The 178,670-nt window shown below is 66.7% G+C and carries 158 protein-coding genes and 3 tRNA genes (1 of these 161 only partly in view); 80 read left to right on the top strand and 81 right to left on the bottom strand.

Going from position 1 to position 178,670, the window contains the following annotated elements; genetic code table 11:
* From DZC73_RS25125 to DZC73_RS25090, 8 genes are all read right to left on the bottom strand, one after another.
* A partial coding sequence (locus tag DZC73_RS25125) for a carbohydrate porin (protein ID WP_328589535.1) occupies positions 1 to 204 on the bottom strand: 204 nt, incomplete at its 3' end.
* A 117-nt stretch (positions 205 to 321) separates the two neighbouring features.
* Positions 322 to 1,140 carry a 5-deoxy-glucuronate isomerase gene (gene iolB, locus DZC73_RS25120; RefSeq protein ID WP_124543110.1) on the bottom strand — a complete coding sequence of 273 codons (819 nt, stop codon included), beginning with the start codon at positions 1,138 to 1,140 and terminating at the stop codon, positions 322 to 324.
* Positions 1,137 to 2,051 carry a myo-inosose-2 dehydratase gene (iolE, locus tag DZC73_RS25115; RefSeq protein WP_124543109.1) on the bottom strand — a complete coding sequence of 305 codons (915 nt, stop codon included), beginning with the start codon at positions 2,049 to 2,051 and terminating at the stop codon, positions 1,137 to 1,139. The genes iolB and iolE overlap by 4 nt, the downstream gene beginning before the upstream one ends.
* Before the next feature lie 25 nt (positions 2,052 to 2,076).
* A complete protein-coding gene (iolD, locus tag DZC73_RS25110) occupies positions 2,077 to 3,939 on the bottom strand; it encodes a 3D-(3,5/4)-trihydroxycyclohexane-1,2-dione acylhydrolase (decyclizing) (protein ID WP_124543108.1) in 1,863 nt (620 codons plus the stop codon).
* On the bottom strand, positions 3,936 to 5,882 hold the full coding sequence (locus DZC73_RS25105) for a bifunctional 5-dehydro-2-deoxygluconokinase/5-dehydro-2-deoxyphosphogluconate aldolase (protein WP_124543107.1): 1,947 nt from the start codon (positions 5,880 to 5,882) through the stop codon (positions 3,936 to 3,938). The genes iolD and DZC73_RS25105 overlap by 4 nt, the downstream gene beginning before the upstream one ends.
* A gap of 18 nt (positions 5,883 to 5,900) precedes the next feature.
* A complete protein-coding gene (locus DZC73_RS25100; protein WP_124543106.1) occupies positions 5,901 to 6,686 on the bottom strand; it encodes an ATP-binding cassette domain-containing protein in 786 nt (261 codons plus the stop codon).
* 10 nt (positions 6,687 to 6,696) lie between these two features.
* Positions 6,697 to 7,875 carry an ABC transporter permease gene (locus DZC73_RS25095; RefSeq protein ID WP_407924127.1) on the bottom strand — a complete coding sequence of 393 codons (1,179 nt, stop codon included), beginning with the start codon at positions 7,873 to 7,875 and terminating at the stop codon, positions 6,697 to 6,699.
* Between the two features lie 92 nt (positions 7,876 to 7,967).
* A complete protein-coding gene (locus DZC73_RS25090) occupies positions 7,968 to 8,996 on the bottom strand; it encodes a sugar ABC transporter substrate-binding protein (protein WP_124543105.1) in 1,029 nt (342 codons plus the stop codon).
* Between the two features lie 184 nt (positions 8,997 to 9,180).
* On the opposite strand from DZC73_RS25090, the gene DZC73_RS25085 reads away from it, so the two are divergent.
* The 4 genes from DZC73_RS25085 to DZC73_RS25070 all read left to right on the top strand — a co-directional run bounded on the left by DZC73_RS25085 (position 9,181) and on the right by DZC73_RS25070 (position 13,633).
* Positions 9,181 to 10,089, top strand: a complete 909-nt coding sequence (locus DZC73_RS25085; RefSeq protein WP_124543104.1) for a MurR/RpiR family transcriptional regulator — start codon at positions 9,181 to 9,183, stop codon at positions 10,087 to 10,089.
* Between the two features lie 31 nt (positions 10,090 to 10,120).
* A complete protein-coding gene (gene iolG, locus DZC73_RS25080; RefSeq protein WP_124543103.1) occupies positions 10,121 to 11,110 on the top strand; it encodes an inositol 2-dehydrogenase in 990 nt (329 codons plus the stop codon).
* A 91-nt stretch (positions 11,111 to 11,201) separates the two neighbouring features.
* On the top strand, positions 11,202 to 12,347 hold the full coding sequence (locus DZC73_RS25075; protein ID WP_235835271.1) for a methyl-accepting chemotaxis protein: 1,146 nt from the start codon (positions 11,202 to 11,204) through the stop codon (positions 12,345 to 12,347).
* Positions 12,348 to 12,349: 2 nt separating this feature from the next.
* A complete protein-coding gene (locus DZC73_RS25070) occupies positions 12,350 to 13,633 on the top strand; it encodes a sensor domain-containing phosphodiesterase (protein WP_124543102.1) in 1,284 nt (427 codons plus the stop codon).
* A 16-nt stretch (positions 13,634 to 13,649) separates the two neighbouring features.
* Here the strand turns inward: DZC73_RS25070 and DZC73_RS25065 are convergent, their stop codons facing one another.
* Positions 13,650 to 14,240 (bottom strand): PEP-CTERM sorting domain-containing protein, encoded by a 591-nt coding sequence (locus DZC73_RS25065; RefSeq protein WP_124543101.1) that lies wholly within the window; start codon positions 14,238 to 14,240, stop codon positions 13,650 to 13,652.
* A 188-nt stretch (positions 14,241 to 14,428) separates the two neighbouring features.
* Between DZC73_RS25065 and mntP the strand changes: the two genes are divergently transcribed.
* The gene (gene mntP / locus DZC73_RS25060; RefSeq protein ID WP_124543100.1) at positions 14,429 to 14,998 is read left to right on the top strand and encodes a manganese efflux pump MntP; all 570 of its coding nucleotides are present in this window, start codon (positions 14,429 to 14,431) and stop codon (positions 14,996 to 14,998) included.
* A gap of 12 nt (positions 14,999 to 15,010) precedes the next feature.
* Here mntP and DZC73_RS25055 read toward each other — a convergent pair whose 3' ends face one another.
* The gene (locus tag DZC73_RS25055; RefSeq protein ID WP_235835270.1) at positions 15,011 to 16,027 is read right to left on the bottom strand and encodes an AraC family transcriptional regulator; all 1,017 of its coding nucleotides are present in this window, start codon (positions 16,025 to 16,027) and stop codon (positions 15,011 to 15,013) included.
* Positions 16,028 to 16,106: 79 nt separating this feature from the next.
* On the opposite strand from DZC73_RS25055, the gene DZC73_RS25050 reads away from it, so the two are divergent.
* Together DZC73_RS25050 and DZC73_RS25045 are read left to right on the top strand one after the other, a co-directional pair.
* Positions 16,107 to 16,916, top strand: a complete 810-nt coding sequence (locus tag DZC73_RS25050; protein ID WP_161974733.1) for a Crp/Fnr family transcriptional regulator — start codon at positions 16,107 to 16,109, stop codon at positions 16,914 to 16,916.
* Positions 16,917 to 16,941: 25 nt separating this feature from the next.
* Positions 16,942 to 18,111 (top strand): MFS transporter, encoded by a 1,170-nt coding sequence (locus DZC73_RS25045; protein ID WP_124543098.1) that lies wholly within the window; start codon positions 16,942 to 16,944, stop codon positions 18,109 to 18,111.
* Here the strand turns inward: DZC73_RS25045 and DZC73_RS25040 are convergent.
* The 4 genes from DZC73_RS25040 to DZC73_RS25025 are packed head-to-tail and all read right to left on the bottom strand — an operon-like array spanning position 18,105 to position 20,876.
* Entirely contained in the window at positions 18,105 to 18,413 is a 309-nt protein-coding gene (locus tag DZC73_RS25040) for a hypothetical protein (RefSeq protein ID WP_124543097.1), read from the bottom strand. The two genes, DZC73_RS25045 and DZC73_RS25040, sit on opposite strands and share 7 nt — an antisense overlap.
* Before the next feature lie 25 nt (positions 18,414 to 18,438).
* Positions 18,439 to 18,831: a hypothetical protein gene (locus tag DZC73_RS25035; RefSeq protein ID WP_124543096.1), complete on the bottom strand. Its 393-nt coding sequence runs from the start codon at positions 18,829 to 18,831 to the stop codon at positions 18,439 to 18,441.
* 30 nt (positions 18,832 to 18,861) lie between these two features.
* On the bottom strand, positions 18,862 to 20,037 hold the full coding sequence (locus DZC73_RS25030; RefSeq protein WP_124543095.1) for a DUF4382 domain-containing protein: 1,176 nt from the start codon (positions 20,035 to 20,037) through the stop codon (positions 18,862 to 18,864).
* On the bottom strand, positions 20,034 to 20,876 hold the full coding sequence (locus tag DZC73_RS25025; RefSeq protein ID WP_124543094.1) for a DUF6502 family protein: 843 nt from the start codon (positions 20,874 to 20,876) through the stop codon (positions 20,034 to 20,036). The genes DZC73_RS25030 and DZC73_RS25025 overlap by 4 nt, the downstream gene beginning before the upstream one ends.
* 126 nt (positions 20,877 to 21,002) lie before the next feature.
* Between DZC73_RS25025 and DZC73_RS25020 the strand changes: the two genes are divergently transcribed.
* Positions 21,003 to 21,230, top strand: coding sequence for a DUF3606 domain-containing protein (locus tag DZC73_RS25020; RefSeq protein ID WP_124543093.1), 228 nt, complete (start codon positions 21,003 to 21,005; stop codon positions 21,228 to 21,230).
* A 33-nt stretch (positions 21,231 to 21,263) separates the two neighbouring features.
* Here DZC73_RS25020 and DZC73_RS25015 read toward each other — a convergent pair whose 3' ends face one another.
* The 6 genes from DZC73_RS25015 to DZC73_RS24990 all read right to left on the bottom strand — a co-directional run bounded on the left by DZC73_RS25015 (position 21,264) and on the right by DZC73_RS24990 (position 25,506).
* Positions 21,264 to 21,998: an amino acid ABC transporter ATP-binding protein gene (locus DZC73_RS25015; protein ID WP_124543092.1), complete on the bottom strand. Its 735-nt coding sequence runs from the start codon at positions 21,996 to 21,998 to the stop codon at positions 21,264 to 21,266.
* Positions 21,985 to 22,635, bottom strand: a complete 651-nt coding sequence (locus DZC73_RS25010) for an amino acid ABC transporter permease (RefSeq protein ID WP_124543091.1) — start codon at positions 22,633 to 22,635, stop codon at positions 21,985 to 21,987. The genes DZC73_RS25015 and DZC73_RS25010 overlap by 14 nt, the downstream gene beginning before the upstream one ends.
* 1 nt (position 22,636) lies before the next feature.
* On the bottom strand, positions 22,637 to 23,296 hold the full coding sequence (locus DZC73_RS25005; protein WP_124543090.1) for an amino acid ABC transporter permease: 660 nt from the start codon (positions 23,294 to 23,296) through the stop codon (positions 22,637 to 22,639).
* 13 nt (positions 23,297 to 23,309) lie between these two features.
* Positions 23,310 to 24,092 (bottom strand): transporter substrate-binding domain-containing protein, encoded by a 783-nt coding sequence (locus DZC73_RS25000; RefSeq protein ID WP_124543089.1) that lies wholly within the window; start codon positions 24,090 to 24,092, stop codon positions 23,310 to 23,312.
* A 392-nt stretch (positions 24,093 to 24,484) separates the two neighbouring features.
* Positions 24,485 to 25,015: an SRPBCC family protein gene (locus DZC73_RS24995; RefSeq protein ID WP_124543088.1), complete on the bottom strand. Its 531-nt coding sequence runs from the start codon at positions 25,013 to 25,015 to the stop codon at positions 24,485 to 24,487.
* Between the two features lie 95 nt (positions 25,016 to 25,110).
* Positions 25,111 to 25,506 carry a YciI family protein gene (locus tag DZC73_RS24990; protein ID WP_124543087.1) on the bottom strand — a complete coding sequence of 132 codons (396 nt, stop codon included), beginning with the start codon at positions 25,504 to 25,506 and terminating at the stop codon, positions 25,111 to 25,113.
* 166 nt (positions 25,507 to 25,672) lie between these two features.
* Between DZC73_RS24990 and DZC73_RS24985 the strand changes: the two genes are divergently transcribed.
* Positions 25,673 to 27,517 carry a sensor histidine kinase gene (locus DZC73_RS24985; protein WP_124543086.1) on the top strand — a complete coding sequence of 615 codons (1,845 nt, stop codon included), beginning with the start codon at positions 25,673 to 25,675 and terminating at the stop codon, positions 27,515 to 27,517.
* Between the two features lie 12 nt (positions 27,518 to 27,529).
* Here DZC73_RS24985 and DZC73_RS24980 read toward each other — a convergent pair whose 3' ends face one another.
* The 4 genes from DZC73_RS24980 to DZC73_RS24965 form a co-directional block, all read right to left on the bottom strand.
* A complete protein-coding gene (locus DZC73_RS24980; RefSeq protein ID WP_198414957.1) occupies positions 27,530 to 28,396 on the bottom strand; it encodes a substrate-binding periplasmic protein in 867 nt (288 codons plus the stop codon).
* Positions 28,397 to 28,458: 62 nt separating this feature from the next.
* Entirely contained in the window at positions 28,459 to 30,510 is a 2,052-nt protein-coding gene (locus DZC73_RS24975) for an NADPH-dependent 2,4-dienoyl-CoA reductase (protein ID WP_124543085.1), read from the bottom strand.
* Positions 30,511 to 30,634: 124 nt separating this feature from the next.
* On the bottom strand, positions 30,635 to 31,288 hold the full coding sequence (locus DZC73_RS24970) for a glutathione S-transferase family protein (RefSeq protein WP_124543084.1): 654 nt from the start codon (positions 31,286 to 31,288) through the stop codon (positions 30,635 to 30,637).
* 11 nt (positions 31,289 to 31,299) lie between these two features.
* The gene (locus DZC73_RS24965) at positions 31,300 to 31,752 is read right to left on the bottom strand and encodes a DUF2214 family protein (protein WP_124543083.1); all 453 of its coding nucleotides are present in this window, start codon (positions 31,750 to 31,752) and stop codon (positions 31,300 to 31,302) included.
* A gap of 225 nt (positions 31,753 to 31,977) precedes the next feature.
* Between DZC73_RS24965 and DZC73_RS24960 the strand changes: the two genes are divergently transcribed.
* The 14 genes from DZC73_RS24960 (at position 31,978) to DZC73_RS24900 (ending at position 43,443) form a co-directional block, all read left to right on the top strand.
* Positions 31,978 to 32,757 carry an alpha/beta hydrolase gene (locus DZC73_RS24960; RefSeq protein ID WP_124543082.1) on the top strand — a complete coding sequence of 260 codons (780 nt, stop codon included), beginning with the start codon at positions 31,978 to 31,980 and terminating at the stop codon, positions 32,755 to 32,757.
* A 10-nt stretch (positions 32,758 to 32,767) separates the two neighbouring features.
* On the top strand, positions 32,768 to 33,616 hold the full coding sequence (locus DZC73_RS24955; protein ID WP_124543081.1) for an ADP-ribosylglycohydrolase family protein: 849 nt from the start codon (positions 32,768 to 32,770) through the stop codon (positions 33,614 to 33,616).
* A 21-nt stretch (positions 33,617 to 33,637) separates the two neighbouring features.
* Positions 33,638 to 33,937, top strand: a complete 300-nt coding sequence (locus DZC73_RS24950; protein ID WP_124543080.1) for a DUF2277 domain-containing protein — start codon at positions 33,638 to 33,640, stop codon at positions 33,935 to 33,937.
* 353 nt (positions 33,938 to 34,290) lie between these two features.
* Positions 34,291 to 34,737, top strand: coding sequence for a DsrE family protein (locus DZC73_RS24945; RefSeq protein WP_235835269.1), 447 nt, complete (start codon positions 34,291 to 34,293; stop codon positions 34,735 to 34,737).
* Positions 34,734 to 35,624: a S49 family peptidase gene (locus DZC73_RS24940; protein ID WP_124543078.1), complete on the top strand. Its 891-nt coding sequence runs from the start codon at positions 34,734 to 34,736 to the stop codon at positions 35,622 to 35,624. Before DZC73_RS24945 ends, DZC73_RS24940 begins: the two co-directional genes overlap by 4 nt.
* Before the next feature lie 10 nt (positions 35,625 to 35,634).
* Positions 35,635 to 37,275: an ATP-binding cassette domain-containing protein gene (locus tag DZC73_RS24935; RefSeq protein WP_124543077.1), complete on the top strand. Its 1,641-nt coding sequence runs from the start codon at positions 35,635 to 35,637 to the stop codon at positions 37,273 to 37,275.
* The gene (locus DZC73_RS24930; protein ID WP_124543076.1) at positions 37,265 to 38,209 is read left to right on the top strand and encodes an LpxL/LpxP family acyltransferase; all 945 of its coding nucleotides are present in this window, start codon (positions 37,265 to 37,267) and stop codon (positions 38,207 to 38,209) included. Before DZC73_RS24935 ends, DZC73_RS24930 begins: the two co-directional genes overlap by 11 nt.
* Positions 38,206 to 38,934: a DUF2987 domain-containing protein gene (locus DZC73_RS24925; protein WP_161974732.1), complete on the top strand. Its 729-nt coding sequence runs from the start codon at positions 38,206 to 38,208 to the stop codon at positions 38,932 to 38,934. The genes DZC73_RS24930 and DZC73_RS24925 overlap by 4 nt, the downstream gene beginning before the upstream one ends.
* Positions 38,935 to 39,023: 89 nt before the next feature.
* Complete coding sequence (locus DZC73_RS30530; RefSeq protein WP_268879061.1) at positions 39,024 to 39,152, top strand: hypothetical protein; 129 nt, start codon at positions 39,024 to 39,026, stop codon at positions 39,150 to 39,152.
* Between the two features lie 72 nt (positions 39,153 to 39,224).
* Positions 39,225 to 39,464, top strand: coding sequence for an acyl carrier protein (locus DZC73_RS24920; protein WP_124543074.1), 240 nt, complete (start codon positions 39,225 to 39,227; stop codon positions 39,462 to 39,464).
* Positions 39,457 to 40,674 (top strand): beta-ketoacyl-[acyl-carrier-protein] synthase family protein, encoded by a 1,218-nt coding sequence (locus DZC73_RS24915; RefSeq protein WP_124543073.1) that lies wholly within the window; start codon positions 39,457 to 39,459, stop codon positions 40,672 to 40,674. The genes DZC73_RS24920 and DZC73_RS24915 overlap by 8 nt, the downstream gene beginning before the upstream one ends.
* A gap of 28 nt (positions 40,675 to 40,702) precedes the next feature.
* Entirely contained in the window at positions 40,703 to 41,203 is a 501-nt protein-coding gene (locus DZC73_RS24910) for a TlpA family protein disulfide reductase (RefSeq protein WP_161974731.1), read from the top strand.
* Positions 41,204 to 41,251: 48 nt separating this feature from the next.
* Positions 41,252 to 42,112: a c-type cytochrome gene (locus DZC73_RS24905; RefSeq protein ID WP_124543071.1), complete on the top strand. Its 861-nt coding sequence runs from the start codon at positions 41,252 to 41,254 to the stop codon at positions 42,110 to 42,112.
* Positions 42,109 to 43,443 (top strand): SulP family inorganic anion transporter, encoded by a 1,335-nt coding sequence (locus tag DZC73_RS24900; RefSeq protein ID WP_161974730.1) that lies wholly within the window; start codon positions 42,109 to 42,111, stop codon positions 43,441 to 43,443. Before DZC73_RS24905 ends, DZC73_RS24900 begins: the two co-directional genes overlap by 4 nt.
* A gap of 110 nt (positions 43,444 to 43,553) precedes the next feature.
* Here the strand turns inward: DZC73_RS24900 and DZC73_RS24895 are convergent, their stop codons facing one another.
* Positions 43,554 to 45,368 (bottom strand): ATP-binding response regulator, encoded by a 1,815-nt coding sequence (locus DZC73_RS24895; protein WP_124543069.1) that lies wholly within the window; start codon positions 45,366 to 45,368, stop codon positions 43,554 to 43,556.
* Entirely contained in the window at positions 45,349 to 46,044 is a 696-nt protein-coding gene (locus tag DZC73_RS24890) for a response regulator (protein WP_161974729.1), read from the bottom strand. The genes DZC73_RS24895 and DZC73_RS24890 overlap by 20 nt, the downstream gene beginning before the upstream one ends.
* Positions 46,045 to 46,168: 124 nt before the next feature.
* Between DZC73_RS24890 and DZC73_RS24885 the strand changes: the two genes are divergently transcribed.
* Positions 46,169 to 47,359, top strand: a complete 1,191-nt coding sequence (locus DZC73_RS24885; RefSeq protein WP_161974728.1) for an LGFP repeat-containing protein — start codon at positions 46,169 to 46,171, stop codon at positions 47,357 to 47,359.
* An 85-nt stretch (positions 47,360 to 47,444) separates the two neighbouring features.
* Here the strand turns inward: DZC73_RS24885 and DZC73_RS24880 are convergent, their stop codons facing one another.
* Positions 47,445 to 48,482: a hypothetical protein gene (locus tag DZC73_RS24880; protein WP_124543066.1), complete on the bottom strand. Its 1,038-nt coding sequence runs from the start codon at positions 48,480 to 48,482 to the stop codon at positions 47,445 to 47,447.
* A 279-nt stretch (positions 48,483 to 48,761) separates the two neighbouring features.
* Complete coding sequence (gene hemP, locus DZC73_RS24875) at positions 48,762 to 48,944, bottom strand: hemin uptake protein HemP (RefSeq protein ID WP_124543065.1); 183 nt, start codon at positions 48,942 to 48,944, stop codon at positions 48,762 to 48,764.
* 157 nt (positions 48,945 to 49,101) lie between these two features.
* Between hemP and DZC73_RS24870 the strand changes: the two genes are divergently transcribed.
* From DZC73_RS24870 to DZC73_RS24850, 5 genes are all read left to right on the top strand, one after another.
* Positions 49,102 to 50,310 (top strand): DUF2325 domain-containing protein, encoded by a 1,209-nt coding sequence (locus tag DZC73_RS24870; protein WP_124543064.1) that lies wholly within the window; start codon positions 49,102 to 49,104, stop codon positions 50,308 to 50,310.
* A gap of 199 nt (positions 50,311 to 50,509) precedes the next feature.
* Positions 50,510 to 51,745 (top strand): efflux RND transporter periplasmic adaptor subunit, encoded by a 1,236-nt coding sequence (locus DZC73_RS24865; protein ID WP_198414955.1) that lies wholly within the window; start codon positions 50,510 to 50,512, stop codon positions 51,743 to 51,745.
* Between the two features lie 57 nt (positions 51,746 to 51,802).
* The gene (locus DZC73_RS24860; RefSeq protein ID WP_124543062.1) at positions 51,803 to 52,492 is read left to right on the top strand and encodes an ABC transporter ATP-binding protein; all 690 of its coding nucleotides are present in this window, start codon (positions 51,803 to 51,805) and stop codon (positions 52,490 to 52,492) included.
* A 10-nt stretch (positions 52,493 to 52,502) separates the two neighbouring features.
* Positions 52,503 to 53,669, top strand: a complete 1,167-nt coding sequence (locus DZC73_RS24855; RefSeq protein ID WP_124543061.1) for an ABC transporter permease — start codon at positions 52,503 to 52,505, stop codon at positions 53,667 to 53,669.
* A 13-nt stretch (positions 53,670 to 53,682) separates the two neighbouring features.
* Entirely contained in the window at positions 53,683 to 54,999 is a 1,317-nt protein-coding gene (locus DZC73_RS24850) for an ABC transporter permease (RefSeq protein WP_161974727.1), read from the top strand.
* Positions 55,000 to 55,046: 47 nt separating this feature from the next.
* Here DZC73_RS24850 and DZC73_RS24845 read toward each other — a convergent pair whose 3' ends face one another.
* Positions 55,047 to 55,676, bottom strand: coding sequence for a LysE family translocator (locus DZC73_RS24845; protein ID WP_235835268.1), 630 nt, complete (start codon positions 55,674 to 55,676; stop codon positions 55,047 to 55,049).
* Complete coding sequence (locus DZC73_RS24840) at positions 55,673 to 56,230, bottom strand: hypothetical protein (RefSeq protein WP_235835267.1); 558 nt, start codon at positions 56,228 to 56,230, stop codon at positions 55,673 to 55,675. The genes DZC73_RS24845 and DZC73_RS24840 overlap by 4 nt, the downstream gene beginning before the upstream one ends.
* Before the next feature lie 92 nt (positions 56,231 to 56,322).
* On the opposite strand from DZC73_RS24840, the gene DZC73_RS24835 reads away from it, so the two are divergent.
* The 4 genes from DZC73_RS24835 (at position 56,323) to DZC73_RS24820 (ending at position 62,347) form a co-directional block, all read left to right on the top strand.
* Positions 56,323 to 57,273 carry a helix-turn-helix transcriptional regulator gene (locus DZC73_RS24835; protein ID WP_124543058.1) on the top strand — a complete coding sequence of 317 codons (951 nt, stop codon included), beginning with the start codon at positions 56,323 to 56,325 and terminating at the stop codon, positions 57,271 to 57,273.
* Between the two features lie 94 nt (positions 57,274 to 57,367).
* A complete protein-coding gene (locus tag DZC73_RS24830) occupies positions 57,368 to 59,158 on the top strand; it encodes an adenylate/guanylate cyclase domain-containing protein (RefSeq protein WP_161974726.1) in 1,791 nt (596 codons plus the stop codon).
* A 38-nt stretch (positions 59,159 to 59,196) separates the two neighbouring features.
* Positions 59,197 to 60,348, top strand: coding sequence for a phosphatase PAP2 family protein (locus tag DZC73_RS24825; RefSeq protein ID WP_124543056.1), 1,152 nt, complete (start codon positions 59,197 to 59,199; stop codon positions 60,346 to 60,348).
* A gap of 13 nt (positions 60,349 to 60,361) precedes the next feature.
* Positions 60,362 to 62,347: a S8/S53 family peptidase gene (locus DZC73_RS24820; RefSeq protein ID WP_161974725.1), complete on the top strand. Its 1,986-nt coding sequence runs from the start codon at positions 60,362 to 60,364 to the stop codon at positions 62,345 to 62,347.
* 12 nt (positions 62,348 to 62,359) lie between these two features.
* On the opposite strand, the gene DZC73_RS24815 is transcribed toward DZC73_RS24820, so the two are convergent.
* Complete coding sequence (locus tag DZC73_RS24815; RefSeq protein ID WP_124543054.1) at positions 62,360 to 62,704, bottom strand: antibiotic biosynthesis monooxygenase family protein; 345 nt, start codon at positions 62,702 to 62,704, stop codon at positions 62,360 to 62,362.
* Positions 62,701 to 63,828 (bottom strand): cytochrome P450 family protein, encoded by a 1,128-nt coding sequence (locus DZC73_RS24810; RefSeq protein ID WP_124543053.1) that lies wholly within the window; start codon positions 63,826 to 63,828, stop codon positions 62,701 to 62,703. The genes DZC73_RS24815 and DZC73_RS24810 overlap by 4 nt, the downstream gene beginning before the upstream one ends.
* Positions 63,829 to 63,880: 52 nt before the next feature.
* Here DZC73_RS24810 and DZC73_RS24805 point away from each other — a divergent pair, with 52 nt between their 5' ends.
* Positions 63,881 to 64,576 carry an ArsR/SmtB family transcription factor gene (locus tag DZC73_RS24805; RefSeq protein ID WP_124543052.1) on the top strand — a complete coding sequence of 232 codons (696 nt, stop codon included), beginning with the start codon at positions 63,881 to 63,883 and terminating at the stop codon, positions 64,574 to 64,576.
* Between the two features lie 2 nt (positions 64,577 to 64,578).
* On the opposite strand, the gene DZC73_RS24800 is transcribed toward DZC73_RS24805, so the two are convergent.
* The 6 genes from DZC73_RS24800 to DZC73_RS24775 form a co-directional block, all read right to left on the bottom strand.
* Entirely contained in the window at positions 64,579 to 66,501 is a 1,923-nt protein-coding gene (locus tag DZC73_RS24800; protein WP_124543051.1) for an AAA family ATPase, read from the bottom strand.
* Positions 66,502 to 66,675: 174 nt separating this feature from the next.
* Positions 66,676 to 67,890 (bottom strand): MFS transporter, encoded by a 1,215-nt coding sequence (locus DZC73_RS24795; RefSeq protein WP_235835266.1) that lies wholly within the window; start codon positions 67,888 to 67,890, stop codon positions 66,676 to 66,678.
* Between the two features lie 57 nt (positions 67,891 to 67,947).
* Positions 67,948 to 69,342 (bottom strand): glycoside hydrolase family 16 protein, encoded by a 1,395-nt coding sequence (locus tag DZC73_RS24790; protein WP_124543050.1) that lies wholly within the window; start codon positions 69,340 to 69,342, stop codon positions 67,948 to 67,950.
* A 361-nt stretch (positions 69,343 to 69,703) separates the two neighbouring features.
* Positions 69,704 to 70,483 carry a 3-hydroxybutyrate dehydrogenase gene (locus DZC73_RS24785; protein WP_124543049.1) on the bottom strand — a complete coding sequence of 260 codons (780 nt, stop codon included), beginning with the start codon at positions 70,481 to 70,483 and terminating at the stop codon, positions 69,704 to 69,706.
* Positions 70,484 to 70,511: 28 nt separating this feature from the next.
* Positions 70,512 to 72,011: a sigma-54 interaction domain-containing protein gene (locus tag DZC73_RS24780; RefSeq protein WP_124543127.1), complete on the bottom strand. Its 1,500-nt coding sequence runs from the start codon at positions 72,009 to 72,011 to the stop codon at positions 70,512 to 70,514.
* Between the two features lie 41 nt (positions 72,012 to 72,052).
* Positions 72,053 to 73,195, bottom strand: coding sequence for an ABC transporter substrate-binding protein (locus tag DZC73_RS24775; RefSeq protein WP_124543048.1), 1,143 nt, complete (start codon positions 73,193 to 73,195; stop codon positions 72,053 to 72,055).
* A gap of 238 nt (positions 73,196 to 73,433) precedes the next feature.
* Between DZC73_RS24775 and DZC73_RS24770 the strand changes: the two genes are divergently transcribed.
* Both DZC73_RS24770 and DZC73_RS24765 read left to right on the top strand, forming a co-directional pair.
* On the top strand, positions 73,434 to 73,736 hold the full coding sequence (locus DZC73_RS24770; RefSeq protein ID WP_235835265.1) for a YlcI/YnfO family protein: 303 nt from the start codon (positions 73,434 to 73,436) through the stop codon (positions 73,734 to 73,736).
* Positions 73,733 to 74,050 (top strand): type II toxin-antitoxin system RelE/ParE family toxin, encoded by a 318-nt coding sequence (locus DZC73_RS24765; RefSeq protein ID WP_124543047.1) that lies wholly within the window; start codon positions 73,733 to 73,735, stop codon positions 74,048 to 74,050. Before DZC73_RS24770 ends, DZC73_RS24765 begins: the two co-directional genes overlap by 4 nt.
* Positions 74,051 to 74,057: 7 nt before the next feature.
* Here the strand turns inward: DZC73_RS24765 and DZC73_RS24760 are convergent, their stop codons facing one another.
* The 8 genes from DZC73_RS24760 to mltG form a co-directional block, all read right to left on the bottom strand.
* Entirely contained in the window at positions 74,058 to 74,381 is a 324-nt protein-coding gene (locus DZC73_RS24760) for a hypothetical protein (protein ID WP_124543046.1), read from the bottom strand.
* Between the two features lie 121 nt (positions 74,382 to 74,502).
* Positions 74,503 to 74,721, bottom strand: coding sequence for a hypothetical protein (locus tag DZC73_RS24755; RefSeq protein ID WP_124543045.1), 219 nt, complete (start codon positions 74,719 to 74,721; stop codon positions 74,503 to 74,505).
* A gap of 125 nt (positions 74,722 to 74,846) precedes the next feature.
* On the bottom strand, positions 74,847 to 75,491 hold the full coding sequence (locus tag DZC73_RS24750; protein WP_124543044.1) for an ankyrin repeat domain-containing protein: 645 nt from the start codon (positions 75,489 to 75,491) through the stop codon (positions 74,847 to 74,849).
* Entirely contained in the window at positions 75,488 to 76,285 is a 798-nt protein-coding gene (locus tag DZC73_RS24745; RefSeq protein WP_124543043.1) for a TatD family hydrolase, read from the bottom strand. The genes DZC73_RS24750 and DZC73_RS24745 overlap by 4 nt, the downstream gene beginning before the upstream one ends.
* Before the next feature lie 86 nt (positions 76,286 to 76,371).
* Positions 76,372 to 76,764, bottom strand: a complete 393-nt coding sequence (locus tag DZC73_RS24740; RefSeq protein ID WP_124543042.1) for a PilZ domain-containing protein — start codon at positions 76,762 to 76,764, stop codon at positions 76,372 to 76,374.
* A gap of 41 nt (positions 76,765 to 76,805) precedes the next feature.
* Positions 76,806 to 77,819: a DNA polymerase III subunit delta' gene (gene holB / locus DZC73_RS24735; RefSeq protein WP_235835264.1), complete on the bottom strand. Its 1,014-nt coding sequence runs from the start codon at positions 77,817 to 77,819 to the stop codon at positions 76,806 to 76,808.
* Positions 77,813 to 78,424, bottom strand: coding sequence for a dTMP kinase (gene tmk, locus DZC73_RS24730; protein ID WP_124543041.1), 612 nt, complete (start codon positions 78,422 to 78,424; stop codon positions 77,813 to 77,815). Before tmk ends, holB begins: the two co-directional genes overlap by 7 nt.
* The gene (gene mltG / locus DZC73_RS24725; protein ID WP_124543040.1) at positions 78,424 to 79,419 is read right to left on the bottom strand and encodes an endolytic transglycosylase MltG; all 996 of its coding nucleotides are present in this window, start codon (positions 79,417 to 79,419) and stop codon (positions 78,424 to 78,426) included. Before mltG ends, tmk begins: the two co-directional genes overlap by 1 nt.
* Before the next feature lie 56 nt (positions 79,420 to 79,475).
* On the opposite strand from mltG, the gene ygfZ reads away from it, so the two are divergent.
* The 3 genes from ygfZ to DZC73_RS24710 all read left to right on the top strand — a co-directional run bounded on the left by ygfZ (position 79,476) and on the right by DZC73_RS24710 (position 81,762).
* Complete coding sequence (gene ygfZ / locus DZC73_RS24720; protein ID WP_124543039.1) at positions 79,476 to 80,411, top strand: CAF17-like 4Fe-4S cluster assembly/insertion protein YgfZ; 936 nt, start codon at positions 79,476 to 79,478, stop codon at positions 80,409 to 80,411.
* Positions 80,412 to 80,473: 62 nt separating this feature from the next.
* A complete protein-coding gene (locus DZC73_RS24715) occupies positions 80,474 to 80,785 on the top strand; it encodes a DUF4936 family protein (protein ID WP_124543038.1) in 312 nt (103 codons plus the stop codon).
* On the top strand, positions 80,773 to 81,762 hold the full coding sequence (locus DZC73_RS24710; protein WP_124543037.1) for an NRDE family protein: 990 nt from the start codon (positions 80,773 to 80,775) through the stop codon (positions 81,760 to 81,762). The genes DZC73_RS24715 and DZC73_RS24710 overlap by 13 nt, the downstream gene beginning before the upstream one ends.
* A 6-nt stretch (positions 81,763 to 81,768) precedes the next feature.
* Here the strand turns inward: DZC73_RS24710 and DZC73_RS24705 are convergent, their stop codons facing one another.
* The 6 genes from DZC73_RS24705 to DZC73_RS24680 all read right to left on the bottom strand — a co-directional run bounded on the left by DZC73_RS24705 (position 81,769) and on the right by DZC73_RS24680 (position 92,664).
* Positions 81,769 to 86,595 carry an SAV_2336 N-terminal domain-related protein gene (locus tag DZC73_RS24705; RefSeq protein ID WP_124543036.1) on the bottom strand — a complete coding sequence of 1,609 codons (4,827 nt, stop codon included), beginning with the start codon at positions 86,593 to 86,595 and terminating at the stop codon, positions 81,769 to 81,771.
* On the bottom strand, positions 86,595 to 87,605 hold the full coding sequence (locus DZC73_RS24700) for an AAA family ATPase (protein WP_198414953.1): 1,011 nt from the start codon (positions 87,603 to 87,605) through the stop codon (positions 86,595 to 86,597). Before DZC73_RS24700 ends, DZC73_RS24705 begins: the two co-directional genes overlap by 1 nt.
* Entirely contained in the window at positions 87,602 to 89,593 is a 1,992-nt protein-coding gene (locus DZC73_RS24695) for a caspase family protein (protein ID WP_124543035.1), read from the bottom strand. The genes DZC73_RS24700 and DZC73_RS24695 overlap by 4 nt, the downstream gene beginning before the upstream one ends.
* Positions 89,586 to 90,788 carry a lipase family protein gene (locus DZC73_RS24690; RefSeq protein ID WP_124543034.1) on the bottom strand — a complete coding sequence of 401 codons (1,203 nt, stop codon included), beginning with the start codon at positions 90,786 to 90,788 and terminating at the stop codon, positions 89,586 to 89,588. Before DZC73_RS24690 ends, DZC73_RS24695 begins: the two co-directional genes overlap by 8 nt.
* An 87-nt stretch (positions 90,789 to 90,875) precedes the next feature.
* Positions 90,876 to 91,733 (bottom strand): YbgC/FadM family acyl-CoA thioesterase, encoded by an 858-nt coding sequence (locus DZC73_RS24685; protein ID WP_124543033.1) that lies wholly within the window; start codon positions 91,731 to 91,733, stop codon positions 90,876 to 90,878.
* A gap of 19 nt (positions 91,734 to 91,752) precedes the next feature.
* Positions 91,753 to 92,664: an alpha/beta hydrolase gene (locus DZC73_RS24680; protein WP_124543123.1), complete on the bottom strand. Its 912-nt coding sequence runs from the start codon at positions 92,662 to 92,664 to the stop codon at positions 91,753 to 91,755.
* Positions 92,665 to 92,785: 121 nt separating this feature from the next.
* Here DZC73_RS24680 and DZC73_RS24675 point away from each other — a divergent pair, with 121 nt between their 5' ends.
* A complete protein-coding gene (locus DZC73_RS24675; RefSeq protein ID WP_124543032.1) occupies positions 92,786 to 93,934 on the top strand; it encodes an iron-containing alcohol dehydrogenase in 1,149 nt (382 codons plus the stop codon).
* A 155-nt stretch (positions 93,935 to 94,089) separates the two neighbouring features.
* Entirely contained in the window at positions 94,090 to 95,139 is a 1,050-nt protein-coding gene (locus DZC73_RS24670; RefSeq protein WP_124543031.1) for a cupin-like domain-containing protein, read from the top strand.
* 15 nt (positions 95,140 to 95,154) lie between these two features.
* Here DZC73_RS24670 and DZC73_RS24665 read toward each other — a convergent pair whose 3' ends face one another.
* From DZC73_RS24665 to DZC73_RS24650, 4 genes are all read right to left on the bottom strand, one after another.
* Positions 95,155 to 96,828 (bottom strand): GGDEF domain-containing protein, encoded by a 1,674-nt coding sequence (locus DZC73_RS24665; protein ID WP_124543030.1) that lies wholly within the window; start codon positions 96,826 to 96,828, stop codon positions 95,155 to 95,157.
* Positions 96,829 to 96,946: 118 nt separating this feature from the next.
* On the bottom strand, positions 96,947 to 98,245 hold the full coding sequence (gene aceA / locus DZC73_RS24660) for an isocitrate lyase (protein ID WP_124543029.1): 1,299 nt from the start codon (positions 98,243 to 98,245) through the stop codon (positions 96,947 to 96,949).
* Positions 98,246 to 98,506: 261 nt separating this feature from the next.
* Complete coding sequence (locus DZC73_RS24655) at positions 98,507 to 99,220, bottom strand: type 1 glutamine amidotransferase (protein ID WP_124543028.1); 714 nt, start codon at positions 99,218 to 99,220, stop codon at positions 98,507 to 98,509.
* 2 nt (positions 99,221 to 99,222) lie between these two features.
* The gene (locus DZC73_RS24650) at positions 99,223 to 99,702 is read right to left on the bottom strand and encodes an Lrp/AsnC family transcriptional regulator (RefSeq protein WP_124543027.1); all 480 of its coding nucleotides are present in this window, start codon (positions 99,700 to 99,702) and stop codon (positions 99,223 to 99,225) included.
* Between the two features lie 151 nt (positions 99,703 to 99,853).
* Between DZC73_RS24650 and DZC73_RS24645 the strand changes: the two genes are divergently transcribed.
* From DZC73_RS24645 to DZC73_RS24625, 5 genes are all read left to right on the top strand, one after another.
* Entirely contained in the window at positions 99,854 to 101,158 is a 1,305-nt protein-coding gene (locus tag DZC73_RS24645) for an aspartate aminotransferase family protein (RefSeq protein WP_124543026.1), read from the top strand.
* A 65-nt stretch (positions 101,159 to 101,223) separates the two neighbouring features.
* Positions 101,224 to 101,994 carry a gamma-glutamyl-gamma-aminobutyrate hydrolase family protein gene (locus tag DZC73_RS24640; RefSeq protein ID WP_124543025.1) on the top strand — a complete coding sequence of 257 codons (771 nt, stop codon included), beginning with the start codon at positions 101,224 to 101,226 and terminating at the stop codon, positions 101,992 to 101,994.
* 86 nt (positions 101,995 to 102,080) lie between these two features.
* Positions 102,081 to 103,448 carry a glutamine synthetase family protein gene (locus tag DZC73_RS24635; protein ID WP_124543024.1) on the top strand — a complete coding sequence of 456 codons (1,368 nt, stop codon included), beginning with the start codon at positions 102,081 to 102,083 and terminating at the stop codon, positions 103,446 to 103,448.
* A 10-nt stretch (positions 103,449 to 103,458) separates the two neighbouring features.
* Positions 103,459 to 104,844 (top strand): aspartate aminotransferase family protein, encoded by a 1,386-nt coding sequence (locus DZC73_RS24630; protein ID WP_124543023.1) that lies wholly within the window; start codon positions 103,459 to 103,461, stop codon positions 104,842 to 104,844.
* 12 nt (positions 104,845 to 104,856) lie between these two features.
* Positions 104,857 to 106,347: an aldehyde dehydrogenase gene (locus DZC73_RS24625; RefSeq protein ID WP_124543022.1), complete on the top strand. Its 1,491-nt coding sequence runs from the start codon at positions 104,857 to 104,859 to the stop codon at positions 106,345 to 106,347.
* A gap of 13 nt (positions 106,348 to 106,360) precedes the next feature.
* Here the strand turns inward: DZC73_RS24625 and DZC73_RS24620 are convergent, their stop codons facing one another.
* Positions 106,361 to 106,903 (bottom strand): GAF domain-containing protein, encoded by a 543-nt coding sequence (locus tag DZC73_RS24620; RefSeq protein ID WP_124543021.1) that lies wholly within the window; start codon positions 106,901 to 106,903, stop codon positions 106,361 to 106,363.
* A gap of 148 nt (positions 106,904 to 107,051) precedes the next feature.
* Between DZC73_RS24620 and DZC73_RS24615 the strand changes: the two genes are divergently transcribed.
* The 6 genes from DZC73_RS24615 (at position 107,052) to DZC73_RS24590 (ending at position 115,621) form a co-directional block, all read left to right on the top strand.
* On the top strand, positions 107,052 to 108,551 hold the full coding sequence (locus DZC73_RS24615) for a DUF4118 domain-containing protein (protein WP_124543020.1): 1,500 nt from the start codon (positions 107,052 to 107,054) through the stop codon (positions 108,549 to 108,551).
* Complete coding sequence (locus DZC73_RS24610) at positions 108,548 to 109,234, top strand: response regulator (protein WP_124543019.1); 687 nt, start codon at positions 108,548 to 108,550, stop codon at positions 109,232 to 109,234. Before DZC73_RS24615 ends, DZC73_RS24610 begins: the two co-directional genes overlap by 4 nt.
* Positions 109,235 to 109,302: 68 nt before the next feature.
* Positions 109,303 to 111,303, top strand: a complete 2,001-nt coding sequence (locus DZC73_RS24605; protein WP_161974724.1) for an alpha/beta hydrolase family protein — start codon at positions 109,303 to 109,305, stop codon at positions 111,301 to 111,303.
* Between the two features lie 88 nt (positions 111,304 to 111,391).
* The gene (locus DZC73_RS24600) at positions 111,392 to 113,269 is read left to right on the top strand and encodes a potassium transporter Kup (protein WP_124543017.1); all 1,878 of its coding nucleotides are present in this window, start codon (positions 111,392 to 111,394) and stop codon (positions 113,267 to 113,269) included.
* 84 nt (positions 113,270 to 113,353) lie between these two features.
* Positions 113,354 to 115,297, top strand: a complete 1,944-nt coding sequence (locus tag DZC73_RS24595; protein WP_124543016.1) for an SPFH domain-containing protein — start codon at positions 113,354 to 113,356, stop codon at positions 115,295 to 115,297.
* Positions 115,298 to 115,423: 126 nt separating this feature from the next.
* On the top strand, positions 115,424 to 115,621 hold the full coding sequence (locus tag DZC73_RS24590) for a CsbD family protein (RefSeq protein WP_124543015.1): 198 nt from the start codon (positions 115,424 to 115,426) through the stop codon (positions 115,619 to 115,621).
* A gap of 25 nt (positions 115,622 to 115,646) precedes the next feature.
* Here the strand turns inward: DZC73_RS24590 and DZC73_RS24585 are convergent, their stop codons facing one another.
* Together DZC73_RS24585 and DZC73_RS24580 are read right to left on the bottom strand one after the other, a co-directional pair.
* Positions 115,647 to 116,912, bottom strand: a complete 1,266-nt coding sequence (locus DZC73_RS24585) for an Nramp family divalent metal transporter (RefSeq protein WP_124543014.1) — start codon at positions 116,910 to 116,912, stop codon at positions 115,647 to 115,649.
* A gap of 68 nt (positions 116,913 to 116,980) precedes the next feature.
* On the bottom strand, positions 116,981 to 117,454 hold the full coding sequence (locus DZC73_RS24580; protein ID WP_161974723.1) for a DUF4124 domain-containing protein: 474 nt from the start codon (positions 117,452 to 117,454) through the stop codon (positions 116,981 to 116,983).
* 142 nt (positions 117,455 to 117,596) lie between these two features.
* Here DZC73_RS24580 and DZC73_RS24575 point away from each other — a divergent pair, with 142 nt between their 5' ends.
* Entirely contained in the window at positions 117,597 to 118,520 is a 924-nt protein-coding gene (locus DZC73_RS24575; RefSeq protein ID WP_124543012.1) for a DMT family transporter, read from the top strand.
* Here DZC73_RS24575 and DZC73_RS24570 read toward each other — a convergent pair.
* From DZC73_RS24570 to dusA, 3 genes are all read right to left on the bottom strand, one after another.
* Positions 118,506 to 120,755, bottom strand: a complete 2,250-nt coding sequence (locus tag DZC73_RS24570; protein WP_124543011.1) for a response regulator — start codon at positions 120,753 to 120,755, stop codon at positions 118,506 to 118,508. The genes DZC73_RS24575 and DZC73_RS24570 overlap by 15 nt on opposite strands.
* Positions 120,752 to 127,642, bottom strand: coding sequence for a HAMP domain-containing protein (locus DZC73_RS24565; RefSeq protein ID WP_124543010.1), 6,891 nt, complete (start codon positions 127,640 to 127,642; stop codon positions 120,752 to 120,754). The genes DZC73_RS24570 and DZC73_RS24565 overlap by 4 nt, the downstream gene beginning before the upstream one ends.
* A gap of 311 nt (positions 127,643 to 127,953) precedes the next feature.
* On the bottom strand, positions 127,954 to 128,985 hold the full coding sequence (gene dusA, locus DZC73_RS24560; protein ID WP_124543009.1) for a tRNA dihydrouridine(20/20a) synthase DusA: 1,032 nt from the start codon (positions 128,983 to 128,985) through the stop codon (positions 127,954 to 127,956).
* 155 nt (positions 128,986 to 129,140) lie between these two features.
* Between dusA and DZC73_RS24555 the strand changes: the two genes are divergently transcribed.
* From DZC73_RS24555 to DZC73_RS24545, 3 genes are all read left to right on the top strand, one after another.
* Positions 129,141 to 130,547 carry an aryl-sulfate sulfotransferase gene (locus tag DZC73_RS24555; RefSeq protein ID WP_124543008.1) on the top strand — a complete coding sequence of 469 codons (1,407 nt, stop codon included), beginning with the start codon at positions 129,141 to 129,143 and terminating at the stop codon, positions 130,545 to 130,547.
* Positions 130,548 to 130,779: 232 nt separating this feature from the next.
* Complete coding sequence (locus DZC73_RS24550; RefSeq protein ID WP_124543007.1) at positions 130,780 to 130,974, top strand: hypothetical protein; 195 nt, start codon at positions 130,780 to 130,782, stop codon at positions 130,972 to 130,974.
* 1 nt (position 130,975) lies between these two features.
* The gene (locus DZC73_RS24545) at positions 130,976 to 131,182 is read left to right on the top strand and encodes a hypothetical protein (protein WP_124543006.1); all 207 of its coding nucleotides are present in this window, start codon (positions 130,976 to 130,978) and stop codon (positions 131,180 to 131,182) included.
* A gap of 7 nt (positions 131,183 to 131,189) precedes the next feature.
* On the opposite strand, the gene DZC73_RS24540 is transcribed toward DZC73_RS24545, so the two are convergent.
* On the bottom strand, positions 131,190 to 131,819 hold the full coding sequence (locus DZC73_RS24540) for a glutathione S-transferase family protein (protein WP_124543005.1): 630 nt from the start codon (positions 131,817 to 131,819) through the stop codon (positions 131,190 to 131,192).
* 181 nt (positions 131,820 to 132,000) lie between these two features.
* On the opposite strand from DZC73_RS24540, the gene DZC73_RS24535 reads away from it, so the two are divergent.
* Entirely contained in the window at positions 132,001 to 134,505 is a 2,505-nt protein-coding gene (locus DZC73_RS24535; RefSeq protein ID WP_124543004.1) for a GGDEF domain-containing response regulator, read from the top strand.
* A 155-nt stretch (positions 134,506 to 134,660) separates the two neighbouring features.
* A complete protein-coding gene (locus DZC73_RS30065) occupies positions 134,661 to 135,530 on the top strand; it encodes a PEP-CTERM sorting domain-containing protein (protein WP_235835263.1) in 870 nt (289 codons plus the stop codon).
* A 90-nt stretch (positions 135,531 to 135,620) separates the two neighbouring features.
* Here the strand turns inward: DZC73_RS30065 and DZC73_RS24525 are convergent, their stop codons facing one another.
* The 7 genes from DZC73_RS24525 to cysS all read right to left on the bottom strand — a co-directional run bounded on the left by DZC73_RS24525 (position 135,621) and on the right by cysS (position 144,512).
* Positions 135,621 to 137,972: a peptidase inhibitor family I36 protein gene (locus tag DZC73_RS24525; RefSeq protein WP_198414951.1), complete on the bottom strand. Its 2,352-nt coding sequence runs from the start codon at positions 137,970 to 137,972 to the stop codon at positions 135,621 to 135,623.
* A gap of 683 nt (positions 137,973 to 138,655) precedes the next feature.
* A tRNA-Ser gene (locus DZC73_RS24520) sits at positions 138,656 to 138,748 on the bottom strand.
* 40 nt (positions 138,749 to 138,788) lie between these two features.
* Positions 138,789 to 140,057 (bottom strand): aspartate kinase, encoded by a 1,269-nt coding sequence (locus tag DZC73_RS24515; RefSeq protein ID WP_124543003.1) that lies wholly within the window; start codon positions 140,055 to 140,057, stop codon positions 138,789 to 138,791.
* A 107-nt stretch (positions 140,058 to 140,164) separates the two neighbouring features.
* A complete protein-coding gene (gene tilS / locus DZC73_RS24510) occupies positions 140,165 to 141,466 on the bottom strand; it encodes a tRNA lysidine(34) synthetase TilS (RefSeq protein WP_124543002.1) in 1,302 nt (433 codons plus the stop codon).
* Positions 141,466 to 142,437, bottom strand: a complete 972-nt coding sequence (locus tag DZC73_RS24505; RefSeq protein WP_124543001.1) for an acetyl-CoA carboxylase carboxyltransferase subunit alpha — start codon at positions 142,435 to 142,437, stop codon at positions 141,466 to 141,468. Before DZC73_RS24505 ends, tilS begins: the two co-directional genes overlap by 1 nt.
* Positions 142,438 to 142,468: 31 nt before the next feature.
* A complete protein-coding gene (locus DZC73_RS24500) occupies positions 142,469 to 143,128 on the bottom strand; it encodes a DNA-3-methyladenine glycosylase family protein (protein ID WP_124543000.1) in 660 nt (219 codons plus the stop codon).
* A 7-nt stretch (positions 143,129 to 143,135) separates the two neighbouring features.
* Positions 143,136 to 144,512 carry a cysteine--tRNA ligase gene (gene cysS / locus DZC73_RS24495; protein ID WP_124542999.1) on the bottom strand — a complete coding sequence of 459 codons (1,377 nt, stop codon included), beginning with the start codon at positions 144,510 to 144,512 and terminating at the stop codon, positions 143,136 to 143,138.
* Between the two features lie 143 nt (positions 144,513 to 144,655).
* Between cysS and DZC73_RS24490 the strand changes: the two genes are divergently transcribed.
* From DZC73_RS24490 to DZC73_RS24470, 5 genes are read left to right on the top strand one after another with little or no spacing between them, the layout of a single operon-like run.
* Positions 144,656 to 145,195, top strand: a complete 540-nt coding sequence (locus DZC73_RS24490) for a tetratricopeptide repeat protein (protein WP_124542998.1) — start codon at positions 144,656 to 144,658, stop codon at positions 145,193 to 145,195.
* 47 nt (positions 145,196 to 145,242) lie between these two features.
* Entirely contained in the window at positions 145,243 to 145,821 is a 579-nt protein-coding gene (locus tag DZC73_RS24485) for a peptidylprolyl isomerase (protein ID WP_124542997.1), read from the top strand.
* Between the two features lie 4 nt (positions 145,822 to 145,825).
* On the top strand, positions 145,826 to 146,326 hold the full coding sequence (locus DZC73_RS24480; RefSeq protein WP_124542996.1) for a peptidylprolyl isomerase: 501 nt from the start codon (positions 145,826 to 145,828) through the stop codon (positions 146,324 to 146,326).
* 21 nt (positions 146,327 to 146,347) lie between these two features.
* The gene (locus tag DZC73_RS24475) at positions 146,348 to 147,142 is read left to right on the top strand and encodes a UDP-2,3-diacylglucosamine diphosphatase (RefSeq protein WP_124542995.1); all 795 of its coding nucleotides are present in this window, start codon (positions 146,348 to 146,350) and stop codon (positions 147,140 to 147,142) included.
* Complete coding sequence (locus tag DZC73_RS24470) at positions 147,142 to 147,915, top strand: M90 family metallopeptidase (RefSeq protein WP_124542994.1); 774 nt, start codon at positions 147,142 to 147,144, stop codon at positions 147,913 to 147,915. Before DZC73_RS24475 ends, DZC73_RS24470 begins: the two co-directional genes overlap by 1 nt.
* A gap of 47 nt (positions 147,916 to 147,962) precedes the next feature.
* Here the strand turns inward: DZC73_RS24470 and DZC73_RS24465 are convergent, their stop codons facing one another.
* The 4 genes from DZC73_RS24465 to DZC73_RS24450 all read right to left on the bottom strand — a co-directional run bounded on the left by DZC73_RS24465 (position 147,963) and on the right by DZC73_RS24450 (position 151,605).
* A complete protein-coding gene (locus DZC73_RS24465) occupies positions 147,963 to 149,102 on the bottom strand; it encodes a branched-chain amino acid ABC transporter substrate-binding protein (RefSeq protein ID WP_124542993.1) in 1,140 nt (379 codons plus the stop codon).
* Between the two features lie 224 nt (positions 149,103 to 149,326).
* Entirely contained in the window at positions 149,327 to 149,674 is a 348-nt protein-coding gene (locus tag DZC73_RS24460; protein WP_124542992.1) for a hypothetical protein, read from the bottom strand.
* Positions 149,675 to 149,690: 16 nt separating this feature from the next.
* Positions 149,691 to 150,128, bottom strand: coding sequence for a DNA polymerase III subunit chi (locus DZC73_RS24455; RefSeq protein ID WP_124542991.1), 438 nt, complete (start codon positions 150,126 to 150,128; stop codon positions 149,691 to 149,693).
* A 19-nt stretch (positions 150,129 to 150,147) separates the two neighbouring features.
* Positions 150,148 to 151,605, bottom strand: a complete 1,458-nt coding sequence (locus DZC73_RS24450; RefSeq protein ID WP_124542990.1) for a leucyl aminopeptidase — start codon at positions 151,603 to 151,605, stop codon at positions 150,148 to 150,150.
* A gap of 28 nt (positions 151,606 to 151,633) precedes the next feature.
* On the opposite strand from DZC73_RS24450, the gene lptF reads away from it, so the two are divergent.
* The 4 genes from lptF (at position 151,634) to DZC73_RS24430 (ending at position 154,565) form a co-directional block, all read left to right on the top strand.
* Positions 151,634 to 152,740, top strand: coding sequence for an LPS export ABC transporter permease LptF (lptF, locus tag DZC73_RS24445; RefSeq protein ID WP_124542989.1), 1,107 nt, complete (start codon positions 151,634 to 151,636; stop codon positions 152,738 to 152,740).
* Positions 152,737 to 153,846 carry an LPS export ABC transporter permease LptG gene (gene lptG / locus DZC73_RS24440; protein WP_124542988.1) on the top strand — a complete coding sequence of 370 codons (1,110 nt, stop codon included), beginning with the start codon at positions 152,737 to 152,739 and terminating at the stop codon, positions 153,844 to 153,846. The genes lptF and lptG overlap by 4 nt, the downstream gene beginning before the upstream one ends.
* A 1-nt stretch (position 153,847) precedes the next feature.
* Complete coding sequence (locus DZC73_RS24435; protein WP_124542987.1) at positions 153,848 to 154,225, top strand: sirohydrochlorin chelatase; 378 nt, start codon at positions 153,848 to 153,850, stop codon at positions 154,223 to 154,225.
* A 115-nt stretch (positions 154,226 to 154,340) separates the two neighbouring features.
* On the top strand, positions 154,341 to 154,565 hold the full coding sequence (locus DZC73_RS24430) for a hypothetical protein (RefSeq protein ID WP_124542986.1): 225 nt from the start codon (positions 154,341 to 154,343) through the stop codon (positions 154,563 to 154,565).
* Positions 154,566 to 154,575: 10 nt separating this feature from the next.
* Here DZC73_RS24430 and DZC73_RS24425 read toward each other — a convergent pair whose 3' ends face one another.
* From DZC73_RS24425 to DZC73_RS24415, 3 genes are read right to left on the bottom strand one after another with little or no spacing between them, the layout of a single operon-like run.
* The gene (locus DZC73_RS24425) at positions 154,576 to 158,988 is read right to left on the bottom strand and encodes a molybdopterin cofactor-binding domain-containing protein (RefSeq protein WP_235835262.1); all 4,413 of its coding nucleotides are present in this window, start codon (positions 158,986 to 158,988) and stop codon (positions 154,576 to 154,578) included.
* A gap of 15 nt (positions 158,989 to 159,003) precedes the next feature.
* Entirely contained in the window at positions 159,004 to 160,401 is a 1,398-nt protein-coding gene (locus DZC73_RS24420) for a hypothetical protein (protein WP_124542985.1), read from the bottom strand.
* A 17-nt stretch (positions 160,402 to 160,418) separates the two neighbouring features.
* On the bottom strand, positions 160,419 to 161,945 hold the full coding sequence (locus tag DZC73_RS24415) for a hypothetical protein (RefSeq protein WP_198414949.1): 1,527 nt from the start codon (positions 161,943 to 161,945) through the stop codon (positions 160,419 to 160,421).
* A 204-nt stretch (positions 161,946 to 162,149) separates the two neighbouring features.
* On the opposite strand from DZC73_RS24415, the gene DZC73_RS24410 reads away from it, so the two are divergent.
* Both DZC73_RS24410 and DZC73_RS24405 read left to right on the top strand, forming a co-directional pair.
* Entirely contained in the window at positions 162,150 to 163,094 is a 945-nt protein-coding gene (locus DZC73_RS24410; protein ID WP_124542984.1) for a CysB family HTH-type transcriptional regulator, read from the top strand.
* An 8-nt stretch (positions 163,095 to 163,102) separates the two neighbouring features.
* Positions 163,103 to 164,260: a pyridoxal phosphate-dependent aminotransferase gene (locus tag DZC73_RS24405; RefSeq protein ID WP_124542983.1), complete on the top strand. Its 1,158-nt coding sequence runs from the start codon at positions 163,103 to 163,105 to the stop codon at positions 164,258 to 164,260.
* A 3-nt stretch (positions 164,261 to 164,263) separates the two neighbouring features.
* On the opposite strand, the gene DZC73_RS24400 is transcribed toward DZC73_RS24405, so the two are convergent.
* Positions 164,264 to 165,442, bottom strand: coding sequence for a type IV pilus assembly protein FimV (locus DZC73_RS24400; protein WP_124542982.1), 1,179 nt, complete (start codon positions 165,440 to 165,442; stop codon positions 164,264 to 164,266).
* 137 nt (positions 165,443 to 165,579) lie between these two features.
* Between DZC73_RS24400 and DZC73_RS24395 the strand changes: the two genes are divergently transcribed.
* A complete protein-coding gene (locus tag DZC73_RS24395; protein ID WP_124542981.1) occupies positions 165,580 to 166,359 on the top strand; it encodes an oxepin-CoA hydrolase, alternative type in 780 nt (259 codons plus the stop codon).
* Between the two features lie 28 nt (positions 166,360 to 166,387).
* Positions 166,388 to 167,047 carry a histidine phosphatase family protein gene (locus DZC73_RS24390; RefSeq protein WP_124542980.1) on the top strand — a complete coding sequence of 220 codons (660 nt, stop codon included), beginning with the start codon at positions 166,388 to 166,390 and terminating at the stop codon, positions 167,045 to 167,047.
* A gap of 1 nt (position 167,048) precedes the next feature.
* Here the strand turns inward: DZC73_RS24390 and DZC73_RS24385 are convergent, their stop codons facing one another.
* Positions 167,049 to 167,825, bottom strand: coding sequence for a class II aldolase/adducin family protein (locus tag DZC73_RS24385; RefSeq protein ID WP_124542979.1), 777 nt, complete (start codon positions 167,823 to 167,825; stop codon positions 167,049 to 167,051).
* Between the two features lie 72 nt (positions 167,826 to 167,897).
* Between DZC73_RS24385 and DZC73_RS24380 the strand changes: the two genes are divergently transcribed.
* The 3 genes from DZC73_RS24380 (at position 167,898) to DZC73_RS24370 (ending at position 170,995) form a co-directional block, all read left to right on the top strand.
* The gene (locus DZC73_RS24380) at positions 167,898 to 168,605 is read left to right on the top strand and encodes a Crp/Fnr family transcriptional regulator (protein ID WP_124542978.1); all 708 of its coding nucleotides are present in this window, start codon (positions 167,898 to 167,900) and stop codon (positions 168,603 to 168,605) included.
* Between the two features lie 64 nt (positions 168,606 to 168,669).
* Complete coding sequence (locus DZC73_RS24375; protein WP_124543118.1) at positions 168,670 to 169,746, top strand: phosphotransferase; 1,077 nt, start codon at positions 168,670 to 168,672, stop codon at positions 169,744 to 169,746.
* 34 nt (positions 169,747 to 169,780) lie between these two features.
* Entirely contained in the window at positions 169,781 to 170,995 is a 1,215-nt protein-coding gene (locus DZC73_RS24370) for an acyl-CoA dehydrogenase family protein (protein WP_124542977.1), read from the top strand.
* A 25-nt stretch (positions 170,996 to 171,020) separates the two neighbouring features.
* Here the strand turns inward: DZC73_RS24370 and DZC73_RS24365 are convergent, their stop codons facing one another.
* Entirely contained in the window at positions 171,021 to 171,761 is a 741-nt protein-coding gene (locus DZC73_RS24365; RefSeq protein WP_124542976.1) for a hypothetical protein, read from the bottom strand.
* A gap of 77 nt (positions 171,762 to 171,838) precedes the next feature.
* Between DZC73_RS24365 and DZC73_RS24360 the strand changes: the two genes are divergently transcribed.
* The 4 genes from DZC73_RS24360 to DZC73_RS24345 all read left to right on the top strand — a co-directional run bounded on the left by DZC73_RS24360 (position 171,839) and on the right by DZC73_RS24345 (position 173,364).
* Entirely contained in the window at positions 171,839 to 172,531 is a 693-nt protein-coding gene (locus tag DZC73_RS24360) for a glutathione binding-like protein (protein ID WP_124542975.1), read from the top strand.
* 82 nt (positions 172,532 to 172,613) lie between these two features.
* Positions 172,614 to 173,108 (top strand): hypothetical protein, encoded by a 495-nt coding sequence (locus DZC73_RS24355; RefSeq protein WP_124542974.1) that lies wholly within the window; start codon positions 172,614 to 172,616, stop codon positions 173,106 to 173,108.
* 78 nt (positions 173,109 to 173,186) lie between these two features.
* Positions 173,187 to 173,263: transfer RNA gene (locus DZC73_RS24350), tRNA-Pro, on the top strand.
* Between the two features lie 24 nt (positions 173,264 to 173,287).
* A tRNA-Arg gene (locus tag DZC73_RS24345) sits at positions 173,288 to 173,364 on the top strand.
* A gap of 26 nt (positions 173,365 to 173,390) precedes the next feature.
* Here the strand turns inward: DZC73_RS24345 and hrpA are convergent.
* Positions 173,391 to 177,263 carry an ATP-dependent RNA helicase HrpA gene (gene hrpA, locus DZC73_RS24340; RefSeq protein WP_124542973.1) on the bottom strand — a complete coding sequence of 1,291 codons (3,873 nt, stop codon included), beginning with the start codon at positions 177,261 to 177,263 and terminating at the stop codon, positions 173,391 to 173,393.
* A 43-nt stretch (positions 177,264 to 177,306) separates the two neighbouring features.
* Between hrpA and argA the strand changes: the two genes are divergently transcribed.
* Together argA and DZC73_RS24330 are read left to right on the top strand one after the other, a co-directional pair.
* Positions 177,307 to 178,647, top strand: coding sequence for an amino-acid N-acetyltransferase (gene argA / locus DZC73_RS24335; RefSeq protein ID WP_124542972.1), 1,341 nt, complete (start codon positions 177,307 to 177,309; stop codon positions 178,645 to 178,647).
* Positions 178,648 to 178,656: 9 nt separating this feature from the next.
* A protein-coding gene (locus tag DZC73_RS24330) for an oxidative damage protection protein (protein ID WP_124542971.1) crosses the window boundary here: on the top strand, positions 178,657 to 178,670 show its beginning. The gene runs 277 nt beyond the window's last position; 14 of the gene's 291 nt are visible here — the first part of the coding sequence; it begins with the start codon at positions 178,657 to 178,659; its stop codon lies off the right edge, out of view.

Raw genomic sequence — 178,670 nt, 5'->3', positions numbered from 1 at the left:
GTCGCACTCGTTGCCGAGGCGGTACTTCAGGCCTTCCACAGCGTTCAGCGCGTAGCAGTTGCGCGCGTGGTCCTTGCTCGTGGCCCCGGGGCCCGTGCGGAAGTATCCGCCCCAGTCCACCGCCGAGGCCGGCACCGCGGCCAGGCCCAGGCTGGCCAGTGCCATCGAGCTCAGTGCAAATCGTGCGTGACGCGAAAGTCCCATGTCTTGTCTCCTTGTGTCGGGTTGTGGAATGAGAAGGCAAAGCAATCCCCGGCCGCAGCACGGCGGCGCTGCGGCAACGACTCGGTTCGGGGTGGCCGCGCGCTCAGCGCGGCGGGGTCATGACTCGGTGCGCAACATCCATTCGTGCTCCGGGTCGTTCTTGAAACACCACTGGCGCCCAGGGCCCGCCATGACGTTCAGGTAGTACAAGTCGTAGCCATGCGGTGCGACGCAGGGGTGGTAGCCCCTGGGGACCATCACGGTGTCGTGGTTCTCGACGGTGATGGCTTCGTCCAGGCTGCGGTCATCGGTGTAGACGCGCTGGAACGCAAAGCCCTGGGAAGGGTTGAGCCGGTGGTAGTAGGTCTCTTCGAGCTGGGTTTCTTCCGGCGCTGCATCGCGGTCGTGCTTGTGCGGCGGGTAGCTGGAGGAATGGCCGGCCGGCGTGAGCACCTCCACCACCAGCAAGTGCTCGGCCAGCGGGTCGTCCTGCGGCAGGATGTCGCAGATGTACCGGGTGTTGCTGCCCTGGCCGCGAACGCTGCGACGCATGCCCTGCGAATCGATCAGGCGCACCTCGTGGCGGCCGGTCGAGGGCGCGGAGCACAGCGCGATCTCGGCGTCGCTGCAGGCGGTGATCGTCACGGCCCGGTCCCCGGGAACATACAAGGCCGCCGGCGACTTGTCCTCGAAGACGCTCTGCCGCGTTCCGAGCTTTCTGAACACCTCGTCGCCCACGGCCAGGTCCACGGTACCAGTCAATACCACGATGCACAGCTCGCGGTCGCCGGTGGACACCGATTCGCCTTCGCCAGCCCGCAAACGGATCGCCTTGAACCCCACGTAGCGCCAGCCGGCCGACTCGGGCGTGACCTCGACGATGGTGCGCTCGCTGCGGCTCGCCTTCACGAGCAAGGGGCTGCGGGTTGCCGTCATGACCGCCCCTCGTTGATGTCGCGCACGATGCCCGACAGCGTCTTGAAGCCCAGGCTCGCGTATTGGTAGCTGGGGGCCACGGCCGGGTCCTGCTCGGCTTCCACCACCAGCCAGCCTTCGTAGCCTGCGTCATGCAAGGTGCGCAGCACGGCGCGGAAGTCGATGGCGCCATCGCCCGGCACCGTGAACGCGCCGTTGATCACCGACTGCAGGAAGGCCCACTGCCGGTTTCGCGCCATGGCCACCACCTCGGCGCGCACGTCCTTGCAGTGCACGTGCACGACCCGCTTCACGTGGCGCTTGAGCAAAGCCACCGGGTCGCCGGCACCGCCGAAGAAGGCATGGCCGGTGTCGAACAGCAGGCCGACGTTCTCATCGGTTTCGCTCATCAACCGGTCCACGTCCTCCGGCGATTCGACGTAGGCGCCCATGTGGTGGTGGTAGGCCAGCGTGATGCCGTAGCTCGCCTTCAGGTGCTCGCCGAAGGCGTTGAGGCGCTTCGCATAGGCCTTCCACTCCTCATCCGAGCGAAAGCGCGGGCGGCGCGCCAGCGGCATCTCGATGTCACCCTGGATGGAGCCGGCCACCTCGCCATACACCACCACCTTGCAGCCTTGCACACGCAGCTTGTCCATGTGCGCGGCGCAGCGCTCGATCTCGTTGTCCAGCGTGTCCTCGGCCAGGCGGCCCGAATACCAGCCCGACACGCAAGCCACCTTGAACTCCGCCAGCTTGGCCTTCAGCGCCTGCGGGTCCTTGGGAAACTTGTTGCCCAGCTCGAAGCCCTCGTAGCCGATCTCTGCGCCTTCGCTCAGTGCGGTCTCCAGCGGCGTCTCGCCGCCCAGCGCGGGCAGGTCGTCGTTGCTCCACGAGATGGGGTTGATGCCGATGCGTACGTTCCAGGGGGTCATGAAGCGATGGTCCTCATTCGTGTGTTCAGGTTCTCTGGGCCTTGCGGGCCTCGGTGTATTGCCGATGGGCCTCGCGCACCTCGGCGCGGGCCGACACCTCGGGCACGGCCACCTCCCACCAGCAGCCGCCTTCGGCCGTGGTGCGCTCGGGCGAGGTGTCGATGACCAGCACGGTGGTCGTGCGCGCCTGCCGGGCCTTGGCCATCTCCGACTTGAGCTCCGCCACGCTGCCCACATGCGCCGAGCGGGCACCGAGGCTGCGTGCGTGCAGCGCAAAGTCGATCTCGGCGCCCTGCCCGCCTTCGGGCATGCAGTCCGACAACAGGTTGTTGAAGCGCGCATTGCCGGTCGCGCGCTGCAGGCGGTGGATGCAGCCGAAGCCGCGGTTGTCCAGCACCACGACGATGAGCTTGCGGCCCAGCATGACGGACGTGGCGATCTCCGAGTTCATCATCAGGTAGGAGCCGTCGCCCACCATGACGATCACCTCCTGGTTCGGCCGCGCCATCTTCACGCCCAGGCCACCGGCGATCTCATAGCCCATGCACGAGTAGCCGTACTCCATGTGGTAGTTGCCGGGGCCGGCCGCACGCCACAGCTTGTGCAGTTCGGCCGGCAGGGTGCCGGCGGCGCAGACCACGACGTCGCCGGCTGGCGAGTCCACCGTGGAGTCGCGCACCGCGCCGATCACCTCGGCGTCGTACGGCAGCGCCGCAGGCACGGCCGTGGTGAGTTCATGGACGCGGTCGCGCCAGCCATGGCCGAGTTGCCGGGCACGGGCCGTCCAGGCGCCATCGGACTGCCAGTTGCCCAGCGCTGCCGACATCTGTTCCAGCCCCAGGCGCGCGTCGCCCACCACGGGCACGCCGCCCCACTTGCGCGCGTCGAAGTCCTGCACGTTGAGATGGACCAGCTTCGCCTTCGGGAACAGCGTGTGGGACCCGGTGGTGAAGTCCTGCAGCCGCGTGCCGACGGCCAGCACGAGGTCCGCCTCCGCGGCCAAGGTGTTGGCCGATGGTGCCCCCGTGACGCCGATCGCGCCCATGTTCAGCGCGTGGTCCCAGGCGAGGCTGCCCTTGCCCGCCTGGGTCTCGCCCACGGGAATGCCGTGCCTGTCGATGAAGTCCCGCAAGGCGGCAGCGGCCTCGCTGTAGAGCACGCCGCCGCCCGCGACGATGAACGGCCTGCGCGACTGCGAGACGAGCTGGGCCGCCTGGCGAAGCTGCGCCGCATCCGGCTGCGGCCGATGGAACTCGATGGGCGCCGGATGCAGGAAGCTCTCCGGGCAATCGAAGGCCTGCGTCTGCACGTCCTGCGGCAAGGCCAGGCACACGGGGCCGCACTGCGCGGGATCGGTCATCACCGCGATGGCGCGCGGCAAGGCCGTGAGGATCTGTTCCGGCCGCACGATGCGGTCGAAGTAGCGCGTCACCGGACGGAAGCAGTCGTTGGCCGTCACGGCGGGGTCGGCGAAGTCCTCGATCTGCTGCAGCACCGGGTCGGGCGCGCGGGAGACGAAGGTGTCACCCGGCAGCAGCAGCACCGGCAGGCGGTTGACATGGGCCAATGCGGCAGCCGTCACCAGGTTGGTGGCGCCCGGACCGATGGACGTGGTCACCGCCATGATGCGGCGCCGGAACAATGCCTTCGAGTACGCAATGGCCGCATGCGCCATCGCCTGCTCGTTGTGGGCGCGGAAGGTGGGCAGCGTCTCGCGCTGCGCCCACAAGGCCTCGCCCAGTCCGGCGACGTTGCCGTGGCCGAAGATGGAGAAGACACCGCCGAGGTAAGGCACCAGTGGGCCGTCCGGCTCGCGCACCATGAGTGCCGCCAGATGGCCCACCAGCGCCTGGGCCATCGTCAGGCGCACCGTCTTCACCGCGCTCATGCGTGCACCTCCTCAGGATGCGTCTCGCGCCAGGCATCCACCAGCGCGCCGAAGTTGCGCGACACCTCGTCGATGAACTGCTGGTCGCTCACCTGGCCGCGCAGCCAGCCCAGGCTGGCTTGCGCCCACAGCGTGCGGCCCACCATGAAGCCCTTGACGATGGGGTTGCGGGCCTGGCCGAAGGTTTGCGCCAGTTGCTCGAGCGGCTGGTTCAATCCGAGGATGGTCGCGCCGCGGCACATCGGATCGCGCTCTTGCACCAGCGCCTGCAACTGCGCCCAGCCGTCGGACTGCATGGGCGCGAGCTTCCACCATTCCGGCTTCACGCCGAGGTTGTACAGCCGCTTGACGGAACGAAGCACCGCCGCGTCGGCCGTGCCGGCAGCCGTCATTTCGCGCGGCGGGATGAGCTCGATCAGCAGCTCGTGACCGCTCTCGCGCGTGGCCTCCCACAGCGTGAGGACCTGCGTCTCCTGCTCCAGCCGCAGGGGCACGGCGTCGTCCGGGTGGTAGTGCACCAGGCACTTCACCGTCTGCTCCGCGGGCCAGTGGATGAGCTGCGAGGCGATGGAGTCGCCGATGTCGAAGCGCAGCGGACGCGATCCCGGCAGCTCGACCGGGCGGCCCACCCACCAGCCGCGGCCTGTGGCGGCATGCAGGGCATCCTCGCCATGCGCGCTGTCGCACAGCACGCCGATGCGGCCTTGCAGCGACTTGCGCTGTTCCACCGTTTCCACGGCGCGCACGAGCAGTTTCTTCAGGTCCTTGATGCGCTCCTCGCCCACGCCGGCCTCGCGCGCGATCTCGATGAACTGCGGCCGGTGGTCAAAGGCCATCACGCACAGGTGCGACCAGTCGGCACGGCGCGGCGTGACGCGGTGCAGGTGCGCGAGCTGCGCGTCCGAATCCACCTTGGGGTGCCGTTGGCCGGAGAACCAGTGGTCGAGTTCCTGCGGCGTGGGCATGGCCGGAGCACACGCATGGCGCGACACGACGATGGCGCCACACGCGTTGGCCACCTTGGCCGCTTGCTCGAAGCCCTGGCCGCGCAGCAGTCCGCTCATCAAGCCGGCGAGGAAGGCGTCACCCGCTCCGAGCACGTTCAACACCTCGACGCGTTCGCCCTGCACCGTGGGCGCATCGTCGATGCGGCCAGGAACAGGTCCTTCGATGAACGTGCACCCCTGCGCTCCACGCTTGACCACAAGCGCAGCCTTCGTCACCTCGCGCACGCGCCCCAGCGAGGCCAGCAGATCGCCCGGCACCCCTCCGGCGATGATGAATTCCTCTTCCGTCCCGACGATGAGCTCGAAGTGCGGCAGCACCTCCTGCAGCTGCCGCGTCACCTGCTCGCTGGCCACGTAGCGCGTCTCGCCGTCGCCGCGTTGCGTCAGGCCCCACAGCACGGGGCGGTAGTCGATGTCCAGCACGCGCACCGTGCCGTGGCGGCCGGCATGGGCCAGCGCCGTGCTCGACGCTTCGCGGACCTTGGGCGTGCTCAGGTGCGTGCCGGTGACCAAGAGCGCACGGCATTGCGCGATGAAGTCCTCGCGGATGAGGCCGGCCTCCAGTGCCATGTCGGCGCAGTTCTCGCGGTAGAAGATGAGGGGAAAGGTGTCCCGGTCCTTCAGGCCCAGCAGCACGAGCGCAGTGAGGCGTTGCGGGTCCACCTGCACCTGCGAGGTGTCGCAGCCTTCGCGCTGCAGCGTCTGCAGCAGGAAGCGCCCCATCTGCTCGTCGCCCACGCGCGAGATCATCGCCGCACGCAGGCCCAGCCGCGCCGCCCCGAAGGCGATGTTGGCCGACGAGCCACCCAGGTACTTGGCGAAGCTGCTCACGTCCTCCAGCTTGCAGCCCACCTGCTGGGCGTACAGGTCCACCGCGAGGCGGCCCAGGCAGGCCAGGTCGTGCGTGCGGCCGTCGGGAAATGTCAATGTGCTCATTCGAATGCGTTCCCTGCCTCAGATCGTCACGCCGTCGAGCTCGGCCACGAGCTTTTGCATCTCGGCACCGCCGGCCATCATGTCCAGCACCTCGTCCTTGGCGACTTCGTTCTTCGCGAAGGTGCCCAGCGACTTGCCACGGTTGAGCAGCGTGAAGCTGTCGCCGATCGGGTAGGCGTGGTTCACGTTGTGCGTGATGAAGATGACCGAGATGCCACGCTGGCGTGCCTTGGCGATGAGCTTGAGCACGTTCACGCTTTGCTTCACCCCGAGCGCCGCGGTGGGCTCGTCCAGGATGAGCACCTTGGCGCCGAAATGGATGGCCCGCGCGATGGCCAGGCACTGCTTCTCGCCGCCGGACATGGTGCCGATGGGCTGGTGCGGGTCGCGCACCTTGATGCCCATCTCGGCCAGCTTGTCGCGGGCGGTGGTCGCGGCCAGCTCGTGGTCCATCACCGGGATGACGCCGAACAGCTTCTTCTGCGGCTCGCGGCCCATGAAGAAGTTGCGCGCCACGCTGATGAGCGGCACCAGCGCCAGGTCCTGGTAGACGGTGGCGATGCCGCAGTCCAGCGCCTGCCGCGGCGAGCCGAAGCGCACGGGTTTTCCTTCGAAGAGGTACTCGCCCTTGTCGGGGCAATGCACGCCGGCCAGGGTCTTGATCAGCGTGGACTTGCCCGCGCCGTTGTCGCCCAGCAGGCAATGCACCTCGCCCTTCGCAAGCCGCAGCGTCACGCCGTTCAACGCGATGACCGGGCCGAAGAACTTGCTGATGTTCTCGAGCTGGAGGATGTACTCGCTCATGCTGCTCCTCTCAGCGCTTGCCCAGCGCGAAGCGCCGGCGGATGTAGTTGTTGAACAGCACCGCCACCAGCAGCATCACGCCCAGGAAGACGCGGTACCAGTTGTTGTCGATGCTGGTGTAGCCGATGCCGATCTGCACCATGCCGAAGATGAGCGCACCGAAGGCCGCGCCCACCACCGAGCCGTAGCCGCCGGTGAGCAGGCAGCCGCCGATGACCGCGGCGATGATGGCCTCGAACTCCTTCTGCAAGCCTCGGTCGGCAGCGGCGGAGCCCGCATCGGCCACCTGCAGCACGGCGAACAGCGTGGAGAAGAAGGCCATGAGCACGAAGAGCAGGATCTTCACCCGCGCCACCGGGATGCCCACGTTCTTGGCGGCCACCGGATCGCCGCCCGAGGCCAGCACCCAGTTGCCGAAGCGCGTGCGCGCCAGGGTGAAGGCGCCGGCTGCGGTGATGAGCAGCCACCACACCACCACCTTGGGCACGCCGATGGCGAGCGCGGTGCCATCGTCGCGCGCCGCCATGAAGCCCGCATGCGCCAGGCTGTTGAAGAGGCCGGTGAGCACGTGGCCGTGGAAGAGCGAGCCGATGACGGGATCGGCGCTCACGATCTGCCGCAGCACCAGGTCGCCGTTGGTGCTGAGGATGGTCTTGCCCGTGAGCGTGGTGGACAGTGCCAGCGACAGCCCGCGCAGGATGAAATAGAACGCCAGCGTGACGATGAACGACGGCAGCCCGGTGCGCACCACCAGCCAGCCGTTGACGCCGCCCAGCGCCATCGCGCAGCCGAAGGCGAACACCGCCGCAGCCCACACCGGCCAGTGCCAGTACAGGCAGGGAATGGCCAGCATCATTCCCGAGAAGCCGATCATCGAGCCGATGGACAGGTCGAACTCGCCGCCGATCATCAGGAGCGCCGCGCCCGCGGCCAGGATGCCCAGGAAGGCGGCGACGGTGGCCCAGTTCACCACGCCCTCGGCGCTGAACATGCCGGAGTCACCGGCCACGGCGGCGAACATGGCGAACACGAGCAAGGCGCCGGAGACAGAGCCGAACTCCGGTCGCGAGAGCAGTTTCCTCAGCGCACCGACGTCGCGCACGCGCTCGTCGGATGCTTGAGCGGATGGAACCTCCGTCGGCATGGCGTGGCCTCGCGGGTAGGTATCGCCAAGGGATGGCGGCAGCATGGATTGTGGGACTGCATTCATGAATGAGGAACTCCAGGGCTCCAGTCAAGGGCCGGCATGCGTGAGGCGCACGCCGGCCGCGCGTCGTCGGCTCAGCGGTACTGGCCGGCGTACTTCTCGACCTTGCCGATGTTGTCCTTGGTCACGAAGCCCGGTCCCGAACCGATGTGCCGCGCACCGTAGGCCGGTGCCAGGCCGTACTCGGTGAAGCGCGCCTGCGACTTCGGGTTGGCCTTCACCGCATCGGCCGCCTTCTTCGCATCGGTGGTGTGCAGCGTCTTCATCGTCACCATCTCCGCCACCGGGATGTAGCCTTGCAGGTAGGGCTGCTGGTCGATGGCGAAGGCCACCGCGCCGCTCTTGATGCCGGCGGAGATCTCATCAGACAGGTCGAAGGTGGCGAAGAAGATCTTGCCGGTGAGGCCGGCCTTCTCCAGCGCCTTGAGCGTCGGGTGGGCCGAGGTCGGGCCCAGCGCGAGCACTGCACCGGTCGACGGGTTCTGGCGCAGGTAGGCCGACACCTTGGACTCGATGGTCGTCGGGTCGTCGCCCACGTCCAGCGTGGACTTCTTGTAGTCCACGCCGATGGCATCGCCGAAGCCGCGGCAGCGCTCGAACGAAGCCGGGTTGGTGGCGTAGTGGTTCACGCACAGGAAGCTCTTGATGCCCTTGGCCTTCGCGCGCTCGCCCGCGCCCTTGCCGGCGTCGTACTCCGGCTGGCCCACGTGCATGATGGCGCCCAGCTTCTCGCTTTGCTCCGGCGTGCCGGAGTTGATGGTGATGAGCGGGATCTTCTTGTCGGTCACCTTCTTCATCGCGCCTTGCAGCACCTGGAAGTCGGCGATGGTGGTGATCACGCCGTCATAGCCTTGCGCTGCGGCCTGTTCGATCAGGCGCGCCATGTCGGCCAGGTCGCCGTTGGGCGGGTTGCGGTAGTCCACCTGCACGCCGTAGTCCTCGCCGGCCTGCTTCACCGCATTCTTGATGGTGTTCCACCACGAGTCCGAGTCGGGCGCGTGGCTGATCAGCACGTAGCGGCCGGCGGCGTGTGCGGCGCCGCAAGCCATGAGCGCAGCCAGCGCCAGGGTCTTGAGCAGGCCGCGTTGAGTCATCGCTTTCATGTCTTCTCCTGTGGGTGGTCAAGTCAAGTTCATGTCGTTGTCACGACAGGTGGCGCGCACAACTTCGTTCGCGGACTTCCCCTGCCTGTGGAGCATTCTAGGCAGCAACGAAAACAATTTCCTTGGAACAAACCCAGCAGAATTCTTTTTCTATTTTCTGCCGAAACTGGCTATAGTCGCGGCCATGAAGAAGCTGCGCTCCGTTCCGCCCTCACCCGTGGCCAGCCGCGGTGCCAACCCGCAGGCGGAAGCCCTGCTCAAGCGCATCGCCGCGGAGTTCGAGCAGTTGAGCCGGCAGTTGAAGATCATCGGCCGCTACGTGGAGCACAACCGCGACCACATCGGCCTCGAACGCATCCAGGACGTGGCCGACCAGTGCGGCGTGCAGCCCTCGGCGGTCATCCGCTTCGCCAAGCACTTTGGCTTCTCGGGCTACACCGAGATGCAGAAGATCTTCCGCGACGGCCTGTCGCAGCAGCTCTCGCCGGCGCGCAACTACCAGTCGCGCATCCGCACGGTCATCGAATCCGCGAAGGGGCGGCTGTCCAGCGGCGACATCGCCTACGAATTCATCAACGGCAGCATCGCCGGCATGCACGAGATGCAGCGCGACCTGCACAGCTCGGTGTTCAGCGACGCGGTGAACCTGCTGGCCCGCGCCGACGGCATCTGGCTGGTGGGCGCACGGCGTTCGGCGGCGGTGGCGTCGTACCTCACCTACGCCTTGCAGCACACCGACAAGCGCATCCAGCTCGTCAGCGGCTTCGGCAGCATGCACGAAGGCCAGCTGCGCAGCCTGCGCAAGGGCGACGTGATGATCGCCATCAGCTTCGCGCCCTATGCGGACGAGACGCTGCATTGCGTGAAGCTCGCGCTGTCGCGCGGCGCCAAGCTCGTGTCCATCACCGACAGCATGATGAGCCCGATCGCGCAGCAGTCGCACGCCGCGCTGATCGTGCATGAAAGCGAGACCTTCGGCTTCCGGTCGCTCACCAACACGATGTGCCTGGCGCAAAGCCTGTTCATCGCGCTGGCCTACCACATCGAGCTGGAATACCAGCCAACGTCGACATCCCTCGCCGCCCAGGCCTAGGCGGCGGGCCATCACCCACGGAGTTTTCCCAATGAAGAACGTCGCCCTCTTCGGCGCCGGCCGCATCGGCCGCATCCACGCCGCCAACCTCGCCGCCCTGCCCGGCATCACGCTCAAGACGGTGAGCGATCCGCTCATCGCCAATGCCCGCGAGCTGGCCGCCGCCCACGGCGCGCAGGCCACCGCCACCATCGACGAGGTGTTCGCCGACGCGAGCATCGATGCGGTGGTCATCGCCTCGCCCACCACCACCCACAGCGACCTCATCACCCGCGCCGCGCAGTCCCGCAAGCACATCTTCTGCGAGAAGCCGGTGGACCTGTCGGTCGAGCGCGCCCAGGCCTGCGAGAAGGCGGTGGCCGATGCGGGCGTGGCCTGCATGATCGGCTTCCAGCGCCGCTTCGACCCGACCTTCAACGAGGCGAAGACGCGGCTCGCGCGCGGCGACGTCGGCACGCCGGAGATGCTCGTCATCACCAGCCGCGACCCGGGCGCGCCGCCGGTGGACTACATCAAGCAGTCGGGCGGCATCTTCCGCGACATGCTCATCCACGACTTCGACGTGTTCCGCTGGATCCTCGACGACGAGGCGGCCTGGCTGAGCGCCACGGGTTCGTGCCTCACCGACCCGGCCATCGGGCAGGCCGGCGACATCGACTCCACGGCCGTGACCATTCGCACGAAGAAGGGCCGGCTGTGCCAGATCAACACCTCGCGGCGCGCGGCCTACGGCTACGACCAGCGCTTCGAGGTGCTGGGCTCCAAGGGGCTGCTCGCCTGCGGCAACCACCGGCCCACCGAAGTGGTCCAGGCCACTTCCGGCGGCACGAGCGTGGACAACCCCGAGCACTTCTTCCTGCAGCGCTACCGCGAGGCCTACCGGCTGGAAGTCACGCACTTCTTCGAGCAGATTCAAAGCGGCGGTGCCTTCCGCACCACCGTGGCCGACGGCGTGGCCGCGCAGCGCCTGGCCGATGCGGCCGCGCAATCCTTTGAATCCGGGCAGCCGGTGCTGTTCTGAAAGCGGGACAAATACCGCTCGCGCTCAAGCTGGGCGCAAAGCCGCCGATGTCCTTTCCGACGCAGGACCTGTTTCTGCGGAAAGGACAACCATGCTCTCTTCACTCAGGACACGCAGTCTCGTGATGATCGGCGTCGGACTTGTGCTGTTGTGCACGTTCGGCGCTGTCATCCTCGCCGTGAGCGGCCTGTCAGACCTGTCCGGGTCAGCATCTCGTCAGGCAAGCGCCGCGGCGATCGATTCGCAGGTCAGCTCGCTGAAGTGGATGCTGTACGGCCTGGCCGGCCTCGCCTTCGTGATCGGGTTGGCAAGCGTCGCCATCGTCGGCCGAGCCATCGACCGGCCGCTGGCCGAGGCCGTGCTCATCGCCGAGACGGTGGCCTCGGGCGACCTCAGCCAGGAGTTCCACACCGAGCGAGGCGGCGAGTTCGGCCGCCTGCTCGAAGCGCTGGGCGACATGGAAGACACGCTCACCGACCTGGTCACGCGCATCAAGGATTCGACGGATGCGATTGCCGATGCATCGGGCCAGATCGACGGCGGCAACGCGGCCATCTCCAAGGCCACAGCCGACCAGGCGGAAGCGCTGCGCAACACCGCGGCACGCATGAAGGAGCTGACGCAGGTCGTTCGCGGCAGCGCTGAACGTGCGCGCTCGGCCAGCGACCTCGCGCAAAGCGCATCGGGCGTGGCCGAACGCGGCGGCGAGGTGGTCAGCCGCGTGGTGTCCACCATGGACTCCATCAGCGTGAGCTCCAAGCGCATCGTGGACATCATCGAGGTCATCGAAGGCATCGCCTTCCAGACCAACATCCTGGCGCTCAACGCCGCGGTGGAAGCCGCGCGTGCCGGCGAGCAGGGCCGCGGCTTCGCGGTGGTGGCCGGCGAAGTGCAAGGCCTGGCCAAGAAGAGCGCCACCGCGGCCAAGGAGATCAAGACCCTCATCATGGATGCCGTGCAGCACGTGCACGACGGCTCCGAACTCGTGCGCCAGGCCGGCGGCACGATGAAGGAGATCGTCGACGAAGTGCGCAGCGTGAACGACATCCTCGGCGAGATCTCGTCCACGCTCGTCCACCAGAGCCAGTCCATCCTCGAGGTGAGCACGGCGGTGGAGCGCATGGACCGCGTGACCCAGGACAACGCGGCGCTGGTGCAGCGCGCGGCGGCCGCGTCCTCCGGCATGGCGACGCAGGCCCAGGGGCTGCAGCAACTGGTGGGTTCGTTCAAGGTCTGAGCGTGTCCGCCTTTCCCGTCCCGCGCTGTGCCGACAGCTTCGAGCATCTGCTGGCGCGGATGCACGAGGAAGGCGCGCACGCCATCGCCTTGCGCGAGGGGCTGAAATACCGCAGCGCTTTCCAGCCGATCTACAGCCTCTCGCACGGCCGCGTGGTGGGCCATGAGGCGCTGCTGCGCGCATACACCGATGCCGGCGCCTTCGTGCCGCCCCCCGAAGTCTTCGCCACCGACAGCTTCCACGAGCTGCTGTGGCGCGACCGCACGGCGCGGGTGGTGCACATGGTGAACTACTTCCGCCAGGCGCCCAACGACCAGTGGGTTTTCGTCAACGTGAACCCCGACGTGTTCGCCCACGGCATGGGCGGCCCGGCCGATGGCTTCACCCGACGCCTGCACGAGCACTACGCCTTCGATGCGCGACGCGTGGTGATCGAGGTGACCGAGGAAGCCACGCAGGACGCCGAGCGCTTCGCCGAGGCGATCGCCCGGGCACGGCGTGCAGGCTGCCTCATCGCCATCGACGATTTCGGCGCGGGGCATTCCAACTTCGACCGCGTGTGGCGCTGGCGGCCCGAGATCGTCAAGCTCGACCGCAGCCTGGTGGCGCGCGCTTCATCCGACCTGCAGGCCCGGCGCGTGGTGGTGCAGATGGTGTCGCTGCTGCACGAGTGCGGCGCGCTGGTGCTCATGGAAGGCGTGGAGACGACGACCGAAGCCGTCATCGCGCTCGAAGCCGACGTGGACCTCGTGCAGGGCTACCTCTTCGGGCGTCCGCAGGCCGAGCTGGCGTCGCCCACGCGCGTGTGCATCGAGCTCGAACAGGCGTGGCAGCAGTTCGACCTCGGCTGGCGCGCGGACAAGACCCTCTACCAGGACCAGACGACGCCCTACCTCAACGGCATCCGCCATGCATCGGTGCTGCTGGAAGGCGGCCGCACCATGGCCGACGCCTGCAAGCCCTTCCTCTCGCTCGCCCATGCCGAGGTCTGCTACCTGCTCGGGCCGGATGGCCGGCAGATCGGCGGGCACCTGTGGACCGGCACACGCGAAGGCAACCACGCGTTCGCGCCGCTGAATGAGTCAGAAGGCGCCCGCTGGAGCCGCCGGCCCTACTTCCGGCGCGCGGTGGAAACACCGGGCAAGTTGCAGATCACCCGGCCCTATCGCACGCTGCACGGCGGCGGGCTGTGCGTCACCGTGTCCATCGCCTTTCACAGGCTGAATGAAGAAGGCCAGCGCGAGATGTTCGTCGTTTGCGGCGACGTGCGCTGGCCTGCGGACTGACACGGAACTGCCAGGTTCAGATGCGACGGCGGCGCGCCAGCCAACCCATCACGCCCAGGCCGGCCAGCATCAACGCATAGCTCTGGGGCTCCGGCACGGCCGTGACCGGTACCGTCAGCAGGCTCACGCTGGAGGTGGCCAGCGAACGCACATGCAGGCCGGCGGCAAGATTGCCGTCCTTGAAGCTGTCGAGCAGCGCGCCGGTGATGAGGAAGCTGGCGCTTTCGCCCATGTCGATGCCGTTGACCGGCTTGCCCTTGCCGGGGTCGGAGTCGAAGGCGGCGTCGGAGCTGAAGCCGACGGAGGTGCCGCCGGGCAGCGCTGCCGGCGAGGCGCCGGGCGAGAACAGCACGGTGCCGGTGCCGCCGGAGAACGAGGCCGTCATTCCGGCGCTGAGGTCGAAGTAGACCTCGGCGACGTAGCCGATGCCGTCGTTGGTGACGGTGAAGGTGCTGCCGTCCCAGGACCAGTGGATGGTGGACGTGGCGACCGAGCAATCGCCCGCGCCGCCGCTGATGCAGGCGAAGGTGGCCGCCTGGCTGGACAGGGCGGCCGCCGCAAGGCAGCCGGCCGCCGCCAGCCTGGACAAGGAGGTGGAGAGAGTCATCGCGGAACCCCTGTTGTGAAGTTGTGCACGGATTTTGTGGGACAAATTTCCCAAATTCACCCCCGCGCATGAGGGGAAGCTGACGACCGGTCGAAGCCTGCGCGACCCTCGGTCATCCACAAGGGGAACCCCTCTCCACGCTCCTACACTGCGCCTTCCGCCCCGTGCAGTACCTCCCGGACCCCGCCTTGAATCTCGCCTCCACCGCCCTGCTGTCCCTGGCCATGTCCACCGACGCCTTTGCCGCCGCCGTCGGCAAGGGCACGGCCTTGCAACGTCCGCGCTGGAGCGAGGCGCTGCGCACCGGGCTGATCTTCGGCTGCATCGAAGCGATCACACCGCTGGTCGGCTGGGCACTGGGCCTGGCGGCGGCGAAGTACGTCGCCGCCTGGGACCACTGGATCGCCTTCGTGCTGCTGGGCGTGCTGGGGGTGCGGATGATCCTCGCCGGGCTGAACGGAGCGCAGGACGAGGAAGAAGAGAAACCCGACCGGCATTCGTTCTGGTTGCTGGCCATCACCGGCCTGGCCACGAGCATCGATGCGATGGCCGTAGGCGTGGGCCTGGCCTTCCTGGACGAGAAGATCCTGCCGATCGCCGCGGCCATCGGCTTCACCACCTTCTTGATGGTGACCGCCGGCGTGATGCTCGGCCGCGTGCTGGGCGCCATCGCCGGCAAGCGGGCGGAGATCGTGGGCGGTGTGCTGCTGATCGGGATCGGCACGACGATCCTCGTCCAGCATCTCTCGGCAGGTTGAGAGGATTGAGGTTCAGCGCCGCAAAGGCGGCGTGATCCGGTACATCCCCGGCGTGCTGCCGGTCCAGGCCTTGAAGGCGCGATGGAACGACGCCGGCCCATCGAAGCCGAGCTGTGCCGCAATGGCCGCGATCGCATCCTGCGAGCCCGTGAGCCGCTGGATCGCCAGGTCACGGCGCAGTTGATCCTTCACCGACTGCAGGCTCGTGCCCTCTGCCGCCAGCCGCCGATGCAGCGTGCGCACCGACAGGTGCAGGGCCTGCGCCGCATCTTCGCCGGTGATGGATTGCGGCAGTTGCCCGGCCGCATATTCGCGCAGCCGATGCTCCAGCCGCGCCTCCTTGAATGGCACGAACAGCCAGTCTTCCGGCGCGCGGCGCAGGAAGTCCGGCAGCTCCGAGCGTGTGCGGCGGATGGGCTGGTCCATGTACGACGCGTCCATGTGCAAGGCGGTGCGCCCCATGCCGTACGACACCGGCCCCGGGTAGAGGATGTCGTACTCCGCGGCCCAGGGCGGCGGCGCGAAGGAGAAGTCCACGCCCAGCAGCTGGATGCGCCGGTCGATCAGCCATGAAGCCACGCCATGCACGAGCTTGAGCATGAGCTCCAGTGCCATCGGCTTGTTCGGCGGGCGGCTGGCAGGTTCTGCCAATGCCACGACGGCGCGCGATCCTTCCCGGCGCACGTCCAGCCGGAAGTCCTCGTGCAGCAGGCGATGGAAGATCGACCAGCGGTGCATGGCGGTGTAGAGGTTGCGCGCCTCCAGCAGGCTCAGGCAGGTGAACTTCAGCGCGCCCGGACGCAGCGGCCGCGAGAACAGGCGCGGCATCTCGTCGTCGCAGCGCACGGCCAAGGCACGGTAGAGCATCGCGAACTGCCGCTCGGTGACGCGGGCTGACGGGTGGCTCAGCAGCTCCGGCGCGATGCCCGCCTCCTGCAAGGCAGGCAACGCCATCGCATCGTCGATTTCCATGGCCTGCATCGCCGCCCGGACGTAGGCGGTGGCGACGGTGTGGGCCGGCTGCTTCATGGCCTGCATGGTGGCACGATTTGCAAGTATGGCGGCGGGATCGGCGACTGACGGGCGGCTGATTTGCGACAAGACTGCGGTGCAAGAGACAAGACTGGGCCAGACCATGCACCACACCTCGAGCACGCAGCCCTTCGGTGTCACCCATGCGACAACGGCGCACACCGTGTCGCTGGCACTGACCATCCACGAACGCGCCGCCATCCACCAGGGCCGCTGGTTCCGCGACCTGCCCGCGGCCACGCAGCAGGCGCTGCTGGAGCATGCGCGGCTGCGCGTGCTGCTGGCCGGCGAGCCACTGTGCCGGCATGGCATCGCGCGCGATGACTGGTTCGCGGTGTGCCGCGGCCAGGTGCGCATGAACGGCGTGTTCGTGAACGGCAAGGTGTTCACGCTGTCCTTCCTGCGCGCGGGCGACTGGTTCGGCCAGCTCTCGTCGGTGGACGACATGCCGCAGATGGTCGACGCCGTGGCACAGACCGACTGCACCGTGCTGAGCATCCGCGCTGACGCGATGAAGCAACTCGTGAGCGCGCACCCAAGCCTGCTCGAGGCGCTGCTGCGCATGAGCTATGCCCGCCTGCGCGAGCTGGCCCGCGTGGTGGAGGAGTTGCACACCCTGCCGCTGGAAGCGCGGCTGGCACGAAAGATCATGCAGCTCGCGCAGCGCGAGAACACCGACCCGACGCTCGCCGTGCTGCGCCTGTCGCAACAGGACTGGGCCGACCTGCTGGGTGCCAGCCGGCCGCGCGTCAACAGCCACCTCAAGAGCCTGCAGCGCGACGGCGTCATCCACCTGGAGCACCGCTGCCTGTCCGTCATCGACGCGACGCGCCTGTCGCAGATCGCGCAGCTGGAGCCGGTGCGGCGCTACGCCATGGCGTCCTGAGGGCACCCGGCACTACAGTGCCGGCATGAACCTCCAGTTGCTGCTGCTCACGGTCTGCCAGGGCCTGTTCCTCACGAACAACGTCACCTTCATCGCCATCAACGGGCTGGTCGGGCTCAACCTCGCGCCCGTGCACTGGATGGCCACGCTGCCGGTGATGGGCTACGTGGTGGGCGGCGCGCTCTCCACGCCTTTCGTGGCACGGCACCAGCTGGCCTGGGGCCGCAAGCGGGCGTTCCAGGCGGGGCTGGTGGTGGCCATCCTGTCCACCGCCACCTGCGCCTATGCCGCGATGAGCGGCAACTTCTGGCTGCTCGTGGCGGCCACCATGGTCGCGGGCTACTACAACGCCAACGCCGGCCTCTACCGCTTCGCGGCCACGGAAATCGTGCAGCCCGCCTTCAAGGAACGCGCCATCTCGTGGGTGCTGGCCGGCGGCATCATGGGCGCGGTGGCAGGCCCCAACCTCGCCAGCGCCACCAAGGACATGCTGCCCGTGGCCTTCGCCGGCGCCTATGCCGCGCTGGTGGTGGTGGCACTGGCCGCGATGGCCGTGCTCTCCTTCATCGACTTTCCGCCCCTGCCCCGGCCCAGCGAGGCGCACCCCAGCCGCACGCTGGCCGAGATCGCGCGCCAGCCGGTGTTCATCGTGTCGGTCATCGGCTGCGCGCTGGGCTTCGGCGTGATGAACCTGCTCATGGCCGCGACACCCATCGCGATGTCGCAGTGCTCGCACCCGTTCAGCAGCGCGGCGCTGGTGCTCGAATGGCACGTGCTGGGCATGTTCGTGCCCAGTTTCTTCACCGGGTCGCTGATCAAGCGCTTTTCGCCGCGGCCGGTGATGGCAGCGGGCGTGGTGCTGTATGGCGTGTGCATCGCCGTGGCGCTGTCGGGCGTGGACCTGATGCACTTCCTGGCTGCGCTGCTCACGCTGGGCGTGGGCTGGAACTTCATCTACGTCGGCGGCACGACGCTGTTCACGCAGGCCTACCGCCCCGAGGAGAAGACCACCGCCCAGGCCGCGATGGACTTCTGCGTGTACACCACCATGGCCATCACCTCTTTCGCCTCGGGCGCGTTGGTCACCGTGGGCGGCTGGACGTGGATGAACCTGGGCACCATCGCACCGGTGCTGGTGATCGGCCTGGCCGTGCTCTGGCTGCGCATGCAACCGCGTGCCTTGCCGGCTCAGTAGCCCTCGTCCTGCTGCGACGGATGCCAGTCCGGCACCGAGAAGATCGAGTCGCAGCCCTGGCGGGCCTTGTCGAACTCGGCGGGGTCGTCCACCAGGCCCAGCCGCTCGAGTCCGGCGGCCAGGGCCAGCGACTCCGCCACGCCGGCGGTGTGCACGAGGCGGTAGACGCGGCCTTCGGTGTTGCGGATGCCGATGACCGCGGTGGGGCCGCGCGACGCAGCGCTGCCGGCCCGCGAGATCGCATCGACGATCTGCGCATCGATGGTGGGGGGTACTACGCCTTGGACGCGGATCGTGTGCATGGCGGGCCTCGTGGTCGTCGTCGGATCAGTCGTCGTGCTTGTTGCCTTTGCCATGGCCGTGGCCATGGTGCTTGTCGCGGTCGCCGTCGTGGTCATGGTCGTAACGCTCCTTCACCCAGCGCTCCTGCACAAAATACACAGGCACGCCACAGGCGTTGTACTGGTGGCAGTGCTTGGACCACTTCTTCTGGTGGCCAGGCGGCACGTACAGGTAGACAGGCGCGGGCGCCACGGCCACCGGCTGCGGCGCGATGATGACCGGCTGGGCCACCACCACCGGAGGCGGCGCGGTGTTGCCGATGTCGATGCGCCCGTACACGCCGGGCTTGACCACCGACACCGACACGCCGACGTTGGTCTGCGCCTGGGCCGATGCCGCCGCGATGGCCGCCGCAGTGATGGCAAGGATGCGTTTCATGTGAGTCTCCAGAAGTGGTCAGTCAGCGGATCAGGGGAACGTGAAGTTCACGGCCGGCACTGCCACAGATGCGTCGATGGCCTGCGTCTTCGTGACGCCTGCGGAGGCGGCTGCTATCGTGTATTTGCCTGCCGCCGCGGCATCCGCGGTGAAGGTGAGCGACGTGGCGTTGGCCACGTAGGCCGCCTTCACCGGCGCCTCGATGGGCAGAGAGAAACCGAAGTCACCGCTCGCCGCGTCGACGGCAGCCCAGCCGACCTCCACGGTAGGCCCGCCGGTCAGGCTTTGCAAGGCCCTCACAGTCGCAGTGGCTGGCAACACGTTGCCGCTCACCGAGCGCATCGTGGCCGTGGGCGGCAGGATGGGAATGCCGGCCGTGTTCACCGCGGTGGGCGTGCCGCTGACCACCGGCACGCCGGTCATCACCGCCGTCACGCGGCCGGAGGACGTGACCACCAGGTCGTAGGTGCCGGCCGGCAGGGGCATCAGCGTGAACTTGCCGGTCGTGGCGTCAGGCACCGTGGCCTTCACCGGGACGCCGTTGAACTGCACCGAGACCTGCGTGGTCGGCAAGGCGACGGTGGGAGACACATAGCCCGTGACGCGCAATCCGGCATCGCTGATGACGGGGATCGCCGTCAGCACCGGCTTCAGGTTGTACTTGCCCGAATTGCCGCGCTTGACCACCGACTTGCAGGCATCGAAGTCGATGGCGATGTCGGCCTCCTTGCCTTCGGCCACGTCGATGTCCACGTTGATCTTCAGGCCCGACTGCTGCGCGCTGGGCGTGTCCAGTGCGGTCTCGCTGCCTCCGGTGGGAATCACCGAATTCGCCAGCGGGTGGGTGCTGTCGTTGTCCACCAGCACCAGGCGCAGCTGCGTGTACTTGCCCGCGGGCAGGCTGGTCTGGCCCAGTTCGTCCAGCACGCCGTTGGTGAGGTCCAGCAGGTTGATGCGCCTTGCCGGGCTCACCACGATCTCCTGCCAGCCGCCGTCGCCATCGGCCGCGGTCGAGCTCTGGTTCACGCGAACGCGGTCGACGGTGATGTTCACCTGGTCGTAGCCGCAGGCGGGCGCGTCCGTGAGGGACACGCGCATCGTGCCCATGCGGCCCGTGCCGCCGATGCCGCCGCCACCGCCGCCGCATCCCAACATGGCCAGGCTCGCGGCCAAGGCCGCGGCTGCCGATGCGAAGCCGTACTTCATGCTGAATCTCCTGCTTGGGTCTGGTCCGTGTCCACCGGCTCTTCGAAATAGTGAATTCCGACACCCACCCGGGCCCTCGGTTGCCCTGGCTTGATGTCGGTGTCGTGCTCTGCCAGCCAACGGTCGAACTTCTCGAGCAAGGCCTGCGAATGCGCAGCGCTGAGCTTTCGGAAGGTGGGCAAGGCGTCGACGGGGATGCTGTGGTACATCACCTTGCGCTGGTAGCGCGGGTCGGTGGCACCGTGTTGAAGGTTGTGGTCGATGGTGGCGATGAGGTCCGCCACGTCGGTGCCCAGGATGCCCAGCTTGTCCGCCGGACTGCGCTGCGGCACATAGGCATGGGTGATGAGTTCAAGGCTGCCGTCATGGTGCTGCTTGACCGCGCCCACGCGGACGAGTTCGTCAAGCACGGCACGGGCGGGCATGTCGCCGCTGTGGCGCCGCACCAGGGCCGTGAAACCCCGTTCGCCTTCCACCTCGATGCGGCGCGGCTCGCCGCTGGCCTCGATGAAATCGGGGTCGCGCACCCAGCCGGTCAGCACGCGGGCAGCGCGGTTGTAGCGGTCGGAGGTATCGGCGCCAGGCTCTTCCTCGGGCTCGGTCAGCAGGCGCTGGACTTCCTTGCGGGTCAGGCCCGACAGGATGGAGGCCCTGGAAATCGAGGGCTTTTTACCGGGAATGCCGAATTCTTCGATGGCCACCTGCACGTAGACGCGCTTGGCGATGTCCTCGAAGGCCCCGAAAGACACAGAATGGCGCAGCAGCACCCGGCACAAAGGCCGGAGCAGCACCGCGAGGGCGCGCTGCAAGGCAGTGTGCGGAAGGATTTCTCTCTGCATGTTTGGGAAATATATCCCAAATTTTGCTTTTTGCTTACTCCCCCCGAAGTCGTGGTCTTGGAGAACTTCCGGGCACAGGTCTAGTCTCTCCCTGGTGCGCCCCATCCGGCGCCGAAGGAGACTGTCATGCCGACCGAGACCGACGCCTTCACCGGCAGCGAACACGCCCGCATCGACCTCACCCGCGACGTGGACGTCGCGTTCTGGTGCCGCCTGCTGGACGTGGACCATTCCCAGCTGCGCCGCGCCATCCAGCAAGTCGGGCCGCGTTCTGACGCGGTGATGCGATACCTCAAGCGCAGCCTGCCGGCTGCGGTGCCGCCACAGGCAAGCGAAGGCGCCGACGCCCGCTGACGATCATCTCGGCGGCCTGCGGGGCCTGCCGCTTCAGCCGTGGATGGATGCGAGGAACTTCTGCAGTTCCGGCGTGCGGGGCGACCCGAAGAGTTCATCCGGCGGCCCGATCTCGTGCACGCAGCCCGCATGCATGAACACCACGCGGTCCGCCACCTTGCGCGCGAAGTTCATCTCGTGCGTCACCATCAGCAAGGTCATGCCGTCGCCGGCGAGCGACTCCACCACCCGCAGCACCTCGCCCACCAGTTCCGGGTCGAGCGCGGAGGTGATCTCGTCGCACAGGAGCACCGCGGGCTGCATCGCCAGCGCCCGTGCGATCGCCACGCGCTGCTGCTGCCCGCCGGACAACTGCTCCGGCCGCGCGTCGAACTTGTCGCCCAGGCCCACGCGTTCCAGCAGCGCCCTCGCCTGCTTGGCGGCCGCCTCCTCGCTGCGCTTGGCGACCTGCATGGGCGCGAGCATCACGTTGCGGCCTACGCTGAGAAGCGGGAAGAGGTTGAAGTTCTGGAAGATCATGCCCACGTGCTGGCGCAGCTCGCGCATGGCCTTGGGGTTGCCGTGAAGAAGCGCCTGCCCATCCACCGTGAGACTTCCTTCGTCGAAGGTCTCCAGCCCGTTCACGCAGCGAAGCAGCGTGCTCTTGCCCGAGCCGCTCTTGCCGATGATGGCGATGACCTCGCCACGCTCGACGCTCAGGTCCACGCCCTTGAGCACCTCGTTGGCGCCGAAGCGCTTGCGCAGACCGCGAATCTCAACGATGGGCATGCAGCCTCCTCTCCAGCCCGCGGCTCCAGGCCGAAATCGGGAAACACAGCACGAAGTACATCAGCGCCACGCAGGCGTAGACGGTGAATGGGCGGAAGGTGGCGTTGCTGATCATCGTGCCCGCCTTGGTGAGCTCGATGAAGCCGATGACCGACGCGAGCGCCGTGCCCTTGACCACCTGCACCAGGAAGCCGACGGTAGGCGGAATCGCCACCTTCAGCGCCTGCGGCCCGATGACGAATCGGAGCTGCTCGCGCAGGTTCATGGCCAACGCGGCAGAGGCCTCCCATTGCCCCTTGGGCACGGCATCCACGCAGCCGCGCCAGATCTCGGTGAGAAAGGCGCTGCTGTACAGGGTGAGCGCCAATGCCGCGGCGGTCCATGCAGACACGTTCAACCCGATCAGCGCCAGGCCGAAGTAGGCAAGGAAAAGCTGCATCAGCAAGGGCGTGCCCTGGAAGATCTGCACGTAGCCGGCCACGAAAGTTGCCGCACCGCGCAGCTTGGCGATGCGCGCGACCAGCAATGCCAGGCCGATGAGCCCGCCGCCCGCGAAGGCGATGAGCGAGAGCAGCACGGTCCAGCGCGCCGCCAGGCCGAGGTTGCGCAGGATGTCCCACAGCGAGAAGTCCACCATGTCAGCGCCCCTCCAGCACGCGCGGCCCGAGCCAGTGCAGGAGCCTGCGCAGCGCCATCGCGAGCGCGAGGTACATCAGCGTGCCGATGATGAAGGACTCGAACGCACGGAAGTTGCGCGACTGGATGAGGTTGGATGCATACGACAGCTCCTGCGTGGAGATCTGCCCGCACACCGCCGAGCCCAGCATGACGATGATGATCTGGCTCACCAGCGCAGGCCACACGCGCTTGAGCGCCGGCGGAAGCACCACCTTGAGGAAGATCTGCCGCGGCGACAGCGCCAGGCTTTGCGCCGCTTCGATCTGCCCCTTGGGTGTGCCCACGAGCCCGGCGCGCACCAGTTCGGTGGCATACGCCCCGAGATTGATCATCATCGCCAGCATCGAGGCAGCCTCGGGCGACAGCTTCGCCCCAAGGCTGGGCAGCCCGAAGAACAGGAAGAAGAGCTGCACGATGAACGGCGTGTTGCGGATGAGTTCCACGTAGGCACCCACCGGCAGCGCGAGCCAGCGCGGCCCCTGCCAGCGCGCCCAGGCGCCGCCAATGCCGATGGCCAAGCCCACGACTGAGGACACGGCGGTGAGCAGCACCGTCATGCCTGCCCCTTTGGCCAGCAGCGGCCATTCGGCGAGCACCGCCGAAAAGTCCAGCGCGATCATGGCGTCCGATCGATCAGGGCAGTTCGCCGGCCGGGCGTCCCAGCCACTTCAGCGCCATCTTGTCCAGGTCGCCGCTGGACTTGGCCTGCGCGATGATCTCGTTGACCTTCAGCCGCAGCTTGTCCTCGCCCTTGGCCACGCCGATGAAGTTGGGCGAGTCCTTGAGCAGCAGCTTGAACTCGGTGTTGAGCTGCGGGTTCTTCTGCATGACGGTGCCGGCCACGGACGCACCAGTGGCCATGAGCTGAACCTGCCCCGACACGTAGGCCGCGACGGTGGCGTTGTTGTCCTCGAAGCGGCGCACCTCCACGCCCTGTGGCGCGATCTTGCCCAGCTCCTGGTCCTCCATCGCACCACGCGTCACGCCCACGCTCTTGCCGTTGAGGTCAGCCGGCGCCTTCACCGCCAGCGACTTCGGCCCGAACACAGCCTGGAAGAACGGCGAATACGCACTCGTGAAGTCGATGACTTTCTCGCGGTCCGGGTTCTTGCCCAGCGTGGAGATGACAAGCTGCGCCTTGTGCGTCTGCAGGTAGGGAATGCGGTTCGCACTCGTCACCGGCACCAGCTCCGCCGACACCCCGAGCTTGCCAGCGATGTAGTTCGCCATGTCGACGTCCAGCCCCTGCGGCTTGAGGTCGGTGCCCACGAAACCATAAGGCGGGAAGTCGGTCGGGATGGCGATGGTGATGGCCTTCTTCGCCATCACCTCGTCCAGTGCGGTCTGCGCATGAGCGGCAAATGCCGCCAGCAAAGGCATCGCAGCGAGCAACCGCAGGACGTTGCGGATCTTCATGTAGTGGCCCCTTCGGCTTTGGATTGGATGGGGCGTTGCTGGTTGCAAGGGTCATGCCCGGGGGGGGGTTGGGCAAAGGCGTGGGTGGGCTGGCTGGGGCGCGCGGCGGAAGCGGTCGGCGCTTTGCGCCGACTCCGCTGCGGTGCTCGGGCTTGTGGTCCGGCGCAGAACTCACTCCGCGCCCCTGCGGTGCGCTGCGTTCAAACAACCGCGCCGAGCTAGTCAACGAAGCGCGCTGCGCGCGCGACCACAAGCCCTCCGCTCCTCGCCGCTTCCTGATGCGCGCCCCAGCCAGCCCACCCACGCCTTTGCTGTTGCGGCTTTGGGTTTTCTCGTCGAGCCAAGCCTTTGCCACTTGAGCGGCAGGCGGCATGGGCCAGGGGCGAAGGAAATCAAACCCTCTCCACCTCAGCCTTCAAATTCGCAAGCCCAGCCTCGAAGTCCCGCCCCACCCTCTTGTCCATGTCGAAGAAGATGCCCATCAGCTTGGCCATGTACGGCGCCGGCCCATGCATCGCCCATGTCACCTCGGTGGTGTCGCCACGCGGCGCCAGCGTGAACTCCACGGTGTTGTGGCCTTCGAAGGGCTCGATCATGTCCAGCTTCATCGTCACCTTGGACGGCAGCTGCACGTCCACGATCTCGATGCTGCCCTTGCCCACGTCCTTGTTGCCCTCGAACGCATAGTGCGCACCGGGACCAGCTTCGGGCCCCTGGTACAGGCCCTTCATGTTCGGGTCCTTGCGGTTGTACGGGTTCCAGGTGTTGAACTGCCGCAGGTTGTCGATGAGCGGATGAATCCGCTCAGCCGGGGCCTTGATGGTCGCCGTGCGCTGCACGCGGAAGACATCGGGCCGCGTCGCCGCGTAGGCGAGCAGCACCACGAGTGCCAGGACGAGGACGATGGCGGTGGACTTGAGCATGACGGATCTCCTCTGAGCGTTGGGAATGGATGGCTGCCATTCCCACGACGATCCGGCCGCCGCCGGATCGACATCCATCAAGCCAAGGGGAAACCCTAGTGCGTCGTGGCAGCAGCGCTGGACGCGCCTGCGGTGGACTCGTCATAGCAAGGCGCAAGCGACCGCACTTCCACCGTGCACCACTCGGCCGCCGGGCATTGGCTGGCCAGCGCCACCGCTTCGGCCTGCGTCTTGACGTTCACGAGGAAGTAGCCGCCGACCATTTCCTTGGCTTCGGCAAATGGCCCGTCCACCACCCTCGCCTTGCCGTTGCGCACCTGCACGCGCGCGGCGCTGTCCGTGCCTGACAGCGACTGCACGTCCAGCAGCAGCCCGCGCGCCTTGAGATCGTCGCCCCACTCCACCATGCGCTTGAACACGGCGCGCCCTTCCTCGGGGGTTCGCGTGCGGCGCTGTCCAACGGGTTCGACCATGAAGAGCATGTAAGCCATGAGCACCTCGCAGGTAACGATCGCGCGATTTGACCATGCATTGGCTTACCATCGCCGCGGATGGCGCTTTGTCACAGATGGATGCGCCGCCGTCACCCCGTGCACGACAGGCGGGCCCGGTCCATGCCCCAGCGCATGGATTCCATGAGCGATCAAGGCAACCTGCATGAGCGTGCCCGTGCCGATGTCCTCCGTGCCCGCGTCCCTCCAGGCCAGCCAGCTGCGCGTCCTGGAACGCATCGCCGAAGGCAGCCCGCTGCGCGACACGCTCGGTGCGGTGTGCGAATTCATCGAGGATCGCGAGCCCGGCATCACCTGCGCCATCCTGCTCACCGATGCCGCCGGCATGCACACCGGCGTGGCCGCGGGCGCCTCGCTGCCCGACGACTTCCTGCTGGCGCTGCTGGGCATCAACATCTCGCCGCCCCACGTGGGCTCGTGCTGCCGGGCATTGGACACCGGCGAGGATGTCCTGGTCACCGACATCGCGCACGACCTGCGCTGGTCGGCACCGTGGCGCGAGTTGAACCTGGCGCAGGGCTTTCGCGCCTGCCGCTCAGTTCCCGTGAAGAACGCCGCCGGCGAAGTGCTGGCCTCCATCGCCGTCTTCGGCCGCGAGGTCGGCCACCCTGGCCCGGCCAGCCCGGAACTCATCGAGGCCGCCGCCTCGCTCATCGACATCGCCATTGAACGCGAGCGGGCGGACACCGAGCGCCGCGCCCTGGCCGACCGCGAGCACAGCCTGCTGCTGGCCGCTGCACGCTCGAACGCGCACTTCAGGCTGCTGCTGGATTCGGCCACCGTGCTGCTGGGCACGCACGATCCGAACGAGATGCTGCAGGGCCTGTTCGACCGCATCGCCGAGCACCTCGAGCTGGACGCCTTCTTCCATTTCATGCCCGACGACAGCGGCCTGCAGCTTCGCCTGTGCGCCTACCACGGCGTCAGCGAAGACGAGGCGGCCCACTACGCGAGGCTGGCCGTGGGCCAGTCCCTGTCCGGCGTGGTTGCCAGGAGCCTCGCGCCCGTGGTGCTCAACCACATCCAGCAGTCCACCAACCCACAGGCCCTGCCCGCGAAGCAACTGGGTTTCCGCTGCGGCGTCAGCATGCCGCTCATCACCGACGGGCGGCTGCTGGGAACCCTGTCGTTCGGCAGCCGCCGCAAGGACGAGCTCAGCAGCGACGACCTGGCCTTCCTCGACACCATCAGCCGCTACGTCACCTCCGCCTGCGAGCGGCTGCGGCTGGTGAGCAAGCTGCAGGACTCCGACCGCCGCAAGGACGAGTTCCTCGCCACGCTGGCCCATGAGCTGCGCAACCCGCTCGCGCCCTTGCGCAATGGGCTGCACATGCTGCAGGTCGCGCGCGACAAGCCTGGCATCGCCGACAAGGCGCTGGCGATGATGGACCGGCAGCTCAAGCAGATGGTGCGGCTGGTGGACGACCTGCTCGATGTCAGCCGCATCAGCAGCGGCAAGATCACCCTGTGCCACAGCGTCTTCAACCTGGCGACGGCACTGGAACAGGCGGTGGAGACCTGCCAGCCGCTGCTGCTCGGCCTCAACCACCGGCTCGCGACGCACCTCGCGCCCGAGCCGTTGATGGTCCACGGCGACATGGCGCGGGTGTCGCAGGTCATCGCCAACCTGCTGAACAACGCCGCGAAGTACACGCCCGCCGGCGGCTTGCTGGAAGTCTGGCTGGAACGCGACGGCGACGAGGCCGCCATCCGCGTGCGGGACAACGGCATCGGCATCGATGCGGACATGCTGCCGAAGGTGTTCGAGATGTTCTCTCAGGCCAACACCGCCATCGACCGGTCGCAAGGCGGCATGGGCATCGGCCTGTCGCTGGCCCAGGCCCTCGTGCACCTGCACGGCGGCAGCCTGCACGCCCACAGCGACGGCGCGGGGCTGGGCAGCGAGTTCACCATCCGCCTGCCTGTGCTGGAAGCGCGGCCGGGCCAGGCCCTGGACGCACAGCCCGGCGAAGCGACGCGCGTGCGCTGACCCGCGCAGCGTTCAACGCTGCATGCCCTGGAACCACAGCCCCTTGCGGGTCAGCGGCGTCTGCGCGGGCAGCAGCGGATTCGTGAGGTTCAGCACCGTGCGCTCCTTCAGCCGATAGCGCGCCGTCAGCTCGCCGAAATAGCGATCGAACAGCCGGTCGAAGCTGCCGTCGGCGATGGCCGCTTCCATGCCGCGGGTCAGGTCCACCGCCAGGTCGGGCCAGTGCGGGCTCACGAAGAAATAGAACGCCGTCGGGTAGCGGATCACCAGGTATGGATCGACGGCCAGGCCCAGCTCCGGATGGCTGGCCAGTTCATCGCCGATCTCGATCAGCGAGCGCGGGAAGTAGTCGATGCGGTTGATGGCGACCTGCTGGAACAGCCCCTCGTAGTTCGAGGTCGTGCTCACCTTCAGCCCGTTGGCGCGCAGGATGGCCGTGTCCGGCCAGTCGTGCATCTGCCCCGCCACGTACGCCGACAGCGCGGAGATCGAGCGCACGTCATGCCAGCGTTGCACATCGGCCTGCCGCACCAGCGCGAGTCGCCAGCCGATGAGGCCCTTGTCGATGGGAATGCGCACCGGCAGGTAGTTGCGCTCGCGCTCGATGTCCGTCATTGCCCACACGATGTCGACGGCGCCATGCGGCTTGCCCAGCTCGGCGAAGGCGCGGCTTTGCACCATCACTTGCGGGCTCTGCTCCAGGTCGTAGGACGCGCCGGACTTGTCCACCGCCATGCGCAGCACGGCGAGCACGTAGTCCAGCTGCGGGTCGTGCAGCGCCTGGTGGCGCGGGTAGACGATGCGGTCAGCGGCCACCGCGGCTTGCGACATGAGCAGCACTTGGCCAGCGAGCCAGAGCCAACGTTGCCAACGCCACATGGTGTCCCCTCCGCACGGCAAGCGTAGCGCAAAGAGGCGTGGCGGGTGCCCCGGTGAACCCTCTAGATCACAGCGGCGAGGCGGGTTCCTTGATCGATTGCACGCTTGGCGTCGAGCTCGGCCGCTTCATGCGCCCCGCCGATCACGTGCGTCTTCACGCCCGCGGCCTTCAAGGGCTCCAGCAGCTCGCGCAGCGGCTCCTGGCCGGCGCACAGCACGATGGTGTCGCACTCGATGAGCTGCCCGTCGGCACGCTTGTCGCCATAGGTCACGAACAGGCCCTGCGGCGTGATGCGTTCGTAGTTCACGCCGCCCACCATCTCCACCTGCTTCATCTGCAATGCAGCGCGGTGGATCCAGCCCGTGGTCTTGCCCAGTGTCTTGCCCGGCTTGCCGGCCTTGCGCTGCAAGAGCGTGATCTGGCGCGCCGGCGGCGCGGGCTTGGGGCGAGCCACGCCGCCGCGCACCACGGCCGGGTCGGCCACGCCCCACTCGTGCATCCACTCCTCCAGGTTCATGGTGGGCGACTGGCCTTCGGCGGTGACGAGGTATTCCGCCACGTCGAAGCCGATGCCGCCCGCCCCCACGATGGCCACGCGCTGGCCCACCGGCTTGCCGTGCAGCAGCACGTCGATGTAGCTCAGCACGTTGGGCCCGTCCGCACCGGGAATGGACGGCTGGCGCGGCGTCACGCCGGTCGCCAGCACTACCTCGTCATAACGACCGGCCTTCAGCTCCTGCGCCGAGACGCGCTTGGACAGGTGCAGGTTCACGCCCGTCTGCGCGAGGCGCCGCTCGAAGTAGCGCAATGTCTCGTGGAACTCCTCCTTGCCGGGGATGCGCTTGGCCATGTTGAACTGGCCGCCGATGCGGTCGGCCGCATCGAACAGGTGCACCTCGTGGCCGCGCTCGGCCAGCGTGGTCGATGCGGCCAGGCCCGCAGGCCCGGCGCCCACCACCGCGACACGCTTCTTCCCCGGCGTGCGCTGCCACTTCAGCTCCGTCTCGCGGCAGGCCCGCGGGTTCACCAGGCAGCTGGCGAACTGCGCCTTGAAGACATGGTCCAGGCAGGCCTGGTTGCAGGCGATGCAGGTGTTGATGTCGTCGCGCCGCCCGGCACCCGCCTTGTTCACGAAGTCCGGGTCGGCCAGCAGCGGGCGCGCCATGCTCACCATGTCGGCGCAGCCATCGGCCAGCACCTGCTCGGCCACCTCGGGCATGTTGATGCGGTTGCTGGTCACCAGCGGAATGCCGAAGCCGGACTCCGTCAGCTCGCGACGCATCTTCTGCGTGACCCAGGTGAAGGCGCTGCGCGGCACGCTGGTGGCGATGGTGGGAATGCGTGCCTCGTGCCAGCCGATGCCGGTGTTGATGATGGTCGCGCCCGCCTGCGCCACCGCCTTGGCCAGTTGCACTGCCTCGTCCCAGCTGGAGCCGTTGGGAATGAGGTCGATCATCGACAGGCGGTAGATGATGATGAAGTCGCGCCCCACCGCCTCGCGCGTGCGGCGGATGATCTCCACCGGCAAGCGCATGCGGTTCTCGTACGAGCCGCCCCACTCGTCGGTGCGGTGGTTGGTGTGCGTGACGAGGAACTGGTTGATGAAGTAGCCCTCGCTGCCCATCACCTCCACGCCGTCGTAGCCGGCTTCGCGCGCGAGCGTCGCGCAGCGCACGAAGGCGTTGATCTGCCGCTCGATGCCGCGTGCGCTCAGTTCGCGCGGCGTGAACGGCGAGATGGGCGACTGGATGCGCGAAGGCGCGACGCAGAACGGGTGGTAGCCGTAGCGGCCGGTGTGCAGGATCTGCAGCGCGATCTTGCCGCCTTCGGTGTGCACCGCATTCGTCACCAGCTTGTGGCGCTTGGCCGCGCTGTGCGTGGCCAGCGTGCCGGCGAAAGGCTTGGTCCAGCCGGCGATGTTGGGGGCGAAGCCGCCCGTCACCATCAGGCCGACGCCACCACGTGCGCGCTCGGCGAAGAACTCGGCCATCGCCGGGAAATGCTTGCGGCCGTCTTCCAGGCCGGTGTGCATGCTGCCCATGAGAACGCGGTTGGGCAGCGTGGTGAAGCCCAGGTCCAGCGGGGCGAGAAGGTGCGGGTACGGGGTGGACAAGCGCGGCTCCAGGGTGAAGTCGCGCGATTCTGGGCGCCAAGGTGTCGAGAAGGCACCTCAGAGCGGATTGGGGGCTTCCCGGGTGGTGGCGACGCGCAATCCGTGCGCACACGCCACTGCGCCATCAACCCGCTGGTGGCTGGGCGGCGTTGACGGCCAGTTGCGCGGCGAAGGCTCGCTGGTAGGCGGGCCGCGCTTCGCCGCGGGCGACATAGGCGGCCAGGGTCGGGAATTCATCCAGGAGGCCCGACGGCCTCAGCCTGAGCAGGACCGACACCATCATCAAGTCGCCCGCGCTGAACGCACCGTCGAGCCAGTCGGCATCGCCCAGACGAGCGGCCAGCGGGTTCAGCCGGCTGCGCACGCGGTCCTTGACCAGAGGCAGACGCGCCTCGCACCAGGGCTTGTCGGCTTCGAAGATCTTCGCCGTGACCAGTTCAAGGATCGGTGGCTCCACCGTGTTGAGCGCGGCAAACATCCAGGTGATGGCGCGCGCCCGTGCATTGGCATCGTCCGGGAGCAGGCCTGGATGCCGCTCGGCGATGTGGAAGACGATGGCCCCCGTCTCGAACAGGGCGAGGTCGCCTTCCTCGTAGGTGGGAATCTGGCCGAAGGGATGAAGCGCCAGATGCGCGGGCTCCTTCATCGCACGGAACGACACGAGGCGGACCTCGTAAGGCTGGCGGACCTCTTCGAGCGCCCAGCGAACGCGCGTGTCGCGCGCGAGCCCCTTGCCGCCATCGGGCGACCGCTCGAAGGCGGTGATGGTGATGGTCATCGCCATGCGCCTCACATGCCGATGCCGCGCGCCATCAGGCTCGCGCACAGCGCGATGCCCAGCAGCAGGACCATCTCCGCACGCAGCAGGTTGCGGATCATCCGGAACTCGCTGGTCGGCACCGTCGGCGCGCGGCCTTGCTTCACGTCAGGCGCCCACTTGATGAAGCGGATGGTGGGGTAGATCGACAGCAGCCCGACCAGCACGAACAGCGTGAGCTTGGCGTGGAAGAAGCTGTTGTGGAAGTAGTAGGCGCTGCCCTTCTCGAAGTAGAAGACGCGGATGAAGCCGACGACCAGCAACAGCATGGCGAAGATGCCGTACCAGCGGTCGGCCGCCTGGAGGCGGCGCGCCTCGGACAGCGTCGGCGCCTCGCTGAAGGTGAACCATTCGAAGAACAAGGTGGCAACGACGCCGAACACGGCGAAGAAATGCAGGAAGGCGAACAGCGCATTGGGGACCATTCAGGGCTCCTGGGTGGGGGGTGGTGCGGGTTCGAAGGCGCGCATGATGACACCGCGCGCGGCCGGCCGCATGGCAAGGGCGCAGGATCATGGTGGGCATGAGGGTCGTGGCCCTCCGACAATTCGTAGTCGCCGTAGTCGCGCAAACGAACATCGCACATCGCCACGGCCCGGCGCCGTGCCATGATGGCCACCACGCCCTCGCCTCACGCCTCGATCCAATCCATGCGCCGCATGCTTGCTGGCACCGTCATCTTCGTTGCTGCGCTGTACCTGTTGCTGTGCGCAGGGCTGTTCTTCTTCCAGCGTTCGCTGCTGTACTTCCCTCCGCCGGCCAATGCGGCCGATGCCGCGCGGACTGCGATGCAGGCTCAGGGCCTGACCTTGGCCGTGACCACGCGGTCCGTTCCGGGCGACGCCGCCGTGGTGTATTTCGGCGGCAATGCCGAAGATGTCTCGTTCAGCCTGCCCGACCTGGCCGCCGCATTTCCGAGCCACTCGCTGTACCTGCTGCACTACCCTGGCTACAGCGGCAATGCGGGCTCGCCCAATGAGGCGGCCATCCGCCAGGCCGCGTTGGCCTTGTTCGATGCAGTGCATCGCGATCATGCGAAGGTCATCGTCATCGGGCGCAGCCTGGGCAGCGGCGTGGCCATTGGCGTGGCAGCGCAAAGGCCGGTCGAGCGGCTGGTGCTGGTGACGCCCTACGACAGCATCGTGGACATCGCGGCCGGGCAGTTTCCGTTCGTGCCGGTGCGATGGATCATGCTCGACAAGTACGAATCGTGGCGATACGTGCCGCAGGTGAAGGCGCCGACGACCATCGTCGTCGCGCAGTTCGACGAGGTGATTCCCGCGGCCAGTTCGCGGCGCTTGTTCGAGCGTTTCGGGCCAGGCGCGGCCAGCTACCTGACCATTGCATCCACAGGGCACAACACCATCTCCCAAAGCGCCGACTATGTTCGTGCACTCAGTGGACTGCCCACTTCTTCCATCCAACCCTGACCGACCATCCATGCTCATCGAATTGGCCATCGGCGATGCCTACGGCGCCGGCTTCGAATATGCGGCCGACCGCATCGTGAAGGAACGCAACGACCTCAGCGGCTACATCAAGCATCCGCGGCACGACATCACGCCCGGCTGCTACACCGACGACACGCAGATGAGCATCGCCATTGCAGAGGCGATTGCCGACAACGACCCGTGGACGCCGCAAGCGCTGGCCGAACGCTTCGTGCGCGCCTTCAAGCGTGATCCGAGAGAGGGCTACGCATCGCGCTTCTACGACTTCCTGCAGGAGATTCGGGATGCCGATGAATTCCTGGCCCGCATCCATGCAGACAGCGAGAAGAGTGGCGCGGCCATGCGGGCCAGTCCGATCGGTGTGTTTGCCTCGATCGACGAGGTCAAGGATCGTGCGGCCGTCCAGGCGCGCATCACGCATGACACGCCGGGCGGCGTGAATTCAGCGATGGCAGCTGCCTTGATGACGCACTTCTTCCTCCACGGTCACGGCGCAAAGGCCGGGTTGGGCCGCTTCCTGGAAAGCCATGTGCCAGGCCCGTGGACACAGCCATGGAAAGGCAAAGTCGGCGCCGAGGGCATGGGTGCCGTGCATGCGGCCGTCCATGCGGTGATGTCTCATGACTCGATGAGCGCCATCCTGCGCGCGTGCATCGCATACACCGGCGACGTGGACACGGTGGCCACGGTCGCGCTGGCGGCGGCCTCATGCGCGCCTGACGTGGCGCAGGACTTGCCGGGAGTGCTGTTGGATGGGCTGGAGCGCGGGCCGTTCGGGCATGCCTACTTGATGGAACTTGACGGACGATTGATGAGTCGGTGCAGATCGTTGATCTGACAATTCCATGAGGTCTTGATCATGTGCAGGAACATCCGAACCCTTTTCAACTTTGAACCTCCCGCCACGGAACTGGAGATTCGGGATGCGTCACTGCAGTTCGTGCGCAAGCTGAGCGGCTTCACGGTGCCGTCGAAAGCGAACGAAGAGGCGTTCAATCGCGCAGTCGAAGATGTGGCCGCGGCAGCGCGTGTGCTGATCCGTTCGATGGTGACGACGGCGGAGCCGCGAAACCGCGAGGTGGAAGCGGAAAAAGCTCGCGCGAGAAGCGCCGAGAGGTTTGGTACCACACGTGCCTTGGGGCAAACCGGCGACGACTGATCAAGGGCGCGACCTTGAAATCTTGATGCTGCCTGCCGCTCGCGCGCGCTATTTAGCAGCTCAAGAAAAACCTACACACCTGCAAAACCTTACATCCCAAGTTTGTGGGATGGCCGTGCGGTTTCCGCGCTGGCATCGTGAAGCAAAGGTCGCATTCACGGGCCTTCCAACAAACACCGAAACCGTGCCGGGATAAGGAGGACCGGCCCCAGCGCCATGCTCGGCGCTGAGTCTTGGCGAGCGCCGTTCGCGTCTCGCCCGCCCCGTCCGCAACACCGTACGCGCGCTTTTCGCTTGCCTCTTTTCGCACCAGCATGCGATGGCCTCGTCGTTTCCTATCAAAAGGCGAGTTCGTGAAACACCTGTTCGCTTCCCGGTTTCTCGTTGCATTGGCACTGTTGGGCTTGCTCTTCGGCCCGATCCGCGCGGCCGCTGCCGACAAGGAGACGCGCGTCGTCTACCACGTCGGCGATACCGCCGAACAGGCCACCCGGACCTTGCTGTTCGTCAACAACCACCTCTCGGCCGACCCGAACGTGAAGATCGTGGTCGTGGCGCATTCCGCCGGCATCGACTTCCTGCTCAAGAAGGCGGTGGACAAGAACGGCGTCGAGTACGAACCCGCCATCAAGGAGCTGGTGAAGTCCGGGCGGGTCGACTTCCGCATCTGCAACGTGTCGCTGATGTCGCGCCATGTTCCCGCCGACGGCCGCATCCCCGAGGCGACAGTCGTCGACTCCGGCGTGCGCGAGATCGCGCGGCTGCAAGCCCAAGAGGGCTACGCCTACATCCGCCCATGAAGCCCGCCATGCACGCCACCCCGAGTTCACTGGTCCAGCGCGACGCGGCACCGGCCGGCACACCGCTGCGCCATGCCGCGCCCGAAAGACCACGTCGTCTTCCAGGTTGGCCGTTCTCGCGCCAGCGCACGGCGTCGATCGCGGTGCTCACGATCTCCGGCGTGATCGACGACAAATCGGCGCTCGCCATCCTGAGTTGTTGCCAGCAGGTGAGTTGGCAACAGCAGGACACCATCGGGCTGGTGCTGCGCATCGCGAGCGAAGGTGGCTCGCTGGCGGCAGCGCAAGCGATTGTCCAGGTGATCGAACAGCTGCGGGACGAGCACGGCCTGGTCATCGCCGTCGCCATCGACGACATCGCCATATCGGCCGCCTTCTACCTCGCTCTGGCCGGTGACTTCGTGGCGGCCCAGCCGGCCGCCACGCTCGGCTCGGTGGGCTCGCGCATCCGCCGCTACGACGCGACCGCGCTGCTTGCGCGCCTGGGCGTGCAGGACGCGTCCGTCGCCAGCAGCCTGCACAAGGGCGCCGAGTCGTCCTGGGTCACTGCCGCCGCCCATGCCGACCCGGCATTGGCGCAGCCACTGGTCGACGACATCCATGCGCAGTTCGTCGATTGGATGAAGCTGCGCCGCGGCATCGCCGCGATACCGCCGGATCTGGTCGACGGCCGCATGTTCACCGGCCGGGTCGCGCACATGCATGGCCTGATCGACGCCACCGGCGGCACCGCGCGAGCCATCGCGCACGTCGCCGAGCGCTGCGCGGTCGAGTCGTTCTCGCTGCTGCACATCGAGTACGCAAGCAAGGCCGGTCCGGTCGAGTCGCTGCTCGGCGCGATTCCGTTCGGGCCGCTGATCGGCCGCCTGCTCGGCATCGGCAAGTAGGGCCCAACCCATGCGCCTGCTTCGCATGATCGCCACCCATTCGCCTGGGGCGCTCGCCTGGGCGCTGGCGCTGGGCCTGGCGAGCGGGGTCAGCTTCGCGGCCGTCGTCGCGCTGCTCGATTCAGCCTTGGGCAACCCCGCGTGGCTTCGCTCGGCCGGTGCCATACCCGCGGTGCTGCTGTTCGTCGCCGCGGTAGGTACCCTGTCGTTCCTGTCGGGCCATGTGGGGGCGCGGCTCGTGCTGTCGCAGGTCACCCGCATCCGCCGCTTCCTGGTGCGCGACATCCTGGCGGCACGCTTGCAGCACCTCGAAGCGATCGGGCAAAAGCACCTCACCGCCACGCTCATCGACGAGGTGCAGCGGGTGTCGCAAGGTGCCTGGGCCATGCCCGTGCTGCTGCTCAACCTCGGGGTCTGCGTGGCGGTGTACGCGTACATGGGCCTGGTCAACGGCGCCTTGCTGCTCATCATCGTGATTGCGCAGGCGGCCATCTTCTCGGGCATCAGCCTGCTGTTCCGGCGCTTCATGCCGATGACCAACCAGGTGGCAGCGCAGCGGCGCCAGTTGGTGGCGCAATTGCAGTTCTTCACCGGCCACACGAAAGAGCTCAAGCAGAGTTCGGCGCGCACCCAATCCTTTCTCGACGACTTGCTTGGGCCGCAGCTCGAGAAGGTGCAGCGAGGCACCGAGCGCCTGGCCGACCTTGCGACGAGCATGGATTCCCTGACCAAGGTGGGCTTCCTGCTCGTGATCGGCCTGCTGGTCGGCTCGACCTACGCCATCCCGGGCATCGCCTCCGACGAACAGTTGCGCAGCGTCATCGTCGCCTTCATGTTCGTCATCACCCCTTTCTCTTCGGTGCTCAGCACGGCCCAGCAGATGGCCGATGCCGACCAGGCGCTGAAGTCCATCCAGTCGTTCAGCACCGAGAAGGAACCGGCCCCGGTGCCTGCCGGACAGCCGGCCATGCTTGCGCCGCCCGAGACCATCGGCCTCCAGTGCGTGTCGTTCACCTATCGAGGCCCGAACAACGACACCGAGTTCGCGATGACGGCCATCGACTTCGAGCTCAGGCGAGGAGAGATCGTCGCGCTGCAAGGCGGCAACGGCAGCGGCAAGACCACGCTCGCGAAGCTGCTGTGCGGCTTGTATGCGCCCCAGTCCGGCTGCCTCACCGCCGACGGGGCGCCGGTCGTCGCGGCAGGGCTCTTGACCCACCGCCAGCACATCGGCGCCGTCTGGAGCGGCAACGAACAGACCCAGTTCTGGTTTCCCGACCAGCCTGCCTCCATCGACGCCGCACTCTCGGTGTGGGACAAGTTCGGACTCTCCGAGCTGAGCGCGTTCGAGCCCGGATGGGTCGAATACGCCGCGCTGTCGACCGGCCAGCGCGGTCGCGTGGCTTTGGCTGCCACTTTGGCCGACCCGAAGCCCTTCCTGGTCTTCGACGAATGGACAGCGAACCAGGACAAGCGCTTCCGGCAGATCTTCTATGCCGAGCTGCTTCCACGCCTTCGTGCACGCGGCATCGGCGTGCTGGTGATTTCCCACGACGACGAGGCCCGCGAGGTCGCCGACCGGGTCGTGCAGGCAGACCGCGCGGGCTGGACGACGCTGCGCACCGCCACGAGGAGCCGGCATGCAGCCTGACACCACCACCGGCACGCCTTTGCTGCAGCGCTGGGTCGTCTGGTGGCCGCAAGCCTTGCAGCGCCTGGCGGCCAAGCTGGCCGGTCTGGCGTGCTTCATGGCCGACTCGCGCGCATGCCGTTCGGCGGTCGTGCCTCTCGTTCGCGACGCGCTGGGTGTCAGCTCCTGGCGGGCCCACGTCATCGCTGCGCAGGCCTGCATCAACTCCTTCGAGTACGCCATCGACAGCGCGACCATTCTCGCGGGCAACCCGCGCACGGTGGAACGCATCAACCAGTCGAAGAACCGCGTGGAAGGCTTGGCGAACCTCGAAGCCGCCGCCGCGCGCGGCAAGGGCGTCTTCGTCACCGCGTCGATGTTCTCGTGCTTCTACTACGCCATGATGTGCCGCTGGCCGGCCTTCAGCAATGGGACCGAGACGCCGCGTTTCCACATCGTCATTCCCAGGCGCGACAAGCTGCTGCTGAGCATCTGCGAGCGCGTGGCGCAGTTCGGCGAGCGCTGCCATGACTTCATCCCGATGGACTCGCCACGGGCCGGCCTCGACGTGCTCAACGCCATCCGCAGCGGCGGTGTCGTGGTCTGCATGATCGACAACATCCCGGCCAACGCGGCCGTCGTTCCCGTGGACTTCTTCGGCCGCCCGGCCTGCATGCCGGCAGGCTACTTGATGATCGCCGCGAAGTACGGCGTGCCGATCGTCAACTGCACGACCACTTGCCGCGGCGGGGTATTCGAGACGCGATTCGAGGAACCGATCAGCGCCGATGCATCGCCAGCGGACGCCGACGCGCTGCCATGGCTGGCCGAACGCGTCCATGCGTCCTTGGAGCGCTGCGTGCGGGCCAACCCCGGCGGTTGGCATTCATGGGACAGCCTGGCCGTGAAGTGGGGCGTGGGCCAGTCTCTTCAGACCTCAGGAGACACGACATGAGCAAGGCCAAGTGGTGGGTCTCGATGCTGGCAGCGGTGGCATGCGCAGGCCTGGCCGCGCAGGCAAGAGCAGCATTCGACCGTCCCTGGATGAAATACTCCGAAATCGCCGAGTTGTTCGAGAAGTTCGATTCGCTGGAACCCGAGCGGCGCGCCAACCTCGTGTTCCGGGTCAAGGCCGCGGCGATGAACGATTCGCTGCAGCCCGCCGACATCGCGCTGACGCTTGATTCGAAGAAGGGCCGCACCCGCCTGCCGCTGGATGCCAAAGGCGTCATCCCGTTTCCCATCGAGGCCTCGCTGCGCGACGAGGACCCGATGATCCAGATCTCCACGCCGACCTTGACCAAGGTCGCGCTGATCATCGACGTGCTGATCAAGCTGCCGCCCCAGACCAGCTTCAAGTACGCCGACGCAATGACGCTGGTGAAGACCGCCGGCGAAGGCATGCGCAAGCACGCGGGCATCTGGGCGCTCTTCATGCCCAAGCCCGACGGGCTCGAATTCGAGTTTGCGCCGGGCCAGGCCGCCACGGCTCAAACCGTTCCGGCCGCGCCCGAGAGGGTGTGGAACACGAATGCCGACGGCAAGCTGGTGATCCCGCTGAACGACGAGTTGGCGAAAGCGAATCCGCAGATCGTGCTGTCGTCCCTGCCCGCGCAGGCACGGCCGCACTTCAAGGTGCGCATGCAGTTGATCTCGTCCGAGGAAGCCAAGATCAAGTAGCCGCATTCACATCATCGCTTTGAGGAAGTTCTGCACCCCTTCCTCAGATTCAGTCCCAACCTGGGTGCATTTTTATCGGGAGATTAGACATGAAGACCGAAACCAAAGTGGTCCGCGTGATTTCTTCGCAAGGCGCGAAGGTTCGCGTGAGCGTGCCGGCTGTCCAGGCACCGCGCCCCGTTGCCGCAGCGCTGTCGTGCTGCTGCAAGACCGACTAAGGTCATGAAGTAGCGCCCCTTCGCCCTTGCTGTCGGTCGAAGGGGCGTTTGAACAATCGCCGGGGAGGCACCATGAAAAGCATCAAGGAACAATTGCGCGACATCGTCGCGGAGCGTCTCGAGATGGAGCCGGATGCGGTCGACAAGGCCGACCGTCTGGAGGACCACGGGGACTCGCTCGCATTCCTGGACCTGGTCTCCGAAGTCGAGAAGGTCTTCGACATCCGCATTTCCAACGAGGAGCTCGACAAGCTCACCTCGTTCGCCGACCTCGTGGGCGTGGTCGAGCAAAGCCTGCTCGCCCGTGCGTAAGGTCGCCATCACCGGCATCGGGCTGTCGACGCCGCTGGGCGCGTCGATGCAGTCCTTCGCAAGCGCCTTGCTGGGCGCGGAGTCGGCCGTGCATCCGTTCGAGACGCGCTACAGCGGCATGGTGGCCGGTGCGCGGGTCGCCGAAGATCCGGCGGCGCCGTGCAGTCGGCACGAACTCGCGCTGGCCGACCGACTCTCGCAGCTGGCCATGCTCGCGGCCGGCCGTGCGCTCGACGACGCAGGCCTTGCGGGCGGGTCGCCCTTGCTGGCGGGCGCAGGCCTGTTCGTGGGCAACGGGTCGGGCCCGAGCCATTCCGTTGCCGAGGCCTATGCAGCGCTCGCCGAGTCGGGCCGCATGCCCGCGCTGGCGCTGCTGCGGTGCATGCACAACGCCCCGGCCAGCCACGTCTCGATCCGCTACGGCATTCGCGGGCCCAGCCACGCTTATGCGGCCGCCTGCGCATCCGCCTCGGTCGCCATCGGCGAGGCGCTGCGATCCATCCGGCACGGCTACACCGACATCGCGCTGGTCGGCGGAAGCGAATCGCCGTTCGGCGACGGCGTGCTCAAGGCGTGGGACGGCTTGCGCGTGCTGGCCCCCGTCGACCGCGACGGCAACACACCCGGCTGCAGGCCGTTCGCACGGCAGCGCAACGGCATCGTGCTCGGGGAAGGCGCGGCATTCTTCGTGCTCGAAGCCCATGAGCACGCGCTGGCACGAAAGGCCCACGTGCACGGCTACCTCGCCGGCTACGGCGCCTCCAGCGACGCCCGCCACTTCACCGAACCCGACACCGCCGGCCAGGTGGCCGCGATGCGGGCGGCCCTGCAAGACTCCGGCCTCGCGCCGAAGGACATCGGCTACGTCAATGCCCACGGCACCGGCACCAAGACGGGCGATGCCGTGGAAGCACGCTCCATCACGCAAGTGTTCTCGGAGTGCGAGCAGCCCTTGGTCAGCTCGACCAAGGCCGCCCATGGTCACCTGCTCGGCGCATCCGGCGCGATCGAACTGGCGGCGTGCATGGCCGTGCTGGAGCATGGCCTCGTGCCGCCGGGCTTGAACCTCGACGAGCCCGACCCCGAGTGCGATCTGAACCATGTGGGCGGCAGGGCCAAGCGGCTGGACAAGCCCTGTGCCGTCCTGTCGAATTCGTTTGCATTCGGCGGCAGCAACGCGTGCCTGGTCGTCAGCCCGGCCGAGCACTGACCCAACACCCCATCCACCGGACCCGACCATGCTCAACAACGTCTTCCGCATCTTGATCCTCTCGGCGCTCATGGCCTCGACCAGTGCGTTCGGGTGGTCGCTGAGCCTGTTCAACGGCGTGAGCCTCGGGCAGGAGCTGCCGCCGCTCAACCTGCAATACGTCGCCAACGCGCCGGCCCAGCCGCCGACGCTGACCATGATCTATTTCTGGGGAACCTGGTGCGAGCCCTGCCGCGAGACGATCCCGAAGCTGAACAAGCTGCATGACGAGAAGCATGACGGGCTCGTCATCGTCGGGCTGACCGACGAAACCGAGCCGGTGGTCAAGGAGTTCCTGCGCAAGATCCCGATCCGCTACACCGTGGCGCTGGACGATCACCGCAAGCTCTTCGACAGCCTGAAGATCCGCGCCCTGCCCTACGCCATCCTCATCACCAAAGAACGCAAGGTGGTCTGGCGCGGCCAGCCGGAAGACCTGCACGCCGACGAACTCAACCGTCTGCTCTCCGCGGCCAAGGCAGCGCCATGACGCCGCATCCTGCGCGCTGCGTGACATGCCGATCAAGCTCCCGCGCCGATGAGTCATCGCATCACCCCGAGGCAGCGCACGTGGGCGGGCCTGCTGTGCGCAGCGGCGCTGCTCGTCTGGATGCTGTCCGCATGGAGCCGCGACTCCGCCTATGCGCGTGCGTTGCGTGACGAGAACCCGCGAGCGGAGGTGGCCGAGGCCGCAGGCATCGATGCGCTGCCGCACGACAAGTACGGCGAACTCGTCCGCCAGGGCTACCGCATCTTCACCGACACACCCCGCCATGCTCGCCGCTACAGCGGCAATGCGCTGTCGTGCACCAACTGCCACCTCGATGCCGGACGCCGCGCCGATGCCGCGCCGATGTGGGCCGCGTGGGGCATGTACCCCGCGTACCTCGGCAAGAACGACCGCGTCAACACGTTCGAGGAACGGATCCAGCAGTGTTTTCGCTTCAGCTTGAACGGCTTCTCGCCGCCGGTGGACGGCCATGAGGTGCGCGCGCTCGTCGCCTATGCCCAGTGGCTGGCACGCGGCCGCCCGGTAGGCGTCGAGCTGCCGGGGCGCGGATTTCCGACCGTGCCGCGGACGGGGGCGGATCCGAACCCGCTCAGCGGCAAGACGCTCTACGCCCAGCGCTGCGCACCGTGCCACGGCGAGAGCGGTGCGGGCCGGGGCGATGCGGCCAGCGGGCACCAGGCGCCTGCGCTGTGGGGCATGGACAGCTTCAACAAGGGGGCGGGATTCAATCGCGTCGACCTTCTGGCCGGGTTCCTGAAGGCCAACATGCCGCTGGACAACCCGACCTTGAGCGACCAGGAAGCGCTCGACCTGGCCGCATGGATCACCCTGCAGGAACGCTGGCCCGATCCGCGCAAGGGCCTGCTCAGCGGGCTGCTGAGCCGATGAAGACCATGCGCAACGAGCTTCAGCATTTGATCGGCACAGACCACGAGCTGCATGCGCGGAACTGGTCGCCATCGCGGCTGAGGCCCTGGGTCCGCTGGCAACTCTCGGTGTGGGGTGGCGATCTTCATGCGGGCTGGGTGTCGGCCCTGCTGATGCTGCCCCAGGCCGTCGCGCTGGCGGCCATCGCAGGGTTGCCGCCCGAGGCCGGCATCTACGCCTCCATCTTTCCGGTCATCGCCGCGTGCCTGCTGGGCGCGTCGCAACGACTGCTCTCTGGGCCCAACACTGCGGTGGCGGTGATGACGGCATCGGCCATCACCCCATTTGCCACGCCGAACAGCGAGGAGTTCGTGAAGCTGGCCTGGTCGCTGGCGGCCATCGTGGGCATCCTGCAGGTGCTGGGGTCTGCCCTGGGCGCAGCCACGCTGCTGGCACGCTTGCCGCGCTTCGTGACCCATGGGCTCACCCTCGGCGTGGGGCTGGTGATCATCGCGACGCAAGTACCGGTGGCGCTGTCGCTGCTGTCGGTTCCCGGCGAGGCGCCGTGGCTGGCACCGTGGTATGCGGTGGTCAACATCGACCGGGCCAACCCCAGTTCCATCGCCGTGGTGCTGACGGCCCTGCTCGTCGGCGCGGTGTCTTCGCGGCTGCGCTGGCGTGTGCTCTCGCCGCTGGTGGCCTCGTTGATCGGCGGCACGTTGATGGCCGTGGCGCTGGAGTTCGTCTTCGGCCGCGATGCCTGCGCGCTGGAGCGCATTGGCCACGTGCAACTCGTCCTGTTGCCGCTGTCGTCGCCGGCCATGGACTGGGACCAGCTCTACATCGTCAGGCAACTGCTGCAAAGCGCCGTGGCGATCGCAATCGTGGGTGGGCTGCAGACGGCGATCATTGCCCAGTCGATCACGCCATCGAGATCCGACCCTCCGCCGGACCCGGCGCGCGATCTGTTTGCGCAAGGTGTTGCCAACATGGTGGCCTCGGTGACCAGCGGCTTTGCGGGGTCGGGATCGTTCAATCGCTCGGCGGCGCATGTGTCGGCTGGAGCGACGTCGCGGGTGGCTGGTGTTCTGTCGGCGTTGATCCTGTTCGCGATTGCCACGGCGGCGAGTGACGCGCTCGCCCACATCTCCGTTCCGGCGATGGCGGGGACGCTGATCCTCATCGGCTGGCGTCTGGCGCGATCGGCGCTGGAGGAAGCCGGTCGCTCGCTGGCTGCGCTGGGGCTGGCGGCGTGGGTGGTGGCGGCGGGGTTGGAGTCGGCTGTGCTGGCGGCGCTGGTGCTGTATGTGTGCTCGCTGGTGCGAGGAGATCGGAGCGAGCCGAGGACATAGCGAGTGAAGGGGCGTCGGTGCAATCGGAAGCAACGCCGTGGCACTATCGGACAGCGCACGGGCTGCCGAGACCGTCGTCGACACCCACGGCGCGGCGACCGGTGAATTGATCAGCCATCATCTCTTCCCCTTTGAACTTCCGACGACGCACTGACTGTGCTTGCCTTGACAGTCTCGGACAATGCCTGGGCGAGACGAGCCCCGTCGATGGGCTTGTGCAAGACGACGGCCGCAAGGCCGGAAAACGTACGCAGCCGCTGCGCCGAGGTGTCGCCGCTGACGATGACTGCCGGTAGACCCGGATTGCGCATGCGTAGTCTCGTGATGACATCCTGACCCGTCTCGCCGCGCAGTCGGAAGTCCACCACGAGTACGTCGGCGCGAAAACCATCATCAAGGATTTGCTGCGCGTCGTCGCCACAGGCAACGCCTCGGGCCGTCCACCCGATCTCGCGCAGATAGGTGCATAGCGAGCGCAGCGCGTCGGGCTCGTCGTCGACCATCAACACCGAAAGCGGTCTGCCGATGCCGGATTCGTTCGGCGGCAGGGGCGGTGCAGCCCCCGCCGCGGCCGCGGGCAGGGATAGCTCGAATCGGGCTCCGCGGCCGGGCTCGCAAACCAACTCCAGCGGAATCTCGAGCAGCCGTGCCGTGCGCCTGACGATCGCCAGCCCCAAGCCCAGTCCTTGCGAGCGGTCGCGCGACGGATTGCCGACCTGGTAGAACTCCTCAAACACTCGCTCGCGCTCGGCTTCGGCGATGCCCGGTCCGCTGTCGCTGACACTGACGATTACACGCCCGTCTGGGGCGTGCCTTGCCTGCAGGCGCACTCCGCCTCGAGGCGTGAACTTGATGGCGTTGTCGACCAGGTTGCCCAGGATGCGTAACAACTGGTCCGCATCGGTCAGCACCCACAGGGGCCCGGCATCGATTTCGAGCGACAGTCCCCGTTGTTTCGCCAATGCCGCGAATTCATTGCGTACGGCTTCCATCAGCGCGGCCACGTCGTGCGATGCCGTGTGCAGGGAGACCGAATGCGCATCAAGGCGTGAGATATCGAGCAGCCCGTCGAGCAGGCCGCGACTCTGGCCCAGTGCGCTGCCTATTCCCTGGCTCAGCTCGATCAGCAGCGGGTCGCCCGAGCGGCGTGCGACCAGATCGAGCGTCGTGGCGTTAATCGACAGCGCGTGCAGGGGCTGACGCAGGTCGTGACTGGCAGCCGCGAAGAAGCGTGTCTTCGATGCACTGGCGGCTTCAGCCCGATCGCGTTCGGCCTTCAGCGAGGCCGACAGGATCTCATTGTCGTCAAGCAGACGCACCTGGTCGGTGAATTCCTTGCGCTGCGCTCGAACCGACATCAAGGAGAGAGGAACTGTCGTGGCCATCACATACGCCATCACATAGCCCATTGCACCGCCACGCCAGAGCCACCCGACGATCATCACGACCACGAATGGTCCGGCGTAGGACAACCATGCACGCTGAATGCCCGATGCCAACATCACGAGCCCGCCACCCTGAGTCGAGAGCAGGAATGAGACAAACAGCAGGACCACGTCGGTGGAGCGAAGAAAGAACACCGGCATCAGCGCGACTGCGACAATTCCGGAGCGGGCAAATAACCGCGTCATGGCGCGCAGTGCCTGAGCAGGCGCCGCTTCGGCCCGCCTCTGCAACCGGCCCGCCGCGCGACGAATGAGCGCCTGCCCGACCATCCAAATGGCCAGCCACGCAACGACCCAGAGTCCCGCACCATCCTGGAAGGCCAGGTAGGCGATGACGAGCACGATGGGCAGAGACTGGAATCCACGCCGCGCGAAGACCAGCATGTGCTTCAGGCACAGGGCGTCGACCTTCTCGATGATGCGCACCTCGCGCGCCGCTGCATTGTCCGCATCCGTCCTGTCAGCTAATCCGGGTGCCATCTCGCGAAGCCTGGTAGGCCGCCTCGGTTCGGTTGCTCACGCCGAGCGCGGAGAACACGGCGGTCAGGTGTGATTTGACCGTCGACTCGGCAATGCCCAGTTCGCGCGCGATCAGCTTGTTGGGCAGCCCGCGCGTCGCTGCACGGTAGACCTCGATCTGCCGTGCCGTGAGACCGGCGAACTGACCTTCCCTCGCGGGCGCGGTTGTCCCACCGGCGTTCGTACCCGATGCATGCAGCGCCTCGGCCGGCACGAAGATTTGCCCGTCCAGCACCTTGCCGAGCGCGGCGACCATCATTTCGGAGCTGTAAGTCTTCGGAATGAAACCGGCAGCCCCCTTTTCGATGCATGCGCGGATGAGCCCGACGCTGGTCTCACCCGACAGCACCACGATGCGTGACATGCAGCCCGCTTCGCGCAGCCGCAGCAACGAGATTGCACCATCACATTCGGCGAGATGCCAGTCGAGCAGCACCAAGTCGTACCGCGTCAGGAGGACGAATTGCGCCGCCTGTGCGAGGTCACCACAGGTGTCGACACGCAGATCGGGCACCAGCACGCTGAGCAGGTTCTTCAGTCCCTGCAGGAACATCACATGGTCGTCGACCATCAGCACGGGCCGGGCGTTCGCAGCTTCCATCGGCGCGACTGTAGTCAATCCAAGTTGAATGTCCATCCGACTTCCGTCGGAGGCTCCCAAGTACCTTTGCCGGAGGTGCCAGCGCGCGGATCCTCCTACTCTGACTTCGTCAACCCGATCCCTCAACGCACTGCGGTGCACCTCTGAAAGGAACTTCATCATGGCCACTTCATTCACAACAGCCCGAACCGCCGCAACGAAGGTCCCGCTTGCACATGCCGACCTGCTGAACGAGAGCCTCACGACAACCGTTCAGAGTCGGTTCAACGGCGTGTTGGAAGGCCTGCACAAGGCGGCGATCGCAATCGAACAGAAGCGCATCGCGCTTGGCGGCGCAACGGGTCAATCGATCGGCCACGTCGACTTCGGCGCGGGCGACGGGTACTTTTGCCGCTTCCAGAACGGCATCATCTACCTGCTGCCGCCTGCGGCCCCCTGCTGGGTCCACGGCTCGATCCTCGACAAGTACATCGCGCAAGGCGCCGAGCGAGGGCCGCTGGGCTACCCGACCACCGACGAGCTCGCGACGCCGGCCGGATCGGGTCGCTACAACCACTTCCAGCGAGGGTCGATCTATTGGTCCTACGTGTCGGGGGCCCACATCGTTGCCGGCGCAATCCGCGACCGCTGGGCCGTGCTCGGATGGGAGCAAAGCTGGCTCGGCCTGCCGACCTCGGACGAGAAAGACTACGCCGATGGCGGCCGGGTTTCTGAATTCCAGCACGGCAACATTTACTGGTGGGACGACACCGGGGCCATCGACCTGGGAGACGTCGCGGTGCGCTACAAGGGTTTGTACTGCTTCGGCGAAACCAGCGGGGCCGGATCGGACGAGCCCTACCTGATCTTCGGCGTGGTTCCGCCGCCCCCTTATCGGGCAGCGGCGTCGTTGACCCAGATCTACGACGACGTTGATGACGGCGATTCTCGGCCGGACACGGTCGAGCTGTACCGCGGCATTCCCGGCGGGTTCGCAATCTCGTTCTCGCTGTTTGAGCACGACACCGATGATCGGGACAAGTACCTCGGCCTCGTCAAGCAGGCCGTGGCTCTCGCCGGCAAGGGCGTGGCTGCAGGGTGCGGGGGGCTGTTGGGTCCGGACGCCGCGAAGGTCTGCGAATCGGTCTGGGGTGCGCTTGCAACGGATCTCGCCAAAGCGGCTAACGATGTGCTGGGTACCGGCGACGACTTCATCGCGGCATCGGGCTTTGCCTTGTCGGCCAAGGAGATGGTGTTGCTGGCCAACGTTCCTCGGCAGAACTTCTGGGGCATCGAATACCACCGCGAGTCCGCACTCCTGAGCGACGGCGACGCGTCTTACAAGGCCTACCTGGATGTTGTGCGCGTGTGAGGCTCCAGTGGCATCGTGAGAGAGTGGACCCCCTGGCCTTTGGCGCAGGGGGTCTGCTTGGCATGAATACCAGGCGCGCGTCTGATCAACTCGTCCTCACAAAAAACACCCCCGCCCCCGCCGCCGCCGTCGGCATCAACACAAACCCACCCAGCTTCACCACATACCGCAACCGCCCATTGATCCCGCTCCCGGTCATCAACGGCAGCACCGTCCCGCCAAACGTCACCCGTCGCATCCCCCACCCCGCGGCCCCATCCTGCGGCGTGATCTTGTAGAACACCTGCGCGGCATCCGACGACGCCGTGCTGCCGTAGTAAAGCCAGAAGCAATCATTGGCCGCGTCGTAGCAGCTGCACTCGTACGCTGGGACCGTCGCCGAGCCCGGGTTCGCGGCAGCGATCTGCGCCAGCGAGGCGACCGTCTCCGCATCGCTCGCCCATCCAATGTCCGTGGCCGCCCCGGTGTCCGGGTTCATGAACTGCGCCAGCAACTCGGGGGCGCCATAGCCCTGTCCATCACCCCACTGGAACCCTGCGAAGCGCGAGCGCTTCGAATCCCACTGCCAGCCCCAGCGCAGCTTGCCGGTGTACGTGCCCGGACTGCCCCAGGTGTTCGCGGCCTGGTTCCACAGCTTGCCGGCGTTGGTCCACACGTTGCCGCTGCGCGGGTCGTGGGCCACGCCGTAGTTGCCGCCGGTGGGCACGTCCGGGTAGGTTCCCGCAGGGTCCCACGCCGCGGCGTTGCCAACACTGTGCCCATCGACCGTCGGGAACTGGTAGGCCGCGCCATAGCTGAAGCGCAAGCCGAACAGCATCACCCGGTTGCGCTGCGCGATGTAGAAGGCGTGCTGGTAGCCGTGGCGGCTGGCCGGCTTGCCGTCGGTGTAGTACGCCACGTTGGGCTGCACCGATGTGCTGGGCGCGACGATGGTGCGCCAGGCCGGTGCGTCCTGCAGAAGATCGAGCGCGTAGGCCCCGTTGTCGGCCGAGTCGCCATGGCCGCCATTGGCCGATGAATACAAGGTGCCGTCGTTCAGCGAAAGGCAGCCCCACGCATTGATGCCTGCCGCCGGAACACCCGTGGTACTGCCCGGGACCGCCACGGCGGCATTCAATGCCACGCCGCTGGCCCAGGCCGGCCGCGAAGAAGGTCCGGGAGGAGGCGGAGGTGGTGGTGGTGGAGAAGGCGGCGCCGACTGGCTGGAACTGCCGCCGCCACACCCGGGCAAGGCAGACAACGCGGCAAGGCTTGAACTCAGTTGAAGGAATCGGCGGCGTGTTGTCGTGTCCATCGACGGGGGTGAATGCCTCGGAGCGGCCATCCTAGACGAGGTCTCGTTTCAGACCTGTTTGCCTTTGTTGTCGCGCCACCGTGCAGAAGTCACGAACCGGCGGAGCAACTACTTCGTGAGGATGAGCTTGCCCAGCGAGGTTTGCCGCAATCGATAGATGGCGCCGTGATGCTCGATGAGCACCTCCTGTGCGCCACGAAAGAGCTGCTCGCTGCACAGCACCTGCTCCTGCCGTTGCGCTGCAGGCGTCTCAGTCGGCGGACTGGGCGTCTGGCGTTCGGTGTCGTTCATCGTTGTACTGTCCCTTGGCCTTGCCTTGTGCGATTGCCCGAGCCTGTCGACTCGCATCGCCTTTGCAAATAAGAATCGTTCGCATTATAGTGGCCACTGCGCCATCGCCAGCCATCGCCAGCCCGCGCGTCCTTGACCCCGAGCTGGAGATGTCCTCATGTGCGAAAGCGCCTCACCCACCCCTGCCCACGCCGAGCCGGCCGCACCCACGGGCTCGCGCCGCCGCCGCATCTGGGAGTTCGGCACGCATGCGCACTGCCCCATCGTCGGCGTCTGCCTGCCCATGGCCGCGCTGCGCCGCCTGGTGGACAAGGTGCTGCATGGCCAGACGCTGGCCGATGACTACGAGCTGCACTGCGGCGTGATCGCCGAGTGCCAGAAGCGCAGCGCCATCGCCGAAGCGGTGCAGCGCGAGCTGGACCGGCGCTTCATGCTGTCGCTGCGCGGTGCCGCACAGGCAAAGTCCACCGACGCGCTGCGCCAGTGGTGGCACGACGCTTCGCGCGGCAAGGACCTGGCCGGCGCCTTGTGGGCCACGCTCACTCACGCACGCTGCACGTCCGAGCTGGAGCACGAGGTGCTGGGCGAGATCCACATGATCCAGCACCAGATGGGCATGGCCCGCCGCGTGGACCTGGAACGCTTCGAGTCGCTCATCGACGAGAACGCCGTGCTCTCGCGCCAGCTCGGCGCGGCGCAACAGCGCAGCACGCGCCTGTGTGCCGAGCATGCGCGGCAGATGGAGTCGCAGCAGGCCGAGGTCGTGCGCCTGCGTGCGCAGCTCGCGGTGGTGCAGACGGTGGCGGCTTCTCTGCGTGAGGACATGGCCGCACTGGAAGCCACGGTGCCGGGGCTGACGTCGCGCATCGAACTCGTGCGCGACAACGAACGGCAGATCGAACACATCCGCACGCTGGAGCATGGGCTGTTGCAGTCCCAGCATGAGGCCAATCGGCAGCGTCGCCGTGCGGCCGAACTGGAAGCCGCGCTGGCACAGCGCAATGACGCAGCCGCCGTTGAACAGCCCACTGCCGCGACACCCAGCCTTCACGACCGCGCGGTGCTGTGCGTCGGCGGCCGCCCGGCCAGCGTGCCGGTCTACCGCTACATCGTCGAGAAGACCGGCGGACGCTTTCTGCACCACGACGGCGGCGAGGAGGAAAGCCCTGCCAGGCTCGACGCCACGCTGGCCGCGGCGGACCTCGTCATCTGCCAGACCGGCTGCATCAGCCACAACGCCTACTGGCGCGTGAAGGACCACTGCAAGCGCACCGGCAAGCAATGCGTCTTCGTCGAGAGCCCGAGCACCGCGGGCCTCAAGCGCGCGCTGCGCACGCTCGCACCCGCCACCGACTTTGCGGGCTGACCGCCATGGCCATTCTTCATCAGCAGGTGTGAGCAACCATCACGCGACGTGAGGCGCCGCCGCACTCGCGCACGGACGTGCGCGCTTGTATGATCCGCGCGCCCGCGGTCGCCAACAGGCGTTTCCGGGGCATTTCGTGGACTACGAGAACTCGTAGTCGCGCAGCGCACCGGAAGGATCGAACATCGACACGAACCTGTTGAAAGAACTGCGCATCGACCATGGCGAACGAGAGCCCGAAGGGTCAGGCGTGCCGCGATGGGTCTGGACGGTCGTCGCGGTCGTGGTGGTGCTCGCCGGCCTGGGCGGTGCGGGCTGGTGGCTGCTGGCTGGTCGCGCGCCCACGGTGCAGACAGCCGAAGCCGTGGCACCCTCGCCCACCTCGGCCGTCGGCGCCGTGCTGCAGGCCACGGGCTACGTGACCGCGCGCCGCCAGGCCACCGTCTCGGCGCAGATGACGGGCACGCTCACCAAGGTGCTGATCGAAGAGGGCGACCGGGTGCAGGCCGGGCAGGTTCTGGCGCAGCTGGAAGACAGCGCGCTGAAGGCCACGCTCAATGCCGCACAGGCCAACCTGCTGGCTTCTCAGGCCCAGGTGACGCAGGCACAGGCGCAGCTCGCACAAGCGCAAGCGGACGAGAAACGACAGGCCGAACTGCTGGCCAGCGGCATGACGACGCGCCAGGCCGCCGAGCAGTCGCGCACCGCCGTGACCAACGCCACCGCGCTGCTGGAAGCACGCCGCCGCGAGGTCGATGCCGTGCGCGCACAGGTCGTGCAGGCCAAGGTCAACTTCGACTACACCATCGTGCGCGCCCCCTTCTCCGGCGTGGTGACCGAGAAGGCCGCCCAGGTGGGCGAGATCATCTCGCCGCTGTCCGCCGGCGGCGGCTTCACGCGCACCGGCGTGGGCACCATCGTCGACATGGACTCGCTGGAAGTGGACGTCGACGTGAACGAGGCCTACATCGGCCAGGTCTCGCCCGGCATGCCGGCGCAGGCTGTGCTCGACGCCTACCCGGACTGGAAGATTCCCTCGCACGTCATCGCCATCGTCCCCACGGCCGACCGCGGCAAGGCGACGGTGAAGGTGCGCATCGGCCTGGACCAGAAGGACCAGCGCCTGGTGCCGCAGATGGCCGTGCGCGTGGCCTTCCTCAACCAGAAGACGGCCGACAAGGCCGGCACCCCGCCGCCCGTGCCCAAGGGCGTGCTGGTGCCACCATCGTCGGTGGTGCAGCGCGACGGCAAGACCGTGGTCTTCACCGTCGCCGATGGCCGCGCGCAGCTGCGCAGCGTCACGCCCGCCAAGCTGGACGTGGGCGCGATGAAGCTGTTGCCCGAAGGCGTGAAAGCCGGCGAGCGCGTCATCGTCGCCCCGCCTGAGAACCTTGTCGACGGCATGAAAGTGAAGGTCGACGAGACCGCCCATTGAAACCATGCGATGCCCACGAGGCGCCGCCCATCCGAACCACAGCCAGAAGGACACGACATGGCCAAGCTCATCGAGATCCGCGATTTGTCGAAGGTGTACGAACGAGGCCGGCAGAAGGTGGAAGTGCTCCACAGCATCAACCTCGATGTCGAACAGGGTGATTTCCTGGCGCTGATGGGGCCCTCGGGCTCCGGCAAGACCACGCTGCTCAATCTCATCGGCGGGCTGGACCAGCCCACGGGCGGCAGCATCAGCGTGGGCGGGCAGCGCATCGACCAGCTCAGCGCCGGCGCGCTGGCCAAGTGGCGCTCGGCCAAGGTCGGCTTCGTGTTCCAGTTCTACAACCTCATGCCGATGCTCTCGGCGCAGCGCAACGTGGAGCTGCCGCTCCTGCTCACCAAGCTGTCGGGCGCGGAGCGCAAGAAGCGCGCGAGCATCGCCTTGCAGCTGGTGGGCCTGGCCGACCGCGCGGCACACAAACCCACCGAGCTGTCGGGCGGCCAGCAGCAGCGCGTGTCCATCGCCCGCGCCATCGTGTCGGACCCGACGCTGCTGGTGTGCGACGAACCCACCGGTGACCTGGACCGCCAGTCCGCCGAGGAAGTGCTGGCCCTCTTGCGCGCGCTGAACCGCGACCACGGCAAGACCATCCTGATGGTCACCCACGACCCGAAGGCCGCCGGCTACGCGAACAACACGCTGCACCTGGACAAGGGCACGCTGGTCGAACAGGCCGCCGTGGCCTGAGGAGGCGCTCATGAAATACCTTCACCTCGTCTGGGCATCGCTGTTCAGGCGCAAGACGCGCACCATCCTCACGCTGGTGTCCATCATCGCGGCCTTCCTGCTGTTCGGGCTGCTGGATGCCGTGCGCACCTCCTTCAACCAGGCCGGCCAGAGCGCCAACGGCGCACAGCGGCTGCAGACGGGCTCCAAGCTTTCGTTCATCCAGACGCTGCCGCAGACGCTGCAAGCGCAGATGGAAGCCCTGCCCGGCGTGAAGATGGTGACCTACGCCAACTGGTTCGGCGGCGCCTACCAGGACCCGCACAACCAGGTGTTCAGCTTCGCGGTACCGCCGAGCTACCTCGACGCGTACCCGGAAATGTCGGTGAGCGACGCCGAGCGCAAGGCCTTCAACGAGACCCGCACCGGGGTGCTGGTGGGTGAAGGCCTGATGAGCCGCTTCCAGTGGAAGGTGGGCGACCGCATTCCCATGCAGTCCACCATCTTCCCCGACAAGTCGGGCAGCAAGAACTGGACATTCGACATCGTGGGCGTGATCCACTCCACCGACAAGAAATCCGGCGGCTTCTACGACCAGATGATGCTGCTGCAGTGGAAGTACTTCGACGACACCACGCCCTACAACCGCGGCACCGTGGGCTGGTACGTCACGCGGGTGACCGACGTGAACCAGGCCGACCGCGTGGCCAAGGCCATCGATGCACTGTCGGCCAACTCCGACCACGAGACGCGCACGCTGACCGAGCAGGCCGCCACGGCGGCGTGGATGAAGCAGTTCGCCGACATCGGCCTCATCGTCGGCTCGATCATGGGCGCGGTGTTCTTCACGCTGCTGCTGCTGTCGGGCAACACCATGATGCAGGCCGTGCGCGAGCGCACCAGCGAGCTGGCGGTGCTCAAGACCATCGGCTTCTCCAGCGAGAGCGTGCTGGCGATGGTGCTGGCCGAATCCATCTTGCTGCTGCTCATCGGCGGCCTGGTGGGCATGCTCATCGCCAGCGGGCTCATTCCCGCGGTGAACAAGGGCAGCGGCGGCATGCTGGTGCTGCCGCCGGTGGGCAAGGAAAGCTGGACGCTCGGCATCGGGCTGATGGCGCTCATCGGCGCAGCGGTGGGCGCCCTGCCCGCCTGGAATGCGATGCGCCTGAACATCGTGGATGCACTGGCCGGACGCTGAAGGACGAGACGACATGAACTTCCTGAGGAATCTCCTGTTGGTGGTGATCGTGGTGGTGGTGATGGCCGTGTGGGTGATGCTGCCCTGGCCCGGCGCCGCCGCACTGGCCGTGCTGCTCACGGCGTGGTTGCTGCTCACCCGCCGCGGCGGTCAGGCCCGCTCTGTGGCGAGCGTGGGCATCAGCACGCTCACGCAGCGGCTGGGCTCATCGGCCGTGATCGTGGTGGGCATCGCCGGCGTGGTGGGCGTGCTGGTGGCCTTGCTGGCCATGGCCGAGGGCTATGCCGAGACGCTGCGCAAGACGGGCAGCGAGGACACGGTGATCGTGATGCGCGGTGCGTCGGCATCCGAGGTGATGTCGGGCCTGGACCGCGATGCCATCGTGCAGATCAGCCAGACGCCGGGCATCGCGCGCGACGCCAAGGGCGAGCCGCTGGCTTCGGCCGAGGTGGTGGTGGCGGCCAACCTGCCGGTGATGGGCACCACCACCGACGAGGAAGGCAGCGTGCAGCTGCGCGGCGTGGGCGACCAGGCCTTCGCGGTTCGGCCGCAGGTGAAGATCATCGACGGCCGCAAGTTCCAGCCTGGCCTGCGCGAGCTGCTCGTCGGCAAGGGCGCGGCCAAGCAGTTCGCAGGGCTGTCCGCCGGCAAGCAGATTCGCCTGGGCAGCCAGACCTGGACGGTGGCCGGCGTGTTCGCCTCGGGCGATGCGATGGAGTCGGAGATCTGGGGCGATGCAGCGGTGGTGGCCGACACCTATGGCCGCGGCACCAGCCGCAACTCGGTGAACGCCAAGCTGGCCGATGCGAAAGGCTTCTCGGCCTTCAAGACGGCCATCGATGCGAACCCGCAGCTCAAGGCCGAGACCAGCACCACCATCGACTACTTCAGCAAGCAGTCGGAAAAGATGACGCAGGTGATCCGTGCCATCGGCATCACGGTGGGCGTGATCATGGCCATCGGCGCGATGTTCGGTGCGCTGAACACCATGTTCGCGGCCGTGGCCGCGCGGGCGCGCGAGATCGCGACCCTGCGCGCCATCGGCTTCGCGGGCCTGCCGGTGGTGGTGGCGGTGATGCTGGAGACCATGCTGCTGGCGCTGATCGGCGGGTTGATCGGCGGTATCGCGGCGTACCTCATCTTCAACGGCTATGGCGCGTCGACCATGGCGGCCGGTTCGGTGGGCAAGCTCAGCTTCGAGCTGCGCGTGTCGCCCGAGCTGTTGTGGACGGGCGTGAAATGGGCGCTGGCCATCGGCTTCATCGGTGGCCTGTTCCCGGCGGTGCGCGCAGCGCGGCTGCCGGTGACGACGGCGCTGCGCGAACTCTGATCCCGCGCGGCCGGGCAACAGCCGGTATTGCCCTCAGGGCTGACAGCCTACGGGAACGCCGTCCAGGCCGTGAAGCCGGCCATGGCCATCAGTCCCGCACCCACCACCCGCATCAACACACCCCGGCCCCGCGGATTCGCCTTCAGCCAGCGGCTTCCCCGGCTGGCCGCCACCGCCAGCGCGCCATACACCGCGGCTTGCGTCGCATTGGTCACGGCTGTCAGCTCCGCCACCTGCCCCCAGAAGCCACCGCGTTCGGGGTGCACGAACTGCGGCGTGACAGCGAGCGTGAAGAGGTAGGCCTTGGGGTTGAGCAGGCTGGTGGCGATGGCGCCGCGGAAGGCCTTGCCGGTCGAGGCCGGCCGAGGAGCAGCAGCGTCGTCCACCGACGCCGCCGCGCGCCAGACGCTCCAGCCGATCCACGCGATGTACGCCGCGCCGGCCAGCATCATCGCCATGAACACGCCGGGCACGGCCTTCACCACGAGCGCGATGCCTGCCGCCCCGAACACCATGTGGCACAGACCACCGGCCATGATGCCGGCCACCGCGCTGGCCCCGGACCGCAGCCCGCCCACCAGCGAATGGCCCACCACGTAGGCCATGTCCATTCCCGGCAGCACGATGATGCCGAAGACCAGCGCGAAGTACAGCGCGAGTTCGGGGCCGGTGATCACAGCGCGCCCACCCGCGTCATGTCCATGACCCAGTTGGTCTCCCAGGTCTTGCCGCCGTCGGTGGAAAACGCCTGCTCCCATCGCGGATGTTCGGTCGTCGTGCGCGACCAGGTGTAGCGCACGACGATGGGCTTGCCGTCGTAGGTGTCCGGGCCTTCGAAGATGCCGGTGCCGCCCTCGAAGCGACCGACCACCGGCGGGTCCAGCACGGGGTTGCGGCTGTCGACCCAGTAGATGCTCCACAGCCGCGTCTTCGGGTTGAAGAAGCGCAGCGAGTTCGCCACCACGCCCGGGCGCGTCGGCGTGGTGAACTCGTCCTGGTTGCCCATGCCGCCGAGGGTGGGCCAGCAATGCACGCTCGCATCCCACTCCTCCCATTGCGGCTTGTCCGTCAGCGCCTTCACCATCTTGCGGTTGTGGATGGTCCAGCGGCCGTGGGCGAAGTCGAAGTCGTGGCGGCCGTCGTTGTCCGCGGCAGACGCGGCATCGACTGGCATCACGCAGGTGCTGAGGCACAAGGCGAGCATGCAGACGAGGGGACGCAGAGGGTTCATGGTGGGCTCCTGGTCGATGTGTGTTGAAGGAGCCGCCAAGATACGAGCCATATAGGACATATTCCGTCCTGTATCGAACTACACTGCAGGCCATGCCCGCCCCCGCCACCCGCGTCCTCACCGTGCTCGAACTGCTGCAGGCCCGCGGCATGGTGGGCGGCGCCGAACTGGCCGAGCGCCTGCAGGTGGACCGGCGGACGGTGCGCCGCTACATCGCCATGCTGGAGGATCTCGGCATTCCCATCGCCAGCGAGCGCGGCCGAGACGGCGGCTACAAGCTGATGCCCGGGTTCAAGCTGCCGCCCTTGATGTTCACCGACGACGAGGCGCTCGCCCTGACCGTGGGCTTGCGTGCAGCGCGCCACCTGGGCCTGGCGGAAGCGGCGCCGGCCACGGCCAGTGCGCTCGCCAAGCTCGAACGCGTGACGCCGCCTGCACTCAAGCGGCGCCTGCGCGGCGTGTCGGACACCATCGCGCTGGACATCCAGCCCGGCGCCGCCGGCAACAACGACGCCCTGATGGCGCTGAGCGCGGCCGCATTGAATCAGCAGCGCGTGAGCCTGGACTACCTCACGCCCAATGCACAGCGCACCCGGCGGGAGTTCGATCCGTACGGGCTCGGTTTCCGCGGCGGCCATTGGTATGCGGTGGGCCACTGCCACCTGCGGCGCGACCTGCGCTCGTTCCGGCTCGACCGCATCGCAGGCGTTGAAGCGCTGCCGGCCAGCTTCCGGCGGCCAGACAAGTTCGACGTGCTGGGCTACCTGGCCAATGCCATCGCCACCCTGCCCCGGCTGCATTCGGTGGACGTGCTGCTGGACACCGACCTGGCCACCGCCCGCAAGCACGTCTTCGCGGGCTTCGGCGTGCTGAAGGCGGACCGCCGCGGGGTGCGGCTGCACGTGGAGGCCGAGACGCTGGAGTGGGTGGCGCGGGAGCTGGCGCGGCTGCCCTTCCGGTTCGATGTCATCGCGCCCGAAGAACTCACCCGCGAGGTGCATCGCCTGGCCACCCGTCTGCTGGCCGCCGGCAACTCAGGCTGACGGGCAATCGATCCGCAAAGGGGCAACTACTCCTTGCATGCGCCGGAGCACCTCCTTCAAAATGAGGATTCAAACAAGAACAACCGCGTTCACCATGAGCACGCCCATCAAGGAGGAGCTGTGGTACGGCATGCGCCGGGAGACTCGCACCCTCGTGGTGGTGGATGTCGTCGAGTCGGTGCGTCTGATGGAGGCCAACGAGGCCGACGTCATTGACCGGTGGCGACGGTTCGTCAACGAGGTTCAGACGCAGGTCCTGCCCCGCCATTCAGGCCGATTGGTCAAGAGCCTGGGCGACGGTCTCCTGCTGGAGTTCGAACGCGTGCCAAGCGCCGTGTCAGCCGCCATTGAACTGCAGTCCAGGATCGCGCCTTACAACCTCGGGCGTGATGGCACCACCGCCATGTACTTGCGCATCGGTGCCCACGAAGCCGATGTCATCATCGACGACCTGGACGTGTACGGCGCCGGTGTCAACCTCGCCGCACGGCTGGCCACCCTGGCCCAGGCGGGCGAGATCATCGTCTCCCCGAGGGCACGCGACAAGCTCGCAGACGATCTCGACGCCGACATCGAAGACATCGGCGAGCGCTACGTCAAGCACATTGCCGAGCCGGTGCGCGCCTTCAGGGTGAGGGCACCGACCATGGGCACCAGTGCCACGTCGAGGGCACCCATTGAAGACCTCAGCTCCGCCATCGCGGTCATTCCATTCGCAGCCCGGCAGTCCACGGAAGACACGGCGGTCCTGGGCGAGGTGATTGCCGACGAGGTCATCTGCTCGCTGTCGCGGGCGAGCGAATTGCGCGTCATCTCACGCCTGTCCAGTTCCCGGGTTCAGCATCTCAGCACCGACCTGGATGCACTTCGGCAGCAACTGCGTGTCGCCTACTTGCTGACCGGCGCATTCCAGGTCAGTGCAGACAAGGTTCGCATCACGCTGGAACTGTCGGACACGGTCACGCGCACCGTGGTGTGGGCCGAGGCGTTCAGCGCGTCGCTGCGCGCCCTGCTCGCGGGCGAAGATCCGGTGATCGAGCGGATCGTGTCGGGCACGGGACATTCCATCATCGCCTGCGAACTGCACCGGGTGTCCAGTGCGGCGCCGCAGACGCTGCAGGGCTACAGCCTGCTCCTGGGCGCCATCGCGCTGATGCACCGTGCCTCCGCCACCGAGTTCGAACGCTCCCGGACCATCCTCGAGCATCTCGCCGAGCGGCACGGACGCGTGTCGCAGGCGTATGCGTGGCTGGCCAAGTGGTATGTCATGCGCACCGTTCAAGGCTGGTCACTCGACCGCGCTGCAGATGGCGTCCAGGCGCTGGCGCTGGCCAATCGCGCCCTCGACATCGCGCCGGACAACTCCCTGGCCCTGGCCACCCGCGGTCACGTCCAGGGATTCATGCACCGCGACTTCGACGCCGCCGCAAGAAGCCTGCGGCAGGCCATCGACTGCAACCCCAGCGAGTCGCTGGCCTGGCTCTATACGGGGACCCTGGAGGCGTGGAAGTCCAACGGCACGGCGGCCATGGAGGCGGCCAGCAAGGCTCTGGCACTGTCGCCGCTGGACCCGCTGCGGGATCACTACTACTCGCATGCGGGCTTCGCGGCCCTCACGTCCGGCCACTACGAACAGGCGATCGAATGGTCACTGACGTCGCTGAAAGCCAACCGGCTGCACACGCCCACCCATCGGACCCTGGTGGTGGCGAATTGGCTGAGCGGCCGGCAGGACAAGGCCCGTGAACATGCGCAGGAACTCATGCGCCTCGAACCGTCGCTGACGGTCAAGGCCTACCTCGAACGCTTTCCGGGCGGACCCAGCGACTACGCGCTCATGTCCGCCGAAGCGCTGCGGGCCGCCGGCGTCCCAGCGGGCCACTGACCCACTCACCCTCACACCACCAGCCAGGGAGAACCACGATGAGCGGCTATTCACACTCCAGCCACAGCAGCCATTCGAGCCACAGCAGCCATTCAGATGCGATGTTCGAGTTCGCGGGCCTTGATGCCTACGCCGGCTTTGCCGCGACCGGAATGCTGGCCGAGGCCATGCTGCGCGACCGCGAAGCGCTGGTGGGAAACCTCAAGTCCTCCATCAACACATCGTCGTTCAAGACCTGGCTTGCGAATCCGTTCCCTGCGCCGTTGGATTCACCCGCCAACATGGCACGCTGGGCGCCCCACATCCGTGGCCACCTCTGCGACTTCGAACTCCTGTCGTCGGTGGCGTTCACGGTGTCGGGCACCACCGCAACGCTGCAGACCAGCGACGGCCGGGATGTCGCCATCATCGAGCAGCCTGACATCAGCGCCTTCAAGAGCCAGGTCGATCGGGTGCTGGACTGGGCCATCGTCCGCGAAGACCGGACGTCGGAAATCCTCACCCAGGTGGTGCCTCCCATTGCCTACACCACGGCGCTGTTCGGCCTTTGCGAGGACCGCAGCAAATATGCGATGGAGCTCCTTGCGATCGCGCAGCGTTTCGCGATGTTCGCGCTGATGCGCTTCAAGCACGCATTCGCGTGCCCACGGCCCCACGAATACTCGCCCCTGATCCAGCCCTTGCTGGAGTCGCCTCCGTTTTCGACCTTCCCCGCAGGCCACGCCACCGAGTCGTTCATGTTCGCCACCGTGATGCGCAACCTGGCCGCCTACACCCGCGGCAGCGAGGCCGACAACCAGATGCAAACCCTCGCCGGACGCATCGCCACCAATCGCGTGGTCGCCGGACTGCACTTTCCCATCGACAACGTCGCCGGACGCATGCTGGGCGAAACCCTCGGCGAGTATTTCGTCCACCTGTGTCAGCACACCGCGACGACCGCCGGCAATGGGTGGGTGAAGCGCAAGTTCAAGCGCAGTCCAGCGGCCAATGCACAGGCTGACTTCGACCCGCTGGAACCGATGGACGTCGACACCTGGCCCAGCAAGACGCCGGTGGGCTACTTCGAGGACAACAACGCTTCGAGGATCGAGAAGCCGGCCGCGGCACCTCCAGCATCGCGCGCGCTGCTGTCGTGGCTGTGGGGCCAGGCGGTCGACGAAATGCGGGCCATGGGCTTCCGTGCGTGACAGGAGGCGCTCCGTGGAATCAGTTCACTTCCGGGATCAGCGGGCAGCGGACGACACCCGCCATCTGTGGCCTCCTGTCCTTGAGAACCCCACGCTGGCGTGGGATCCCTATCTGCTTTGGGCCTGCATCACGCATTTCCGCGGCAGCGGAAAGATCATGACAGGCAGCATGAGGCTGCAGGTCGTGGTCGAAATGTCCAAGGCGTTCAACACCATTGAAGACCTCAGGGAGGCATGTCCGCCGGCGGCCGGAATTTCCATTCCCGGTTTGTATTTCGGACAGGTCAAGTCCAGGTACCTCACGGCCGAGGTTTCCCTGTCCGACCTTCCGAGCCTGATGACTTTCGATGTCTCGCCCTTCAGGCGCATCGAGCTGGGCATGGATCGAGGCATCACGACGCCTGGCCTCCTGCCGCCGGTGCGGATCGGGAGCCGGGGAGGAAACCGCCGCCTGGTGGTCGGGGTGATCGACGACATCTGTGCTTATGCGCACGAGGCATTCCGCGACCCGGACCCTCTCAAGCCCAATGAATCGCGCATCAAGGCCGTGTGGACCCAGGATGAAACCACCGGACTGCCCAGCCCGCCGGACATTCCCTACGGCAGCCAGCGTGCGTATGCCGACTTGTCGCCGGGAGGATCGATCAGGCTCAGCGACGACCAGTGGTACGCCGCCACGTCGGACGATCGCATCTGGCCTCGGGCGACGCACGGCACCCACGTCCTTGACCTGGCCGCAGGGGCACCCAGGCCCACCTTGCTGGACACACCGGCGGCGGGCTCGACCATGCCGGCGCCCGACCACGCCGCCACGGCCAGCCTCCTGTTCGTCGAGCTCCCCCGCCTGACCGTCAAGGACGTCTCGGGCGGATCGCTGGGCGTTCACCTGCTCGACGGCATGCGTTATCTGATGGAATCGACACTGCACAACGAGACCAATCTCGTCGTGAATGTCAGCTACGGAAACTATGGCGGGCCCCATGACGGCAGCTCCATCATCGAAGAGGCCATGGATGACCTGCTGCGCCTTCGCGACAACTTCGCGATCGTCCTGCCGGCAGGCAATGCCCACATCATCGGCAAACCCATCCATGCCCATTGCCCCCTCCTGCAGTCAGGGAGGACAGCCGAGGTGGCATTCCAGGTCATCGTGGATGACTCCAGCGAGACCTTCGTTCAGATCTGGCTCCCGTTGACGGACATCAATGCGGCCGACCTCCACGCCAGCGTCCAGCTGCGTGCCCCCGATGGTTCATCGACCCCCTGGGCCAGCCTCGGGGACATCGAACTGCTGACGCAGAACGGGCCGGGAACCCCGGTCCTGGCTGCGGCCATGTTCCTGAATCTGGTGTCGCAGGGAACCAAGGCCAAGATGGCCTTGGTGGGCATTGTCCCCACGGCATCGACGACGAACACCGCCTGTGCGAGCCCTGGCGCCTGGACGCTGGCTGTTCGCAATGATGGTCCGGCCGCCATCGAGAACATCCATGCGTGGATCGAAAGACACGATTCCCTGCCCGACTCGCCGGATGTCGGGCACCAGCCCTTCTTCATCGACGAGTCCGCCAACGGCTTCACCACCGTTGGACGCAAGTACACCCTCAATTCGCTGGCCAACGGCGACAACACGCTGTGTGCCGGCGGCCTGGTGAAACAACGCGAGCCGAACACCAGCGTGGATGCCGTCTACTCCGGCCACGGCCCGGGCAGAGACGAGAGCCCGCGCGCTCCGATTGCGCAGGTCATCAGCGATGCGGGCATCGTCCTCAAGGGCGTGCGGGCCGCTGGTGCGCGCACGGGAGGGACCGTCCGGATGTCCGGCACCAGCATGTCTTCCGGATGGCTTGCACGCTTCGTCGCGAACAAGCTGCAAGAGCAGGCACCAGGCCTGCCGGACGTACTGACCAACACGCAGATCCATGCCTTCTTCGCGGCGCGGAAATCCGAGGTGGCCGTGCAGAAGATCGACGAATCGCAGGGCCTTGATCCCTATCCTTGAACCCCGTGGCGTTCAGGCATGCCGTTGCCGGCTGTCCTGCGGCGCCTCGTCGCGCTCGTTGAGTCCGTAGTCGCGCACCACGCTGGCGATGCGCAGCCGGTAGTCCTGGAAGATCCCGCCGCGCCCGGCCGCCTGGGCGGCGCGGTGCTCCTCGGTGTTGCGCCACTGCTTCACCGCCTCTTCGTCGCGGAAGAACGACAGCGACAGCAGCTTGCCCGGGTCGCTGATGCTCTGGAAGCGCTCGACCGAGATGAAGCCGTCGATCTTCTCCAGCGTGGGCCGCAGCGTCGCGGCGATGTCGAGGTAGCGGTCGCGGCGCGCAGGGTCGGGCCAGACTTCGAAGATGACGGCGATCATGCGGGGGCTCCTTGTGCGGTGGTGAACTCGGGGATGCGGGCGTTGGCTGATGGGCGATAGTGCCAGCGCAGGTCCGGCGTGATGAGTGCCGGCGCGGTGAGCAGCGTGGAGACGGCCGCCGAGGCGATGCTCGTCGCGAGCACCTGGCCCGGGCAGGCGTGGCGGCCGTGACCGAAACCGAAAGGCCGGCCGCTGTCGCGGCTGGCGGTGGCCAGCACGACGAGCAAGGGGGCGCCTTGCGGGATGGACTGGCCTTCGAAGTGCATGTCGCAGGCGGCGAAGCGGCGGGTGTTCTGCACGGGGGGATCGTTCAGGACGACGGCATCGACGAAGGGGGGAATCTCGGCGGCGGATGGCCAATGCCGCCGGTCGGTTCGTGCCAGCGCGACGATGGTGTTGCCGATGAGGCCGGCCGTCGCGTCGAAGGTTTGCGACATGAGGCCGACGAGATTGGCAACGATGGCATCCGCCTGGTCCCAGCCCACCAGCTTTGCGTGCTCAAGCACCTGCCCGATGAGGCCGCCGCCCTGATGCTTGTCCACCAGCCGCTTCATCTCCTCGATCAAGGTGCGTGCCGCCTCGTGCGCCTGGCCGATCTGCTGCGGCGTGCTCAAGGGCGAGAGACTGGCGACGAAGCGGCGCATCCAGCCGGACGCGTCGGCCAGCTGCGAATCCTCGAATCCGAGCAGGCTCGCCACGCTCTGGACAGGCACCTGGAATGCCCAGTCCGACAACCCTTGTTCGCCCTTCGGCAACGAGCGCGCTGACAGCTCGCTCGCGCGTTGCGCGACGGCGCTCAAGTCCACCGACGCCAAGGCCCGATGCAGTGCCAGCTTCGGCTGCTCATGCGTTTGGGTACCTTCGTTCATCCGCACCAGCGCACCGAAAATCTCGCCCGCACCGCCGCCTGCAATCGCCGCCGGCACCGGCTCGTGCAACGGACGCACCCGCCAGCGGGCATCGCCCAGCACCGACTCCACCACCCGTGCCTGGGCTGCCACCCAGATGCGCAGCGTCTCGTCGAAATGCAGGCCAGGCCCGCGCAGCAGTTGCTCGTAGTACGGGTATGGATCGCGGTGGGTCACCGCCGCGACCGGGTCGCGGGGAAGGTCTGGAATGATCATGCACCGCAGTGTGGCATTGCCGGCGCAAACACACTTCGACTACGATCACATCATGATTGCAGAACACGCCGACACCGCCGTCGCCCGCATCGCGGCAGCCATCGCCGAACCCGCACGCGCGCGCATGCTGTGCTGCCTGATGGACGGCCATGCCCGCACCAGCACCGAGCTGTCGGTGGTGGCCGAGGTCACGCCGTCCACGGCCAGCGCGCACCTCAACAAGCTGAAAGACCAGCAGTTGGTGAAGGTGCTCGCCCAGGGCAAGCACCGCTACTACAGCCTGGCCGACAAACAGGTCGCCTCGGCACTGGAAGCCTTGATGACCGTGGCCGGTGCGCAGCGCGAGCGCTTCGTGCCGAACACGCCCACCCGGCTCAGGGCCGCGCGCACCTGCTACGACCACATGGCCGGCACCTTGGCCGTCGCATTGCACGACCGGTTGTTCGACCTGGGTTGGCTGGTGCCCGACCACGCCGACGACAGCCGCTACGAACTGAGCCACAGCGGCCTGCAGGCCCTCACCGGCATGGGCGTGGAAGTGGACGATGCCCGCGGCTCACGCCGCCGTTTCGCCTGCGCGTGCGTGGACTGGAGCGAACGCCGCCCTCACCTGGGCGGCGCGCTGGGGGCGGCCTTGCTCGCGCTGAGCCTGAAGGAACGGTGGGTGACGCGCGACCTGGACAGCCGCGCCCTGGCGATCACGCCCAAGGGCGAGCGTGAGATGCGCCTGCGCTTCGGATTTGCCTGACTTCAGGCCGCCTCGCCCGACAGGACCCGCTTCAGCGGCGCACCGCTGATCGTCTCCTGCCCGAGCAGCAGTTCAGCCAGGTTGTCCAGGCGATCACGCTTTTCTTCGAGCACGCGGCGGCACTCCGCCTGCGCGCTTTCGAGCAATTGCCGCGCTTCGTCGAGCAGCGACTTCTGCACGTCCGGCCCGATCAGCTCGCGCGGCACGCCGGCCATGCTCAGCAGGCCGAAGGTCTTGCCGAAACCGTAGGAGCCGATCATCGAGGTGGCCAGCTCCGAAGCGCGCTTGAGGTCGTCGGACGCACCCGAGGAGGTGTTGCCGAAGGCGATGAGCTCCGCCTCGCGCCCGGCCAGCATCATCGCCAGCCGAGAACGCAGCTCCTGCTCGCCGTGCAGCGGCTCTTCGTTGTGGCGCGCCACGTAGGTCACGCCGAGTGCGGGGCCACGCGGCTCGATGCTGATGCGCTCCACGGTTCCCGCGTTCAGCACATGCGCCACCAGCGCATGGCCGGATTCGTGGAAGGCGATGCGGCGCAAGGTCTCCGGCGTGATGACCGATTTCGTCGACGACACCTCGCCGCCGAGCTGGTGCGTCTCCAGCGACTGGTACACCCGCTCCTCGCTCACCGAGGTCTCGCCGGCTTCGGCCGCGTAGGCCGCGGCGCGGTTCACGCAGTTGGCCACGTCCGCCGGCGACATGCCCACCGACGTGCGTGCGATGGAAGCGATGTCCATGCCGGAATCTGCCTTCACCTTGCCCAGGTACAGGCCAAAGAGCGCCTCGCGCTCCGGCGCGGTGGGCAGGCTGGTGCGCACCATCAGGTCGAAGCGGCCGGGGCGGCGCATGGCTTCGTCGATGTTGTCGATGTGGTTGGTCGCGCCGATGACGACCACGTTTTCCAGCGAGGAGAAGCCGTCCATCTCCACCAGCAGGCGGTTGATGATGCGGTTCTGTTCCTGCTCGCCGCCGTGCGCATCCTTGCCGCTGCTGCGCCGGCCGATGCCGTCGATCTCGTCAATGAACACGATGCACGGCGCCGCCTGCCGCGCCCGCGCGAACAGCTCCTTCACCTTGTTGATGCCCGCGCCATAGAACATCGAACTGAACGACGATCCGTCCACGCTGATGAAGCTCGCGCCGCACTCGCCGGCCAGCGCCTTGGCCAGCAGCGTCTTGCCAGTGCCGGGCGGGCCGTCCAGCAGCACACCGCGCGGGGCCTGGGCCCCGACGGCGGCGTACTGCGCCGGGTCTTTCATGAAGGCGGCGACACGGCGCAGCGCCTTCTTGGCTTCTTCCGCGCCGATCACGTCGTCGAAACGGATGTCCGGCTTTTCGGCCAGCTTCGTGCGCTGCCCCAGCGTGCCGCGCAGCTGGAAGTACGCCAGCAGGCCCACGATGAGCAAGATGGGCAGCAGGCCGGCGAGCACGCCAGCCACCTTGTCCAGGGATTGCGTGAGGCGTTGGCTGGCCGTGCGCGCGTCGATGTCGATGCTGGTGAGCGCGAAGCCCTGCTTCACGCTGAGCTCACCCAGCCGCGACACCAGTTCGTTCCTGCAACCAGGGCCGCAGTTGATCAGGTGAGAGCTGAACTGCCGGCCCTGGCGATCGGTGTAGAGCACCAGTTGCCCGTCGACCGCAACTGCTGCCAATTCGCGCGCCGTGAGAGCGCGCTCGAATTCGGAGGCCTCCCGCGGGTTCGCCAGCCACGCCTCGGGCGCCTTCTCGAAGGCCTGCGCCGTCGGGTTCTTGCGCGCCTGGGCTTCGGTGGCGGCGCGCTCTTGCAGCATCACCAGCCCCAGGAGCGACGCGGCCAGCAGCGCGATGATGCCGGCGACGATGAGCTTGTAGCGAATATTGGGGCCGGGCGTCTTGCTGGCGCTGTCCATCTGCGAATCCGTGGAGCGTTCTTGAGTCTGTGGCGTCATGGCGGTCGGCGGTAGAAACTACACACAAGCCGACCCTCGGGACGCACCTGTCTTCGAGTCTGAAGACGATGCATGCCAAGGGTATCGGTCTCGAAGGCTTCGCAATGGGCGAATGAAGCACCCGGAAGCAGCGGTTATCGAGGCTTAGAAGCGCCTCGCGGAAATCGTTCGCCGCTAGGCCTTGGACTCGCGAAAAATTTCCGAACTCCGTCCTGCCTGTGTAGAACTTGCACGCGGCAGCATCAGGAACGCGATGAAGGCAGAGAACCACAGGCCTGCGCACAGCCACAAGGAAACGATCGGCCCCCGGTCCAGGCACAGGCCGAACAGCCACGGCGCCACCGCCTGGGCCACCCGCGCAGGCACCAGCAGCAACCCTTGCCGCTGCCCGTAGCCCTGCGCGCCGAAGAGCGCCAGCGGCAAGGTGCCGCGGGTGATGGTGAGCATGCCGTTGCCGGCGCCGAACAGGATGGCGAACACCGCGGCCAGCGGGGCACCGAACGCGATGAGCAGCACGGCACCCATGGGTGGCAACAAGGTGGCGATGAGCGCAGAGACCAGCGGATGCATGCGTCGCAGCACGCTGAATTCCAGCAGCCGCGCCCCGACCTGCGCCGGCCCGATCAACGCGCCGGCCGCCACGGCCGCGGCCAGGGTCGCCCCCGTGGCCTGCAGCAGGCGCGGCAGGTGCGAGGCCATGGACACGGCCACGAAGATGGTCACGGCAAAGGCATAGGCGAGCAGCATGGCGGCGCGCTGTTTCTGGCCCGGGCTGAGCGTCGGTGCATCGGCCGCGGCAGGCGCCACCGGTGCTTCGGAATCGTCTTGCGCAATCCGCGGCAGCGACAGGTTCAGCGGCAGTCCGATGAGCAGGTGGATGGCCGCCCAGGCCAGGCAGGCGCCGCGCCAGCCGAAGTGCTCGTTCAGCAAGGTGGTGAGCGGCCAGCCCACCGTGCTCGCGAACCCCGCGATCAGCGTGACGCCCGTGATGCTGTTGCGCGCCCCCTTGCCATACAGTCGCACCAGCGTCGCGAAGGCCGCCTCGTACAAGCCGGTGCCCATGCCCACGCCGATGAGCAGCCAGGCGGCGAACAGCCCCACCGGCCCGCTCACGGCGGCCAATGCAGCGAGCCCGATGGCGAAGATGAGGTTGGTCGAGGCCAGCACAGGCCGGCCGCCGAGGCGGTCGATCCACCGGCCGGACACCGGCCCCAGCAGCGCCGACAAGCCCATGGACGCCGAGAACGCGAGGTACACGGTAGGCACCGACACGCCGGTGTCGCGTGCCATCGGCGCGGCGAGCATGGCCGGAAGATAGAAGGTCGAACCCCAGGCCAGGGTCTGGGCGATGCCCAGCGGGATGATGGTGCGCAATCGTCGTTCAGCCACCTGCCGATTTTGCCGTCCCCCGCCCAGGCCGCTGCCGGCCCCGGCCGCATGCCGCACTCAGTTCTTCGTGTAGGCGCGCACCCAGTCGATCTGCAGGGCCTGCGGGAACGCAGCATCGTCGATGCCGTGGCGGCCCGCCCACGACCCGCCCACCGCGAAGTTGAGCAGGATGTGCGCCGGGCCGGCCAGCGTGCCGTCGTTGTAGTTCCACTGGTAGCTGCGCGTGTAGATCTTCAGGCCGTCGACATACACCGTGACCGAGGTGGGATCCCACTGCGCGCCGACCGTGTGCCAGCCCTCGTTGAAGTTGAATGGCGCGACGTAGTCCGACCAGCTCGTGTTGAAGGCCGCGTCCGTGTAGGTCAGCGCCGAGGCGGTGCCCGTCTGGTTCACCACGTTGGAGTGCAGCATGTTGAGCTTGTCCTCCACGCCGTTGTTCACGAACTCGAAGATGTCGATCTCGGGCGGCCAGCCCAGGCGGCCGTCGGTACCCACGTCGGAGTTCAGCCAGAAGGCCGGCCACACGCCCACGCCGCCGGGCATCTTCACGCGGGCCTCGTAGTAGCCGTAGCGCGAGGTCCAGTCGGAGCGGATCATTCCCGACTCGTAGTTGATGCCGTCGGGGTCGGTGCTGGACACCTTGTTCGCCACCAGGCTCAGCACGCCGTTGGCGACCACGTGGTTGCCGTTGTCGCGGTAGCGCTGCTTCTCGTCGTTGAGCTTGTCCTGAGTTCCGCCGGCGTAGATGTACCGGGTGAACCACTTGTTGCGGTTGAGCGTGTTGCCGTTGAACTCGTCGTTGAAGGCCAGCGTGTAGCCCGCCGGCACGTACGAGCCGATGCTGTTGGCGATGGGCTCGGTCATGGGGATGGCGCTGCGCATCTTCATGGACACGCCATCGACGATGGCCCGCGCGCCGTTGGTGGTGATGACCATGTCAGCCATCGCCGTGTAGGCCGGCGCGGTGAATTCGATGCGGTAATCCTGGTAGGTGCTGGCCGTGATCGTGGCGCTGTAGGTTCGGAAGACCTCCGAGTACTGCGGCCGCTTGAAGCGCATGCTCAAGGTGGTGGTGCCGCCGGCGCGGTCGTTGCGGGCGCGCACGAACAGCGTGTAGCTGCGGCCCGCGATGAGCGCGGTCGGCGCGAAGGTCTGCGTCGTTTTCCAGCCGATGTTCAAGGCCTGGCTGTTGCTGCGCAGTTCGCTGGGCACGAGCGCAGCATCCTCGACCTTCCAGCCGTTGAGGCCGTCCTTGAACAGGCCGTTCTGGATGAGTTCGGTGGTATCGACGGTGTAGGCGGCGGCGCGGGCCACACCATCGGTCTGGGCAGACGCGTTGGAGATCGCCGCGTCATTCACGGCATTGGAGCCGCCACCGCAGCCGGCCGCCAGAAGCGAGCCCAGCATGGCGCAGCCGAGAACGGCCGAGCGGGCCGCACGGAAGTGTTGCATCGTATGTCCTGGTAGTGAGATGGAGGGCCGCCTGCACACGCCGTTGCGTGCAGTCCATGCTCGACGCAGCGTTAGTGCTGCGCGCCTTCGATCCAGCCGTCACCGAGGGTTGGTGCGGCGGCGAGCGTTGACGGTGCTCGCCGATCGGTTGTTGTTCGAGGCAGTGGAGGACCTGCCCAATTTTCGGCGATGCACCGCCTGCGCTTGAGAGCTGAACGCGTAAGCGAACTCAACAAGCGCTACCACGCAAGACGATGAAGGCCGCCATTCGTGACCTCAAGCACGTGTGCGACTTCGAGCGTGCTTGAGTGCTCTTGAAAACCGACCCCTTCGCTCGTGCCCTTCGATCGAGATCAAAGCATCATTGCGCGGTCCAACCGCCATCGATGGTCCAGGCCGCGCCGCGCACTTGCGAGGCGGCATCGCTGCACAGGAACACCGTCATCGCACCGATCTGTTCGGGCGCGACGAACTGCTCGGAGGGTTGCTTCTCGCGCAGCAGCAGCGCTTGCGCCGCCTGCGCCGACACGCCCGCTTCGAGTGCCCTGGCATCGACCTGCTTTTGCACCAGCGGCGTCAGCACCCAACCCGGGCAGATGGCATTGCAGGTGATGCCTGTGGCCGCAGTCTCCAGCGCCACGGCCTTGGTAAAACCGACAACGCCATGCTTGGCCGCGACATAGGCCGACTTGCCGGCGCTGGCCACCAGACCATGCACCGACGCGACGTTGACGATGCGCCCCCAGCCGCGCTGCCGCATGCCCGGCAGCGCATGCCGCGTGACGTGGAACACCGAGCTCAAGTTGATGGTGATGATGCGGTCCCACTGCGCAGGGTCGAAGTCCTCCACCGGCGCGACGTGCTGGATGCCCGCGTTGTTCACGACGATGTCCAGCGCGCCGAAACGCTGCTGCGCGAAGGCCACCATCTCGGCAATCGCTGCGGCATCGCCCATGTCGGCGCCGTGGTAGTCCACCTGCGCATCGCCGGCCGCGGCCGCACGCACCTGCGCGAGTGCAGCGTCGGCATCGCCGAAGCCGTTGAGCAAGACCTTCGCGCCCTGCTGCGCCAGCGCCTGCGCGATGGCCAGCCCGATGCCGCTGGTTGATCCGGTGACGAGCGCGGTCCGCCCACTGAGCATGTGGTTCTCCTTTGGATGATGGGAAGGTTCAGGGATGAGAAGCAGGCGCGCCGGCGTCCCAACGGTTGATGCGCAGCGCGGCCATCTTGCGGTAGAGCGTCGCGCGGCCGATGCCCAGGCGCTTGGCCGCAGCCGACACGGTCGGGCTGGCGGCGAGCGCGTGTTCGATCAACTGCCGCTCGAACTGGCCCATGGCCTGGGCGTGCGCCTGGCGCATGGGCAGTTGCACGGGCGGTGCCGGCAGGTCGCGGTGAAGGTCTGCGCCCGTGGACTCGGCCATCGAGGCTCCTGCAGCGAACGGGGTCTGCAAGGCGGCCTGCACATCCGCCGCGCCCAGCACCGCCGAATCCGACAGCACGATGCTGCGCTCCAGCACGTTGCGCAGTTCGCGGATGTTGCCGGGCCACCGCTGCCGCGCCAGCACGGCAAGCGCGTCGCCGTCCAGTTCATGGGCCTGCCCGGGGTGCGATTCGGCAAAGCCCTCGAGCAGCGACTCGCAGATAGGCTCCAGGTCGTCCATCCGCTCGCGCAACGGCGGCACGGCCAGCGAGAGCACGTCGAGCCGGTAGTACAGGTCGGCACGGAATTGCCCGTTCTTCACCAGGTCCATCAGCTTGCGCGAGGTGGCTGCGATGATGCGCACGTCGGCGCGCTGCACCTCGTTGGAGCCGAGCGCCTCGAACTCCTTTTCCTGCAGGACACGCAGCAGCTTGGACTGCACCGGCAGCGGCATGTCGCCGATCTCATCGAGGAACAGCGTGCCGCCTTGGGCGACCTGCAGCTTGCCTTGCCGGTCGCGCTTGTCGGCGCCGGTGTAGGCGCCCGGTGCCACGCCGAACAGCTCGGCCTCGATGAGCGCGTCGGGAATCGCCGCCATGCTCAGCGACACGAAAGGCCGGTGTGCCCGCGGCGACGCGCCGTGGATGGCATGCGCCAGCAGCTCCTTGCCCGTGCCCGTCTCGCCCAGCAGCAACACGGGCGAATGCGTTGCCGCGGCCCGGCGTGCGCGGCGCTTGATCTCCAGCGTGGCCGCCGAGCTGCCCACGAAGTTGCTGAAGCTGTACTTCGCCTGGCGCGTCAACGGCCTGGCCTTGCGGGCCTGCGCCAGCTCCTCCTGCATGCGCAGGAAGCGGGAGACCACCGGCGCCAGCGTGGTCCACTCGTCGAAGAGCGCGAAGCCCACGGCGCCCACCACCTCGCCCTGCTCGTTCTTCAGCGGCATGCGCGTGACCACCACCGGCTTGCCCGGCGAATCCAGGATGTCCAGCAAGATGGGCTGGCCGCTGCGCACCACCTCGCGCATGCGGCTGTTGGGAATCACCTCTTCCACCCGGCGGCCGAGCACACCCTTGGGCTGCGCGATGCCGAAGCGCCGCGCATGCTTGTCGCTGATCCACACGATGCGCGCATCGCGATCCACGATCAAGGTGCCTTCGCTCGCCTTCTCGAAGGCCTTGAAGACCGACTGCATGGCCGAGCCGCGCAGTGCCTCGAAGTCCGCCAGCGTCAGTGGGGCCGGCCCCGCCATGGTGGCGGACTCCATGCGGTCCGCGGTGTCGATGCCTGAGATCATTTCAACAATTTCCCTGAGCTGCTGATGACCGTCACCTCGACGAAGCGCGAGCCTACGCGGTGGTCCTTCGAGAAGGCCACGCTCACGCCGCCGAGGTCCAAGGGGTTGAGGCTTTCCAGTGCCTTGATGACCGACCCGCGGGTCGGGTTGGGGCCGGCGCGCCGCAGCGCTTCCACCAGCACCCGGGCACCGAGGAATTCCTCGAAGTTCGTGTAGTTCACTTCCGCATTCGGCGCGTACTGCTTCATCAGCCGGTGGAACTCGCGCACGATGGGCAGGCGTTCCTGGTAGGGGTACGGCACCACCTGGGTGATGCCCAGGCCCTTCGCCGAATGGACGCCCGCGAGCTTCACCAGTTCGGCCGGGTCCACCACCGAGATGTTGAAGAGCTGTCCGCCGCCGCCCGCATCACGGTACTGGCGCACGAAGGCTGCGGCCGGCTTGTTCACGGCAATCATGATCACCGCCTGCGCATCGGCCTTGAGGATGGCGGTGACGGCGGCCTTCACCTCATCGGTGTTTCGTTCATAAGGCGCCGCGGCCACGATCTTGCGGTTGCGCCGGCTCATCGCCGCTTCCACGCCTTCGAGTCCTGCCTTGCCGAAGGCATCGTTCTGGTAGAGCACCGCCACGCGCTGGATGCCCTGCGTGCTGAGCTGCTTGACCATGTGCTCGGCCTCGTCGGCATAGCCGGCACGCACGTGGAAGATCCACGGGTTGAACGGTGTGCGCAGCGGCTCGCCGCCGGTGTAGGGCGCCACCAGCGCGATGCCGCCGGACTCCAGCACCTTGTCCTGCAGCAGCCGGCTCACGTTGGCCGTGCCCGCGAAGCCGAACAAGGCCACGACCTGCGGATCGGCCACGAGCTCGCGCGTGAGCCGCAGGGTCTCGTCGACCCGATAGCCGTCGTCCACCACCACCGTGCGAATCTTCTGCCCATGCACCCCGCCTTGCGCATTCACGGCCTCGAAGCAGACCTTGCCGCCCAGCACCATCTGCCGCCCGGTGCTCGCAAGCAGCCCCGACAGAGGCGCCACCTGGCCGATGACCACCTCGGCGCGGGCTCCCACGGCAAGCGCCGCCAACAAGAGTCCGATGAACGGCCGCCCCACGCGGCCGAAGAAAAAGCTGATGTCCACGACGTCTCCTTGGTGTCTTCATGGCCGACGTCTCTGCGGACGCGGCCCGGCCACCAGCGCAAGGCATGTGCCACGCAGGGTCAAATGCCCCAAGTGCTTGTCGTCACAAGGAAAAGTGCGCAGACCGGTCGTGAGGAGACTGTCTCGGAGCTTGGACGCTGCCCGGCATTCAGGCAGGGTTGGACCGGAGGAGGCGTCTCGTGGGCGGACAGGCCGCCAACCTCAGATTGCATCGCAAATGCAATACACTCGCCCGATGAAGTCCGCCACCCTCCCAGCCGTTCGAGTCGATCCGCAACTGCGAGAACAAGTGGAGCGCCTGCTTCGCGACAACGAGACCTTGTCCGAGTTCGTGGAGGCCTCGGTCCGCGACAGCGTGAACCGGCGTCTGGCCCAGACAGAGTTCGTCGCGCGAGGCCTCGCATCCCTTGAACGAGCCCTGAAGACCGGCGACTTCGTCCCCGCCGAGACTGCGATTCAAGGACTCAAGGACAAGCTGGCCAAGGCCAAGCAAACGGCGGCCCGGCGCAAGAAGGGATGAGCTCTTCCGTCAAGTTGACCCCAGAAGCCAACGATGACCTGCAGCGACTGTACGAGTACCTCCTTCAGCGCGAACTCGATCGTGAGGTCCCCGATTTCAGCCTGGCCGAGCGGGCTCTTGACGCCATCACCGATGGGCTCGTTGTTCTGGAGAAGTTTCCCTTCAGTTGCCGCAAGGCATCCGACAGCCCTTTCCTTCGCGAACTGGTGATCTCATTCGGCGCGACGGGCTACGTCGCCTTGTTCGACATCGTTGACGACAGCACGGTCGCCGTCATCGCCGTGAGGCATCAGCGCGAAGACGACTATCACTGAACCGGGCTTAGAACGGCCCCGGCAAAGCCTTCAACCCCAGCCACACCGCCCCGATCACGGCATTCACCGGCACGCTCAAGGCGCTGGGCACGTAGAACAGGGCCGACAGGGCGGGCGCCCCGATGAGCAACTCGACCAGGCCGCCCAGGCCGTACAGCAGCACGCCGCACCACAGCCAGCGGCGCATGTAGGTCAACAGCCAGTGGGCCTGGGATTGGTTGTGGCGCCATGCGGCGGCACGTTCGAGCAGGTTGCCGCGAGAGACATCGCGGAACAACCAGCCGAAGAAGAAGTAGCGATACAGCAGCGTGCGGAACGACAGCTCTTGCAAGATGCGCCTCCACTCTTGTCGCAAGCGTATCGGGAAGACTGCCGATGGCGCGGATCGTTCCCGCGATGGGAGCGATGCGCCAAGGGTCAAGGGGCGCCCGGCGGCGTCCCCTGCCCCCAATTCACTCGTCGTCGGAGGCGATCTCTTCGCTGTCGTCGACTTCGTGGTCGAAGGCAGCCTGCTGCTCGGCACCCGACTTGGGAATCATGGGCTTGTCCAGCGGCTTGCAGATGCGGCGGCTGAGGCGGCTCAAGCGGTCGGAGTGCTGCATGGCCTGCAGCACGTCGTCCGGGTTCATCATCAGCGCGAACGGGTTGGAAACCAACAGCGACTTGTCCATGGTCCGAATCTCCTGCGCGGCGTGTGAATTGAGCCGATGTGAGGAACTGTAGACCTCGCTCTCCATTTGCATCAGTCGGCAGCATCCCAAAGAACGTGTCAGAAGTCGCCTGACAACGCCTTACATCAACGTTGAGCACGCTCCAGGCTGGCCGCGAGTGCCTCGCGGTGGGCCAGCCTGGCGAAATCGACGGCCGTGAGTCCGCGGTCGTTGCGGATGCGCGGGTCTGCGCCGCGCTGCAGCAAAAGCGCGGCGCTGGCCTCGCTGCCATATTGCGAAGCCATCATCAGCGGCGTGGAGCCGTTGGGCGAGCGCGCGTCGATGGACGCGCCGCGGTCCAGCAGCAGCTTGACCACCGCAGGGTCAGGCCCGGTAGCGGCGTAGTGCAGCGGGGACCAGCCCGTCTTGTCCACGGCGGCACCGCGCTCGATCAGGCGCTGCGAGAGCTCGGGCTGCCCCTTGAGCGCGGCCATCATCAGCGCGGATTCGCCGGCCTCGTTCACGGCGTTGACGTCGAGATTGGGCGCCTTGATGAGGAGCTCGGCCACGTCGAAGGCACCGCCCCGAAGTGCCAGGAACAGGCCCGTCTGGCCTTTGGAGTCGCGGGAATTGGCGTCGAAGCCGCGCTGGAGCAGTGCCTGGACGGCACGGGTGTCGTTCAGGTCGACGGCCTTGAAGAAATCGTCGTACGAGCCAGCGAATGAGGAAGAAATTCCAATTGCAGCAAATAGATAGATCGAATTCTTGAAGTATTTCTTCAGAATTTTCACGGCGACACCTTTGCCAGCTTCTCCACCCCGAACAGCATCTCGAAATTTCTTGAGGTTTGATCCGCAACCTCTTGAATGGTCACACCTTTTAGCTCCGCGATCTGCTTGGCCACGTAGGGCACCAGCGCGGGGGTGTTGGTCTTGCCTCGGAACGGCACCGGCGCGAGGTAGGGACTGTCGGTTTCGATCAGGCAGCGGTCCAACGGAACGTAGCGTGCCACCTCCCGCAAATCCGCGGCGGTCTTGAAGGTAAGGATGCCGCTGAAGGAAATCATGTAGCCCAGGTCCAGCGCAGCGCGGGCCACGTCCATGGTCTCGGTGAAGCAATGGAAGACGCCGAAGGACTCGCCGCGGCCCTCTTCCTTCAGGATGGCGACGGTATCGTCCGAGGCACTGCGGGTGTGGATGACCAGCGGCTTGCGCGACTGCAGCCCAGCACGCACGTGCACGCGAAAGCGCTCGCGCTGCCATTCCATGTCGGCCACGCTGCGGCCGTTGAGCCGGTAGTAGTCCAGCCCCGTCTCGCCGATGGCGACCACCTTGGGCCGCGACGCGAGGCTCACGAGCTCCTCGACCGTGGGCTCGCGACACTCGTCGTTGTCAGGGTGCACGCCCACCGTGGCCCAGATGTTGGGGAAGCGCATCGCCAGGCCGTGGACGTTCTCGAACTCCTCGAGTTCGATGCAGATGCAAAGGGCGCGATCCACGTCGGCCGCAGCCATGTCAGCGCGGATCTCGTCGATGCGGACGGCGAGGTCAGGAAAAGCCAGATGGCAGTGTGAGTCGACGAACATGCTCAGGTGAATCGTGAAAGTGGAACCGTAACCCCGACATTGTCAGGGTTTCACGTTGCACTTTTTACCTGTCACGTCTCACAGGTTCAGATGGTCTGTGTCGGCTTGGAGGATGAGATCGAGGTGCCCAGGACTTCCTCGATGCGCAGCTTGAGGATGCGGGTCTTGTCATCGTTCGGGAAGCGCACGCCCACGCCCTGCGTGCGGCCGGCGGAGGCATTGGGCGGCGTGATCCAGGCCACCTTGCCGGCCACCGGGTAGCGCTGCGGATCGTCCGGCAGCGACAGCAGCAGGTAGATGTCTTCGCCCAGCCTGTATTCGCGGGTGGTGGGCACGAACAGCCCGCCTTCGGTGAACAGCGGGATGTAGGCGGCGTACAGCGCGCCCTTCTCGCGGAAGACCAGCTGGATCACGCTCGGACGAGCCGCCGTCGCCGCGGGGGCGGTCGGCAGGACGTTGCGTGGGATCGGGTCGTTCATGTCGGGGCCAGTGTAGCGGCTGGGGTTGGAGGCTTGCACCCTCAAGGGCGAGGAGCGAGCGCCTGGCTGGCCTGCTGTGTGAGAGATTCCACCAACAAGCCGGCGTTCCAGGGATGCTCGGCCTGCCGCGCCATGCGCGACAGCTCGCGTGACCATGTCGTCAACGAGGGCAAGGCAGGCGCAGCTGGGAGCGATGACGCCGGGAAGTAGCGCGGCTGGCCCCCGGCCGCAATACGCATCGCGTCGTGGCAGAGCTTCTGCAGCACATCGACCACGCGGGGCAGCGGCCAGGACGCCATGGTGCCCACGTCGCCGCGAGCGAGTTGCTTGGGCAATGCCACCCACAGCTTCGCATCGATGCCTTCGGCCAGCCACTCCAGCACGTCCTGCGGCTGCCCGCCGGTGGCTGCCAGCATCACCTCGGGCTGCTGCACGGACTGCGTGCCCAGCCACGCAGTCGCAACCGCTGCATCGGGCAGGCCGAGCTGCACCGCCTGGCAGCGGCTGCGAATGGTCGGCAGCAGCGCATCGGGCGCGGCGCAGCTGAGCAGCAGCTTGGCGTCGCCCGGCGGCTCCTCCAGCGTCTTGAGCAAGGCGTTGGCCGAGATGCCGTTCATGCGCTCGGCCGGATGGATCACCACCACCTTGCCGCGGCCGCGCGCCGAGGTGGTCTGCGCGAAAGCGATGGCCTGGCGCACTTCGTCGACGCGGATTTCCTTGCTGGGCTTGCGCTTGCCGGCTTTTTCTTCCGATGCGCCGCCCTCTTCGTCCGAGCCCCAGCCGAGCGGCTCGCGCAACGCCTCGGGCAGCAGCACCAGCAGGTCAGGATGCGAATGCGCCTGCACCAGCTTGCAGCTTGCGCACACGCCGCAGGGCTTGCGGCTCGCACCGGCGGATTCGCAGAGGTAGGCCTGCGCCAGCGTGAGCGTCAGGTCCCACTGCCCCACGCCCTGCGGGCCGTGGATGAGCAGCGCATGGCCGCGTTGCGTGGCCAGCGCCTGCGTGAGCGGCGCGTCCAGCCAGGGCAGCGGCAGCGTGCCGTCGGGGCCTACCACTGGCGCGACTCCAGGGCAGCGACGATCTGCGACCACACTTCGTCCTTGGAGAGCGAGGCGTCGATGCGCACGATGCGATGCGGAGCCGCATCCGCCCGGGCCTTGTAGCCGGCGCGCACGCGGTCGAAGAACTCCAAGGCCTGCTGCTCGAAGCGGTCGGGCTCGCGGGCGGCGGCACGGCGCTGCGCAGCCATGGCGGCAGGCAGGTCGAACCACAAGGTCAGGTCGGGCTGCAGGTGTCCGTGCACCCACTGCTCGAGCTGAGAGAGCACGCCGGCATCGAAGCCTCGGCCCGCGCCCTGGTAGGCGAAGGTCGCGTCGGTGAAGCGGTCGCACAGCACCGTCTCGCCGCGTGCGAGCGCCGGCACGATCACCTGCTGCAGGTGATCGCGCCGCGCGGCGAAGACCAGCAGCGCTTCGGTCAGCGGATCCATGGTCGAGTGCAGGACCAGCCCTCGCAGCTTCTCCGCCAGCTCGGTGCCGCCCGGCTCGCGTGTGCTGAGCACCGTGTCGCCGCGCTCGCGCAGGCGCCGGGCCATGGCCTCGATGTGCGTGGACTTGCCCGCGCCGTCGATGCCTTCGATGGTGATGAATCGCGCCGGCATCAGGGCTTGCCTCGCTGGTACTGGTTCACGGCCTTGTTGTGCGCGTTGAGGTTGTCGCTGAACTCGCTGGTGCCATCGCCGCGCGACACGAAGTACAGCGCCTTGATGGGCTCGGGTTTCACCGCCGCCAGCAGCGAGGCCTTGCCCGGCATCGAGATCGGCGTGGGCGGGAGGCCGTTGCGGGTGTAGGTGTTGTAAGGCCCGTCGGTGACGAGGTCTTTCTTGCGAAGGTTGCCATCGAACTGGTCGCCCATGCCGTAGATGACGGTCGGGTCGGTCTGCAGCGGCATGTTGATGCGCAGGCGGTTCACGAACACCGCCGCCACCTTGCCGCGCTCGGCCGCGGCGCCGGTTTCCTTCTCGACGATGGACGCGAGAATGAGGGCATCGTCCACCGACTTGAGCGGGGTGTCCTGCGTGCGCTGCGCCCAGGCCTCGTCCAGGCGCTTTTGCATCGCGTGGAAGGCGCGCTTGAGCACGGCGATGTCGCTGCTGCCCTTGCTGTAGGCGTAGGTGTCCGGGTAGAAGCGGCCCTCGGGCGCCAGCGCCGGCTGGCCGAGCGCGGCCATGATGTCCCGGTCGCTCATCTTGGCGGTGGTGGGCTTGAGGCTGTCGGCTTTTGCCAGCTCGGCACGCACTTGCTTGAAGGTCCAGCCGTCGATGATGCGCACCACCGCCAGTGTCTCGTCGCCGCGCACCATCTTGTTCAGCAATTGGGCCGGCGTGGTGTTCAGGCCGATCTCGTAGCTGCCAGCGCGGATCTTCTTGGCCTGGCCCGACCAGCGGAAGTATTCATACAGGAAGAGCGGCGAGGTCTTCACGCCGGCATCCACCCAGGCCTGGGCGATGGCGCGCGGCGGCGTGCCCTGCTCCACCGCCACCTCCACCGATTCGGCGGCCAGCGCCATCGGCTTGTTCACCCACAGGTAGGCCGCTGCTGCCGCGCCCAGGGCGGCCAGCACGGCGAGCACGAACACGAAGCGCACGAACTTCATCGAGACGGACAACCCTGCGAGGGATACGTGAGGTGGGCGGGAATGATAATCGGGTGATGAGCCTTCTCCCTCACGTCTCCAACACCCCCATCCAGGGCGCCGCGCAACTCACGCACTGGGGCGTCATCCGCGCGTCCGGCGCCGATGCGGCGAGCTTCCTGCACGGCCAGCTCACCAACGATTTCTCCAGGCTCGGCCTGGGCGAGGCGCGCCTGGCCGGCTACTGCTCCGCCAAGGGCCGGCTGCTGGCGAGCTTCATCGCGTGGAAGTCAGGCCCCGAAGACATCCTGCTGGCCTGCCATGCCAGCGTGTTGCCCGCCACCTTGAAGCGCCTGGGCATGTTCGTGCTGCGCGCCAAGTGCAAGCTGACCGACGCCACGGGCGAGATACCCTTGTTCGGCGTGGCCGGCGATGCGGCGCTCGTGGGCGACCTGCCGGTGTGGGGCAAGCGTGACGCGGACGGCTCGCAGGTCATCCGCCTGCCCGATGCCGGCGGCGAGGTTCGTGCGCTGGTGGCATCGCCCGCCGCGCCGCTCATGCCCGTCCTGCCTCTGGCGGCCTGGCAATGGCTGGACGTGCAAAGCGGCGTGCCCACCATCGAGGCGGCCACCGTCGAGCAGTTCGTGCCGCAGATGCTCAACTTCGAGCTGGTGGGCGGCGTGAACTTCCAGAAGGGCTGCTACCCCGGCCAGGAGATCGTGGCCCGCTCGCAGTACCGTGGCACGGTCAAGCGCCGCACCTTCCTCTTCGACGTGGATGGCGCCGCCACCGCGGGACAGGAAGTCTTCCACAGCGCCGACCCCGGCCAGCCGGCCGGCATGGTGGCACTGGCCGCGCCACAGCCCGGCGACAGCGGCGCCAGCGCGCTGGTGGAGGTGAAGCTTTCGGCCATCGAGCAAGGCACGCTGCACCTGGGCAGCCCGCAAGGCGCCATGCTGCATCGCCGCGAGCTGCCCTATCCGCTGCTGCTGGACGCCGACCAGCCGGCCTGAGCGGCAGCCGCTGGCGCGAAAACCGCCCCGGGCGGGCAAGAGTTCACCAAAACGGCGGCGCGATGCGCGATCTGTTCATCTACTATCGAATCGAAGTCGCCAGCGCGCCGTTTGCGCTGGCCGCCGCGCAAGCCATGCAGCACCGGCTGCGCGAGAAGCATCCGCAACTGGCGGTGCGCCTGCTGCGCCGCCCTGACGAACCGGCCTCATCGACGACCCCGACCACGCTGCAGACCTGGATGGAAACCTACTCGCTCACCGGCACGGGCATCACGCCCGAACTGCAGGCCGAGATCGAACAGGCAGCCTCTGAGCTGAAGGCGTACATCGTCGGCGAGCGCCACACCGAGATCTTCGTCCCATGTGCCTCGTAGCACTTGCCATTGATCACAACCGCCGCTTCCCGCTGGTGATTGCGGCCAACCGCGACGAGTATTTCCGCCGCCCCTCGGCACGGCTGGCATGGTGGACGCCCGAAGCCGGCGGCCCGGCCATCCTCAGCGGCCGCGACCTCGAATCCGGCGGCACCTGGATGGGCCTGACGGCCGAGGGACGGCTCGCACTGGTCACCAACATCCGCGCGCCGAGCACCATCGACGCCAATGCGCCGTCGCGCGGCCGAATCGTGCCCGACTGGCTGTCGGGCCGCGAACGCACCGACCGCTTCTGGATGCGCACCGCGCTGTCGGGCTACAACGGCTTCAACCTCGTCGCCTTCGACTTCCGCCAGGGCGAATGCTTCTGGGCCGCCAACAACGGCCAGTACCCGCTGCGGCTGGACCGCGGCGTGCACGGCCTGTCGAATGCCGCGCTGGACACGCCGTGGCCCAAGGTGGAGACGCTCAAGTCACGGCTGCAGGCTGCGCTGGACGTGTCGAGTTCGGTGGACACGCTGTCGGTGCAGCTCTTCGCCGCACTGGCCGACCGCACCGAAGCCGGCGACGAACAACTGCCCGAGACCGGCGTGCCGCAGGAGGTGGAACGCATGCTGTCGTCCGCCTTCATCCGCTCCGCCGACGGCAACTACGGCACGCGCTGCTCCACGCTGATCATCACCGAGAAGGTCAACCGCCACCTCATCACCCACGTGCTGGAGCGCAGCTTCAGCGCCAGCGGCGTGGCGCTGCTGCGCCGCTCGATGATCAAGAACTGGCCGCCGCGCTACAGCCTGGAAGAGGAAGCAACGTTCAAGCCCAGCGAGCAAGGCGTGGTGTCGGAGACGGAGCTGAGTGCGGATGCAACGGCCGTCGCGCCGCCACCCGTGGCTGCCAAGCGCACCCGGGTGCGCAGCCTGCTGAAGCCGGAGCCGTCGAAGCGGCGCAAGCGCAACACGGCGCCGATGCCGCTGTAGTGCGCATCAGGCAGCCGTCGACGAGCTGCGTTTCAGGGCATCCCCGATCCAGTCGCTCCAGGCGCGGGCGAGCTTGGCGTAGCCGGCTTGGCTCGGATGCAGCTCCGTCGCCCAATCACCGCTCACGCCCGGCTGGTTGGCACCCGCCGGCCTGAGTTTCACACCGGCCGGATCGAAGTAGTGCACGTTCGGATAGCGGCTCGTGTCCGATGCGATGCGCGCCAGCAAGGCCCGCAGCCTGGCCACCAGCGCCTGCGCGACGGCAGCGTGGTGTTCGATCGGAATGCCATAGGCCGCGAAGGTCGGCTGCAGCCACGGCCCGTTCCCATCACTCGCCGGGCTGGGCCGCGGCACCGGCGTGGCATAGCCGTGCAGGAAGATGGGCAGTCCGCGCAGGCCACTCGAATCGCGCAAGGCCACCACGTGGTCGAAGAGGCTCATCAGGTGGTTTTCGGCCACCACGAAACCGTCGGGACTGATGAACGCATCGCCGCCGGGCCGGTCGGTGCGCCATTCGGATTCGGTCAACAAGAGGCGATGGTCCGGGGGCACCGGACTGCCGTCGGTGGTCACCGCCGGCGTGCGAGCCATCTCGAACAGGTGGTCGCCGCCCAGGGATAGCAGCAACCCGGTCCAGCGCTGGTTGGCCACGAGCCGCCGGGCGTCAGCCAGCTCGAAACCATGCCCCTGCCCTGCGAGGCTGACCGTCGCTCCGGGCAGGTCGCAAACCACCGCGGCACAAGGTGCCGTGAAGGCCATCGAATGCAGCAGGCTGTCTGGGGGCTGGTACACGGTGTCGCGGAACCACGAGTCCCCCGCGGCGATGAAGCGATGGACCGCCGATTCCAGCAGGTCATCCTGCCCGCTTCGGACGTCGTCTATGGACAGCACGCGCATCGGAAAGACCTCGGCTCCTTTTTCGCCTTTGGACCAAGGCACATCGCTGCCGACAAACTTGTCAATGAAACGCTCAAGGCTGATCCCCAGGGCACGGCGCAAAGATTCGTCACTAGCGTGGGCGCGATCAAACTTTGCATCACTCAGATTGGTATTGCTCCATTGACAACCATCGACAAGTGCTCCACGCAGGTCAGCTCCGCTCATATTTGCCCGGCTGAAGTCCGAACCACTCACTCGCGCGTTCTGCAAGTTTGCGGACGCAAGGTTCGCGGATACGAATGCCAATCGAGCCGGCTTCACACCATCCGGTAGAAATGCGCCACTGACGTCTGCGCTGCTCATATTGGCACTGGAAAAATCAGTGCCGTTCATCTGCGAGTTCTGCAAGTTGGCCTCAGCCAAGTTGGTAGATGCAAACGAAGCGCGATCCAATATCGCACCATCCAACTGAGCATGTGGAAGATTTCCTCGGTCGAAACGAGCGGCAAACAACAGGGATCGAGTGAACCGGGCGCCCGGAAGATTTGCCCGGCGAAGATCCACATTTTCCAAAGAGAAGCCTGAGAAATCCGCCTCTGGAAACGACACCCGCTTCCCCCTGTGCCCATCCGACTCCAGCCACAGTTGGTGATCTCCAAGGGCAAATTGAAGCCGGCTGCGCCACATTGAACGGATTGCGGCGCGAATGGTGCTTGCACCGAAGGCCACTGCCATTTCGGCATCGCCCACGTCGAGGATCATTCCAACGCATTGATCACCAACCACAACCGGAGCACCATGAGCCTCTGGTGGCAGTGGCCAGAGCTCTTCGTCCGGTGATGCCCTCAAATGCAATCGGCCCTCTCCGGGCCCAGAAACAATCTTCACGGTGCATCTCATGCCCGTTGAGCCGACAAAGAACAGAACCTCTGCATCAACACCGACTGCCACTGGAGCCTCGGCAAGGTGCATATGTCTGCCCGAGTGATGACCGTCATCGATCAACGCGAGAATTTGCGTCTGCGAACCATGCCATTCGCGATTTGCGATCGCTTCTGTCTCGTCATCTGCGAATAGCCGTCGTGGGCCACTGGCATCTCGGAGAGCGCGAATGCTTGCCCACGGCGCGAATACCTGAACAGCCAGTCGAGCCGAGTCTTCCTCACGCCAATAGAACCCTCCCTCTGGCGAACGCGTCGCGCAGGTCAGAGCCAGATCACTACCGAACCATACGGCTGTATGCACGCCAGATGAAGTGCCACGATTCGGTACCGGCATGCAAGCCTCAAACAGGAGGCGAACCCTTTCGTCGAAGACCTTCCCAGAATCGTTGACGGCCTTGAGTGGTTTTCCTTCCGAACTGGCAGATTCTTCCACTGCCGAAATCTCGCTATCGGAATGCTGGTCGACACTCGCCAGCCGGTAGTCCGGATTCCCGAACAGCGCGTACTGCCCCCAACGGATGTCGCTGTCCCCGGCCCGCCGCTCAAAGCAGACCTTGCGCGCCTCCAGCATGGCCTGCGCCGCTCCAAGGCCCTTGACCATGCCTTCGATGAAATGCTTGGGCTGGTCATTGCGGTCATCCACCGCATCGACAGGAGCAAGCACGATGGACACGCCACGATGTAGCAGCTGCGTCGCCATGTCGGCGAGGTAGTTGCCGGCCAGCACGACCATCTCCGGTGGCTGCTGGTGGACTAGGATGTCGTCGACCGTCAGCAGGTCTGCCTGGCCGAATTGCAGGCCGACCTGCGCGTCGCCGCTTGGGCCGACACGGCGCACGCCATGCCCGGACAGGAACAGCAGCCTGAAGGGCTCGCGCCGCAGCAGGCTGCGCGGATCGCCCAGCGAGCTGCGGAGGTCGGTGCGGATCTCATGCGTGCGCGAGAACAGGTGCAGGAGCCCGGCCACCTCGGTGGCCTCATCCTGCGCGGCCGGCAGATCGGGCTGCGTGCCGGCCGGGTCGCCGATGACCAGCATCAAGGGCCGCTGCCCGACGAACAGCAGCGGCGACATGGATCGCGTCGCACGGACCAGCGGCTTGGTCAGCGCCACCAGTTCGCGCCGCCGGCCACGGCGCGTCCACAGCAGCAGCTCCCACGGCACGGACTGCAGCTGCGACTCGACGAGCAGCACCAGCGTGCCCGATACCTCGGCCAGTTCTTCAGCCAGCTCCAGGGGCACCAAGCGGTCGGAGTGGTATTGCAACTGCTCCGGATCGCCCATGGCACGCCGGGCGACCGACTGGATCAACTCCATCGAAACCTTCATGCCCCAACCCGCTCCTCCATCCCCCGCTCGGCCTTCGTTCTTCAGGTAGAACAGCGAGCCATCGCCATCAAGGTAGCGAATCTCCAGAAGGACATTGGGCCTCGCTTCCCGGTCGGGTTCTTCCTGCACGGCCTGCATCTGGAGTGACTCATCGGCGGGCAGTTGCCCTGCCAGGGCCCGCCTGGACACCTCCGCGAACGGCATGCTCCACTGCGTGATCCGATGCCGCCCCGTCGGCGAGGGAAAGAACGCCTCGAAGGCATGGTCGTCGCTGCCCTCCTCGACCAGGAACTTCCCGACCGACCTCAACTGGAACTGGATCTCGCCCTCCTCGCTGTACCGCAGCGACTTGGTGAGCTCCTCGCGCACACCGTCGATGAAGCGGTAGCAGCCTTCGCCGGCCGTGCCGTCATCCATGCGCCGGATCAGCCCGCCGACGAAGAACTCCGCCAGCTCCGCCGTGCCGGTGGCCGGCAGCATGGTCCGCTGCACGAGCCGCATCACCGGGATGGTGAGCGGGTCCGGCACCGAGAGGAACACCGCCAGCTCGTAGGCATCACGCGACACCATCGCCCGGTAGCGGGCCACGCGTTCAGCGGCCGTGACGTCGACAGGCGCCTTCGCCTGGACTGCCGGCTGCAATGGCGCGAGCAGCACCCCAGGCACCGCCGCGCCTCCGCGCGCAGTCATCGTGCCCGCCCACTGGCGGATGGTGGTGGTGTCCATGCCGATCACCGGCACGCGCAGGCATTGGCGGGCATCGCCTTCGTCCAGCCACCAGGGCAGCAAGGCCTTCATGTGCGCGTTCGCATCGCCGGCCTTCTCCGCGAAGAGCGAGACCTCCGGCTCGCCCACAGCCGTGTGGCGCCACGAACGACGCGGCAACGGCTGCAGCAAGCTCACCGCCGCAGCGCCGCTCGCTTCGCAGAGGAAGGCATGCACATGGCCGCTGCGCCAACGCGCAGACGTTGCGTCGCTCACGAACAGCATGATGTGGGGCTGATCGTTCCTGGCCCATCGCGACATCGGCACCGGCGTGCTGCGGTCGTCGGCTAGAACCTGGCCGTCCGTCGCACCATCGAGCCAGTAGCGTGTGACGCTGCGGAAGCCGCCCTGGTTGCGCAGCAGGCGCATGAACTCATCGAGCGTGTCGTCCCACAGAGCCATGGAGGACGAGGATTCGATCACCACGCTCAGGTCGAACCAGCGCTCGCGCACCGGCTTGTAGACCGGGCACCACACGCCGGTGTCGGCTGCCTGGGTTGCCGTCTCCTCCTCGTCGAGCGTGCTGCGCCAGCGCGACGGCACGCGGCGGGCGAAGGGCTGCAAGGCGCGGCGCAGGTCTTCGGGATGTTCGGTGGATGCAACGCCCGGCACGCGCAGTACGGAGGCGCTGACGGTCCCGCTCATCTTGGCCGAGTAGATGGACGCGCCCTCATCACCAGCCGCACCGGCCGTCTTGCCCTGGCGGTCCAGCCGGGCTGCATCGTCCTGGCCTTCAGCCAGGGGAGATTCGATGGGTGGAACGTCGTCGCCGGAGGTGTCACCGGAGCCCGGATCGGCCGGCGCGGCCTCCTCGGCCGGTACCGGCAAGCGCTCGGCCAGCCAGAGGATGTCCTCCAACTCCTCGATGGACACACCAAGGCCGGCAACACGCAGGCGCCGGACGAGTTCGGTGAGCATCAGGTCTTCCTGCCGAGCCCCAGGGTCAGGCTCTCCAGCATCTTCGTCTTGTCTTCAGGGCTCAGGACGTGCGCCCCCATGACGAGCTGGATCGCATTGAGAAGCTGATCGGCCGAGAGTTTCTCGCCCTTCTGCGCTCTGGCCACGAAGCTGTCGATGAGCTTGGTGGCGTCCTTCATCTTCTGCGAGCCCAGATGTGCGGTGACGATGGCCTTGAGGCGGATCGGGTCGTCGCAGGGATCGGGCATCTTCATCTGCAAGCATCGCCGCAGGAAGGGTGCAGGGAAGTCGCGCTCGCCGTTGCTCGTCATCACGACGAACGGAAATTCGTGGCTGTCGACCTGCCCGCCGGTGATCTCCACTTCCTGGTTGCCGCCGAAGCCGCGCACGTTCATCGCGGACTTGTTCTTGATGCGGCTGAGCTCGGGGATGTGATAGCGCCCTTCCTCGATCACGTTGAGCAGGTCGTTGGGCAGATCGATGTCAGCCTTGTCGATCTCGTCGATGAGCAGGGCCCGTGGCCGAATCGCCGGCAGCATGGCGGTGCCCAAGGGCCCGAGCTCGATGAAGTCGCCAACATCGAGGTCCTTCTCGGAGTCCTTGTCGTCGCGCTTGGCCTGCGCACGGCCGATGGCGTCGTAGCTGTACAGCGCATCGCGCAAGGTGCTGCGCGACGTCACTGGCCAGCGCAGGGGTTCGCCAAGCTGGAGTTCGTAGGCCACGGAGTCGATCAGCGATGACTTGCCCGTGCCCGGCCCGCCGGTGATGAGCAGCGGGCGCCGCAGGTACAGCGCAGCGTTCACCATTCGGCGGATCTCGGGGTTGGACTGGTAGGTCGTGCCCTTGGCGATGGCACTGGCCGACAGTGGCGAGCGGATCTTGTCACCCAGCTTTGCCAGTTCAGGGTCAGCGCGCCGCGGCCGCCAGGGTGGCGGGTCAGGCATCTTCCAGTCGCTGCGAAGCTGGTTGTCGCCTCGGTACAAGAGCCAGTCGTTGGTGTCGGTGGTCATGTCTGTCCTCCCGTCGAAGGGTTCTGGAATGACTGCAGGGATGGCAGATGGCCGGGTTCGTCCCACACGATGCGCACGGACGACAGCGGGTCGCTGCCCTTGGCCAGCCTGAGAAGCTTGCCGATGGACAGCGGCGCCTCGCGCGCAGCCTGCTTGGAGAACACGTCGCACAGGAGCTTGCGCACGTCCTGGGCACCGTCCGGCGGCTTGGCCAGCCAGAAGAAGCACGGCACGCCCTCACGCAGGCACCCCTGGATGTCTTCCGGTGGCAGGCCACCCTCGCCCGCGGCAGGGTGCCCCAGCCCGACGCAGATGCCCGTGCCGCCAGCCCTGAGCAGCTTGGCGGCGGCGATGGCCGAGGCATCGGTCTCCTCGTCGTCGGGCGCCTCCAGCCAGATCACATCGGCGCCGCCACCGGCCTCGAAGCGTGGCGCCAGCGCCGTCACCGCCTGCCGCCAGGCGTTGATGGGTTTGCCCGCGGCGTCCTGCCCGGCCCTCGCCCGCCGGTGCCAATGCAAGATGACCGGATACCGGCGGTTCAGCGGCGTGGGCTTGCCAGGCAAGCCGTCTTCCTCGAAGGCCACCTTCAGCGACTCCAGCTCGGCCAGCAGCAGCTTCTCCGGCACGATCATGCCCACCATCAGGTCGTAGCGATGACCGACGACCCGCTCAGCCTCGGCGGTGATGGCGCCCAGACGCGTCGCGACATCGGAGCGAAGCGAAAGGTCGACGGCCACCGACTGCAAGGCTGAGCAATGCGCCGGGTCCGGCGCATGGATCCACCAGCGCAATTCGGCCTGAGTCTGCGCGTCGACCTCGATGAACAGCGTGGCGCGCGGCCGCTGACCCTGGGCTTCGGCATCGAGCGCGCTGCGCAGGGCCTGGCGGGCACTCGCGTTGTCACGGGTGGCGGTGTCGACCCAGCTGGCGATCTCGGCGCTCTTCGCCTCGCGCGCCAGCCGCTCGCCGAACTCCACCAGCGGCGACGGGAAGTTGTCTTCCCGAGGCCGCTTGTCCTCCAGGTCTCGCAACCATTTCTCGATGGCCACGTGGCCGATGGAACGGCTGGCATCGGGCAGCGAACGCAGGTACAGCCGATACAGCAAGGCCGGCGCGGGCGAAACCTTGTTCACCAGCTTGAGCAGTTCCTCCACCGTGCGTGATCGCACCGGCACGCGGCCGGCGCGGCGCCTGGCCTTGCCGGGCCACTCCATCACCATGAAGGGTTGTTGCGTGCGCAACAGCTCACTGGCATCCACGTCGCTCAGCGAGTCGTCGAAGGCTTGCTCGAAGTCGGGCCAGCCCGGTACTTCGCCTGCCTTGAGCGCCCGGAACAGGGCATCGGCAAATCGACCCGTCTCGCGCTGGGTATCGTTGCTGGCCAGGTTGCCCGGCGATGCCGCGAACATCTGGACTTGCCTGATGTCGTTGTTGACGGACGTGCGGGCGAAATTGCCCACCGCCGGCCTGGCGGCCTCGCCGGTGTCGGAGAACTTGTTCGCGCAGGCATCCACCACCAGCACCTGCTCGGCAAAGTGCTCGAAGCGCGAGCCATGCAAGGCGCCCATGAGGTCGGGCGCGGAGATGCAGTAGGGGCGGCCTTCGGCAGCGTCCTCGGTGTAGAGGTAGTTGGACCGGTCGTAGTCGTCGATCACCCCATGGCCGCCCCAGAACATGAAGAGCGCTTCGGCGTCCGGGGCGCGGGTGAGCAGTTCCTTGTCGACGAAACGCACGATGTCATCGCGCGTCGCGGCACGCTCCTGCGGCCATTGCCGGTTGGCAACCCACTGCATGACACCGGCGTCCTTCCAGCTCTCGGTGGACAGGAAGAGTGCGATGTTCTCCTTGGGCACGCCACGGTCGATGAGCCACTCCACGCAGCGCAGCGCGTCGGCGGCCGGACCATGCAGGCGCCAGTCCTCGCCGTACTCGTAGTGGTCGATCCCGACCACCAGTGCGAGCGTGCGCTGCGGCGGCGTTTCAAGCATTGCGCACCCAGGCCTCGATCATCGTCCACATGGGCTTGCTGTGCAGGTAGGCGCTGTGCGAGGCGGGAAAGGATTCGTCGCTCACCACCTGGTGGTCCGACACGCGGTTGCCGAAGATCTTGCCGCCGACATAGCTCAAGGGGTCGTTCAGGTCGTAGAAGTTGAGCCACATCGGGAAGTGCGATGGCAGCTTGTCGGCCAGGTCGCGGGTCTTCTCCAGGTCCAGCGTCTTCAACGCGCCGATCTCGTAGAAGAACGGTGCCTGCGAGCCGAAGGTGATGAGGCCCTTCACGTTGCCGGGCCTGTCCTCGATGAGCATCTCCACCGACGCGATGCCACCCAGGCTGTGGGCGAAGACGAACACCTCGTCGTTGGGCAGCTTCGCCAGTTCGTCGCGGATGAAGCCGCGGATCGCCTCGCCGCGCGCCTGGTAGACGAGGATGTCGCCCGCCGCGGGGTAGGTCGCGTCCGTCAGCGAGGTGCGCTTGCGGCGGATCTGCCAGGTGGCGATGTTTTCCGCCAGGCCCACGAAGGGCGAGGCCAGTGTGCTGAACACACCGCGTGCGTCATCGCCCAGGCGGCGTGCGACCTGATGGCTGAGTGCTTCACGCGTGGCTGAATCCAGCGTCGGGCCGCCGGACTCGAAGGATTCCTTCTCCAGCGCCGCGACCACTGCATGGGCCAACGCGAGACGGTGCGGGGGCTTGCCGGCCAGCGGGCTGGTCTTCGCGGCCTCGAAAGCCTTGGACTTCTCGATGTCGGTGACCACGCGGGGCCAGAAGCGGTCCAGCCCGAGCGCCGCCAGTTCAGGCTTCAGGTCATCGGCCTTGATCAGGTCGTGGAACTTGGCCAGCAGCGCGTTGGTGAGCGCCGCGGCATTGGGTGGCTGGGCCTTCTTTTCGCCAGTGGCACCGGCCAGCAGGCCCAGTTCGAAGCCCGGGTCCTGCAGCAGCATGGACCACATCGCACGGTTCTTGTCGGCATCGGACACGCCCACGCCCCGTGAGTCGCCATAGGTGGGAATCGAGGCGCCGTCGAAGTTGAGCCTGGCACCCACCTTCTCGCCCCAGCGGCAGGACGCCACCTTCGCATCGAGGCCGCATTGGCCGAGCTGCCGTTCGATGACCGCGAGACTGGCCTTGTAGCCATCTTCACGGACACCGGTTCCATGCACGAACAGGAGCGTCTTGGCCATGTTGCCTCCCGGGACGGATCGTTCGGAAGGCGATGCTGGAACAGATGGCTCCTTGTGTCCATCCCCAACAGTGCGAATGCGCCCAGGCTACAAGGCCCGCACCATCTCCACGTGCGGGATGCCCGCCTCCTCGAACACCGGCCCGCGCTGCACGAAGCCCGAGCGCGAGTAGAACGGCGCGGCCGAGGTCTGCGCATGCAGCACCACCTCGTGCTGGCCCTGCGTGCGTGCCACCTGCATCAGCGCCTCCAGCACGCTGCGGCCCACGCGGCTGCCGCGCATGCTCTTGGCCACGGCCATGCGGCCGATCTTGGCCACGCCCGGCACGTGCTCCAGCAGCCGGCCGGTGGCCAGCGGCATGCCGAAGTGGTTCACCGCCACCGCATGCACGCAGGTCTCGTCGGCACTGTCCCATTCCATTTCGGCGGGAATCTTCTGCTCCTGCACGAACACCGCGGTGCGGATGGCCGAGGCCTCCTTGCCGAGCTCGCTCCACGAGCCCACGCGCACGTCCACCATCGGCTTGCCCGCCTCGAAGGCCTGCAGCACGTCGCGCAGTTCCTGCGGCACGGGCTTGGAGGTCTGCGTGGCCGGGTCAGCGAAGACGTAGACCAGCTCGCCGCTGACCAGCAGCTCTTCGGCGCGGAAGATGCCGGCGTGGATGACCATCGACGAGGTGCCGATGCGCCCGGTGCGGATGCCCACGTCCAGCACGTCGTCGTAGTGCGCGGAGCCTTCGTATTCCAGCGTGGCCTTGCGCACGTACAGGTCGCCGCCCAGGTACTGCATGGTCTCCTGGTAGGGCATGGCCAGCGCGCGCCAATAGGCGCCCACCGCGGTGTCGATGTAGGTGAGGTAGTGACCGTTGAAGACGATCTTCTGTGCGTCGATCTCGGCCCAGCGGACGCGGATGCGGTCGGCGAATCGGAACTCTGCTCGCTTCATGGGGTTCGGGTGCGGGGGGTCAAAGGGAGAAGGCTTTCTTGAGCGCATGGGCCGCGGCCTCCTGCGCATGCGTGGCTTCGGGCAGCACTCGCCCGAGCTTGATGAAGTCGTGGGTGACGCCTCGGTACAGCTCCAGGTCCACCATCACGCCGGCGGCGCGCAGCCGGTCGGCGTAGGCCACGCCTTCATCCACCAGCGGGTCGCATTCGGCGAGGATCACGCAGGCCGGGGCCACGCCTTCGAGGTCGTCGGCCAGCAGCGGCGCGAAGCGCCAGTCCTCGCGGTCGGCAGGGTCGATGTAGTGGTCGAAGAACCAGGAGATGCCCTGGGCTTCGAGCAGGTAGCCGCTGGCGAAGGTGCGGTGCGAGGGCGTGTCCGCATGCGCGGTTGTGCCGGGCGTGATGAGCAGTTGCAGGCGCAGCGGCAGGCCGGTGTCGCGCGCATGGATGGCCGCCACCGCCGACAAGGTGCCGCCTGCGCTGTCGCCGCCCACGGCCAGGCGCGTGCCGTCCAGGCCCAGCGCGTGGGCCTGCTGGGACAGCCATTTCATCGCCGTCCAGCCGTCATCCACCGCGATCGGGAAGCGATGCTCCGGCGCAAGCCGGTACTCGTAGGCCACCACCGCCGCGCCGCTTCTCAGCGCCAGTTGCCGGCACAGGCTGTCGTGCGTCTCCAGGTTGCCGATGGTGAAGCCGCCGCCGTGCAGGTACAGCAGCACGGGCAGTACTTCGTTCGAGGGTGCGTACAGGCGCGCGGGCTGCGGCGAGCCGTCGGCCGCCGGGATGCGCAGCTCTTCCACCCGCGCCAGCGGCACCCGCGGCAGTTCGAGGATTTCCGACGCGGCCACGTAGGCCTCGCGGGCCTCGGGCACGCTGAGCGCATAGAACGGTGGGCGGTTGGCGCGGCGGATCTTGTCCAGCACGTCGGCCATGCGAGGGGTGAGCTTGGGAGTCGTCGAAGTCACGCGGGTAACACCAGGACGGAGAAAACCAGGGTGGTGCGAGGGAGGGAGCAGCGAGGATACTCGGACGCATTCATTCAGGTTGTCCGCCATGGCTTTCATCTACTACATCACCCAGGTGCAACTCGACTTCGGCGCGGTGAAGCTGCTGCCGCAGGAATGCGAGCGCACGGGCATGAAGCGGCCGCTCGTGGTCACCGACGCCGGCGTGCGTGCAGCCGGCGTGCTCGGCAAGGCGCTGGCCGCATTGGGCGAGGTGCCGCATGCGGTGTTCGACGAAACGCCGTCCAACCCCACCGAAGCGGCAGTGCGATTGGCAACCGCGATGTATCACCGCGAGCGCTGCGACGGGCTGATCGCGGTGGGCGGTGGCTCCAGCATCGACCTGGCCAAGGGCGTGGCCATCGCGGCCACGCACGAGGGGCCGCTGAAGACCTACGCGACCATCGAGGGCGGCAGCCCGAAGATCACCGAGAAGGTGGCACCGGTCATCGCCGTGCCCACCACCGCCGGCACCGGCAGCGAGGTGGCGCGCGGCGCGATCGTCATCGTGGACGACGGCCGCAAGCTCGGCTTCCACAGCTGGCACCTGGTACCCAAGACGGCCATCTGCGACCCGGAGCTGACGCTGGGCCTGCCGCCCTTGCTCACTGCCGCCACGGGCATGGATGCCATCGCGCATTGCATGGAAACCTTCATGGCCAGCGCGGTGAACCCGCCGGCCGACGGCATCGCGCTGGATGGGCTGGAGCGCGGCTTCCTGAACATCGAGCGCGCCACCTTGCAGGGCAGCGACCGGGAGGCGCGCTGGAACATGATGAGCGCGAGCATGCAAGGGGCCATGGCCTTCCAGAAGGGCCTGGGCTGCGTGCATTCGCTCAGCCACAGTCTGGGCGGCGCCAACCCGCGCCTGCACCACGGCACCTTGAACGCGGTGTTCCTGCCGGCGGTGGTGAAGTTCAACGCGAGCGCCGAGTCGATGGTGAAGGACCGCCGGCTGCAGCGCATGGCACACGCCGTGGGCATCGGCAGTTGCGACTCGAAAGGCACCGAGGTGGCAGAGGCCATCCGCGCCTTGAACGCCCGGCTGGGCCTGCCGGCCGGGCTGTCGGCGATGGGCGTCACCCGAGACATGTTCGAACGCATCATCACCGGTGCGTTGGCGGACCACACGCACAAGACGAACCCGCGCATCGCGACCGCCGACGACTACCGCGAGATGCTTGAAACCTCGATGTAACCGCGCCGTTCCCGCGCCATCTGTGTGCGATCGTTTCGCCGGAGTGACAAGCCGGCGCGGCGCGGGCATCATCGGCCCACACCAGAGGCGCCCAGCGCCCGTCTCCTCCCCCCAGCACGCCCTCCCGGAGACCACCCAGACTCAGACGTCCTGCCATGAATGAACTGATGCCCGCGCCGCGCCCCCGCGAATTCGCCTACATCCCACTCGACGCCGGCTGGAGGCAGTGGATCGCCGAGAACCGCCTTCGCGACTGCACGCCGCAGTCCATGCTGGCGACCATGACCAACGCCGGCCTGGACCCGCGCGAATGCCAGTCGGCCATCGCGCTCATGGAAGACGACCCCACCTACCGCGCCGCGCGGCGCATGCAGCAACTGCACCGCAAGCTGGAGTCGGTGGTGGGCAACATGCAGCGGCTGTGGGAATCGTCGCCCCGCTACGGCACGGTGGAAAAGCGCAAGACGCCATCGCGTGACGAGTTCATCGAGCGCTACGTGCGCGGCTGCAGGCCGGTGGTGTTCACCGACATCGCCGACGACTGGCCCGCGAAGAAGCGCTGGTCGCCTGCGGACCTGAAGACGCGCTTCGGCCACCTCGACGTGGAAATCCAGGACGGCCGCAGCAACGACCCGAAGTTCGAGGAGAACAAGCTGGAGCACAAGCGCACCGTGCGCCTGGGCGATTTCGTGGACCGCGTGGTCAACGGCGGCCCCACCAACGACTACTACCTCACCGCCAACAACGAGGTGCTGCGCCGGCCCGAGTTCGCGCCGCTGCTGGCGGACATCGGCCGCATGCCGCCGGCCTGCGACCGTGCGCAGCTCAGCAGCCGCTCGTCGTTCTGGTTCGGCCCGGGCGGCACCAACACGCCGCTGCACCACGACACCATCATGCTGTTCCACACGCAGGTGGTGGGCCGCAAGCGCTGGCGCTTCATCTCGCCGCTGGACACGCCGCGCCTGTACAACCACAACAACGTCTTCAGCCCTCTCGACCTGGACGCACCCGACCTCGCCCGCTACCCGCGCTTCGAAGGCGTGCGCGTGCTGGAGGTGGTGGTCGAGCCCGGCGAAACAGTGTTCCTGCCGCTGGCGTGGTGGCACCAGGTGAGCTCGCTGGACGTGAGCCTGTCCTTCTCATTCACGAACCTGGACGTGCCCAACCACTTCACCTACGTGAACCCGGAGATCCGCGACTGGTGAGCGGCCGGCGGCCGCTCAGGCCGCCACTTCCACGCGGTTGCGGCCCGCCCGCTTGGCGGCGTACAGCGAGGCATCGGCACGCTCCAGCAACTGGCGCACGTCGGTGCCTTCCATCGCATCGCACAGGCCCACGCTGATGGTCACGCGAAGGCCGGTCGCGACGCCGCCCCAGTCGTAGGCCTGCACCGCCTGCCGCAGGCGCTCGCAGATGTCCGCCGCCACCGGCAGCGGGGTGCCCACGAAGAGCACGATGAACTCCTCGCCGCCCATGCGCGCCAGCAGGTCGGTGCTGCGGGTGTTCTCGGTGAGCAGCCTGGCGATGGCCTTGAGCACGTCGTCGCCCACCGCATGGCCGAACCGGTCGTTCACCTGCTTGAAGTGGTCCAGGTCTACTGCAGCCAGGCTCAGCGCCGCGTGGCGCTCGCGGGCCACGGCCAGCTGCGCAGGCAGTTCGTGGTCCACGCGGCGGCGATTGGCCAGCCCGGTGAGCTGGTCTTCCATCGCATGCTTGCCCAGCTCCAGCGCCTTGGTGGCGAGCAGCTGGTTTTCCGATTCGAGCTGGGCCGCGCGCAGGCGCTGCACCTGCGCATCCAGCCGGGCGCGCTCGGCGGCGGCCTGGGCGTTCTCCATCTCGATGCGGTTCAGCAGCAGCCTCGCCTGCCGGTCGGCACGCTGCTTCATCTCCTCGCGCTCCAGCGGCAGCATGGCCTCGTGGTGCTTGAGCGCGTTGGCAAGGTCGCCCAGTTGCTTGTAGCTCTGGTACAGGCCCTGGTGCATCTCGAAGAGCATCGCGTGGTCGTCGGTATCGTGAGCCTGGTCCAGCGCCTTGGAGTACAGCGTGATCGCCGCCGTGAGGTCACCACGGTGGCGCTCCAGCTCGGCGCGATTGGTCACGGCGGTCAGCAGCATGCCGCGGTAGCCGTTGCCGCGGGCCAGTGCATCCTGCCGCTCGATGCATCCAAGCGCATCCTCGTAGCTGCCCAAGCCGGTGTGCGCATTGGCCAGGTTGCCCAGGCACACCGCCTGGCGATGCCCGTTGCCCGACGCGTCCGCCAACACCAGCGCCTCGGTGCCGTACTGCAGGGCGCGCAGCAAGGTGGCGCGCTGGAGTTCGGCCGCCTGCGACTTGGCCACGTGCAGCAGGTTGCTGCACAGGTTGTTGAGCGCGCTGAACATCTCTTCGCCGCCGTTGATCTCGCGGGCGATCTCCAGCGCCTGCAGCATCAGCGGTTCGCCGCGCGATGGATCGCCCAGCTCCTCGTAGGTGAGGCCCGCTCGGTTGAGCGCCCAGCTCATGAGCGACGGGTCGTTGGCGAGCTTGGCCGATTCGATGGCCTGGGTGGCGTACACCAGCGCATCCGAATACAGGCCCATGTCGTTGTGGGCCAGCACCAATGTGCACAGCACCTGGGTGCGCTCGGCGGCATCACGGGCGCGCTTGAGCAGCGGCAAGGCCTGCTGGCAATGCTTGATGGCGGTCTCGGAGTCGGACAGGCGGAATTCGTTGAGTGCCAGCACCGACAGCGCCGCGGCCTTCAGCCCCTGCTGGCCGGCCGCTTCGGCGAGCGCCAGCGCTCGCGTTGCCTGGTCGACGCCAAGGCGATGATCCCCCGCCACCCTGGCCTGCCGCGCTGCGTCCAGAAACGCGCGGGCCTCTTCGAGAACGGCTCGCTTGCTGCGGGTGGGCATGCCTGGGGTTGCTGCTGGCATCGGGCGAGTATGCAGCGTGAAGGTTCGTTCGGAAACAGCAAAAAGCCCGGAAACCTTGCGGTCTCCGGGCTCCTCTGGGACCGGGTAGCGAAACGGATCAGGCGTGCTTCGCGTCGAAGAACTGCTCGTCTTCGGTCGAGCCCTTCAGCGCAGCGGTCGAAGCTTCACGCTCGATGGTGGTCGTCACGGCGTCGAAATAACCCGTGCCCACTTCGCGCTGGTGCTTCACGGCGGTGAAGCCACGCTCGGCGGCGGCGAATTCCTTCTCCTGCAGTTCCACGAAGGCGCTCATGTTGTTGCGAGCGTAGCCGTAGGCCAGGTCGAACATGCCGTAGTTCAGGGCGTGGAAGCCGGCCAGCGTGATGAACTGGAACTTGTAGCCCATCGCACCCAGCTCGCGCTGGAACTTGGCGATGGTGGCGTCGTCCAGGTTCTTCTTCCAGTTGAAGGACGGCGAGCAGTTGTAGGCCAACAGCTTGCCCGGGAACTTCTTGTGGATGGCGTCGGCGAAGGCCTTGGCGAAAGCCAGGTCGGGCTTGCCGGTTTCGCACCAGATCATGTCGGCGTACTCGGCATAGGCCAGGCCGCGGCTGATGGCCTGGTCCAGGCCGTTGCGGGTGCGGAAGAAGCCTTCGACCGTGCGCTCGCCGGTGCAGAAGGGCTTGTCGTTGTCGTCCACGTCGCTGGTGACGAGGTCACCGGCTTCGGCGTCGGTGCGGGCCAGCAGCACGGTCGGCACGCCGCAGACGTCCGCTGCCAGGCGGGCAGCGTTCAGCTTGGAGACGGCTTCGCGGGTGGGCACGAGCACCTTGCCGCCCATGTGGCCGCACTTCTTGGCCGCGGCCAGTTGGTCTTCGAAGTGCACGCCGGCGGCGCCCGCTTCGATCATGGCCTTCATCAGTTCGAAGGCGTTCAGCACGCCGCCGAAACCGGCTTCAGCGTCAGCGACGATCGGCGCGAAGTAGTCGATGTCGTTCTTGCCTTCGGACCACTGGATCTCGTCGGCGCGCTTGAAGGTGTTGTTGATGCGCTTGACGACCTTGGGCACCGAGTCCACCGAGTACAGCGACTGGTCGGGGTACATCTCGCCGTTGCTGTTGGCGTCGCCGGCGACTTGCCAGCCCGACAGGTAGATGGCCTTCAGGCCGGCCTTGACCTGTTGCATGGCCATGTTGCCGGTCAGCGCGCCCAGGGCGTTGATGAACGGCTCGGTGTTCACGAGATTCCACAGCTTCTCGGCGCCGCGCTTGGCCAGGGTGTGCTCGATGGCGAGCGAGCCGCGCAGGCGCACCACGTCTGCGGCGGTGTAGCCGCGCTTGATGCCCTTCCAACGGGGGTTCTCGGCCCAGTCCTTTTCGAGGGCGGCGATCTGTTGTTCGCGGGTGAGGTTCGTCATGTGGATCTCCAGAGGTGAGAAAGGAAACGAAGAAAAAGCGAAATCTCTGGAGCCAAGAATACGGATGTGCGCGCGGCTTGGGAAGACTTGTGTCTTATATAAGACTAAAAATGTTGTTGTTTTGAATCAATGACTTAGCCGTTTCGTTTCATGATTCGAAATGTCATTTGCCGTCATGAAAAATATTGCGGCGATGCAGCATGCCCTCATCTCGCGATATGAAATGCAGATTTCTGATCGTGAAACGTCGACCGCACCGCACTAGGCGCGCCGTTCGACCCGAACCGGCAGCCCCAGCCATTGCCGGTAGATGCGATCCGCCAATTGGTGCTGCCCCTGCAGCCACCGGGCGCTGTCGGTCCGGATCCGGTCCGGCGAATGCTGTGTCGGCACATGGTGCGTGGCACGGTCCAGCTCTTCGCACCACGCTTCCAGCTTGGCCTCGTCCAGCTCGACGTGGAACTGCATCGCCAGGTGCTGCCCGATCGAGAACGCCTGGTTCGGACAGGACTCGTTGCCTGCCAGAAGCGTCGCACCTGGCGGAATGTCGAAGGACTCCTCGTGCCACTGGAACACCGGGGCCTCCACGCCGTCGCCCAGCCAGCGGCGGGCTTCGGCGCTGTCCCCGATCTCGATTGCATGCCAGCCGATTTCCGGCAAGGATGAGGCTTTCACCGCCGCCCCCAGCGCTCTCGCCATCAACTGCCCGCCGAGACAATGGCCGATGACCGGCAGGTCCTTCGCCATCGCATCGCGGATCAGTTGCTCCGCCTGACGCAGTGACGGCAACGGATCGTTCGCGCTCATCTCGCCGCCCAGCACCGCCAGTGCCGAATGGCCGACCATGCTGTCGGGATACTCGTCCCCCGCTTGCGTGTTGCGAACCTCGAAGGGCAGGCCCTGCTCCAGCAACCAGGTGCGAAGGTAGGCCGGGCCGTCGTTGTGCAAGTGCTGGAGGATGAGGATGGGTTTCATGTTCAGAGATCCAGGGCCGTCGTTTTCTTGACCGTGCGCAGCACGAGCATCGAGTTCGTCCGCACCACGCCCGGCAGGCGTTCGAGCACCTCGACGTGGAAGCGTTCAAGGTCGGCCGAATCGGCATACGCAAAACGCAGCAGGTAGTCGTTGCTGCCGGCCACGTACACGCATTCCAGCACCTCGGGCACATCCCGCACGGCCTGCTCGAAGGCGGCCATCGCCTTTTGCGTCAGCTTCTCCAGGTTGACGATGGTGAAGCTGGTGCCCGATCGCCCCACCATCTTCGGATTCACCAGCGCCACGTACTGCTGGATCACGCCACTGTCTTCCAGCGACTTGACCCGCCGCAGGCAGGCCGACGGCGACAGATGGACGCGTTGCGCCAACTCCACGTTGGACACCTTGCCTTCTGACTGCAGCACCCTCAGGATGGACCGGTCGATCGCATCCAATTTCACCGCATTCGACTCTGACGCCATATTGTGCGAATAATCCTCATTGGATTCGCATGATATTGCGCCCGTGGGCCCAAGGGGCAATCGGAAGCGCAACCAAATTTCACGGCCTCCACACTAGACTGCATGGCTGTGGAGCGCGGCCCATCCCCGGGGCGCGCGGCAGGAGATTCGCATGCAAAAGAACCTCGACGCGTACTGGATGCCCTTCACCGCCAACCGGCAGTTCAAGAAGTCGCCGCGCCTGCTCAGCAAAGCCCAGGGCATGCACTTCTGGACGCCCGAGGGCCGGCAGATCCTCGACGGCATCGCCGGCCTGTGGTGCGTGAACGCGGGGCATGGGCGCCAGAAGATCACCCAGGCCATCCAGGACCAGGCGGCGGAGATGGATTTCGCGCCTCCCTTCAACATGGGGCACCCCAAGGCCTTCGAGCTGGCCGAAGAACTCGTGAAGATCACGCCTGAGGGCATGAACAAGGTCTTCTTCACCAATTCCGGCTCCGAGTCGGTGGAAACCGCGCTGAAGATGGCCATCGCGTACCACCGCGTGCGCGGCGAAGGCCAGCGCACCCGGCTCATCGGCCGCGAGCGCGGCTACCACGGCGTGAACTTCGGCGGCATCTCGGTGGGCGGCATGGTGGCCAACCGCAAGATGTTCGGCACGATGCTCAGCGGCGTGGACCACATCCGCCACACACACGACCCGCGCAACTTCAATTCGCGCGGCCAGCCGGCCAATGGCGCGGAGCTGGCGGACGACCTCGAACGGCTGGTGGCACTGCACGATGCCTCGACCATCGCCGCCGTCATCGTCGAACCGGTGGCCGGCTCCACCGGCGTGCTCATCCCGCCCAAGGGCTACCTGCAGCGCCTTCGCGAGATCTGCGACAAGCACGGCATCCTGCTGATCTTCGACGAGGTCATCACCGGCTTCGGCCGCCTGGGATCGCCCTTCGCGGCCGAACACTTCGGCGTCACGCCCGACCTCATGACGGTCGCCAAGGGCCTGACCAACGGCGCCGTGCCCATGGGCGCGGTGTTCGCCAAGCAGCAGATCCACGATGCGTTCATGAACGGGCCGGAGCACCTCATCGAGTTCTTCCACGGCTACACCTACTCGGCGCATCCGCTGGCTTGCGCGGCAGGACTGGCGACGCTGGAGACCTATGCGGACGAAGGCCTTCTGACGCGCGGCGCCAAGATGGCCTCCACCTTCGAGCAGGCCGTGCATTCGCTCGAAGGCCTGCCCAACGTCATCGACGTGCGCAACATCGGCCTGGTGGGCGGCATCGAGCTCGCACCGATTCCGGGCGAACCCGGCAAGCGAGCGTTCTCGGTGTTCCTGGACTGTTGGGAAAAAGGCGTGCTCGTGCGCACCACGGGCGACACGGTGGCCCTGTCGCCGCCGCTCATCATCGAGGCCTCGCACATCGAGCAGATCGTGAGCACGCTGAAAGGTGCCATTCAGCGCGCAGCGTGAAACCCTTGGGCACATGCCTTGCCCGGTTTGTGGCATAAAGAAATCTCTGTGCGCGCCAACGAATCATGAAGCGCAAACCTGTGGTCCTCATTCCCGCATGCAACCGGGTGCTCGGTCAGCACCCGTTCCATGTCGCCGGGAAAAAGTACGTCGAAGCCGTGCGGCTGGCCGGGTGCCTGCCGCTGGTCGTGCCGTCCCTCGCGGCCGATGAGATCGACGACCTGCTCGATGCCGCCGACGGCGTGCTGCTCACGGGCTCGCCTTCGAACGTGCACCCCGTGCACTTCGGCGAGGAGGTGCACGACACCGCCCTGCCCCTGGACCCCGAACGCGACACCTGGACGCTGCCGCTGATTCCGCAGGTGATCCAGCGCGGCATTCCGCTCTTCGCCATCTGCCGCGGTTTCCAGGAAGCCAACGTGGCGCTGGGTGGCAGCCTGCACCAGGCCGTGCATGAGGTGCCCGGCCAGCGCGACCACCGCGGCGCAAAGGATGCCGCACCCGAGGTCACCTACGGCATGGCCCACCCGGTCGATGTCATGCCCGGCGGTCTGCTGGAGCGCGTGCTCGACGCGAAGGAAATCACCGTGAATTCCGTCCATGGCCAGGGCGTGAACCGCCTGGCGCCGGGCCTGCGCGTGGAAGCGCGCGCGCCCGATGGACTCGTCGAAGCCTTCACGGTGGAGAAGGCCACCGCGTTCAACCTGTGCGTGCAATGGCACCCCGAGTGGCAGGCGGCCACCAACCCGGTGTCCATGAAGCTGTTCACTGCCTTCGGCGACGCTTGCCGAACCTACCGAGACCGTCACCGAACCGCGCCCGAGCCTGACCGATAGGTTGGCGCCAGCCCCTGCGGCAACCTAGCGATGAAACGGGAGCACTGGCGCCGCCGGTGCCCGACACAGACTCAGACAGGTGACTCATGGTGGTTCGAGACAACTTCACATTCAGCGAGCTGGAGCAGTGGCTCAACGAGCGCCGCGTGACCGAGATCGAGTGCCTCGTGCCCGACCTCACCGGCGTGGCACGCGGCAAGATCCTGCCGCGCGAGAAATTCACTGAAGACCGCGGCATGCGGCTGCCCGAGGCGATCGTCGCCATCGGCGTGACGGGCGAGTTCCCGGAGGAAGGCCCCTACTACGACGTCATCCACCGCACCGACCGCGACATGCACCTGCGGCCGGACCCGAGCACGGTGCGCATCGTGCCCTGGGCGGTGGACCCGACCGCGCAGGTCATCCACGACTGCTTCGACCGCGACGGCAACATCATTCCCTACGCGCCGCGCTCGGTGCTCAAGCGCATCTGCCAGCTCTACGACGACGAGGGCTGGGACCCCGTGGTCGCGCCGGAGCTCGAGTTCTACCTCGTGGAGCGCAACACCGACCCGAACACGCCGCTGGGTCCACCCAAGGGCCGCAGCGGCCGTGCGGAAACCTCGCGCCAGGCCTATTCCATCGACGCGGTGAACGAGTTCGATCCGCTGTTCGAGGACATCTACGCCTACTGCGAGCAGATGGAGCTGAACGTCGACACGCTGATCCACGAAGTGGGCGCGGGGCAGATGGAGATCAATTTCTTCCACGCCCACCCGCTGGGCCTGGCCGACGAGGTGTTCTTCTTCAAGCGCACCATCCGCGAAGCGGCCATGCGCCACGAGATGTTCGCCACCTTCATGGCCAAGCCCATGGCCAACGAGCCGGGCAGTGCGATGCACGTGCACCAGAGCGTGGTCAACAAGGCCACGGGGCGCAACCTCTTCAGCAACGAAGACGGCACGCCGTCCAAGGAGTTCTACTGGTACATCGGCGGGCTGCAGAAGTACACGCCGGCGGCGATGGCCTTGTACGCGCCCTACGTCAACTCGTACCGGCGGCTCGCGCGCTCGACGGCGGCACCCATCAACATCCAGTGGGGCACGGACAACCGCACGGTGGGCATCCGCGCGCCGGTGGCCACGCCCAATGCACGGCGCATCGAGAACCGCGTGATCGGCGCCGATGCCAACCCCTACGTGGCGCTGGCCGTGACGCTGGCCTGCGGCTACCTGGGCATGAAGCACAAGATCGAGCCGAGCGAGGAATGCAAGGGCGACGCGTACCTGTCCGAGTATCAACTGCCTCGCTCGCTGAGCGAGGCGCTGAGCTGGTTGGCCGACGAGCAGGACCTGCATGACGTGCTGGGCAAGTCCTTCGTCACCGTCTACTCCGAGGTGAAGGAGATCGAGTACGAAGAGTTCATGAAGGTCATCTCGCCGTGGGAACGCGAGCACCTGCTGCTGCACGTCTGAAGGGATTCGAATGACAACAACGACACAACGAAGCACCCGCGAGTGGCAGGCGGCCGATGCGGCGCACTACCTGCATCCGTTCACTGACTTCAAGTCATTGGCGGCCAAGGGCACGCGCGTGATCACGCGTGGCGACAACATCTACCTCTGGGACAGTGAAGGCCAGAAGATCCTCGACGGCATGTCCGGCCTGTGGTGCGTGAACGTGGGCTACGGACAGCAGGATCTGATCGATGCCGCCACCACGCAACTCAAGACCCTGCCCTTCTACAACTCCTTCTTCCAGACCACCACGCCGCCGGCGATCGAGCTGTCGGAGCTGCTGGCCGAGGTGACGCCGCCACAGTTCCAGCATGTGTTCTTCGCGGGCTCAGGCTCCGAAGGCAACGACACCATCGTGCGCATGGTGCGGCGCTACTGGGACGTGCTGGGGCAGCCGCAGCGCAAGGTCATCATCAGCCGCAACAACGCGTACCACGGCTCGACGCTGGCGGGCGGATCGTTGGGCGGCATGAGCGGCATCCACGCGCAAGGCGGCGTGATTCCGGACATCGTGCACATCGAGCAGCCCTTCTTCTTCGAGCACGGACGGCAGTCCAGGAGTTTCGAGGACTTCGGGCTTGAAGCTGCCTCGTGGCTGGACAGGAAGATCACCGAGATCGGCGCCGACAAGGTAGCCGCCTTCATCGGCGAGCCTGTGCAGGGCGCGGGCGGTGTGATCGTGCCGCCCGCCTCGTACTGGCCCGAGATCCAGCGCATCTGCGACAAGCACGGCGTGCTGCTGGTGTCCGATGAAGTGATTTGCGGCTTCGGCCGCACGGGGCAATGGTTCGGCTGCGAGACCTTCGGCTTCAGGCCGGACCTGATGACCTTCGCCAAAGGCGTCACGTCAGGCTATATCCCGCTCGGGGGCGTGATGGTCGGCGAACGCGTGGCCAGGGTGCTGGTGGACCAGGGCGGCGAGTTCAACCACGGCTACACCTACAGCGGGCATCCGGTGGCGTGTGCGGTGGCGCTGGCGAACATCCGCTTCATCCAGCGCGAAGGCGTGGTCGAGCGCGTGCGCAACGAACTCGGGCCGTACCTCGCAAAGCGCTTCGCCGAACTGAACGAGCATCCGCTGGTCGGTGAAACGCAGACCTGCGGAATGATGGGCGCGGTGCAACTCGTCAAGGACAAGGCGTCCCGCACGGTGTTCGACTCGTCGCTCGAAGTGGGCATGGTGTGCCGCGGGCATTGCTTCGGCAATGGCCTCATCATGCGCGCCGTGGGTGACCGCATGATCGTCGCGCCGCCGTTGGTGATGACGCTCGCGCAGGTGGACGAGATGATTGGGCTGATCCACCAATGCCTCGATTTGACGCTGGCGGATCTGAAGCATCGCGGCTGGCTGTGAAGGACAACACACATGGCAAACATCGACTGGCGCGCGCGCGCCGCTGACCTGCGCATCGACGGGCGCGCCTTCATCGCCGGCCAGCGTGTCGCCGCCAAGAGCGGCGAGACCTTCGACTGCATCTCGCCCCTGGACGGCCGCGTGCTGGGCCCCGTCGCGCGAGGCCGCGCCGAGGACATCGACGCCGCCGTCGCCTGCGCACGCGCGGCCTTCGACGATGGCCGCTGGGCCCACAAGCCGCCGGCACAGCGCAAGAAGATCCTGCAGCGCTTCGCTGAGAAGATCCTCGCCGCCAAGGAAGAACTCGCGCTGCTCGAGACCCTGGACATGGGCAAGCCCGTCCAGTACAGCCTGAACGTGGACGTGGCCGCCGCGGCCCGCACCATCGCCTGGTACGGCGAAGCCATCGACAAGGTGTACGACGAGATCGCGCCCACCGCGCGCTCGGGCCTGGCGCTCATCACCCGCGAGCCCATGGGCGTGATCGGCGCGGTGGTGCCATGGAACTACCCGATGATCATGGCCGCCTGGAAGCTGGGCCCTGCGCTGGCCACCGGCAACAGCGTGGTGCTCAAGCCCAGCGAGAAGTCGCCGCTGACGGCGCTGCGACTGGCCGAAATCGCCATCGAGGCCGGCCTGCCTGATGGCGTGTTCAACGTCGTGCCGGGCCACGGTGCGGAAGCCGGCGAGGCGCTCGCATTGCACATGGACGTGGACGCCATCGGCTTCACCGGCTCCACCCGCACGGGCCGCCGCATGCTGGAGTACGCCGGCCGCAGCAACCTGAAGCGTGTCTACAACGAGCTGGGCGGCAAGTCGGCCTTCGTGGTGTTCGACGACTTCGCTGACGTGCAGCGCGCCGCGAAGACGGTGGCCGGCAGCATGTTCTTCAACCAGGGCGAGAGCTGCAATGCACCGTCACGTGTGTTCGTGCATGAGCGCATCGCCGACGAGTTCGTCGCCATCGTGAAGAACGAAACGCCCAAGTACCGGCCAGGCGACCCGCTGTCGGGCAGCGCCGAGATGGGTGCGATCGTGGACGACATCCAGCTGCGCGCCGTGCTCGGCTACATCGACGCCGGCCATGCCGAAGGCGCGAGGCTGGTGGCCGGCGGCAAGCGCGTGATGGCCGAGACCGGCGGCTACTTCGTCGAGCCCACGGTGTTCGACGGCGTGCGCAACGACATGAAGATTGCGCGTGAAGAGATCTTCGGCCCGGTGATGTCCATCCTGCGCTTCAAGACCGAGGAAGAAGCCGTGCGCCTGGCCAACGACAGCAGCTATGGGCTGGAGGCCAGCGTGTGGAGCGACAACATCAACCGCGCCCACCGCGTGGCCCGTTCGCTTCGCGCGGGCATGGTGCACGTGAACCAGTACGATGAGGACGACATCACCGTGCCCTTCGGCGGCTACAAGCAAAGCGGCAACGGGCGCGACAAGTCGCTGCACGCCTTCGACAAGTACACCGAGCTGAAGACGACCTGGATCCGGATCGACGAGTGAGGCCGGCTGCGGACTATTGGACCGCCGCGACCTGGACCGACTGCGCATTGAAGCGCGCGACGAACATGGAGATGCCCGTGGCGATGCGCAGCGCAGCCATCACTTCCGGTCGCGTCCACTTGCGCGGCCCGCCCACCTGCTCCAGGCACAGGACACCGATCATCTTGCCGTTGGCCGACAAGGCTGCATCCAGCAAGGCGCGGCTGGCGTTGGGCTTGAGGTAGCGCTCGCGCAGCGATGCGAAGTTGGGGTCCGTGAGCGTGTCTTCGCAGACGTACATTCGCGCGCCGATCAGCGCCTGGATGTAGTCCGGCGCCGCCGACTCGAGGAAGCGCTGGCCCGGCGCATGCGTGTCGGCTTCGACGCCACTGCTCACCACGCACTCCAGCACCCGGTCGCCGGGTTCGCCATAGAGGTACCAGTACGACACCCGCGAGCAGCGGAAATGCCCCTGGATGGCCGACACGATGCGCATCCTGGCCGTCGGGTGGTCGATCTTGCCGTCCGCGAATTGCGTCCCGACCTGTCGCAGTTGATGCTCGATGCTGGCAGCCATTGTTTGGTATCGACGCAGAGGAAAGCCACTGTAGAAGGGTTAGCGCCGGGCGCGGGCGGATAGCGCGCAACGAACTTTCGAATTCGTGACGCAGTTGGTGCCGCGCCCCCATACGCAATCCTTACCCGGGCGCTGCTACGCTTGCCGGATGAACCATTCCGCCGAGGAATCCGCTGCGCGCTGGCGCGCCGGCATCGCGGCCTTCGCCCTGGTGGCGGTGGCCACCTTGCTGGCCCGGCTACTGGACAACGAGATCTCCCAGACCAGCCAGGCCATGATCTACCTGGCGGCCGTGGTGCTGGCGTCGTACCGGCTGGACCGGATCAGCGCCATCGCCTGCGCCGTGGCATCCGTCACGGCCTTCAACTTCTTCTTCGTGCCGCCGCGCTACACGCTGGCGGTGGAACACCGCGAACACTTCATCGGCCTGCTCATCATGCTGGGCGTCGGGCTGGTGGTGAACCAGCTCGCGGCCTCGCTGCGGGCGGAATCAGAGGCGGCACGACTGTCGGAGCGCAGGGCTCGGCAACTGCAGCGGCTGGCTCACGAGCTGAACGAAGCGAAGGACGAGGACGCCGTGCGCTCGCTCGGCCAGGCCGAACTGGAACGAGCCTTCCGCGGCCCGGTACAGGTGACGCTGGTCCACGAGCTTGATGCCTGCGTGCTCCGCACGCCCGAGATCGACGGCCTGCGCTGCTGCGTGAAGGAAGCCGCGCTGATCGGACCCGGCACGGCGCGCTGGCCGGGGCTGGATGCCTGGTACGTGCCGCTGGGCGACAAGGGGCATGTCTTCGGCGCGGCGAGCGTGCGCCCCGCCCACGGACCGGACGCCGATGCCCGCATGCACGCGCAGGCCCTGTGCAGCCTGATGGCGCAGGCGCTGTGGCGCATCCGCCTGTCTGCACAGATGCGCGAGGCGCAGCAGGCGGTCGAGCGGCATGAGACGCAGCGCACCCTGCTCGCCGCCATCTCGCACGACTTCCGCACGCCGCTGGCGGCCATCGTCGGCGCCGCTTCGTCACTGCAGTCGCAAAGCGAACGGCTCACCGACAGCGAGAAGACGCGGCTGCTGGGCAGCATCGAGGGCGAGGCGGAGTACCTGTCCACCGTCACCGAGAACACCTTGCAGCTCGTGCGCTTGTCGGGCGAGTCGCTGCAACTGAGGCGCGACTGGGAGTCGATGGAGGAGATCGTCGGCTCGGTGCTCGCGCGGCTGCGGCAGCGTGACACCACCCGCCGCATCAAGTCTCGCGTGCCGCGTGACCTGCCGCTGGTGAAGGTGGACCCGGTGCTGATCGCGCAACTCCTCACCAATCTGCTGGACAACGCGCTCAAGTACACCGAGGGCCCGGTGGATCTCATCGTGCAGCTGGACGGCCAGCGGGTCACGGTGACGGTGAAGGACCGCGGCGCGGGGGTGGACGAAGACGGGCAGCTCTTCGAACCCTTCGTGCGTGGACGCCATGAGCGCGAGAGCGGCCTGCGAGGCGCCGGCCTGGGCCTGGCCGTGTGCCGCGCCATCGCGCTGGCGCATGGCGGCACGCTGGCCGCACGGCGGCGCAGCGGCGGTGGCAGCAGCTTCCGGCTTGAACTGCCGATGGAAGCACAACAGCCCGCGTCGGCGGCGGCGCCGGAGGTCACCCAGTGAGCCTGCGCGCCCTGGTGGTCGAAGACGACCGCGAGATCCGCACGCTGATGCAGTCCTCGCTCGGCGTCGAAGGCTTCGAGGTGCAGACTGCCGTGACCCTCAGCGAAGCGCGGGCGCTGTGGCATAACGCCCCGCCCGACCTCGTCATCCTCGACCTGGGCCTGCCCGACGGCGACGGCGCCGAACTGGTGCGCGACATCCGCCGCAGCAGCGCCGTGCCCATTCTCATCGTGTCGGCCCGGCACCAGGAAGCGCAGAAGATCCAGGTGCTGGACGAAGGTGCGGACGACTACCTCACCAAGCCTTTCAGCGTGGGCGAGCTGCTGGCGCGCATCCGCGTGGCCCTCAGGCATCGAGGCACCGCGCTGGCTCCGGCGCTCACCGAGCACACGCTGGACGACCTGCACGTCGACCTGGGCACACGCAGCGTGACCGTGGCGGGACAGGCCATCCACCTCACCCCCACCGAGTACAACCTGCTGGCCCGGCTGGTGCGAAGCGCGGGCCGGGTGGTCACCCACCGGCAACTGCTGGCCGACGTGTGGGGCGCGGAATTCACCGAGCACACGCACTATCTGCGGCTGTACATGGGGCAGCTGCGGGCGAAGATCGAAGCCGATCCGGCCGAGCCGCGGCACCTTCTCACCGAAACGGGGGTGGGCTACCGGCTCGCGATCGAATAAAAATCGGCCCGTGGCGCATGCGTGTCTTGAAGGCGCAGCAGCCAAAGAACATCAAGGAGGATCGCTTCATGACAACCTTTTGGCGCCACCGTGCCTGGATGGCGGCTGCGGCCGTCCTCATGCTTGCCCTCGGGGCCGGGGCCGCGCGGGCCGAACCGATCCCGGCCGAGGTCTTTGCCCGCAAGCCGGCCATCGATTCCGTCGTCCCCTCGCCGTCCGGCAAGCGACTGGCGATCATCATGTTCGGACCGGAAGGCTACCGGCGGCTGGCGGTGATGGACCTGGACCCCATCGGCGCGGCGCGCGTGGTGGCGTCATACGACAACGCGAACGTCAACTTGGTGCGGTGGGTCAGCGATGACCGGCTGGTGTACGACGCGTCCCAGGAAGGTGTGCAAATCCGCGAGGGCGGCGCCGGCACCTTCGCCGTCAACCACGATGGCAGCGCGCCTCGCCAACTCATCGCCTGGCAGCGTTCGACCGGGTCGGCTGGATCGGGCATCCAGTCGCACGTCCTGCCCTTCGGCTGGTTCCTCCATTCGGCCACCGATGACGGCAGCGGCGATGTCTTCGTCTTTAAGCTGGTGAAGGACCACGTGGGCGACATCAAGGAGTTCCAGCTGGCCCGGCTGAGCACGACGACCGGCCGGCTGCAATCGCTGGCCCTGGGCATGCCCGAGGGCGCGAGGCGGTGGATGCTGGACGCGGCACGTGAACCGCGCGTCATCGTCAGCCACAAGGACGGACGCGCCAAGGTCTTCTGGCGGGACGGCCAGGAAAAGGGCTGGCGCGAACTGGCCGACTTCGACCCGCTGAACAGCGGCTTCGAGCCGGAACTCGTCACCAAGGACGGCAAGCTGCTGGTCGCGGCGATCGCCAAGGATGACAGGACCGGACTGTTCACGCTCGATCCAGCCACCGGCAAGATCGATCCCGATCCTGTCCTGGCCATCAATGGATTCGACCTGAATCCCGGGCTGAAGCTGGACAGCCAGACCCAGAACCTCGTGGGGATGTACTTCACCGCTGACCGGCCGATGAGCTACTGGTTCGACAGCGGGCTGCAGCGCATCCAGCGCGCCCTGGACGCCACCTTGCCGCAGCGCTCCAACCACATCCTCTGCGGGCGCTGCGAGTCTGCCCGTTTCCTGGTGGTCCATTCAGCGAGCGATCGCCAGCCGGGCGAATTCCTGCTCTTCGACCGAGAGAAGAATTCGCTGCAACCCATCGGCGCCTCCCGGCCCTGGATCAAGGAGGAGACACAGGGCCGACGCACCTTCCATCGCTTCAAGGCACGCGATGGGCTGGAAGTGCCCGTCTACGTCACCCATCCGTCCGACGCGACGGCCAAGCAGCCGCTGCCTGCCGTCCTGCTCGTGCATGGCGGCCCCTTCCTGCGCGGCACCAGCCTGGGCTGGCACGAACAGGCGCAGTTCCTGGCCTCGCGCGGCTACCGGGTCATCGAGCCGGAGTTCCGCGGCAGCACTGGCTACGGGCGCCAGCTCTTCCGGGCTGGCTGGAAGCAATGGGGCCAGGCGATGCAGAACGACCTCGCCGATGCCGTGCAATGGGCTGCCGCCGAAGGCCTGGTCGACGCGTCGAAGGTCTGCATCATGGGCGCCAGCTATGGTGGCTACGCCGCGCTGATGGGACCCATCGTGCATCCGGGCGTGTACCAGTGCGCGATCAGCCTGGCCGGGGTCACCGACATCCAGCTCCTGTACGAACTCATCGAGAGCGACGCCTCCGAGTCCGCCAAAAAGTACTCCATGCCGGTGCTCATCGGCGATCCGGTCAAGGACTCAGCCCTGCTCCCGACCATTTCGCCGCTCCAACGCGCGGCGGAAATCAAGGTGCCGGTGCTGCTGGCCCATGGCTGGCTGGACCGGCGCGTCCCGTACGCCCATGCCAAGGAGTTCTTTGACGCGGCCAGGAAGGCCGGGGTGGCGATCGAAAAGGTCGACTACAAGGAAGAAGGCCATGGCCTGATGCTGGCCGAAGACCGCGCGGACTACTACCGCCGCGTGGAAAAGTTCCTGGAGCAGTCGCTGCGCGGCCCTGCGAAGTGACCGGGCCGGCCGCCATCCTTATGCCTTCCTGATGCGCGCGGCGCGACAAACACGCACCGCTGCGAAGGCAGCGCATCACCACCAGGAAATGAATCAACAACATCAACGGGAGAGCCTGGCGGCATTGACGCTGGGCGCCGTCGGCGTCGTCTACGGCGACATCGGCACCAGCCCGCTCTACACCATCAAGGAAGTCTTCTCCAAGGACACTGGTGTCCTCCTGGACGCCACCCACATCACCGGCGCCGTGTCGGTCATCTTCTGGGGGCTGATGATGGTCGTCACCCTCAAGTACGTGGTGCTGATCCTGCGCGCGGACAACCGCGGCGAAGGCGGGATCATGGCGCTCACCGCGCTGGCCGCCCAGGCGGCCGGCTCCACGGCCCGCAAGCGCGCCCTGCTGCTGCTCACGGGCGTCCTGGGCGCGGCCCTCTTCTACGGCGACAGCGTCATCACCCCGGCCATCTCCGTGCTCGGTGCGGTCGAAGGCCTGGAGGTGGTCACCCCCAACCTGAAGCCCTTCATCCTGCCGATCTCGGTGGGCGTGCTGCTGGGCCTGTTCATCGTGCAGCGCCACGGCACGGGTGTCGTGGGCAAGCTCTTTGGCCCCATCATCGTGCTGTGGTTCGGCGCCCTCGCAGTCACGGGCGTGGCCGAAATCTCGAAGCAGCCTGCCATCTTGCAGGCCCTCAATCCGCTGAACGCCATCGCCTTCCTGCGTGAGCAAGGCTGGCACGTGTTCGTGGCCGTGGGCGCCATCGTGCTGGCACTCACGGGCGCCGAAGCGCTCTACGCCGACATGGGCCACTTCGGCAGCAAGCCCATCCGCATTGCGTGGACCGGCCTGGTGATGCCCGCGCTGGCGCTGAACTACATGGGCCAGGGTGCGCTGCTGATGCGCGACCCCTCGGCCATCGAGAACCCCTTTTTCCGCCTGTTCCCGTCGTCGTGGCTGATCCCGGCCGTGGTGCTGGCCACCCTGGCCGCCGTCATCGCCTCGCAAGCCGTGATCTCGGGCGCCTATTCGATGACCAAGCAGGCCGTGCAACTGGGCTTCCTGCCGCGCATGCAGGTGCTCTACACCTCGGCCAAGGAGTCGGGCCAGATCTACCTGCCCGAGGTGAACTGGGTGCTGCTGGTCGCGGTGGTCATGGCCACCGTCGGCTTCGGCAGCTCCACGGCCCTGGCCGGCGCCTACGGCATCGCGGTGACGGTGACGATGTTCATCACCACCTTGCTCACCTTCTTCGTGGTGCGCCACGGGTGGGGCTATCCGCTGTGGCTGTCGCTGGCCGCCACGGGCGTGTTCCTGGTGCTGGACGCCTTGCTGGTGGCTTCCTGCTCGATCAAGTTCGTGCAGGGCGGCTGGTTCCCGCTGGTCATCGGCGGCGTGATGTTCACCGTCATGGCCACATGGAAGCGCGGACGCGAGCTGCTGCTGGACAGCATCCGCAGCGACGACCCCGAGCTGCTGCCCTTCATCACCGCGATGGCCGAGGAAGACCTGCCGCGCACGCCGCGCACTGCGGTGTACGCCGTGGCCAACCCCGGCACCGTGCCGCAGGCGCTGATGCACAACCTCAAGCACAACCAGGTGCTGCATGAACGCAACCTCATCCTCACCGTCGTCTTCCACGACGTGCCGTGGGTGCCGTTCAACGAACGCGTGAAGGTCGAGCCCCTGGTGCGCGGCTTCTGGCAGGTGACGGTGAACTACGGCTTCAAGAACACGCCGGACATCCCGCAGGCGCTGGAGCTGTGCCGCCCGCACGGGCTGGACATCAACCTGTTCGAGACCTCGTACTTCCTGAGCCGCGAGACCGTCGTGCCCACCAAGGGCGCGGGCATGGCGCACTGGCGGGAGAAGCTCTTCGCGGCCATGTCGCGCAACGCGGGCAGCGTGGCCGGCTTCTTCCGGCTGCCCAACAACTGCGTCATCGAGCTGGGCACCCGCGTCCAGATCTGACACCACTGAATCGAATTGCCGCCCGGTCGGGCGGCGGTACGTGCGCGCGCGTCTCGCGCGCAACCCAAGAAAGGCAAGGACTCCATGTTCAGCGACTTTGCGAGCCACGGCACCCAGTGGGCTGTCACGCTCGGTCTGATCGCACTCTCACTGGTCTTCATCTATGCGTCGGGCATGGTGAGGTACATCCCCAACGAACGCATCGGCGTCGTTGAAAAACTCTGGAGCGCCAAGGGCTCGGTCAAGGCCGGCCTGCTCGCGCTCGACGGCGAAGCCGGCTTCCAGCCCGAGGTGCTGCGCGGCGGCTTCCACTTCTTCTCGCCCTTCCAGTACAAGGTACACATCCACCCCATGGTGTCGGTGACGCAGGGCAAGCTCGCCTATGTGTTCGCACGCGACGGCATCGACCTGCCCGCCGGCCAGACACTCGCGAGCAACCGCGAGGTGGCGGACTTCCTCGACGTGCGCAGCTTCCTGCAGGGTGGCGGGCAGAAGGGCCCGCAGCGCAAGATCCTGCGCGAGGGCACGCACATCATCAACCCGGCGCTGTTCGTGGTGATGACCGAGGAAGGCACCTACGCGCTCAACATGAACGCGAACGAGCGCGAGTACTACGAGCGCATGCGCACGCTGCTGGACGAGCGCAATGGCTTCAACCCGGTGGTCATCAAGGAGCGCAACGGCGCACACGACTCCGATCAACTGGCGGTCGTGACCGTGCAGGACGGCCCTGCCCTGCCCCGCGATGAGCTGCTGGCACCCGACGTGGGCGATGCGCACAACTCCTTCCAGGAGCCCGAGCGATTCCTCGCCGCCGGCGGCCGCCGCGGACGCCAGGAGCGCGTGCTGGTGGAAGGCACCTACTACATCAACCGCCTGTTCGCCACGGTGGAGTTCATCAACAAGACCATCATCCCCGTGGGTTTCGTGGGCGTGGTCGTGTCCTATACCGGTCGCAAGGGCGAAGACATGTCGGGCAGCGAGTACAGCCACGGCGAACTCGTGCAGACCGGCTGCCGCGGCGTGTGGCGCGAGCCGCTCATGCCCGGCAAGTACGCCTTCAACACCTATGCGGGCAAGATCGAACTCGTGCCCACCACCAACTTCGTGCTCATGTGGAAGTCCGGCGAGAGCGGATCGAACTTCGACTCCAACCTGCGCGAGATCACGCTCATCACCAAGGATGCCTTCGAGCCGCAGCTGCCGCTGAGCGTGGTCGTGCACATCGACTACCGCAAGGCGCCGCTGGTGGTGCAGCGCTTCGGCAATGTGAAGCAACTGGTCGAGCAGACGCTGGACCCGATGGTGTCGTCGTACTTCAAGAACGTGTCGCAGACGCGCACCTTCATCGAGCTCATCCAGTCGCGCAGCGAGCTGCAGGCCAACGCCAGCCTGGACATGCGCGAGCGCTTCCTCGCCTACTCGCTGGAGTTCCAGGAGGTGCTCATCGGCACGCCCAAGCCCCAGGCGGGCGACAACAAGATCGAGAACATCATGTCGCAGCTGCGCGACCGGCAGATCGCGCGCGAGCAGGTGGAGACCTTCGCGCAGAAGGAGATCGCCGCCAACAAGCAGCGCGAGCTGAACGAGGCCGAGAAGCGTGCTGAGAAGCAGTCCGAACTCACGGCGTCGCTCGTGGACATCTCCATCAAGGAAAACCACGGCGCGGCTGCGGTGAAGGCGGCCGAGAAGCGCCGTCAGGAAGTGGAAGCACTGGCACAGGCCGAACGCTTCAAGCAGGAGGCCGAGGGCCAGGGCCGTGCCGCCGCCATCCGCAGCGTGGGCGAAGCCGAAGGCTCGGCCATCAAGGCGAAGTCCGATGCGCTGGAAGGCGCCGGTGCCGACAAGCAGCTCATGCAGACTGTGATGCTGCGTCTGGCCGAGGCGTTCGAGACGGCGCGCGTGCCGCTGGTGCCGCAGATCCAGCTGGGTGCCGGGGCGGATGCCAACGCCTTCTCGACCCTGCTGGGTGTGATGACATCGCTGCGTGCCAAGGAACTCGCAGCCGACGTGGAGCTGCGCAAGTAGGACCAGACTGACGCCCACTCGCGGCGCGAGACGACTGCGCCGCGCCGGGCGCCGGCCTATCCTGCCTGCAGGCTCACGGCACGAATCACGCGTCGTGTTCTTTCAACCCACCGAGAGGAACTGGACATGAACAAGGATCAAGTGAAGGGCGCCGCCAAGGAAGTCGCCGGCAAGGTTCAGAAGAAGACCGGAGAAGCCATCGGCAGCACCGAACAGGAACTCAAGGGCATGGCCCGCGAGACCGAAGGCAAGGCGCAGAAGAACCTGGGCGATGCGCGCGAGACCATCAAGGACTCGAGCAAGAACCTGAACCGCAAGCCCTGATTCCCGTGACCGGGGATGCGGCGGATCACCAGGTCCAGAACATTCCCACGACCGCCGCCGCCATCACGGCGGTGGCGATCCAGCCCAGCACGCGATGGCGCATCGTCAGGGTGAATTCGCCCAGCACGTCGCGCCGCGTGCCCAGCCACATCATGACGGCCATGATAGGCACGGCCACCACGCCGTTGACGACGGCGCTCCACACCAGCGCCTTGATCGGATCGAGCGCGCTGAAGTCGATCAGCGTGCCGCCCATCGTGGCCAGCAGCACCACTGCGTAGAAGCCCTTGGCTTCGGACAGCGTGTGGTCCAACCCAGAACGCCAGTGGAAGACGTCGGCCACCGCATAGGCCGCCGACCCAGCCAGCACCGGTACAGCCAGCATGCCCGTGCCGATGATGCCCAGCGCAAACAGCACGAAGGCATGCTCTCCCGCGATGGGCCGCAGCGCCTCGGCCGCCTGCCGCGTGGTCTGGATGTCGGTGATGCCGTGCTGGTTCAGCGTGATGGCCGTGGCCAGCATCACGCAAAAGGCGATGAGGTTGGAAAAGCCCATGCCGATCACCGTGTCCAGCTTGATGCGGTAGAGGTGCTCCAGCACGAAATGGCGGTGCTGCGCCAGGCCCAGCGAGGGCTCGTCGATGCGTTGCCGCTGTTCCGCCTCCTGAGCCGCCTGCCAGAAGAAGAGGTAGGGGCTGATGGTCGTGCCCAGCACGCCGACGATCATCGTCCAGTAGGCGCTGCCGGTGCTCAGGCTGGGCACCAATGTCTTCATCAGCACGCGCTCCCAGTCCACGTGCAGCATGAACACCACCGCGACGTAGGCCAGCAGCGCGAGCGTCAGGTACTTCAGCACCCGCACCATCGCCTCGTAGCTCAGCCACACCGGCAACACTGCGCACAGCACGCCGAAGAGCAAGGCATGGCCGTGCTCGGGGCCGCCCGCGACCAATTGCAGGGCCTCGCCCATGGCCGCCACGTCGGCCGCGATGTTCAGCGTGTTGGCGAAGACCAGCAGCGACACCAGCGCGAACGCCATCCAGCGCGGCATCACCTTGCAGATGTTGGCCGCCAGCCCCTGCCCCGTCAGCCAGCCGATGCGCGCACTGACCATCTGGATGCCGATCATCAGCGGCGTGGTGAAGGCCAGCGTCCACAGCATGCCCGCGCCGAACTGGGCGCCGGCCTGCGAATAGGTGGCCAGGCCGCTCGGATCATCATCGGCGGCACCGGTGATGAGGCCGGGGCCCAGGCGGCTGGCAAGGCGTTGGGCGTGTCGGAAGAAGAGCATGCGCAGACTCGAAAGGCTGCGCGGTTCTAACAGAGTTTCGCAGGGTCAGGTCGGGGTCAGTCGATCACTCAGTTCCACTGTGGCGGCCCGCACTTTTGGCTCGGATTCAGCACCGGCTCACCACACTGCGCATAGGCCTCGGCCTTCACCGACCCGTTGGCCTGGATGAAGGGCGCAAAGCACTCCTGGCTCTGGCGATAGGCCTGGTACGACTGCGCGCAGTCCGCATTCCCTGCGACGGGCTGCGGAATCGTCTGCGGCGGCCCGAAGGCCGCGGCCACCGGCTGCGGAACACTCTGGCGCTGCCGGGCCAGTTCAGCGGCCTGCGCCTTCTCACGTTCGGCCAGGGCCCGTGCCTGTTCGCGCTCCGCAGCCGTTCCACGGTTCACGCGCCACTCGATGCGCACCGCGGACGACTTGTAGCGCTCGGGCACCGAGTCGGAGAAGTGAACATGCCCCATCTCATCCGACCAGCGGTAGATCTCCGTGGCCTGCACTGCCGTTGCCGCCGCCATGACGAGGATTGCAATCTGCCATTTCATGATGTCTCCTTGCCTGCCGCCACCTGGCCGCCTGCCAAGGCCCCGCGGTCTCTCACGAAGTGCGGCACACGGCATGCCCGCCACGAGGCGCAGGCGGTTTGCAGGCATCATCCGCAGCTTCGAGACCCTTGCGCCCTCGCCGATGCAGTCCTCCCCGCACGCCTCGCACCACGCCCCCTGGCTGTCCTACCTCAGCCTCGCCAGCGCCATGGCACTGGTCGGCACCTACGTGGGCTTTTCCAAGCTGCTGGTGGTGGTGTTCCCGGTCTTCCTGCTGGCCTGGCTGCGCTTTGGCATCGCGGCCGTGGCCATGCTGTCGTGGGTGAAGCGTTCAGCCGCCGAGTCGCCCATGAGCCCGCACGACCGATGGCTGCTGTTCCTCGAATCCTTCCTCGGCAACTTCCTCTTCTCGATCTGCATGCTCTTCGGCGTCGCCATGACCTCGGCGCTGGCTGCCGGCGTGATCATGGCCGCCATCCCCGGTGTGGTCGCGTTGCTGTCCACCATCTTCCTCAAGGAGCGCATCAGCACTCGCGTGGCCCTGGGCATCGCCTGCGCCGTGGGCGGCATCGCGCTGGTGTCGCTGGTCAAGCACGAAGGCGCGGCCGGCGGCTCGCTAGTGGGCAACCTGCTGCTGGTGGGCGCGGTGTTCTGCGAGGCCAGCTATGTGGTCATCGGCAAGCGGCTCACGGGCAATCTGTCGGCCAAGCGAATCAGCGCGCTGGTCAATCTCTGGGGGCTGGCGCTGGTCACGCCGTTCGGGCTGTGGCAGGCGCTGCATTTCGACTTCAGCACGGTCCATGCCTCGTCGTGGGTGCTGCTGCTGTTCTATTCGCTGGCAGCGAGCATGTTCACCGTGTGGCTGTGGATGACGGGGTTGCGGCATGTGCCGGCATCGTCTGCCGGCGTGTTCACCGTGATGCTGCCTGTCAGCGCCGCGACGGTGGGCGTGCTGTTGCTGGGCGAGCAGTTCAGCGCGGTGCAGGCGGCCGCCTACGGGCTGGCGCTGGCAGGCGTCGTGCTGGCAACCTGGCCGGGTCGCGGCAATGGCTCAGCGGCCGTTTGATTCGGCAGTCGCGGTTTCGTCCTGGGCCGCAACGGGTGGACGTGCTGGCCACTGCGAGATCAACTCCACCAGCAGCCGCGGATCGGTCGGCTTGACGAAGTGCTTGTCGAAGCCGGCATCGCGGGCGCGCTGCTGGTCCTCTTTCTGCCCATAGCCGGTCAGCGCCACCAGCAATGCGTCCTTGGTGGCCGGCAGCATGCGCATGCGCTTGGCCACTTCATAGCCGTCCAGCACCGGCAGGCCGATGTCCAGCACCACGATCTGCGGCGCGAATACCGGCGCGCAGGTCAGTGCCTGCATGCCGTCGCCCACGGTCTTCACTTCGTGGCCTTCGAGCTGCAGGTACTGCGCCACGCTTTCGGCGGCATCCTGGTTGTCGTCAACGATGAGGATGCGCCTGCCCATCGCCGGCCGTGAGGTCCTGAACGCATCGGCCGGCTGAGGCTCATGGCCCACCACGCTCACGCAGGGAATGGTCACGAGGAACTCCGCGCCCTGCTTCGGGCCGTCGCTCTTGGCCTCCACGCGGCCGCCATGCAACTCCACCAACCGCCGCGCCAGCGTGAGGCCCACGCCCAGCCCGCCTTGCATGCGGTCCAGCGAGCGCGTGCCCTGCGCGAACAGGTCGAACATGCGCGGCAGCAGCGCCGGCTCGATGCCGATGCCGTTGTCGCGCACGACGATCTGCGCCTCGCCATCCTGCGCGGCCAGTTCGACCTGGATGCGTCCGCCGTCCTCGCTGTACTTGGCCGCGTTGTGCAGCAGGTTGGACACCACCTGCGCCAGCCGCGCGAAGTCCCCCTGCAGCCGCACCGGCGTCTCGGGCAGCTTCACCGTCAGCGTGTGGCCGCGCGCGTCGATGAAGGGCTGCGCCGTCTCCACGCTCTGCGCGATCACGGCGGCCAGGTCCACCGACTCGCGGTTGAGCTGGATCTTGCCCTGGCTGATGCGCGCCACGTCCAGCAGCTCTTCCACCAACCGCGTGAGATGCCGCACCTGCCGGTCCATCACGTCGCCGGCCCAGGTGAATTTCGGGTCCGGCGGCGCGATGCGGCGGATCACCTCCAGCGCATTGCGGATGGGCGCGAGCGGATTGCGCAGTTCATGCGAGAGCATGGCGAGGAATTCGTCCTTGCGCTGGTTCGCCTCCTGCAGCTCGGCCTCGGCCGTGCGCCGCTCGATGATCTCGGCCTGCAGGCTGCGGTAGAGGTGCGCGTTCTCGAAGGCAATGGCCGCGCGGCTGGCCAGTTCTTCCAACGCCGCCCAGTCGCGCACCGCCTTCACGGAATCGGGCTGCTGCGTGCCCACCACCAGCACGCCCAGCACGCGCTCGCCGATGAGCAGCGGCACGGCCACGGCCGAGCGCAGCAGCATGGGGCCGCTCAATCCGAACGACTCGCTGCTCATGCGCCTCAGGTGATTCTGCGAGAGCACCACGCGCTGCTTTTGCAATGCGGCCTCTTCCAGCGCCTCCTGCATGGCCGCCGGCAGCCGGCCGTGAGGCGTCTTCACCACGGCCACGAGCTGGTCCGCACCCGGCGCGCCAACCGTCACCTGCGACAGCGGCGAGCCGTCTTCCATCAATTGCAGCAGCGCGAACGAGGCGAGCCCGGGCACCACCAGTTCCAGCAGCAGCTGGGTGCCGATGGTCACGTCCAGCGAGCCGCTGAGGACACGGCTGGCGTGCGAGAGGAACTTGGAGCGGCGGTCGTTCTCCTCGGCCTGCAGGCGCGCGGTCTCGGCGGCCACCAGCGCCACGCGCTCGTCGGCCTGGCGCCGCACGCGCCGCTGCATCTGGTGCAGGTCCACGAAGACCTTGACCTTGCTGCGCAGCACGTCGGGCACCACGGGCGAGAGGATGTAGTCCACCGCGCCCAGCGAATATCCCTTGGCGGTCTGGATCTCGTCGGCATACGCCGTGATGAAGATGATGGGCGTGTGCGCCGAGCGCTTGTACTTTCGGATGAGCGCAGCCGTCTCGAACCCGTCGATGTCGGGCATGTTGACGTCCAGCAGGATGACCGCGAACTCGCGGTTGAGCACCTCGCGCAGAGCATCGCTGCCGGAGTTGACGAACACGAGGTTCTGCCCCAGGTCTTCCAGCACCGTGCCGAAGACCAGCAGCTTCTCCGGCAGGTCGTCGACGACCAGGATGTTGGACTTCTCGTCCCACACGTCAAGGTCGTCGGCGCCCGTCACCGCGAACGGTGCGGGCGCCGGTCCGTCGCGTTTCATTGGCACAGCCAGCTCCGCAGCACCGTCAGCATGTGCGTCGTGTCGACCGGCTTGGACAGGTAGTCCCAGGCCCCGGCCTCGATGCACTTCTCGCGGTCACCCTTCATCGCCTTGGCCGTCACCGCCACGATGGGCAGGTTCTTGCCGCGCTGCAGCTTGCGGATCTCCTTCATGGTGGCAATGCCGTCCATCTCGGGCATCATGATGTCCATCAGCACGATGTCAATCGAGGGGTCTTCCTGCACCAGGCGGATGGCATCGCGGCCGTTGTCGGCCGAGACGATGACCATGCCCTGGTCGTCAAGCACCGTCGCCAGCGCGAAGATGTTGCGCATGTCGTCGTCGACGATCAGCGCCTTCTTGCCTTCGAGCACGCGCTGCGAGTCGTACAGCGCCTGCACCGACTGCCGCTCCTGCTCTGACATCGCTGCCGTGCCGCGGTGCAGGAAGAAGGCGGTGGCATCCAGCAGGCGTTCCAGCGTGTGGGCCTCGCGCAGCGCGAAGGCGCTGTGGCCGCGCTTCCACTCGGTGTTGGCATCGGCCTGCTCGTCGCAGTACAGCACGATGGGCAACTGGCGGAACAGCGGCCGGCCCTCCTGCGTCTCGATCACATCTTCAGGCCCGAAGTCGTCGATCCGGCCGTCCGTCACGAGGCAGTCGATGCCGCCGCTGGACAGCTTGGCGCGAGCAGCCTGTGCGTTGTCAGCCACGTCGATCTGCGTCTCGCTGTCCAGGCACCTCAGGTACTCCTCGCGCAGCGGCGACGGCTCCATCACCACCAGCAGCCGCTTGGCACTGCGGTCGGCGAACTGGTAGAGGTGGGCCAGGGCGTCGTTGACCACGTCCACCGACTGCAGCGGCTTGGTCAGGAAGCCGATGGCGCCGGAGTTCAGCGCGCGCTGGCGCGAATCGTCCGTGGACACCACGCAGATCGGGATGTGCCGCGTCGCGAGGTCGCCCTTGAGGCGTTCGAGGATGCGCCAGCCTTCCATGTCGGGCAGGAAGATGTCCAGCGTGATCACCGAGGGCTGGTATTCGCGCGTCATCGCCAGCGCGGCACCACCCGTGGTACTCACCAGGCCCTTGAAGCCGTTGCGGCGCGCCGCCTCCAGCAGCACCTTGGCGAATCCCAGGTCGTTCTCCACGATGAGCAGCACCTTGTCGCCGGTGCTGATGTCGTTGCGGTCGTCGTCGGCCACGTTGGCTTGCAGCAGCGTGGATTCGGCCTCGTGCATCACGTCCATCGAGGACACCTCCACGGCGTCGCGCTTGGACGGGCTCCGAGTCTCTTCGCGGTCGCTGCGTTCGGCGTCGCGCTGGCGCTGTTCCACATTGGCCTTGGCCTCCACCTCGTGGGCACGGCCGCGATGCGCGCTGCGCACCGGGCTGTAGCTTTGCGGCAGGTACAGCGTGAAGGTGGAGCCTTCGGACGGCGCGCTCACCAGCTTGATCTCGCCGCCCAGCAGGCGCGACAGCTCGCGGCTGATGGCCAGGCCCAGGCCCGTGCCGCCGTACTTGCGCGAGGTCGATCCATCAGCCTGCTGGAAGGCCTCGAAGATGATCTGCTGCTTGTCCGGCGAGATGCCGATGCCGGTGTCCGACACCGAGAAGGCCAGCACAGACGGTGCGCGGTTGAGCTCCTCGTTGTCGCGCGACCAGCCGCTTTCCACCTGCGCGATGGACAGCGTGACCTGCCCCTGGTGCGTGAACTTGAAGGCGTTGGACAGCAGGTTCTTGATGATCTGCTGCAGCCGCTTCACGTCCGTCACCACCGACTTGGGCAGCGGCTGCACCGGGTTCATGACGAAGCCCACGTGCTTGGACTCCGCCACGTGGCGGAAGCTGCGGTCCACGCTGCGCTGCAGGTCGTCCAGGCGCAGCTCGCTCACGTCCACCGCCACCGTGCCCGACTCGATCTTGGACAGGTCCAGGATGTCGTTGATGAGCATCAGCAGGTCGTTGCCCGACAGGTGGATGGTCTTGGCGAACTCCACCTGCTTGGGCAGCAGGTTGCCCTCGGTGTTCTTGCACAGCTGGTCCGACAGGATGAGCAGCGAGTTCAGCGGCGTGCGCAACTCGTGCGACATGTTGGCCAGGAACTCGGACTTGTACTTGGACGTGAGGGCGAGCTGCTCGGCCTTTTCTTCCAGCGCCTGGCGGGCCTGCTCCACTTCCTGGTTCTTGCGCTCCACCTCCTGGTTCTGGTGGGCCAGCAGGCGCGCCTTTTCCTGCAGCTCCTCGTTGGTCTGCTGCAGTTCTTCCTGCCGGCTCTGCAGCTCCTGCGCGAGGGACTGCGATTGCATCAGCAGGTCTTCCGTGCGCATGTTGGCCGAGATGGTGTTGATCACGATGCCGATGGACTCGGTCAGCTGATCGAGGAAGGCCTGGTGCGACGGGTTGAAGCGCTCCAGCGATGCGAGTTCCAGCACGCCGCGCACCTGGCCCTCGAAGATCACGGGCAGCACCAGCACGTCGAGCGCCGCCGTCTGCGACAGGCCCGTGGCCACGCGGAAGGCATTGCTCGGCACGTTGGTGAGCAGGATCTTTTCCTTCTCGATGGCGCACTGCCCCACCAGGCCCTGCCCCAGTTCGATCTCCTTGCCGTGCGAGGCCTGGCCGCCCGAGGCGTAGCTGGCGAACAGCTTGAGCTTGGGCTCGTTGTCGATGTGGGTGAGCACGTAGAACTCCGCCTGCTGGGCGCCCACCACCGGCGCCAGTTCAGACAGGATGAGCTGGCCCACGGTGACCAGGTCCTTCTGGCCCTGCAGCATGCGCGAGAACTTCGCGAGGTTGGTCTTCAGCCAGTCCTGCTCGGTGTTCTTCTGCGTGGTGTCCTTGAGGTTGCGGATCATCTCGTTGATGGTGTCCTTCAAGGCCGCCACTTCGCCCAGCGCCTCCACCGTGATGGACCGCGTCAAGTCGCCCTGCGTCACCGCGGTGGCCACCTCGGCAATGGCACGCACCTGCGTCGTGAGGTTGGCCGCGAGCTGGTTCACGTTCTCCGTCAGGCCCTTCCAGGTGCCCGAGGCGCCCGGCACCTTGGCCTGGCCGCCCAGCTTGCCTTCCACGCCCACTTCGCGCGCCACCGAGGTCACCTGGTCCGCGAAGATGGCCAGCGTGTCCGTCATGCTGTTGATGGTGTCGGCCAGCGCGGCGATCTCGCCCTTGGCTTCCACCGTCAGCTTCTGCTTCAGATCGCCGTCGGCCACGGCCGTCACCACCTTGGCGATGCCGCGCACCTGCGACGTCAGGTTGCCTGCCATGAAGTTCACGTTGTCGGTCAGGTCCTTCCAGGTGCCGGACACGCCGCGCACCTGGGCCTGTCCGCCCAGCCGCCCTTCGGTGCCCACCTCGCGGGCCACGCGCGTCACTTCCGCGGCGAAGGACGAGAGCTGGTCCACCATCGTGTTGATGGTGGCCTTGAGTTCGAGGATCTCGCCTTTCACGTCCACCGTGATCTTCTTGGACAGGTCGCCCGCCTGCACGGCCTTGGTCACGTCGGCGATGTTGCGCACCTGGGACGTGAGGTTGGAGGCCATGAAGTTCACGGAGTCGGTCAGGTCCTTCCAGGTGCCGGCCACGCCTTGCACGTCGGCCTGGCCACCCAGCTTGCCTTCGGTGCCCACCTCGCGGGCCACGCGGGTCACTTCAGCCGCAAACGACCGCAGCTGGTCCACCATGGTGTTGATGGTGTTCTTCAGCTCCAGGATTTCGCCCTTGGTGTCCACGGTGATCTTCTTGGAGAGGTCGCCCTTGGCCACGGCCGTCGTCACTTCGGCGATGTTGCGCACCTGGGAGGTCAGGTTGCCGGCCATGAAGTTCACCGACTCGGTCAGGTCCTTCCACGTGCCGGCCACACCCTGCACGTCGGCCTGGCCGCCCAGCTTGCCTTCGGTGCCCACTTCGCGAGCCACCCGCGTCACTTCGGCCGCGAAGCTTCGCAGCTGGTCCACCATGGTGTTCACGGTGTTCTTCAGCTCCAGGATTTCGCCCTTCACGTCCACCGTGATCTTCTTGGACAAGTCGCCCAAGGCCACCGCCTTCGTCACGTCGGCGATGTTGCGCACCTGCGAGGTGAGGTTGGAAGCCATCGAGTTCACCGACTCGGTCAGGTCCTTCCACGTGCCGGCCACGCCCTGCACGTCGGCCTGGCCGCCCAGCTTGCCTTCGGTGCCCACTTCACGGGCCACACGCGTCACTTCCGCCGCGAAGGATGAGAGCTGGTCCACCATGGTGTTGATGGTGTTCTTCAGCTCAGAGATTTCGCCCTTCACGTCCACCGTGATCTTCTTGGACAAGTCACCCGCCGCCACCGCCTTCGTCACGTCGGCGATGTTGCGCACCTGCGAGGTCAGGTTGCCGGCCATCGAGTTCACCGAGTCCGTCAAATCCTTCCAGGTGCCGGACACGCCGCCCACTTCGGCCTGGCCACCGAGGCGCCCTTCGGTGCCCACTTCACGGGCCACGCGGGTCACTTCCGCGGCGAAGGACGAGAGCTGGTCCACCATCGTGTTGATGGTGGCCTTGAGTTCGAGGATCTCACCCTTCACCTCCACGGTGATCTTCTTGGACAAGTCACCGGCCTGCACGGCCTTGGTCACGTCGGCGATGTTGCGCACCTGGGACGTGAGGTTCGACGCCATCGAGTTCACGGAGTCGGTCAGGTCCTTCCACGTGCCGGCCACGCCCTGCACTTCGGCTTGACCGCCCAGCTTGCCTTCGGTGCCCACCTCACGGGCCACACGCGTCACTTCCGCAGCGAAGGACCGCAGCTGGTCCACCATGGTGTTGATGGTGTTCTTCAGCTCGGAGATCTCGCCCTTCACGTCCACGGTGATCTTCTTGGACAAGTCGCCTGCCGCCACCGCAGTCGTCACTTCGGCGATGTTGCGCACCTGCGAAGTGAGGTTGCCGGCCATGAAGTTCACCGACTCGGTCAAGTCCTTCCACGTGCCGGCCACGCCCTGCACGTCGGCCTGGCCGCCCAGCTTGCCTTCGGTACCCACTTCACGGGCCACGCGGGTCACTTCAGCCGCAAACGACCGCAGTTGGTCCACCATGGTGTTGATGGTGTTCTTCAGCTCCAGGATCTCGCCCTTCACGTCCACCGTGATCTTCTTGGACAAGTCACCCGCCGCCACCGCCTTCGTCACGTCGGCGATGTTGCGCACCTGCGAGGTCAGGTTGCCGGCCATCGAGTTCACCGAGTCCGTCAAATCCTTCCAGGTGCCGGACACGCCGCCCACTTCGGCCTGGCCACCGAGGCGCCCTTCGGTGCCCACTTCACGGGCCACGCGGGTCACTTCCGCGGCGAAGGACGAGAGCTGGTCCACCATCGTGTTGATGGTGGCCTTGAGTTCGAGGATCTCACCCTTCACCTCCACGGTGATCTTCTTGGACAAGTCACCGGCCTGCACGGCCTTGGTCACGTCGGCGATGTTGCGCACCTGGGACGTGAGGTTCGACGCCATCGAGTTCACGGAGTCGGTCAGGTCCTTCCACGTGCCGGCCACGCCCTGCACTTCGGCTTGACCGCCCAGCTTGCCTTCGGTGCCCACCTCACGGGCCACACGCGTCACTTCCGCAGCGAAGGACCGCAGCTGGTCCACCATGGTGTTGATGGTGTTCTTCAGCTCGGAGATCTCGCCCTTCACGTCCACGGTGATCTTCTTGGACAAGTCGCCTGCCGCCACCGCAGTCGTCACTTCGGCGATGTTGCGCACCTGCGAAGTGAGGTTGCCGGCCATGAAGTTCACCGACTCGGTCAAGTCCTTCCACGTGCCGGCCACGCCCTGCACGTCGGCCTGGCCGCCCAGCTTGCCTTCGGTGCCCACCTCGCGGGCCACCCGCGTCACTTCAGCCGCGAAGGACCGAAGCTGGTCCACCATGGTGTTCACGGTGTTCTTCAGTTCCAGGATCTCGCCCTTCACGTCCACCGTGATCTTCTTGGACAAGTCGCCCGCGGCCACCGCCTTCGTCACGTCCGCGATGTTGCGCACCTGCGAGGTCAAGTTGCCGGCCATGGAATTCACCGAGTCCGTCAAGTCCTTCCACGTCCCGGACACGCCTTCCACCCGCGCCTGGCCGCCCAGCGAGCCTTCGGTGCCCACCTCACGCGCCACCCGCGTCACTTCCGACGCGAAGGACCGCAGCTGGTCCACCATGGTGTTGATGGTGTTCTTCAGCGTGAGGAACTCGCCCTTCACGTCCACGTCGATCTTCTTGGACAGGTCACCCTTGGCCACCGCGGTGGTCACGTCGGCGATGTTGCGCACCTGGTCGGTCAGGTTGCCGGCCATGGAGTTCACCGAGTCCGTCAGGTCCTTCCAGGTGCCGGCCACGCCCTTCACCTTCGCCTGTCCGCCCAGCTTGCCCTCGGTGCCCACTTCGCGGGCGACGCGCGTCACCTCGGCGGAGAAGTTGCCCAGCTGCTCCACCATCTTGTTGATGGTCTTTGCCGTGCGCAGGAACTCGCCTTCCAGCTCGCGCCCTTCCACCTCCAGCGCCATGGACTTGCTCAGGTCGCCCTGCGCCACCGCGCCGATCACGCGGGCCACTTCCGAGGTCGGGTGCACGAGGTCGTCGATGAGCGCATTGATGCTGTCCACCTGCTCGCCCCAGAAGCCCCGGGCCTGCGGCACGGAGGCGCGCTGCTTGAGCTTGCCCTCCTTGCCCACCACCTGGCGCAGGCGGGAGATCTCGGCGGCCATGCTGGCATTGAGCTCCACCACGTCGTTGAAGGCATCGGCCACCTTGCCCGGCAGGCCGGTCCAGTGCGCGGGCAGCCTCACGGTGGCGTCGCCCTTGCGCAAGGCGGTGAGCGCATTCAGCAGCGCCGACAGCTCCTCGGCAGGGGCCAGGAGCGTGGATTCGTCGTAGGCAATCATTGGCAGGTCCCCGTCATCAGGTTCATCTCGAACCCCTGTCCCCCACATTGCTTCCACGCGCACGGACACCCGGCACGAGCGTGCGCACGCTTGAACGCGAACATGGGCTGGCTGAGAGCACAGCCCGTGCCACGCGCATCAGGGTCTGTACGAGGGCGCTGTTCTCCCTGGGACGCCAGGGCTTTGCGGGGCGTGGATGAGGTGAGAGTTACCTTGCGGGAACAGCCGCCCCGGAAAAATTTACGGCGGCGTTTGCACCGGCGCGGCAGGGGTGGGCAAGGCCTTCCATCGACGTCTGGACGCCTCGCCCGTCAATCGCCCACGGCCGGCGCCAGGGCGGAGCTGGCGGACATGGCCTGCCGTCCCAGCCGGGCCGCGGTGGCGAGGTCGGCGACCTCCTGCGGCGGCAGTGTCTTCAGGCGATGGTCTGACCACACCTGCCGCCAGCGGCGGCCGCCAGGCATGCCGTTCCACAGGCCCAGCATGTGCCGCGCGACATGCGACCACGGCGTGCCCTGCGCCACGCAGCGCGCCATGTAGGCCACCATCTGCGCTTCCACCTCGCAACGCTCGCGATGCACGGGCGCATCGCCGAAGAAGCGCTGGTCCCATCCAGCCATGATCCAGGGGTTGTGGTAGGCCTCGCGGCCCACCATCACGCCGTCGATGTGGCCGAGCTGGTCGGCGATCTGCTCCTCGGTGGTCACGCCGCCGTTGATGCAGATGGTGAGCGCGGGGAAGTCGCGCTTGAGCCGGTGGACGATCTCGTAGCGCAGCGGCGGGATCTCGCGGTTCTCCTTCGGGCTCAGGCCCTTGAGCCAGGCGTTGCGCGCATGAACGGTGAAGACCTCGCAACCGGCGTCGGCCACGGTGCCCACGAAGTCGCGCACGAACTCGTAGCTCTCGGTCTTGTCCACGCCGATGCGGTGCTTGACCGTGACGGGAATGCTCACCGCATCGCGCATGGCCTTCACGCCGTCGGCCACGGTGTGCGGCTCGTTCATCAGGCAGGCACCGAAGGCACCGCGCTGCACCCGTTCGCTGGGGCAGCCGCAGTTAAGGTTGACCTCGTCGTAGCCCCATTGCTGAGCCAGCTTCGCGCCGTGGGCCAGGTCGTCGGGCTCGCTGCCGCCCAGCTGCAGCGCGACCGGGTGTTCTTGCGCGTTGAAGTCCAGGTGCCGCGGCACGTCGCCATGCAGCAGCGCGCCGGTGGTCACCATCTCGGTGTAGAGCCGGGTGCGCCGGGTCAGCAGGCGGTGGAAGTAGCGGCAGTGGCGATCGGTCCAGTCCATCATCGGAGCGACGGACAGGCGCCAGGGGTTGTGGGTCACGGCGGGGAGCATGGAAGCAGGAGAGCGGATTTTCGCATCGCCTCGACCGTTCGGCGTTCGACTGACAGATTCGAAGTCCGCAAGGGGACAAGGCGCTTGCTTGCAAGTACCGAGCCGCACGTGCACGATCCGCCCAGGCGGTTTTCGTCCAAAGGGAGACTTGTGCAATGACCAATTGCAGTGGGATTCTTCGCCCTGTTCGTCAAGCCAATTGGCGGCAGTTGATTACCCTGCTCATTGTCGCCATGACCATTCTGGCCGGCTGTGGCGGCGGTGACGATGTATCTGTCTCGGCAACGGTGCAGGACAAGGGGCCCATCTTCCGGAGTCTGGACATATCACTGTCTACGGCGTCTGCCGTAGATGTCGAGTACTGGAGTCCGGGCGGACCGCGCCTGCGCGTTTCCAGCTCTGACAACGCTGTCTCGCATACGCTGGCACTCCCCAGATTGCGCGCGGAGAGCACTTACCAATATCGCGTAGGACTGAGAACGTCCGCAGGCTCGACCATCTGGGTCCATGCCGGCACGTTCACGACGGCGCAGTTGCCTGACGATCTGCGTGCCATCACTTTTTCGCCATCGGGGACTGCCACGCAGCCACTCGTGTTCCTTTCTGTCCGGTCAACCTTCAATGGCGGTGTCATTGTCGATACACAGGGGCACATCGTCTGGTACGGTCGCACAACAGCTCCACAAGGTGCAGCGCAGCGCGCGAACGGCAACTGGGTCGTCCTTACAAACTCACTGACGGAATTCAATTCGCTTGGCGAGGTCGTGTCAACGCTGCCTTCAACGAGCCTCCCGGCTGGGCATGGAATGCATCATGGCGTCATAGCCACCCCGGCCAATACCTTGCTGTTTCTGACCTTGGACCCTCGAGTTTTCAACGGGGTCACGATCCAGGGCGAGGAAATCTGGGAATGGGATCCCCAAACCAATGCGCTCGATCGTCGCTGGCGCGCCTTTGATTTTCTTGACCCGACGGTGGACATTGGTCCGCGGTCAGTGCCCAACGATTGGTTTCACGCCAATCATGTGTCGGTTGGCCCCAGAGGAAACACGCTGGTCTCCTTCCACTTCCTTGATCAGGTCATTTCTATTGCCCCTGGTTTCGGCTCTATCGAGTGGCGACTTGGGGGCGTCGGAAGCACATACACTGTTACCCTCGACCAAGTGACCTCCGGGCAGCATTCAGCCCGTGAAGTGGCCCCGAATCACGTGCTGCTCTTCGACAACGGCTATGCCAGAGCGGACGGCAGCCACTACTCTCGAGCGCTGGAACTGGCCCTGGATCCTGCCACGCACACAGTCAACACTGCATGGCAGTATCGGCCGAACCCGGACATTTGGGCCACGATCATCAGCTCTGCCCGCCGTGTCAGCAACGGGAACACGGTCGTCACATTCGGCACACCAGCCGGTCTGGTGGGGGCAACCGGACCAGTCTCCGTGCATGAAGTGTCGGCCTCCAGTGCGCTGCTTTGGCACATGGATATTGGGTTGCCTGCAGGAAGCAGCGTGTTCCAGGGAGATCCCATTCAGTCCATTGGCGGGGAGACCGAGGTGCCCTGAAGAACGCCTGGCTCAAGGGCCGGAATTCGCACCTCCAGGAACGGAACATCATCCAGTGGCTGATCTTTGCGCGGCGGCGCGTCATCCATGCTTCACCCAGAGCGTTGTGGTGCTTCATCGCGATATGTGCGGGGGATGATGTAGGCATCAGCCGACACGCATTCGGGCATCCGGCCGAATGCGCCGGTCACGCGGCCTCCCTAGCATGGAGTCAACATCAGCAGGAGGCCCCATGACAGAACTCCAACACGCACATCCGGCATCCAGCGCCTGGGTCGACCGTTGTGCGCAGCAACTGCTCAGGCACCGCATCGTGACCCCGCAGGAAGCGGCCGAGCTGGCCCGTGAGCTGCATGCATCCTTCGGCGGCCAGGGCTGCCCGGAGCAGCTCGCCGACGACCTGTTCCGAATGCCCCTGGAGGCTTGAGATGGCCGTCTGGACCAGCTACCCCAGCATGCCGCAAAGGCCCTGGCAGGACCTGTTCGCCCGCTACCTGGAAACCCTTCGGCCCGAGATCAGTGAAGACGTGCGCCGCGAACTGGCGGCCGTGATGTGGATCGAGTGCTGCGACCTCACCCCCTTCGAGGCCGCCGAACTGGAAGCCGCGTCGTGGCGGGAATTCCGCGCGCACTGACCGCGGCTCAGCCGGGCCAATGCCGTGCGAATACCGGCGCCACCAGCGGATGCTGCTCGATGCGCTGAAGCGCCTTGATGAACTCCGGCCGCGTGGCCTTCAGGTGGGCCCGCGTGCCTGACCACTTCGACACGACGGCCGCCAGGAAGTCCAGCCCGCCCGGCGCTTCTCCGTTCAGGAAAGGCCGCGCCGGGAAGGTGTCGGCGAAGATCTCCCAGCAGCGGTGCAGCTGGTCGCGCGCGCCGCGGCCGATGCGCTGGCGGGCCGATTCGTCGATGTCCACGCACCAGCGCTCGGGGTAGTCCGTCACGCTCACCGCCGAATAGCAATTCGCCGCGATGAACACCAGCCCGCGAATGGCCTGCGAGCGCATGGCGTGGTCCGGCGGCAGGATGTGCGACTGCGGAAACTCCAGCCCCAGGTGGATGAGGATGGCCGCGCTCTCGGTGAGCACGCTGCCGTCGGGCAGTTGCAAGGTGGGAATCTGCACCAGCGGGTTGGCCTGCCGCAGCTTGCTCAGGGCCGAATCGGGCTCCCACGACGAAGCCCTGACCACGCGGAATGGCGCCTGTGCCGCCTCCAGCGCCACCTCGATGGCGGCCGAGCCCGAGCCCTGGGTTCCGAAGAGGGTGTACATGGCGGCGCATTCTGCGCCTGCCGGCCGGCAACAACGCGATCGAGGAATTGTTCTCGGCTTTGCCCTCGGTGCAGGCCGGTATTGATCCGCGGCGCAAATCCCCACTCCATCGGCGCCAGTGACATGAGACACTGGCTTTTCGTTCCCACAACAAAAGCCCACGGCATAGCGCGGACCCCACATGCACCGCCTGCTGTTGATCGAGTCGTCTCCCACATTGCGCCGCGGCATGGAAAAGCTGCTGCTTCGGCACAGCTTCGACGTGCACTCGGTGCCCGCGGACGAGGCCGCCCTGGCCGACCTGGACCGTGAGGTATCGCACGGCCTGTCGGGGGTGCTCATCGGTTGGTCCACCGCCAAGCCCGCCGTGCGGCAGGCCCTCATGCGGCGCCTGGGCCAGGCCGACTGCCAGCGCGTGGCGGCGATGCTGGTGCACTCGGACTTCGAGCCGCTGGACGAATCGGGCATCCACGAGCGCCCCTACAGCCTCGCCCTGCCCTGGGACCGCCATGCCGAAGCCCCCCGCCTCACCCGCGGCCTGCTGGCGCAGGTGGCGCGCGAAACCCGCCGCCGCACGCCCTCTGCCGGTGGGGGCCTGAAGATCCTGCTGGTGGACGATTCGCGCACCAGCCGCGTGACCTACCAGCGGCTGCTCAAGAGCCATGGCTACGCCGTCACCGCCTGCGACAGTGCCGAGGCGGCGCTGGAGGTGGTGAAGGGCACCGAGCGCTTCGACCTCGCCATCGTCGACTACTACATGCCCGGCATGAACGGCGCGCAGCTGTGCCATGCCCTGCGCGAGCTGCCCGCCACCCGCGACCTCACGCTGGCCATCCTCACCGGCTCCTACGAAGACGGCCTGATCAGCGACTGCCTGGCCGCCGGCGCGAGCGAGTGCATGTTCAAGACCGAGTCCAACGAGCTCTTCCTCGCCCGCGTGCACAGCATGGCCACGCTGCGCGAGCGCGAGCTGCGGCTCGAAGGCGAACGCATGCGGCTGGAGCTCATCCTCGGCTCGGTGGGCGATGGCGTGTACGGTGTGGACCGCGAAGGCCACATCACCTTCGTCAACCCTGCCGCGCTGCGCCTGCTGCAGTGGCCCGATGCCGAGCGCGTGGTGGGCATGCTGGCGCACCAGAAGATCCACTTCGCCGACGAGCGCGGCAAGCCCATCCCGCCTGACACCTGCTTCCTGCAGCAGGCCTATGAACTGGGCGATTCGCTGAGCAACTGGGAGACGGTGTTCTGGCGCGCCGATGGCCATGCCTTCAGCGTCGAATGCACCGTGCGGCCGCAATACCGCGACGGCGACTGCGTGGGGGCGGTGGTCGCCTTCCGCGACATCGCCGAGCGCAAGCGCTTCGAGGCCGAGCTGCAATGGCAGCTGCACCACGACCACCTCACCAAGCTGTACAACCGCGCGTACTTCGAGAACGCACTGGAGCAGGAATTGCTGCGGCTCAAGCGCAGCGCCGAGCGCTCCGCCTTGCTGTTCATCGACCTGGACCGCTTCAAGCACGTCAACGACACCGCCGGCCATGCGGCAGGCGATGCGCTGCTCACCAGCATCGGCCAGAAGCTGAAGTCCCGCTCGCGGCAGTCCGACCTGGTGGCGCGGCTGTCGGGCGACGAATTCGCGGTGCTGCTGCGCAACGTCGATGAGGCGCACATCGCCTCGCTGGCCGAACAGTTCCGCACCATCCTCGACGAGACGAACTTCATCTACGAAGGCCGCGCCTTCGAGGTCTCCGGCAGCGTGGGCATCGCGCGGCTGAACCGCCACACGCTCACGCCGGCGCATGCCATGAACTGCGCGGATGCGGCCTGCCAGATCGCCAAGCGCCATGGCCGCAACCGCATCCACATGTTCGATGCCAACGACGATGCGGAGATGCTGGCCAGCCTGGAGCAGTCGTGGTCCGAACGGCTGCGCAGGGCACTGGCGGCGGGCGACTTCTCGCTGCAGTTCCAGCCTATCCTGGACCTCACCCGGCCCGTGCTCTACGGCTACGAAGTGTTCCTGCGCCTGGTGGATGCCAGCGCGCCGCTCGCGCCCTGCGCCTTCTTGCCGCAGGCCGAGCGCTTCGAACTGATGCCGGCGCTGGACACCTGGGTGCTGGATCACCTCGCCTCGCTGATGACGCATCGTCGCCCCCCGCAGGGTGCACGGCTGCACGTGAACGTGGCCACGTCCTCGCTGATGGACCCCGGCTACCGCGCCCGCTTGTCGAACCTGCTGCGCCGCGGCATGTTCGCGCCCGGCCAGCTCTGCCTGGAACTCAAGGACCAGGACGGCCCCCACCGCCTGGCCACGCTGCTGCCCGAGCTGCGCGAGCTGACGCGCCTGGGCCTCACATTGGTAATGGATGGCTACGGACGGGGCTTCGTCGCGCTGGACGACCTGCGCCGCCTGCCCCTGGGCGCGGTGAAGTTCGATGGCGACATCGTGCAAAGCCTGCAGGGCGACGAGCTGGGCGAGCCCCTGCTGCGCGCCATGACCGGGCTGGCCCACGCGCTGAACCTCGTGGTCATCGCGCCGCTGGTGGAAGACGCCGACACCTTGCGCCGCCTGCGTGCGGTGGGCGTGGACTGCGCGCAGGGCTTCGCGCTGGGTTCGCCCGCGCAGATGTGGCGAGACCTCGGAGAAGACCACATCGCCACCGCCCCTCAGGACCTGGTCGCCTGAGCATCACCTGACCCACCCCCAAGTTCGGGGGGTTGCCCGCACTGCCGATTCGGCGCATTTTCCGCAGGCGATCTGGCGGGCGGATCGAGCTCCCGGGTTGTGTCGCCCGCGCACAAGCAGTTGCCATCCAGGCACCTTCTCCACTGGAGGACACCATGACCATCGATCGTCTGCATCGAGCCGCTCGCGCGGGCTCGATTGCACTGTCCCTGCTCGGCCTCAGTCCGTTGGCCGGCGCGGCGTTCATTTCCGGCCCCGGAGACCCCGACTACGACACGATGTTCCAGGGCGCCAGCGCGCATACCTTCGCCGACCTGGGCTTCTCGGTGGGCAGCGGCGCCGGCCAGCTTCACATCAGCACCGGCACCTGGACGGACCCGAGCGGCCTCATCTTTGGCAGCCTGGTCGCAGGACATGAGAACGTCACGGGCAACGGCACGACCATCAACAAGATGACCTACGGCTACACCCAGCCGTCGCTGGTCGCCAACCCGGGCAACGCGCGTGACTATTCGTGGATCCAGAACAGCGCGGGCAGCCTGAGCGACAAGCCCTCGGACGACAAGCCCTGGACCGGCAACATCTTCGACCTGGGCGGCGCTGCCAACAAGGCGGTGGTGTTCCCCATCGTCGACCATGGCCCGCTGCCCTACGAGGTGGTGGAGTACACGGTCTACCTCGGCAACGATCCGACCTCCTCCAGCCTGTCGGACTGGCACCTGGCCACGCTGAGCGAGGTCTACATGCAAGGCTGGGAGGCCGACTCCACCGCGCTGGCAGATGGCTTCACCACGGTGTGGACCTTGTCGGACCCGACCGCGACCTTCCGCTACGTCTCGGTGGCCGCGGTGGGGTCTCAGGCCTTGCGTCCGTACTTCGGCGACGACGATGAGATCGACGCGGTGGCCGGCCTCACGGCTTCGGGCGGCGGCGTGGGTGCCGTGCCCGAGCCGGAAACCTACGCGCTGATCCTCGGCGGTCTCGGCCTCGTCGGCTGGAAGGCCAGGCGCCAGCGCAAGGACTGAACCCGCTCTCGCCAAAGACAAAGGCCCATCGCCTTGTGGGCGATGGGCCTTGCCTGCCGGGCCGGTGGGACCCGGGTCAACTGGCCATCGTCAGGGGAAGCTGACGACGTTCACCGGGATGGTGGACGTGCCTTGCGCCGGCCCGCCGGTGTTGTTGATCACGTGGTCGATCACGCCCACGCCACCCAGCGACACCGTGAAGACGCTGTGGAACTTCACGTTCGCGTTGTTGGGCACCTCGAAGCCGCGATCCGCGTGGATGGACGGGTTCACGTTGAAGTAGCAGTAGCTGCCCAGTCCCCAGGCCTCATGGGAGGTCACCGAGTCGGCCACCTTGTAGGCGGCATAGCCGTTCGCGCCGCTGCGCCAGGTGGCCTGGCTGGGCGGGTCGTAGGGCATCTCGTTCTGGAAGAAGATGGTCTTGCCGCCCTGCCCGTTCCACACCACGTTGTACTTCTGGTAGTGCTCGACGAAGAGGCCGGTGGCCAGCACGTTGTTGCCGTTCACCAGCAAGCCGGTGTCGGCGGTGTTCACCGTCCAGCCCGTGGGCGCGCTGCCGTGGTCGGCACGCCAGGCCCAGATGTGGTCAACGATGGTGTTGCTGCTGTTCACCACCAGGCTGTTGGTCGCCTTGCCGGCCACCGCGCCGCCAATGCGGAAGTACACGTCCTGCACGGTGGTCGGGTTGGCGGCATGGCTGGCCGTCGAGCCGGCGGCGCCGATGGTCAGCAACGCCTGGCTGTTGACGGTGCCGGCATCGAACAGCAGGCCGGCCACCTTCACGCCATCCACGTCGGACACGGTCATCGCATCCACGCCGTTGTCGGGCACGAGCGTCGGGAAGCCGATGCCCAGCACGACGGTGTTGGCGCGCGTCACGCGGATCGTCTCGCTCAGGTGGTAGGTGCCCGGCGTGAAGAACAGGTTCAGCCCTTGCGACAGGGCCAGGTTCAGCGTGGCGGTGCTGTCGCTGGGCTTGGCGACATAGAACTGGCTCATCGGGATCGACGTGCCCGGGGTCGCACCATTGGCCCAGGTGGCGCCCGACGAGTTCGTGCGCAGCGAAGGCACGAACACGCGGTACTTGCCGGCGCCATCGACGTACAGGTAGGGCTTCTCGCGCGACACCGGCGTAGTGGCCAGCGCGGTGTGCGGCGGCGACGGGAAGGTGGTGGCCGGGCCGCCGACGACGCCGGAGAACACCATGTTCCACACACCGTCGTACCAGATGCCGATGTTGCTGTCCCGCGTGTACCACTGCTGCTGCGAGCCCGACGAGATGGAACCGTCGACCTTGCTGTCGGCGATGTAGCCGCCGCTGGAGTAGCCCTGGCCGTTGCCCTGGTTGGACGGCCCCAGATGCAGGTTGCCGATGATGTGGATTCGGCGCATGGGTGCGGCCTGCGACACCGCCCAGCGGTTGGTGCCGCCGTTGGGCACCAACGAGACGTTCTCGGCCGAGCGCCAGAAGTTCTGCGTGGCGTTCGCCGTGTCGCCGTAGTTCCAGCCGCTGTCCACGTTCAACGTGCCTTGCAGGCGCACGTCATCCGGATTCTGGCCCAGGCCCACGACGGAGGTGTAGAAGCCCAGGTTCGCGAACACGCCGTTGTACTGGCCCGGCTTGAACATGAAGGTGTAGCGCTGGGTGCCGAACTGCGCGGTCGGGCTCAGCAGCTGCGCATTGAACGCCGCATCCAGCTTGGACTGGATGGTGGAGATCGGCGTGCTCGTGTCGAAGACGGACACGTTGGGGCCGAAGTCCGGCGTGTCGGAGGTGGGCAGCGTGCTGTTCGTTCCCACCTTGAACGACGACATGATGTCGTTGAAGTTCAGCGACACCAGGTTGGGCGTGTCCGCCGTGAGCCGCACGGTGCTGCCGCCGTAGTTGATGTCGTTGTAGAGGTCGACTGCATAGCCGCTGGTGACCTTCACCGACGACACGCGGTCATTCCACGTCGAGCCTACCCACGAGCTGCTGGCGTCCGCGCAGAACGAGGCGCCCCCGTAGTTGGCGTTCTCATAGAAGCAGATGGTGCCGGTGGGTGGCTGCGTCGTCCCAACGGTGTAGCTGAAGCTCGGCGTGTCGTAGGCCGGCGTGCCGTTGTTGTAGGTGAACGAGTAGTTCAGCACCGTGCCGCTGGGCGCCGTCACTGGTTGCTCGTAGCGGGCATTGGCGGACGAATACGTCATCCGCACGTTGAGCTGGCCCCCGCCGTTGACGGTGTAGTGCACGTCCACCCACGTCGTGCTGACGTTGGACTTGAACCAGATGGTGGCAGTGTTGCCGGACACGGCGACACCTTGCGTGTAGTCTGCGGCGCGCGCGGGCAGCGCCACCATGGACAGCACGAAGGCCATGCAGGCCCACAGCCAGGCCCATGAACGGATGCTCGGGGCATGCCGCAGCCTGCGGCCATCCCCGCTGGGAAGTTCTCGGAACATTTCGCTTCGTCTCCTCGGTTGTCGTGCCACTGCGTGGGCACCACGGAACGGCGTTCGTCATTGGGGGGCGTGACGCGGCGCCAGCCTCAGCCGCCAGCGCCGTTCAACCTCGGACCTCGAAAGCGCTTTCGTCTGTCTGGGTGCGGATTGTGGAATCGCTTCCAAAATTTGGAAACGGGAAAACCCGGAGACTTTGTCCGCGCTTGGGAATATTTGTGTGCAGGTGTGATGGGGCCGCGGCAGGCGGCATGGGTAAGAGGCTCCGACTGTGGCGGTCGGCCTCCGGCCGACTTCGCTGCGCTGCTCACACCGAGGGGTGCACGGGGAAACTCCCGCCGCGCCCCTTCGGTGCGCTCTGGTCAAACAGTCCCCGTGAGTCAGAGGACGAAGCGTGCTACGCACGCCACCCCTCGGTGCTGCGCTGCTCGCCGCCACACACGGAGCCTCTTACCCATGCCGCCTGCCGCTCAAGTGGCGGTGGGTTTGCGTGACGCGAAGCCCAATGTCGCAGCAGCAAAGGTGCGGGTGGGTGAGGTGCGCTGCGTAGCGAAGTAAAGGAGGAGGGCCGGGCGACATGAGCGGAGCAGCGCGCCTCACCCACCCGCACCTTTGCCCAACCGAACAGAACGCGAAAGCACAAAAAGAAAAACGGGCCCCAAAGGGACCCGTTTGACATAGATGGTTGGCGGAGCCGGAGGGATTCGAACCCTCGATGCAGGTTTTGCCCGCATACTCCCTTAGCAGGGGAGCACCTTCGGCCTCTCGGTCACAGCTCCAACGCCAGCGCGCATTCTAACCTCGAATGCGCCCTACTTTTCACGCGGCAGGCTGATCGAGATCGAAAGCCTTGTGCAGCGCGCGTACCGCGAGCTCCATGTACTTCTCGTCGATGACCACGCTGGTCTTGATCTCGCTCGTGGTGATCATCTGGATGTTGATGCCCTCGTCGCTCAGCGCCGAGAACATCTTGCTGGCCACGCCCACGTGCGAGCGCATGCCGATGCCCACGATGCTGACCTTGCAGATCTTCGCGTCGCCGGAAATCGTCGCGCCGCCGGCCTTGGGCAGCACTTCGCTCTTGAGCAGGTCGAGCGTGCGCTGGAAGTCGTTGCGGTGAACCGTGAATGAGAAGTCGGTCTTGCCGTCGTGGCCCACGTTCTGGATGATCACGTCGACGTCGATGTTCGCGTCGGCCACCGGCCCGAGGATCTGGTACGCGATGCCCGGCTTGTCGGGCACGCCCAGCAGGCTCACCTTGGCTTCGTCGCGGTTGAAGGCAATGCCCGACACAACGGCTTGTTCCATTTTCTCGTCTTCCTCAAAAGTGATCAGGGTGCCCGACTTGGCTTCCTCGTTGATGTCGATGTCCCAGGGCGTGAAGCTGGACAGCACGCGCAGCGGCACGCGGTACTTGCCCGCGAATTCCACCGAGCGGATCTGCAGCACCTTGGAGCCCAGGCTCGCCATTTCCAGCATCTCTTCGAAGCTGATGGTGTGCAGGCGGCGCGCCTCGGCCACGATGCGCGGGTCGGTGGTGTAGACGCCGTCGACGTCGGTGTAGATGAGGCACTCGTCGGCCTTCATCGCCGCCGCCACCGCCACCGCCGAGGTGTCGGAGCCGCCGCGTCCCAGCGTGGTGATGTGGCCGTTGTCGTCGATGCCCTGGAAGCCGGTGATGATCACCACCTTGCCTGCTTCCAGATCGGCGCGCACGCGCTTGTCATCGATGCTCTGGATGCGCGCCTTGGTGTAGCTGTCGTCGGTGAGGATGGGCACCTGCCAGCCGGTGTAGCTCACCGCCTGCATGCCTTCGGCCTGCAGCGCGATGGCCAGGAGGCCCACCGACACCTGCTCGCCGGTGGAGGCGATCATGTCGAGCTCGCGTTGCAGCTCGGGGGTGGTGGCAGCCGGCGACAGCTCTTTGGCCAGACCGAGCAGGCGATTGGTCTCGCCGCTCATGGCCGACGGGACGACCACCATCTGATGCCCGGCGCGTGCCCATTTGGCCACGCGCTTGGCGACGTTGCGGATGCGCTCGGTCGACCCCATGGAGGTGCCGCCGTATTTGTGAACGATGAGTGCCATGCTGGTTGGAGTTCGCGGAAGAAGGCGAAACGTTTCACGCCGCGGTCGTGAACCCAGCATTTTAGCCGGCCGATGAGGTGTAACCCGGAGGGAACTTCCGGTTCCGCTCAGGCCGGGGTGTAGCCTGCCTCCCAGCGCAAGGTCACCTGGGGCTGGCCGGGCAGGCCGATCACCCGCGCATCCAGGCCGAGTCCGGGCACGAAGACGAGTTGGCCGCCGCTGTAGACCAAGGGGCCGGCCCTCTCCCACTGCGGCACGCCAGCGGCCTGGAACTGCTTCTTCAGGCTGCGCGGCGGACGGTTGAAGCCGGCCTGGAACTGCTCGCCGCCCTCACGCTCGCGAAGCTCTGCATGAGCGAGCCAGGCCAACGGCACGCCGCCTTCCCTCACCCGCTCGACGACGAGATGGCCATGCCAGCCGGGCAGCTTGTGCACGCCGGCGCGCTTGATCGACAGCTTCTGCTCTCGCTGTCCAGGCGAAGCTTTCACTGGCGATGCAGTCGCGTGCGACAACACGCCACGGTATTTGCGCAGGGTTCCATCGTCGATCGGCCAGGATGCGCTGGCCCCCGCCGGCAGTTCATCGATCAGGCGCGAGACCAGCGCCGCGCTGGCAACCCGGCCGGTCACCGCCTTCAGCCACGCACGAAGGACGTTGCTGCGGCGTGCATCGGACAGTGCCAGCAGCGACAAGACGCTCAGCCCCTTGCCGGCCCGGACCGCCTGCAAGTCCATGGCAGCCAGCTCCGCCAGGCAGACCTGCGCTTCCTGGGCCCAGTCCGCGGCGCTGGACAAGGACGCTTCAGCCTGCGGGAATGCGCCCACGAGCGCCGGCCACACCTCATGCCGAAGCCGGTTGCGGGCAAAGCGTGTGTCCGTGTTGCTGTCGTCGTCGATGTGCTTGAGCCGATGGCGCTTCACGTAGGCCTGCACCTCCTCCCGAGACACATCCAGCCAGGGCCGCACCCAGGTGATGCCGTCGCGCTCGACCTCGCGCGGCATGCCCGACAGCCCGGCCATGCCGGCGCCGCGCAAGGCCTGGAGCACGAAGGTCTCCGCCTGGTCGCGACGATGGTGGGCCAGCAGCACCAGCGATGCCTCGTGGGCCAATGCCATGCCGCGCAACGCGCGATACCTCGCCTGGCGCGCCCACGCCTCGATGCTTTCACCTTTGCCGGGCTTGTACATCAGCCGCTCGGCCGCAAAGGCGATGGGCAGCCCACGTCGTGCCCACTTCGCGCACTGCGCCTGGCAATGCGCGAGCCACGCATCCGCATGCGCGCTCAACCCATGGTGCACATGAAGCGCCACCACCTCCACGCCCTGCTCTGCCGACGCCATGAGCGTCGCATGCAGCAGCGCAGTCGAATCGCGGCCGCCGCTGTAGGCGACCGCGACACGCGGCTTCATCAGTGTTCGGTGGTGTCGTTGAAGCGGCCGTAGGACTGCAGGCGCTCGTAGCGGCGCTGCAGCAGTTCCTTGGGCTTGAGGTCGCTCACCTGGCGCAGCGCGTCGTTCAGCGCGCGCTTGAGGTAGGCCGACATCTGCTTGATGTCGCGGTGGGCGCCGCCCACCGGCTCGTTGACGATCTTGTCCACGAGCTGCAGTGCCTTCAGGCGATGTGCGGTGATGCCGAGCGCTTCGGCCGCGTCAGAGGCACGAGCCGAGGTCTTCCAGAGGATGGACGCGCAACCTTCGGGCGAGATCACTGAATAGATCGCGTACTGCAGCATCAGCGTCTGGTCGGCCACGCTGATGGCCAGCGCGCCGCCGGAGCCGCCTTCGCCGATGATGGTCGTGATGATGGGCACTTCCAGTTGCGCCATCTCGTAGATGTTGCGGCCGATGGCCTCGGACTGCCCGCGCTCTTCAGCGCCGATGCCCGGGTACGCTCCCGGCGTGTCCACGAAGGTGAACACCGGCATACCGAACTTCTCGGCCAGCTTCATCAGGCGCAGCGCCTTGCGGTAGCCCTCGGGCCGCGACATGCCGAAGTTGCGTGCCGCACGCTCCTTGGTGTCACGCCCCTTCTGGTGGCCGATGACCATGCAGGCCTGGCCGTTGAAGCGCGCGAGGCCGCCGACGATGGACTGGTCGTCCGCGAAATGGCGGTCGCCGTGCAGCTCCTGGAAGTCGGTGAAGATTTCACTGACGTAGTCCAGCGTGTAGGGACGCTGCGGGTGCCGGGCGATCAGCGTGACCTGCCACGGCGAGAGGCTGGAGTAGATGTCCTTGGTGAGTTGCAGGCTCTTCTTGCTCAGGCGGTCGATCTCTTCGGAGATGTCGACGGCCGATTCGCTCTGCACATAACGCAACTCTTCGATCTTGGTTTCGAGTTCCGCCACCGGCGTCTCGAATTCAAGGAAATGGCGTTTGCTCATCGATTCTTCCTTGCTTGCCCAACGAGGCAACTCAATAGTCTACCGGCAACGGGTCCAGGCTCCGCCAGATGTACCAGGTGGCGACGGAACGGAACGGCGCCCAGGCGTCCCCCACCTCGCGTGCCTCGGCGCGGGACACGGGTTCGCCGCTGAAATAGTTCACGCTGATGCCCTTGATGAGGCCGAGGTCATCCAGCGGCAGCACGTTGGGGCGCATCAGGTGGAAGATGAGGAACATCTCGGCCGTCCAGCGGCCGATGCCGCGGATGGCGACCAGTTCCTCGATGATGGCTTCGTCGTCCATCTCCTGCCACTGCTGCACGTGCACCTCGCCGGATTCGAAGTGCGCCGCCAGGTCGGTCAGGTATTCGACCTTGCGTGCCGAGAGTCCGGCCTCGCGCATGGACGTGGTGTCCAGTGCGAGCACCGACGACGGGTGGATGCGCGTGGGCTCGCCCGGCGTCAGCGTCGCGAAGCGATCCCAGACCGATTGCGCGGCCTTCACCGAGATCTGCTGCCCCACGATGGAGCGCGCCAGCGTGGTGAAGGCATCGCCGCGGCTTTGCAGGCGGCCTTCGCCCAGCTGCGGGATGAGCTTGCGCATGACGCGGTCGCGCTTGGCCAGATGCTTGCAGGCATCGTCCCAGTACGCAGGCGTGACTTCGACGCCGTTGATGCGGGAAGCACTCATCGACGGATCAGGCCTTCACCCAGGTCGTGCCCTGCGCCGAGTCTTTGAGCTCGATGCCTTCGGCCAGCAGGTCCTTGCGGATCTGGTCAGCCCGTGCGAAGTCCTTCGCGGCCTTGGCCGCCGCGCGGTCGGCAATGAGCTGCGCGATGCGCGCTTCATCGGCACCGCCACTGCCGCCTTGCAGGAAGGCGCGCGGTGACTGCTGAAGAATGCCCAGCGTGGCGGCCAGTCCCTTCAGCAGGGAAGCAACCTCGACCGAACGCGTGCGGTTCACTTCGCCGGCCAAGTCGAACAGCACCGACACCGCCACCGGCGTGTTGAAGTCGTCGTTCATGGCCTCGCGGAACTTCGCGGCCTGCGGCTGCTGCCAGTCCACGGCCGCGTCCTTCACGTCCACCGCGTCGAGCGCGGTGTACAGGCGGCGCAACGCGGCGCGCGCGTCATCGAGGTTGGCGTCGCTGAAGTTGAACGGGCTGCGGTAGTGCGTGCGCAGCATGAAGAAACGCATCGTCTCTCCGTCGTAGCGCTTGAGCACGTCGCGGATGGTGAAGAAGTTGCCCAGCGACTTGGACATCTTCTCGTTGTCGACGTTGAGGAAGCCGTTGTGCAGCCAGTACTTCACGAACGGCTTGCCCGTCGCGCCCTCGCTTTGCGCGATCTCGTTCTCGTGGTGAGGGAACTGAAGGTCCAAGCCGCCGCCGTGGATGTCGAAGGTTTCGCCGAGGATGGCGCAACTCATCGCAGAGCATTCGATGTGCCAGCCGGGACGGCCCTTGCCGTAGGCGCTGTCCCACTTCGCGTCGTCGGGTTCGGATTCCTTCGCGCTCTTCCACAGCACGAAATCCAGCGGGTCTTCCTTGCCGTCGAGCACGGCCACCCGTTCGCCGGCGCGCAGTTGGTCGAGCGACTTGCCGGACAGTTTTCCGTAGCCTTCGAACTTGCGAACCGAATAGTTCACGTCGCCATTGGGCGCGCGATAGGCCAGGCCCTTGCGCTCGAGCTTGCCGATCATGTCCAGCATCTGCGGCACGTATTGCGTGGCGCGCGGCTCGTGGTCGGGCGGCGAGATGCCCAGCGCCGCCACGTCCTCGTGCATGATCTTGGTCATCTCGTCGGTGAGCTGGCGGATGGGGATGTTCCGCTCCAGCGCGCGCTTGATGATCTTGTCGTCGATGTCGGTGATGTTGCGCACGTAGGTGACGCGGTAGCCCAGCGTCTTGAGCCAGCGGTATGCCACGTCGAAGGCCATCATGAAGCGCGCATGCCCCACGTGGCAGTAGTCATAGATGGTCATGCCGCACACGTACATGCGCACGTGGTTGGGCTCGATGGGCGTGAAGTCTTCTGTCTGCTTGGACAGCGAGTTGAAAATGCGCAGGGTCATCGCTTGGTCGGCCCCTTCGGTTTTCCCTTGTGTCGCGCTGGGCAAGCACACGAGGAGGTCGAGGGTGCCTGCTCTACAATCGATTCAGTATAGCGGGGCCGCCTGAACGCGGAAGGCCCTAGGTTCGCGGCCAATCCCAGCCCATGCCCTCACCCATCCATCGCCTCTTCGGCCTTGTTGCCGTGTGTCTTGCCGCCTTGTCGCTGAACGCACAGGCGGCTGACGATGCCAGCGAGATCAACCGCCTGTTCGCCGCAGGCCAGGCCAAGGAAGCCTTCGCCAAGCTCGACGCGCTGATCGCCGCCAAGCCGCGCGATCCGGCCTGGCGTTTCCAGAAAGGCGTGCTGCTGTCGGAGTCGCAGCGGCGCGACGAAGCGGCGTCCATTTTTGCGCAGCTCACCGTCGACTATCCGGACATTCCCGAGCCCTACAACAACCTGGCCGTGATCTACGCGGCGCAAGGCGACTACGAACGGGCCCGCGCCTCGCTGGATGCCGCCATCCGCGCCAAGCCCGACTACGCCGTCGCCCACCTGAACCTGGGCGACGTGTACACCCAGCTCGCACGCGCGTCCTACCTGCGTGCGCAGAAACTCGACCCGTCCAACACCGTCATCCCGGCCAAGCTCTCGCTCATCCGCGAGCTGGTGAAGCCGGCCCCGGCCGCCACGCCGGGCAAGTGACCCGATCCCATTTCCACAACATCCATGACAAGGAGTTGAAGAACACCATGGCCCCTGCATTCCTGCGTTCGTGCCTGCCCGCCGCCGCGGCCGTCGCCATCCTCATGGGCGCCACGCCGCTGGCGCTCGCCCAGAAGGTCAAGCTGGACACCAGCCTGGGCGACATCGTGATCGAACTCGATGCCGCGAAGGCGCCCAAGTCGGTCGACAACTTCGTGAAGTACGTGAAGGCCGGCCACTACAACGGCACGGTGTTCCACCGCGTCATCTCCAACTTCATGATCCAGGGCGGCGGCATGACGCCCGACCTGAAGGAAAAGCCCACCCGCGCCCCGATTCCGCTGGAAGCGCGCAACGGCTTGAACAACGAGCGCGGCACGGTGGCGATGGCACGCACCAACGATCCGAATTCCGCCACCTCGCAGTTCTTCATCAACGTGAAGGACAACGACTTCCTCAACGCCGCCAATTCGCGCGACGGCAACGGCTATGCCGTCTTCGGCAAGGTCGTCTCGGGCATGGACGTGGTCGACAAGATCCGCAACGTCCAGACCACCAACGTGGGCCCCTACAGCGACGTGCCCGCCACGCCGGTCATCATCAAGAAAGCCACTGTCCAGGAGTAATCACATGAGCCAAGTCGACCTGCAAACCAACAAGGGCACGATCCGCATCGAGCTCGACGAGAAGAACGCGCCGGAGTCGTCGAAGAACTTCATCGCCTACGTCCAGAAGGGCCACTACGACGGCACGGTGTTCCACCGCGTCATCAAGGGCTTCATGGTCCAGGGCGGCGGCTTCGAGCCGGGCCTGAAGCAAAAGCCCACCGACGCGCCCATCCAGAACGAAGCCGGCAACGGCCTGAAGAACGACAAGTACACGCTTGCCATGGCCCGCACCTCGGACCCGCACTCGGCCACCGCGCAGTTCTTCATCAACGTGAAGGACAACGACTTCCTGAACTTCAAGGCTCCGAGCGGCAGCGGCTGGGGCTATGCGGTGTTCGGCAAGGTCGTGTCCGGCCAGGACATCGTGGACGCCATCGAAGGCGTGAAGACCGGCCGCAAGGGCTTCCACGACGACGTGCCGCTGGAAGACGTGGTCATCGAGAAGGCCACGGTCGTCGGCTGAGCCGCCGGCACTTTCCCACTGATGAACGAGCCCGCCCGTCCCCTGCCCGCGTTCGCCGAGTTCGCGGTGCCGGCGTCGTGGCGGTGCATCGACTTCCTGAGCGACCTGCACCTCGGTGAGGACACACCACGCACCTTCGAGGCTCTGGCCACGCACCTGCGCTGCACGCAGGCCGATGCGGTGTTCATGCTGGGCGATCTCTTCGAGGTCTGGGTGGGCGACGACGCGCGCCATGAAGGCTTCGAGGCGCAGTGCGCGGCGATGCTCGCCGAAGCGAGTTCACATCGCTTCCTCGGCTTCATGGCGGGCAACCGCGACTTCCTCGTGGGACATGAACTGCTGTCGCATTGCGGGGTGATGCACCTGGCCGACCCCACCGTGCTGGCAGGCTTCGGTTCGCGCTTGCTGATCTCGCATGGCGATGCGCTGTGCCTGGCGGACTCGGCCTACCAGCAGTTCCGGGCCGAGGTGCGTGGCGAACCATGGCAGCGCCAGTTCCTCTCGCAGCCCTTGTCCAGGCGCCGCGAGATCGCCCGGGGCCTGCGTGCGCAAAGCGAGGAGCGCAAGCGCATGCAGCGCCGCGAGGAATGGGTGGACCTCGATCGCGATGAAACCGTGCGTTGGATGCAGGCGGCGGGTGCGCAGGACTTCGTGCACGGCCACACGCATCTGCCGGCATCGCACGACATGGGCCATGGGCTCACCCGCCTCGTGCTGAGCGACTGGGACCTGGACGACGCCAAGGCGCCACGCGCCGACGTGCTGCGCTGGTCGGCAGACGGGCTCGCGCGCATCGCACCTGCCACTGCACTCTGATGGTCATCGGACGCCTCTTCGACGGCCTGCGCCGCATGCGTGACGAGCGCACGCTCGCGCACCGCGCCATCCCCGACGAACTCTGGGCGCTGACGCTCGCGCGCTTTCCCTTCGTCTCTCGCCGCAGCGAAGACGATCTCGCGGAACTGCGCAAGCTCGCGACGCTGTTCCTCGCGCAGAAGGAATTCCACGGCGCACAGGGCCTGGAGATCACCGACGAGATTGCCGTCGCCATCGCGGCGCAGGCCTGCCTGCCCATCCTTCGGCTGGGTCTGTCGCACTACGCCAACTTCGTGGGCATCGTTGTGCACCCCGACGAAGTCGTCGCGCGGCGCGAGGTGATGGACGAGGACGGCATCGTCCACAGCTACGACGAGACGCTGGCCGGCGAGGCGATGGAAGGCGGCCCGATCATGCTGTCGTGGCACGACGTGGCCATCGCCGGCGAGTCGGCCGACTGGGGCTACAACGTGGTCATCCATGAATTCGCGCATGTGCTGGACATGGGCGATGGCGTGGCCGATGGCATTCCCTTGCTGCCGGACGTGGCGGCGCGAGAAGCCTGGGCGGCGGTGATCGACGACGAGTACAACCTCTTCTGCGACGACGTGGATGCGGGCTACGAGACGCTGCTCGATCCCTACGGCGCACAAAGCGTGGATGAGTTCTTCGCTGTCGCCTCGGAGGTGTTCTTCGTGGCACCCGATGACTTCAAGGCACATCACCCGGCGCTCTACGACTTGTTCGCGTCGTACTACCGGCAAGCCCCATGAAAAACGCCCCGCATCGCGGGGCGTTTCGTTTCAGCGAGAGCCGAAGATCAGCGCACGACCTTCATCTCTTCGCGCTTCTCACCCTTGTAGGTGAAGAGCGTGAGAGCGCCGTTCTTGATGTCGCCCTTCTCGTCGAAGGTGATGTCACCGGTCACGCCGTGGAAGTCCTTGGTCTTGGCCAGTACCGGCAGGTAGACCTTCGGATCGGCCGAGCCGGCCTTGACCATGGCGGCCACCATCACGTTCACAGCGTCATACACGTAGGGTGCATAGATCTGCACGTCCACGTTGAACTTCTTCTTGAAGTCGGCCTTGAACTTGTCCATGCCGACCTTCTGCTTGCCTTCCACGCCGCCTGCTTCGGCGCAGATCACCTGGCCGTCGGCCATGGAGCCTGCGGCCAGCTTGGGCAGCTCGCTCGAGCAGATGCCGTCGCCGCCCATGAACTTGGCGTTGATGCCCAGCTGCTTCATCTGGCGGATCATCGGGCCGGCCACTGCATCCATGCCGCCGTAGAACACGACGTCAGGCTTCTTGGACTTCACGGCGGTCAAGATGGCGGTGAAGTCCGTGGCCTTGTCGGTGGTGAACTGGCGCTCGGCGATGGAGCCGCCGGCGGCCTTCACGGCCTTCTCGAATTCCTCGGCCACGCCCTGGCCATAGGCCGTGCGGTCGTCGATCACCGCGATCGACTTGCCCTTGAGTTCGTTCACGGCGTAGCGGCCCAGCGTGCCGCCCAGGTGCACGTCGTCAGCCACGACGCGGAAGGTCGTCTTGTAGCCGTTGCGGGTGAACTTGGGGTTGGTGGCAGACGGGGAGATCTGCGGCACGCCAGCGTCGGAATAGACCTTGGAGGCGGGGATGGAGGTGCCGCTGTTGAGGTGACCGATCACGCCGTTGACCTTGGCGTCCATCAGCTTCTGGGCGACGGCCGTGCCTTGCTTCGGATCGCCGGCATCGTCTTCGGCCAGCAGCTCGAACTTGACCTTCTTGCCGCCGATGGTCACGCCCTTGGCGTTGAGCTCGTCGATGGCCATGCGGGCGCCCATCTCGTTGTCCTTGCCCAGGTGAGCGATGCCGCCGCTGGTGGGACCCACGTGGCCGATCTTGACGACCTCTTGCGCGTACACCGTGGTGCCCAGCGTGATCAACGCCGCGCCGACGATCGCGTTCAACTTGACTTGCATGCAAAACCTCCGAATAGGAATGAGGAGTGAGAGCGTTGATGTCTCAACGGGCGCCACCATACTCCAAATGAAACTTCTGCCACTACGGGAGATTCCTTGGGTTACCACAGGTGTGGCCCAAAGGCATCAGTCGAGTGGTCTAGGGGTTTCAATGGAGGCGTGCGGCTCGATGAGTCTCTGGCGGCGCCCAGTCACAGACACCGCCTGCCGCCCCAACGAACGAACTAGCGGGTGCGATGACGGGACATCTCTTGAGCCACCGCCCGCGTGACCACGTCTCGCAAGGTCGATGCCAGCTCCGCACGGGCCTCGCGCACCAGCGCATCGCTCAGCCGGGTGAGCGCGGGCGCCAGCGCTTCGCGCACCCGCGTCTCCAGCACGAGGTCGATCTGGCGCTGCACCTCGGCCAGCACGCGCGCCACGATCTGGTCTTCGGAGGATTCCGGTGCGTGGGCTGCACGCGCCGCCGCCAGGCGCGAAGCCACGGTGTCGGCGGGCGCCACGACGGCATCCAGCTTGGGAACGTCCACCACTTCGGTGAGCTTGGGCACCTGGCCCGGAGGGATGCTCATGTCTTGGCCCTTTGCGTCATGACGCGCCCACGTCAAATCGTTGCAATTCGTACCCACGGCCGGCGTAGTGGCGCCAGCGGGCCCGGGCCGCATCGCGCTCCTCGGGGTCGGTGGACACGATCTCGATCAGCCGGCTGAAGCTCTCGAAGCCTTGCGCCGGTTCATCGCCCAGATGCACCAGCACGGGGTGATGCCCGCCTTGCTCCGCACGCTCGACGAGCCAGATGGGGGTGCGTTGAAGGCGCTTGGGCACGGGCTGGTTCTCGCGCACGAGCAGGTGGGGAATGAACTCCTGCGGATCGAAGGTCCACAGGGTGCGGTCCAGCCGGCTGAGCGTCGCCGAAGGCGCGCTCACCGCCACTCCGCTGGCCCCGCTGCGCAAGGCCTTGCGCAGCAGCCGGCATGCGTAGAGCAGCCGGTCGGGGACGTTGAAGTGGAACTGGACTTCCGTCATGCATCCGCCCGAGGCGAGATCAGGCCGCCTGCGAGAGCACGAAGTGCGTGAGCAGGCCCACCGGCCGGCCCGTCGCGCCCTTGGCCGCACCGGACTTCCAGGCCGTGCCCGCGATGTCCACGTGCGCCCAGCGGTACTTGCCCGTGTAGCGCTGCAGGAACTTGGCGGCGGTGATCGCACCACCCGCGCGCGAACCCACGTTGGCCATGTCCGCGAAGTTGCTCTTGAGCGCTTCGTCGTATTCCTCGTCCAGGGGCAGGCGCCACAGCGGGTCGATGGCGCTCTTGCTGGCCTTCAGCAACTGCTCGGCCAGTGCGTCGTCGGGGCTGAAGAGGCCGGAGTTGTGGTTGCCCAGCGCAATCACGCAGGCGCCGGTCAGCGTGGCCACGTCGACCACGCAGGCGGGGTTGAAGCGCTCGGCGTAGGTCAGCGCGTCGCACAGGATCAGGCGGCCTTCGGCATCGGTGTTGAGGATCTCGATGGTCTGGCCCGACAGGCTGGTGACCACGTCGCCCGGCTTCACCGCGGTGCTGCTGGGCATGTTCTCGCAGGTCGGCACCAGCACGACGAGGTTGAGCTTGGGCTTGAGTTCGGCGATCGCACGCAGGGTGCCCAGCACGCTGGCGGCGCCGCCCATGTCGTACTTCATCTCGTCCATCTCGGCCGAAGGCTTGATGGAGATGCCGCCGGTGTCGAAGGTGATGCCCTTGCCCACCAGCACGATGGGCGCCTGGGTCTTGGCCGCGCCGTCATAGCGCGCCACGATGAAGCGCGGCGGCTGCGCCGAGCCCTGGGCCACCGCCAGGAAGGAGCCCATGCCCAGCTTCTCGATCTGCTTCTTGTCGAGCACCTCGACCTTCAGGCCGTGCTCCTTGCCCAGTTGCTTGGCCTGCTCGCCCAGGTAGGTGGGCGTGCAACGGTTGCCCGGCAGGTTGGCCAGGACCTTGGCGAAGGTGACACCTTCGGCGATGGCCGCACCGCGCACGAGGCCGCGCTGGATGTCCTTGGCTTCGACCTTGCCGCACAGCAGCGTCAGCTTGGCCAGCGCCGGCGCGGGCTGCGCGCTGGGCTTGGTGTCGCGGTACAGGTAGGCCGCATCGGCGGCTGCCAGGGCCACGGCCTCGGCATGCTGTTCGGTGACATCACCGCTGCCGTTGACCACCGCCACGTGCTTCACGCCCAGGCCCTTGACCAGTGCCAGGCCACTGGCAACTGCGCTCTTGAAGGCCTTGACCGTGGGGCCGCCTGCGGCAGCCACCACCAGGCGCTGCGCCTTCAGCCCGATGGGCTTTTGCACGTAGACCGTCTTGCCGGCCTTGAACTGGAAGTCACCCAAAGAAACAGCATCCTTGACATGGGATGCGACGGCGGGATCAAGAGAGGCATCGAGGCTGTCGCCGTGGATAACGACGACGAGCGCATCGGCCGCCACGCCGGACAGTGCGCCGGCGGAAGCGATTTGATGTCGGAAGTCCATAATGCGGCCCGAAATAGACAAGCCGAAGATGTTATTCGATTCCACTCTGCGAAGAGACCTTTCCCGCAGTTTCGGTGCAACGCTGGTCATCATCCTGACCATCGTCATCACCATGATGCTCATCCGCACGCTCGGGCTGGCGGCGTTGGGCCGCGTGTCGCCGCAGGACGTAGCCCTGCTGCTGGGCTACGAGGCCCTCAAGCAGCTGCCGACGATGCTGGCCCTGTCGATGTTCATCTCCGTGGTGGCCACGCTCAGCCGCATGTACCGCGAGAGCGAGATGGCGATCTGGTTCGCCAGCGGCATCGGGCTCACGCGCTTCGTGCGGCCGGTGCTGCGCACGAGCTGGCCGGTGCTGCTGGTGGTGCTGCTGCTGGCACTGTTCGTGTGGCCCTGGGTGAACCAGCGCAGCGTGGAGTTGCGCGACCGCTTCGAGAAGCGCTCGGACCTCTCGCGCGTGGCGCCCGGCCAGTTCCAGTCCTCCGCGGACGGCAAGCGCGTGTTCTTCATCGAGCGCGACGCGGCCGACGAGCGCGTGGGCCGCAACGTGTTCATCCTCTCGCAGCTGGGCGAGGTGGAGTCGGTCACCACCGCCAAGACCGGCCGCATCGTGCTGGAAAACGACGACCGCTTCCTGGTGCTGGACCGCGGCCAGCGCAACGAGCAGAACATGAAGACGCAGGAGAAGACGCTGTCTCGCTTCGAGGGCTACAAGGTGCTGGCCGGCGAACGGGTACTGGCAAGTACCGAAGAGCTGCCGCCCAAGGCCATGCCCACGGTGGACCTGCTGAAGGCCCCCAAGCCGGCCTTCCAGGGCGAGCTGGCCTGGCGCCTGGGCCTCACGCTGGGCGGCGCGAACCTGCTGCTGCTGGCCATCGGCCTGTCCGAGACCAACCCGCGCCGCGCAAGCAACTGGAACCTGCTCTTCGCGCTGCTGACCTTCGTCGTGTACTACAACATCATCAGCCTGACGCAGGCCTGGGTGGCCAGCGGCAAGTTCACCATGGGGGGCGCGCTGCTGGCCGCGCATGGCGGCGCTTTTGCGCTGGCCATGGGCCTCATCTGGTGGCGCGACCATGCCAACAGCCGCGGCTGGCTGGCACGACACAAGTCCATGAAGGCGCATCCTGCATGAAGACCGTTCGCCGCCTGTTCTACGTGGACATCGCCTCCTCGGTGGCCTTCGTCGCGCTGGCCTTCCTGTCGCTGTTCTTCTTCATCGGCTTCGTCGACGAACTGGGCGACACGAACAAGACATACACCGCCTTGCATGCCGCCGCGTACGCCGCGCTGGGCCTGCCGGGCAACCTGTACGAGCTCATGCCCATCGCGGTGCTCATCGGCACCATCTACACGCTGTCGCGGCTGGCGCAGTCGTCGGAGTTCACCATCCTGCGCACCGGGGGGCTGGGCCCAGGGCGGGCGCTGAACCTGCTCACCAGCCTGGGGCTCGCCTTCGCGGTGCTGACTTTCATCGTGGGCGACTACGTGGCACCCTTCGCCGAGCAGCAGGCGGCCACGCTGCGCGCCACCTTCAAGGGCGGACTGAACCTGGGCCGCACCGGCGCGTGGCTGAAGGACAGGCAGAACACCTCGCAGGGCGAACGCAACTACTCCATCAACGTGGGCAGCGCGAGCTCCGGCGGCGAACTGCACGACATCCGCATCTTCGCCTTCGATGCCAACGGGCGGATGCTGGAACGCATCGCGGCCAAGGGCGGCGAGGTGGACAAGCAGTCGCGCTGGACGCTGAGCGACGTGACCATCACCCGCTGGGAAGACCCGAGCGCGGAGCGGCTGCCCATGGCCTCCGAGGAGAAGCTGCCCACGATGGTGTGGAACGGCAGCCTCTCGGCCAACGTGGTGTCCGCGGCCGTGCTGCCTCTGTCGACGATGTCAACGGTGGAGCTGTCGCGCTACATCAGCCACCTGGCCGACAACGAGCAGGCGGCGCAGCAGTACGAGATCCAGTTCTGGAAGCGCGCGCTCTACCCCTTCGCCTGCCTGGTGATGGTGGGCCTGGCCCTGCCCTTCGCCTACCTGCACGCGCGCGGCGGCGGCGTGAGCCTGAAGGTGTTCGGCGGCATCATGCTGGGCATCAGCTTCGTGCTGCTCAACAACGTGGCCGGCCACCTGGGCATGCTGCGCAACTGGACGCCCTGGATCGTGGCGGCCACGCCCAGCCTCATCTACCTGATGCTGTCCATGGGCGCCTTCGCCTGGCTGGTGAGGTACCGGTGACATGAAACGCGGCCTGCTGCTCTTCGCCCACGGCGCTCGCGACTCGCGCTGGGCCCTGCCCTTCGAGGACGTGGTGCAACGCATCCGCGAACGCGAACCGGCGACGCCGGTGGCGCTGTGCTTCCTCGAATTCATGTCGCCCGACATGGTGGAGGGCGGAGGACGGCTGGCCGCGCAGGGCTGCACCCACGTGGACATCGTGCCCCTGTTCCTCGGCGCAGGCGGCCATGTGCGGCGCGACGTGCCCGAGCTGATCGCCAGGCTGGAGCAGGCGCACACCGGTGTGCATTGGGAATTGCACCCCGCGGTGGGCGAGTCCGATGCGGTGATCGACGCGATGGCCGGCACGGCGCTCGCCAGGCTGCACAAGCAGCCCTGACCGAACGCCGGCCCCCGAGCCGAAATGACCTCCACGGCACGGGGTCTTCCGATGCGCCTTGCTGCTGTCACGATCCATCGACACACTCGAACCAACTTCGTACGAGGGGTCCCCGATGAACAAGCCGTTTCTCCTTCTGCTGGGCGCCATCGCAATCGCCAGCGGCTGGGCCCTGGTCTCGGGTGACTCCCTGGCGTCGGCCTCGCGGGACGCGACCACCAGCAGTCCGATCGTGCTCGGCATCGCGTCGTCGCATGCGCAGCCCGCCGACGCGAAGCTGGAGCGGTTCGACGAGACGCCTGCCGAACCGCCCAAGCGCGAGGACAACGGGGAACGCTGAAGCGGCAGCGCTACACGCGAAGGTCCGCCTGGTCCACCAGGCAAGCCTCCCTCACCCGCTGCACCGTCGCCGGCGCATCCATCTGGAACCACTCGTGGTGCCCGCGATCGCGGCGCGCCGCCATCACCGCCTTCTTGATGGCGAAGAAGGCCGACACCGCCAGCGTCATCGGCGGTTCGCCGATCTCCTTGGACGAGAGGATGTCGCCCGGGTCCGGCGCGGCGGGCGCGAGTTCGCGCGGGAACATCATCACGTTCAGCTCGATGGGAATACTCTGCGCCGCGGGCGGCTTGTACTCCCAGGTGTTGACGGTGTAGAGCGCGCCCGGCGCGGGCCGTGTCTTCGAGGGATCGGTCGATGAATCCGCCGGCTGGTAGGTCAGGTCTTCGCTGGTGACGTAGCCCAGGCCCTGCACGAAGCCGCCTTCCACCTGGCCGACATCGACCGCGGGGTTCAGGCTGCGCCCGGCGTCGTACACCACATCGGCGCGCAAGAGGGTGGTCTCCCCGGTGAGCACGTCCACCTCCACCTCGGTGCAGGCCGCGCTGAAGGTGTAGCCGTTGAAGTAGTCCACCGGCTCGGAGGCAGGTTGCCCATCCACCTCCTTGAACTCCAGGCCAGTATCGGGCTTCTCGCCGCCGGGGATGCGCACGCGCGCCTGGGCCGACAGGTTCAGCCGGGCGGAGAACGCCTGCCCGACGATCTTCTGCCACAGCGTCGTCCCCGGCTGTCCGGGCACCTGGGCCCGCCAGCCTTCGGCGTGGTCCCAGAAGTCGACGAAGTTCTCGCGGCACCACTGCGCGCCGTTGCGCGCCAGCAGCTGGAAGCAGAATTCCTCCAGCCGCTTGCGCAGGGTCCGGCAGGCCTTCTGCGCCGCACCGCCGTTGAACGACGTGCCGGTGGACGCGCCCGTGCTCTCCGGGTTGGGCACCACCGCCGTGTCGTTCTCGGCCACGCGGATGATGCCCATGGGCACGTTCAGCGCCACCGCAACGATCTGCGCCATCTTGGTGTTGAGCCCCTGGCCCATCTCGATGCCGCCGTGCCGCACGAGCACCGTGCCGTCCTGGTCGTAGACCTCGATGAGCGCCCCGCCCTGCTCCAGCATGGTGAGGTTGAAGCCCGAGCCGTACTTCACCGGGATGAGCGAGATGCCGCGCTTGCGCCAGCGGTTGCTCGCGTTGAAAGCCTCGATGGCCGCCAGCCGCGTGCGGAAGCTGGACTTCTCCATCGTGTAGTCCCACACCTCCTTCATGTAGCAGGACTCCAGCGGCTCGCCGTAGGGCGTGCTTTCGCCGGGCTTGTAGAGGTTGCGCTCGCGCACGTCCTCGGCCAGCAGGTTCACGCTGTGCGCGGCGGCCTCCACCGCGTCCTCCACCATCAGCGAAGCCTGGATCATGCCCACCGTGCGCATCGAGGTGGCGGTGGTCTTGTTGGTGCGGCAGACGTCGGCCACGCAGTTCCAGTTCGGGATGCTGTAGGCCGTGTCGCTGCGCAGCGCGAGGCAGTCGCTGATGACGAAGGAGCAGTCGTAGGTGCGGCCGCCGTCCAGCCAGTAGTCGGCCTGGAAGCCCATGAGCTTGCCGTGCGTGGCCGGGTCGGTGGCGTCGCCGATGGCGATGTTGTAGTTGGCCAGCGCCGGGTGCCGGTGGCCGAACATGGCGGTGTCCACCTGCCGCAGGCCGACGAGTCTCACAGGGCGGTTGAGCTTCCACGACGCCACCGCCGCCATCACCGCCGGAAACACCGACTGGCCGCACTTGCCGCCATAGCCGCCCCCAACGCGCTTGACTCGCACGTCCACCTTGTTCTGCGGCAGCCGCAGCAGCCGCGCCACGCCGGCCTGCACGGAGTTCGGGTCCTGCGTCGAGGCATGGATGCGGATCTGCCGGTCTTCCAGCACCTCCGCGAAGGCCGACTGCGTCTCCATGTAGAAGTGGACCTGGCTGCCCACCCGCTGCGTGCTGGAGACGCGCGTGCAGTTCACGCTGTCGTGTTTGGCCTGGGGCACGGGCACGCCCGCGACAACGATTGGCTCCACCGGGTCGGGCTGGTCGGGCTCGCGCACCGGCACCCAGCCCAGCTGCGTGCCCTCGCGGGTGATCTTCCAGATGTGCGAGTACCAGGTGGCAGCGGGCGGCTTGTCGAGGAAGACGAGGCTATTGCGCTCGGCATCGGTGGGCGGGATGCCAAGCACCGGCTTCTGGGCGGTGAACACGCACCACTGGCTCTGCAGATGCCATGCGGCCTGCTGCGCGAGCTGCTCGTCCTCGGCAATGACCATGCCGATGCTCTGCCCGAAACCGCTCAGCCACATGGGGGCGCTCGCGTCGTAGCCAGCCGGCAGCTGGCCGTTGGTGCACTGCGATTCCTGCACGCTGACCGCGAACACCGGGTCGTCGCCGGCGGTGCCGTCGAACACCGGGCCGGGCACGTCGATGGCGCTCACGTAGTCGACCACGCCCGGGAAGAGTTCGCGCAAGGCGGCGAGCACCTGGGCTGGCGTGGCGTTGCCGCTCACCCCGGGCACGGCATAGGCACAGGTGCCCAAAGCCACCGTGCTCTGCACCGGCGCGGCATTCAGCCCGCGCCGCGGCAAGGCGATGTCGTGGGCGTAGACCGCCTCGCCCGTGGCCTGCAGGTAGGCCTCGATCTTGATGAACGGCAGGTTGCCGGGGTACTCCGATGGGTAGCTCACGTAGGCCTGCGTGCCATGCGAGACGGGCCTTGCTGCGCGCTCGCCGGCCGAGCGCAGGGATGACGGCACCTCCAGCCCGCGCCACTCCATCACCTCGATGAAATATTTGTACAAATACGACTCGGCCAGCTGCCGCTTGTAGGCGTGGCTGAAGCCTTCGTCGGGCAATTGCGCATAGCGCTCGGCGTAGCGTTCGAACAGCGCATCGACCTCCATGCGAAGCGCGGCCAGGCCGGCTTCCAGGGTTTGTGCGTTCCAGGTGCGGCCCAGCAGCACCTCCTCGGTCATCTGCATGCGCGTGGCCAGCGGCGTGAGGCCGCCGAACACGATGGCGATGTCGGTGATGGTCTGGCTGGTGTCCAGCTTCACCCGCAATCCGGCATTGACGATGGAATGCGCGTTGACCTCGCGCAAGGCTGTCTTGTAGGTCTGCGCGAACTCATCGGGGCCTGTCAGCCGCAGTTCGTAGTCCACGAGGACGCAGCCGGCCTGCAGGTCCTTGGCGCCTTGCCACTGCGCCGCGAATTCCAGCAGGCCCAGTTGCCGAGGCGCAGTCCAGCCCGGTGCGATGACGCACACCTTGGCGTCCAGCGACGCCAGCGCCGTGAAGCAGTCCGATGGGAACGGCACACCATCCTGCGCATGGCGAACGGCCAGCATGGTGTTGCCCGCCAGCGTGGCGGCATTGCGCACGATGGTGCCCGCCGTCCGCCCCGCCATGTAACGCAAGGCCTGGAGCGCCGGCAGTGCGGCATCGTTGCCGCAAGCGGCGATGCGCTCATCCAGCACGGTGATCAGCTCGTGGTACGTCAGCCCGCCACCCAGCCGCAAGGACGAGGCACCCGCATCCGCTTCATGCAGTTCGGGCACCTGCGACACGTCGATGAAGACGTGCGGGTTCTCCACCGTGCGCGGGTAGACGCCGATCGAGGTGTTGCCGCCCACCAGCCGCACGTTGTCCCGGTCGGGGAACTGCTGCATCACGCCCAGCAGGCCTTCCAGCGTGACGGGGCGGATCCAGCGGTAGCCGTCCACCGCATACGCCACCGGTCGCGGCGGCTGCTGCAGCTCGGGCGGAAAGGCCACCTGCACTGGCGACACCTTGTCCACCGCCTCTGCGGGGTCGACCTGGCAGGTCATGCAGTGCCGCTCGTCGACCGCCGGGTTCCAGTCGGAGGCGAAGCTCTTCTTGAATCCATAGAGGATGGGCCGGTAGCCGGTGCAACGGCAGATGTTGCCGTCGAACAGCTCCTCGATCTGCGCCTTGGTGCCGGGCTTGCGTCCGCATTGCGCCACCGCCGCGGTCATGTTCATGATCCAGCCCGGCGTGCAGAAGCCGCATTGGGTGCCGTTGTTCACCGCCAGGCACTCCTGCACTTCGCTGATGCAGCCGGACTTCACGCTGCCCGTGCCTTCGACCGTGGTGACCAGCATGCCGTCCAGCGAGGCCAGCGGGCGCAGGCAGGAGTTGACGCTGCGGTGCTCGACCTGCCCCGTCTTCGCATCCCAGCTCGACAGCATCACCGTGCAGGCGCCGCAGCCGCCCTGCTTGCAGCCGATCTTGGTGCCGGTGAGCCCCACCTCCGGCGAGCGCAGGTAGTCCACCAGCAAGCGGGTCGGGTCCACGTCGCGGATGATGACGGGCTCGCCGTTGAGGAAGAAGCGCAGCTCCGTGGAGAAGCCGGTGAGCAGCGAATCAGGAACGTTGGACGACAGCGTGGTCATGGCTGTGCCTCCTCATCAACGCGGTGCACTGGCAGGCGTGGCGGGCGACCCTGCATCGGGGCAGGTGCGCGGCTGCTGCGGGTTCTTGTAGACGGCGTACTGCGCGAACGCCACCTGCAGTTGCAGCGAGGAATCCAGCGGGATCGCCGCGGCGATCTCGCCGGTGCTGCCCGGGAAGGCCGCGGGGTACTTGTAGTCGGAGAAGTACTGGCTGTTGGCCTGGTTGAACTCGGTGCACATGCCGGGGAAATTGAAGATCGCGGGCACGTTCGTGCCCTGAGTCTGCAAGACGCCCGGCGCAGCCGCAAAGGCGCCCATGTGGCACGACACGCAACTCGAATTCGCCTGGTCGACGATGCCGGCCAGCCGCTCGTAGCAGCCGTAGTGCTCGGGGATGTGCATGGGCGACACGGCGGTTTCATGCAGCGGCTGGCTCTGCGCCTGCGGCACGGCCGGAAAGCTCTGCCCATCGCTGCCCACCTGCACGCCAATGGGCTTCAGGCGGTCCCACACCGTCTTGCCGGGCAGGTTGCCGTCGTAGGCCAGCGTCGTGTACACCCAGCGCGTGGGCGAGCGCGGATCGACCACCGCCAGGTCCATCTGCACCAGGTGCACGCGGCGCACCTGGCGGTCGCAGGTGGAATAGGTGGTCGGGGTCAACTGGACATGCCCGTTCGCCTGCCAGTTGGTCGAGCCCTTGAGATACGGCACGTCGCGCTCGTCGGCCGTGGTGTTGAGGATCTTCACCACCACCGTGCCCGGCGGGAAGGGCATGCCACGCGCCAGCAGGCGGCCTGCCTTGTCCGTAAAGGTGGCAGGCTCGCCGCTCTTGGGCCACTGCTGCCCGATGGACGCGCCACCGCAAGGGTTGTAGAAGCCCACCGACCAGGTCTCGAACAGCGGGTCGACCCCATTGACCTGCTTCGCGCCCGGCAAGCGGTGCGCCCCGCTGCCACGCCCGGGGCGGAACACCGACTCCGCCGTCGACAGCTCATTGGTAAGCCCGTGCACGAACTCGCGTCCGCGCTGTCCGTCGAAGGCCATCCACGGCACATGGAACCAGCGCGTGCTGCCTTTCACCTGGGTGCGCCAACCCACCTCGTCGGCGAGGTCGGGCGACTGCCCTTCCTTCACGTAGTTGACGATGTCCTGGATGTAGGCCTCCCAGGCGTGGTCCCACCGGACGTTCTTGAAATCGACCTTGCGCTTGAGCCACGGCGACGGACAGCCCGGCGTGGCCTTGGGGTACTGGTCGCTCAGCTTGAAGACAGGCCCCGTCCACCCCGGCGGCGGCTGGTCGACGGAGCTTCGAAACGCCAGCTCCGCCGGCGTGGACTGGGCCAGCGATGGCGACGCCGCGACTGCGAGGCCTGCGCACAAGCCCGCTTGAATCAATGCATGGATGTTCTTCATCGTTGTCTCCCTGTTGTTCATTGCTGCTTCTTGATGCGGCTGGCCTGCGTCGCCACCGTGGGCGGCGTGGGTCCGGCGAAGGCGCGCTGGAAGAGCGTCCAGCTGAAGTCCGCGCCACCGCGCTGCGCACCCTGGTGGCAGTTCTGGCAGCTGTCGAGCTGGTGGTAGGTCTCCATGGTGATGTTGGCCACCTGGCAGGCCGGGAACGCGATACCACCCACGGTGGCCGGCGTGCCGTCCTCGCAGCCGAAGTCCTGCTGGTTGGTGTTGGCCCAGGGCGGCTGCAGCGGCGACTGCGGCGGCACGGTCGGCGAGGTGGACCACTGCGTGCCGATGAGCCAGTAGTTGGCCCAGGGCGAGCCGGCCACCAGCGCACGGTAGTTGCTGTTGATCTTCGTGGTGGGCAGCGCGGCGGGCGTGGACGGAATCTGCGACAGCCTCGTCACGTTCACCGGCTTGAGGGGGGCGGAGGCGGCGGGCGAGAACGCGCTGATCGCCGCCGGCTCGTAGCTGTAGCCGGGATGGTCCGCAGGATTGGCGCGAGCGCCGTCGTAGTAGGACGGCTTCATGCCCGCGGGCAGGCTCGGGTCCTCACCCAGGTTGTCCACCTGCTCGAAGGTGCTCCACACCCACTGCGGGAAGCGGTCCACCTTGTGGGAGATGTGGAAGCCCACGAGGCCCACGCGCGTGGCGGCGCACTGGCAGTCGGTCACGCGGCCCTGGCCGTTGGGCAGCGTGCTCTTGCACGTGCCCGGCACCACCGTCAACGCCTCCATGTTGAAGAAGCGCGAATGGAAGCGCGGCTCCACGCGGCTCAGGTCGCGCCACGCGGCCTTCACCTCGATGGCGCCGACCTGCGCCGGCGTGCTGGCGGGGAAGTAGATCGGCGGCAATCCGTTCTTCGGCCAGTTCGCCTGGTTGTAGAACTTGTTGTTGCGCACGTAGTCGTACTCGACCTTGTTGACGCGCACCTCGTAGCGGGTGAGCAGGCCGGTCTGGTCGATGAGCGGGCCGGCGAAGGCCTGGTTCAGCTCGTCGGCCACGGTGCCGAACTTCGAGGTGTTGATGAGCACCGGGCGCTTGTCATTGCGCGGCACGTTGCGGCAGGGGTTGAGCGAGCCATCCGAATCCCAGGGCGGCGGCGCGGAGCCATCCTGCGGGTACAGGTCGTTGGCGGTCTTCCAGCCGAGGAAGGCAGGCTGCAGGCCATCCACATAGCCGCGTTGGAACACGGCCGGGTCGTTCGGCCGATAGGGTTCACCGTGGTCGCCAGGGCGCGACGGCCACATCGCGGCGATGAAGTTCTGCCACATGAAGGTGTCGAACATCGGCCGGGTGTCGATGGGATATGCGGCGAAGGGGAATTCCGGCACTTGGCGCGGCATGTCGCCACGCAGCACTGGCCGCAAGGCCGCGTAGTCCACCTGCTGCTGCGCGTGCGCAGTAGTGGCGAGAAGGCATGAAGCGATGAAGAGCGCGTGGGCCGCAATCCGCCTGGCGGCGGGCAAAGGACGGCCACCGCCCTGTTGAGAAGGCGTGTTCACCTGTCGTCTCCCTGTTGTTGTGGACGCCGGTCCGTGGTGTTGCGTGACCGGCGCGGCCATTCGACCGCAATCCGCACAGAAGCACTACCCGTACGTTCTTACAGGTTCACACGTTTCATCGCACAACAGGCTCGCCGCTTGCAACGGCTGCGGCCTTGGATGTGGAATGGAATAATCGGCGCGATCCGCAGATCGGCCTGGAATATGAACCTTCACCAATTCCGTTTCGTCCAGGAGGCCGTGAGGCAAAACCTCAACCTCACCGAAACCGCCAAGGCGCTGTTCACCAGCCAGCCGGGCATCTCCAAGGCCATTCTCGAACTCGAAGACGAGCTGGGCGTGGACATCTTCGCGCGCCACGGCAAGCGCCTGCGCCGCATCACCGAGCCGGGGCAGCAGGTGCTGCGCAGCATCGAGGTCATCATGCGCGAGGTCAACAACCTCAAGCGCATCGGAGACGAGTTCTCCAAGCAAGACGCGGGCACGCTGTCCATCGCCACCACGCATTCGCAGGCGCGCTACTTCCTGCCCGAGCCCATCGCACAGCTGCGGCGCAAGTTTCCCAAGGTCAACATCAGCCTGCACCAGGGCGCGCCCCGGCAGGTCGCCCAGATGGTGATCGACGAGGTCGCCGACATCGGCATCGCCACCGAATCCCTGGGCGAATTCGACGAGCTCGTCACCCTGCCCTGCTACGAATGGCAGCATGCGGTGGTGATGCCCTCCAACCATCCGCTCACGCAGGTCGAACGCATCTCGCTGGAAGACCTGGCCATCGAGCCGCTGGTGTCCTACCACCCGTCGTACAGCGGCCGCTCGCGGGTCGACCAGGCCTTCGGCGCACGCCGGCTCAAGCCGAACATCGTGCTCGAAGCCATCGACGCGGACGTGATCAAGACCTACGTGCGGCTGGGGCTGGGCATCGGCATCCTGGCCGAGACCGCGGTGCGCGACGACCCGCCGGGCGGCGAGCTGGTGTGGCGGCCTGTGGGCCACCTCTTCGGCCAGAACGTGACGCGCGTGGCCTTCAAGCGCGGCGCCTACCTGCGCAACTTCGTGTACGCCTTCGCCGAGATGCTGTCCGACCGCTTGAGCCGCGCACTGATTGCACGTGCCATGGGCAGCGACGGCAACGACTATCAACTCTGACGACCCGCATGAACGCAAGAACCCCGGCCATCGAAAGCCGCCTGCCGGCGGTGGGCACCACCATCTTCACCGTCATGTCCGCGCTGGCGCAGGAGCACGGCGCCGTGAACCTGGGCCAAGGCTTTCCCGACTTCGACTGCGACCCGGCGCTCATCACCGCGGTGGACGACGCGATGCGCCGAGGCCTGAACCAGTACCCGCTGATGACCGGTGTGCCGGCCCTGCGCGAAGCGGTGGCGGCGAAGATCCAGACGCTGTACGGCAGGGCCTACAACCCCGGCACCGAGGTCACCATCACCGCGGGCGCCACGCAGGCCATCCTCACCAGCATCCTGGCCATCGTGCATCCGGGCGACGAGGTGATCGTGCTGGACCCGTGCTACGACAGCTACGAGCCCAACATCGTGCTGGCCGGCGGACGGGCGGTGCACGTGCCGCTGACGCCGCGCACTTTCCGCCCGGACTTCGCGCGCATCGCCGCCGCCATCACGCCGCGCACACGGGCCATCATCATCAACACGCCGCACAACCCGAGCGCGACCATCTGGTCGGCCGACGAGATGCAAAGGCTCTCGGACCTGCTGTGCGACACCGACATCTTCGTCATCGCCGACGAGGTCTACGAGCACATGGTGTTCGATGGCCAGCAGCACCAGAGCATCGCGCGCTTTCCTGAGCTCGCGGCACGTGGCTTCATCGTGTCCAGCTTCGGCAAGACCTACCACGTCACCGGATGGAAGGTGGGCTACGTGGCCGCGCCCGCCTCGCTCATGGCCGAGTTCCGCAAGGTGCACCAGTTCAACGTCTTCACCGTGAACACGCCGGTGCAGCATGGCATCGCGGCCTACATGGCCAACCCCGCGCCCTACCTGGAGCTCAGCGCCTTCTACCAGCGCAAGCGCGACCTGTTCCGCGAGGGCCTGGCAAAGACGCGCTTCAAGATCCTGCCCAGCGAAGGCAGCTACTTCCAGTGCGTGGACTACGCCGGCATCAGCGACGAGACCGAGGAGGCTTTCTGCCGCCGGCTCACCCAGGACATCGGCGTGGCGGCGATTCCGCTGTCGGCCTTCTACCCCGACCGCTTCGAGCAGCGCATCGTGCGCTTTTGCTTCGCGAAGAAGGACGAGACTCTGAAGACCGCGCTGGACCGGCTGGCGTCTGTGTGACGCTCATTCCTTCGGCGGCTTGATGTCCAGTTCGATGTCGGCCTGGGGCATCCACGACTCGGGTGGCCGCGTCGCCTCGTAGTGCATGATCGCCGGCTCCGCCTTGTCTTCGGCGCCGATGGGCAGCAGCAGGTCCACGCCGTCGGGGTTGACCACATGCTCCAGCACGTCGCGTGCGACGGCATAGAGGATGAGCAGCTCCTCGAAGGCCGGCAGGTCGAAGACCTCGGAGGACGCATCGCGGCGGAACAGCAGTGACTGCAGCAGCGTCACCAGCTGGGCCGGCGTCTTCCAGGCCGCCACGACCCGCCGCAGCTCGCCCTCGTAGGCTTCGAGGTCGCGCCCCTGCTTGCCGTAGGCGTCCCAGGACGGCGCGAAGCCGTTGAATCGGCGGTTGAAGCGTTCGCGGATGCGCTCATAGGCATCGCCGTCACTGCGGCCGTGGTAGATGCCCAGCAGCTTCAGGTAAGGCATGGGGCTGGTGCCGCCGCTGCTGCGCACGTGGGTCATGAGCAGATCGATGGCCTGGTCTTCCTGGCCGATGGCGATGAAGAAATCGGCCTGCTGTTCGAGGTCGATCACCTCCTCGGCCGTCAATTCCCGGCGCTGCTTCTGCGCAGGAATCGTGGGCTGGGTGTCGGCCTTGGCGGATTTGCCGTCGTCGATCGGTCCGGTCATCACGCGCATCGAGGTGTGGGTCACCTCGCCCAGGGATGGCGACACGGTCATCGGCGCGGTGCGCTGCATCGGCACCGGCGCGGCCGACAGCTGCTGCTTCATCGCCCGTGCCTCGTCCACGAAGCGGCGCTGGCTGCGGGCCTGGGCCAGCTTCACCAGCAGCACGATGACGGTGATGAGCAGGCCCAGCGCAATCGTGCCCAGGCCATAGATCGCCGGGTCGGTGCCGCGGCGGGCCTGGTCCACCTCGCGCAGCTTGGCCTGCAAGGTGTTGATCTGCTGCTGGGCGGCCTGCGATTCCTGGTGCTGGCGTTCCAGGCGCTCTTCCAGCCCGAGCAGCTTCTCGCGGTCGCGCTGGCGTTGTTCTGCCTCGCTCAGTACACCCAAGGGCGGCGCCTGATCGGCGGCAGATGCAGCCGCTGCCGCGGCCTTCGCGCCCGGGGCAGACCCCAAGGCAGAAGCAATGGCAACGGCGACGACGGCAGCGCGCATCGAGGTGGGCAAGTGGAGGCTGCGGCACTCTAGCATGTCGTTACATTCACCCATCGCCCCGCCATGACGGCGTGTCGGTCTCGCCACGCACACAGCGTGACACAATTCGCGCCTCCTTGGCTTGGTGCCCCATGCGGGCCGAACCGCCCATGTCCTCCGAACTGAAAACCGAGCGGCAAGGCAGTACCCTGGTGCTCACGCTGAGCGACCCCGCCACCCGCAACACGCTGTCGGAGCAGGCCCTGTCGGCCGGGGTGGAGGCACTGAACACGGCGGAATCCAACGACGAGGTGCGCGCAGTCATCCTGCGCGGCGACGGCAAGCACTTCTGCGCCGGCGGAAACCTGCACGGACTGGCCCAGCGTCGCGAAGCCGGCACAGGTGCACAGGAGAAGCTGCTGGACCTGCTGCACCAGTTCGTCGAGGCGGTGAACGTGTTCCCGAAGCCGGTGATTGCCGCCGTGGAAGGCGCTGCGGCCGGCGCGGGCTTTTCGCTGGCCATGACCTGCGACCTGGTCGTCGCGGCCGAAGATGCGCGCTTCATCCTGAGCTATGCGAACGTCGGCCTCACACCCGACGGTGGTGCCACCTGGCACCTGGGCAACGCGATCCCGCGGCAGTTGCTGCAGCAGTGGATCTGGCTGGCCGAACCGGTGAGCGCGCGGCAGCTGCACACACTGGGCCTTGTCAATTGGGTGACTGACAGCGGGCAGGCGCTGAACGAAGCTTTGAAGGTTGCCGACCGGCTAGGCGCCATGGCACCGAACGCGATCGCCGGCGGCAAGGAACTGCTGCAGGCCGCGCTCACCGCCACGCGCACGCAGCAGCTCGAAGACGAGCGGAACCACTTCATTGAAAACCTCTTCCACCCCAACGCCGGCGAAGGCCTCGCAGCCTTCTTCGACAAGCGCTCGCCCAAGTTCAGCTGAGGGCGGCAAGCGACGGCGCATCTACCTGATGCGCCATGGGTCGGTGGACTACTTCCGTGCCGATGGCTCACCGGTGCATCCGCACACGGTGCAGTTGAATGCCGCCGGGCGCGAGCAGGCGGATGCGGCCGGCGCACTGTTCAAGCAATGCGGGGTGCGCTTCGATCGAGTCATCGTGAGCGGCTTGAATCGAACGGTGGAGACGGCCGAGCGGGTGCTGGCTGCGTCCGGCCAGTCACTGACGCTCGAAAGCATGGCCGCGCTCGAAGAGATCCGCGGCGGCAGGCTGGTGGACATTCCACCGGACCAGGTGGAAGCAGCCTTCCTCGGCGCATTCACGCAGGGCGTGGAGACGCAGCGATTCCTGGGCGGCGAGTCCATCGGCGAGATGCTCGACCGCGTGCTGCCGGCCTTCGAGTCGGTGCTTGCACGCGATGACTGGAGCAGCCTGCTGCTGGTGCTGCACGGCGGCGTGAACCGGGCGTTGCTGGCCCGCGCGATGACCGGCGGGCGAGCCTTCTTCGGGCGCATGGAGCAGTTGCCGGCTTGCATCAACATCGTCGACGTCGACCGCAGCGGCGACATGGTCGTGCGCAGCGTCAACCTCGCGCCGACGCAATGGCTGCATCAGCACGAGAGCCTCACGACGATGGAGAAGCTGCTGGCGCAGTACCTGCGCCTCACGTAGCTCAGGTGCGGTAGCTGGGATCGATCCGATCCAGCCGACGCAACAACCCGGGCCAGGTCAACGCCCCGGCCCCCACCCCGTTCGTCGCCTGCTTCGCCTGGGCCTGCGCGCTTTCGATGATCGTCGGATCGACCTTCGTCAACTCGCTGCCGCCGGCCATCGCCCGGACCTGGATGTTGCACACGGTCTCGAACATGTACATGTTCAGCCACGCATCGCCCACCGAGCCGCCCACCGTGAGCAGGCCGTGGTTGCGCAGCATGAGGTAGGTCTTGTCGCCCAGGTCTCGCACGAGGCGCGGCTTCTCGTCATCGCGCAACGCCACGCCTTCATAGTCGTGATAAGCGAGGCTCGACAGCACGAAGATCGAATGCTGCGAGATGGGCAGCACGCCGTGCTTCTGCGCCGACACCGCGATGCCGTTGAGCGTGTGCGTGTGCAGCACGCACTGTGCATCGTGCCGCACCGCATGGATGGCGCTGTGGATGGTGAAGCCCGCAGGGTTCACCGGATACGGCGAGTCGTCGAGCTTGTTGCCCGCGGTGTCGATCTTCACCAGGTTCGACGCGGTGATCTCGTCGAACATCATCCCGTACGGGTTGATGAGGAACTCGTTGTCCGAACCGGGCACGCGCGCGGTGATGTGGGTGAAGACGAGGTCGTCCCACTTGAACAGCGCGACCAGTCGATAGGCCGCTGCGAGGTCCACGCGGGTCTTCCATTCAGCATCGCTCACCTCGCCTTTGCGGCTGCGAATATCAAGGCCTTGCACGCTCATGTTTGTCTCCTCATTGCGCTCGTGGACAATAGTCCTGCGAGTTCCATGATCCTGTCACGTCAGAGACAAAACATGAATACCCCCGTTCTTACAATGCCCGAGCGCAACAACATCGAATCGGGCCCGTGGTTCTCCAAACTTTCACTGCCGCTGCGCAACGCGATCATGTCGCGAGCCATCGTGCGCAGGCTGCCCGACGGAGCGCTGTTGTCGTCCCGGGGACAGCCCGCCGAGGAATGGTGCGGCGTGGCCAAGGGCGCGGTACGGGTCAGTTCCGTGTCGCTGTCGGGCAAGCAGATCACACTGACCTACGTGGAACCGGGCATCTGGTTCGGCGACATCTCCCTGTTCGACGGCATGCCGCGCACGCACGATGCGAATGCGCATGGCCCCACGACGCTGCTGGTGGTGCGCAAGCCCGACTTCAAGGAACTGCTGTCGCAGCACGTGGAGCTGTACGAAGCGCTGCTGCGCCTGAACTGCCGCCGGCTGCGGCTGATGTTCGACGCGGTGGAAGACCTCAACACGCGCCCGCTGTCGTCCCGCCTCGCGAAACAGATCCTGCTGCTGGCACGCAGCTACGGCATCCACGACGGGGAAGAAATCCGCATTGGCCTGCAGCTGGCGCAGGAGGACCTCGCGCAGCTGCTCGGTGCGTCACGCCAGCGCGTGAACCAGGAACTCAAGGGCTTCGAGCGAGACGGTGCGGTGCGCATCGAACCCACGCGGCTGGTGGTGCTTTCGAAGGAAAAGCTGCTGGCCATCGCCTCCAAACAATAGCTCTTGCGCGGCGGATGGTTGTCGCGGTGCAATGGCCGAGACAACATTGACCACCTCATCCGCCATGGAGCAATACACCGGAACCAAACCCGTTGCCGAAGGCCATGCCTTCGACATCGGCGCACTGCAGCGCTACCTCGAAGCCAATCTCGACAGCTTCAAAGGACCGCTGTCCGTCGAGCAGTTCAAGGGCGGGCAATCCAACCCCACCTACAAGCTGGTCACCCCGAACGCGTCCTACGTGATGCGTGCCAAGCCCGGCCCCGCGGCCAAGCTGCTGCCCTCGGCCCACGCCATCGACCGCGAGTTCACGGTGATGCGTGCACTGCATCCCACCGGCGTGCCGGTGCCGCGCATGTTCCTGCTGTGCGAGGACGAGGCCATCATCGGCCGCGCGTTCTACGTCATGGAGTTCATGCAGGGCCGCGTGCTGTGGGACCAGTCCTTGCCCGGCCTGGACAACGCCGGCCGCGCCGCCATCTACGACGAGATGAACCGCGTGATGGCCGCGCTGCACAACGTGAACGTGAAGGCAGCGGGCCTGGAGAGCTATGGCAAGCCCGGCAACTACTTCGAACGCTCCATCGGACGTTGGTCCAAGCAATACGTGGCCTCCATCACCGAGCCCATCCCCGAGATGGACAAGCTGATGGAATGGCTGCCGGGGCACATTCCCGAGAGCGGCCGCGACGAAGCACAGGTCTCGGTGGTGCATGGCGACTACCGGCTCGACAACCTCGTCTTCCACCCCACCGAGCCGCGCGTCATTGCCATCCTCGACTGGGAGCTGTCCACCATCGGCCATCCGCTGGCGGACTTCAGCTACCACTGCATGTCCTGGCACATCCCCGCGAGCCTGTCGCGCGGCATCGGCGGACTGGACATCGCCGCACTGGGCATTCCGAGCGAACGCGAGTACGTGCGCCGCTACTGCGAGCGCACCGGCCGGACCAACCCCGACGCGGTGATGGCCGACTGGCCCTTCTACATGGCCTACAACCTGTTCCGCATGGCGGGCATCCTGCAGGGCATTGCCAAGCGCGTGGTGGACGGCACGGCGTCCAGCGCGCAAGCCAAGGTGGCCGCCGCCGGGGCACGACCATTGGCCGAAATGGGCTGGAAGATCGCCCAGCGCGCCTGAGCGACCTCACACGACACACACGGAGATCAGCAGCATGGATTTCAGCTACTCACCCAAGACCGAGGAACTTCGCCAGCGCGTCTCGAAGTTCATGGACGACCACGTCTACCCCAACGAGCAGCGCTACTGGAATGAACTCGAAGCGAACACCAAGGCCGGCAAGCGCTGGCACCCGCTGCCGCTGCTCGAGGAGCTGAAGGGCAAGGCGCGCGCGCAGGGCCTTTGGAACCTGTTCCTGCCCGAGAGCGAGTACGGCTTCGGCCTGACCAACCAGGAGTACGCACCGCTGGCCGAGATCATGGGCCGCACGCCCTGGGCCAGCGAAGCCTTCAACTGCTCCGCGCCCGACACGGGCAACATGGAAACCATCGTCCGCTACGGCACGCCCGAGCAGAAGAAGCAGTGGCTGGAGCCGCTGCTGGACGGCAAGATCCGCAGCGCCTTCGCGATGACCGAGCCCGACGTGGCCTCGTCGGACGCGACCAACATCTGCGCGCGCATCGAGCGCCAGGGCGACGAGTACGTCATCAACGGCCGCAAGTGGTGGACTTCCGGCGCTGGCGACACGCGCTGCAAGGTCTTCATCTTCATGGGCAAGACCGACCCCGAGGCGCCCAGGCATTCGCAGCAGTCGATGATCCTCGTGCCGGCGGACGCCAAGGGCATCACCATCGTGCGCCCGCTGTCAGTGTTCGGCTGGGACGACGCACCGCACGGCCACATGGAAGTGCTGTTCGAGAACGTGCGCGTGCCGGCTTCCAACATGCTGCTGGGCGAAGGCCGCGGCTTCGAGATCGCGCAGGGGCGCCTGGGCCCTGGGCGCATCCACCACTGCATGCGGCTGATCGGCCTGGCCGAGCGCTCGCTGGAGCTGATGTGCAAGCGCGCAAGCTCGCGCGTGGCCTTCGGCAAGCCGGTGGCGGCGCAGACCGTGACGCAGGAGCGCATCGCCGAAGCGCGCTGCATGATCGAGCAGGCCCGCCTGCTGACGCTGAAGGCGGCGTGGATGATGGACGTGGCCGGCAACAAGACCGCCAAGGCCGAGATCGCGATGATCAAGGTGGTGGCGCCCAGCATGGCCTGCCAGGTGATCGACTGGGCCATGCAGGTGCACGGCGGCGGCGGCGTGTCGCAGGACTTCCCGCTGGCGAACTTCTACGCCCAGGCCCGCACGCTGCGCTTCGCGGATGGCCCGGACGAAGTGCACCGCAACGCCATCGCGAAGATGGAACTGGGCAAGTTCGCCTGAACGCCCTGCCCGGGGCCCGGCGCTCTCAGCGCTTGGTGTCCTCGGGCATGATGTCCGTCTGCCAGGCGGTCGAGGCCGTGGTCGGCCAGTCGCCGGTCTGGCTGTCGCTCACGGAGCTGGCGCAGCGGATGGCACCGGCCGCGGCGGTCTGGAACAGCGCCACCGCCTGCTGCAAGGCATCGGGCGCCGGTGCGTCCAGCTGCATGCGCATGTAGACCCGGCCGCGCAGGGTCATCAGCACGAAGGGCGGCTGCTCGCGCAGCAGGCCCGCCGCGGCGCTGGCCATCTGCTGGCCGAATTCATGGTCTACCCAGTTGGCGGCGGAGGCGGGGTCGGCCGCCACGCCGGCGTAGTGCGAACGCACCGCCTTCGGAATGTCGTAGTTCACCTTCGGGAACATGGCCAGCCAGCGCATTTCCTCGGGCGTGGACACGTCGATCAGCGTCTGGTTGCTCTCGGTGTAGCGCTCGAAGGTCTCGCGCTCCAGCGCTTCCATCAGCGAGCGCGTCATGATGAGCATCTGCAGGGTGGACGGCAGCTGCAGCTCCATGCGCAGGCGCAGCTCGTGGCCCTGGATGTAGGAGCGCTGCGGCGGCCCCCATTCGAGCCGCCAGGGCCTGCCGCCGACGCTGCCGTCCAGGACGAAACCCTCTTCGTCCTTGGCCCGCTTGAAGCCGAAGCCCTGCTTCTGGGCCCAGTTGATCACGTCCCCCCAGTCATTGCCGGGTTGATCGCCGGAGATCCATCGCTTGATCGCGTTGAGCATGGGGATTGGACAGGTCGGCTAGAGTCGGTACGTCTTTCGAAGATTCAACCAGATTCAACACCCGGGAGCACACCCTGATGATCGAAGTGTATTCGTGGGCCACGCCCAATGGCCACAAGGTCCACATCATGCTCGAAGAGTGCGGACTGCCCTATCGAGTGAACCCTGTGGACATCGGTGCCGGCGACCAGTTCAAGCCCGAATTCCTCGCCATCAGCCCGAACAACAAGATTCCTGCAATCGTCGATCCCGACGGCCCGGACGGCAATCCCTATTCGCTGTTCGAATCAGGGGCGATTCTGCTGTACCTGGCCGGCAAGACCGGGAAGTTCCTTCCACAAGGCGTGACCGAACGCTACGACGTGCTGCAGTGGCTGATGTTCCAGATGGGGGGCGTGGGGCCCATGCTGGGCCAGACCCACCATTTCCGGATCTATGCCCCGGAAAAGATTCCCTACGCCGTCGACCGCTACACGAACGAGGCCCGGCGCCTGTATGGCGTGATGGACAAGCGGCTGGCCAAGTCCAAGTACATCGCCGGCAAGGAATACAGCATCGCCGACATCGCCATCTTCCCCTGGCTGCGCTCATGGAAGAACCAGGGCATCGACTGGGCCGAATACCCCCACCTCAAGGGTTGGTTCGACGAAATCGCGGCCCGGCCCGCGGTGCAGCGAGGCGTGCAGGTGCTGTCCGAGGCCCGCAAGCCGCTGGTGGACGACAAGGCCCGCGAGATGCTGTTCGGCAAGCAGCAATACCAGCGCCGCTGAAACAGAACGTCACCACGGCACACCGATTGCTGTTCTTCCTCCAAGGCGCCATCAACGGCGCCGCCCTTGGTAGGGAGAACTCGTGGAATCGTTGGAAAAGCCGGTCGACCAGCCGGTGGGCGACAAGGTCCTTCACGCGATGGCGCAGGCCTATCCGGACCCCGTTGACCTCTACCTCTTGTCCATGGTGATGGGCTGCGGGCAACCGGAGCTGGAGAGCACCACCGCCGAGCTGGTGGCCTGCGGGCTGGCCCGGGCGGGCCGCGTCCGCGAAGGTGCCGGGGAGCATCTGGATGCGCCGTGCATCACCGACAAGGGCATGGTCGTGGCCGATGGCCTGGCCCGAGACGCGCGGGAGGCCGATGCCTTGCTGCGCAGGCTGGAAGCGGCCGCGCTTCGGCAGCTGCTGCATCGCCGCATCGCAGGCAGCAAGTTGGCCGGCGCGCAGGCCGAGGAGCTGCACCGTGCACTGGACAAGGTGAGTGATGCCGACCTCACCGACGCCGCCACCGTCTGGGCCCACCAGAACGTGAGCGACTGGCGGGCGCTGGTCAAGGTGATGGGCTCGGCCCAATAGCCGGCCCAATGGCGACAGCGCGCCATATTTCCGCAGGCAGAAATTCCCCTCGGGCCGCCTGAGTACAATTCGCGCCTTCGGGGTGTAGCGCAGCCTGGTAGCGCAACTGCTTTGGGAGCAGTGGGTCGGACGTTCGAATCGTCTCACCCCGACCATCTTCTTCTCTTTCTACGGACCTCCTGCCCGTAGCTCAACTGGATAGAGCAGCTGCCTTCTAAGCAGCAGGTCGGGGGTTCGAGTCCCTCCGGGCAGGCCACCCCCACCTTTCCCCTCGGATCCCCCTCAGTTGCTCAGCTGCGACCAGGCCTTTTCCAGGCGCTTGACGCTGACGGGCTGGGGCGTGCGCAGCTCCTGCGCAAACAGGCTGACGCGCAGCTCTTCGAGCAGCCAGCGGAACTCCTCCAGCCGAGCATCCAGCACGCCTTTCCTCTCGACCACGGTGCGCAGGAAGCGCTGCTCGATCGGCCGCAACTCGGCCAGGCGAGCGGTATCCCGCGCGGGATCGGCGCGCCACTTGTCCAGCCGCATGGAGATGCCCTTCAGGTAACGCGGCAGGTGCGCCAGCTGCGCCCAGGGCGTGCTCATGACGAAGCGCTTGGGCATCAGCCGGGAAAGCTGCGCCTGGATGTCGTCGCCGAGCTCCTTGGGTGCGCGCGCATCCTTGAGCTTGCGCAGGGCCGCGCCGTAGTCGAGCAGCACCTGCAAGGCCATGCGCGCCACCTCGTTGGCAATGAGCGTGAGCCGGCCCCGGCCTTCGTCGATGCGGCGGCGAAAGCTCGCCGCGTCGGTGGGCAGCGGGTCGCCGAGGAAGGCGCGGTCCAGCGCGAGGTCGATGATCTGCTCGCGCAGTTCCTCTGCCGTGCCCAGCGGCATGTAGAGCACGGACATCTTCTGCAGGTCCGGAATGTTTTTCTCCAGGTACTTCAGCGCGTCCTTGATCTGCAAGGCGACGAGCCGGCGCAGTCCGGCGCGGTGCTTGCCCGCGGCAACATCGGGTTCGTCGAAGACCTCGATGAGCACGTGCGTGCCCTTGTCGATGAGCGCGGGAAACCCGATGAGCGTCTGGTTGCCTTTGCGGATCTCCATGAGCTCGGGGAGTTCGGGAAAGGTCCAGTCGGTGTACTGGGCTTGCTCGGCGGGGGCTGCCTTGGCTGCGGGCACAGAGGGCGCAGGCGCCTTGCGCCCGACGGAAGCTCCTTCCACCTTCGCGGGAGAAGGCTGAGGCGAAGGATCCGCCCCACCCTGCCCCAGCTTCAACCCCGCCAGCGCCTGGAATGCCGTCCGTGCCTGCCCGCCCAGCTCCGCCTTGAGCGCGGCCAGGTTGCGCCCCATGCCCAGTTGCCGCCCATGCTCGTCCACCACGCGGAAGTTCATGAACAGATGCGGCGGCACCTGCTCCAGCTTGAAGTCGTTGCGCTTGATGTCCAGCTGCGTCTTGTCGCGCACGGCCTTGAGCAGCACGTCCACCAGGCTGCCGGCGCCGAATTGGTGTGATTCGTTCACGCCGGCGATGAACGCATCGGCGAACTCCGCCAGCGGCATCAGGCGCGAGCGCGGGCGCTGGTGCAGGCTCTTGATGAGCGCCATCACCTTGTCCTTGAGCATGCCCGGCACCAGCCACTCGCAGCGCTCGTCGCTCACCTGGTTGAGCGCGTAGATGGGCACGGCCACCGTCACGCCGTCCTTGGGGTCGCCGGGTTCGTGCAGGTAGGCCGCCATGCAGTCCACGCCGCCCAGGCGCAAGGTCTTCGGGAAGGCCGAGGTGGTGATGCCCGCGGCCTCGTGGCGCATCAGTTCCTCCCGCGTGAGGTGCAGCAGCCGCGGCTGCTTCTTGCTCTCCTCGCGGTACCAGCGCTCGAAGGTGTGGCCGCTGAAGACATCGGCCGGGAGCTGAGCGTCGTAGAAGGCGTGGATGAGCTCGTCGTCCACCAGCACGTCCTGCCGGCGTGACTTGTGTTCCAGCTCCTCCACCTGCGCGATGAGCTTGCGGTTGGCCGCGAGGAAGGGCAGCCTGGTCTCCCACTCCTCGCCCACCAGCGCTTCACGGATGAAGATCTCGCGCGCCGCCGCCGGATCCACGGTGGCGAAGTTCACGCGGCGGTTGCTGTAGATGACGATGCCATACAGCGTCGCGCGCTCCAGCGCGACCACCTCGGCCGCCTTCTTCTCCCAGTGCGGGTCGAGCAACTGCGTCTTCAGCAGGTGGCCGGCGATACCCGGAATCCACTGCGGTTCGATGGCCGCCAGGTTCCGGCCGTACAGGCGCGTGGTCTCCACCAGCTCGGATGCGACGATCCACCGCCCCGGCTTCTTCGACAGATTCGCACCCGGATGCCGCCAGAAGCGGATGCCGCGTGCGCCCAGGTACCACTCGTCGTCATCGCTCTTGAGCCCGATGTTGCCCAGCAGCCCCGCCAGCATCGACAGGTGGATCTGCTCGTAGGTCGCGTCCGTGCCGTTGAGCCGCCAGCCGTGCTCGGCCACCACGGTGTGCAGCTGGGAATGGATGTCGCGCCACTCGCGCACGCGGCGCGGCGAGATGAAGTTGTCGCGCAGCAACTGCTCCTGCTTGCGGTGCGAGAGCTTGTGCTCCTTGCTGCCGCCGCGCGTTTCCTCCAGCCACTTCCACAGCTTGAGGTCGCCCATGAACTCGGACTTCTCGTCGTCGAACTTCTTGTGGGCCTGGTCGGCGGCCTGCTGCTGCTCCAGCGGGCGGTCGCGCACGTCCTGCACGCTCATGGCCGAGGCGATGATGAGCACCTCGGTGAGCGCATTGCGCTCGCGTGCTTCGAGGATCATGCGGCCCACGCGCGGGTCCAGCGGCAGCTTGGAGAGTTCGCGGCCCATGGGCGTGAGCTCGTTCTGCTCGTCGACCGCACCGAGCTCGGCCAGCAACTGGTAGCCATCGGCGATCGCGCGGCGCGGCGGCGGTTCGAGGAAGGGAAACTCTTCGACGAGACCCAGCCCCAGCGCCTTCATGCGCAGGATCACGCCCGCCAGTGACGAGCGGAGGATTTCCGGGTCGGTGAAGCGTGGCCGGCCGGCGAAATCCTTCTCGTCATAAAGCCGGATGCAGATGCCGTTGCTCACCCGGCCGCATCGCCCTGCCCGCTGGTTCGCCGCCGCCTGGCTCACGGGCTCGATCTGCAGCTGCTCGACCTTGTTGCGGTAGCTGTAGCGCTTGACCCGCGCCGTGCCCGCATCGACCACGTACTGGATGCCCGGCACCGTCAGCGAGGTCTCGGCCACATTGGTGGCCAGCACGATGCGCCGCGCGCTGTGCGGCTCGAAGACGCGGTCCTGTTCCTGCTGGCTCAGCCGTGCGAACAAGGGCACCACCTCGACGCCCGGCGGGTGATGCTTTCGCAGGTGCTCGGCCGCCTCGCGGATCTCGCGCTCGCCGGGCAGGAACACCAGCGCATCGCCGGCGCCCTCGCGCCACAGCTCGTCGATGGCATCGCTGATGGCATCGTTCAGGTCGTATTCGCGGCTTTCCTCGAACGGCCGCCAGCGCTGCTCCACCGGGTAGAGCCGGCCCGACACGTGCAGCACCGGCGCCGGCCCCTGGCGCGACGCGAAGTGCTGGGCGAAACGCTCGGCGTCGATGGTGGCCGAGGTGACGACGATCTTGAGGTCCGGCCGCCGCGGCAGAATCTGCCGCAGGTAGCCCAGCAGGAAATCGATGTTCAGGCTGCGCTCGTGGGCCTCGTCGATGATGAGCGTGTCGTAGGCCTTGAGCAGCGGATCGGTCTGCGTCTCCGCCAGCAGGATGCCGTCGGTCATCAGCTTCACGCTGGCGCCGGGGGCGAGCCGGTCCTGGAAGCGCACCTTGTAGCCCACCACGTCGCCGAGCGGCGAGTTCAGCTCCTGCGCGATGCGCTTGGCCACGCTGGAGGCAGCGATGCGCCGCGGCTGCGTGTGGCCGATCAGCCCCTTGCCGCCCGCGCCCCTGCCGCGGCCCATGGCGAGCGCCAGCTTGGGCAGTTGCGTGGTCTTGCCCGAGCCGGTCTCGCCCGAGACGATCACGACCTGGTGCTGCTCGAGCGCGCGCGCGATCTCATCGCGGCGGGCCGAGACCGGCAGCGATTCTGGGAACGTGATCGGAGGAATGGGGTTGGCGGGAACCGGAGAGCGCCCGCGCGGCGGTGAGGACATCGGACCTTCGTGCAAAAATCCGTCGATTATTTCAGGCGTCGCGATGGACCTTGTCTTCCCTCATACCTTTGTCCCCTGGTTCCGGTCCGTGGCTCCGTACATCCATGCGCACCGAGGCAAGACCTTCGTCGTCGCCATTGCCGGCGAATTGATCGCCGCGGGCAAGCTCAGCACCTTCGCGCAGGACCTCGCGCTCATCCACGCGATGGGCATCAAGGTTGTGCTGGTGCATGGCTTTCGCCCCCAGGTGGAGGAGCAGCTGGCCGCCAAGGGCCACGTGTCCCGCTTCAGCCATGGCATGCGCGTGACCGACCCCGTCGCGCTGGACTGCGCCCAGGAGGCCGCCGGCCAGCTGCGCTACGAGATTGAAGCCGCGTTCTCCCAGGGCCTGCCCAACACGCCCATGGCCGGCAGCCAGATCCGCGTCGTCTCGGGCAACTTCATCACCGCGCGTCCGGTGGGCATCGTGGACGGCGTGGACTTCCAGCACACCGGTCTCGTTCGCAAGATCGACGCCCCCGGCATCCGGCGTGCGGTGGACTTCGGCGCCCTGGTCATGCTCTCGCCCTTCGGCTTCTCGCCCACCGGCGAGGCCTTCAACCTGAGCATGGAAGACGTGGCGGCCAGCACCGCCATCGCGCTGCAGGCCGACAAGCTGATCTACATCACCGAGGTCAAGGGCATCCCGCTGGACCCGTCAGATCCCGACAGCGACATCGACCAGGAACTGGCGCTGGCCGACGCGGAAAAGCTGCTGGCCTCGCTGCCCAACCCCACCCAACCCACCGACACGGCGTTTTATTTGCAGCACGCGGTAAAAGCCGGCAAGAACGGTGTGGACCGGGTGCACATCGTTCCCTTCTCGGTGGATGGCTCCATCCTCATGGAATCCTTCACCCACGACGGCGTGGGCACCATGATCGTCGACGAGAAACTCGAAAGCCTGCGCGAGGCGACCTCCGATGACGTGGGCGGCGTGCTGCAGCTCATCGAGCCGTTCGAAAAGGACGGCACGCTGGTCAAGCGCGACCGAACGGAAATCGAGCGCGACATCGGCCATTACACGGTGATCGAGCACGACGGGGTGATATTCGGTTGCGCGGCGCTGTATCCATACCCTGAAGCCCGCACTGCCGAAATGGCCGCGCTCACGGTATCTCCCCATGTGCAGGGCCAGGGCGACGGCGAACGGATTCTCAAGCGCATCGAGCAGCGCGCGAAATCCATGGGCTTCGACTCGATCTTCGTCCTCACCACCCGGACCATGCACTGGTTCATCAAGCGGGGTTTCCAGCAGGTCGACGCCGACTGGCTGCCCGAAGCCCGCAAGCGCAAATACAACTGGGATCGCCGCTCCCAGGTTCTCGTCAAGAAACTCAGTTAAGGATCCCTCATGGCCCGCACCAT

The organism is Rhizobacter terrae, from assembly GCF_003852895.1.
In the GTDB taxonomy this organism is placed as follows: domain Bacteria; phylum Pseudomonadota; class Gammaproteobacteria; order Burkholderiales; family Burkholderiaceae_C; genus Albitalea; species Albitalea terrae.
This window is presented reverse-complemented; position numbering and strand designations above follow the sequence as displayed.

What these genes read in the sequence shown, in the direction of transcription:
- iolB (WP_124543110.1), bottom strand. Translation starts at nt 1,140, where the DNA reads ATGACGGCAACCCGCAGCCCCTTGCTCGTGAAGGCGAGCCGCAGCGAG.
- iolE (WP_124543109.1), bottom strand. Translation starts at nt 2,051, where the DNA reads ATGACCCCCTGGAACGTACGCATCGGCATCAACCCCATCTCGTGGAGC.
- iolD (WP_124543108.1), bottom strand. Translation starts at nt 3,939, where the DNA reads ATGAGCGCGGTGAAGACGGTGCGCCTGACGATGGCCCAGGCGCTGGTG.
- DZC73_RS25105 (WP_124543107.1), bottom strand. Translation starts at nt 5,882, where the DNA reads ATGAGCACATTGACATTTCCCGACGGCCGCACGCACGACCTGGCCTGC.
- DZC73_RS25100 (WP_124543106.1), bottom strand. Translation starts at nt 6,686, where the DNA reads ATGAGCGAGTACATCCTCCAGCTCGAGAACATCAGCAAGTTCTTCGGC.
- DZC73_RS25095 (WP_407924127.1), bottom strand. Translation starts at nt 7,875, where the DNA reads ATGCTGCCGCCATCCCTTGGCGATACCTACCCGCGAGGCCACGCCATG.
- DZC73_RS25090 (WP_124543105.1), bottom strand. Translation starts at nt 8,996, where the DNA reads ATGAAAGCGATGACTCAACGCGGCCTGCTCAAGACCCTGGCGCTGGCT.
- DZC73_RS25085 (WP_124543104.1), top strand. Translation starts at nt 9,181, where the DNA reads ATGAAGAAGCTGCGCTCCGTTCCGCCCTCACCCGTGGCCAGCCGCGGT.
- iolG (WP_124543103.1), top strand. Translation starts at nt 10,121, where the DNA reads ATGAAGAACGTCGCCCTCTTCGGCGCCGGCCGCATCGGCCGCATCCAC.
- DZC73_RS25075 (WP_235835271.1), top strand. Translation starts at nt 11,202, where the DNA reads ATGCTCTCTTCACTCAGGACACGCAGTCTCGTGATGATCGGCGTCGGA.
- DZC73_RS25065 (WP_124543101.1), bottom strand. Translation starts at nt 14,240, where the DNA reads ATGACTCTCTCCACCTCCTTGTCCAGGCTGGCGGCGGCCGGCTGCCTT.
- DZC73_RS25055 (WP_235835270.1), bottom strand. Translation starts at nt 16,027, where the DNA reads ATGAAGCAGCCGGCCCACACCGTCGCCACCGCCTACGTCCGGGCGGCG.
- DZC73_RS25045 (WP_124543098.1), top strand. Translation starts at nt 16,942, where the DNA reads ATGAACCTCCAGTTGCTGCTGCTCACGGTCTGCCAGGGCCTGTTCCTC.
- DZC73_RS25040 (WP_124543097.1), bottom strand. Translation starts at nt 18,413, where the DNA reads ATGCACACGATCCGCGTCCAAGGCGTAGTACCCCCCACCATCGATGCG.
- DZC73_RS25035 (WP_124543096.1), bottom strand. Translation starts at nt 18,831, where the DNA reads ATGAAACGCATCCTTGCCATCACTGCGGCGGCCATCGCGGCGGCATCG.
- DZC73_RS25030 (WP_124543095.1), bottom strand. Translation starts at nt 20,037, where the DNA reads ATGAAGTACGGCTTCGCATCGGCAGCCGCGGCCTTGGCCGCGAGCCTG.
- DZC73_RS25025 (WP_124543094.1), bottom strand. Translation starts at nt 20,876, where the DNA reads ATGCAGAGAGAAATCCTTCCGCACACTGCCTTGCAGCGCGCCCTCGCG.
- DZC73_RS25020 (WP_124543093.1), top strand. Translation starts at nt 21,003, where the DNA reads ATGCCGACCGAGACCGACGCCTTCACCGGCAGCGAACACGCCCGCATC.
- DZC73_RS25015 (WP_124543092.1), bottom strand. Translation starts at nt 21,998, where the DNA reads ATGCCCATCGTTGAGATTCGCGGTCTGCGCAAGCGCTTCGGCGCCAAC.
- DZC73_RS25010 (WP_124543091.1), bottom strand. Translation starts at nt 22,635, where the DNA reads ATGGTGGACTTCTCGCTGTGGGACATCCTGCGCAACCTCGGCCTGGCG.
- DZC73_RS25005 (WP_124543090.1), bottom strand. Translation starts at nt 23,296, where the DNA reads ATGATCGCGCTGGACTTTTCGGCGGTGCTCGCCGAATGGCCGCTGCTG.
- DZC73_RS25000 (WP_124543089.1), bottom strand. Translation starts at nt 24,092, where the DNA reads ATGAAGATCCGCAACGTCCTGCGGTTGCTCGCTGCGATGCCTTTGCTG.
- DZC73_RS24995 (WP_124543088.1), bottom strand. Translation starts at nt 25,015, where the DNA reads ATGCTCAAGTCCACCGCCATCGTCCTCGTCCTGGCACTCGTGGTGCTG.
- DZC73_RS24990 (WP_124543087.1), bottom strand. Translation starts at nt 25,506, where the DNA reads ATGGCTTACATGCTCTTCATGGTCGAACCCGTTGGACAGCGCCGCACG.
- DZC73_RS24985 (WP_124543086.1), top strand. Translation starts at nt 25,673, where the DNA reads ATGAGCGTGCCCGTGCCGATGTCCTCCGTGCCCGCGTCCCTCCAGGCC.
- DZC73_RS24980 (WP_198414957.1), bottom strand. Translation starts at nt 28,396, where the DNA reads ATGTGGCGTTGGCAACGTTGGCTCTGGCTCGCTGGCCAAGTGCTGCTC.
- DZC73_RS24970 (WP_124543084.1), bottom strand. Translation starts at nt 31,288, where the DNA reads ATGACCATCACCATCACCGCCTTCGAGCGGTCGCCCGATGGCGGCAAG.
- DZC73_RS24965 (WP_124543083.1), bottom strand. Translation starts at nt 31,752, where the DNA reads ATGGTCCCCAATGCGCTGTTCGCCTTCCTGCATTTCTTCGCCGTGTTC.
- DZC73_RS24960 (WP_124543082.1), top strand. Translation starts at nt 31,978, where the DNA reads ATGCGCCGCATGCTTGCTGGCACCGTCATCTTCGTTGCTGCGCTGTAC.
- DZC73_RS24955 (WP_124543081.1), top strand. Translation starts at nt 32,768, where the DNA reads ATGCTCATCGAATTGGCCATCGGCGATGCCTACGGCGCCGGCTTCGAA.
- DZC73_RS24950 (WP_124543080.1), top strand. Translation starts at nt 33,638, where the DNA reads ATGTGCAGGAACATCCGAACCCTTTTCAACTTTGAACCTCCCGCCACG.
- DZC73_RS24940 (WP_124543078.1), top strand. Translation starts at nt 34,734, where the DNA reads ATGAAGCCCGCCATGCACGCCACCCCGAGTTCACTGGTCCAGCGCGAC.
- DZC73_RS24935 (WP_124543077.1), top strand. Translation starts at nt 35,635, where the DNA reads ATGCGCCTGCTTCGCATGATCGCCACCCATTCGCCTGGGGCGCTCGCC.
- DZC73_RS24930 (WP_124543076.1), top strand. Translation starts at nt 37,265, where the DNA reads ATGCAGCCTGACACCACCACCGGCACGCCTTTGCTGCAGCGCTGGGTC.
- DZC73_RS24925 (WP_161974732.1), top strand. Translation starts at nt 38,206, where the DNA reads ATGAGCAAGGCCAAGTGGTGGGTCTCGATGCTGGCAGCGGTGGCATGC.
- DZC73_RS30530 (WP_268879061.1), top strand. Translation starts at nt 39,024, where the DNA reads ATGAAGACCGAAACCAAAGTGGTCCGCGTGATTTCTTCGCAAGGCGCG.
- DZC73_RS24920 (WP_124543074.1), top strand. Translation starts at nt 39,225, where the DNA reads ATGAAAAGCATCAAGGAACAATTGCGCGACATCGTCGCGGAGCGTCTC.
- DZC73_RS24910 (WP_161974731.1), top strand. Translation starts at nt 40,703, where the DNA reads ATGCTCAACAACGTCTTCCGCATCTTGATCCTCTCGGCGCTCATGGCC.
- DZC73_RS24905 (WP_124543071.1), top strand. Translation starts at nt 41,252, where the DNA reads ATGAGTCATCGCATCACCCCGAGGCAGCGCACGTGGGCGGGCCTGCTG.
- DZC73_RS24900 (WP_161974730.1), top strand. Translation starts at nt 42,109, where the DNA reads ATGAAGACCATGCGCAACGAGCTTCAGCATTTGATCGGCACAGACCAC.
- DZC73_RS24895 (WP_124543069.1), bottom strand. Translation starts at nt 45,368, where the DNA reads ATGGCACCCGGATTAGCTGACAGGACGGATGCGGACAATGCAGCGGCG.
- DZC73_RS24890 (WP_161974729.1), bottom strand. Translation starts at nt 46,044, where the DNA reads ATGGACATTCAACTTGGATTGACTACAGTCGCGCCGATGGAAGCTGCG.
- DZC73_RS24885 (WP_161974728.1), top strand. Translation starts at nt 46,169, where the DNA reads ATGGCCACTTCATTCACAACAGCCCGAACCGCCGCAACGAAGGTCCCG.
- hemP (WP_124543065.1), bottom strand. Translation starts at nt 48,944, where the DNA reads ATGAACGACACCGAACGCCAGACGCCCAGTCCGCCGACTGAGACGCCT.
- DZC73_RS24870 (WP_124543064.1), top strand. Translation starts at nt 49,102, where the DNA reads ATGTGCGAAAGCGCCTCACCCACCCCTGCCCACGCCGAGCCGGCCGCA.
- DZC73_RS24860 (WP_124543062.1), top strand. Translation starts at nt 51,803, where the DNA reads ATGGCCAAGCTCATCGAGATCCGCGATTTGTCGAAGGTGTACGAACGA.
- DZC73_RS24855 (WP_124543061.1), top strand. Translation starts at nt 52,503, where the DNA reads ATGAAATACCTTCACCTCGTCTGGGCATCGCTGTTCAGGCGCAAGACG.
- DZC73_RS24850 (WP_161974727.1), top strand. Translation starts at nt 53,683, where the DNA reads ATGAACTTCCTGAGGAATCTCCTGTTGGTGGTGATCGTGGTGGTGGTG.
- DZC73_RS24840 (WP_235835267.1), bottom strand. Translation starts at nt 56,230, where the DNA reads ATGAACCCTCTGCGTCCCCTCGTCTGCATGCTCGCCTTGTGCCTCAGC.
- DZC73_RS24835 (WP_124543058.1), top strand. Translation starts at nt 56,323, where the DNA reads ATGCCCGCCCCCGCCACCCGCGTCCTCACCGTGCTCGAACTGCTGCAG.
- DZC73_RS24830 (WP_161974726.1), top strand. Translation starts at nt 57,368, where the DNA reads ATGAGCACGCCCATCAAGGAGGAGCTGTGGTACGGCATGCGCCGGGAG.
- DZC73_RS24825 (WP_124543056.1), top strand. Translation starts at nt 59,197, where the DNA reads ATGAGCGGCTATTCACACTCCAGCCACAGCAGCCATTCGAGCCACAGC.
- DZC73_RS24815 (WP_124543054.1), bottom strand. Translation starts at nt 62,704, where the DNA reads ATGATCGCCGTCATCTTCGAAGTCTGGCCCGACCCTGCGCGCCGCGAC.
- DZC73_RS24810 (WP_124543053.1), bottom strand. Translation starts at nt 63,828, where the DNA reads ATGATCATTCCAGACCTTCCCCGCGACCCGGTCGCGGCGGTGACCCAC.
- DZC73_RS24805 (WP_124543052.1), top strand. Translation starts at nt 63,881, where the DNA reads ATGATTGCAGAACACGCCGACACCGCCGTCGCCCGCATCGCGGCAGCC.
- DZC73_RS24800 (WP_124543051.1), bottom strand. Translation starts at nt 66,501, where the DNA reads ATGACGCCACAGACTCAAGAACGCTCCACGGATTCGCAGATGGACAGC.
- DZC73_RS24790 (WP_124543050.1), bottom strand. Translation starts at nt 69,342, where the DNA reads ATGCAACACTTCCGTGCGGCCCGCTCGGCCGTTCTCGGCTGCGCCATG.
- DZC73_RS24785 (WP_124543049.1), bottom strand. Translation starts at nt 70,483, where the DNA reads ATGCTCAGTGGGCGGACCGCGCTCGTCACCGGATCAACCAGCGGCATC.
- DZC73_RS24780 (WP_124543127.1), bottom strand. Translation starts at nt 72,011, where the DNA reads ATGGCGGGGCCGGCCCCACTGACGCTGGCGGACTTCGAGGCACTGCGC.
- DZC73_RS24770 (WP_235835265.1), top strand. Translation starts at nt 73,434, where the DNA reads ATGCAATACACTCGCCCGATGAAGTCCGCCACCCTCCCAGCCGTTCGA.
- DZC73_RS24765 (WP_124543047.1), top strand. Translation starts at nt 73,733, where the DNA reads ATGAGCTCTTCCGTCAAGTTGACCCCAGAAGCCAACGATGACCTGCAG.
- DZC73_RS24755 (WP_124543045.1), bottom strand. Translation starts at nt 74,721, where the DNA reads ATGGACAAGTCGCTGTTGGTTTCCAACCCGTTCGCGCTGATGATGAAC.
- DZC73_RS24745 (WP_124543043.1), bottom strand. Translation starts at nt 76,285, where the DNA reads ATGTTCGTCGACTCACACTGCCATCTGGCTTTTCCTGACCTCGCCGTC.
- DZC73_RS24740 (WP_124543042.1), bottom strand. Translation starts at nt 76,764, where the DNA reads ATGAACGACCCGATCCCACGCAACGTCCTGCCGACCGCCCCCGCGGCG.
- tmk (WP_124543041.1), bottom strand. Translation starts at nt 78,424, where the DNA reads ATGCCGGCGCGATTCATCACCATCGAAGGCATCGACGGCGCGGGCAAG.
- mltG (WP_124543040.1), bottom strand. Translation starts at nt 79,419, where the DNA reads ATGAAGTTCGTGCGCTTCGTGTTCGTGCTCGCCGTGCTGGCCGCCCTG.
- ygfZ (WP_124543039.1), top strand. Translation starts at nt 79,476, where the DNA reads ATGAGCCTTCTCCCTCACGTCTCCAACACCCCCATCCAGGGCGCCGCG.
- DZC73_RS24715 (WP_124543038.1), top strand. Translation starts at nt 80,474, where the DNA reads ATGCGCGATCTGTTCATCTACTATCGAATCGAAGTCGCCAGCGCGCCG.
- DZC73_RS24710 (WP_124543037.1), top strand. Translation starts at nt 80,773, where the DNA reads ATGTGCCTCGTAGCACTTGCCATTGATCACAACCGCCGCTTCCCGCTG.
- DZC73_RS24705 (WP_124543036.1), bottom strand. Translation starts at nt 86,595, where the DNA reads ATGCTCACCGAACTCGTCCGGCGCCTGCGTGTTGCCGGCCTTGGTGTG.
- DZC73_RS24700 (WP_198414953.1), bottom strand. Translation starts at nt 87,605, where the DNA reads ATGACCACCGACACCAACGACTGGCTCTTGTACCGAGGCGACAACCAG.
- DZC73_RS24695 (WP_124543035.1), bottom strand. Translation starts at nt 89,593, where the DNA reads ATGCTTGAAACGCCGCCGCAGCGCACGCTCGCACTGGTGGTCGGGATC.
- DZC73_RS24690 (WP_124543034.1), bottom strand. Translation starts at nt 90,788, where the DNA reads ATGGCCAAGACGCTCCTGTTCGTGCATGGAACCGGTGTCCGTGAAGAT.
- DZC73_RS24685 (WP_124543033.1), bottom strand. Translation starts at nt 91,733, where the DNA reads ATGAAGCGAGCAGAGTTCCGATTCGCCGACCGCATCCGCGTCCGCTGG.
- DZC73_RS24680 (WP_124543123.1), bottom strand. Translation starts at nt 92,664, where the DNA reads ATGGCCGACGTGCTGGACAAGATCCGCCGCGCCAACCGCCCACCGTTC.
- DZC73_RS24675 (WP_124543032.1), top strand. Translation starts at nt 92,786, where the DNA reads ATGGCTTTCATCTACTACATCACCCAGGTGCAACTCGACTTCGGCGCG.
- DZC73_RS24670 (WP_124543031.1), top strand. Translation starts at nt 94,090, where the DNA reads ATGAATGAACTGATGCCCGCGCCGCGCCCCCGCGAATTCGCCTACATC.
- DZC73_RS24665 (WP_124543030.1), bottom strand. Translation starts at nt 96,828, where the DNA reads ATGCCCACCCGCAGCAAGCGAGCCGTTCTCGAAGAGGCCCGCGCGTTT.
- aceA (WP_124543029.1), bottom strand. Translation starts at nt 98,245, where the DNA reads ATGACGAACCTCACCCGCGAACAACAGATCGCCGCCCTCGAAAAGGAC.
- DZC73_RS24655 (WP_124543028.1), bottom strand. Translation starts at nt 99,220, where the DNA reads ATGAAACCCATCCTCATCCTCCAGCACTTGCACAACGACGGCCCGGCC.
- DZC73_RS24650 (WP_124543027.1), bottom strand. Translation starts at nt 99,702, where the DNA reads ATGGCGTCAGAGTCGAATGCGGTGAAATTGGATGCGATCGACCGGTCC.
- DZC73_RS24645 (WP_124543026.1), top strand. Translation starts at nt 99,854, where the DNA reads ATGCAAAAGAACCTCGACGCGTACTGGATGCCCTTCACCGCCAACCGG.
- DZC73_RS24640 (WP_124543025.1), top strand. Translation starts at nt 101,224, where the DNA reads ATGAAGCGCAAACCTGTGGTCCTCATTCCCGCATGCAACCGGGTGCTC.
- DZC73_RS24635 (WP_124543024.1), top strand. Translation starts at nt 102,081, where the DNA reads ATGGTGGTTCGAGACAACTTCACATTCAGCGAGCTGGAGCAGTGGCTC.
- DZC73_RS24630 (WP_124543023.1), top strand. Translation starts at nt 103,459, where the DNA reads ATGACAACAACGACACAACGAAGCACCCGCGAGTGGCAGGCGGCCGAT.
- DZC73_RS24625 (WP_124543022.1), top strand. Translation starts at nt 104,857, where the DNA reads ATGGCAAACATCGACTGGCGCGCGCGCGCCGCTGACCTGCGCATCGAC.
- DZC73_RS24620 (WP_124543021.1), bottom strand. Translation starts at nt 106,903, where the DNA reads ATGGCTGCCAGCATCGAGCATCAACTGCGACAGGTCGGGACGCAATTC.
- DZC73_RS24615 (WP_124543020.1), top strand. Translation starts at nt 107,052, where the DNA reads ATGAACCATTCCGCCGAGGAATCCGCTGCGCGCTGGCGCGCCGGCATC.
- DZC73_RS24605 (WP_161974724.1), top strand. Translation starts at nt 109,303, where the DNA reads ATGACAACCTTTTGGCGCCACCGTGCCTGGATGGCGGCTGCGGCCGTC.
- DZC73_RS24600 (WP_124543017.1), top strand. Translation starts at nt 111,392, where the DNA reads ATGAATCAACAACATCAACGGGAGAGCCTGGCGGCATTGACGCTGGGC.
- DZC73_RS24595 (WP_124543016.1), top strand. Translation starts at nt 113,354, where the DNA reads ATGTTCAGCGACTTTGCGAGCCACGGCACCCAGTGGGCTGTCACGCTC.
- DZC73_RS24590 (WP_124543015.1), top strand. Translation starts at nt 115,424, where the DNA reads ATGAACAAGGATCAAGTGAAGGGCGCCGCCAAGGAAGTCGCCGGCAAG.
- DZC73_RS24585 (WP_124543014.1), bottom strand. Translation starts at nt 116,912, where the DNA reads ATGCTCTTCTTCCGACACGCCCAACGCCTTGCCAGCCGCCTGGGCCCC.
- DZC73_RS24580 (WP_161974723.1), bottom strand. Translation starts at nt 117,454, where the DNA reads ATGAAATGGCAGATTGCAATCCTCGTCATGGCGGCGGCAACGGCAGTG.
- DZC73_RS24575 (WP_124543012.1), top strand. Translation starts at nt 117,597, where the DNA reads ATGCAGTCCTCCCCGCACGCCTCGCACCACGCCCCCTGGCTGTCCTAC.
- DZC73_RS24570 (WP_124543011.1), bottom strand. Translation starts at nt 120,755, where the DNA reads ATGAAACGCGACGGACCGGCGCCCGCACCGTTCGCGGTGACGGGCGCC.
- DZC73_RS24565 (WP_124543010.1), bottom strand. Translation starts at nt 127,642, where the DNA reads ATGATTGCCTACGACGAATCCACGCTCCTGGCCCCTGCCGAGGAGCTG.
- dusA (WP_124543009.1), bottom strand. Translation starts at nt 128,985, where the DNA reads ATGCTCCCCGCCGTGACCCACAACCCCTGGCGCCTGTCCGTCGCTCCG.
- DZC73_RS24555 (WP_124543008.1), top strand. Translation starts at nt 129,141, where the DNA reads ATGACCAATTGCAGTGGGATTCTTCGCCCTGTTCGTCAAGCCAATTGG.
- DZC73_RS24550 (WP_124543007.1), top strand. Translation starts at nt 130,780, where the DNA reads ATGACAGAACTCCAACACGCACATCCGGCATCCAGCGCCTGGGTCGAC.
- DZC73_RS24545 (WP_124543006.1), top strand. Translation starts at nt 130,976, where the DNA reads ATGGCCGTCTGGACCAGCTACCCCAGCATGCCGCAAAGGCCCTGGCAG.
- DZC73_RS24540 (WP_124543005.1), bottom strand. Translation starts at nt 131,819, where the DNA reads ATGTACACCCTCTTCGGAACCCAGGGCTCGGGCTCGGCCGCCATCGAG.
- DZC73_RS24535 (WP_124543004.1), top strand. Translation starts at nt 132,001, where the DNA reads ATGCACCGCCTGCTGTTGATCGAGTCGTCTCCCACATTGCGCCGCGGC.
- DZC73_RS30065 (WP_235835263.1), top strand. Translation starts at nt 134,661, where the DNA reads ATGACCATCGATCGTCTGCATCGAGCCGCTCGCGCGGGCTCGATTGCA.
- DZC73_RS24525 (WP_198414951.1), bottom strand. Translation starts at nt 137,972, where the DNA reads ATGTTCCGAGAACTTCCCAGCGGGGATGGCCGCAGGCTGCGGCATGCC.
- DZC73_RS24515 (WP_124543003.1), bottom strand. Translation starts at nt 140,057, where the DNA reads ATGGCACTCATCGTTCACAAATACGGCGGCACCTCCATGGGGTCGACC.
- tilS (WP_124543002.1), bottom strand. Translation starts at nt 141,466, where the DNA reads ATGAAGCCGCGTGTCGCGGTCGCCTACAGCGGCGGCCGCGATTCGACT.
- DZC73_RS24505 (WP_124543001.1), bottom strand. Translation starts at nt 142,437, where the DNA reads ATGAGCAAACGCCATTTCCTTGAATTCGAGACGCCGGTGGCGGAACTC.
- DZC73_RS24500 (WP_124543000.1), bottom strand. Translation starts at nt 143,128, where the DNA reads ATGAGTGCTTCCCGCATCAACGGCGTCGAAGTCACGCCTGCGTACTGG.
- cysS (WP_124542999.1), bottom strand. Translation starts at nt 144,512, where the DNA reads ATGACCCTGCGCATTTTCAACTCGCTGTCCAAGCAGACAGAAGACTTC.
- DZC73_RS24490 (WP_124542998.1), top strand. Translation starts at nt 144,656, where the DNA reads ATGCCCTCACCCATCCATCGCCTCTTCGGCCTTGTTGCCGTGTGTCTT.
- DZC73_RS24485 (WP_124542997.1), top strand. Translation starts at nt 145,243, where the DNA reads ATGGCCCCTGCATTCCTGCGTTCGTGCCTGCCCGCCGCCGCGGCCGTC.
- DZC73_RS24480 (WP_124542996.1), top strand. Translation starts at nt 145,826, where the DNA reads ATGAGCCAAGTCGACCTGCAAACCAACAAGGGCACGATCCGCATCGAG.
- DZC73_RS24475 (WP_124542995.1), top strand. Translation starts at nt 146,348, where the DNA reads ATGAACGAGCCCGCCCGTCCCCTGCCCGCGTTCGCCGAGTTCGCGGTG.
- DZC73_RS24470 (WP_124542994.1), top strand. Translation starts at nt 147,142, where the DNA reads ATGGTCATCGGACGCCTCTTCGACGGCCTGCGCCGCATGCGTGACGAG.
- DZC73_RS24465 (WP_124542993.1), bottom strand. Translation starts at nt 149,102, where the DNA reads ATGCAAGTCAAGTTGAACGCGATCGTCGGCGCGGCGTTGATCACGCTG.
- DZC73_RS24460 (WP_124542992.1), bottom strand. Translation starts at nt 149,674, where the DNA reads ATGAGCATCCCTCCGGGCCAGGTGCCCAAGCTCACCGAAGTGGTGGAC.
- DZC73_RS24455 (WP_124542991.1), bottom strand. Translation starts at nt 150,128, where the DNA reads ATGACGGAAGTCCAGTTCCACTTCAACGTCCCCGACCGGCTGCTCTAC.
- DZC73_RS24450 (WP_124542990.1), bottom strand. Translation starts at nt 151,605, where the DNA reads ATGGACTTCCGACATCAAATCGCTTCCGCCGGCGCACTGTCCGGCGTG.
- lptF (WP_124542989.1), top strand. Translation starts at nt 151,634, where the DNA reads ATGTTATTCGATTCCACTCTGCGAAGAGACCTTTCCCGCAGTTTCGGT.
- lptG (WP_124542988.1), top strand. Translation starts at nt 152,737, where the DNA reads ATGAAGACCGTTCGCCGCCTGTTCTACGTGGACATCGCCTCCTCGGTG.
- DZC73_RS24435 (WP_124542987.1), top strand. Translation starts at nt 153,848, where the DNA reads ATGAAACGCGGCCTGCTGCTCTTCGCCCACGGCGCTCGCGACTCGCGC.
- DZC73_RS24430 (WP_124542986.1), top strand. Translation starts at nt 154,341, where the DNA reads ATGAACAAGCCGTTTCTCCTTCTGCTGGGCGCCATCGCAATCGCCAGC.
- DZC73_RS24425 (WP_235835262.1), bottom strand. Translation starts at nt 158,988, where the DNA reads ATGACCACGCTGTCGTCCAACGTTCCTGATTCGCTGCTCACCGGCTTC.
- DZC73_RS24420 (WP_124542985.1), bottom strand. Translation starts at nt 160,401, where the DNA reads ATGAAGAACATCCATGCATTGATTCAAGCGGGCTTGTGCGCAGGCCTC.
- DZC73_RS24410 (WP_124542984.1), top strand. Translation starts at nt 162,150, where the DNA reads ATGAACCTTCACCAATTCCGTTTCGTCCAGGAGGCCGTGAGGCAAAAC.
- DZC73_RS24405 (WP_124542983.1), top strand. Translation starts at nt 163,103, where the DNA reads ATGAACGCAAGAACCCCGGCCATCGAAAGCCGCCTGCCGGCGGTGGGC.
- DZC73_RS24395 (WP_124542981.1), top strand. Translation starts at nt 165,580, where the DNA reads ATGTCCTCCGAACTGAAAACCGAGCGGCAAGGCAGTACCCTGGTGCTC.
- DZC73_RS24390 (WP_124542980.1), top strand. Translation starts at nt 166,388, where the DNA reads ATGCGCCATGGGTCGGTGGACTACTTCCGTGCCGATGGCTCACCGGTG.
- DZC73_RS24385 (WP_124542979.1), bottom strand. Translation starts at nt 167,825, where the DNA reads ATGAGCGTGCAAGGCCTTGATATTCGCAGCCGCAAAGGCGAGGTGAGC.
- DZC73_RS24380 (WP_124542978.1), top strand. Translation starts at nt 167,898, where the DNA reads ATGAATACCCCCGTTCTTACAATGCCCGAGCGCAACAACATCGAATCG.
- DZC73_RS24375 (WP_124543118.1), top strand. Translation starts at nt 168,670, where the DNA reads ATGGAGCAATACACCGGAACCAAACCCGTTGCCGAAGGCCATGCCTTC.
- DZC73_RS24370 (WP_124542977.1), top strand. Translation starts at nt 169,781, where the DNA reads ATGGATTTCAGCTACTCACCCAAGACCGAGGAACTTCGCCAGCGCGTC.
- DZC73_RS24365 (WP_124542976.1), bottom strand. Translation starts at nt 171,761, where the DNA reads ATGCTCAACGCGATCAAGCGATGGATCTCCGGCGATCAACCCGGCAAT.
- DZC73_RS24360 (WP_124542975.1), top strand. Translation starts at nt 171,839, where the DNA reads ATGATCGAAGTGTATTCGTGGGCCACGCCCAATGGCCACAAGGTCCAC.
- hrpA (WP_124542973.1), bottom strand. Translation starts at nt 177,263, where the DNA reads ATGTCCTCACCGCCGCGCGGGCGCTCTCCGGTTCCCGCCAACCCCATT.
- argA (WP_124542972.1), top strand. Translation starts at nt 177,307, where the DNA reads ATGGACCTTGTCTTCCCTCATACCTTTGTCCCCTGGTTCCGGTCCGTG.